This window comes from Colwellia psychrerythraea 34H (assembly GCF_000012325.1).
In the GTDB taxonomy this organism is placed as follows: domain Bacteria; phylum Pseudomonadota; class Gammaproteobacteria; order Enterobacterales; family Alteromonadaceae; genus Colwellia; species Colwellia psychrerythraea_A.
This window is the reverse complement of the sequence record NC_003910.7, coordinates 3,402,618-3,633,303: the sequence shown is the minus strand read 5'-3', so window position 1 is coordinate 3,633,303 and position 230,686 is coordinate 3,402,618. Positions and strand designations below refer to the sequence as shown.

The 230,686-nt window shown below is 38.2% G+C and carries 187 protein-coding genes, 7 tRNA genes and 3 pseudogenes (2 of these 197 only partly in view); 119 read left to right on the top strand and 78 right to left on the bottom strand.

Going from position 1 to position 230,686, the window contains the following annotated elements; translation table 11 throughout:
- A protein-coding gene (locus CPS_RS15600; RefSeq protein ID WP_011044256.1) for a DMT family transporter crosses the window boundary here: on the top strand, positions 1-740 show its 3' portion. The gene continues 169 nt to the left of window position 1, outside the view; the window shows 740 of its 909 coding nt (coding positions 170-909); its start codon lies off the left edge, out of view; it ends in the stop codon at positions 738-740.
- Positions 733-1,620 carry a glutathione S-transferase C-terminal domain-containing protein gene (locus CPS_RS15595; RefSeq protein WP_049757903.1) on the top strand — a complete coding sequence of 296 codons (888 nt, stop codon included), beginning with the start codon at positions 733-735 and terminating at the stop codon, positions 1,618-1,620. Before CPS_RS15600 ends, CPS_RS15595 begins: the two co-directional genes overlap by 8 nt.
- Before the next feature lie 378 nt (positions 1,621-1,998).
- On the opposite strand, the gene CPS_RS15590 is transcribed toward CPS_RS15595, so the two are convergent.
- Positions 1,999-2,484 carry a VOC family protein gene (locus CPS_RS15590; RefSeq protein ID WP_011044252.1) on the bottom strand — a complete coding sequence of 162 codons (486 nt, stop codon included), beginning with the start codon at positions 2,482-2,484 and terminating at the stop codon, positions 1,999-2,001.
- Between the two features lie 727 nt (positions 2,485-3,211).
- Between CPS_RS15590 and CPS_RS15585 the strand changes: the two genes are divergently transcribed.
- The 3 genes from CPS_RS15585 (at position 3,212) to fadR (ending at position 5,888) form a co-directional block, all read left to right on the top strand.
- Entirely contained in the window at positions 3,212-3,445 is a 234-nt protein-coding gene (locus CPS_RS15585; RefSeq protein WP_041737095.1) for a hypothetical protein, read from the top strand.
- Positions 3,446-4,025: 580 nt separating this feature from the next.
- On the top strand, positions 4,026-4,583 hold the full coding sequence (locus tag CPS_RS15580) for a DUF1569 domain-containing protein (protein WP_011044249.1): 558 nt from the start codon (positions 4,026-4,028) through the stop codon (positions 4,581-4,583).
- Between the two features lie 591 nt (positions 4,584-5,174).
- Positions 5,175-5,888 carry a fatty acid metabolism transcriptional regulator FadR gene (fadR, locus tag CPS_RS15575; protein ID WP_011044248.1) on the top strand — a complete coding sequence of 238 codons (714 nt, stop codon included), beginning with the start codon at positions 5,175-5,177 and terminating at the stop codon, positions 5,886-5,888.
- 50 nt (positions 5,889-5,938) lie between these two features.
- Here the strand turns inward: fadR and CPS_RS15570 are convergent, their stop codons facing one another.
- From CPS_RS15570 to CPS_RS15560, 3 genes are all read right to left on the bottom strand, one after another.
- Complete coding sequence (locus CPS_RS15570) at positions 5,939-7,477, bottom strand: SpoVR family protein (RefSeq protein WP_011044247.1); 1,539 nt, start codon at positions 7,475-7,477, stop codon at positions 5,939-5,941.
- A 19-nt stretch (positions 7,478-7,496) separates the two neighbouring features.
- Positions 7,497-8,774 (bottom strand): YeaH/YhbH family protein, encoded by a 1,278-nt coding sequence (locus CPS_RS15565; RefSeq protein ID WP_011044246.1) that lies wholly within the window; start codon positions 8,772-8,774, stop codon positions 7,497-7,499.
- 194 nt (positions 8,775-8,968) lie between these two features.
- Positions 8,969-10,903: a PrkA family serine protein kinase gene (locus CPS_RS15560; protein ID WP_011044245.1), complete on the bottom strand. Its 1,935-nt coding sequence runs from the start codon at positions 10,901-10,903 to the stop codon at positions 8,969-8,971.
- Between the two features lie 509 nt (positions 10,904-11,412).
- Between CPS_RS15560 and hppD the strand changes: the two genes are divergently transcribed.
- Positions 11,413-12,468: a 4-hydroxyphenylpyruvate dioxygenase gene (gene hppD, locus CPS_RS15555; protein ID WP_011044244.1), complete on the top strand. Its 1,056-nt coding sequence runs from the start codon at positions 11,413-11,415 to the stop codon at positions 12,466-12,468.
- 111 nt (positions 12,469-12,579) lie between these two features.
- On the opposite strand, the gene can is transcribed toward hppD, so the two are convergent.
- Positions 12,580-13,179: a carbonate dehydratase gene (gene can / locus CPS_RS15550; RefSeq protein ID WP_011044243.1), complete on the bottom strand. Its 600-nt coding sequence runs from the start codon at positions 13,177-13,179 to the stop codon at positions 12,580-12,582.
- A 175-nt stretch (positions 13,180-13,354) separates the two neighbouring features.
- On the opposite strand from can, the gene ppiC reads away from it, so the two are divergent.
- On the top strand, positions 13,355-13,633 hold the full coding sequence (gene ppiC / locus CPS_RS15545; RefSeq protein WP_011044242.1) for a peptidylprolyl isomerase PpiC: 279 nt from the start codon (positions 13,355-13,357) through the stop codon (positions 13,631-13,633).
- A 9-nt stretch (positions 13,634-13,642) separates the two neighbouring features.
- Here ppiC and CPS_RS23480 read toward each other — a convergent pair whose 3' ends face one another.
- Positions 13,643-13,810, bottom strand: coding sequence for a DUF2897 family protein (locus tag CPS_RS23480; RefSeq protein ID WP_011044241.1), 168 nt, complete (start codon positions 13,808-13,810; stop codon positions 13,643-13,645).
- A gap of 76 nt (positions 13,811-13,886) precedes the next feature.
- Positions 13,887-14,489 carry a PilZ domain-containing protein gene (locus tag CPS_RS15540; protein WP_011044240.1) on the bottom strand — a complete coding sequence of 201 codons (603 nt, stop codon included), beginning with the start codon at positions 14,487-14,489 and terminating at the stop codon, positions 13,887-13,889.
- Positions 14,490-14,682: 193 nt separating this feature from the next.
- Here CPS_RS15540 and CPS_RS15535 point away from each other — a divergent pair, with 193 nt between their 5' ends.
- From CPS_RS15535 to lolE, 3 genes are read left to right on the top strand one after another with little or no spacing between them, the layout of a single operon-like run.
- The gene (locus CPS_RS15535) at positions 14,683-15,951 is read left to right on the top strand and encodes a lipoprotein-releasing ABC transporter permease subunit (RefSeq protein ID WP_011044239.1); all 1,269 of its coding nucleotides are present in this window, start codon (positions 14,683-14,685) and stop codon (positions 15,949-15,951) included.
- A 12-nt stretch (positions 15,952-15,963) separates the two neighbouring features.
- Entirely contained in the window at positions 15,964-16,740 is a 777-nt protein-coding gene (lolD, locus tag CPS_RS15530) for a lipoprotein-releasing ABC transporter ATP-binding protein LolD (RefSeq protein ID WP_011044238.1), read from the top strand.
- Positions 16,733-18,001: a lipoprotein-releasing ABC transporter permease subunit LolE gene (lolE, locus tag CPS_RS15525; RefSeq protein ID WP_011044237.1), complete on the top strand. Its 1,269-nt coding sequence runs from the start codon at positions 16,733-16,735 to the stop codon at positions 17,999-18,001. The genes lolD and lolE overlap by 8 nt, the downstream gene beginning before the upstream one ends.
- 737 nt (positions 18,002-18,738) lie before the next feature.
- Here lolE and CPS_RS15520 read toward each other — a convergent pair.
- The gene (locus CPS_RS15520) at positions 18,739-19,323 is read right to left on the bottom strand and encodes a Fe-Mn family superoxide dismutase (protein WP_011044236.1); all 585 of its coding nucleotides are present in this window, start codon (positions 19,321-19,323) and stop codon (positions 18,739-18,741) included.
- Positions 19,324-19,595: 272 nt separating this feature from the next.
- On the opposite strand from CPS_RS15520, the gene CPS_RS15515 reads away from it, so the two are divergent.
- Both CPS_RS15515 and CPS_RS15510 read left to right on the top strand, forming a co-directional pair.
- Positions 19,596-19,946, top strand: a complete 351-nt coding sequence (locus CPS_RS15515) for a Grx4 family monothiol glutaredoxin (protein ID WP_011044235.1) — start codon at positions 19,596-19,598, stop codon at positions 19,944-19,946.
- 152 nt (positions 19,947-20,098) lie between these two features.
- Positions 20,099-20,704 carry a peroxiredoxin gene (locus CPS_RS15510; RefSeq protein WP_011044234.1) on the top strand — a complete coding sequence of 202 codons (606 nt, stop codon included), beginning with the start codon at positions 20,099-20,101 and terminating at the stop codon, positions 20,702-20,704.
- 111 nt (positions 20,705-20,815) lie between these two features.
- Here CPS_RS15510 and rnt read toward each other — a convergent pair whose 3' ends face one another.
- Entirely contained in the window at positions 20,816-21,511 is a 696-nt protein-coding gene (rnt, locus tag CPS_RS15505; protein WP_011044233.1) for a ribonuclease T, read from the bottom strand.
- A gap of 250 nt (positions 21,512-21,761) precedes the next feature.
- On the opposite strand from rnt, the gene CPS_RS15500 reads away from it, so the two are divergent.
- Both CPS_RS15500 and CPS_RS15495 read left to right on the top strand, forming a co-directional pair.
- Complete coding sequence (locus tag CPS_RS15500; protein WP_011044231.1) at positions 21,762-22,637, top strand: flagellar protein MotY; 876 nt, start codon at positions 21,762-21,764, stop codon at positions 22,635-22,637.
- Between the two features lie 190 nt (positions 22,638-22,827).
- Positions 22,828-24,717 (top strand): M1 family metallopeptidase, encoded by a 1,890-nt coding sequence (locus CPS_RS15495; RefSeq protein ID WP_011044230.1) that lies wholly within the window; start codon positions 22,828-22,830, stop codon positions 24,715-24,717.
- 156 nt (positions 24,718-24,873) lie between these two features.
- Here CPS_RS15495 and CPS_RS15490 read toward each other — a convergent pair whose 3' ends face one another.
- Together CPS_RS15490 and cysZ are read right to left on the bottom strand one after the other, a co-directional pair.
- Positions 24,874-25,320, bottom strand: coding sequence for a hypothetical protein (locus tag CPS_RS15490; RefSeq protein WP_041737094.1), 447 nt, complete (start codon positions 25,318-25,320; stop codon positions 24,874-24,876).
- 164 nt (positions 25,321-25,484) lie between these two features.
- On the bottom strand, positions 25,485-26,240 hold the full coding sequence (gene cysZ / locus CPS_RS15485; protein ID WP_011044228.1) for a sulfate transporter CysZ: 756 nt from the start codon (positions 26,238-26,240) through the stop codon (positions 25,485-25,487).
- Between the two features lie 177 nt (positions 26,241-26,417).
- On the opposite strand from cysZ, the gene zipA reads away from it, so the two are divergent.
- Both zipA and ligA read left to right on the top strand, forming a co-directional pair.
- Positions 26,418-27,560, top strand: coding sequence for a cell division protein ZipA (gene zipA / locus CPS_RS15480; protein ID WP_011044227.1), 1,143 nt, complete (start codon positions 26,418-26,420; stop codon positions 27,558-27,560).
- 152 nt (positions 27,561-27,712) lie between these two features.
- Positions 27,713-29,782, top strand: coding sequence for an NAD-dependent DNA ligase LigA (gene ligA / locus CPS_RS15475; RefSeq protein WP_011044226.1), 2,070 nt, complete (start codon positions 27,713-27,715; stop codon positions 29,780-29,782).
- A gap of 91 nt (positions 29,783-29,873) precedes the next feature.
- On the opposite strand, the gene CPS_RS15470 is transcribed toward ligA, so the two are convergent.
- Together CPS_RS15470 and CPS_RS15465 are read right to left on the bottom strand one after the other, a co-directional pair.
- Positions 29,874-31,205, bottom strand: coding sequence for a Na+/H+ antiporter NhaC family protein (locus CPS_RS15470; RefSeq protein ID WP_011044225.1), 1,332 nt, complete (start codon positions 31,203-31,205; stop codon positions 29,874-29,876).
- Positions 31,206-31,409: 204 nt separating this feature from the next.
- Complete coding sequence (locus CPS_RS15465; RefSeq protein WP_011044224.1) at positions 31,410-32,630, bottom strand: EAL and HDOD domain-containing protein; 1,221 nt, start codon at positions 32,628-32,630, stop codon at positions 31,410-31,412.
- Between the two features lie 242 nt (positions 32,631-32,872).
- Between CPS_RS15465 and putP the strand changes: the two genes are divergently transcribed.
- From putP to CPS_RS15420, 9 genes are all read left to right on the top strand, one after another.
- On the top strand, positions 32,873-34,360 hold the full coding sequence (gene putP, locus CPS_RS15460) for a sodium/proline symporter PutP (RefSeq protein ID WP_011044223.1): 1,488 nt from the start codon (positions 32,873-32,875) through the stop codon (positions 34,358-34,360).
- Between the two features lie 272 nt (positions 34,361-34,632).
- A complete protein-coding gene (locus CPS_RS15455) occupies positions 34,633-35,250 on the top strand; it encodes an FKBP-type peptidyl-prolyl cis-trans isomerase (protein WP_269801473.1) in 618 nt (205 codons plus the stop codon).
- A 108-nt stretch (positions 35,251-35,358) separates the two neighbouring features.
- Positions 35,359-35,778 carry a hypothetical protein gene (locus CPS_RS15450; protein WP_011044221.1) on the top strand — a complete coding sequence of 140 codons (420 nt, stop codon included), beginning with the start codon at positions 35,359-35,361 and terminating at the stop codon, positions 35,776-35,778.
- Between the two features lie 101 nt (positions 35,779-35,879).
- Positions 35,880-36,686 (top strand): 4-hydroxy-tetrahydrodipicolinate reductase, encoded by an 807-nt coding sequence (gene dapB / locus CPS_RS15445; RefSeq protein WP_011044220.1) that lies wholly within the window; start codon positions 35,880-35,882, stop codon positions 36,684-36,686.
- 290 nt (positions 36,687-36,976) lie between these two features.
- Positions 36,977-38,128 (top strand): glutamine-hydrolyzing carbamoyl-phosphate synthase small subunit, encoded by a 1,152-nt coding sequence (gene carA / locus CPS_RS15440; RefSeq protein WP_011044219.1) that lies wholly within the window; start codon positions 36,977-36,979, stop codon positions 38,126-38,128.
- Between the two features lie 28 nt (positions 38,129-38,156).
- The gene (carB, locus tag CPS_RS15435) at positions 38,157-41,372 is read left to right on the top strand and encodes a carbamoyl-phosphate synthase large subunit (RefSeq protein ID WP_011044218.1); all 3,216 of its coding nucleotides are present in this window, start codon (positions 38,157-38,159) and stop codon (positions 41,370-41,372) included.
- A gap of 121 nt (positions 41,373-41,493) precedes the next feature.
- The gene (gene greA / locus CPS_RS15430; RefSeq protein WP_011044217.1) at positions 41,494-41,970 is read left to right on the top strand and encodes a transcription elongation factor GreA; all 477 of its coding nucleotides are present in this window, start codon (positions 41,494-41,496) and stop codon (positions 41,968-41,970) included.
- Between the two features lie 222 nt (positions 41,971-42,192).
- Positions 42,193-43,038 carry an SPFH domain-containing protein gene (locus CPS_RS15425; RefSeq protein ID WP_011044216.1) on the top strand — a complete coding sequence of 282 codons (846 nt, stop codon included), beginning with the start codon at positions 42,193-42,195 and terminating at the stop codon, positions 43,036-43,038.
- A gap of 63 nt (positions 43,039-43,101) precedes the next feature.
- On the top strand, positions 43,102-43,302 hold the full coding sequence (locus CPS_RS15420) for a hypothetical protein (protein WP_011044215.1): 201 nt from the start codon (positions 43,102-43,104) through the stop codon (positions 43,300-43,302).
- A gap of 72 nt (positions 43,303-43,374) precedes the next feature.
- Here CPS_RS15420 and yhbY read toward each other — a convergent pair whose 3' ends face one another.
- A complete protein-coding gene (yhbY, locus tag CPS_RS15415; protein ID WP_011044214.1) occupies positions 43,375-43,671 on the bottom strand; it encodes a ribosome assembly RNA-binding protein YhbY in 297 nt (98 codons plus the stop codon).
- A gap of 429 nt (positions 43,672-44,100) precedes the next feature.
- Here yhbY and rlmE point away from each other — a divergent pair, with 429 nt between their 5' ends.
- From rlmE to CPS_RS15365, 10 genes are all read left to right on the top strand, one after another.
- Positions 44,101-44,730: a 23S rRNA (uridine(2552)-2'-O)-methyltransferase RlmE gene (rlmE, locus tag CPS_RS15410; RefSeq protein ID WP_011044213.1), complete on the top strand. Its 630-nt coding sequence runs from the start codon at positions 44,101-44,103 to the stop codon at positions 44,728-44,730.
- A 148-nt stretch (positions 44,731-44,878) separates the two neighbouring features.
- Positions 44,879-46,870, top strand: a complete 1,992-nt coding sequence (ftsH, locus tag CPS_RS15405; RefSeq protein WP_041737089.1) for an ATP-dependent zinc metalloprotease FtsH — start codon at positions 44,879-44,881, stop codon at positions 46,868-46,870.
- A gap of 155 nt (positions 46,871-47,025) precedes the next feature.
- Positions 47,026-47,886 carry a dihydropteroate synthase gene (gene folP, locus CPS_RS15400; protein ID WP_011044211.1) on the top strand — a complete coding sequence of 287 codons (861 nt, stop codon included), beginning with the start codon at positions 47,026-47,028 and terminating at the stop codon, positions 47,884-47,886.
- Between the two features lie 106 nt (positions 47,887-47,992).
- The gene (gene glmM / locus CPS_RS15395; protein WP_011044209.1) at positions 47,993-49,330 is read left to right on the top strand and encodes a phosphoglucosamine mutase; all 1,338 of its coding nucleotides are present in this window, start codon (positions 47,993-47,995) and stop codon (positions 49,328-49,330) included.
- Positions 49,331-49,526: 196 nt separating this feature from the next.
- A complete protein-coding gene (tpiA, locus tag CPS_RS15390) occupies positions 49,527-50,297 on the top strand; it encodes a triose-phosphate isomerase (protein ID WP_011044208.1) in 771 nt (256 codons plus the stop codon).
- A gap of 2 nt (positions 50,298-50,299) precedes the next feature.
- The gene (gene secG / locus CPS_RS15385) at positions 50,300-50,704 is read left to right on the top strand and encodes a preprotein translocase subunit SecG (RefSeq protein WP_011044207.1); all 405 of its coding nucleotides are present in this window, start codon (positions 50,300-50,302) and stop codon (positions 50,702-50,704) included.
- A 53-nt stretch (positions 50,705-50,757) separates the two neighbouring features.
- Positions 50,758-50,842 (top strand) — tRNA-Leu (locus CPS_RS15380).
- A 280-nt stretch (positions 50,843-51,122) separates the two neighbouring features.
- Complete coding sequence (locus tag CPS_RS15375; protein WP_011044205.1) at positions 51,123-51,680, top strand: cytochrome b/b6 domain-containing protein; 558 nt, start codon at positions 51,123-51,125, stop codon at positions 51,678-51,680.
- A 24-nt stretch (positions 51,681-51,704) separates the two neighbouring features.
- Entirely contained in the window at positions 51,705-52,169 is a 465-nt protein-coding gene (locus tag CPS_RS15370) for a helix-turn-helix transcriptional regulator (RefSeq protein WP_011044204.1), read from the top strand.
- Positions 52,170-52,171: 2 nt separating this feature from the next.
- Positions 52,172-53,272 carry an arsenic resistance protein gene (locus CPS_RS15365; RefSeq protein ID WP_011044203.1) on the top strand — a complete coding sequence of 367 codons (1,101 nt, stop codon included), beginning with the start codon at positions 52,172-52,174 and terminating at the stop codon, positions 53,270-53,272.
- 69 nt (positions 53,273-53,341) lie between these two features.
- On the opposite strand, the gene CPS_RS15360 is transcribed toward CPS_RS15365, so the two are convergent.
- Positions 53,342-53,635 carry a hypothetical protein gene (locus CPS_RS15360; protein WP_049757899.1) on the bottom strand — a complete coding sequence of 98 codons (294 nt, stop codon included), beginning with the start codon at positions 53,633-53,635 and terminating at the stop codon, positions 53,342-53,344.
- A gap of 307 nt (positions 53,636-53,942) precedes the next feature.
- Positions 53,943-54,323 carry a c-type cytochrome gene (locus tag CPS_RS15355; RefSeq protein ID WP_011044200.1) on the bottom strand — a complete coding sequence of 127 codons (381 nt, stop codon included), beginning with the start codon at positions 54,321-54,323 and terminating at the stop codon, positions 53,943-53,945.
- 333 nt (positions 54,324-54,656) lie between these two features.
- Here CPS_RS15355 and CPS_RS15350 point away from each other — a divergent pair, with 333 nt between their 5' ends.
- Positions 54,657-54,899, top strand: a complete 243-nt coding sequence (locus CPS_RS15350) for a hypothetical protein (RefSeq protein ID WP_011044199.1) — start codon at positions 54,657-54,659, stop codon at positions 54,897-54,899.
- 268 nt (positions 54,900-55,167) lie between these two features.
- On the top strand, positions 55,168-55,971 hold the full coding sequence (locus CPS_RS15340) for a phytanoyl-CoA dioxygenase family protein (RefSeq protein WP_011044198.1): 804 nt from the start codon (positions 55,168-55,170) through the stop codon (positions 55,969-55,971).
- A gap of 86 nt (positions 55,972-56,057) precedes the next feature.
- Here the strand turns inward: CPS_RS15340 and CPS_RS15335 are convergent, their stop codons facing one another.
- From CPS_RS15335 to CPS_RS15315, 5 genes are all read right to left on the bottom strand, one after another.
- Positions 56,058-57,185 (bottom strand): TDT family transporter, encoded by a 1,128-nt coding sequence (locus CPS_RS15335; protein WP_011044197.1) that lies wholly within the window; start codon positions 57,183-57,185, stop codon positions 56,058-56,060.
- 210 nt (positions 57,186-57,395) lie between these two features.
- Entirely contained in the window at positions 57,396-57,671 is a 276-nt protein-coding gene (locus CPS_RS15330) for a DUF1145 domain-containing protein (protein WP_011044196.1), read from the bottom strand.
- A gap of 15 nt (positions 57,672-57,686) precedes the next feature.
- On the bottom strand, positions 57,687-59,306 hold the full coding sequence (locus tag CPS_RS15325; RefSeq protein ID WP_011044195.1) for a GMC family oxidoreductase: 1,620 nt from the start codon (positions 59,304-59,306) through the stop codon (positions 57,687-57,689).
- 108 nt (positions 59,307-59,414) lie between these two features.
- A complete protein-coding gene (locus CPS_RS15320) occupies positions 59,415-60,776 on the bottom strand; it encodes a DUF1329 domain-containing protein (RefSeq protein WP_011044194.1) in 1,362 nt (453 codons plus the stop codon).
- 30 nt (positions 60,777-60,806) lie between these two features.
- Positions 60,807-62,669 (bottom strand): DUF1302 domain-containing protein, encoded by a 1,863-nt coding sequence (locus CPS_RS15315; RefSeq protein ID WP_011044193.1) that lies wholly within the window; start codon positions 62,667-62,669, stop codon positions 60,807-60,809.
- Positions 62,670-62,828: 159 nt separating this feature from the next.
- Here CPS_RS15315 and CPS_RS15310 point away from each other — a divergent pair, with 159 nt between their 5' ends.
- The 5 genes from CPS_RS15310 (at position 62,829) to CPS_RS15290 (ending at position 70,880) form a co-directional block, all read left to right on the top strand.
- Positions 62,829-63,854, top strand: a complete 1,026-nt coding sequence (locus CPS_RS15310; protein ID WP_011044192.1) for an AraC family transcriptional regulator — start codon at positions 62,829-62,831, stop codon at positions 63,852-63,854.
- 140 nt (positions 63,855-63,994) lie between these two features.
- Positions 63,995-65,188: a WD40/YVTN/BNR-like repeat-containing protein gene (locus tag CPS_RS15305; protein ID WP_011044191.1), complete on the top strand. Its 1,194-nt coding sequence runs from the start codon at positions 63,995-63,997 to the stop codon at positions 65,186-65,188.
- 4 nt (positions 65,189-65,192) lie between these two features.
- Positions 65,193-67,556: an efflux RND transporter permease subunit gene (locus CPS_RS15300; RefSeq protein WP_011044190.1), complete on the top strand. Its 2,364-nt coding sequence runs from the start codon at positions 65,193-65,195 to the stop codon at positions 67,554-67,556.
- The gene (locus CPS_RS15295) at positions 67,556-68,971 is read left to right on the top strand and encodes a coniferyl aldehyde dehydrogenase (protein WP_011044189.1); all 1,416 of its coding nucleotides are present in this window, start codon (positions 67,556-67,558) and stop codon (positions 68,969-68,971) included. Before CPS_RS15300 ends, CPS_RS15295 begins: the two co-directional genes overlap by 1 nt.
- A gap of 268 nt (positions 68,972-69,239) precedes the next feature.
- Entirely contained in the window at positions 69,240-70,880 is a 1,641-nt protein-coding gene (locus tag CPS_RS15290; RefSeq protein WP_011044188.1) for an AMP-binding protein, read from the top strand.
- Positions 70,881-71,041: 161 nt separating this feature from the next.
- On the opposite strand, the gene CPS_RS15285 is transcribed toward CPS_RS15290, so the two are convergent.
- The 4 genes from CPS_RS15285 to CPS_RS15270 all read right to left on the bottom strand — a co-directional run bounded on the left by CPS_RS15285 (position 71,042) and on the right by CPS_RS15270 (position 77,151).
- Positions 71,042-71,713 (bottom strand): Fe2+-dependent dioxygenase, encoded by a 672-nt coding sequence (locus CPS_RS15285; RefSeq protein ID WP_011044187.1) that lies wholly within the window; start codon positions 71,711-71,713, stop codon positions 71,042-71,044.
- 124 nt (positions 71,714-71,837) lie between these two features.
- Complete coding sequence (locus tag CPS_RS15280; RefSeq protein WP_187148276.1) at positions 71,838-74,039, bottom strand: TonB-dependent siderophore receptor; 2,202 nt, start codon at positions 74,037-74,039, stop codon at positions 71,838-71,840.
- A gap of 546 nt (positions 74,040-74,585) precedes the next feature.
- The gene (gene mmsB / locus CPS_RS15275; RefSeq protein ID WP_011044185.1) at positions 74,586-75,476 is read right to left on the bottom strand and encodes a 3-hydroxyisobutyrate dehydrogenase; all 891 of its coding nucleotides are present in this window, start codon (positions 75,474-75,476) and stop codon (positions 74,586-74,588) included.
- A gap of 172 nt (positions 75,477-75,648) precedes the next feature.
- Positions 75,649-77,151 (bottom strand): CoA-acylating methylmalonate-semialdehyde dehydrogenase, encoded by a 1,503-nt coding sequence (locus CPS_RS15270; protein ID WP_011044184.1) that lies wholly within the window; start codon positions 77,149-77,151, stop codon positions 75,649-75,651.
- Between the two features lie 161 nt (positions 77,152-77,312).
- Between CPS_RS15270 and CPS_RS15265 the strand changes: the two genes are divergently transcribed.
- Positions 77,313-78,230 carry a LysR family transcriptional regulator gene (locus CPS_RS15265; RefSeq protein WP_011044182.1) on the top strand — a complete coding sequence of 306 codons (918 nt, stop codon included), beginning with the start codon at positions 77,313-77,315 and terminating at the stop codon, positions 78,228-78,230.
- 224 nt (positions 78,231-78,454) lie between these two features.
- The gene (locus CPS_RS15260) at positions 78,455-79,105 is read left to right on the top strand and encodes a response regulator transcription factor (RefSeq protein ID WP_011044181.1); all 651 of its coding nucleotides are present in this window, start codon (positions 78,455-78,457) and stop codon (positions 79,103-79,105) included.
- Positions 79,106-79,307: 202 nt separating this feature from the next.
- On the opposite strand, the gene CPS_RS15255 is transcribed toward CPS_RS15260, so the two are convergent.
- Entirely contained in the window at positions 79,308-82,862 is a 3,555-nt protein-coding gene (locus CPS_RS15255) for a hybrid sensor histidine kinase/response regulator (RefSeq protein ID WP_011044180.1), read from the bottom strand.
- A gap of 274 nt (positions 82,863-83,136) precedes the next feature.
- On the opposite strand from CPS_RS15255, the gene CPS_RS15250 reads away from it, so the two are divergent.
- From CPS_RS15250 to CPS_RS15185, 14 genes are all read left to right on the top strand, one after another.
- Positions 83,137-84,192: a DcaP family trimeric outer membrane transporter gene (locus tag CPS_RS15250; RefSeq protein WP_011044179.1), complete on the top strand. Its 1,056-nt coding sequence runs from the start codon at positions 83,137-83,139 to the stop codon at positions 84,190-84,192.
- 203 nt (positions 84,193-84,395) lie between these two features.
- A complete protein-coding gene (locus CPS_RS15245) occupies positions 84,396-85,205 on the top strand; it encodes an ABC transporter ATP-binding protein (RefSeq protein ID WP_011044178.1) in 810 nt (269 codons plus the stop codon).
- Positions 85,205-87,175: a long-chain fatty acid--CoA ligase gene (locus CPS_RS15240; protein WP_011044177.1), complete on the top strand. Its 1,971-nt coding sequence runs from the start codon at positions 85,205-85,207 to the stop codon at positions 87,173-87,175. Before CPS_RS15245 ends, CPS_RS15240 begins: the two co-directional genes overlap by 1 nt.
- On the top strand, positions 87,172-88,065 hold the full coding sequence (locus CPS_RS15235; RefSeq protein ID WP_011044176.1) for a branched-chain amino acid ABC transporter permease: 894 nt from the start codon (positions 87,172-87,174) through the stop codon (positions 88,063-88,065). Before CPS_RS15240 ends, CPS_RS15235 begins: the two co-directional genes overlap by 4 nt.
- A gap of 83 nt (positions 88,066-88,148) precedes the next feature.
- Entirely contained in the window at positions 88,149-89,222 is a 1,074-nt protein-coding gene (locus CPS_RS15230; RefSeq protein ID WP_011044175.1) for a branched-chain amino acid ABC transporter permease, read from the top strand.
- 343 nt (positions 89,223-89,565) lie between these two features.
- Complete coding sequence (locus CPS_RS15225; RefSeq protein ID WP_011044174.1) at positions 89,566-90,825, top strand: ABC transporter substrate-binding protein; 1,260 nt, start codon at positions 89,566-89,568, stop codon at positions 90,823-90,825.
- A gap of 276 nt (positions 90,826-91,101) precedes the next feature.
- On the top strand, positions 91,102-91,884 hold the full coding sequence (locus tag CPS_RS15220; RefSeq protein ID WP_011044173.1) for an ABC transporter ATP-binding protein: 783 nt from the start codon (positions 91,102-91,104) through the stop codon (positions 91,882-91,884).
- Positions 91,885-92,101: 217 nt separating this feature from the next.
- On the top strand, positions 92,102-93,352 hold the full coding sequence (locus tag CPS_RS15215; RefSeq protein WP_011044172.1) for a phenylacetate--CoA ligase family protein: 1,251 nt from the start codon (positions 92,102-92,104) through the stop codon (positions 93,350-93,352).
- 136 nt (positions 93,353-93,488) lie between these two features.
- Entirely contained in the window at positions 93,489-93,986 is a 498-nt protein-coding gene (locus CPS_RS15210; protein ID WP_011044171.1) for a PaaI family thioesterase, read from the top strand.
- Between the two features lie 160 nt (positions 93,987-94,146).
- Entirely contained in the window at positions 94,147-94,698 is a 552-nt protein-coding gene (locus CPS_RS15205; RefSeq protein ID WP_011044170.1) for a hydrolase, read from the top strand.
- Between the two features lie 205 nt (positions 94,699-94,903).
- Entirely contained in the window at positions 94,904-96,115 is a 1,212-nt protein-coding gene (locus tag CPS_RS15200; RefSeq protein WP_041737079.1) for a cation:proton antiporter, read from the top strand.
- Between the two features lie 594 nt (positions 96,116-96,709).
- Positions 96,710-97,183 carry a BufA2 family periplasmic bufferin-type metallophore gene (locus CPS_RS15195; RefSeq protein WP_011044168.1) on the top strand — a complete coding sequence of 158 codons (474 nt, stop codon included), beginning with the start codon at positions 96,710-96,712 and terminating at the stop codon, positions 97,181-97,183.
- Between the two features lie 58 nt (positions 97,184-97,241).
- Positions 97,242-98,105: an MNIO family bufferin maturase gene (locus CPS_RS15190; RefSeq protein WP_041737941.1), complete on the top strand. Its 864-nt coding sequence runs from the start codon at positions 97,242-97,244 to the stop codon at positions 98,103-98,105.
- Positions 98,106-98,909 carry an HvfC/BufC N-terminal domain-containing protein gene (locus CPS_RS15185; RefSeq protein WP_011044166.1) on the top strand — a complete coding sequence of 268 codons (804 nt, stop codon included), beginning with the start codon at positions 98,106-98,108 and terminating at the stop codon, positions 98,907-98,909. It abuts the gene before it with no gap.
- 76 nt (positions 98,910-98,985) lie between these two features.
- On the opposite strand, the gene CPS_RS15180 is transcribed toward CPS_RS15185, so the two are convergent.
- Positions 98,986-102,390, bottom strand: a complete 3,405-nt coding sequence (locus tag CPS_RS15180; RefSeq protein WP_011044165.1) for a DEAD/DEAH box helicase — start codon at positions 102,388-102,390, stop codon at positions 98,986-98,988.
- A gap of 420 nt (positions 102,391-102,810) precedes the next feature.
- Between CPS_RS15180 and CPS_RS15175 the strand changes: the two genes are divergently transcribed.
- Positions 102,811-103,215 (top strand): hypothetical protein, encoded by a 405-nt coding sequence (locus CPS_RS15175; RefSeq protein ID WP_011044163.1) that lies wholly within the window; start codon positions 102,811-102,813, stop codon positions 103,213-103,215.
- Between the two features lie 164 nt (positions 103,216-103,379).
- Positions 103,380-104,678, top strand: a complete 1,299-nt coding sequence (locus tag CPS_RS15170; RefSeq protein WP_011044162.1) for a DEAD/DEAH box helicase — start codon at positions 103,380-103,382, stop codon at positions 104,676-104,678.
- Between the two features lie 103 nt (positions 104,679-104,781).
- Here CPS_RS15170 and CPS_RS15165 read toward each other — a convergent pair whose 3' ends face one another.
- The 3 genes from CPS_RS15165 to CPS_RS15155 all read right to left on the bottom strand — a co-directional run bounded on the left by CPS_RS15165 (position 104,782) and on the right by CPS_RS15155 (position 107,325).
- Positions 104,782-105,462, bottom strand: a complete 681-nt coding sequence (locus tag CPS_RS15165) for a helix-turn-helix transcriptional regulator (RefSeq protein ID WP_011044161.1) — start codon at positions 105,460-105,462, stop codon at positions 104,782-104,784.
- A 218-nt stretch (positions 105,463-105,680) separates the two neighbouring features.
- Entirely contained in the window at positions 105,681-106,064 is a 384-nt protein-coding gene (locus CPS_RS15160; RefSeq protein ID WP_011044160.1) for a VOC family protein, read from the bottom strand.
- Positions 106,065-106,503: 439 nt separating this feature from the next.
- Positions 106,504-107,325, bottom strand: a complete 822-nt coding sequence (locus tag CPS_RS15155) for an AraC family transcriptional regulator (RefSeq protein ID WP_011044159.1) — start codon at positions 107,323-107,325, stop codon at positions 106,504-106,506.
- Positions 107,326-107,460: 135 nt separating this feature from the next.
- On the opposite strand from CPS_RS15155, the gene CPS_RS15150 reads away from it, so the two are divergent.
- The 4 genes and pseudogenes from CPS_RS15150 to CPS_RS15135 all read left to right on the top strand — a co-directional run.
- Positions 107,461-107,946, top strand: coding sequence for a YHS domain-containing (seleno)protein (locus tag CPS_RS15150; RefSeq protein WP_011044158.1), 486 nt, complete (start codon positions 107,461-107,463; stop codon positions 107,944-107,946).
- 24 nt (positions 107,947-107,970) lie between these two features.
- The gene (locus CPS_RS15145) at positions 107,971-108,285 is read left to right on the top strand and encodes a thioredoxin family protein (RefSeq protein ID WP_011044157.1); all 315 of its coding nucleotides are present in this window, start codon (positions 107,971-107,973) and stop codon (positions 108,283-108,285) included.
- Between the two features lie 93 nt (positions 108,286-108,378).
- Complete coding sequence (locus CPS_RS15140) at positions 108,379-108,849, top strand: DoxX family protein (protein ID WP_011044156.1); 471 nt, start codon at positions 108,379-108,381, stop codon at positions 108,847-108,849.
- A gap of 67 nt (positions 108,850-108,916) precedes the next feature.
- Positions 108,917-109,660: pseudogene (locus CPS_RS15135) on the top strand (alpha/beta hydrolase family protein); the annotation flags it as partial.
- An 8-nt stretch (positions 109,661-109,668) separates the two neighbouring features.
- Here the strand turns inward: CPS_RS15135 and CPS_RS15130 are convergent.
- On the bottom strand, positions 109,669-111,171 hold the full coding sequence (locus CPS_RS15130; protein ID WP_011044154.1) for a PLP-dependent aminotransferase family protein: 1,503 nt from the start codon (positions 111,169-111,171) through the stop codon (positions 109,669-109,671).
- Between the two features lie 234 nt (positions 111,172-111,405).
- Between CPS_RS15130 and CPS_RS15125 the strand changes: the two genes are divergently transcribed.
- Positions 111,406-112,308 (top strand): EamA family transporter, encoded by a 903-nt coding sequence (locus CPS_RS15125; RefSeq protein WP_011044152.1) that lies wholly within the window; start codon positions 111,406-111,408, stop codon positions 112,306-112,308.
- A gap of 134 nt (positions 112,309-112,442) precedes the next feature.
- Positions 112,443-113,636 carry an amino acid aminotransferase gene (locus CPS_RS15120; RefSeq protein WP_011044151.1) on the top strand — a complete coding sequence of 398 codons (1,194 nt, stop codon included), beginning with the start codon at positions 112,443-112,445 and terminating at the stop codon, positions 113,634-113,636.
- Positions 113,637-113,760: 124 nt separating this feature from the next.
- On the opposite strand, the gene CPS_RS15115 is transcribed toward CPS_RS15120, so the two are convergent.
- The 5 genes from CPS_RS15115 to CPS_RS15095 all read right to left on the bottom strand — a co-directional run bounded on the left by CPS_RS15115 (position 113,761) and on the right by CPS_RS15095 (position 116,053).
- Positions 113,761-114,168 (bottom strand): GFA family protein, encoded by a 408-nt coding sequence (locus CPS_RS15115; RefSeq protein WP_011044149.1) that lies wholly within the window; start codon positions 114,166-114,168, stop codon positions 113,761-113,763.
- Between the two features lie 109 nt (positions 114,169-114,277).
- Positions 114,278-114,556 (bottom strand): VOC family protein, encoded by a 279-nt coding sequence (locus CPS_RS24165; protein ID WP_420794770.1) that lies wholly within the window; start codon positions 114,554-114,556, stop codon positions 114,278-114,280.
- Positions 114,557-114,692: 136 nt separating this feature from the next.
- A complete protein-coding gene (locus CPS_RS15105; RefSeq protein ID WP_081428743.1) occupies positions 114,693-114,923 on the bottom strand; it encodes a VOC family protein in 231 nt (76 codons plus the stop codon).
- Between the two features lie 89 nt (positions 114,924-115,012).
- On the bottom strand, positions 115,013-115,474 hold the full coding sequence (locus CPS_RS15100; RefSeq protein ID WP_011044148.1) for a hypothetical protein: 462 nt from the start codon (positions 115,472-115,474) through the stop codon (positions 115,013-115,015).
- A gap of 162 nt (positions 115,475-115,636) precedes the next feature.
- Positions 115,637-116,053: a hypothetical protein gene (locus CPS_RS15095; RefSeq protein ID WP_011044146.1), complete on the bottom strand. Its 417-nt coding sequence runs from the start codon at positions 116,051-116,053 to the stop codon at positions 115,637-115,639.
- Between the two features lie 220 nt (positions 116,054-116,273).
- On the opposite strand from CPS_RS15095, the gene CPS_RS15090 reads away from it, so the two are divergent.
- Entirely contained in the window at positions 116,274-116,867 is a 594-nt protein-coding gene (locus CPS_RS15090; protein ID WP_011044145.1) for a TetR/AcrR family transcriptional regulator, read from the top strand.
- A gap of 174 nt (positions 116,868-117,041) precedes the next feature.
- Here CPS_RS15090 and CPS_RS15085 read toward each other — a convergent pair whose 3' ends face one another.
- The 3 genes from CPS_RS15085 to CPS_RS15075 all read right to left on the bottom strand — a co-directional run bounded on the left by CPS_RS15085 (position 117,042) and on the right by CPS_RS15075 (position 120,697).
- Complete coding sequence (locus tag CPS_RS15085) at positions 117,042-117,350, bottom strand: DUF2007 domain-containing protein (protein WP_011044143.1); 309 nt, start codon at positions 117,348-117,350, stop codon at positions 117,042-117,044.
- A gap of 424 nt (positions 117,351-117,774) precedes the next feature.
- Positions 117,775-118,353: a class GN sortase gene (locus CPS_RS15080; protein ID WP_041737075.1), complete on the bottom strand. Its 579-nt coding sequence runs from the start codon at positions 118,351-118,353 to the stop codon at positions 117,775-117,777.
- Positions 118,337-120,697, bottom strand: a complete 2,361-nt coding sequence (locus CPS_RS15075) for a marine proteobacterial sortase target protein (RefSeq protein ID WP_011044141.1) — start codon at positions 120,695-120,697, stop codon at positions 118,337-118,339. Before CPS_RS15075 ends, CPS_RS15080 begins: the two co-directional genes overlap by 17 nt.
- A 741-nt stretch (positions 120,698-121,438) precedes the next feature.
- Here CPS_RS15075 and CPS_RS15070 point away from each other — a divergent pair.
- The 3 genes from CPS_RS15070 (at position 121,439) to CPS_RS15060 (ending at position 126,264) form a co-directional block, all read left to right on the top strand.
- Positions 121,439-122,938 (top strand): DUF1254 domain-containing protein, encoded by a 1,500-nt coding sequence (locus CPS_RS15070; RefSeq protein WP_011044139.1) that lies wholly within the window; start codon positions 121,439-121,441, stop codon positions 122,936-122,938.
- A 122-nt stretch (positions 122,939-123,060) separates the two neighbouring features.
- Positions 123,061-124,281, top strand: coding sequence for a DUF1254 domain-containing protein (locus tag CPS_RS15065; RefSeq protein WP_011044138.1), 1,221 nt, complete (start codon positions 123,061-123,063; stop codon positions 124,279-124,281).
- Positions 124,282-124,830: 549 nt separating this feature from the next.
- Positions 124,831-126,264, top strand: a complete 1,434-nt coding sequence (locus CPS_RS15060) for an IS1182-like element ISCps6 family transposase (RefSeq protein WP_011044137.1) — start codon at positions 124,831-124,833, stop codon at positions 126,262-126,264.
- Between the two features lie 322 nt (positions 126,265-126,586).
- Here the strand turns inward: CPS_RS15060 and CPS_RS15055 are convergent, their stop codons facing one another.
- From CPS_RS15055 to CPS_RS15045, 3 genes are all read right to left on the bottom strand, one after another.
- Entirely contained in the window at positions 126,587-129,793 is a 3,207-nt protein-coding gene (locus CPS_RS15055) for a DUF3427 domain-containing protein (RefSeq protein ID WP_041737074.1), read from the bottom strand.
- A 304-nt stretch (positions 129,794-130,097) separates the two neighbouring features.
- A complete protein-coding gene (locus CPS_RS15050; RefSeq protein ID WP_041737072.1) occupies positions 130,098-130,997 on the bottom strand; it encodes a histone deacetylase family protein in 900 nt (299 codons plus the stop codon).
- A gap of 417 nt (positions 130,998-131,414) precedes the next feature.
- Positions 131,415-133,244, bottom strand: coding sequence for an SLC13 family permease (locus CPS_RS15045; RefSeq protein WP_011044134.1), 1,830 nt, complete (start codon positions 133,242-133,244; stop codon positions 131,415-131,417).
- Positions 133,245-133,593: 349 nt separating this feature from the next.
- On the opposite strand from CPS_RS15045, the gene CPS_RS15040 reads away from it, so the two are divergent.
- Positions 133,594-134,019, top strand: a complete 426-nt coding sequence (locus CPS_RS15040; protein ID WP_011044133.1) for a MaoC family dehydratase — start codon at positions 133,594-133,596, stop codon at positions 134,017-134,019.
- A gap of 72 nt (positions 134,020-134,091) precedes the next feature.
- Here the strand turns inward: CPS_RS15040 and CPS_RS15035 are convergent, their stop codons facing one another.
- On the bottom strand, positions 134,092-135,504 hold the full coding sequence (locus CPS_RS15035; RefSeq protein ID WP_011044132.1) for an alpha-amylase family protein: 1,413 nt from the start codon (positions 135,502-135,504) through the stop codon (positions 134,092-134,094).
- Between the two features lie 284 nt (positions 135,505-135,788).
- Between CPS_RS15035 and CPS_RS15030 the strand changes: the two genes are divergently transcribed.
- Entirely contained in the window at positions 135,789-137,423 is a 1,635-nt protein-coding gene (locus tag CPS_RS15030; protein ID WP_011044131.1) for a peptide MFS transporter, read from the top strand.
- A 359-nt stretch (positions 137,424-137,782) separates the two neighbouring features.
- Here CPS_RS15030 and msrA read toward each other — a convergent pair whose 3' ends face one another.
- Positions 137,783-139,015 carry a peptide-methionine (S)-S-oxide reductase MsrA gene (gene msrA / locus CPS_RS15025; protein WP_202944319.1) on the bottom strand — a complete coding sequence of 411 codons (1,233 nt, stop codon included), beginning with the start codon at positions 139,013-139,015 and terminating at the stop codon, positions 137,783-137,785.
- A 425-nt stretch (positions 139,016-139,440) separates the two neighbouring features.
- Between msrA and CPS_RS22965 the strand changes: the two genes are divergently transcribed.
- Positions 139,441-139,860 carry a hypothetical protein gene (locus CPS_RS22965; protein ID WP_011044128.1) on the top strand — a complete coding sequence of 140 codons (420 nt, stop codon included), beginning with the start codon at positions 139,441-139,443 and terminating at the stop codon, positions 139,858-139,860.
- Positions 139,861-140,037: 177 nt separating this feature from the next.
- Here the strand turns inward: CPS_RS22965 and CPS_RS15015 are convergent, their stop codons facing one another.
- Entirely contained in the window at positions 140,038-140,883 is an 846-nt protein-coding gene (locus CPS_RS15015) for a DUF3108 domain-containing protein (RefSeq protein WP_238383550.1), read from the bottom strand.
- A gap of 247 nt (positions 140,884-141,130) precedes the next feature.
- Here CPS_RS15015 and CPS_RS15010 point away from each other — a divergent pair, with 247 nt between their 5' ends.
- The 9 genes from CPS_RS15010 (at position 141,131) to arsJ (ending at position 152,458) form a co-directional block, all read left to right on the top strand.
- Positions 141,131-143,239 (top strand): LruC domain-containing protein, encoded by a 2,109-nt coding sequence (locus CPS_RS15010; RefSeq protein ID WP_011044125.1) that lies wholly within the window; start codon positions 141,131-141,133, stop codon positions 143,237-143,239.
- A gap of 10 nt (positions 143,240-143,249) precedes the next feature.
- On the top strand, positions 143,250-143,768 hold the full coding sequence (locus CPS_RS15005; RefSeq protein ID WP_011044124.1) for a hypothetical protein: 519 nt from the start codon (positions 143,250-143,252) through the stop codon (positions 143,766-143,768).
- A 590-nt stretch (positions 143,769-144,358) separates the two neighbouring features.
- On the top strand, positions 144,359-146,017 hold the full coding sequence (locus tag CPS_RS15000) for an acetolactate synthase large subunit (protein WP_011044122.1): 1,659 nt from the start codon (positions 144,359-144,361) through the stop codon (positions 146,015-146,017).
- Between the two features lie 55 nt (positions 146,018-146,072).
- Complete coding sequence (locus tag CPS_RS14995) at positions 146,073-147,500, top strand: aldehyde dehydrogenase family protein (RefSeq protein WP_011044121.1); 1,428 nt, start codon at positions 146,073-146,075, stop codon at positions 147,498-147,500.
- Between the two features lie 337 nt (positions 147,501-147,837).
- The gene (locus CPS_RS14990; protein WP_011044120.1) at positions 147,838-148,665 is read left to right on the top strand and encodes a metalloregulator ArsR/SmtB family transcription factor; all 828 of its coding nucleotides are present in this window, start codon (positions 147,838-147,840) and stop codon (positions 148,663-148,665) included.
- 146 nt (positions 148,666-148,811) lie between these two features.
- Positions 148,812-149,810 (top strand): permease, encoded by a 999-nt coding sequence (locus CPS_RS14985; protein ID WP_041737070.1) that lies wholly within the window; start codon positions 148,812-148,814, stop codon positions 149,808-149,810.
- Between the two features lie 19 nt (positions 149,811-149,829).
- Entirely contained in the window at positions 149,830-150,066 is a 237-nt protein-coding gene (locus CPS_RS14980) for a thioredoxin family protein (RefSeq protein WP_011044118.1), read from the top strand.
- A 103-nt stretch (positions 150,067-150,169) separates the two neighbouring features.
- On the top strand, positions 150,170-151,180 hold the full coding sequence (locus CPS_RS14975) for an ArsJ-associated glyceraldehyde-3-phosphate dehydrogenase (protein WP_011044117.1): 1,011 nt from the start codon (positions 150,170-150,172) through the stop codon (positions 151,178-151,180).
- Positions 151,181-151,186: 6 nt separating this feature from the next.
- A complete protein-coding gene (gene arsJ / locus CPS_RS14970) occupies positions 151,187-152,458 on the top strand; it encodes an organoarsenical effux MFS transporter ArsJ (RefSeq protein ID WP_041737069.1) in 1,272 nt (423 codons plus the stop codon).
- Here the strand turns inward: arsJ and CPS_RS14965 are convergent, their stop codons facing one another.
- A complete protein-coding gene (locus CPS_RS14965) occupies positions 152,459-153,307 on the bottom strand; it encodes a methylated-DNA--[protein]-cysteine S-methyltransferase (protein ID WP_011044115.1) in 849 nt (282 codons plus the stop codon).
- Positions 153,308-153,637: 330 nt separating this feature from the next.
- On the opposite strand from CPS_RS14965, the gene CPS_RS14960 reads away from it, so the two are divergent.
- Both CPS_RS14960 and CPS_RS14955 read left to right on the top strand, forming a co-directional pair.
- Positions 153,638-154,609, top strand: coding sequence for a DMT family transporter (locus CPS_RS14960; protein ID WP_238383614.1), 972 nt, complete (start codon positions 153,638-153,640; stop codon positions 154,607-154,609).
- Positions 154,610-155,206: 597 nt separating this feature from the next.
- The gene (locus CPS_RS14955) at positions 155,207-156,154 is read left to right on the top strand and encodes an MBL fold metallo-hydrolase (protein ID WP_138140300.1); all 948 of its coding nucleotides are present in this window, start codon (positions 155,207-155,209) and stop codon (positions 156,152-156,154) included.
- Positions 156,155-156,279: 125 nt separating this feature from the next.
- Here the strand turns inward: CPS_RS14955 and CPS_RS23945 are convergent, their stop codons facing one another.
- Positions 156,280-156,426, bottom strand: a complete 147-nt coding sequence (locus CPS_RS23945; RefSeq protein WP_011044110.1) for a hypothetical protein — start codon at positions 156,424-156,426, stop codon at positions 156,280-156,282.
- Positions 156,427-157,074: 648 nt separating this feature from the next.
- Between CPS_RS23945 and CPS_RS14950 the strand changes: the two genes are divergently transcribed.
- From CPS_RS14950 to CPS_RS22960, 7 genes are all read left to right on the top strand, one after another.
- Positions 157,075-158,535, top strand: a complete 1,461-nt coding sequence (locus CPS_RS14950; protein WP_011044109.1) for a sodium:solute symporter family protein — start codon at positions 157,075-157,077, stop codon at positions 158,533-158,535.
- 64 nt (positions 158,536-158,599) lie between these two features.
- Positions 158,600-159,361, top strand: coding sequence for an enoyl-CoA hydratase/isomerase family protein (locus CPS_RS14945; protein WP_041737067.1), 762 nt, complete (start codon positions 158,600-158,602; stop codon positions 159,359-159,361).
- A complete protein-coding gene (locus CPS_RS14940) occupies positions 159,361-161,004 on the top strand; it encodes a class I adenylate-forming enzyme family protein (protein WP_011044107.1) in 1,644 nt (547 codons plus the stop codon). The genes CPS_RS14945 and CPS_RS14940 overlap by 1 nt, the downstream gene beginning before the upstream one ends.
- A gap of 62 nt (positions 161,005-161,066) precedes the next feature.
- On the top strand, positions 161,067-163,442 hold the full coding sequence (locus CPS_RS14935) for a TonB-dependent receptor (protein ID WP_011044106.1): 2,376 nt from the start codon (positions 161,067-161,069) through the stop codon (positions 163,440-163,442).
- 127 nt (positions 163,443-163,569) lie between these two features.
- Entirely contained in the window at positions 163,570-165,480 is a 1,911-nt protein-coding gene (locus CPS_RS14930) for a CocE/NonD family hydrolase (protein ID WP_011044105.1), read from the top strand.
- A gap of 9 nt (positions 165,481-165,489) precedes the next feature.
- Positions 165,490-166,257: a sulfite exporter TauE/SafE family protein gene (locus CPS_RS14925; protein ID WP_011044104.1), complete on the top strand. Its 768-nt coding sequence runs from the start codon at positions 165,490-165,492 to the stop codon at positions 166,255-166,257.
- Between the two features lie 60 nt (positions 166,258-166,317).
- Positions 166,318-166,950 (top strand): TetR/AcrR family transcriptional regulator, encoded by a 633-nt coding sequence (locus tag CPS_RS22960; RefSeq protein ID WP_011044103.1) that lies wholly within the window; start codon positions 166,318-166,320, stop codon positions 166,948-166,950.
- A gap of 98 nt (positions 166,951-167,048) precedes the next feature.
- Here CPS_RS22960 and CPS_RS14915 read toward each other — a convergent pair whose 3' ends face one another.
- Positions 167,049-168,881, bottom strand: a complete 1,833-nt coding sequence (locus CPS_RS14915; RefSeq protein ID WP_011044102.1) for a monovalent cation:proton antiporter-2 (CPA2) family protein — start codon at positions 168,879-168,881, stop codon at positions 167,049-167,051.
- A 415-nt stretch (positions 168,882-169,296) separates the two neighbouring features.
- Between CPS_RS14915 and CPS_RS14910 the strand changes: the two genes are divergently transcribed.
- A complete protein-coding gene (locus CPS_RS14910) occupies positions 169,297-169,626 on the top strand; it encodes a VF530 family DNA-binding protein (RefSeq protein ID WP_011044101.1) in 330 nt (109 codons plus the stop codon).
- A 371-nt stretch (positions 169,627-169,997) separates the two neighbouring features.
- Here the strand turns inward: CPS_RS14910 and CPS_RS22955 are convergent, their stop codons facing one another.
- A complete protein-coding gene (locus tag CPS_RS22955) occupies positions 169,998-172,058 on the bottom strand; it encodes an adenylate cyclase (protein ID WP_011044099.1) in 2,061 nt (686 codons plus the stop codon).
- Positions 172,059-172,301: 243 nt separating this feature from the next.
- Between CPS_RS22955 and CPS_RS14900 the strand changes: the two are divergent.
- Positions 172,302-172,709: pseudogene (locus tag CPS_RS14900) on the top strand (ISAs1 family transposase); the annotation flags it as partial.
- Positions 172,710-172,943: 234 nt separating this feature from the next.
- Here CPS_RS14900 and CPS_RS14895 read toward each other — a convergent pair.
- The 4 genes from CPS_RS14895 to CPS_RS14880 form a co-directional block, all read right to left on the bottom strand.
- Positions 172,944-175,895, bottom strand: a complete 2,952-nt coding sequence (locus CPS_RS14895; RefSeq protein ID WP_011044096.1) for a S8 family peptidase — start codon at positions 175,893-175,895, stop codon at positions 172,944-172,946.
- A 608-nt stretch (positions 175,896-176,503) separates the two neighbouring features.
- Positions 176,504-177,520 carry a hypothetical protein gene (locus CPS_RS14890; RefSeq protein WP_011044095.1) on the bottom strand — a complete coding sequence of 339 codons (1,017 nt, stop codon included), beginning with the start codon at positions 177,518-177,520 and terminating at the stop codon, positions 176,504-176,506.
- A 15-nt stretch (positions 177,521-177,535) separates the two neighbouring features.
- Positions 177,536-180,907 carry a hypothetical protein gene (locus CPS_RS22950; RefSeq protein ID WP_011044094.1) on the bottom strand — a complete coding sequence of 1,124 codons (3,372 nt, stop codon included), beginning with the start codon at positions 180,905-180,907 and terminating at the stop codon, positions 177,536-177,538.
- Positions 180,908-181,592: 685 nt separating this feature from the next.
- The gene (locus CPS_RS14880) at positions 181,593-182,060 is read right to left on the bottom strand and encodes a MarR family winged helix-turn-helix transcriptional regulator (RefSeq protein ID WP_011044093.1); all 468 of its coding nucleotides are present in this window, start codon (positions 182,058-182,060) and stop codon (positions 181,593-181,595) included.
- Between the two features lie 153 nt (positions 182,061-182,213).
- On the opposite strand from CPS_RS14880, the gene CPS_RS14875 reads away from it, so the two are divergent.
- The 3 genes from CPS_RS14875 to CPS_RS14865 all read left to right on the top strand — a co-directional run bounded on the left by CPS_RS14875 (position 182,214) and on the right by CPS_RS14865 (position 184,151).
- Entirely contained in the window at positions 182,214-182,636 is a 423-nt protein-coding gene (locus CPS_RS14875) for an organic hydroperoxide resistance protein (RefSeq protein ID WP_011044092.1), read from the top strand.
- 50 nt (positions 182,637-182,686) lie between these two features.
- Complete coding sequence (locus CPS_RS14870) at positions 182,687-183,076, top strand: DoxX family protein (protein WP_011044091.1); 390 nt, start codon at positions 182,687-182,689, stop codon at positions 183,074-183,076.
- 79 nt (positions 183,077-183,155) lie between these two features.
- The gene (locus tag CPS_RS14865) at positions 183,156-184,151 is read left to right on the top strand and encodes a catalase family peroxidase (RefSeq protein ID WP_011044090.1); all 996 of its coding nucleotides are present in this window, start codon (positions 183,156-183,158) and stop codon (positions 184,149-184,151) included.
- Between the two features lie 403 nt (positions 184,152-184,554).
- Here CPS_RS14865 and CPS_RS14860 read toward each other — a convergent pair whose 3' ends face one another.
- Positions 184,555-185,562 carry an MBL fold metallo-hydrolase gene (locus CPS_RS14860; RefSeq protein WP_011044088.1) on the bottom strand — a complete coding sequence of 336 codons (1,008 nt, stop codon included), beginning with the start codon at positions 185,560-185,562 and terminating at the stop codon, positions 184,555-184,557.
- A gap of 87 nt (positions 185,563-185,649) precedes the next feature.
- Between CPS_RS14860 and CPS_RS24160 the strand changes: the two are divergent.
- Positions 185,650-185,835 (top strand): annotated as a pseudogene (locus CPS_RS24160) (DUF6435 family protein).
- 592 nt (positions 185,836-186,427) lie between these two features.
- Positions 186,428-186,607, top strand: coding sequence for an AI-2E family transporter (locus tag CPS_RS14850; protein WP_011044085.1), 180 nt, complete (start codon positions 186,428-186,430; stop codon positions 186,605-186,607).
- 20 nt (positions 186,608-186,627) lie between these two features.
- Here the strand turns inward: CPS_RS14850 and CPS_RS14845 are convergent, their stop codons facing one another.
- The 3 genes from CPS_RS14845 to CPS_RS14835 form a co-directional block, all read right to left on the bottom strand.
- The gene (locus CPS_RS14845) at positions 186,628-187,230 is read right to left on the bottom strand and encodes an AAA family ATPase (RefSeq protein WP_041737897.1); all 603 of its coding nucleotides are present in this window, start codon (positions 187,228-187,230) and stop codon (positions 186,628-186,630) included.
- 134 nt (positions 187,231-187,364) lie between these two features.
- Positions 187,365-188,609: an IS110-like element ISCps4 family transposase gene (locus CPS_RS14840; RefSeq protein WP_011042246.1), complete on the bottom strand. Its 1,245-nt coding sequence runs from the start codon at positions 188,607-188,609 to the stop codon at positions 187,365-187,367.
- A gap of 388 nt (positions 188,610-188,997) precedes the next feature.
- Positions 188,998-189,948, bottom strand: coding sequence for a LysR family transcriptional regulator (locus CPS_RS14835; RefSeq protein WP_011044083.1), 951 nt, complete (start codon positions 189,946-189,948; stop codon positions 188,998-189,000).
- Positions 189,949-190,092: 144 nt separating this feature from the next.
- Between CPS_RS14835 and CPS_RS14830 the strand changes: the two genes are divergently transcribed.
- From CPS_RS14830 to CPS_RS14805, 6 genes are all read left to right on the top strand, one after another.
- The gene (locus CPS_RS14830) at positions 190,093-190,905 is read left to right on the top strand and encodes an enoyl-CoA hydratase/isomerase family protein (RefSeq protein WP_011044082.1); all 813 of its coding nucleotides are present in this window, start codon (positions 190,093-190,095) and stop codon (positions 190,903-190,905) included.
- 514 nt (positions 190,906-191,419) lie between these two features.
- The gene (locus CPS_RS14825; RefSeq protein ID WP_049757894.1) at positions 191,420-192,079 is read left to right on the top strand and encodes an ANTAR domain-containing response regulator; all 660 of its coding nucleotides are present in this window, start codon (positions 191,420-191,422) and stop codon (positions 192,077-192,079) included.
- Positions 192,080-192,736: 657 nt separating this feature from the next.
- Entirely contained in the window at positions 192,737-194,122 is a 1,386-nt protein-coding gene (locus CPS_RS14820; protein WP_011044079.1) for a CmpA/NrtA family ABC transporter substrate-binding protein, read from the top strand.
- A gap of 158 nt (positions 194,123-194,280) precedes the next feature.
- Complete coding sequence (locus CPS_RS14815; RefSeq protein ID WP_011044078.1) at positions 194,281-195,228, top strand: ABC transporter permease; 948 nt, start codon at positions 194,281-194,283, stop codon at positions 195,226-195,228.
- Between the two features lie 72 nt (positions 195,229-195,300).
- Positions 195,301-196,116 carry an ABC transporter ATP-binding protein gene (locus CPS_RS14810; protein WP_420794796.1) on the top strand — a complete coding sequence of 272 codons (816 nt, stop codon included), beginning with the start codon at positions 195,301-195,303 and terminating at the stop codon, positions 196,114-196,116.
- A 38-nt stretch (positions 196,117-196,154) separates the two neighbouring features.
- On the top strand, positions 196,155-197,390 hold the full coding sequence (locus tag CPS_RS14805; protein ID WP_011044076.1) for an alginate export family protein: 1,236 nt from the start codon (positions 196,155-196,157) through the stop codon (positions 197,388-197,390).
- 176 nt (positions 197,391-197,566) lie between these two features.
- On the opposite strand, the gene yghU is transcribed toward CPS_RS14805, so the two are convergent.
- From yghU to CPS_RS14780, 5 genes are all read right to left on the bottom strand, one after another.
- On the bottom strand, positions 197,567-198,463 hold the full coding sequence (gene yghU, locus CPS_RS14800; protein WP_011044075.1) for a glutathione-dependent disulfide-bond oxidoreductase: 897 nt from the start codon (positions 198,461-198,463) through the stop codon (positions 197,567-197,569).
- Positions 198,464-198,812: 349 nt separating this feature from the next.
- Positions 198,813-200,324, bottom strand: coding sequence for a PhnE/PtxC family ABC transporter permease (locus tag CPS_RS14795; protein ID WP_011044074.1), 1,512 nt, complete (start codon positions 200,322-200,324; stop codon positions 198,813-198,815).
- A gap of 8 nt (positions 200,325-200,332) precedes the next feature.
- Positions 200,333-201,043: an ATP-binding cassette domain-containing protein gene (locus tag CPS_RS14790; protein ID WP_011044073.1), complete on the bottom strand. Its 711-nt coding sequence runs from the start codon at positions 201,041-201,043 to the stop codon at positions 200,333-200,335.
- A complete protein-coding gene (locus CPS_RS14785; protein ID WP_011044072.1) occupies positions 201,043-201,909 on the bottom strand; it encodes a putative selenate ABC transporter substrate-binding protein in 867 nt (288 codons plus the stop codon). Before CPS_RS14785 ends, CPS_RS14790 begins: the two co-directional genes overlap by 1 nt.
- Positions 201,910-202,299: 390 nt before the next feature.
- Positions 202,300-203,322 carry a Solitary outer membrane autotransporter beta-barrel domain gene (locus CPS_RS14780; RefSeq protein ID WP_011044070.1) on the bottom strand — a complete coding sequence of 341 codons (1,023 nt, stop codon included), beginning with the start codon at positions 203,320-203,322 and terminating at the stop codon, positions 202,300-202,302.
- A gap of 238 nt (positions 203,323-203,560) precedes the next feature.
- On the opposite strand from CPS_RS14780, the gene CPS_RS14775 reads away from it, so the two are divergent.
- Positions 203,561-204,382, top strand: a complete 822-nt coding sequence (locus CPS_RS14775) for a class I SAM-dependent methyltransferase (RefSeq protein WP_011044069.1) — start codon at positions 203,561-203,563, stop codon at positions 204,380-204,382.
- A gap of 74 nt (positions 204,383-204,456) precedes the next feature.
- Here CPS_RS14775 and CPS_RS14770 read toward each other — a convergent pair whose 3' ends face one another.
- From CPS_RS14770 to CPS_RS14755, 5 genes are all read right to left on the bottom strand, one after another.
- Positions 204,457-205,155, bottom strand: a complete 699-nt coding sequence (locus CPS_RS14770; protein ID WP_011044068.1) for a response regulator — start codon at positions 205,153-205,155, stop codon at positions 204,457-204,459.
- Positions 205,156-205,188: 33 nt separating this feature from the next.
- Positions 205,189-206,733: an ATP-binding protein gene (locus CPS_RS14765; protein ID WP_011044067.1), complete on the bottom strand. Its 1,545-nt coding sequence runs from the start codon at positions 206,731-206,733 to the stop codon at positions 205,189-205,191.
- 101 nt (positions 206,734-206,834) lie between these two features.
- On the bottom strand, positions 206,835-206,990 hold the full coding sequence (locus CPS_RS23940; protein WP_011044066.1) for a hypothetical protein: 156 nt from the start codon (positions 206,988-206,990) through the stop codon (positions 206,835-206,837).
- 76 nt (positions 206,991-207,066) lie between these two features.
- A complete protein-coding gene (locus CPS_RS14760; protein ID WP_049757893.1) occupies positions 207,067-208,572 on the bottom strand; it encodes a cytochrome c peroxidase in 1,506 nt (501 codons plus the stop codon).
- Between the two features lie 239 nt (positions 208,573-208,811).
- On the bottom strand, positions 208,812-210,419 hold the full coding sequence (locus CPS_RS14755) for a methyl-accepting chemotaxis protein (RefSeq protein ID WP_011044063.1): 1,608 nt from the start codon (positions 210,417-210,419) through the stop codon (positions 208,812-208,814).
- 719 nt (positions 210,420-211,138) lie between these two features.
- Here CPS_RS14755 and CPS_RS14750 point away from each other — a divergent pair.
- From CPS_RS14750 to CPS_RS23935, 4 genes are all read left to right on the top strand, one after another.
- Entirely contained in the window at positions 211,139-211,984 is an 846-nt protein-coding gene (locus CPS_RS14750) for an AAA family ATPase (RefSeq protein WP_011044061.1), read from the top strand.
- A gap of 27 nt (positions 211,985-212,011) precedes the next feature.
- The gene (locus CPS_RS14745) at positions 212,012-213,184 is read left to right on the top strand and encodes a vWA domain-containing protein (protein ID WP_011044060.1); all 1,173 of its coding nucleotides are present in this window, start codon (positions 212,012-212,014) and stop codon (positions 213,182-213,184) included.
- 468 nt (positions 213,185-213,652) lie between these two features.
- A complete protein-coding gene (locus tag CPS_RS14740) occupies positions 213,653-214,576 on the top strand; it encodes a universal stress protein (RefSeq protein WP_011044059.1) in 924 nt (307 codons plus the stop codon).
- Positions 214,577-214,967: 391 nt separating this feature from the next.
- Positions 214,968-215,135, top strand: coding sequence for a hypothetical protein (locus CPS_RS23935; RefSeq protein ID WP_011044058.1), 168 nt, complete (start codon positions 214,968-214,970; stop codon positions 215,133-215,135).
- Positions 215,136-215,245: 110 nt separating this feature from the next.
- Here the strand turns inward: CPS_RS23935 and CPS_RS23930 are convergent, their stop codons facing one another.
- On the bottom strand, positions 215,246-215,416 hold the full coding sequence (locus CPS_RS23930) for a hypothetical protein (RefSeq protein ID WP_011044057.1): 171 nt from the start codon (positions 215,414-215,416) through the stop codon (positions 215,246-215,248).
- A gap of 111 nt (positions 215,417-215,527) precedes the next feature.
- Complete coding sequence (locus CPS_RS14735; protein ID WP_011044056.1) at positions 215,528-216,067, bottom strand: M48 metallopeptidase family protein; 540 nt, start codon at positions 216,065-216,067, stop codon at positions 215,528-215,530.
- A gap of 624 nt (positions 216,068-216,691) precedes the next feature.
- On the opposite strand from CPS_RS14735, the gene CPS_RS14730 reads away from it, so the two are divergent.
- The 3 genes from CPS_RS14730 to CPS_RS14720 all read left to right on the top strand — a co-directional run bounded on the left by CPS_RS14730 (position 216,692) and on the right by CPS_RS14720 (position 218,455).
- Complete coding sequence (locus CPS_RS14730) at positions 216,692-216,952, top strand: DUF2999 family protein (protein WP_011044054.1); 261 nt, start codon at positions 216,692-216,694, stop codon at positions 216,950-216,952.
- The gene (locus tag CPS_RS14725; RefSeq protein ID WP_011044053.1) at positions 216,952-217,320 is read left to right on the top strand and encodes a HopJ type III effector protein; all 369 of its coding nucleotides are present in this window, start codon (positions 216,952-216,954) and stop codon (positions 217,318-217,320) included. Before CPS_RS14730 ends, CPS_RS14725 begins: the two co-directional genes overlap by 1 nt.
- 145 nt (positions 217,321-217,465) lie before the next feature.
- The gene (locus CPS_RS14720) at positions 217,466-218,455 is read left to right on the top strand and encodes an NAD(P)H-quinone oxidoreductase (RefSeq protein WP_011044052.1); all 990 of its coding nucleotides are present in this window, start codon (positions 217,466-217,468) and stop codon (positions 218,453-218,455) included.
- A gap of 87 nt (positions 218,456-218,542) precedes the next feature.
- Here the strand turns inward: CPS_RS14720 and CPS_RS14715 are convergent, their stop codons facing one another.
- Positions 218,543-219,493 (bottom strand): DUF808 domain-containing protein, encoded by a 951-nt coding sequence (locus tag CPS_RS14715; RefSeq protein WP_011044051.1) that lies wholly within the window; start codon positions 219,491-219,493, stop codon positions 218,543-218,545.
- A gap of 225 nt (positions 219,494-219,718) precedes the next feature.
- Positions 219,719-219,907, bottom strand: a complete 189-nt coding sequence (locus CPS_RS14710; protein WP_011044050.1) for a hypothetical protein — start codon at positions 219,905-219,907, stop codon at positions 219,719-219,721.
- 249 nt (positions 219,908-220,156) lie between these two features.
- Here CPS_RS14710 and CPS_RS14705 point away from each other — a divergent pair, with 249 nt between their 5' ends.
- A complete protein-coding gene (locus tag CPS_RS14705; protein WP_011044049.1) occupies positions 220,157-220,696 on the top strand; it encodes an XRE family transcriptional regulator in 540 nt (179 codons plus the stop codon).
- Positions 220,697-220,989: 293 nt separating this feature from the next.
- Here the strand turns inward: CPS_RS14705 and CPS_RS14700 are convergent.
- The 6 genes from CPS_RS14700 to CPS_RS14675 all read right to left on the bottom strand — a co-directional run bounded on the left by CPS_RS14700 (position 220,990) and on the right by CPS_RS14675 (position 222,173).
- Positions 220,990-221,066: transfer RNA gene (locus CPS_RS14700), tRNA-Met, on the bottom strand.
- A 134-nt stretch (positions 221,067-221,200) separates the two neighbouring features.
- Positions 221,201-221,277: transfer RNA gene (locus tag CPS_RS14695), tRNA-Met, on the bottom strand.
- Between the two features lie 109 nt (positions 221,278-221,386).
- Positions 221,387-221,463: transfer RNA gene (locus tag CPS_RS14690), tRNA-Met, on the bottom strand.
- Positions 221,464-221,574: 111 nt separating this feature from the next.
- Positions 221,575-221,651, bottom strand: a tRNA-Met gene (locus CPS_RS14685).
- Positions 221,652-221,961: 310 nt separating this feature from the next.
- Positions 221,962-222,038: transfer RNA gene (locus tag CPS_RS14680), tRNA-Met, on the bottom strand.
- Between the two features lie 58 nt (positions 222,039-222,096).
- Positions 222,097-222,173: transfer RNA gene (locus CPS_RS14675), tRNA-Met, on the bottom strand.
- Between the two features lie 457 nt (positions 222,174-222,630).
- Between CPS_RS14675 and rlmKL the strand changes: the two genes are divergently transcribed.
- The 5 genes from rlmKL (at position 222,631) to rmf (ending at position 229,427) form a co-directional block, all read left to right on the top strand.
- A complete protein-coding gene (gene rlmKL, locus CPS_RS14670; RefSeq protein ID WP_011044048.1) occupies positions 222,631-224,778 on the top strand; it encodes a bifunctional 23S rRNA (guanine(2069)-N(7))-methyltransferase RlmK/23S rRNA (guanine(2445)-N(2))-methyltransferase RlmL in 2,148 nt (715 codons plus the stop codon).
- Between the two features lie 37 nt (positions 224,779-224,815).
- A complete protein-coding gene (locus CPS_RS14665) occupies positions 224,816-225,088 on the top strand; it encodes a glutaredoxin family protein (protein WP_011044047.1) in 273 nt (90 codons plus the stop codon).
- Positions 225,089-225,096: 8 nt separating this feature from the next.
- Entirely contained in the window at positions 225,097-227,034 is a 1,938-nt protein-coding gene (locus CPS_RS14660; protein WP_011044046.1) for an ATP-binding cassette ATPase Uup, read from the top strand.
- A 132-nt stretch (positions 227,035-227,166) separates the two neighbouring features.
- Entirely contained in the window at positions 227,167-229,008 is a 1,842-nt protein-coding gene (locus CPS_RS14655) for a DUF3466 family protein (protein WP_011044045.1), read from the top strand.
- 245 nt (positions 229,009-229,253) lie between these two features.
- Positions 229,254-229,427 carry a ribosome modulation factor gene (gene rmf, locus CPS_RS14650; protein ID WP_011044044.1) on the top strand — a complete coding sequence of 58 codons (174 nt, stop codon included), beginning with the start codon at positions 229,254-229,256 and terminating at the stop codon, positions 229,425-229,427.
- A gap of 158 nt (positions 229,428-229,585) precedes the next feature.
- On the opposite strand, the gene fabA is transcribed toward rmf, so the two are convergent.
- Entirely contained in the window at positions 229,586-230,101 is a 516-nt protein-coding gene (fabA, locus tag CPS_RS14645; RefSeq protein WP_011044043.1) for a bifunctional 3-hydroxydecanoyl-ACP dehydratase/trans-2-decenoyl-ACP isomerase, read from the bottom strand.
- Between the two features lie 454 nt (positions 230,102-230,555).
- Between fabA and CPS_RS14640 the strand changes: the two genes are divergently transcribed.
- A protein-coding gene (locus tag CPS_RS14640; protein ID WP_011044042.1) for a hypothetical protein crosses the window boundary here: on the top strand, positions 230,556-230,686 show its 5' portion. The gene runs 151 nt beyond the window's last position; the window shows 131 of its 282 coding nt (coding positions 1-131); the start codon lies at positions 230,556-230,558; its stop codon lies off the right edge, out of view.

Here is a 230,686-nt window from a genome sequence, read left to right as displayed (position 1 = left end):
GATCTATTTCTTTTCTGACAAAACAAACTCCACCAACAAATACAGGGGCCATTAAATATTATTTTATTGCTGGGTTCTTTTCAGTTGCTGGATCTAACCTTATTCTTTTTAGCGCAGTGTCACATGTCGGTGTGAGTTTTGTCGTTTTAGTCATTTCTTTAACACCTATATTCACCTACATTGCGGCATTGGCACTTGGCATGGAAATTTTTAGTCGCTGGCGTGTAGCAAGCGTTATATTTTCTCTTGCTGGTACAGCCTTGCTGGTCACCGCTAAGTTGTCATTGCCCGAAACCAACCATTTGTGGATTCTAATTACTTTAATTGGCCCCGTGTTATTGGCTTCTGGGAATATCTATCGGACCAGCCACTGGCCAAAAGGTGCTAAGCCAGAGTCTTTAGCGCCAGGCATGTTGTTAGCTGCCACGGCTACCTTAGTTCTTGCAGCTATCTCTATCCAGGGTGTGTCATTGTTTGCCCTATTCAATACCGAGAATATAGGGCTGATAGTGCTTCAATCAATTATTTTTTCTGGTCAATTTCTATTGTTATTTGTACTACAAAAAGCGGGAGGGCCTGTGTTTTTAAGTCTGACAGGGGCTGTAAGTGCAGCTTTCGGGATCCCGTTTGCTATGGCCTTGTTAGATGAACCCATGTTACCCGCTTTAGCACCTAGTGCACTCCTTATAGTAACAGGCATTATTTTCATGATGAAAGAGCAAGCAATTAGCAATGCGTAATAAACCAATAATAGATAACTTTTTAAGAGATAAAATCACAATGAATAAAAACCTAAATACATTTACTTCAATGAGAAATGATAGACAACTGCATCTCTATTTAGCTTGGGGTTGCCCATTTTGTCATCGTATTTTAGCTTCATTAGCTATAACAAAACTTGATGACAATATTTCCATTACTTGGATGGAAAACATCAAGGGTGAAGCAGGTTGGAAAATGTACTTTATTGAAGATCCTCTTTTTAACTCGGACTCACTGAAAGCGGTATATCAGCAGTTAGAACCAACGGTTGAGCATCGCTATTCAGTACCTTTACTTGTAGACAAGAAAAACAACCTTTTACTTTCGACAAGTTCCCCTGAAATTGTCCGTTATGTTGCAAAGGGCTTTGATGATGCTTTCAGTGTCGCGTATGACCTAATACCTAACAAATTAATCAAAGACATTGATGAAATGAACCAATGGTTGCACGACAAAATTAATCGTGCTGTATATCTAGTCGGTTTCGCTACGCAACAGTCTGACTATGAATACAAGCTTTACGAGTTATTTAAAGCACTAGATGAACTTGAGGAGCGGCTTAAAAAACAACTCTTTTTGTTTGGTAATCAGTTGACTGAAAGTGATTTATATTTATTGGCTACATTAGAAAGATTCGATAATATTTATTTCTGTTTGTTTAAATGTTCACTGAAGCGCATAGCTGATTATCCTGCATTATTCCGGTATCACAATCAGCTTCGTGGGATGGAGTCTTTAGCTTCAACCTATCAACCAGTGTTGACCAAAGAGCATTATTTTATGAGTACCATGCATGTTCTCGGTGAAGCGCGAGAACTTAATCCATCAAAGATTATTCCGATTGATTATTATCCCTAAAGTTGCTCCATTATTTGATTAAACATCAATAAAAAAATATATTACTCATTAGATACAGATTAAGGACATCACCAAGAAACAACGGACATAACTGGTGCAACTTACTCTTACGGATAGTATTCAAAACGCTATAAAAAACATAGCTAATATGGCTCTTTAATGTACGACTTATTTGTCAGAACAGTATCAATTGAGCTCAAAGCACAAAGTGATCACAACTCCTATGGCACTTTGGGGGCGATTGCGCCATAGATTATATAATCTAAATAACCTCCTATCTCGCAAAAGGGCACAAAACGCCCTAGAAAATTTACCACGACACACAAAAAAGGCCACCATTTAGGTAGCCTCCTCATATTGCGTATTATGTTAAAACGATTACTCGTAATCAGTAGCGTAAGTTTCTTCATAAGTGTGAGAGTAAAGCTCAAACAAATTACCAAACGGGTCTTCTAAGTAGACCATTTGAGCTTGTTTGCTATCGTCTTCTGGATGGTAGCGCATAATGTCCATACGCACTTTACCACCATACTGCTCAATACGCGCAATAACACCTTTGAAGTCATCTGTTTGAAGACAGAAATGGAAGATACCAAGGCGTGAGAAATCAACTTCGTGACGCTCTTGACGCTCTTTCATTTCAAACATTTCAACACCAATGCCGTCAGACGTTACTAAGTGCGCAATGTTAAAGCCTTTAAAGCCTTCACCAAAAACTGCCACACACATTCTGCCAATGGCAGTTTCACGCTCTTCTTTTACCTTAGTGTTACCCATTACAACTTTTAGGTTAAGCGCTTTAGTATAAAATTCAACAGCTTTATCCATATCGCCAACCATGATACCTACGTGATTCATTTTCATAATTTACTCCAAAAATTCTATTGATTAATTCGTAATTCGTTTCGATGAGGTAATACTACGCTGAATGGTACATAACTAAAAATTATCAAATATGATTAATTTGATAACAAAACGTTATGATTTATGTGGTCGAAATTTATTGAAATGAAATAATGAATGCAGGATTATTCAAATACACTGTAACTTTTTGCGTGGTGAAAACACAAAAAAATTTGATTGTCAGCTTGGAATAGCCAAATATAATTAGTGTTATTACTAAGTAAATTAGGCCACTTATTTTTAGTTTCTAAGTCGTAATGGGGCGTTTTCGCCATAGATTATATAATCTAATATAACCTCCTATCTCGCAATAGGGTACAAAGCGCCTTATAACTTTGTACTCTTTATTTGTTGAACTGCTCCATTTACGGTAGGTTTCTCCCAAATGAGTTATAGGAAAAGGCGCGATTCTATTCTCTTACCAGAAAGAGATAAACTATCCGGTTCAAATCAATATTTTTTTGGGGTAAGGATTTCATTCTTCCAATACTCTCCTATACTTTTACATGCAAACAATTAAGTAAAGTGAGATGTTCAAATGACTAAAGAAAAAACAACTACATGTTCGTGTGATGGCGGCTCTATTGAATGTTCTGGTGATTCCTGCGGTTGTCACTGCAATTCGGAGCGATGCATCTTTACTTGTGGCGACACCCTTAATACAGGTTTCTCATCTAATGTAACTCTAATGGTCACAAAACGTGATGACACTAAGCCTGATCGTAATAAAGATAAATTAAAAGTACGATCAAATGGGCTACCTCTTGGTCAAGTTGCACTAATGCTTAATAAGGACTACGTCGGAGAGGTGCTTGTACCTATAGGTCGTATAGATGAAATTACCACACTCGAAATAAAAGGTTCACTTGAAGAAATTTGTTACAGACTAGGTTTTACTCTTCAACCCAAAACTAAAGCTTGATCCAGTCAATTAAACTCATATACGCGAACTACCAAAAGTGGCGCCACTTTTGGTATACGACTTCGGTTAGCCAGTGATGCTAAGCGTTAATACAGTATCTTCCAAATTAATTTCTAAGTCGGTTAGGTGGCGTTAGCGCCTTGGAAATAATGCTTTATTTCATCTGAATTTTTTAAAAAGAGCAATGGCCTCTCTGGTGGCACAACGGACTATTTATTAAGATAAAATCTCGTCTGAATTAGGGCGTCTTTGTGATAAAAGTGGTTATGTCTCGATAGTGGCATAAGTGAATCTTAGAAAATCATATAAAAAACATCATAAAATTATTATGGTTTTACTTCTTCTGCGTGCGCATTGAAAACATTAGCTACAAAGTATTTATGATTTGTTTTCTAATGAATGATTTGTGTCGTATTACTAAGAAGTATCAGTAATATCCAAGCCCTGACTAAAATTAATAATATTTACTTTATAATGCTTTGAAATTATGTGATATTAATCATTAATTAAATGAATTTTATGGGGCGGGAATTACTAATAAATCGCCATATTATACTGTAAGCTCTTTCAAAGGTTTAACATGAAACGTAGACAATTTATTAAAACCTCAATTGCAATTGGTGGAACCATTGCGAGTGTTAGTGGTGGAGCATATCTGTTAATTGATGAAACTAATAAATTTGATCTTAAGATCTCATCAGCTTTAAATAAATTAGAACTTTTATCAGACAAAAACCTTGTGCAAACAGGGAAGTGGGAACTATATAAAATATTTACACATTGTGCACAAAGTGTAGAGTATTCAATGTCTAAATTCCCAGAACATAAATCTAGTTTTTTTAAGAATACAATTGGAAAATTAGCATTTTCACTTTTTTCATCTAAAGGAAAAATGACTCATAGTTTAAGCGAGCCTATTCCTGGCTCGCCTTTAATTGACTCAACTTTGGATACAACAGAGGCATTGAATCATTTAAAAAAATCATTGACTGATTTTGATAATTATAAAGGGGAACTAGCGCCGCATTTTGCGTATGGTGAATTAACAAAAAGTGATTATGAAATAGCGCATGTTATGCATTTATATAACCACCTTCAAGAAGTAAAGAGCATACAATTTACTCAAACGGATGCCTAAACGTTGGTTAACGCTCGTTACTCGCAATTTGAGCGCACTATTTATCGCCGCATAGCAAAGCGTTATCGATACAAAAACTAATCCGAATTTCACATTATAAATAATTATTAATGTCTATCGTGGCAAAAGTTCTCATATCTCTATAGTGACTGTTAGCCCTTTCTCGCATAGTAACTCTCCATGAAAGATATTCTATTTTCGAGTGATGTACCCCTCATAATACATACCTAAAAAACTTATCATTAAAAGAGTAAAATAAACCTCATTAATGATGATTAAAATTTCTGAAGTGTTATGAATTTTTTGATAGGATGTATTTTACTAATTCTCAGGGTGCCGTGGATTCTCATTTTAATTGGCAGTGATCAGATAAAAAAATGGATCATAGTTCTCAACTTAAATGGCAGCCTTTCATATTGACTCGTTTCTAAGTTCTTGATTACGCAGAAAGGCAAATGCCTGAGAATCTAAAGTTGAGTGGCCATGTCCACAAATTTTGTCATTTTTGTATCCTTGTGCATAAACGTACTTCTGGTACAATCAGTCATAATCATCCCCCTATTTACACATATCATTAGGTAATTATCATCAATGGTCATAAAAGCTAAAAGCCCAGCAGGATTTGCGGAACAATATATCGTTGAGTCTATTTGGAATGGTGGTTTTCCTCCTGGATCTATATTGCCAGCTGAACGCGAACTTTCTGAACTTATCGGGGTAACTCGAACTACTCTGAGAGAAGTATTGCAGCGATTAGCTAGAGATGGTTGGTTAACTATTCAGCATGGTAAACCAACTAAAGTAAATGATTTTTGGGAAACATCTAGTTTAAATATTCTGGAAACCTTGGTGCAATTAGATCAAGATGGAATTCCAGATTTAGTTGATAATTTATTATCTGCGCGTACCAATATAAGTGCAATTTATATTCGCGCTGCATTAAAGAATAACCCTAAAAAAGCTATCGAATCATTAGAAGCGTACATTGATGTTGAAGATTCTGCAGAGGCATTTTCACAATTTGATTATCAACTAAATAAAGATTTGGTTATAGCTTCAGGTAATTCAATATATTTATTAATATTAAACGGTTTAAGTGGTTTATATTCTCGCATAGGTAATTTATATTTCGCTAACCCTAAGGGCCGTGAAATATCGATAAATTATTACAAAAAGTTAATAGAGTTAGCCAAAGCAGAAAAATTTGATGAAGCAATTTTTGCTGTTCGTCAAAATGGTATTGATTCCGGTCTACTTTGGAGTGACCTCAAGGATGAAGTGTTACAAGAGCTCTCAGAAGATTAACGTTTAATTTAGACAAATAACTAGTCAAAAAACCAAAAAAGAAGACGATTTTAATCGTCTTCTTTTTTTTGTGGGCAACTAGCAATGATTTTATCCTCACCTGATATGTCTTCTTGAATAATTTTAACGTCAAAGTGCCATAAATAATGTAAGTGTTTTAATACCTCATCTTTAGAGTTACCCAGTTTAACGTCGTTATGTGGCGTATAGCGGAGTGTTAACGCTCTGTCACCATCAATATTAGCATCAACTATTTGGATATTTACTTCAATATTACTGAGGTTATACTGATTGGCCAAATTGTGACGTACTTTTTTATATCCTTGCTCATTATGAATAGCACCAATTTCAACATAATTATTATCACTATCATCATGGATGTGAAATAGTTTAAAATCACGTATTAATTTTGGCGATAGATACTGACTGATAAAACTTTCATCTTTAAAGTTTTCCATGGCAAAATGTAAAGTATCTACCCAGTTACTCCCTGCTATTTCAGGAAAATATTCTCTATCTTCTTCTGTCGGGTGTTCGCAGATACGCCGAATATCAATGAACATATTAAAACCTAAAGCATAAGGGTTTATGCCTGAATAATATTTACTATTATATTCGGGCTGCGCAACAACATTAGTATGGCTATGTAAAAACTCCAGCATAAACTTATCAGTCACTAAGCCTTCATCGTATAAGTGATTTAAAATAGTGTAATGCCAAAAACACGCCCACCCCTCGTTCATTACTTGAGTCTGTTTTTGTGGATAAAAATACTGAGATATTTTTCTTACAATTCTGACTATCTCTCTTTGCCAAGGTTGTAATAGAGGCGCATTTTTTTCAATGAAATATAAAATGTTTTCTTGGGGCTCTTTAGGGAATTTATACTTATTATCTTTATCTTGCTGCTCTTTTTTAGGAACCGTACGCCATAGTGCGTTTACTTGTGACTGTAAATACTCAGCACGTTCAGATTGTCTTTTAAGCTCTTCATCTAATGATATTTTTTGTGGTCGTTTATATCGGTCGACACCATGGCTCATTAAAGCATGACAAGCGTCTAACGTGGACTCTACTTCACTAATGCCGTATTTTTTCTCACATTGAGCGATATAATTTTTTGCGAATAACAAATAATCAATAATAGAGCTAGCATCAGTCCATGACTTAAATAAGTAATTACCCTTAAAAAACGAGTTATGGCCATAACAAGCATGTGCCATGACGAGGGCTTGCATAGTAAGCGTATTTTCTTCCATGAGATAGGATATGCAAGGGCTTGAATTGATGACTATTTCATAGGCTAAGCCCATTTGGCCACGTTTATAGTTTTGTTCTGTTTGAATGAATTTTTTACCAAAGGTCCAGTGGCTATAACCAATGGGCATACCTACGCTAGCATAAGCATCCATCATTTGTTCTGCAGTGATGACTTCTATTTGGTTAGTGTAAGTATCAAGACGGTAAAAGTCTGCAACTCGGGCAATTTCATGCTGATATTGCCCAAGTAAATCAAAGGTCCAGTCAGGAGTATCATCTAACGGAGTTACGTCTGCTTTTTGAATTTTTTCATTTTGATAATTTGTCATCAATCACCCCTTCACTCTGTTAAGCTGCACTTTTTGTATTTTTTTTGAAAAACTTTCTAAACACAGGATAAATATCAGCAACAGATTTTATGTGCTGCATGGCAAAGTTAGTATGAGATTCTTCCACTTGTTGATAGTGCTTCCAAAGTGTCTGGTGGGCTCGTTGGGTTATTTCGATATAACTAAAATATCGACTTTTAGGCAATATTTGCTGTTCTAAAAGTGCCTGACATCGAGGAGAGTCGTCTGCCCAGTTATCACCATCTGATGCTTGGGCACCATAAATATTCCACTGGTTGTCATTATAACGTTCAGTGATTATGTCATTCATAAGCTCTAGAGCACTTGATGCAATGGTTCCGCCCGTTTCTTGCGAATAAAAGAACTCATGCTCGTCAACCTCTTTAGCCTGCGTATGGTGTCTTATATAAACAACATCAATATTTTTATAGGTACGGCTAAGAAATAAATAAAGTAAAATATAAAAGCGTTTAGCCATTTCTTTGGTTGCTTGATCCATAGAGCCAGATACATCCATTAAACAAAACATAACCGCTTTTGAAGTAGGAACTGCTTGCTTGGCATAATTACGAAACCTTAAATCAAAAGTATCAATAAAGGGAACCTTAGATATTTTATTTTTTAAGGTTTCAATTTCAGCGATTAAGTCTCGTTTTCGTTGAATATTGTCGTGTTTATCATTATTTAAAGCCTGTAGCTCTAGTTCAAGTACTTTTATCTGTTTGCGCTTTGAAGCTGTCATCGCTATACGGCGGGCAATTGATCCTTGTAATGATTTGACAATATCTATATTTGAGGCAACACCTTCAGCACAAAAGCCGCTACGAACTGTTTTATACTCAATTAATTTGTCTAATTGATTTCTTTCAAGATTGGGTAACTCTAAATCCTCAAAAAGAAGATTTAAGTACTCTTCTTTAGAAATTGAAAAAGTAAAGTCGTCTTCTCCTTCACCACTATCACTTGCATCGCCTTGGCCTCCACCTTGACCTTGCTGTTTTGGCGGACGAGGTATCCTATCACCAGTAGAAAACTGATCATTTCCAGGGTGAACTCTATCTTTTACACCACCATCACCTTGGTGAAAGGTGGGTTCAGATAGATCTCTGTTTGGAATGACTATGCTTTCACCAGAATCAATATCTGTCACTCCACGTTGATTTATGGCATCGGAAACAGATTTTTTAATTTGATTTTTATAGCGTCTTAAAAAGCGTTGACGGTTAACCGTACTTTTATTTTTACTATTAAGACGTCTATCAATAAAGTTGGTCATACGTTCTCCTTATCTCTTTTACTGTACATAGCCGATACCATTCAAAATGTAGGAAAAGTCATTTACAACTCATCATAGAAGGTTATGAGTAATCCTATTTCATTACTGTGCCTGCAACTGAAATGGCTCACAAACTTTTAAACATGCATCTTGCTCGGTAACGGGTATATATCCTTTTTTGTTAGAGATACAACTTAAGAGGACTTTCTAACCCGTAAATACCATTCAGACAATAAGCGCACTTGCTTTCTGGTATAGCCTTTTGTCATCATTCGTTTAACAAAATCATCGTGCTTTTGTTGGTCATCTGTTGATGTTTTAGCATTAAAAGAAATAACGGGTAGTAAATCCTCAGTATTGGAAAACATTTTTTTCTCAATCACCGTTCTAAGCTTTTCATAACTTGTCCAAGCTGGATTTTTACCATTATTATTAGCCTTTGCTCGCAGTACAAAGTTCACTATTTCATTACGGAAATCTTTTGGATTGCTAATACCTGCAGGTTTTTCAATTTTTTCTAATTCATCATTCAATGATTGTCGATCGAATAGTTGACCTGTTTCAGCATCTCTATATTCTTGATCTTGAATCCAAAAATCTGCATAAGTAACATAACGGTCGAAAATATTTTGCCCATACTCGGAGTAAGACTCTAAGTAGGCGGTTTGAATTTCCTTCCCTATGAATGCTATATATTCCGGCGTTAAATAATCTTTGATAAATTCTAAATAGCGTTCGGCGATTTCTTTAGGTAGTTGCTCTCGTTCAACTTGCTGCTCTAATACATAAAATAAGTGAACTGGGTTTGCTGCTACTTCAACGCTATCGAAGTTAAATACCCGTGACAGAATTTTAAAAGCAAATCGAGTTGATAGCCCTGACATACCTTCATCAATGCCAGCATAATCACGATACTCTTGATAGGATTTTGCTTTTGGATCGGTATCCTTAAGCGTTTCACCGTCATACACACGCATTTTCGAATATATACTTGAATTGACGGGGTCTTTTAAACGAGATAATACAGAGAATTGTGCAAGTATATCTAAGGTGTCTGGTGCACACTGCGCAGTTTTTAATTCACTGTGCTCAAGTAGTTTTTTATAAATGTTAACTTCTTCAGAAACGCGCATGCAATAAGGCACTTTAACTATATAGACTCGGTCTAAGAATGCTTCGTTGTTTTTGTTATTTCTGAAAGTCTGCCATTCGGATTCATTTGAATGGGCGAGTAAAATACCGTTGAAAGGTAATGCTGAAAGCCCTTCTGTAGGATTATAGTTACCTTCTTGGGTAGCTGTTAGTAATGGGTGTAGCACTTTAATAGGCGCTTTGAACATTTCAACAAATTCCATTAAGCCTTGATTTGCACGACATAAAGCACCTGAATAGCTATAAGCATCGGCATCATTTTGAGCAAAATGTTCAAGCTGTCTAATATCAACTTTACCAACGAGTGCCGAGATGTCTTGGTTGTTGTCATCACCCGGTTCGGTCTTAGCTATAGCAATTTGATCTAAAATGGATGGGTAAACTTTCACTACTTTAAATTGGGCAATATCACCTTTAAATTCATGTAAGCGTTTCGCAGCCCAAGGAGAAATAATATTGTTTAAATACCGTCCAGGAATATTGTATTCCTCTTTTAGAATCTTTCCATCTGAATGAGCATCAAATAAACAAAAGGGATGATCATTAACAGGGCTACGTACACCATTTGCGCTTAAAACATAAATGGGTTCTTGTTGCATCAAAGACTTTAATTTTTCAGCAAGAGAAGATTTACCACCGCCAACCGGGCCTAATAAATATAAAATTTGTTTATGCTCTTCTAATCCTTGTGAAGCATGTTTTAAATAAGACACAATTTGCTCGATAGCTTCTTCCATGCCATAAAAATCAGCAAAAGCAGGATAGCGTTTGATAACTCTGTTGGAAAATATTCTGCTCAGCCTAGGATCGGTCGCGGTGTCGACCATTTCAGCCTCACCAATAGCCGTAAGTAAACGTTCGGATGCACTAGCATAAGCCAGATTATCTTCTTTACAAATAGTTAAGAATTCTTGTAAACCAAACTCTTCTTGTTGAGCTTGCTCATAGCGCGTTTGATAATGTTGAAAAATACTCATAACTACCTCCAAAAAAATACGATGCTATCCACTAAGATTAAAATAGTAAAAGCCAGCACTTAACAGCTTGCAAAGGTAAGGTAAAAAGCACTTGCTATATTTTAAGGTTAGTCGTTCTGGCTGATTTTGCTAAGGAAATTAGTAATTAAATTGTAACTAGTATGAAAAAGCCACATTAAGTTAACTCGCTAATTTCTAATTAATCAAAGGTGATTTAGTGCGTATTAGCTTTACCAGTAGGAAGTTAGAAACTTTAGCTGCAGATATTAAATTATACATGAGCAAATACTGCTTATTTCTGCAGTCAAACAATCGACTGTTTATATTTCTTTACACTAAGCTGCGAGCCATAGTATAGGCTTGTTAGCAGTCAGTTATTTTTTTGTACAAAGACACGTACAACTTCTGTTACAACCGTCTTTTAAGCCTTGTCCTTAGAGGACTTTCGCTTTAATCATTTGCCCTAGATAATAGCTTTAAGACAGACATTGAATGAAAGAGAGATAACAATGACCGATAACAAAAACCCGTTAAAATTGTGTGGTATTGAATTTACTGAATATGCCACGCCAGACTCAGACTTTATGGAAAAAGCTTTTTATGGCTTTGGTTTTTCAAAAACTAAAAAAATGAAAGGACGTGATGTTGAATATTTTAATCAGAATGATATCCACTTTTTATTAAATAAAGAAAAAGCGGGTTTCTCTAAAGAGTTCGCTAAAAGTCATGGTCCTGCTATCTGTTCTATGGGCTGGCGCGTAGAAGACGCTAACTTTGCCTTTAACGAAGCGGTCAAGCGTGGAGCAAAATCTGCTGAAAATGAAGCAAACAAACTTCCATATCCCGCAATCTTTGGTATTGGTGATAGCCTTATCTATTTTATTGAAAATTTTGCTAAAACAGGTACTAACAAAGGCTTGATCTATGACACTGACTTTGAAGACATTGCTGAGCCAGTAATAGTTGAAGATAAAGGTTTCTTAGCGGTAGACCATTTAACCAATAATGTTTATCAAGGCACTATGCATAAATGGGCTGATTTTTATAAAGACGTCTTTGGTTTTACTGAGGTTAGATACTTTGATATTAAAGGTGTTAAAACCGCTTTAATTTCTTACGCACTTGCATCACCTTGTGGTAAATTCTGCATCCCAATTAATGAAGGGAAGGGCAGTAAAGATAACCAAATTGATGAATACCTTAATGAGTACAACGGTCCAGGTGTACAACATTTAGCTTTTATCACAGATGATCTTGTTGGCTCTCTTGATAAGTTAGATCGATCAATTGTTGATACACTTAATATCGTTCCTGAGTATTATGATGAAATTTTTGACCGCGTACCTTGGGTAAAAGAAGATAAAGCGCGTATTAAGGAACATCAAATTTTAGTTGATAGCCAAAGTGAAGACTCTTATTTACTGCAAATATTCACTAAAAATTTATTTGGCCCAATTTTTATTGAAATGATTCAACGTGTTGACGATCAGGGTTTTGGAGAGGGAAACTTTTCAACTCTATTTAAATCAATTGAGTTAAATCAAATGGAACGTGGCGTTTTATAAATAAACGTCCCAAACATCGTAAATTTAAAAGCCAACAAGCTCTATGAGTTTGTTGGCTTTTTATTTTTTGAAGCTAAGTTTTTAAGTCAGTATCATTTAGAAAGTTAGAACTTATTTACCCGTAGCTGATACGTTTAAGTCTTTTAAAATACCATCATGTAAGTTGTACACTACGCCATGCACTGTCGTATCTTGGTTATTTTTCCAGGCATTGACTAAGGTAGTGGTATTACAGATATTAGCGACTTGCTCCATAACATTAAGCTCACATAGTAAGTTAATACGTTCTGTTTCATCAGTCAATTTGTCCATTTCTTCTTTATGGAAACGGTAAACATCTTCTATGTGACGTAACCAATTGTCTATCAGACCATGACTCTTATTATCAAGAGCTGCACTAATACCACCACAACCGTAGTGACCACAAACAATAATATGTTGTACTTTCAATACATCCACAGCGTATTGAATAACAGATAAACAATTTAAGTCTGTATGAATAACTTGGTTGGCAATGTTACGGTGTACAAAAACCTCTCCAGGATCCATGTTTAAAAGAGCGTTTGCAGGTACGCGGGAGTCAGAGCAACCTATCCATAAATATTTTGGTGATTGTTGTTCAGATAGTGCTTTAAAGAAGTTAGGGTCTTCTTTAGTGATTCTTTCTGCCCATTGTTTATTATTATCAAACAGGTGTTGGATTTTTGTCATAAGTTAAGTCCACATTGAGTAGTTAAATTCATGACATTTTATGTCATAGAAAAGGTAAGTAAAAGTAATTATTTGTAATGATAGTATCTATATACCCACTACCAATCAATATGCAGGTTTCAGAGTGCTTGGGTATAGTATAATAACGGCAATGATAATCTGATAGGTAAACGTTATGGCGAGTGCATGTGCCCTACATATTCTAGTAAAAACGGAAAAACTAGCGGTAGAATTAAAAACACAACTTGATAAAGGTGCTAATTTTGGAGCCCTTGCAAAGAAGCATTCACTTTGCCCATCTAAGAAAAAAGGTGGTGATTTAGGGGAGTTTCGTCGTGGGCAAATGGTTAAAGCATTTGATGATGTTGTTTTTAAAAGGCCCTTATTAAAAGTTCATGGACCTATAAAAACAAAATTTGGCTACCATTTAATAAAAACCTTATACCGAAGTTAGTTAGATTGTTTATTCCTGATCCTTCTCTTCCTTTTCTAGTTCTTTATTACGCTTTTTAATATCGGCTAACTGCTCTGCAGTTAAGTTGAACTTATGCGCTGATTTTTTTATTACTAAAATGCCTCCAACTATAATACCAATAGCGAGGGCTGTAATGATTATGGCTGTGATTGTCATAGGTTATAATCCTTATTGGTAGTCGTTTTTTATCGCAATGAAGTGCGACATCATATTCTAATGAGAAGAGTGTGACTTACTGTTCACTTTCTTGATTACGTAATTTTGCCAGCTTTTGTAATTGTTTAGATTGCTCATGTAAGCTGCCACGTACTAAGGTTTCTCTGTCTTCTTCACGAATAAAATGAAAAGTAACTTTGTGGATAAATAGTTCGTTAGCTGCTTCAACCTCGATGACTTCACCATAGCAATATATAGCACAGTGACTTTCTAGCAGGAATATTTTAAGCTCAAGTAATTGGCCTATATTAAACGCCTTTGGAGTAACAAACTTAATACCGCCGCCACCAAACTTTATCCCTTGGTATCTATGTTGTAACTCATCTTGCTGACTCAGAATATAGCCAATAAGTAAGTCAATTTTTTTTGATTGTTGATTAAGAAAGCTAACAAGCTGAGAAGCACTGTTACCTATGCCTTGTAATGATCGTAAAGCTGATTGATCTATTGTGCTCATATCAGTAGCGAGTTTGAAAGGCATAGGCATACTGGAAATAAATTTGTCATAACTGCAGTCGTCAGTATTATCAATAGGCAGGATATTTACCGAGAACTCATGTTCAATGGCAAAAAACTCATCATATTGTGCTAATTTTTGATCGAGAGAAAGAGTGCTCATGTTATTTATTTCCGTGTAGAAGATAGTGCTTTCATAAATAGTTGAAAGCATATTAATTAATGCAATAGCAGTACTTATAGTAGAGAATTGTAACTAACAATATCTCAGCGGCTATTTATCTCAGACAATGATAGTGACTGTGTTATGCTACAGAACAATCTAAATCAGTACCAGATAAAATAAAAATACCTCAATGTTTCAACCTATTAGTATCTTCATCGGGCTACGCTATAGTCGTAGTAAAAGCCATACAGGCTTTGTTTCTTTTATAACTTTCTTTTCCACTGTTGGTATTTTATTAGGGGTGGCTGCGCTTATAACCGTTGTTTCTGTAATGAATGGTTTTGAAGGCGAATTAAAGAAACGTATATTAGGTATAGTTCCCCACGTAATTGTTAGTGACTTTAGCACTATAGATACGGGTACTGACCAAGAGAAATCCTGGCAAAACTTACGTGAAGAGTTACTGACTCAACCCAATGTGCTGCGAGTAACACCTTTTCTTGAAAGTGAGGCTCTGATCCAATCAACTAAAGGGCTTCAAGGTGTTTTAGTTCAAGGTATCATGCCTAAATTTGAACAAAAAAATATCGTAAGTACTCATATGGTTGCTGGTAGTATGGAGAATCTCTCGACACAAAGTTATTCTTTAGTCTTAGGGCAATCTTTAGCCAATAAATTACAGGTTTCTCTTGGCGATGAGGTTCGCTTAGTACTGCCTAATAAAAGTGTTTTTACTCCGATGGGGCGCATTCCGGTACAACGCGTTTTTACTGTTGCGGGTATTTTTCATATTGGTTCACAGGTTGATGATGCCATGGTTTACGTTGATAGTCGCTATGGTGCGAAATTACTCAGGCGAACGGGTGATGGTATTGATAAATTACGCCTATATTTAGATGATGCATTTAATGCCAAAACCGTAGTGAAAAACCTTGAGCAGAAGCAACAAAATACAGAGCATAGTAAAACACTCGATTCTATTAATTTTAGTACTTGGGATGAGAGCCAAGGAGCATTATTTTCAGCCGTGAAAATGGAAAAAAATATGATGTGGTTAATGTTAAGTTTAATCGTGGCTGTGGCTGCATTTAATATTGTTTCTGCGTTAGTGATGGTTGTTGTTGAAAAACAAGCTGAAATAGGCATATTGCAAACATTAGGTTTAGCGCGAATTGAGGTTATAAAAATATTTATCACTCAAGGTATGGTTAATGGCCTGTGGGGAGTTAGCTTAGGTGGACTTCTTGGCGTGATATTAGCGCTAAATTTGAACAGTATCTTGTTAGTGGTAGGGGTTAATTTATTTGGTTTTGGTATGCAAGACTTACCAATAAAACTTGAGTGGTTTGATGTGCTTACTATTATTTTATCTGCACTCGCAATGAGCTTTCTTGCCACACTTTATCCTGCATACCAAGCCTCGACTACTCAGCCAGCTCAGGTATTACGAAATGAATAAGGCCAAAAATTAATGAGTAAAGTATTACAATGTTGTCAGCTTTCTAAGTCATATATACAAGGTGACATCGAAACTAAGGTCTTAAATGACTTAGAACTAAGTGTTGATAAAGGAGAGTTACTTGCGGTAGTTGGGAGCTCTGGCTGCGGAAAAAGTACCTTTTTACATCTTGCTGGTGCATTAGACTCGCCAAGTTCAGGCAAGGTGCTTATTAATAATATTGATATCCATCAGTTGTCTGATAAAGAAAGAGCCAAATTTAGAAATGAACATATTGGCTTTATTTATCAATTTCATCACTTGATGATGGAGTTTAATGCTCAAGAAAATGTAGCGATGCCATTAATGATCCGAGGTGAAAAACCAAAGGATGCATTGTTAGCAGCTAAAGAAATGCTCGACCAAGTGGGTTTGTCTCACCGAATTGATTACCGACCTTCACAATTGTCAGGCGGCGAGCGTCAGCGTGTAGCAATAGCTCGTGCATTGGTGACTAAGCCATCTTTAGTGTTAGCTGATGAGCCTACCGGTAACTTAGATAGCGATACAGCGGAACAAATTTATCAATTGATTCGTAGCTTAAATAAAACAGCCCAGACAAGTTTTGTTATCGTCACTCATGATCTGGTCTTAGCGAATCGTATGGATAGGCAAGTAAAGTTAGTTCAAGGGCAATTAAGACCACTTTCGGATAACAGTGAGCAAGCATTACCTCCTACTTCAAGTATCACCGATCCTGCGAATAACATTAAAGATAATGAACCTCAGGCAAATGAACGTCATGTTTAAACCGTTAAGTATTTTTTTAGGCTGGCGTTATGTCCGAGGTCGACACGGGAATGGTTTTTCGGCGTTTATCTCAGCTTCTTCTACTATCGGTATAGCTTTAGGTGTCACTGTGCTTATTGTCGTACTTAGTGCTATGAATGGCTTTGAACGAGAACTATCTGAAAAACTTCTTTCGATAGTACCGCATGTTGAGTTAGTCAGCGTTAATGAGCCAATAAAAGATTGGCCAAAAAGTATTGAAAAAGTAGAAATAGAATCGTCAGTCATTGCGGCAGCGCCAGTTATTAAAATGACAGGAATGCTACAACACGGTTTAAAGCTCAAGGCCGTAGAGGTTCGTGGCGTAGATGCGAAACTTGAAAAGCAAGTATCAAGCATTGATGATTATATTATTGCTGGTGAGTGGCAAGCTTTAATGGCTAGTGAGTTAAATGAAAACACCATTGTTATTGGTAGTGGTGTGGCAACAAAGTTATCGGTAGAACTCGGTGATAAAATACAACTATTGTTACCACCACCTGGGGGAAGCAATGATGTTAAGCAAGTGTTTTCTGCGCCGATTACCCGTCAGGTAGAAGTGGTTGGTATTTTTAAATTTGGTGGCACAGTAGATGAAACGTTAGCTTATATCCCTCTGACGCTAGCCAGTGAGGTAATGGGATATAAAGAGAATGAAACACAAAGCATACGTTTAAAAGTTACTGATGTTTTTTCTGCGCCTAAAATTGCCCGACAGGTCGCCTATAATTTCGACCACTATGTTTATATTAATAACTGGACTAGAACCCAAGGACATTTATTTAATGACATTCAACTAGTGCGTATGGTGATGTTTATTGTCTTGGTGTTAGTTATCGGAGTGGCTAGTTTTAATATTGTTTCAACCCTTATTATGGCGGTTAATGAAAAACAAGGTGATATCGCTATTTTAAAAACTATGGGAGCAAGCTCAAGTACCATTATGCTGGCTTTTATTGCACAAGGTCTGGTTAATGGTGTTGTTGGCAGCTTGTTAGGCGCTATGTGCGGTGTTTATTTAGCTTTAAACCTTACCGATATTATTAGCACGCTAGAGCAGTTAATGGGAATTACCTTCTTGTCTGGCGATGTGTACTTTATTAACTACTTACCCAGTGTTCTACATGCGAGTGATGTGTATATCACAATTATTACCGCACTCATTATGAGCCTTTTGGCAACGTTATATCCAGCATGGCGAGCGACTAAAATAGAACCTGCGCAAGTGCTAGGTCAGTTATAACTACCGCGATTCATCCTACTTCAATAAAAAGCTAATCCGCTAAAAAAAACTCAAAAAAAAGCCCGCAAACTAAGTGCGGGCCAACTATAACATCAAGTTGATATAAGGAAATTACATTCCAAGAAACATGTCAGAGAGAAAAGATAGTAAGCTATCATTTCGGAGTAATCATAGTTAATGATGTCTCCGTAAGAGTACGAAGTAAAACATCATTGCGCTAACTCAGAAAACAAAACCATCATAATAGTCTTTATTTACTTCGACAAACTAAAAAAAATGCATCTTTCGCATTATAAAAACTAATGCGAAGAGGGCTAAGGGGTTAGGTTATTAATAAAATGAATAACTATTCGTTTTTTTTCATTAAGCCCAGTTTAATAGGGTTTCAGATTGAATTTTTATACATAAGTTGATTTTTATTTAAATGTGGCTCAGTCTGTTTACCTCAGCGTACCTATTAATTACTTTTAGATTATTTTTCAGAATCAGAAAATCTAATGTAAATAACATATGCCGTTCTCCCCGTATAAATAAAAAAATGATACTAGATGATAAATTGGCTAGAGAGCTTTTATGTTTAGCTGTTTAGATCAAGTAGTGATTTTGGTGGATTTGTACATTTGAATATTGCTAGTGGGAAAGACGCTGGAGTGTTTTTGCAGTTAAGTAGAATATTTTGTTTAGAGAAGACCTAACAAAGATCAGAAACCTTTGTTAAGTCTGCATAAATTTTGTCTTTACGAGCTAAAGTTAGCTTGAGCAAAATCCCAGTTAGCTAATGCCCAAAAACCGTTAAGGTAATCAGGTCTTACGTTACGGTAATCAATGTAGTAAGCATGTTCCCATAAATCTACAGTAATAAGTGGCGTAACACCTTCGTCAGTCAATGGTGTTGCTGCATTTGAAGTATTAACGATAGCTAAACTGCCATCGGCATTCTTTACTAACCAAGTCCAGCTAGAGCCGAAGTTGTTGATAGCACTATCAGTGAATTTAGCTTTAAACTCAGCAAAAGAACCAAAGTTACTATTGATTGCAGCTAATAAATCACCTGATGGTTCACCACCAGCGTTTGGACTTAAGCTATTCCAATAAAAAGTATGATTCCATATTTGTGCTGCATTATTAAAAATTCCAGCTGAAGACGTTTTAACAATCTCTTCTAAGCTTTTATTTTCAAATTCAGTTCCGCCAATTAAGCCATTAAGCTTAACTACATAAGTGTTGTGATGCTTTCCGTAATGGAATGATAACGTTTCTGCTGAAATGTGCGGTTCTAATGCGTTTTGCTCGTAAGGTAATGCTGGTAATTCAATGGACATTATACTCTCCTAATTGTAATTCTAATTTTTAACCAAAAATGGGTGTGTTTTTATATAAACTTGAGTAAAATACTCAAGTATTATTTATATATAGGTATTGTGAAGGCAACTTTCAAGGCTATATATTTTAAAATCAATAGCTAAGCTATTTATATAATAGTACTTATTCTATTACCTTGTATTGAAAAGAGTTGATAATTTGTTTTTTATCTCCATATGTAAGGTATCTGAGTGCAAAAGAATAGAATAAGTATTAATTAAGAGAGGGTATTATGGATACAATTGAGCGCATTAAAGAACAAATTAGCGAAAATACGATCTTGCTATATATGAAAGGGTCTCCTAAATTACCAAACTGTGGCTTTTCATCACAAGCATCACAAGCATTAATTTCTTGTGAAGAAAAATTTGCTTATGTTGATATTTTACAGAACCCTGATATTCGTGCAGAATTACCTAAATATGCTGATTGGCCAACCTTCCCGCAATTATGGGTTGACGGCGAGTTAGTAGGTGGCTGTGATATTATTATGGAAATGTTTCAACAAGGTGAATTACAAACCTTAGTGAAAGCTGCCGCGTCAAAAAATGCATCAGCAGAAGATAGTTCAGCAGACGCATAATAAATATTACTTAACTAATTGATTTTATATACCTGTTACCATTTTAAATTCAGCTTTAACCATGAATTTTGATTGGTAACGAGTATTTATCTGCCACAAATTTGTAGGCAGAAAATTAAACTTTTTTAACATAAAGATAAATGGAGCATAAAATGAGCGTATTAGTTGGTCGTCAAGCACCAGACTTCACTGCTGCAGCAGTATTGGGTAGCGGTGAGATTGTAGATAGCTTTACATTAAGCGAAGCAATTAACGGTAAAAAAGCAGTAGTATTTTTCTATCCTTTAGATTTTACTTTTGTTTGTCCATCAGAGTTATTAGCTTTTGATCACCGTATGGAAGAATTCAAAAGCCGTGGCGTAGAAGTTATTGGTGTTTCAATCGATTCACAATTTTCACATAACGCATGGCGTAACACTCCAGTAAATGACGGTGGTATTGGTCCAGTACAATACACTTTAGTTGCTGATACTAAACATGAAATTTGTAAAGCATACGATGTTGAACATCCAGAAGCTGGTGTTGCATTCCGTGGTTCTTTCTTAATTGATGAAGAAGGCAACGTACGTCACCAAGTAATTAACGATTTACCACTAGGTCGTGATGTTGATGAAATGATACGTATGGTTGACGCACTTCAATTCCACCAAGACCATGGCGAAGTTTGTCCTGCTGGTTGGAACAAAGGTGATAAAGGTATGACTGCTTCTCCAGAAGGTGTTGCTTCTTACCTTACTGATAATGCAGATAAGTTATAATTTTTGCTGAATTTGTTAGTTAATCGCATAAATTGATTAACTAACATGCAAAAACAAAAAAACCGCGAAAGCGGTTTTTTTATATCTAAATTTTAGTTTATTGTTTAGTTGTTATACTTCTGTTTCTTCAACAGCTATCGGCCAACCACCTAGTGCTCGCCACTTATTAACGATGTGACAAAATAGTTCAGCTGTTTTTTCAGTATCATATAATGCACTATGCGCTTCGCTATTGTTAAAGTCTATTTTTGCAGCGATACAAGCCTTTGCTAAAACGGTTTGCCCTAGCGCAAGACCGGCAAGCGTTGTAGTGTCAAAACTAACAAAACTATGAAAAGGGCTGCGTTTAATCTTACAGCGCTCGGTAGCGGCATTTAAAAAGCCTAAATCAAAGGCTGCATTATGCGCAACAATAATAGCTCGCTGACAACCTGCAACTTTCATTTTCTTTCGAACCAATTTAAAAAGATCTTTTAGTGCTTCATCTTCATCAACTGCACCGCGTAACGGATTTGTTGGGTCTATACCGGTAAATTCCAACGCTTTAGGTTCAAGGTTTGCACCTTCAAACGGCTCAATGTTAAATTGTATTGTTTCATCGATAGAAAAATCACCGGTGTCTTCATCTAAATGTAACACTGAGGCTGCAAGTTCAAGTAAGGCATCTGTTTGGGAATTAAAACCGGCTGTTTCAACATCAATAACAACGGGAAAGTAACCGCGAAATCTTTGAGAAAATTTGCTTTTTACTTTTTCAGAATTAGGATTGCTTTTTTGCTGGGTATCTATAGAGCTTGATTCAGACATTAGTCACTAAGTATTATAGGTTTAAATAATGCCGATTATTATCGCAGAAAGTTTATTTAAAAACGACAATGAAGATGGCTTATCAGTCATTAAATTGATTTTTTTACTCTGTAAAGCGATTTTTAACCGATAAAATGCTAAAGTTATCTGAGTTTAGGGCGATACCCTATATATCCAATACAGGCAAAAGTGAATAGTCCTGTTACCGCTATCGATATTGTGCATAATTATGAAAAAAATAGTCACATCAATGAGTACTTATTTTCTTGTTATAGCTAGTTTAGTCACTAGTTTGCTAGCTAGTGATGTAAAAGCCGGCATACGCCAATATAGCGCAGATATCCATACCTCTAAATGGCAATTATCTGACGATTCACGCCTACAATGCACATTATCACACCAAATCCCTCGCTATGGCGAAGCTCGATTTTCAGCAAAAGCCAGCCGAAAGCTTAATATGGAATTTGAGTTAGATATGATGCTGTTACCGGATAACTACTCTTTAGCTGAAGTTCGCAGTGTTGCCCCTAATTGGCAGCCAGGTACTGGTTCTCGTACCTTAGCGAATATGAAGTTACATAAACAGTTTAACCCTAGTCTGCCGAAAAAAGTTGCTTGGACTATGTTAAGTGAATTAGAGCAGGGCATGAGTCCTACCTTTTATTATAATGACTGGTATAGCGAACAAGATAAAATATCTGTTGGTCTTTCAACCGCTCGCTTTAAAAAAGCTTATAGAGATTTTGTTGGTTGTGTTGGAAATTTATTGAATTATAGTTTTGATGATATTGCTTATACCGTACTTAACTATCAATCAAGTAGTGATAAATTCACTAAAGCATCACAAAGACGTATCGAGATGATCCGTCAATATTTGAGTTTAGATCCAGAGTTAGAGTTGGTGTTGATTGATGCTTATTCTGATAGTTATGGTGGTCGTTGGTCTAATTTAAAATTATCAGAACGCCGCGCTGCTAAAATCAGAGATTATTTTGTAGAAAATGGCATTGAAGTAAGCCGAATTGAAGCAAAAGGTTATGGTGAGAAGCGCCATATATCTTCCAATGACACCACGCTAGGGAGAGGAAAAAACCGTAGAGTGGTCATTCAAATGCAGAAACCATAACTTAACCCAAGTTACTATATTGAGGTGTTGTTAAAGTACTGTAAATAATACTTGCTACTATCTCAATAGAGCGCGTAAAAAATATAAAGTAAAATATTGAACAGGCCTGTAGATTCGCAGTAATCTACAGGCCTGTTTTTGTCTGAGCCCTGTTTGGGGACGACTTTTTAATTTTAAGGTATAAAATGTCATGAAACATTTTTCAAAACTTTGCTTTTTACTCAGCACTTTTGCTGTGTCTATAGCGCCAGTTACATGGGCCCATGAAGGGGCCACTCATCAACACGCTAACGTGTCAAAGTTAACTGATGCCTATACTTACGCTAATTATGACCAAGTCAAAGCAACTCATGTGTATCTTGATCTTAATGTTGATTTTGATAAAAAATCGTTATCTGGTTTTGCAGAGTTATCACTTGATTGGTTTACTGATAATAAAGCGCCATTAATCTTAGATACACGTGATCTTGTTATTCACCGCGTGATGGCAAAAAATAGCCAAGGCCAGTGGGTAAAGGTGAACTATGATTTAGCTAAACGCGATGACGTGTTAGGTAGCAAGCTAACCATTAATACGCCATTAAATGCTAAAAAAGTTCGTGTATATTATAACTCAACAGAAAAAGCGACAGGGTTACAATGGTTGTCAGCTGAACAAACTGCTGGTAAAGAAAAACCCTTTCTATTTAGTCAAAACCAAGCAATCCATGCCCGTTCTTGGATACCTATCCAAGATACACCAAGTGTTCGAGTGACTTATACTGCACGTATAACTACCGATAAAGATTTATTGGCGGTAATGAGCGCGAATAACGAACCGGGTACTGAGCGCGATGGCGACTATTTCTTTTCAATGCCTCAAGCCATCCCACCTTATTTAATTGCGATTGGTGTGGGTGACCTTGAGTTTAAAGCGATGAGCCATCAAACAGGTATTTATGCGGAATCTTATATTTTAGATGCTGCTGTTGCTGAATTTGATGATACCCAAGCCATGATTGATAAAGCTGAACAAATGTATGGCAAATATCGTTGGGGTCGTTACGACTTATTGATGTTACCTCCTAGTTTTCCTTTTGGTGGTATGGAAAATCCACGTCTTTCATTTATCACACCAACCGTTGTTGCGGGTGACAAAAGTTTAGTTAACCTAATTGCTCATGAGCTTGCTCACTCATGGTCAGGAAACTTAGTTACTAATGAAAGTTGGCGTGATTTATGGTTAAACGAAGGTTTTACCAGTTATGTTGAAAACCGTATTATGGAAGCCGTTTTTGGTACGGACCGCGCAGTAATGGAACAAGCATTGGGCGCACAAGATCTAAATGCAGAAATACTCGAACTTGATGCAAGTGATACTCAGCTATACATCGATTTAAAAGGTCGAGATCCTGATGATGCCTTCTCTGGTGTACCTTATGTTAAAGGGCAGTTATTTTTGATGTACCTAGAAGAAAAGTTTGGTCGTGAGCGTTTTGATGCATTCGTGTTAGAATATTTCGATAGCCATGCATTTCAAAGTTTAGGTACGGATAACTTTGTTAAATATTTAAAAGCTAACTTAACTGATAAATACCCTAATATTGTTAGTGATAATGAAATCAATGAGTGGATTTTCAAAGCAGGCTTGCCGAGTTATGCACCGCAGCCTACTTCAAATGCCTTTAAAGTTATTGATAAGCAAATTAACCAATTAGTAACTGATGAGTTAACGTTAGAACAGTTACCTACAGCTCAGTGGACATTACACGAATGGTTGCACTTTATTAATAACTTACCTGTAGATTTAGATCACCAGCGTATGGTGAATTTGGATAAAGCTTTCGACTTAACCAATAGCAGTAATGCTGAGATTGCTCATGCTTGGTACCTATTATCAGTGCGTGCTGATTACAAAGAGGTTTATCCTGCAATGGCTAAGTACCTAAAAAGCATCGGTCGTCGTAAATTGATAGTGCCGTTATATAAAGAGCTTGCCAAAAATGCAGAAAGCAAAGCGTGGGCAGTTGAGGTGTATAAACAAGCTCGTCCAGGTTACCATGGTTTAGCCCAAGGTACCGTAGACGGTGTATTGAAATAAGATACTAATATCGCGAGACAGAAAAAGGGGCTCAATGTGAAAACATTGAGCCCCTTTTTATTTAACGACAGTAAACTGAAAAATGTTAATCATAGAAACAGTTAACTGTTAGAACATTATTAAGTCATTAGGAAATCATGGACATTTTTACTATTATTAATTTTTATTTTCAATAATAACATCAACTTGACGTTTTTTGTTTTGCTGAGAAATAACTACGCGCATTATTTCTTTACCCTCTTGGTATTGTAGCGTTAATCTGCCGCGTTTAAGCTCTTGTGAGTAGGGCTCACCAAATGCTTGTTGATAAAAATCGATTACTTGCGCTTCGCTTGATTGGGTGAAATAGTTAATGACAGCAGGTAATTTATCAGTGAATTCAGCAAAAACTTGAGCATTATCCAAGATTGGAATATCAATAACACCATTATTGATTACCTTACTGACGACTTCTTCTTCTATTTCTTCAATGACCGGCTCTGCCACAACGACAGGGGCTTGAGTAGGCTGCTCTTCAATGTCTTGCGTCGAGGAGCAAGCACTTAGACCAACTGCTATCATACTAAGTAATGTAAAATGCTTAACAGCTTGTTTTACTCTCATTTAAGTCACTTCCGTTCAAGTTTATGTTTTTATATAATTTTAAATATATACGATTTTTAGCACTAACGCGATAATAGCCTTACAAATATCATTAAAAATCGTTAGTTAGGCAGTACTTTATGGCTCATCTCTATCGTCGCGCTTTAGTATCGAGACTAAGCCTTTTAGACTTTTTCTTGATAATGATCAACCCATAATGCTGTCGCACCACAAATGGCAACAGGCATTACAACCAGATTAACGATGGGGATCATAGAAAATACAGCGACAGTAATACCAAAGCTATAACTAATGCCTTGGTTTTGTTTTAAAACTTCTTTCATCTTTGCAAATGGAACTTTGTGATTATCAAACGGGTAATCTTTGTATTGTATTGCCATCATCCAAGCTATAAATAAAAACCAAAGTATTTGCCCTACAACCGGTAATAGCCACATGATAATAAAAAAACCAATGGCACGGGGTACATAATAAGCGAGTTTTTGCCACTCTCTACTGAGCGTTCTTGGTATATCTTTTACAATATCAAGCATGCTGCCTTTTGGAGCTTCATTACCAGACAAAAGAGCTTCCATTTTTTCAGACAATAAGCCATTAAAGGGAGCCGCTAGCCAATTGGCCACTGTACTAAAAAGAAATGAAAAAATAACTAAAATGGTGATCACAGCTAAAGGCCATAATATAACACTCAACCAATCAAGCCAACTTGGTAACCAAGCCATTACATTTTCCATATAAGTATTCAATTCTGAGTAAACAAAATAAAAGGCAAAGCTGAATAATAGGGCATTGATTGTTAAAGGAATGAAAACAAAACGACGTATACCTTTTTGTCTTATTAGACTAAACCCTTTGAAAAAGTAGCTGGCGCCGCTGTGATCAATGGGCGGAAATTTAGTTTTTTTAGCTGAATGTGGCATGAGCGTAGAGTATTCCTAAGTGACTGATATTCATCGCGTGAGTATAAAAGCTTCTTTCATACTTTTACAACATTTACTTGTTACAAATATCTCTAATTTCTGATAAAGTTTTCTGTTAATATATCGCGATAAGAATCGCATGAAAAACAGTAATCAAGAAAGTAAATAGGCTCGAAAATGGAAGATAACTTCAGAAACGTCTTAATTATACTCAGTGCCATTGTCATTACCGCAATATTTATTCATGGCTTATGGACATTAAGAAAACAAAAAAATCCCTATAAACTAAAAACATCGAAGGACAAAGCCGATCCTATAACGCGAGATTTTGACCGAAAAGGTTTTGATCAAGATGGTGTTGGGCAAGTTAAAGTTAAACCAAGTGCAGAAAATGACAAAATAAACCTTGAAAATGAGGCCGTCACTGAGCATTTTATAACTGAAGGTATTCAACTGCCCGATGATCTATCTAAAAGCCAGATCATAATAAAAAATGATGTTTTAGGCGATCTCGCGGGGCAGACCTCGAAAGCTAAACAGGAAGAACTTGATAATAATTCGATTCAAGAATTAGATAGCAGTCTTGAAGATGACTGGTTCAAAGAAGACAATAGTGGCCAATTTTCTAAAGGTGAATTAGGTGACGAGTTAACTCCTGCTCCAGCTGTTGAAAAGGTCAAGAAGAAACCGACAAAGCCAAAAGCAGTTCATATTGAACCTTTATATGAACAGCCTGTTACGCAAGCCAAACCTGCTCGCACGCCAATTAATAAAGTTAGCAAAACACCATCAAAAGCTACACTTAAACGTGACCAAATTGAAATTGATTTTGATAACCAGATGAGTGAACAAGCTGCCGCACCTAAAAAAATCAAAACTCAATTAGAACCACAGGTCATTATTTTATCAGTAGTAATGCCGGCTAATCAGCAAATGCTTGGTGCAGCGCTCTTACCTAGCTTGCTTACACTTGGCTTAAAATATGGTGAAATGAATATTTTTCATCGTCACGAAGATAATGCAGGCAAAGGTAAAGTAACTTTTAGTTTGGCAAATATTATGAACCCAGGCTCATTTGATTTAGATAACATGGAAAATTTTGCAACACGCGGTGTTAGTTTATTTATGACCTTACCAAATGCGGGTGACCCTTTTTCTGTGTTTGAACAAATGCTTAATGCAGCAAAACAATTAGCTCAAGAGTTTAATGCACAAGTTCTTGATGATAAACGCAATGTAATGACTAAACAAACCGAGCAACATTATCTCAGTAAAATACGAGAATTTGATCGAAAAAGTCGCATTGCGCTTGTGGAGTAAATAGTCACGATTATTGCAATACTTGAATGTTACAACGGGCTTTAAAGCCCGTTTTCTATTTTATACCCGTTACCAATCATCTCTTCGTGTCAGCTTCTATTAAAACTAATAGAAGTGACCTATATATTATTAAACTTTAGTGAATCATTTTTATGTCGAATGTCGAAAAGAAAATTAGCCAACTGCAACAGCAGCTTAATCAATATAATCATGAATATTATGTATTAGACCAACCTAGTGTGCCTGATGCAGAATATGACCGATTAATGACAGCATTAATCGATTTAGAAAAGACTAATCCTGAGCTTAAGACTATTGACTCACCTAGCCAAAAAGTTGGCGGTCAGGCATTAAAATCTTTCACTCAAGTAACTCATCAGCTGCCGATGCTTTCTCTTGATAATGTTTTTTCTTTAGATGATTTTCACGCATTTGTTAAACGCGTAAAAGATAGGTTAAATGACAATCAAGCGATAGTCTTTTGTGCCGAGCCTAAATTAGACGGTTTAGCAGTGAGTTTACGTTATGAGCACGGGCAGTTAATACAAGCGGCTACACGTGGCGATGGTAGTGTAGGGGAGAATATTACGACTAACATTCGTACAATAAAATCTATTCCGCTTAAGTTAATGGGCACACCAGGTAAAGATTTTCCTGATATCGTTGAAGTCCGCGGTGAAGTTTTTATGCCTAAGGCAAGTTTTGACGCATTAAATACATTGGCTAAAAAACGTGGCGAGAAAGGTTTTGCAAATCCACGTAATGCAGCGGCGGGAAGTTTACGACAACTTGATTCTAAAATCACCGCTAAACGTAATTTAGCTTTTTACGCTTATAGCCTTGGATTTGTAGGGAAACTGTCTGATGGAGGCGCTGAAAGTACCGATTTAACCAATGACTTTTTTGCTAACTCTCATCATGAAAGACTATGTCAGCTTAAAAGGTTGGGTTTGCCTATGTGTCCAGAAGTACGCTTACTTGAAAGTGAGCAAGCCTGTGATGCGTTTTATCAAGATATCTTAGCAAAGCGTAGTGCCTTGAGTTATGAAATTGATGGCACTGTATTAAAAGTTGATGAAATCTCTTTGCAGAAACGTTTAGGGTTTGTCGCACGTGCCCCACGTTGGGCTATTGCTTATAAATTCCCTGCGGAAGAAGAATTAACCTGTGTTGAAGATGTCGAGTTTCAAGTAGGGCGTACCGGCGCGATTACTCCCGTAGCACGTTTGAAACCGGTATTTGTTGGTGGCGTAACAGTTTCTAATGCCACATTACATAACCAAGATGAAATAACCCGATTAGGGCTGAAAGTGAATGATTTCGTGGTTATCCGCCGTGCCGGTGATGTTATTCCTCAAATTGTTAGCGTAGTACTTGATAAACGACCAGATAATGCCGTCGATATAGTCTTTCCTACCAGTTGCCCTGTTTGTGACTCTGCAGTGGCTAAACCTGAAGGTGAAGCCGTACTGAGATGTACCGCCGGACTTTTCTGTGCGGCGCAAAGAAAAGAAGCTATTAAACATTTTGCTTCTCGAAAAGCACATGATGTTGATGGTTTAGGTGACAAACTAGTAGAGCAACTTGTAGATGAAAAGTTAATTAATACGCCCGCTGATTTATTCAAATTAACCGAAATACAAGTTAGTACTATAGATCGTATGGGTAAAAAATCAGCGACCAATTTAATTAATGGACTTGAGCAGGCTAAAAGTACCACACTAGCAAAATTTATTTATGGTCTGGGCATACGCGAAGTCGGTGAAGCAACTGCTGCTAATCTAGCAAATCATTTTTATACCTTAGCGGCAATTGAAAGTGCTTCTCTTGAAGACTTACAAAATGTTTCAGATGTTGGCGAAGTCGTTGCCAAAAATATTATTAATTTCTTTAAAGAAGAGCATAACTTAGCGATCGTTTCTGGACTAAGTGAAGTAATGCACTGGCCAACTATTGAAATAAAGTCAGCTGAGGAGTTACCGCTTGCAGAGCAGATATTTGTTTTAACAGGCACATTAACCCAAATGGGAAGAACTGAAGCTAAAACAGCCTTACAGTCCTTGGGAGCTAAAGTATCAGGTAGTGTCTCGAAGAATACACACTTCGTTGTTGCAGGTGATAAAGCGGGATCTAAACTGACTAAGGCTCAGGATTTAGGTATCTCAGTGCTTACCGAAGATGGGTTAGTAGCGTTACTTGCCGAACATGGCATAACTATTTAGTTAATAGTTAGTTTAATCTTTCATTGTAAATCAGTTAATTAAAAAGGACGCTTAAAAGCGTCCTTTTTTGTGTGCTTTAACAAATAAAATTTTATTTAGTATTACTTGTTAATCGCCAAAAAGAGAAACCAGCGGCAAAAAATAAAACCATAGGGTAAAAAGAATGGCTTGCTACAGATAGTGGCGAAATATGTAAAGTAGCGCCAAGTAATAGTACTTGGGCTCCGTACGGTAGCATACCTTGGTTAATACAAGCAAAAACATCGAGTAAACTGGCTGATTCAGCAGGGGATAACTCGCCATCAGTAGCAAGGTTCTTAGCAGTATCACCCGTGACTATAATTGATACGGTATTGTTTGCAGTGAAGAAATTACAAATAAAGGCAAGTCCAGCAATACCTAAACCCGCTGCTCGCCGCTTATTATTGGGGGTCAGTTTTCTGGCAAGTGTTTCTATAACACGCGTTAACGCGGCTAAACCACCTTGCTGACGAACTAATTCACTTAAACCACCAATAAAAAGGGATAATAGAAAGATGTCTTGCATACTAGAAAATCCAGCAGTAATGTCTTTTAACCAAGCGGATAACTGGTAGCCATTACTAATCATACCAATTGCTGCAGCTAGCACTATGCCCAATGTTAAGACCACAAAAACATTCACTCCCATCAAGGCTAGTACAAGAATAGTTACGTAAGGAATTAAACCAATAAGAGCAGACTCGTTGCTCAACTCATGGCTTACTTCGCCGCCTAATATTGTAAATATCACCAAACAAATAAGGGCTGCAGGAACGGCAAATTTAAAGTTAACACGAAACTTATCTTTCATCTGCGCGCCTTGACTACGCGTAGAAGCGATAGTGGTATCAGAAATAATTGACAAGTTATCACCAAAAATAGCGCCCGAAATCAGACAGCCAGCGACGAGTGCAGCATCTAAGTTTGCCGTTTCAATAAATCCTAGTGCAACAGGTGCTATAGCAGCAATTGTGCCCATAGATGTTCCCATTGCGGTAGATAAGAACGCAGCGACTAAAAATAACCCCGGCAGTAGTAGATAATCAGGGAATACAGCTAAGCCAAGCTGTACGCTGGCATCAACACTGCCAGTTGCTTTTGCAACCACGGAAAAAGCACCAGCAAGAAGATAAATAATACACATGGTTGTTATGTTGCTATTACCTGCACCGCGGATAAATTGCTCTACTTGCTTTTCAATTGTACTTTTAGATAGGTACTTTCCTAAGCCAATCGAGACGATAATAGCCGGGATAATAGCAATACTTGCCGGTAGTTGATAAAAAGCAAAATCAACACCTTGTAGAGTTAAAATTATACCAGTACCGAGAAATAGCCCTAAAAAAATGGCAAATGGGAGTAGGGCAAATAAGTTTTCTTGGGGGGCATTTTTTTCAGTCATATCACAGCTACATAAAACAATATCGTTGCTGCATTATAAAAGTAAAATCCTAAGTGTCAATGTAGATGTTTAGATGGCTAAATGACTAAGTGCTATAAAGAGGGTTATCAAAAAAGGTCAATTACCTAAGTAAGTGACCTTTGCTGTAAAATATTAATAAAACAATATGTAATCTAAACTGAGATTTATTTTTTTAACATCTAGTTAGTCAGCAGCTTGTGTTTGCTCATCAGCCCAAGTAACGGCTTGATTGTAATGCTCTACCACTTTATCTTTATCGAGCTGTAATTTTTCCATTACCAAGGTGGTTTTATCCCACTGGGCTTGTTCGATAAATTCCACTAACTTAATCAGTGCAGCCATAATGCCTTTTTTGGTTAGCAATGGGTTTTTGATCTCTTGTGAAAGAGGAAGCTTCTCTAATACCGTAGCCATCTCTTCATCCAAAATGGCATCTATCATTGATAACAATCCCGTTAAAAAGGCAATGGAAGCATCAAGCTGTGAATTGATATCTTCTGCGACCAACTCACAAAATTTTGCTCTTGTCATTGCTAAGTTAATTAATTCAGATGGTTTATTAGGGTTTGCCGTAATAGCAAACATCAACCCAATAAATCGTTTTAATTCACCTGAGCCTAAAATAACGAGTGCTTGCTTGATTGTCGAGATTTCATTGCGGCGTTTGAATATAGCTGAATTAGCATAACGTAGTAATTTATAAGACAGCGATACATCCCGTTCAAAAACATTGGTGATACTATTTAAATCGAGTTCAGTTTTAGAGGTTTCGTAAAGCAACTCTGCCATTGCTATCTGAGAAGGAGATAAATTTTTTGTTTTAATCATTTCAGGTTTTGCAAAAAAGTATCCTTGAAAATAATCAAAACCAAGTTGCAGCATTTGATCATATTCTTCATAGGTTTCAACTTTTTCAGCTAACATTTTGATATGAGGATGATCTTTGGTCGCTTTAAGTACTTCGCGAATTTCTTCAATTCCGCTCACTTGAATATCAATTTTAATGATTTTAATATAAGGGTAGAAATGCGCCCACACATTTTGGTGTTCGTAATCATCTAAAGCGAGGGTATAGCCTTTTTTATGTAAGTCTTTACAGAGGGCTAATAGCTGTTTACCGGGTTTAATTGTTTCAAGAATTTCAACTACGACCTCATCAGGCGTAAGCATTTCAGGATAGCCTTGTTTCAATGTTTCCAAGGTAAAGTTGATGAAGGCAGGTTTGTTACCGGTAAATTCGCTGATGCCCATATTAAATTGGCTAGCTTCAATCATCTTGCTGGTAGCTTCATCACCATCAATATCTGGAAATACATTATCTATGCTATCTCGGAAAAGTAACTCGTAGGCAAAAAGTTTTTTACTTTTATCTAAAATAGGTTGTCTTGCGGCGTAAAAATTCATAGAAGTAGTTATCTAGCTTAGCTTGGAAATATTAATTACTATTGAATATATGGTATAGCGGCTTTTTTTGCATTAGTTTTTTGAATATGTATGCAGTTTATTCAATATATGCAGTGTTGTTGCTAATCATTGTCATTATCAATAGAGGCATAACTTATTCATCTAAGGTTTCTTTTTTTAACCAATTTTGCTAGTTTAGCGACCTTACTCATTCACTACTACATAATAAGCAGGTAATTACTTTGGCTATCGGTACCTTAATTTCTTTAACTCTCTATTTTATAACCATGCTATTAATTGGTTTATATTCTTACAGAAAATCAACCAGCGATGTTGCAGGCTATATGTTAGGTGGTCGTAGTCTATCGCCAAGTGTTGCTGCATTATCTGCCGGCGCTTCTGACATGAGTGGTTGGATGCTTATGGGATTACCAGGCGCTATGTATATAACGGGCATGAGCAGTATTTGGATTGCTATTGGCTTAGTGATTGGCGCATTTCTTAATTATTTGGTCGTTGCACCACGCCTTAGAACCTATACCGAGCTAGCAAATGACTCGATAACCCTACCTGATTTTTTCGAAAACAGATTTAATGATAAATCGCGTGTATTAAGAATTGTATCATCAGTCGTTATTGTGGTGTTTTTTACCCTGTATACCTCTAGTGGTATTGTTGCTGGTGGCAAATTATTTGAGAGCTCTTTTGGCTTGAATTATGAGATTGGTTTATATGTTACCGCTGGTGTAGTGGTTGCTTATACTATGTTTGGTGGTTTTTTGGCGGTAAGCTTAACTGATTTTGTTCAAGGCTGTATTATGTTTATTGCCTTAGTATTGGTTCCTGTTGTTGCCATAAGTGAAGTCGGTGGTCTGGCCGAAATGCAAAGTAGCATCGAGATGATAAACCCTGATCTACTCAATCTATTTAGTGGTGTTAGTGCTCTTGGTATCATTTCAGCCATGGCTTGGGGGTTAGGTTATTTTGGTCAGCCTCATATTATTGTGCGTTTCATGGCGATTAGAAGTGTAAAAGACATGCCAACCGCTCGTCGTATAGGTATGAGTTGGATGATTGTTTCTATTATTGGCGCGATGGCAACAGGTTTTGCTGGTATTGCTTATGTGGCTAAAACAGGCATCAAGCTTGATGATGCAGAAACTATTTTTATAGTACTATCCCAATTATTATTTAGCCCATTAATCGCAGGCTTCTTACTAGCGGCAATTTTAGCCGCTATCATGAGTACCATATCGTCTCAATTATTGGTGACTTCGAGTTCGCTTACTGGTGATTTCTATCAAGCCTTTTTACATAAAGATGCCAGTGAAAAACAATTAGTCTTAGTTGGCCGAATTTCTGTATTGATTGTTGCATTGGTCGCTATTTATTTAGCGTACGATCGTGACAGCAGTATATTAAGTCTAGTCAGTAATGCTTGGGCTGGATTTGGAGCCGCCTTTGGACCTGTCATTATTGGTTGTTTATATTGGAAAGATATGACGCGTAATGGCGCTTTAGCTGGCATTATTAGTGGCGCAGTAACTGTACTTATTTGGATTTATGCACCTATCACCATCGATGGACAATCCCTTAGTGCTGTTATGTATGAAATAGTACCTGGCTTTATTGTTTGTTCTCTAGCGATTTATATCGTAAGTAAACTATCACCTAAAGTAGAAGAGAGTATCAGTACTACGTTTGATGAAATGTTAGAGATTCATAAATAACGCATACCAAGTCTGTTATATAGTTTGTCTAAAAACTCGTTGCCTTAAAACAACGAGTTTTTTGTTTATATCTACAAAGCATTATTTAGGCTTTATTGTTAGGTGATGTTTACTGGTAATTACTCGGGTCAGGTCGTAATTTCAAGTTGTTCGCATTAAAGCTTTTATGCTAGAATCGCGATAATTTTAAACCTTCGATTAATTTAGTTAACCTTAAAGTAAAGTTTACAAATAATTAATCATTAAAAATGACAGTATTGTCTGGAGTTTATATACCAATGAGTTTTGATACTATTGAACAACGTGTTAGTTATGGCGTAGGTCGTCAATTAGGTGACCAACTTCGCAACAACCCTTTTAAAGAGTTTGATATCACCGCTGTACAAGCTGGTATTGCTGATGCTCTTGCTGATGCGGCTAGCCAAGTTTCAGATGAAGATTTAAACGATGCTTTTTCTATAATTTCTAAAAAATTACAAGAACAAGAGCAAGCTGCTGCTAAAGAAGCTTCAGCTGAAGGCGAAGTATTCCTAGCTGATAACGCTAAGCGTGATGAAGTTACTGTAACTGAATCTGGTTTACAGTATGAAGTAATTACTACAGGTGAAGGTGAAAAACCTTCAGCTGAAAGCACTGTAAGTGTACATTACCACGGTACTTTTGCTAACGGTGATGTTTTTGATAGTTCTGTTGAACGTGGCCAACCGGCTGAATTCCCAGTAAACGGCGTTATCGCTGGTTGGACTGAAGCACTACAGTTAATGACTGAAGGCAGTAAGTGGAAATTAACTATCCCTTATGATTTAGCATACGGTGAGCGCGGTTCTCAAGGTGCTATACCTCCTTATGCTACGTTAGTTTTTGATGTTGAATTATTAAGCATCAAATAATTATCGTATTATAATGAAAGCCCTCAATTGAGGGCTTTTTTTTAAGCTAAAACTAATTGAAGCAATGCAGCTATTGTTAATGTTAACCAGCAAGGGGAGTAATTCATTATGCGAATTGATATCAAGTTACAAGATCTCTTTAAACGATATCAAAGTGCATTTATTGATTATGATATTGATGAAGTAAGCCGTTGTTATCACTTACCATGCACACTAAATACACCTGATAAAATAATTTTGCTTTCAAGCCCCTCAGATTGTCTTCAAGAATTTGGCACTATCTTCACTCAACTTAGAGAAGCTAAAACGAGTGATATTATTGCGAAAAAAGCGTCTTTTGAGCAAGTAAGTGAACAGTTATATTTAGTGTGCATAGATTGGGATTTTATCGATGGCCAAGGGCAAGTCTTTGCTGACTTTACTGCGATTTACCATGTGTTAGACAGTGAAGGGGCATTGAAAATAGTAAATGTTATTTCTCATGAGCTTGATAGCTCGTTATCATTAACTGAGCCACTAGATTGGTGACATCTATTCATTACGAATAGGAGTTGCTAATAGAAAATAGAAAAAATTAATTAAATTTATCGGCGGTTTCCGCTCTTATCAAAAGAACAGTAGAGAACAATATGAAAGTAAAAGTAGCTATTTTAGGTTGCAGTGGACGTATGGGACGCAATTTAATTCAAGCAGCTCATGAGCATGCAAGTATCGAATTAGTTGGTGGTAGCGTACGTACCAGTTCATCTTTTGTCGATTTTGATCTGGGGGAATTGGCGGGTATTGGTGCCATTGGTATTAAAACATCAACAACGTTAGCTCAATTGGCTACAGCAGATGTTTTTATTGATTTTACCTCAATAGAAACGACGCTAGAAAACCTTACTTGGTGTAACGAAAATAAAAAAGCGTTAGTTATCGGCACGACAGGTTTTTCTGATGAACAAGTGCAGGTTATTGAACAAGCAGGTAAAACTATGTCTGTTATCTTAGCGCCTAATACCAGTGTTGGCGTTAATTTAATGTTTAAATTATTGCAAGTTACAGCAAAAGCCATTGGTGACTATACAGATATTGAGATTTTTGAAGCGCATCATCGATTTAAAAAAGATGCACCGTCTGGGACTGCTGTCAAAATGGGGCAAGTTATAGCTGATACGTTAGGACGTGACCTGAATAAAGTTGCTGTTTATGGGCGTGAAGGCATAACAGGAGAACGTGATCGAGAAACTATCGGTTTTGCAACTGTTAGAGCTGGCGATATTGTTGGCGAACATACTGCATTTTTCGCAGATTTAGGCGAAAGACTTGAAATTACGCATAAAGCTAGTTCTCGAATGACATTTGCTCTAGGCGCTATGCGAGCAGCATTTTGGTTAAAAGATGCTGACGCTGGTTTTTATGATATGCAAGACGTACTCGGATTAAAAGATTAATGTTAATACCTAGTTAACATCTAGGTATTAACGAAATTTCACATAGATAAGTAGTCTTTTCAGCCCTTTGACTAGTAAAAGCTAGGAAAAGCTAGAAAAGACTGAGTTTTTACATTTTATTACTAGACGAAAGTAAAGTACAAGCGTAAAATAAGTGGATTTTGTCAAAAATTTAGCTGAAAAGCAGTTTTTGACACCTATTTTTGTACGGGAAGTACAGTAAAAAGCAAATGCATGGAGCACTTGCTGTTACATGCGCGTTTACGTTTATTTCTTCTTTGGAGGTTACATTGGCTACATCTGCTATTTTAGTGCTTGAAGACGGCACTGTTTTTAAAGGCACCGCAATTGGTGCACAAGGGTCGGCTGTTGGGGAGGTGGTATTTAACACTTCTATGACAGGTTATCAGGAAATCCTTACCGATCCATCATATGCAGAGCAAATTATTACCCTGACTTACCCGCACATAGGTAACACAGGTACTAATAGCGAAGATAAAGAGTCAAATAGCATTGTTGCTAAAGGCTTGGTTATTCGTGATTTGCCATTACTTGCTAGTAACTTTCGAAATGAACAAAATTTAAGTGATTACTTAATTGCTCATAACATTTTAGGTATCGCGGATATTGATACACGTAAATTAACACGAATTTTGCGTGAGAAAGGTGCACAAAATGGCTGTATCTTAACACTTGATGATAGCAGCGATGAGAGCTTACAGGCTGACGCACTAACACAAGCAAAAGCATTCCCTGGCCTTAAAGGCATGGATTTAGCTAAAGTAGTCTCTACTAAAGAACAGTATCAGTGGACAGATGGTAGCTGGGAGCTTGGTAAAGGTTTCACTAAGCCAGACAATCTTGAGTTCCACGTTGTAGCCTATGATTTTGGCGCTAAACACAACATCTTGCGTATGTTAGTTGACCGTGGTTGTAAATTAACCGTAGTACCAGCACAAACACCAGCAAGTGAAGTTATTGCGATGAACCCTGATGGAATTTTCTTATCAAATGGACCTGGTGACCCAGAGCCATGTGACTATGCAATTTCTGCTATCCAGTCTTTCCTAGAAACAGAAATACCTGTTTTTGGTATTTGTTTAGGTCATCAATTACTTGGCCTAGCAAGTGGCGCAAGCACAGTGAAAATGAAGTTTGGTCATCACGGTGCTAACCACCCGGTGAAAGACTTCGCACGTGACGTAGTAATGATTACTGCACAAAACCACGGCTTTGCAGTTAACGAAGAAAACTTACCAAGTAACTTAACGGTTACCCATAAATCATTATTTGATGATTCATTGCAAGGTATTCATCGTACAGATAAACCAGCATTTAGCTTCCAAGGTCATCCTGAAGCAAGCCCTGGTCCACACGATGCAGCGCCATTATTTGATCACTTCATCGATTTGATCAAAACCTACAAATCAAACAACGCTTAAGCCGACAGACAAGAGAAGAGAGAAAATAATGGGAAAACGTACTGATTTAAAAAGTATCTTGATCTTAGGTGCAGGTCCAATCGTGATTGGCCAAGCCTGTGAGTTTGATTATTCTGGCGCTCAAGCGTGTAAAGCACTTCGTGAAGAAGGTTATCGAGTTATTTTAGTTAACTCTAACCCAGCAACGATAATGACTGACCCTGATATGGCCGATGCGACTTATATCGAACCAATTCACTGGGAAGTTGTACGTAATATTATTGAAAAAGAACGTCCTTGTGCTGTTCTACCTACTATGGGTGGTCAAACCGCATTAAACTGTGCTTTAGAACTTGAAGCCAAAGGCGTACTAAAAGAATTTAATGTTGAAATGATTGGTGCTACTGCTGACGCAATTGATAAAGCAGAAGACAGATCTCGTTTTGATAAAGCAATGAAAGCGATTGGTCTTGATACGCCAAATGCTGAGATTGTACATACTATTGAAGAAGCGCACGCGGCAAGTAAAGTATTAGGTTTCCCTTGTATTATACGTCCTTCATTTACCATGGGTGGCACCGGTGGCGGTATCGCATACAACATTGAAGAATTTGATGAAATTTGTACTCGTGGCTTAGACCTTTCTCCAACATCAGAATTACTAATCGATGAATCATTAATCGGTTGGAAAGAATATGAAATGGAAGTGGTTCGCGACAAAAATGATAACTGTATCATTATTTGTGCGATTGAAAACATTGACCCTATGGGCATCCACACGGGCGATTCAATTACTGTTGCACCAGCGCAAACATTAACTGATAAAGAATACCAAATTATGCGTAACGCTTCTTTAGCGGTATTACGTGAAATTGGTGTTGAAACAGGTGGTTCAAACGTACAGTTTGGTATTTGTCCTGAAACTGGCCGTATGGTTATTATCGAGATGAACCCACGTGTATCTCGTTCATCAGCATTAGCATCAAAAGCAACAGGTTTCCCTATTGCTAAAATCGCGGCTAAGTTAGCGGTAGGTTATACGCTAGATGAGTTAAGTAATGATATTACTGGTGGCAAAACACCAGCATCATTTGAACCAACCATCGATTACGTTGTAACTAAGATCCCACGTTTTAACTTTGAAAAATTCGCTGGCGCAGAAGACAGATTAACTACGCAAATGAAATCTGTTGGTGAAGTAATGGCTATTGGCCGTAACCAACAAGAATCTATGCAAAAAGCATTACGCGGCTTAGAAGTTGGCGTTAATGGTTTTGATTCAATTGTTGATGTAACTCAGCCCGGTGCTAAAACCAAAATAATGCATGAGCTTCAAGAAGCAGGTGCTGACCGTATCTGGTATGTAGCCGATGCGTTTCGTTTAGGTTTAACCGTTGAAGACGTTTATAGAACAACAATGATTGATCGTTGGTTCTTAGTACAAATTGAAGACATTGTTTTAGAAGAAGCAAAAGTTAGCGAAGGCGGTTTAAAAATACTAAACCCTGAGTATCTACGTAAACTTAAGCGTAAAGGTTTTGCCGATTCTCGTTTAGCTGATCTTATTGGTGTATCTGAAGCTGAAGTACGTAAAAAACGTCATAACGCAGATATTTATCCAGTTTACAAACGAGTTGATACTTGTGCGGCAGAGTTTAGCTCTGATACGGCTTATATGTATTCAACATACGATGAAGAATGTGAATCAAACCCGACCGACAAAGAATCAATTATGATTCTAGGTGGTGGCCCTAACCGTATTGGTCAAGGTATTGAATTTGATTACTGTTGTGTTCATGCAGCATTAGCATTACGTGAAGATGGTTATGAAACTATCATGGTTAACTGTAACCCTGAAACAGTTTCTACCGATTACGATACGTCAGACCGTTTATACTTTGAATCAATTACTTTTGAAGATGTACTTGAAATTGTTCGTATTGAAAAACCTAAAGGCGTTATCGTGCAATATGGTGGTCAAACACCACTTAAATTAGCACGTGCTTTAGAAGCCGCTGGCGTACCAATAATTGGTACTTCTCCAGACGCTATTGATAGAGCTGAAGATAGAGAACGTTTCCAGCAAGCAGTTGACCGTTTAGGTTTATTGCAACCTGAAAATGCCACCGTAACTTCGTTAGAAGAAGCTATGGCTAAAGCCGAAGGTATTGGCTTCCCGTTAGTTGTACGTCCATCTTATGTATTAGGTGGCCGAGCGATGGAAATCGTTTATGACTTAGACGACTTACGTCGTTACATGACAGAAGCGGTAAGTGTTTCTAATGATTCGCCAGTATTACTTGATCACTTCCTTGATGATGCGATTGAAGTTGATATTGACGTAGTTTGTGATGGCACTGATGTCGTTATTGGCGGCATTATGCAGCATATTGAACAAGCCGGCGTTCACTCAGGTGATAGCGCATGTTCATTACCAGCTTATAGCTTAAGCCAAGAAATACAGGATGTTATGCGTAAGCAAGTAACAGATTTAGCGTTTGAGCTAGGTGTTATTGGTTTAATGAATACGCAAATGGCAGTTAAAGACAATGAAGTTTATATCATTGAAGTTAACCCACGTGCAGCACGTACTATTCCGTTTGTTTCAAAAGCAACGTCAGTACCACTTGCTAAAGTCGGCGCACGCGTAATGGCGGGCAAATCACTGAAAGAGCAGGGCATAACCAAGGAAGTTATTCCGAAGTATTTCTCTGTTAAAGAAGTTGTGATACCGTTTAACAAGTTTCATGGTAGTGATCCTTTAGTTGGACCAGAAATGCGTTCAACAGGTGAAGTAATGGGCGTAGGTGATACGTTTGAAGAAGCTTACGCAAAAGCAAATCTAGGCGCTGGTGTATCTGTTCCTAAAACAGGTCGTGCTTTAATATCTGTACGTAATAGTGATAAAAAACGTGTACTTGAATTAGCTAAAATCATGGTTGATTTGGGTTATGATATAGATGCAACTCACGGTACTGAAGTGATTTTACGTGAAGCGGGTGTTCCGGTTCGTCGTGTTAATAAAGTACATGAAGGTCGTCCACATATTCTTGATAGAATCAAAAATAGTGAATACAGCTATATTATTAATACTACTGAAGGTCGTAAAGCTATTGAGGATTCAAAAGTATTACGTGGCGGTGCATTGCGTTATAAAGTTGCTTACACAACGACATTAAATGCTGCATTTGCTAGCTGTATGGCTCATGCTGCAGATGAAATGAGTACTGTGCGCACTGTGCAAGAGCTACACAATACGTTGTAAACGGACTACATAAAGCTTAAATTCCTGAGTGAATTTAAGCTTATTCAAAGTATTTAAAGGTGGTTACCCCCTATTTATAGGCAAGGTTAACCGCCTTTATTGTTAGAGTGAGAAAATAAGAATGATTAAATATCCAATGACCCTTCGTGGTTCTGATCTATTACATGATGAGCTTAAAATCTTAAAAACAGAAAAGCGTCCGCGCATTGTTAAAGATATTGCTACTGCACGTGAGCACGGTGATTTAAAAGAAAATGCCGAATACCATGCTGCAAAAGAAGAGCAGGGCTTTTGTGAAGGGCGTATACAAGATATCGAAGGTCGCTTATGTAACGCGCAAGTGATTGACGTAACGGCAATACCTAACCATGGTAAAGTTATTTTTGGTACCACAGTTACCTTATTGAATTTAGATACCGAAGTTGAAGTAACTTATCAAATTGTTGGCGATGATGAAGCTGATTTTAAAACAGGTCGTATCTCAGTTAACTCACCTATAGCGCGTGGTTTAATTGGCAAAGAAGTAGATAGTGAAATTGAAATAACGATTCCTGGTGGCGTAGTAGAGTATGAAATTGTTTCTGTTGAACATATCTAACATACTATTTTAAACCGCTATTAGGGTATTTATGCCATCATCGTTGTTTAAGTAAAAGGTCGAAAACGTCATGTTTTCGGCCTTTTTTGTGCGCGTCTACTTAAGTGAGCGTAAATAGCGTAATTTTTATGTCAAAAAAATCGTCTTGCAAAGTGTTAAGAATAATAGTACTCTTTTGTGATATCAAAATGATATCATTTTAGTTTGTTCCAGGGAGTTAGCATGAACGAGAATATAGGTTTTTCAATTAATGGTTACGGCATTTTTATTGCCTTGTTAGCTGCAGCAGCATTTATTGTTAGCCAAGCCGCGATAGGAAATATAGAAATAGTCACTGTAATTGTATTCATCGTTACTATGGCAGCAATTCCAGGTTTTTTTATGGTGCAACCAAACCAAGCGAAAGTAATGACTTTTTTTGGTAGCTATGTTGGCTCGGTAAAGGCATGTGGTTTACGTTGGACTATTCCTCTGTTTATGCGCAAAAATATTTCATTGCGTATTCGAAACTTTGAATCCAATCAGATGAAAGTGAATGATAATCACGGTAATCCTATTGAAATAGCCACCGTAGTTGTATGGTCGGTAGATGATACCGCAGAGGCTTCTTTTGAAGTGGACGATTATATCAGTTTTGTAAATATTCAAAGTGAATCAGCTTTACGTAATATGGCTATTAGCTATCCCTATGATCAACATGAAGGTGATGAGATCGCTCTACGTAGTCATCCTCAAGAAGTCTCTGAAGCATTAAAAATAGAAATACAGCAACGGTTAGGCAAAGCGGGCGTGCGAGTACATGAAGCACGTATTAGTCATTTAGCTTATGCACCAGAAATCGCTAATGCTATGCTGCAAAGACAACAAGCTTCTGCCATTATAGCAGCACGCAGACTTATCGTTGATGGCGCTGTGGGCATGGTAGAGATGGCATTGAGTCAACTATCAGAAAAAGGTATTGTTGAGCTTGATGAAGAACGTAAAGCAGCTATGGTCAGTAATTTATTGGTCGTACTATGTAGCGATAAAAGTACTCAACCCGTAGTTAATACGGGTAGTTTATATTGATTAGGTGTTGTTCAGTTATTAACCCTTGAGTTATTAATCGTTTAGGTATTAATAGGAAATATAATGGCAGCCAAAAAGAGCTTCCCACTTAGAATTAACCCTGAGGTTTTAGCTGCAATGCAGCGATGGTCTGATGACGAATTACGCAGTGTTAATGCTCAAATTGAATATGTATTAAGAAAAGCCTTGGTTGATTCAGGCCGAGTAAAGCTGATTCAAAAAGTGGTAACCATTGTTGAAGAAGCTGATGCTGTTAAAAAATAAATAATTCTTCAGCAGAAATAAAAAATGACAGCAATTGCTGTCATTTTTTATGGTTGCAAAGCAAAGGTAAAATTAAATCTTAGGGATTCTAATTTTATTTTCTTCACTTTTACGATAAATAACTAAAGTCTTACCAATTACTTGTACTTGAATTGATTTGGTTTCGCGACAAATAGCTTCAACGATTAACGCTTTAGTTTCTTTATCATCTGTTGGGATTTTCACCTTGATTAACTCATGGTGATTAAGTGCATAATCAATCTCGGCTACAACCGCTTCTGTTAAGCCATTATTGCCAAGTAAAACTACTGGTTTTAAAGGGTGTGCTACGCCTCTAAGGTGCTGAATTTGTTTTTTGTTTAAGCTCATTACTAAATTTCGTTATCTGTTGCCTTGAATTGCCGCCATTTTACCCTTATCTAGTGACTAATACCAAGTCTATTAAGTTTTTTCCTACTCAGCGAGAATTAAAAGGCTTAGAGGCAAGGTATTGATTGATGATAATGGTTATTCAGGAGAATATGCCCCTGCATTCTCTAATAAGCTGCATCCGTGCCGCGTCTTTGTTAAAATCAAGATAGTAGCATATAAGCCTTTTAAGCTCGCCTTTCGGGAACTTGTCAGGTAAGTGACAAGTTCACAAATTTGTTTAGGTTTAGAATAACTAGACCAATACAAAATTTATTTATTCTAACTTCTCTGACATAGCTCTGAGTAGGGAATAAATTTATTAGAATTGGTATGATACTAATAGTTAAATAACTTAACGCATTTAAAGTTAGATGAGTAAGAAAAAACATGGCAAATAAAAAACACAAAGCGAGTAGTCAGCGTTGGTTAGATGAACACTTTGATGATGAATACGTAAAAAAAGCGCAACGTTTAGGGTTACGCTCACGTGCAGTTTTCAAACTTGAAGAGATCAATATTAAAGATAGATTGATTAAACCAGGTATGAAAGTTGTCGATTTAGGTGCAGCCCCAGGTGGTTGGTCAGAATATGCTGTTAAGGTTGTAGGTGATAAAGGGCAGGTTGTTGCTTGTGATATTTTACCTATGGATGCCATTGTTGGTGTTGACTTTCTTGAAGGTGACTTTAGAGAAGAAGAAGTACTTGATGCATTATTGACTCGTATAAATGGCAAAAATATTGACGTTGTTATGTCTGATATGGCGGCGAATATGACTGGTAATGAAAGTGCTGATTCAGCGCGTAGTATGTATCTTGTTGAGTTAGCACTAGATATGTGTAGCCAAGTATTAAAACCTAATGGCGCATTTGTGGTAAAAGTATTTCAAGGTGCTGGCTTTGAAGATTACATGAAAGCGACCCGTGCAGTATTTAAAGCGGTTAAAACCCGTAAGCCAGAATCTTCTAGAGCGCGTTCGAGAGAAGTATATTTAGTGGCTACTGGCTACAAAGGTTAGTAACATTTTACTGGGGTAAGTTGTAACTAGTTGTTACTGGCGACTAAAGTTAAATAGCGACTAGCCTTGAATTGTAGTAAATTAGGCACAATAGACTAGTATAGATTTATTATAATAAATATTTTAAATATCACAAGAGGTCATTAAGTTGAGCGATATGGCGAAAAATCTTATTTTATGGTTAGTTATTGCAGTTGTTTTGATGAGTGTATTTCAGAGTTTTTCTCCAAATACCACAGAAGATCAACAAATGGATTACACCCGCTTTATTCAGGATGTACGTCAAGGACAGATTCGCGATGCGAGTGTTGATAGAAATGGCGTAATCACGGGTGAAAAGCGTAGTGGCGAAGCATACAAAACCGTTATACCTGGTGGCTATGATCGTGATTTAATTAACGATCTTGTTAAACAGGGTGTTCGTGCTGAAGGTAAATTACCTGAAGAAACGAGTTTCTTAACGACTATTTTCGTTTCTTGGTTCCCAATGATTTTGCTTATTGGTGTATGGATTTTCTTCATGCGTCAAATGCAAGGTGGTGGCGGCAAAGGAGCTATGTCTTTTGGTAAGTCTAAAGCACGTCAGTTAAGTGAAGAGCAAATCAAAACGACTTTCGCCGATGTGGCTGGTTGTGATGAAGCGAAAGAAGACGTTGCTGAATTAGTTGATTACTTGCGTGAACCTAGCCGTTTTCAAAAGCTTGGTGGGCGTATTCCATCAGGTATTTTACTTGTCGGTCAACCAGGTACAGGTAAAACCTTATTAGCGAAAGCTATTGCTGGTGAAGCGAAAGTTCCTTTCTTTACTATTTCAGGCTCAGACTTTGTTGAAATGTTTGTTGGTGTTGGTGCATCTCGTGTACGTGACATGTTCGAACAAGCTAAAAAAGCGGCTCCTTGTATTATCTTCATCGATGAAATCGATGCGGTAGGTCGCCAACGTGGCGCTGGTATGGGTGGTGGTCATGATGAACGTGAGCAAACACTTAACCAAATGTTAGTTGAAATGGATGGTTTTGAAGGTAATGAAGGCGTTATCGTTATTGCCGCAACTAACCGTCCTGACGTATTAGACCCTGCATTACTTCGTCCTGGTCGTTTTGACCGTCAAGTAACCGTTGGTTTACCTGATATTCGAGGTCGTGAACAAATTCTTAAAGTACATATGCGCAAAGTACCATTAGGTGATGATGTTAAAGCTGAAGTTATTGCGCGTGGTACGCCAGGCTTCTCTGGTGCAGATTTAGCTAACTTAGTGAATGAAGCTGCTTTATGTGCTGCACGTACGGCGCGTCGTGTTGTTAGCATGAAAGAATTCGATGCTGCTAAAGACAAAATAATGATGGGCTCAGAACGAAAATCAATGGTAATGAGTGAGTCTGAAAGAGAAATGACTGCTTATCATGAAGCTGGGCATGCAATCATTGGTCGTTTAGTGCCAGATCATGATCCTGTTTATAAAGTGAGTATTATTCCTCGTGGCCGTGCTCTTGGTGTGACTATGTACTTACCAGAACAGGATAGATTTAGCCATTCTAAGCAACATCTAGAAAGTAACATTTCTTCTTTATATGGTGGTCGTGTTGCCGAAGAAGTTATTTACGGTAGTGATAAAGTTTCTACTGGTGCTTCGAACGATATTGAGCGTGCAACTAACATTGCTCGCAAAATGGTAACTCAATGGGGCTTATCTGAAAAAATGGGTCCTATGTTATTCGCTGAAGAAGAAGGTGAAGTATTCTTAGGTCGTACGTCTGCAAAATCATTGCATATGTCTGATGAAACAGCGAAAACAATTGATGAAGAAATTAAATCAGTAATTAGCCGTAACTATCAACGAGCAGAAGACTTAATCAAAGCAAACATGGATGTATTACATGCCATGAAAGATTGTTTGATGAAGTATGAAACGATTGATGCCTTACAAATTGATGACTTGATGGCTAGAACATCTGTTCGTCCTCCTGCTGGTTGGGAAGACAAAGGTGGTTCAAGCTCTAATTCGGATGACAGCAAAGGTGATAAAGCTGCAGATGTTGAAGCGACGGATAAAGATGCTGAAACAACTAGTGACCCAGAAGAAACTAGTCAAGTAAAACCTGATACAACTAAGCCAAGTGGTGATACACCAGCAAGCTAAGATGTTTATATCATTATTAAAGCCTCGTTATTTACTGTAAATACCGAGGCTTTTTCATATGTAGAGCTTTCCTATTGACTCTTCATATATACCCATTCCACTTGAAGACGCTCGTTTCAAATGGAGCGGGTATAAACACAAAAAGAAAGATCAAAATGACAAAAGATAATTTTTCAGCTAATAACGCAGATAATCAACAAGCCGAGCAGAAGCAAAATAAACCTCAAGCGCAAGTGATGGGCATCTTAAATGTTACTCCTGACTCATTTTCCGACGGCGGAAAGTTTGCCACGTTTGATAAAGCGCTAGCGCAAGTCGAACAAATGATACTTGATGGTGTTGATATCATCGATATCGGCGGCGAATCTACACGCCCTGGTGCTGTTGATGTGAGTGTAGAGAATGAGTTATCACGCGTTATTCCATTACTTAAAGCGATCAAATCAAATTTTGATATCAAGGTGTCAATCGATACCAGTAAAGCCGAAGTAATGTCACAGGCAATCGCTCATGGTGCAGATATTATTAATGATGTTCGAGCATTACAAAATGAAGGCTGTTTAGCGGTATTAGCAAAGAGTCATGTACCAATTTGTTTAATGCATATGCAGGGTTTACCACGCTCGATGCAAAATAACCCTCGATATGATGATGTTATTGGCGACATTAAGCAGTTTTTTATTGACCGAATTAAAGTATGTGAACAAGCAGGCATAAACCGAGAACGTCTAATTTTAGACCCCGGTTTTGGCTTTGGTAAAACGCTGGAGCAAAATTATCAATTACTTGCTCAACTACACCAATTTAGTGAATTAGGTTTACCGCTGTTGTCTGGAACATCGAGGAAATCAATGATAGGCAATTTATTAGCGCGTAATGTTGATGAACGTCTTGCAGGTAGCTTAACTACCGCTATAATAGCCGCACAGCAAAACGCTAGTATAATTCGGGTGCATGACGTTAAAGAAACTGTTGATGCCCTAAAAGTATTATCCATAACAGCTAAATACCAGTGATGGTCAGTTGCAGCAGAACAAAGACAACGTTAGATGAATTCAATGAATATCTAACGGAAATTGCTGCAATAAATAAAGCTATACAAGAAAGTATATAAGGAAAAATATGTCAGATCGTAAATATTTTGGTACCGATGGTATCCGTGGTTTAGTGGGTCAATATCCTATAACACCAGAATTCGTGATGAAACTAGGTTATGCCGCGGGTAAAGTACTCGCTGGTCAAGGCACTAAAAAAGTGCTTATTGGTAAAGATACGCGTATCTCTGGTTACATGCTTGAATCCGCACTTGAAGCTGGATTTTCAGCGGCAGGTATCGATGTAGGCCTTCTTGGACCTATGCCAACGCCAGGTATTGCTTACCTTACTAAAACATTCAGAGCCGAAGCCGGCATTGTTATTAGTGCGTCGCATAATCCTTTCTACGATAATGGCATCAAATTTTTCTCTAATACAGGGGAAAAACTCCCTGATGCGGTGGAGTTAGCTATTGAAGCTGAATTAGATAATCCAATGGGTTGTGTTGAATCAGCAAAACTCGGTAAAGCGAGTCGTGTTAATGATGCAGCGGGGCGCTATATCGAATTTTGTAAAAGTAATTTCCCTAGCAAAATTTCATTAAAAGATTTAACTATTGTGGTTGATTGTGCCCATGGTGCAACCTACCACATAGCGCCGAATGTATTTCGTGAATTAGGCGCAACGGTTATTGAAATCGGCACTGCGCCTAACGGAACCAATATAAATCAAGGGTGTGGTGCAACATCTATGGCAGCAATCAGCAAAGCTGTTGTTGAACATAAGGCTGATTTAGGTATCGCCCTTGATGGTGATGGCGATCGTATTATGATGGTTGACCACACTGGTTATGTTATTGATGGTGATGAAATTATTTATATCATCGCCTGTAATGATTTAAAAACGGGTCGAAAAGAGGGTGGCGTTGTTGGTACCCTGATGAGCAATATGGGTTTAGAGTTAGCTTTAAAAGAGTTAGATATCGAATTTGCTCGCAGTAATGTTGGTGACCGCCATGTAATGGAGTTATTAAGAGAAAAAGGTTGGCAGCTAGGCGCCGAAAACTCAGGTCATGTCATTAATCTTAATCATACATCTACGGGTGATGGTATTATTGCTGCGCTTAACGTACTTACTGCGGTAACTAAACAAGAAAAATCGTTATTTGAGTTACGCCAAGGCCTAACAATGCTTCCGCAATTACTGGTCAATGTTCGTTTTTCGGGACAAAATAATCCTTTAAATGATGCTGATGTATTAGCTGCTGTTGATGAAGTTAATGAAACACTAACGGGTCGCGGTAGAGTGTTACTTCGTAAATCAGGTACTGAACCACTTATTCGTGTAATGGTTGAAGGTCCAGATATGGATGAAGTGACTTTATTAGCTAACAAAATTGCTGATTTAGTGAAACTTGTTAAGTAATTATTATTACTAATTACCACTATTAATAGCTAAACACCGCGATAAGTATAAAAAAACTGCAACTAGTAAAAGATATGTGTTAAATACTTGTATCTTTTGCGCAGGTTAGTTACTATCTCGCGGCTTCATTTTAGCAATGACTCCATTTAAATATTAACTGAAGTCATAAGATAATAACCTAGGCTAAGAGGTATAAATGACTAGACAAGCAATTGTAGCCGCAAATTGGAAAATGAACGGTGACTCAGCCCTAGTTGATACTATGGTTTCAGGGTTGGCTGATATTGAACTATCATCGCACGTTGATGTGGTTATTTGTCCTAGCTTCCCATATTTATCTGAACTTAATCAGAAAATAAAAGCAGCTAACTTAAATGAAGCTATCCATGTAGGCTCACAAAATGTGAGTGAACATGAAAGTGGTGCTTACACAGGTGAAGTATCCACGGCTATGTTGCAAAACTTAGCTATTAACTATGTAATAGTTGGTCACTCTGAACGTAGAAGTATCTTTAAAGAAACCTCTACGCAAGTTGCTAAAAAAGTTCATGCTGCATTAAATGCAGGCTTAACACCCATTTTATGTATTGGTGAAAGTGAAGCAGAACGAGCAACCGGAGAAACTGAAACCGTGCTATCAGCGCAGATTCAGCCAGTTATCGATGAGATAGGCATAGAGAAATTTAAAGATGTTGTTATCGCTTATGAGCCAGTTTGGGCCATAGGAACAGGTAAAACAGCATCAAGTGCGATGGCACAAGAAACACATCAGTTTATTCGTAAATTCTTAGCTCAACAAAACGAGCAAGTAGCGGATAAAGTACCATTACTCTACGGTGGCAGCGTAAATGCAGCTAACTGTGAAGAACTATTCGCACAAACTGATATAGACGGTGGTCTTATCGGCGGTGCTAGTTTAAAAGCGGAACAATTTAAAATTATTTGTTCTGCAGCGAAAGGAAAATAGAAATGTTGTATCAAGTATTAATTATAGTCTACGTACTAATTGCTTTAGCCCTAATTGGTTTAGTATTAATCCAACAAGGTAAAGGCGCAGATATGGGCGCATCTTTTGGTGCTGGTTCTTCTGCCACTGTTTTTGGTTCAGGTGGTTCAGGTAACTTCCTAACATCAGCAACTACGTATTTAGCAGTAGGTTTCTTTGTTATCAGCTTAATTTTAGGTAACTTAACGGCTAACCGTACTAAGTCGGTTGACGAGTGGAATAACCTAGCAGTTCCTACTGACCAAGCGGTTGATGCTATTCCTAGTGAAAGTGTTGAAGCAACTACATTACCAGCTGTTCAAAACAGTGATGTACCTGCATCAGACGAACCTGCTAAGAAAGAAGAAAACAGCAACGTTCCAGATTAAACTTAACTAAACCTCAATTTAGTTAGCAGTAAAAGTTAAAAATCTAGTATTGCGCGGATGTGGCGGAATTGGTAGACGCGTCAGCTTGAGGGGCTGGTGACTTAGGTCGTGGGGGTTCAAGTCCCCCCATCCGCACCACTAGATTTAAATAATTATAAAAGGCCGATTCGTGATGAATCGGCCTTTTTTCGTTTGGTTTCCACGTATTTTAGGGAGGAGTTAAATGTCTCATCCTAACGCCTGTAAAGACATCTCACTATGTGGCAAGTATTAACCCTACCACTGTATTGATATCAATGAATAACATAGGGCATATGACCTATAAAGCTGAATTAGAGACAATTGTCCCATGTTTATATGCTTTTAAAGCAATAAACTCATAACAACAATTTATTTCAATTTCTACTTTGGAGTTATTATGAGCGATCAGTCTGCTTACCCAACCTACGCAAAGCTCATTCATTTAGGTATAGCTTTTTTTGGTGTTTTTGCTTTTCTTACCGGAGAGTTTGCTGAAGACGGGATCACCTCAAATGGCTATTTATTGCATAGCTATTTAGGTTTGTCGTTAGCGAGCATTATGCTGATAAGAGTCGCGATGGGGTTTACTAAATCACAGGCATTGTCTTTTAAGGCATGGTCCCCGTTTTCAAAACAGCAAAGGCAATATGCCATTGAAGATTTTCGTAGTCTACTTACGTTAAAAATCCCAAAGCGGGGCCCTCATGACGGGCTTGCAGGGTTCACGCAAGCATTTGGTCTACTGATATTTATTTGGATGTCAGTTACAGGTACTATACTATTTATTCTGGGTTCAGAAAGTAAAAGTAACATTTTTGAGTATGTAGAAGAGTTACATGAAGTAGGTGAGTCGTTAATACCCATTTTTTTAGCGTTACATGTTGGGGCGGTAATTTTACATTCACTTTGTGGTAAATCTAATTGGCGAAAAATGTTCAATAATAAATTGCGTTAAACTTTCCTACTTGAGAGGTATTAAGTGTCTTTAAAGTTATATTTGCCAGCCATCGTGCTGGCATTTGCCATGGTGTTTTTTATTTTTGACATTATCAGTGATGTATTGAGTAATGAAGACGGCTTCCTTCATCTCAGCCTTGAGCTAATGGTTTTTATGGCAATTTCGTTGGTTTTATTTCACGAGCTTCAACATGTTAAATCCCTCAACAAAGTAATCATCATAGAAAAATCAAAAACAGCAAGACTCGCCGGTGAGTTACTGCAAGTGATGAAAGAGCAGTTCGCTAAATGGCAACTAACGCCCTCTGAGTGTGAGGTTTCGTTGCTGTTAATTAAAGGGCTCTCAATGAAAGAAATTGCGGAAGCGCGACAGGTAAAAGAAAAAACAGTTAGAGGCCAAGCTACCGCGATATATGCTAAAGCCAACTGTGCAGGCAGGCACGAACTGGCAGCATACTTTATAGAAGATTTAATGAGAGAGGTTTAACCATGGGGATTTTTGAACGTTACTTATCTGTTTGGGTTGGTTTAAGCATAATACTTGGCGTGATCTTAGGGTTATGGCAACCCAACATATTTCAACTGATTACCGAGTTTGAAATTGCGCACGTTAACATTGTTGTCGCGGTTTTTATTTGGGTGATGATATACCCTATGATGGTTCAAATTGACTTCTCATCAATACAAAATGTCGGTAAAAACCCCAAAGGACTCGTGCTAACCATTATCATTAATTGGTTTGTTAAACCTTTTACCATGGCAGCGTTAGGCTGGCTATTTTTTAACTATTTATTTGCAGACTTAGTTGACCCTGAATCGGCGCAAGAATACATTGCGGGTATGATTTTACTGGGCGTAGCGCCCTGTACAGCAATGGTATTTGTGTGGTCTCAGTTAACCAAAGGCGATCCCAATTACACCTTGGTTCAAGTCTCTGTCAATGATGTCATCATGATATTCGCTTTTGCGCCTATTTCGGCATTTTTACTGGGCGTTAGTGATATTCAAGTGCCGTGGGAAACGTTACTTATTTCCGTTTTATTGTATGTGTTATTGCCTTTAATTGCAGGTGTAGTAACCAGGAGAATGCTAAATAAGGGCAATGATAAAGTTGATGCACAAAAAAGTGCAGAGGCAAGTATAAATGCTGATGAAGAAACAAATACAAATACTGACAGTACTAATAAATCATTAGACAACTTATTAGCGACATTAAAACCTTGGTCGGTTATCGGTTTATTAGCTACCGTTGTTTTATTATTTGGTTTTCAAGCCAACACCATCATATCTGAGCCGCAAACCATCGGCTTAATTGCTATTCCGCTGATGATCCAAACATACGGTATTTTCATTATTGCTTACCTAGCGGCAAAATGGCTGAAACTACCGCATAACATCGCGGCTCCCGCTTGTTTGATCGGCACATCTAACTTCTTTGAGTTAGCGGTTGCTGTGGCTATTTCGCTGTTTGGTTTACATTCTGGTGCGGCATTGGCGACAGTTGTTGGGGTGCTAGTTGAAGTACCCGTTATGTTGTCTTTAGTTTATTTTATTAATCACACCCAAAACTGGTTTGTTGAAGGTGGGTAATCACCGAACAATCATGAGTCATAGCTTAAATATCCCTTAGTTGTGGCTTAACTATAATTCATTTATTACTTAATCATCCTTATCTTTTGACAGATACTTATAACCAGTAATCATGGCAGAAACTAACGCTGTTTTTTCTCTTCTTTCCGCGATAATGCCCCCTAAAATATGCAAAAGAATAAGGAAGAGTAATCCGTAAAAGGAATAAACATGGGCAGTTATAAAGGGTTTTAGTATCGCGCGCATTTCTTTATAGGCCGCTTCATCAACATTCACCTTTGAATAAGGTTGAATCACTTCAGTATCTTGCTTATCTATGGCAATATTTTCGACGAAGTATTTTCCATAGTCGTTCGCCAACATGAAAGGATTCACGATCTAAGTTTTGTTCAACTAATTGCGTAATTAGCTGTTCGTAGATACCCGCAGTGTTCATGAAAAGCCTTTAATTCAACGCTTTAATCGTTTCAGGGTATCTGAAAAAGGATGAGAGAGGAATGACAAAACAGGTTAAATATTATAAAAGAATAAGGGGGAGGTAAACGCTTTACTGCTTTGATATATATTGTTTTTTTTATTCTGTATAGATGATAGGACTGTGTATTAAAAAAGAGCCTGTAAAGTAAACTTTAAAGCTCTTTTTTCATCGTGATAAAAACACTTGTCATTACTATAAAGACTTAAGGTACGCCAATAAATAGTTCTGTTCGGCTAGGTCTGTAATTTGAACATGACGCATACGAGTACCCGGCACTAAAATATCATTACCTGCCATCCATCGACGAAGATTGGCTTCTGTCCAAGTTAACCCTGATTTCTGTAATGCTTCAGAATAGGCAAAACGCGGAAGTGATGCGGCTTTACGATTTATAACGCCAACTAAGCTAGGACCAAATGTGTTTTTGCTGGTATCGGTTGAGTGACATGCACTACATTTTTTAAAAATCTCTTGCCCTGCTGCTTGCATCATTACTTCATTATTACCTTTCGCTAATGAAGTAAAAGAGATAGTCGCTGCTAAAATTGACATACCCAATATTTTGCTTTTCATTTTATTCCCTTTATATAACTGAAAGACTCATTGATATTATATTATCAATTGCCCTATGCAGATGTAGACCAAAAGGATGAAATGAGTCTACTCATAAAGTATGAGTTTCTTTCATTACTAAGTTGTTATGTTGAGGAAGGGAGCAGTCAGTAAGTTTTCTCGTTAAAGGAGCTGATATCGATTTTTTCGTAGTCTTTTATTGTATTAATCTTTGATTACGTTTCAATAAACAATATTAAATCAGAAAGTTGACAATCATAGTGATAATGATTAATGTTTGGCAGTCTGGTTGGAAAATGACCATGAAAATATTTAACATAAAGGGAACTTTAAATGAAAACCATTATATTAGTTGCATTATCGACTCTTCTATTTGCATGTAGTAATACTGATAAGCAGAGTGAAGATGGTCAACTCACAGCAGCACAAAAATCATCTGGTTATGAATGTAAAAGTATTAAGGTAACCGGTACTCGTATTAGTAAAAAAATATGTAATACCGCAGCAGAGCGTCAATATAGTAAAGAGCATGCTGATGAATTCGCTCGAAAAATGAAAGATGACATCACTAATTAACATTAGTCATAATAACAATATCAAAATAATGAAAACTTTGAGTTGCATCAGGCACCTTTTAAATAGTTTATCAGCACTACAAGTAACTAAAGATACTAATGAATAATCTTTAGTTACTATCCTTATCATTACTTCCAGTTTTTTATAATCTCCCTCGATACTGTTTTTTTTGAGTGACTGATGGTCATTCGCCACGTTTACCATTAAAATTCACGGTTCAGTAAGTGTTGTTCTTATAAGAACGTTAACGTGGAGGCAATGGCCGTAAATGGTTGAAAATAGAAGTCAGTTATATAGCAGTTATCACGATCAAGGTTACTTTGTTATTAGAGATTATTTTAATGTGGCTGAAATATCAGCCCTTAGAAAAGTCATATTAAAATTCCATGAAGCTTGGAAAAAAGATAATGAAGAATTTTATCGGGAGGAAGCGTTCAACTCTTCCTTAATCACTGGAAGTCAGTATTTAGCATATGACGATCGAGTGCAGTTATTTAACTTTATCAGTTCAAAAAAAATAATGAGTATTATCGATTCTGTGATGGCGGCTAATCCAGCATTTATGAATACTCAATTATTTTTCAATCCCGTTAATTCCCATCAAAAAGATTTTTGGCATAGAGATTGTCAATATGATTATGAGGTTGAAGATCAAAAGAGAGTCATTTCTGAGACACAAGTCGTACATTTTAGAATTCCATTATTTGATGAACTTGGTATGGAGCTGGTGCCAGGAACGCATAAACGATGGGATAATGATGAAGAATTTGATGTCCGACAAGAAGAAAAGGGCAGAGTCAGTAGTGAAAGCCTCTCTACCGGAAAAAAAATTAAGTTAGCTGCGGGTGATTTATTAGTTTTTTCGGCTGATATGATCCACCGGGGACTATACGGATTAGATCGATTATCGCTGGATATGTTAGTTTTTGATTCAACTGGCGATTATGTTGACTATGTTGATGATGATTGTTTACCAGAAACCTCCATGCTGGATAAAATTGATGATCCTAGATTGTTTATGAATACCATCGATTTAAAGTTGAAGGTTAATTCCCTAGCTAATGATTGCTGAAGTAATATGAACACCCACTAAATTCTTAAGAAGCCTTTGAGTGTCCATCTTTAGTGCTAGATTATTACGCTCGATAGTAAACGTTATTATCTGGGGCCTTTCTTCGCAATGATGACAGGAGAGCTCACCGGGTTTTTCATAATATGGCCAGTCTTAATGCCTTTAATCGTACCCAATGCAGCTATAACCCATGCACATAGTAGCCCTGCAAATAAAATAACCGCAGCCCATTCAAATGCTGGCAACCCAGTATGTAGCGCTAATTGGGTAGTGCCTGTTACACAGGTGCCTACTGGGAAGGTAAATGCCCACCAAGTGAGCGCAAAAGGCATCTTTCTACGCAGAGCCCGTAAGGTAAGAAAGCTTGCTAAAATCGACCAGTAAAAGGCAAAGCCCCACACGGGTACGCCATACAAAATAGCCATAGTATTTAGACTGCCTGCAATGGGTTGTTCAACAACTGCTAAGGCAACTGCCCCTAAGGCGCCCGCTGCGGTGATTGATTGTCCCAGAGGCCCTAACACTAACCACAATGTTGGTACTCGTGCGCCGCCAGACGTACCTGAGTGTACTAACCGTCCCCAGATTAAGGTAAGAATAATCATTGCAGCTATTAAGCTAGTACCAAACATGGCATAACAAGCATAGAGCAGCGTTTGTTGTAATAAAGTATCTTGAACGTGGGGAATAAACATCGCGCCAATTGCCGCTGATACCATAGGCGGAACGACTGGCATAAGCCAACCACCAAAGGCTGCATCTCCACGTACTTCATGATGAGTAAAAAGTCGATAAGGTATAATAACGGCTGTCATCATCCCTACAATGGTGCCCGTTATCCAAAGACTCCAAGCAATTACCATCAATGTATCTTGTGCAAAAAAATGATGGCCAAATAATAATGTTCCGCCAGCAATAGTAAGCAGCGCCATTGGTGGTGCACCAAAAAATTGCGCCATCACAGGATCATTAAATTGGCGTTTGATAATATGAGGGTTGGTAATGGTTTGAACCGCCTTTAGCAGTAGCATTACAATTAACATGAGGGAAGCAATAACCCAGATCACAAGACCGGCTTGACCTAAATATTGACCCACCATAGGTAAACCAACGGCTGCATTAGCAATAATGCCGGTTCCCATTACGGAGGCAAACCAGTTTGGGCCAATCTCGATATTTAATTCAGGCTCTACATTTTCTACGTTCACCGTCACGTTATTCTCCTTGTTTGTTAAAGCCGTTTATTGATGAATAAACCACTTTTACTGATGACTAAGATGTTCCTTTGAAATCTGTTGATTTCGTTCATTATTATTGTAATAGATTACAGGTGTTGTGGCGTCATGAATAGTAATAACAATGCCATTAAAAAAACCACATCCAGTTCCCTGAATGTGGTTACGTAATTCAAATAGTACGATTACTTATTTTTCAATACTTTTATTTAATAAAGGCAGCCAGTGACCAAAGCCCCAAAGCATGGTTTGTACAAAACTTATCTCTGTATTACTTTTAGTTTTCACTTTGGCTTTCATCGCAAAATACTCAAGCAAGTGCGCCAAAAGTACAATGCCAGCTAAGGGCAAAAGATATAATTGATATTCTACGGGGAGCGGATTTATTGATGCCAGCCCTAATATTGCCAGTATCCATAAACCGGTGAGTAGTGCTTTGGTACTGTGTATTATAAAATTAAACATGGGTTCTTTCCTTAATTAATGTGTCAGCATCATATCTGCAACTTTTTCGGCGATAGCCATCGTCGGTGCGTTGGTATTGCCACTGATAAGTGTTGGCATAATAGAAGCATCTATTACTCTTAATTTATCAATACCGTGTACTTTGAGCTGATTATCAACCACAGCCATGCCATCATTACCCATTTTACAGGTGCCTACGGGATGAAAAACTGTGCCTATACGCTCTTTGGCTTTAGCAAAAATTTGCTCATCTGTTTCAAAAGCATTTCCCGGGTGCATTTCATTACTATAATGTTGGGCTAATGCCGGCGCGGTTAATATTTTACGCAGCTGACGCATGCCATCAATTAAGACTGTTTTGTCTTTTCCTTCTTTATCAGAAAATAAGTTGAAATCTATTTCTGGTGCATCTTGATAATTAGCTGATTTTAATGACACAGTGCCGGTACTTTCAGGGCGTAGTACACAGACATGACATGAAAACCCATGTTGTGTTAACAGTTTTAAATCTCTGCCATTATCGTCATATAACAAAGGCAGCATATGCAACTGAATATCGGGTCTGTCTTCCTTCTCAGTAGACTTAATAAAACCACCAGCTTCTAAAATACTGTTGGCAAGTTTGCCTTTGTTACCCGTGATGTAGTTAATACCATCAGGTACCATTTTCAGTAAACTTGAAACCGATAGGGTAAAACCGTCTGTTTTTTTACTTTTTACTAAGACACAGGCATCTACATGTTCACGTAAGTTTTTGCCTACGCCTTTAAGTTCATGCACACAATCAATACCGTGTTGTGTCAGTTCACTCTTATCTCCAATGCCGGATAACATTAATAGCTGTGGTGAAGCGATGCTACCACCACTTAAGATGACTTCTTTATTCGCTGATAAGGTTCTCTTTTCGCCTTTAACGTAAACATCAACACCATAAGCTTGTTTGTCTTTCAGTAGTACCTTACTCACTTGTGCATAAGTTAATACGGTAAGGTTAGGTCTAGACAGTATTGGCAACAAATAAGCATGAGCAGCAGAGCAACGCTTGCCATCTTTTATCGTGCATTGGTAATAACCTACGCCTTCTTGATCACTTCCATTAAAATCATCAGTCACTTTGAAACCCGCCTGTTGGCTCGCCTCAATATATCGTTTACTGATTTCATAAAAAGCTGGGCGATCTGTTACTTGCAAGGGACCTGCGCCGCCGTGCAGTTCACTTTCACCACGGCTATTGGTTTCTGACTTCTTAAAATAAGGTAAAATATCGTCGAATGACCAACCCTCATTACCTAATTCTGCCCAATGATCATAATCTTGTTTTTGCCCTCGTATATATAGCATGGCATTGGTGGCTGAACTGCCACCTAAACCTCGACCTCTGGGAACAAAGAGGGGTTCACCATTGCGAATATCTTTTCTAGGTTTAGCATCAAAACTCCAATTGAATTTTTTCAAAAACATGAAGGCTGAAAATGCTCCCGGCGTTTTTACTAACATAGAGTTATTATCACTGCCAGCTTCTAACAAGCAGACGTTAAATTTACCGTCTTCAGTTAACCTATTCGCCAAAACACAGCCCGCTGAGCCAGCTCCGACTATGATGTAGTCAAAGTTGTTATCTTGCGATTTATTCATATACCTTGCCTTAAATTTTTACTATTTATGTGTAAAATACTCTTAAGCATGTGGCTTAGAGATATGCTGTAAACATATCCCCAAGTTGTTTGAAAATGCGTGTTGAGATTAACGTCCTAAACGTCTAAGAGCAGAGGTAGAAAAATCTTTGCGTTTTACTTTTTCACCCCAAATCATGAAGGTTGGCTCTTCATTGCTTAACCCTGTTACTAGGTAACGTCCAGAGTCTATGTCATATAAGGTTTCAGCAACCATCCACGGAGTATCAACATCATAAAATTGAATGTTATGCGCTTCTGATAATTTCCATAGTTGACCACGGCCATCGTATTGATCAATAACAGAGGCACCCCATGTATCTTCATCAATAAAGAAGGTACGTTTAGCGTAAATATGTCTTGAGCCTTCCTTTAAGGTTGCTTCAACTTGCCAAACACGGTGTAACTCGTAGCGTAAATAATCAGTATTCAAATGACCCTTTTGTATTACGTCATCATATTTTGCTGTGGTATCAAGTAAGTTATAAGAGTTGTATGGAATATAAAGCTCTTGTTTGCCGACTAGTTTCCAGTTATAACGATCAGGTGCTCCGTTATACATGTCATAGTTGTCAGAGGCTCTTAAACCATCAGTACCTTGACCTGGTCCATCATAAGCAACGTTTGGTGCACGGCGAACACGACGTTGACCAGAGTTATAAACCCAAGCTTTACGCGCTTCTTTTACTTGATCCATGGTTTCATGTACTAATAAAGCCGTACCTGTTAAACGTGCAGGTGCGGTAATTTGAGAAAGATAATAAAACAAAATATTGTTATCTTTTTTAGCATCACGCCCGCCTTTTAAAAACTCAGGCCATACCAATTGATCATTCATTTTAACGGGCACAAATGAGCCATTTGATTGCACTGGAATGGTAGTGGTAAAACGTTTAGCTGTGCCGCCACGAAAACGGGTGATGTGGTTCCAAATAACTTCAGAGCCATTTTGTGCAATAGGAAAGGGGATTGTTGTCTCAAAATTTTCGACACCATTACCCGATTGTACTAGTTCAGCGGTTGTCGCATTTTTCTTAACAACATCATAAAGTTCATTTGAGTAGGCGGCTGTTCTTCTTGTTTTATAAATAGGCATTTTATAATCAGCGTATTTTTCAAACATTGCAATTTGGCCAGCACTTAAGTTCGCTTTGTAATCATCAAAATTAGCGCGCGTTATTTCAAATAATGGTTTGTCTTGGCTAAAAGGATTTTCAGGGCGTCCAGAGTCTTTACTTTTAGTTGAGTTTTTACTGGTTAATCCTCCGCTCCAGGCTGGAATAGTTCCGGCTGCATTGGCCGCCATTTCAGCACCTAATGGAGTTAGCGTTTTACCTAATTTATCAGCTTCTTGTGGGCTAACTTTTGCCAATGCAGCACTACTTACCAGTGATAACATCAGTAAACTTGCAGTTGTAATATATTTTTTCATGATGATTCTCTTAATGTTTTTGCACTATAATTAATATGAAAGGCCAAATGACAGCGATACTAGGTCTTTATCTTCTAAAATATTATGACTACCACCTGAATAGTTGTTGTAGCCTACGGTGACGGTATATTTTTGCTGATAGGCCGCTTCTAAAGAAAAACCTAGATTCTTCCGCCCTTCATGAAATTGTTGGGCTGGATCTGGCGAGTAACCATTAACATCATGTGCCCAAGAAAGTGTTGGCTTTAACGATACGCCGGCAAATACATCAGAATATTGCCAAACAGCCCGCATGCGATAACCCCATGCACTATCAGTAACAAAACCATCAGTGCGACAATCGCCTGATAACGCGCCTGCATTGACAAGGTTGCTACAATTTAAGCCGCCACCAGCATCAAAATCCCCCAATCCAAAGACTGAGTTTCTACCGTAATGTTGATCAGAGTCTTCAACGCCATCAGTTAAAATCATGCCCACTTCGGCAATAACTGTGACTCGTGAAGCTCCCATGGTGTTTTCAAAAAATTGAATCGCAGTCATCTGCAATTGGGTTACATCAAACTCGTCCCAACCTTTCACCTCTTCACCATAACCAACTGCGGTAACTCTTGGGGTAAAGCGTAAGAATGGCGCTTCAGATAAGGTACCGTTGAGTAATTCTGGTCCGCTGATCTGTACCGGAGTATCAGGTTTATAAGAGGCTTCACCTGATAGTGCTACACCACCAACATTGGTAGCAAAGCTAACGCCGTAAAACTTTAAGTCTTCTGGAAATTCAATGTCATAACCTGGATTTTGTGCGGCGAAAGCGCCACCTGTTGGATCCAATGCTTCTGGTACAAAAACGGGTGAGTTAGCAATATCATCACCGGTAATTGCAGCATAAGTCGGCGGGATATTAGTACGTACTGTGTTAATCAGTGGTAGGCGAGAATGAATATTCATGTAGTATATTCCAAACTCGGTATCATTTAATTCTTCAGCATAATAACGCGCGGCTAAACCATATTGACCGCCGTCATCAGGCTCAACATCCGCTATTCGCTCAGCGGCAAAACCTGCAGCCAATCCAGCTTGATCGCCTAAAGGACCAACAGAAACATAATTACAGCCAGTTGCTGCAAAATCAGCCCCAGAAAAATAAGTACCACAACCGTCAATTTGAGTTTTCTCCCACTCGTATTGATAAAAAGCTTCAACACTTAGGTTTTCAGTGAGACCGACGTTACCGTAGAGCATGCCAACAGGTAAAATACCTTCTTTTAAATCTGCACCAGGGCGTCTTAAGGCTGCGACATCAAAAGGGTTCGACGAATTCATGCCACCCTGAATAAATGTACTTTCGCCCCAACTAACCACTTGTCTACCTAGGCGTATGTCTACTGGAGTATCTGCTAAATCAAACGAAGCATAAACGTAGGCATCTAATAAGGTGGCGCCAGAAAATTTAGTATTATTTTCAAATCCATCATCGCTTAATGGCGTATTCGGGACATAACCATTACCTGAGTTACCATGGTTCACATCACCTTCTTTGAGTGCATAGTCATACCAATATTTAAAGCGCACAAAAGCACCAAAATCGCCTTTGCTTAATTGAATATCATGCACACCTTTAATTATTTGTGAGTAGGCATCATGTTTTGAGTAGTTCAAGTTGCCATCATCTGTGGTACTTGTAGCGCCAGTTCCACCGTTAGTTTTACCAATAAATCGTGGGTCAGCATCGCCTAGTCGCCAGCTTGAACCAATATCCAATTGAGAATTTATTTGCAATAAAATGTCATCGTCTTCACCAAAATTAAAGTCTACAGCGTGCGCTGATGACGCACTAAGCGCCATAGCGACAACCAGAGCTAATGGTTTGATTTTGTGATTATTATTTAGCATATTATTCGCCTATTATTATCGTTATAATACTTATTGTAATGTTCGTTTCATCATTACATTACGACAATGAACAGTTTAATATTTCGCTAAATGTGCCAACCTGTTGTCATTTCGTGCAAACCCCGTAATATAGATAGGTCCCCAATTATAGGAAACGCAGTGCAAGATTATTATTCAACGTTGATTGGCTGGATGATCCCGATTTCAAGGGCAATGGAAGCTCACCAGATTGATCTTACAACGGCACTTAAAGAATGTAATATTTCTCAAGATGTTATGACAGACCAAGAATCTCGTATTGCTGCCGAAAAGTTTTATAACTTAATAGAGTATTGTAATAAGAAATTAGGACGACATGATTTTTCTATTTTAATTGCGGAACAATTCCATCCCGGTATGTTTCATGCGCTTGGTTACGCCATGATGTCTTCTAACACATTGCAAGATGCTCTAGACAGAATAGCTCATTATAAACGTGTAGTTTCAAATACTTGCCAATTAGTTACCTACGAGAGTAATAACCAATTAGTTTTTGAAATGAATATTTTTACTTATGAGGGAACTAATCGTCCCGTATTATCACTTGCAACAGTCGAAACCTTTTTAGCGACCATTATCCGTTTTGCTAGAGAGTTGGTTACTTTAGATTTCTCACCTGAAAAAATTTGTTTTGCTTATCAAAAACCTGCTCATGATGTGACTTACCTCGAAGAGTTTTTCAATTGTGACATAGAATTTAATAGCGATAAAAACGCTATTATTTTTAATTTTGAGCAAGCACAAGAAAAGCTAATGTGTGGCAACCCTTTAATTACGCATAGTCACGAAAAAATGCTTGATGAATTCATGGCAAGAATTGATAAAAATGATTTAAGCCATGTCATCAAAAATAAAATCTTTGATTTATTGCCGTTAGGTGCTCCTTCACAAATAGTTATAGCTGAAGACCTAGGAATGAGTTTGCGTAATTTACAACGAAAACTACAAGAGCAAGGCACAAGTTACAAAGAAATATTAGAAAGTACCCGTAAAAAATTAGCAATGGATTACATTGTGCAACAACATTTAAGTTTGAGTGAAATTGGCTATTTGGTTGGTTTTTCGAGCGTAGGCAACTTTAACCGTGCTTTTAAACGTTGGACAAATCAAACACCTGGTGAATACCGACAAAGCAAAAAAACCTAACCTTTCGAACAGTTCTACTTAAAACGACCTCAAAGATTAGCTGTGTTGCAAAGATAATCATTTGGCACGTTTAACACCTCTCAAGTTAACTTTATTCATCAATACTAATAAGTATAAATTTTTTACTTATTAGGTTTTCTATGCGTATACCCTATATCGACTGTGGTATGAATAGCTTATTTTTTATTACTTTGCTTGGTTCATTCTTTACTGTCGCTCAGGCAAATAGCTCTTCTGATTTACTGGAATTACCTGCGACCAACAGTGCATTAGCCATTAAAAGTGTACTGATGGCGATGACGCCAAATAATGACGCTATTCTCGTGGTCGGCGAACGTGGACATATTATCAATTGGCAAAATGATGATAACTGGCAGCAGCTACAATCGCCTGTCAGCGTTGCTATAACCGATGTAACTATACTGTCTGATGGTAGCAAAGTTGCGGTTGGCCATGATGGTGTCATTCTTAAAGTTGATAGTAATAGCACGACATGGCGCAAAGTATTTACGGGGAAAGAGATAACACAATTCCAAATAGCGCAATTGAAACAGCAATATCAATCTTTAGAGCAAGTCATATTGCAAACTCAGGATGAAGATGAATTAGAAGAATTAACCTATCAACTTGATGATTTAACCTTTGCTATTGAAGATAACCAATTAGAATTAAAATCCGGACCAAATAAACCACTGTTATCAGTTACTAGCACGTCGAATGATACCTTATTTGCTAGCGGTGCCTACGGTATTTTACTCAGCAGTAAAGACAAAGGTGAGACGTGGCAGTTAGTGAGTAATCACCTTGATAACCCCGATAGATTTCACCTTAATACGGTTATAGCTACAGCAGATGACCAGCTCTATATTGTGGGTGAAAACGGTATGGGCTTTCATTCTACTGATGTTGGCCAAACATGGTCGGTCATGACATTACCTTATTCGGGCAGTTTATTCGGCATTCTCGCCAACACAGTCAAAACTCATACTATTTCCACTGATGATATCAATTCAACTAAAAATAAAACCCAATTGGTCGCGTTTGGTTTACAAGGAAACATCATGGTTTCCCTTGATGGAGGAGGGAATTGGCAGCATATAAAATTACCACGTAGCACTAGTTTGCTCGGCGGAAATTTCTCTAAGCAAGGCAAGGTGTACTTGGTTGGTCATGGTGGCGTTATTGTTAGTTTTTATCCTGAAAACTTATCAACATTGACGATTAAAAAGCATCCTTCAGGCGCGGCATTGTCGAGTGTGTTAGTTAAAGACAATTCGTTAATTCTTGCTGGCCAATTCGGTATTTCACAATGGCCGATTGAGGCAGAGGAATAAACTTATGTCGACTAAAAAAAATTCACACTCACCAAGTGCATTAGAACAAATAATAGAAAACTTCGTTTTTAAACATCGCGCCTTGATGATGACCATAATAGTTACCTGTATCGCTTTGTTAACTATTCAAGCCGTTAAGGTTAAACCTGAAGCTAGCTTCACTAAAATGATCCCGGGTTCTCACACCTATGTGACAAACTTTCTAACCTACAAAAAAGAACTTGCTGATTTAGGTAACGTTATACGTATTGTGGTGGAAAATACCAATGACGATAATAAAGATAGTGATATTTTCAATGCTGATTTTCAACAAACGTTAAAAGAAGTCACCGATGAAGTTTTTTTTATCTCTGGCATAAATCGTGATGGTTTAAAATCATTATGGACACCCAATGTTCGCTGGCAAGAAGTCACTGAAGAAGGTTTTGTTGGTGGCGCTGTTATTCCTGACGGCTACGATGGCTCAGCAGAAATGATTGAACGGGTTAAAGCAAATGTATTTAAGTCAGGACAAATTGGCGTACTGGTCGCTAACAACTTTCAATCCGCTATTATTATCGCGCCACTGCAAGACATCAACCCTGAAACAGGTTTACCGCTCGACTACCGAGCATTATCGACCGTATTAGAAGAGAAAATTAGGGATAAATATAGCAGTAAAAACGTCACTATACGTATAGTTGGCTTTGCAAAAGTTGTTGGTGATTTAATTGACGGCGCTTTACAAGTTGTTGCTTTTTTTGGCTTAGCCGTTCTAATTACCTTTGTTTTACTTTGGCTGTATTCTCGCTGCTTACGCAGCACAATATCCGTCTTAGTGTTTTCAATTTTTGCCGTGTTTTGTCAATTAGGTATTCTAAACTTACTAGGTTTTGGCATTAACCCTTATTCTATGTTGGTACCCTTTTTAGTCTTTGCTATTGGCGTCAGTCATGGCGTACAGATTATTAATTCCATCATTCACCATAGTGTTACTGGCGCAAGTAATATTGATTCGGCCAAGCTGGCTTTCCGTTCATTGTATATTGCGGGTATAACAGCATTAGTCAGTGATGCTATCGGCTTTACTACCTTGATGATCATAGATATCGCGGTCATTCGAGAATTAGCCATCGCTGCCAGTATTGGTGTTGCCATTATTATTGTGACTAATTTAATCGCCTTACCCATTTTAATGAGCTATATCGGCGTTTCTCCTGCAGGCCTAAAATACGCACGACAGTCGGCCCACAAAACAGGCATTGTAGAAAGTTTGTTTAAAAACTTCGCTAAACCACCACTGGCAAAAATAGCGTTAGCTGTTGGCATATGCTGTTTAATTCTTGGTTTGTATTTTTCACAATCGATGAAAATTGGTGACTTAGATGCTGGTGCGCCAGAGCTAAGACCTGACTCTCGTTATAACTTAGATAACGCCTATATCGTTGATAATTACAGTACCAGTACTGACTTATTTGTCATCATGGTCAAAACGGATGTTGAACAGTGTGCGCAATATCAAACCTTGGTTTGGGTCGATCAATTCCAATGGCAACTACGCAACGTTGCTGGCGTTCAAGCGGTTAAATCAGTGGCTGATGTTTCAAAGTTTGGTCTATTTGGCATGAATGAAGGTTCGTTAAAGTGGTATGGACTAAACCGTAACCAATTAATGACTAATGCTTCTTTGTCTAAAACACCACAAGGTTTGATGAATAAAGACTGTTCTATGGTGCCAGTGCTCGTTTTTCTCAATGATCATAAAGCGCAAACCCTTGATAACGTGGTAAAGGCAGTGGAAAAATTTAATGCTGAAAACCAAATTGAAGGTATTGAATTTTTGATGGCTGCAGGTAATGCAGGCATAGAATCAGCGACCAATATGGTGATAGAAGAAGCAGAAACCGAAATGTTACTTTGGGTTTACTCTATCGTTATTATTATTTGTTTAATCACCTTTAGAAGTGGCCGCATCGTTATATGTATTATCACGCCGTTAATTTTAACCAGCATTATGAGTCAAGGTTTAATGGGCATACTAGGCATTGGCGTCAAAGTAGCGACCTTACCGGTTATTGCCTTAGGGGTAGGTATTGGGGTTGATTACGGTATTTATATTTTCAGTAAAGTTAAAGAAGCTCTGGGGCAAGGAAAGTCCTTGTACATGACCTATCGCTACGCGTTAAATCAAACCGGTAAAGCCGTTGCTTTCACGGGCATAACCTTAGCTATTGGTGTCGCCACCTGGGTATTTTCACCGATAAAATTTCAAGCGGACATGGGCATATTACTCACTTTTATGTTTATTTTTAACATGTTGGGTGCGCTTACTCTTATCCCAGCTATTGCTTGGTTACTTAATATTGGCTCTCATAGGACAAAAAAATAATGATTGAAATTACCTCACAAAAAGCATTGACAGACACTTTTTTACAACAAAAACAGCACTTTGCTAACAATACTTACCCAAGTTACCAAGATCGACTTAGTGACTTAACAAAATTGAAGGCAATTCTTATTGATAATCAGCAAGCCTTTATTGATGCGATGAGCCAAGATTTTGGTCACCGAAGTGCTGATGATACCAAGCTAGGCGATATCCTTAGTACTGTGATGGGCATTAACTATGCGATAAAGAAATTAAAAGGTTGGATGAAGCCAGAAAAAAAACATATCGGCATATTATTTCAACCAGCAAAAGGTGAAGTTATTTTTCAACCCAAAGGTGTGGTTGGCATTATCGCGCCATGGAATTACCCTGTTTTTCTTGCTTTTGGGCCATTGACCACCGCTTTAGCTGCGGGTAATACCGCTATGATAAAAATGAGCGAATATACGCCTAACACTAATATCCTATTGGCTGAATTAGTGGCTAATAATTTCCCACACAAAAAAGTCGCGATTGTATGCGGGGAAGCAGATATGGCTGCAGCCTTTTCAAGTATTGCTTTTGACCACTTATTCTTTACTGGCTCAACGGGTGTCGGCAAATTGGTGATGAAAGCCGCCGCTGAAAATTTAGTGCCAGTCACGTTAGAGTTGGGCGGTAAATCTCCGACGATTATTGATGATGACATTGATATAAAAACCGCGGTGAGTCGATTGATTTTAGGGAAAACTCTTAACTCAGGGCAGACGTGTGTCGCGCCAGATTACCTCTTTTGTCCAGAGAATAAGGTAGCTGAGCTAACACAAGCGTTTAAAGGTGCTTATCAAACTATGTACCCCAATACTCAGGATAATGTTGATTGCACCTGCATAATTAACGATGCACAGAAAGCGCGAATTGATAGTTTGTTAACGGATGCCAAAGCGAAAGGTGCCAATATCATTCCGTTAATCCCAGACAGTAGTAACGGCTCATCCAGAAAAATGCCGTTAACAATACTAACCAATGTTACTGACGATATGAGTGTGATGCAGCAAGAGATTTTTGGTCCGTTAATGCCAATAATTGGTTATAAAAAAATTGATGAAACAATTGCTTATATCAACAGTAAACCTCGACCGCTTGCCCTATATATTTGTAGTTTTAATAAAGCATTTCAGCAGAAAGTTTTACTCAATACCCATGCTGGTGGCGTTTGTATTAACGATGCTGCGTTTCATGTTATTAATGACGATTTACCTTTTGGTGGTATTGGTGCATCAGGCATGGGGCAATATCATGGCAGTGAAGGTTTCAAAACCTTCTCGCATAGTAAAGCGGTACTTTCACGAGGACGAATCAGTTTGGGGTCCTTATTGTTCCCACCGTTTGGCAAAGAAATTCATCAACTTGTCTATAAGTTATTTATTCGTTAGTCACTTAACAATAAAAATAACGACAACAATTTATACTATTTATACCAATGAGATTAATTAAGGGGTCAAATTTTAATGAAGATAAATTTTCATGAGCAAGGCGCTTGATTGAGCAATAGCTGGCTATTGGGATTGAAAGCAACGATGTTATTGGATATTTAGACCATTTTAAAAGATCATTTAGTTAGTCTGGTTGGTATTATTACTGTTTTGTTTTGATGCTTGTTCTACTATATTCTAAACAAAGCTAGTTACTTAAGGAAAGCACATGACTAAATCTTGGTTTACCAATTATCCTGAAAACGTGGCACATACTGTCGACTTAAGCCGTTATTCTTCTTTAACCGATTTACTGCAACAAACCTCAGCAAAGTATCAGAAGAACACTGCTTACAGTAATTTTGGTGCGGAACTTACTTTTGAACAAGTAGATGAATTATCACGCGATTTTGCCGCTTATTTACAAAATAAATTGAGCGTCGTCAAAAATGATCGTGTGGCACTAATGTGTCCTAATACCTTATGTTTTCCGATAGCCATGTGGGGCATCATTCGTGTTGGTGGTGTACAAGTTAATGTTAACCCTATGTACACGCCAAGAGAGCTAGAACACCAACTTAATGATGCGCAAGTTGATACGATTATAATTTTCTCTCCGTCAACCCAAATGTTAGCCGAGATTTTAGATAATACGGGTATTAAGAATATTATCACTGTCGATTTAGATGACTTAGTTAATAAAGGTTTACCTTGTGCAGGGGTAGACGAACGTTTAACTAATACCATCAGTTTTACTGATGCGCTAGCGCAGGGTAAAACTCTGGGTTTGAATGAGCCAGCATTATGCCAAGATGACTTACTGTTTTTGCAATATACCGGTGGTACCACAGGTTTATCTAAAGGGGCTATGCTGAGTCATGGCAATTTAATCGCTAATATATTGCAATATAAAGAATTTGCTAAAGCGCATATTGATTACGGCAATGACATTGTTATCACCGCTATCCCGATGTACCACATCTTTGCTTTGATGGCGAATACCCTTAGTTATTTTAGCTTTGGCGCTAAAAATGTTTTAGTCACCAATCCACGTGATATGCCGAGCTTTGTTGAGGTGTGGAAAAATACCCCAGCGACTATGTTTACCGGCGTTAACACCTTATATAACGGCTTATTACATACGCCAGGCTTTGAAAACGTTGATTTCTCCTCATTGAAACTTTGTATTGGCGGCGGCGCAGCCGTTCAGCAAGCAGTGGCTGATAAATGGCGACAAGTTACCGGGGTTAAACTGCAAGAAGGTTATGGTTTATCAGAAACTTCACCTATTTTAACGTTAAATTTTGGTAGTGTAGATCATACTGATGATGTTCCTGGTATCGGTGTACCCGTGCCTAACACTGATATTTCCATTCGTGATGTGATGGGTAATAGTGTTGAACAAGGCCAGTCAGGTGAATTATGTGCCAAAGGCCCGCAAGTGATGTCGGGTTATTGGAATAATGTTGCAGCAACCACTGAATGTATGACCCCTGATGGGTATTTCAAAACAGGTGATGTTGCCATGTTAGACGAACATGGATTTTTCCATATTGTCGATCGCATAAAAGATATGATTAATGTTTCGGGTTTCAATGTTTACCCAAATGAAATTGAAGCTGAAGTGGCCAAAATGCCAGGTATATTAGAATCTGCTTGTATCGGCGTTGATGATGAGAAAACAGGTGAAGCGGTTAAGCTTTTTGTTGTTACTGATAAAGACTCTGAAGATGCTAAAATTACAGAGAAAGATGTCATCAGCTTTTGTCGCCAAGGTTTAACGGCTTATAAAGCACCTAAACATGTGGTCTTTATTGATGAGATTCCTAAATCGAGTGTAGGTAAATTATTGCGCAGAGAGTTAAGGTAATCTTCACTCTTTAACCTTTATTTAATCTGAATTTAACGATAAACCAGCAGTTGAATGTCTTATCGGGTATTAAGTGAAATATTCATTTAATACCCGATTCAGTTCATAAGTTAGTTAAATAAGACTTATAAGCTAGATGTAGTTTACCCTGTCAAAAGTTACTATGTCATCGCCCATTGGCGTAATAAGTTAGCATGTGTTTTGGTGATACGATCAAAGGCATCGGTTTTACCATGATGCTCCATAATATCTTTGCGGGCACAGTCTAAATCAAATAAAATTTCACGCTGTGAAGCTTGAGGGATATGACTTTCAATCCAGGTTAAAGCTACTTTTCTTGAACCAGAAGTCACCGGATTAACGCGATGTAAGGTAGTGCTTGGATAAATGATGGCGTCACCGGCGTTTAATTTAAATGCCATTTCCATTCCTGATAAGTTCATCACTAGTTCACCGCCTTCGTAATCTTGAGGAGGAGTTAAAAAGAGCGTGCAAGAAATGTCTGTTCGTAACACTGTCTCGTTTACCATGAGCGCATCATCAATATGATCGCCGTAGCCGCCACCTAAGGTTGATTCGCTAATAATAAAGGGCATCATCGACTTTGCATAAGCAGCGCCGGTAAATTGTGGATGCTGTGTTAATGCTCCTTGTATGCCTGTTTGTATTTGTTCATTTAATTCAGTTTCTCCTTGCCATTGCAGATTGTTCTTTACTGCTTTTGCGTGCCAGCCAGCAGTATCTTTACCACTATTAAAGCTGCCATGTTCAATTAATTGAATAATAGAAGCCACTTGTATTGGCGAAAGCACTTGAGGTAGTTTTGTGATCATGATTTTTGTAAACGCGTCCTTAACCTGCTTATTCACTGACAGATTAAGGACGAGTGTTTGCCTAGTTAAATGTAAAGTTATTGATTAGCATATGCTCTCTAGAAAGCCCTTATAGAAGTGCTTTCTAGAAGTGATAGTTTAGTGACAAATTAACCGCTCTAGGTGTATTAGGTTGTACTGTAACCCAGTTAGCGCCGGCTTCAACTCGATTTTTATCAAGCACATTATTAACGACCAATGCTGCATCCCAATCGTCTGTTTTGTAATAGGCACCGACATCGGCTTCAAAATAACTTTTTATTTTATAATCTCCATCATTACGTTCAGATTCATAACGTAATCCTAAAGCAAAACTGATGTTTTTATCAAAGGTATAGTTGTTCCACAGTGATACCGCATGTTTAGGGGTATTATTCGATTGAACACCTTTATCGTCACCGACAGTGTCATGTGCGTCAGTATAGGCATAACTTAAACTACTGTTAAACTTTGGCGAAAAGTACATTGCTGCATCAACTTCAACACCTTTTGATTCAAAACTTTTACCATCAAGTTGCAATAATTCCCAACCGTCATCACCTCGATTAAATTTAGTGCTGTTACTACGATCTAGTGCAAATAATGTAACGGCAGCAGTTAAATTGTTATTAAGTAAATCACCCTTTATTCCTAACTCATAGTTATTGCCTTCAACAGGTTTATAGTCTGTTTTACCATTACCATACTCGATAATATAACGACCTTTAACCGGTTCATATGCTCGGCTATAGGTAGCAAAGACATTAATATCACGGTTAATTTTTTGTACAACGCCTAAGTCCCAAAGTGTATCGTCAAAGCTGGAAGCGATTGTTTCACCACTGCTTAACTCTTCTTGATCTTGTTTAACATAAGCAAGGCCAGCGGCTATGGTAGTGTTACCTATACTGATACGATCTTTTAAGTAAATATTAGTATCGGTTTGAGTGCGTGGTTTGGCAGGACTATCGACAAGACCATCAGGAATAGGACCCGTGACTTGTTGATCTGGGTTTGAGGCTGAAATTGGATTCTTGCCAACCGCATCTGCGCTATCTTGAAAACTACGCGCAAATTTAATGTCCATATCTCGATAGTTATAACCAGCAAGTAAATGATGTTTAATGCTACCGGTTTCCACTTTACCTTCAAAGTTAATATCAAATAAGTTATAGCTATCATCACCCGCAGAGTATACCCATTTGCGATTAACGAGATCCTTACCTACTTCATTTTCTAATGCTGATGAATCAGAAATGTACAAATCTAAGGCATTGGAAGTAGTTTCATTATGACGGAAGTTCGCAGCAAGTTTCCAATCTTCAGCTATTTGATGTTTGATCAGTACACTGGCGCTTGTTGATTCATTTTCACCAACATCTATTGGACTACCGTAGTACTTACCACGATTAATAGGTTTGCCATAAGTTGTCACTTCACCTGATGCAAAGGTGGACTCGAATACACCATCGGCATAACCGCTACCACCCGTTCGTTTACGATCGGTTCTTTCAAAGCGGGGTAATATAGTGGTGTTTTCACCTAGTTCGAAGCTTAATGCAGCATCAAGTAGCAGTTCTTCAATTTCGCGACCATCTTGAAAGTGGTCACCTGATGGGGTGTATTGTGCTAACACCCGATATAGCACACTTTCATCGGTTATTGGGCCGGTACTATCTAGGTTAAAGCTGGTGTCATTGCGCTTGAAATTACCGGTATCGCTTGAGGCATAACTTCGGTTATTAAGCCCAATGGATGTTTTAGCCGTCGTTTGAGGCTTTTTACTGGTAATATTAATCAAACCACCCGCAACACCCGCGCCATAAAGAATTGCTTCAGGGCCACGAAGGAATGTCGTGTTTTCTGCATTAAAAGTACTTGGTAACTTAGAGCCTGTACCACCTTCGCCACCTTGTAATGAACGTAAACCGTCGACCATTACATTGTCTATACTGGTTGAAAAACCACGTGCAATGTAAGTACGATCCGCAGGGCCATTGGCTCTAAAACCAGCAACATAATTGAACGCCTCTCTGACATCTTGTAGGGCACGCATTTTTAAATCATCAGCATCAAGTTCCATCATAGAACGGCCAGTATCTTTGATAGATACATCCATTTTGGTTGCTGCGGTAGAAGGTTTTTCAATATCACTCATCGGTCTGCCAGAAACTGCAATATGTTCTATTGTGTCCGACTCATAACCAATATCAGGTACCTCTTGTGCTGAAACTTGATTAACAAGCGAAGAGATAAGTACTGTTCCTAAAGACACTTTTTTCATGTTTAATATTTTGTTTTTTGTCATTTTATTATTCATTATGTTTAAAGATGTAACGTTAAAAAGAACGCAGATCCTAATGGTAATCATTATCATTTACAAGTGTTAATTGTTTAATTTGTTTTCTGAACAAAATGGGGAGGATTAGCAGTCCTATTTGGGGGGCTAAATTAGATTAATTGTTAGTGGGTAAGGAGTTAGGATTATTGAATGAAGTGGTATTAGTGTTGTTATTTTTGAAAAATGTATCGAATTGAGTCATGTAGACTTGCAAAATTCACCGTGGATATTGCAATGTAACTTCTTTTATTTAGCTAAATTGAACCGATAAGCGGAAGTCTTACTTGCTAGAAATAACTTGAAAATAACTTGAAAACAACTTGGAAGTAAATGGGTAGAGAGGGGCGATTCTGACTAGTGCAGACGCTATTATATTTGATTCAAGTAATGATTTACTGCTTGAGTAAAATACTATCTTTTGATGAAATCAAAAGGCCGATACATAATGTATCGGCCTTTTCTTTGGATCGTTCTTAATCGTAGCTACAGTAATTTCTAAAAGAAGAAAATAACTTACTTTGCTTGATTGAAAAGATTAAAAGCACTTGAGAAATCTTTTGCACCATTACCATTGGCAGCATGCATAGCGTATAAACTACGCGCTAATGCACCCATTGGTGTTGATGAGTGACTTTTTACCGCTGTATCCATCGCCAAGCCTAAATCTTTAGCCATCAAGTCAACCATAAAGCCACCCTGATAATCATTAGATGATGGGACATTTTCCATTACACCAGGGCAGGGGTTATAGACATCAAGAGTCCAGTTACTGCCTGAACTACTACTCATAATATTTGACAATACGGAAGCATCTAAACCATTGCTGATACCTAGTTGTAAAGCTTCAGAGGTCGCTAACATTAATACTGATAACAGCATGTTGTTACAGGCTTTAGCCACCTGACCAGCGCCATGATTACCGGCATGAAAAACATTTTTACCCATGGTATCTAAAACGGGTTTAGCTTGGTTAAAATCAGCTTCACTGCCACCAACCATAAAGCTTAATGTACCGGCAGTTGCACCACCTACGCCACCAGAAACAGGAGCATCAATAAAATTGATACCTTGTTCTAACAAAACAGTACCAACTTTGATTGAAGTAGCAGAGTCAATGGTAGAAGAGTCAATAACTAAAGCGCCTTTAGCGATATGATTTATCAAGCCATTTTCTGAGAGAAATACGGCTTCAACATGCTTGCCAGCAGGCAGCATTGAAATAATAAATTCAGCATCTTTCACACAATCACTGGCTTGTGGTTGCGTTGTTGCACCTTGCTCTACTACGTTAGCAACGGCTTGCTCTGATAAGTCAAAAACACAAACCTGATGTCCGGCTTTGACTAAGTTGATGGCCATTGGGCCACCCATATTTCCTAAACCTATAAAAGCAATATTCGCCATGACGTTCTCCTGTTGTTTGTACTTAATTATTTTAAACGGCAGTGCTAAGACGATACACTACTGTTGTATTAAAATATCCTCAACTATTAACCTCTCAATGATAAATTCTCGACGATAACCTCTCATTGAAAAAGAGGCGTCGAGAACTTCTTATCGAAAAATAGTTGGTGCTTTATTTCATGCTAATAGTGGTGTGAACATTCAATCCATCTTCATGATCTGGTTCAAACCAACGTGCCGTTACTGACTTAGTTTGTGTCCAAAAGCTAACTGTTTGTTTACCGTTTGGACCTAAGTCACCCAATTTTGAAGCTCTTGATCCAGTAAAGCTAAAGAAGGCAACTGGAACCGGAATAGGAACGTTAATACCGACTTGGCCAACATCAATTTCATTTTCAAATAAACGCGCATTCCAACCTGAAGAGGTGAAAATAGAGGTACCATTACCATTAGGGTTAGCATTGATAATTGCGATGGCTTCTTCTAATGTTTCAGCTTCTAAAACACATAATGCTGGGCCAAAGATTTCTTGAGTATAAATATCCATGTCAGTAGTAACATTGGTGAATAATGTTGGGCCAACAAAATTACCATTTGGATAACCTTCAACCTGACAGTTTCTGCCATCAATTAACATGGTAGCGCCTTGCTCAACACCACTATCAAGTAAGCTGATAATACGTTTTTTAGCTTGAGGCGATACAACAGGGCCTAAGTCAGCATCACGCTGAGAGCCAGGACCTACTTTCATTAATTTTGCACGTTCTACTATTTCAGGTAACCAATCTCGAGACTTGCCAACTAAAATAGTGACAGGGTTAGCCATACAACGTTGACCGGCAGCACCAAAAGCTGAACCAAGTAAATCATTGATAGCTCTGTCTTTATTTGCATCAGGCATAATAACCATATGGTTTTTAGCGCCCATCATTGATTGTGCACGTTTTCCATGTTTGCTCGCGTGATTGTATATATGCGTACCAACATGAGTAGATCCAATAAACGATACTGCTTTTACGTGTTCATGTTCAATTAACGCATTCACTGCATCAGGGCCGCCGTGGACAACATTGATAACGCCTGCAGGTAAACCCGCTTCAATAGCTAGTTCTACAAAACGTACTGTTGATGAAGGAGCTTGCTCTGATGGTTTAAGAACAAAGGTATTACCACAAGCAATTGCTGGCGGAAACATAAAGGCCGCTAGCATTAATGGAAAATTAAAAGCCGTAATACCTAGGCCTACGCCAAGTGGCTTATGTAATGTATAAGTGTCGACACCAGTAGCAACATTATTGCCCATATCGCCTAGTTGTAAGCGAGTTACTGAAGAAGCATTTTCAATTGCTTCTAACGCTCGACCAACTTCACCTTCAGCATCAGGTAATGTTTTACCATGTTCCAATGTTACTAACTCAGCTAACTCTTGAGTATTTTCACGAACCAAATGTGCAAAATTTACCATAATGCGCATACGATTAGTTAACGACGTTTTAGACCAAGTTTTGAATGCAGTTTGTGCACTTTGAACGGCTAATTCAATTTCTTCTGCAGTTGCAATAGGGACACGAGCAACAACTTCTTGAGTCGCAGGGTTTAAAACATCTAACCACTCTGTAGTTTGTGAACGAACTTTTTCACCATTAATGATTAGTGGAACTTCAGTAATACTCATAGCAACCTCTATTTATTAAAAACATTAAAAACATTAAAAACATTAAAATTATTTAAATCGATATAAGCAAGATAGGCCTTTCTTAATGTTGTCACAATAAACATAAATGCAATACGCTTTGCATTTTTGCAATGGCATTCTAGAAAGAGTAGACTAAGTAGATGAATTGGGATGATATTAAAATATTTCTTGAGGTTGCTCGTGCCGAGCGACTATCAACAGCCGCTAAACGCTTAACGATGGATGCTTCCACTGTGTCTAGGCGTTTGCATAAGTTAGAAGAAAGTATAGCGACAAAACTATTTGACCGAACGCAAGACGGTCATGTATTAACGCCTGATGGCGAAATGTTACTTACATCAGCCTGTAAAATGGAGCAGGATGCACAACATGCACTTTCCAGTATTCACAATAATAATGAAGAAAATTGTGGCTTAGTTCGTATTGGTGTGACCGAAGCGTTAGGTAATTTTTTTGTTTCACCCAACCTTTTGACATTGCAACAACAGCATCCCAGCATTGATGTACACTTATTACTTTTTTCACGTTATGTAAAAATCAGTAGAAATGAAGCCGATATCGCTATTGCAGTTGAGCGTCCCAAAAGTACCTCGATGATAGTGTCAAAACTTTGCGATTATAAATTACAGCTTTACGTACATCAGGATTATTTAGACCATAATTTAAAGCAATATCCGCAAGGTATAACCCTTGATAATTTAGCTGAACATAAATGGGTCACTTACGTCGATAATCTAATATTTACCGACCAGCTGTCCTACATAAAAGAGTTAGACCGTTATTTATCAGGTGAGTTAAAAGCAAATTTTAGTAGCACCAGCATTATCAGCCAATATTTTGCGATTAAAAGTGGTTTAGGTATTGGAATTCTTCCTTGTTTTCTTGCCGATCAAGATAAAAGCCTTATTAAACTTCATAGCCAAGATATTACTATTAGCAGAAGTTTCTGGCTGGTTACTCATCCAGAGAGTAAACGATTGTCACATGTAAATACCGTTTGGCAATACTTAAAACAATTAGTACTAGAGCATGCTGAGTTATTAAATCCAAAAGAATAACCTCAATTATATTCAATCTTTTATTGCGTAATACCCCCGTAAATAACGTGAATAATTGCAGACAATGCTGCTGTTTTGTTGTCAACACACCGAAGATAAATTTAAAATCTCCCTAGCAGCTTCATACAGACTTTGTTATTGTGTTTGTAATAGTAAAAGTTTTCATTTAATAAAAAACAGCCGATATTATAATAATCATAGTCGGTTGAAGGATGAATTTAATTATGTTCGATAACATGAAAATAATATTGGCTGACGATCATCCTCTATTTCGCCAAGCATTAACCATCACGTTAAAATCTCACTTCACTAGTGCGGTAATTGTGGATGCGCAAAATATTCCTGAGCTTGAGCTGCATTTACAAAGTGAAGAGAAAGCTGATTTACTCTTGCTTGATCTGGATATACCTGGGGCACATGGTTTTAACAGTTTAATTAGTATTAGACGTTCACATCCTGACTTAGGTATCGTGGTTATTTCTGGTTTTGAAGATAAAGAAACAATCCATAAAGCGATGAGTTTTGGCGCTGCTGGTTTTATTCCTAAATCGACGCCGGTACCTCAAATGCTTGTTGCCATAAAAGAAGTACTTAATGGCACATTATGGACACCTGACGGTGAGTTTAACCCGAATGAAAAAGTCAATAATATAGATGATAAAATTGCGTCTTTAACCCCTAAGCAGCATGAGATTCTATTAATGTTTGCAGATGGGTTACTCAACAAGCAAATAGCGTCTCAGCTTGGTACATCAGAATCTACCATTAAGAGCCATGCCAGTATTATCTTTTTAAAATTGGGTGTACGAAACCGCACTCAAGCGGTGATCACTTTAAATGAATTACAATTAAATCAAAGCACTTTTGGTCAGTGATACCAATGCTTTAAGTTAATACCTACTGTTGTTGATTGAGCTATACAGCAAGGCTGTGTTGCTCAATCCCAATAGCCAGCTTATTACTCGTTCAAGTATTCAATTAAGCACTTAATTAAGTACTCAATCAAATAATCAACCAAGCCCTTATCCTGATTTATTGTCTCTGCGTATAACAATAATACTCACACACAGTACTTTTTTATGTATTATTTTGTGAGTAATTCTTTGCCAGTTCTTCGGTGAGTAACGAGCTCATTAAAGCACGTAAAGCAAGGGGTCTGATTATTTTGCGTAAATAGCCAATATTATGCTGTTTAGTTAACGCCATCAGGTTTTCACCTGTCGTTGCGGTAATAAGAATGGCAGGCAGTGCATAAGGACTCATTGCTCTTAATTGTTTAATAAGCCCTATGCCATTAACGGGATCAATTGAACATGAACTATCATTCCTCTCACTGATCAGCATATCAGTAGCCATAATAGTGTTATCGTCTTGGCAACCGTCTAGTTGATAATCGACCAGTAAAATATCAATCTCGTCTTCGTGTTTTGCATAAAGCTCTCTGGCTTGCTGGGCGTCAACAGCGGTGAAAACTTGACACTGCCATGCACTCAACAATTTAGACATGCCATCAAGTATTGCGGGCTCATTGTCTATACACAATACGCCTACACCGTGCAAACTCATACTCGCAGGGGGTAATGTTTGCTCTTTTGCCGCAGGCGCTAGCGTCATCGGTGCATTAACACTAAACAAACAGCCATGACCTGGTTTCGATTTTAAATCAATTTTGTGCTCAAGAATATTCGCCAAGCTCTGGGCAATATTTAGTCCTAAGCCAAGTCCTTTAGGGCCCATAACATTGCTATTGTTTAATTGAGTAAACTGGTCAAAAACTTGCTGTTGTTTGTCTATCGGAATGCCAGGGCCGTTGTCGAACACTTGGATTGATATTTCATTACCTTGTCTTCGACAACCCAACAATACTTTACTCTGGTTTTTCTTGTCACATCTATGGGCATAGCGGAAGGCATTACTGAGGAAGTTTTGTACAATTCTTGCTAGTAAGGTGATGTCACTTGCCACATAAGTTTTACTCATTTTACAATGAAACTCTACATGATATTCATCTGTTAAGGCATTAAATTCATTGGCTAACATAGTGAAAAGCTCTTTGATTTCAATGGGCTCAATAGTTGGCGTGATATTACCACTTTCTATACGTGCTATTTCATTGAGATCTAGCAACAAGCTATTTGCTATCTCTAAAGAATTATCTATCTTTTTTATTTGTTCTCGTTCTTCATTACTGACTCTTGGACTTAAAGATATGGCGGAAGAAAATAACCTTGCGGCTGAGAGCGGTTGTAATAAATCATGGCTACACGCTTTTAAATACTGACTTTTCTTGACGTGCGCTTGCTCAGCTTTAGTTTGTGCTTGTATGAGTTCATGGTTAGCAAGTGCCAACTCTTTGTTTGCCTGTTCAAGCTCGGCAGTACGAAATTGTACCCTTGATTCGAGATCGGTATTTTCTTCTTTCAACACCTCTTCTGTCTGACGATACTGAGTAATATCAGAGAATATCATCACAAAACCACCACCGGGAATTGGACTGCCTTCTATACGAATGTTTTTGCCATTTTTTAGTTTATATTCAGTGTTATGGCGACTACCTTCCATAATATACTGAATACGTTTTTTAACGCGTAAATCGATATCTTTAGCAAAATAACCTTGCTGACTTAAATTGAAATGTATTAGCTGACTGATAGGGCAACCAATATAAATAAATGCCTCTGGATAGCTAAAAATATCTAAGTATTGTTTATTCCAAGCAACTAACTTTAGCTCGCTATCGATAACTGAAATGCCTTCGCTCACATTTTCAATAGCACTTTGTAATACCGTGCGACTAAACTCTAATTGTTGAGTTGAGTTATCCTCTACCAATTTAGCGACTTGATCAAAGGCCATGCCGCGGCTACTAATCGCCAGAGACGTGACCAACTTTGCTGAGGCTGATCCTAAGACACGGGCAAGAGTGTTTTCTGCATGAAACAATATCGCTTCATTAAATTTTTTGTTGTCCTTAGTCTGATTCATCGAATGAAACTTTTCAAAGCACTTGGTTGCTTTTTCTTCACCTATAAATCTAGCCACTAAAAGCTCTAACTCTACAATGTCTACTTTGGGCTGCGATGGCAGGCTCCACTTGATTTTTTTTCTGTCTGTATAGAAAAATTCACTTTGCATTTGCTCTCGAATACTTTGTCTTGTACCTAAAGAAACAAGCCATAGCGCGATAACATTAATGAGCAAGCCAATAAGGGTTATTACGGTCGTTTTAGGTAAGTCTGTGTTTTCTAAAGGGTGGGCATATATGCCTAATTGAGGTATTAAATTAAATACCGTCCAAATAGTAAAACCACAAATTATCCCTGCAAGCACACCCGCCAGTGTTGCTCTACGCCAATAAAATGCGACAAATAAAGCGGGACCTATTTGAGCTATTGCGCCAAAAGCGACTTCGCCTAATGATGATAATGCATCGGGAGGTGATACCAATAACAAGCCATAACTTAGAAAAATAACCAGCAGTACCAGTGTTTTACGGATAAACAATAACTGTAATTGAAAGTGATTAAAGTCTTGTTGCTTTTGGCGTGAAAAGTTAAACATGACCGGAAACACAATCTCATTACTGAGCATGGTACTAAGAGCAATAGTTGAAACAATAACCATCGAACTTGCTGCTGAAACAGCGCCTAAAAAGGCAAATAAAGATAACCACACTTGGCCATCCAAAGCAGGCAAAAATAGTACATAAGCATCTGCAGCGAGAGAACTGCCATAATTTAAATTACCAGCTAAGCCGAGAACAGCGGCAAAAAAGCCAAAAATAAGTAAATAAACCGGTAAAACCCACCTTGCCATACCGCTTGTTTTTTTATCTTTTATTTCAACAAACATTACTTGAAATTGTCTTGGCAAACATAAGAAAGCAGACATGACGATGATTAACATGCCAAACAAAGCAAACAGGTTACTGAACTCAAACTGTTTCTCAATATCAAACTGATCTTTTGATAATTCCCAAATATCCATAGGTGAGTCATAAATAATAAAGCTGACGAATAAACCTACTAACAGGAAAGCAATTAACTTCACCAGCGATTCAAAGGCAATTGCTATCATAACTCCGGGGTGACGTTCGGTAATGTCTATTGTTCTAATACCAAAAATAATGGTGAAAACAGCGAGGATAATGCTAACGACTAAACCAATTTGCCAAATAGGTAGGTCTTGAGTTTCTTGTAATATTTGATAGGAATTCACAATCGCTTTTAGCTGCAGTGCTATATAGGGCATGGTGCCTATTAAGGCGACTAAGGTAATAATAATTGCTAAGGTTTGTGATTTACCAAAGCGTGCTGATAACAGATCGGCAATAGAGGTAATTTTGAGCTTTAAACTGGTTTTTATAATACGTTGAATGAAAGGCCAAGCAAAAACAAACAGCACAATGGGCGCTAAATAAACAGAAAGGAAAGTAAAAGAGTGATTAGCGGCTTGTGCTGTCGTACCTAAAAAACCCCAGGAAGTACAATAAACACCTAATGATAAGGCATAGATAATCGTTTGTTGTTTTGCTTCTAGCTTATTACGATATTTCCCACCTAAATGAGCAATCAGAAACAACAGACCTATATAGCCAATACTAACGCTAACCAGCAACCAATTCGCAAACATAATATTAAACCTACTTAACTATTCAACTACTTATCACCTGTTAAATTTAACATATTTCTTTAAATAAAAACCTCTATATTTCTACGACTTAAGGACTAGTCTTTGAATGAATTATTTCCTACGACTAAAGGACTAAGCGCTAGGTGCTAAGTCTTATTTCCGATTGTTACATTTTTGTACTGGCTTATGATGATTAGGTAAACCTGACTTCGGTTGACATAAAACACACATAATAAGTTCAAATAAAATAACAAATATAACAAGGGAAATAGCAATGGTTAGCAATAAATTTAAAAAACTACTACTCGCCTCACCTTTACTTGTAGCTGCTAGCGCAGCAAATGCTGGTTACGACATAAAAATATCAGACGAAGATAAAATATCTTTCGGTGGATATATCAAAGTCGATGCCCGCTATGTTGATGGTAATGTTGGCTATAAGCCTTTCTGGATTGGTTCAGGCACTAAACTTGCTGAAGATGCTTCACAATTTAATATTTTTGCCAATGAAACTCGTTTCAACATGAAGTACACCCATGGCGAAGTAATGGGCTTTATTGAAATGGATTTTTGGGGCGGCGAAGGTAACCAAATCGTTTCAAACTCTGCTCATCCTCGTATTCGTCATGCGTTTATCAAATATAAAGACGTATTAGCAGGGCAAACGTGGTCAACCTTTATGAATACTAGTGCTATTCCTGAATCAGCAGATTTTGCTGGTGCAACACAGGGCTTAGTATTTATACGTCAAGGTCAAGTACGTTACACCATGGGCGATTTCCAATTCTCACTAGAGAATCCTGAAACTTGGGGTGGTGATACCGCAAATGACAGTGTTCCAGATGTAGTAGCACGTTATAACTTAAAAGGTGACTGGGGTTCTGTTTCATTCTCTGCTCTAGGTCGTCAACTTAATACTAATTCAGGTGAATCTGAAACAGCTATTGGTGGTTCAATTGCCGGTCGTATTAAAACCATTGGTAAAGATGATTTTAGATTCCAATTCCACCAGGGTGAAGTAGGCCGTTATGTGGGTGTTGGTTTCACTAAAGATATCAATACTGATACTGCAGGCGTTGAAAAAGTTGAAGACACCACTGCTTATCTAGCTGCATACCGTCATTACTGGACTGAAACATTAAGATCTACGGTGCTTTACGGTTCAGCTGAAGCTGATTATTCAGGTGCTGAAAGTAGTCAATGGAGTGTTAACTTATTTGAAAACCTAACTAAGCAATTAGCGGTAGGTGTTGAAGTAGGTCAGTACAGACAGGACAACCTAGATGCAGATTCTAATTATGCTCAAGTAACAATGAAGTACGTACTTTAGTTTTATCTTAGTACGCGTAACAACTCCCATTTTGTTGTTACGTTTTTGAGGGGGAAGTGTTCCCCCTCTTTTTTAGGTACAGGACGTACGGTATATCACAGTGACAGATGCTATATGGATGTAGCTTATTAGACAGCAGATTGTCTTGATGTTTCAAGCGTGTAAAAACGCATATATTTTTTTATCAATTGAGGAGTGTGAGTATGACTGAGTCAATACTCAAAGTAGAGAACGTTTCATTAGCGTTCGGTGGCGTAAAAGCACTAACCGACGTTAGCTTTGAAGTTCCCCGTGGCTCTGTATTTTCCATTATCGGTCCTAACGGCGCTGGTAAAACCTCCATGCTTAACTGTATCTCTGGACGGTATCAACCTAATTCTGGAAACGTTATTTTCAATGACAAAATTGTCACTGATCTACGTCCAAATGACAGAGCAGATCTTGGTATGGGCCGCACCTTTCAAAACTTAGCTTTGTTTGGTCACATGTCAGTTTTAGATAACATCATGGTTGGCCGTCATCACCTATTGAAAAATAACTGGTTAACAGGGCCTTTATATTGGGCATCACCTGCGCAAAAAGAAGAACTTGCCCACCGTCGTTATTGTGAAGAGATTATCGACTTTTTAGAAATTTCTCATATCAGAAAATCTGTAGCTGGCACCTTGTCTTATGGTTTACGTAAGCGTGTTGAGCTAGCGCGTGCAATGGCATTAAAGCCCAAATTAATTCTTCTTGATGAGCCTATGGCTGGTATGAATTTAGAAGAAAAAGAAGATATGGCTCGTTATATTCTCGATTTAAATGAAGAGTTTGGTATCACGGTAGTGATGATTGAGCACGACATGGGCGTAGTAATGGATATTTCACACCAAGTAATGGTGCTTGATTTTGGTAAGAAGCTAATGTCAGGTTTACCTGAAGAAGTGATGGCTGATCCACATGTTAAACGTGCTTATCTTGGTATCGAAGATGATGATGAAATAGAAGAAGCCGTAAAGGAGGCTAGCTAATGTCTAACTTACAAGCAGCAACAAAAGATTTTGAAATGGGGGAGTTAGATACTTTTCCAAAAATACTGAGACAAAATGCTAAAAGCTGGCCAAATGATATTGCCATGCGCGAAAAAGAGTTCGGTATTTGGAACGAATTTACCTGGGTAGATTATAACAATCGCGTTAAGTGGTTATCACTAGCGTTAATAAAATTAGGTGTTAACCCGAAAGAAGCTATCGCTTTGTTAGGTGATAACAGACCAGAGTGGGTTTGGGGTGAAGTAGCAGCACATTCTATGGGTTGTTACTCTATCGGTATTTTCCAAGACTCCTTACATGAAGAAGTGGTTTACTTACTTAATAAAAGTAACGCCACTGTAGTTATCGCAGAAGACGAAGAGCAGTGTGATAAATTGCTTGAGTTAGGCGACGACATTCCAGATGTAAAACTTATTGTTTATTGCGATCCACGTGGCATGCGCAAATATGATGATAAGCGTTTGATCAGCATTGAAGAGATATATAAGCAGGGGCAAGCAATAGAAAAAATGTCACCTGAGTTATACGACACTTATGTTGATGCGACTAATGCTGATGAAACTGCTATTTACTGTACTACATCAGGCACAACCTCAAAACCTAAAATAGCCTTTTTATGTGGCGGTAATTTTGTTAAGCACTGTAGTTCATATTTACGTGCTGATCCTCGCCAGCCTGGCGATAACTATGTATCTGTATTACCACTTCCATGGATCATGGAACAAGTCTATGCCGTTGGCCAAGCTTTAATTGCTCGTCAAATAGTCAATTTTGTTGAAGGTCAAGAAACACTGATGGCTGATTTACGTGAAATTGGACCAAACTTTGTTTTACTTGCACCACGCGTTTGGGAAGGTATTTTAGCCGACGTTAAAGCCCGTATGATGGATTCTACGCCACTTAAACAAAAATTATTTGATTATGCTTTTGCACTCTCTGAAAAAGCACAGTTAGAGGGTAAACGTTCAGGGTTTGCCGATTTTTTATTGATGAATGCCTTAAAAGATAGATTAGGTTTCAGCAATTTGAAATCAGCGGCAACTGGTGGCGCTGCTATGGGTCCTGATACGTTCAGATTCTTCCAGACTATCGGTGTTCCGCTACGTCAACTTTATGGTCAAACAGAGTTATGTGGTGCTTACACAGTTCACAAAGAAAATGACGTTGATTACGACAGTGTTGGTGTTGCTTTTGATACTGCTGAAGTCAAAGTTATTAATGCTGATAAAGAAGGTGTTGGTGAGGTTATCGCTAGAACTGTGGGTATGTTCACCGGTTATTTAGATAATCAAAAAGCCTATGACGAAGATGTTATTGATGGGTGGATGCATACCGGTGATGCTGGTTACTTCAAACCTTCAGGGCACTTGGTCATTATCGACCGAATCAAAGATTTAGCTAAAACCAGCAATGGTATTCAGTACTCACCACAATATATTGAAAACAAATTGAAATTCTCATCATTTATTGGTGAAGCCGTTATTTTAGGTAAAGACAAACCTTACTTAAGCGCCATTATTTGTATTCGATTCTCTATTGTTTCTAAGTGGGCTGAACAACAAGGTTTAGGTTTTACTAACTACACCAGTCTTTCTGCTTTACCTGAGGTTTATGAAAAGCTTAGTGAAGAAGTGGAAAAAGTTAACGCGACATTACCTGACGCACAAAAAATCAATAAGTTTATTTTACTTTATAAAGAACTTGATGCAGATGATGGCGAATTAACACGTACACGTAAAGTACGACGCACTGTTATTGCTGACAAATATGGTGACATTATCGAGTCTATTTACGACAACAAAGAGATAGTTGATATCGATACCGTGATTACTTTCCAAGATGGTGGTAGCTCACGTATTCAAACGACACTTAAGGTTGCGACGGTAATTGAAAATGATGGTAGTGCTGTTTCATCAACAAGTAGTCAAACTCAGAGGAAAGCATCATGAATTTTGAACTCTTAACTCAATTAGTCATCAATGGCCTTATTGTTGGCTTGTTGTACGGTGTAATTGGTATGTGTTTTGTGTTGGTTTATAAATCAACCCAAATTGTTAACTTCGCCCAAGGTGAGTTTTTACTTATCGGTGCCTGGGTATGTTGGGCGTCATTGATTTACTTAGAGTTACCATTCTTTTTAGGTTTTATATTATCACTTGTATTTATGGCCGGCTTTGGTGTGCTGTTACAAATGGTCGTACTACGTCCTATGATTGGTGAGCCGATCATCTCGGTGATCATGGTCACTATCGGTCTGTCTATTTTCTTCCAATCGTTAATGAAATGGATATTTGGAGTCTCCCCACAAAGTTACCCGCAAGTATTTGATACGCAAAGTATTAACATCTTGGGATTAAATGTGGAAATGGCGTACTTAATGAGCACGGTAATCGCGTTAATTATCATGGTCGCGTTCTATTTATTCTTTAAACACTCTAAGCATGGCTTAGCAATGAGAGCGACTGCTTTTGATCAACAAGCCTCGCAAAGTCTAGGTGTGTCTGTAAAGCATGTTTTTGCGATGAGTTGGGGTATTGCAGCAACCGTTTCTGCTACGGCAGGGATAGTGCTAGGTATGGTTAATGGTGTTTCAGATTCACTTTCTATTATGGGTATCAAAGTATTCCCAGCCGTTATTTTAGGCGGGTTAGACTCAATTATTGGCGCCATTGTTGGTGGTCTCATTATCGGTGTACTAGAAAACGTCGCTGAGTTTTTTGATAGTCAATATTTACACATTGGTAATATGTACGATATCGCACCATTTTATGTGTTGTTAATTATTCTTTGGTTCAAACCTTACGGTTTATTTGGCACCAAAGACATTGAACGTATATAGCATAATTTTAGCTGGGCCTATCTAGGCCTAGCGCAATTTAATTAACAATATCAATAAAACGAACAATTATTTAGGAGTGATTTATGTCTAGTTTAAGTATGCGCCCGTGCGGAGATTTTCGTACTAGCTATAAACAAGATAATACAATTTTTGAAACAAAAACCATCCGTTGGGTGACCATCTTTACCATTATAGCGTTGTGCTTTGCACCGTTAGTTGTTGATGGTTACTTTATTACCTTATTAATTCAAATATCCTACTTAGGCATTGCTGCATTAGGTTTGAATATTTTAGTTGGCTACACCGGACAAATATCGTTAGGGCATGGTGCTTTCTTTGGTTTTGGTGCGTTTGCCTCGGCCTGGTTAAACACCAGCTTACATATTCCAGTGTTTTTATGTATTCCTTTAGCGGGTTTCTTAACCATGGGCGTTGGCATGATGTTTGGTGCGCCAGCTGCTCGAATTAAAGGTTTATATTTAGCGATAGCAACACTTGCATCGCAATTTATTATTGAAGATTTCTTCGCTCGTGCAGATTGGTTTTCTGGTGGTGCATCGGGTTCAATGGCCGAACCAGTAAGCTTATTCGGTTTTGCTTTTGATACCGACCAAAGCTTTTACTATATAGCGCTATTTTCTCTAGTCTTTATGTTTATCTGGGGTTGTAACTTAATGCGTAGCCGTGATGGACGTGCTTTTGTTGCTGTACGTGACCATTACTTATCTGCTGAAATCATGGGCGTAAAGTTAAATAAATATCGCTTACTTTCATTTGGTATCTCTTCTTTTTATGCCGGTATCGGTGGTGCGTTATATGCCCATTACTTAGGTTATGTATCGGCGGAAGGTTTTACCATCATGATGTCAATTCAGTTCTTAGCCATGATCATTATCGGTGGCTTAGGTTCGATAAAAGGTACTTTGATGGGGGTCATCTTCATGGTGTTCTTACCTGAAGTATTAGAAAGCGGTGTTGGCGTAATGAAAATGACTGATTGGGGCAATATCCCTATGGTAGTTGACGGTTTAGCTTACATCAAAGAAATGGCTATTGGCTTAGTTATTATCGGCTTCTTAATTTTTGAGCCAGAAGGAATAGCGCATCGTTGGACACAAATTAAAAACTATTGGAAATTCTATCCATTTGCTTACTAAGTGATTTTATTAAAACACTTGATAAATGAATGGTGAATAAATTGCAGTTATACCGATTGAATTAATTAAGAGGTCAAATTTTAATGAGAGTAAATTTTTAAGAACAAGGCGTTTGATTGAGTAATAGCTGGCTATTGAGATTGAAAGCAACGATGTTTTTGGACATTTAGACCATTGAAAAAAATCACTTCGTTAGTTTGATTGGTATGAAATAGGGATATTAAAAAGGTAACTGCGAGAAAATAAGCGTAAATATAAACATAAAAATAATACTGCTTACCTATTTATATAAACAGGTTACTTATATAAAGAAGTACTAAATAAAAAGTTGAGGAACGTTCAAATGAATAGCATTAAAAACAAAAAATTATTACTAAGTTCAATTACTACTTGTATTGCTTTAAGTTTTACTAGCCAAGTTCAAGCAGAAGATTCTGTTTTTGTTGGCCATTTAGCCGACATGTCAGGCCCTACTGCTTTTGTTGGTAAAAATTATGCCAATGGTGTGCGTGATTCACTTGCTTATATAAATGCCCATGGTGGTATTGACGGTACTAAACTTAGATCTGAAACCATTGATTATGGTTATAAAGTTCCACAAGCCATTGCTGCTTATAAAAAATGGAAATCACGCGAAGGCATGGTTGCTATGCAAGGTTGGGGTACAGCGGATACTGAAGCATTAATCTCGTTTGTTGCTCGTGATAAAACACCGGTTTTCTCAGCGTCTTATTCTGGGCATTTAACAGACCCTACAGGTAAAAACCCTCATACGAAAAAACCTGCACCTTATAACTTCTTTTATGGCGCATCTTACTCAGATGCTTGTCGTGGTTTAGTGCAATGGGCATCGGATGATTGGAAAAGCAAAGGCAGTAAAGGAAAGCCAAAATTTACTCATATTGGTGCAAACCATCCATTCCCAAATGCGCCTAAAGCGGCTTGTGCAGAATATGCAGAAGAGCTTGGCTTTGATGTTTTACAACCAGTAGTTGTTTCTATGAAACCAGGTGATTTTAAAGCGCAATGTTTAAGCATTAAAAGCTCTGGTTCAAATTACGGTTATGTTGCGAACATAGGTGGTTCAGTACTGTCGTTAATTAAATCTTGTGACACAGTCGGTGTAGATATTCAATTTATGTCAAGTATCTGGGGTGGCGATGCAAATATGTTCAATGCTGCAGGTTCAGGTATCAAAGATTACATCTTCCCAACGATGACACCATTTTGGGGTGACGATGTACCAGGTATGAAATTGGTACATGAAATTTCCAAAATGTCAGATAAATCAGGCGAAGAACAGCGCGTTCATCACTACATGCGTGGCGTATGTTCAACATACTTCATGAAAGAAGCGATGGAATGGGCTAAAAAGAACGGTGGCATCACTGGCGAAAATGTTAAAAAAGGCATGTACGTTAACAAAAACTGGGTACCTAAAGGTCTAGAAGGCGTATGTTTAGCTGCTAATTGGAGTAATGAAGATCATCGTGGTATTAACCAAGTAAATATCTATAAAGGTAACTACGAAAACGGTGGTGTTAAAGTTGAAAAAGTATCACAAGTTACCTTGGAACGTCGTGATGATTGGTTAGGTTACTAATCCTCGTCATACTTGGCACCGTAGCTTTATTGTCGTCATTGCTCGCCACAATCACTTAGTGTACTAAGTTCATGTGGCTCGCAACTCGACGGCTTCACTACTGCACCAATTATTTAGAGGATCAAAACCTAATTTATTATTGAGACAATAAAAATTAGGCAAGTATATTTTTAATTACCTGATAACTATTCAGCTTGCATAAGTTGGGTAGTTATAGTTTTAACGGAGTATAGATGTATGTCACAGGCGGCAGCAAAAATTCAAACAGCTACACCAATGTTATCGGTTAATAACATTGAAGTGGTTTATGACGAAGTTATTCAAGTACTTCGAGGGGTAACATTAGATGTCCCAGAAGGAGACGTTGTAACGTTACTTGGTCCTAATGGCGCAGGTAAATCAACAACATTAAAAGCAATTTCAGGCCTACTTAAATCAGAATATGGTGAAGTGACTAAAGGTGATATTACCTTTATGGGCGAGCGCATAGATAAGAAAAATGGTGAAGATGTTGTACGTAGTGGTCTGATCCAGGTGATGGAAGGTCGTCGTATTATCGAAGATATGACCTCGATTGAAAACCTAAAATTAGGTGCTTATACACGTAATGATTCACAAATAAATCAAGATCTTGAAATGGTGTTTAATTATTTCCCACGTTTAAAAGAACGTACAGGTCTAGCCGGTTATTTATCAGGTGGTGAGCAACAAATGTTAGCCATAGGTAGAGCATTAATGGCTCGTCCTAAAATGATTTGTTTAGATGAGCCATCCATGGGTTTATCACCATTACTGGTTAAAGAAGTATTTGGTATTATTAAAAAAATTAATAAAGATCAGGGTATTACCATGTTGTTAGTTGAGCAGAATGCTAACTATGCAATAAGGGCTGCTGATTACGGGTACATTATGGAGTCAGGTAAAATTGTACTTGATGGTACTCAAGAGCAATTACTTAGCAATGAAGATGTTAAAGAATTCTATTTAGGTGGCGGCAACGAAGAACGTAAAAGCTTTAAAAACTTAAAATCTTATAAAAGACGTAAGCGTTGGTTATAAGCCACGTACATTCCAGACTATTTCCATTTCACTTGATTTTGTTGTCGAAAGTGCTCACTTACTATCGTAAGCTCCGCGCTGTCTCCTAAAACTCGAATGAACTGACTTCTTTCTGAAAGTACGTGAAGTAGTAAAAGCAAAACGATATAAAAAAGTACATGAAAAATTAACGTTTTCATATTTATAAATTATCATATTTCTAAATAATCGAGTTACCATGAAACAATATTTTTACGAAAGAGAATGTCAAAACCCTGAGTTACGTGAGCAGTCTCTATTAGAGCGTTTACCTTCTTTTATCACCTATGCGAAGCAAGAATGTCAGCATTATGGGCAAATTTTACAGCATATAGATGCTGATAAAATTACTAGCCGAGAATTGCTTGCGCAACTTCCCATTACGCGTAAATCAGACTTAATGAAGCTACAAGCAAAAAATTCACCACTGGGTGGTTTAAATGCTAACAAGGCTAACATAGGCAGAATTTTTCAATCACCAGGACCTATTTATGATCCTGAAAATACCAGTGATGATTGGTGGCGTTTAGGCCAAGCATTTTATGCTGCTGGATTTAGAGCTGGTGATATAGTGCAAAATTGTTTGTCTTATCACTTAACACCCGGCGGATTTATTCTTGATTCAGGCGCTAGAGCTTGTGGTTGTGTGGTTATTCCAGCAGGGCCTGGGCAAACTGAGCAGCAGCTCGACATCATTGAGCATTTAAAACCTCAAGGTTATAGCGGTACACCATCATTCCTGAAGATTTTACTCGATAAAGCTAAAGCTGAAAATCGAGATATTTCAAGTGTTACTAAAGCGTTAGTTACAGGCGAAGCGCTTCCTAAAGGACTTAGAGCTGAATTTGATGCTGCTGGTATTAACACCTTACAAGCCTATGCTAGTGCAGATGTTGGCCTCATTGGTTTTGAATCTAAAAGTGATGATGGTTTTATTATTGCTGAAGATTTATTGGTAGAAATTGTCCGTCCAGGTACTTTAGAGCCTGTTGCGGATGGCGAAATAGGTGAAGTTGTTGTCACCAGCTTTAATGTAGATTATCCACTTATTCGTTTCGCTACTGGAGATTTGTCTGCAGTGAAATCAAGTGAAAGTGCTTGTGGTCGGACTAATATGTGTATTAAAGGTTGGTTGGGTCGCGCAGACCAAACGACTAAAATTAAAGGTATGTTCGTGCATGCAGAGCAAATAGAGCAAGTACGACAAGCCTATCCTCACATCGCTAAAATGCGTTTGTCAGTAACTCAGGTTAATTATAATGACCAAATGAACTTACAATGTGAATTAGATAGTAGCGGCTATTCTGAGGCTGATATTGCCGGTGCAATTGAGAATATTAGCAGCAGCTTGAAAAAAACAACCAAACTTAACGGTGCGGTTGAGTTGGTTGCGGTAGGCACTTTAGCAGATGATGGCAAAGTCATTGATGACTTACGACCTATTGGCTAAGTTTGCGTTACTAATCTTTTTAGCAACGGCTTTATCTCTCACTTTATCAAAAGTGAAATAATCGTAAAGCCAGCAACATAGGCAAATTTTTATCACTTATTTGCCTATGCTCTTATCAAATTAAATAAGGATTTTTATGAACGAACAAGCTTTCCAAGATTGTTACCCTGAAGAATTAAGCCATTGTTATGGTTGTGGTAAAAACAACCAAGACGGTCACCAATTAAAAAGTTACTGGCAGCATATTGATAAGAATGATTTGTTAGCTAGCGTAACTATTGCTCGTTTTACTCCGTCTGATATTTTCACCGCTATTCCTGGTTTTGTTTATGGTGGCATGACAGCCTCATTGATTGATTGTCATGGTACTGGCAGTGCCTCAGCTATGGCTTACCTTGCACAAAATCGTGAAATGGGTAGTTCACCTACATTACGATTTGTCACTGGTGCGTTGAATGTTAGTTTCTTAGCACCAACACCACAGGGCGTTGAGTTGGAATTAATTGGTCGTTTTAGTCAAGTTAAAGACCGTAAAATTGTCGTTGATATAACCTTATCGGCTGCTGGTGTTATTTGCTCAAAAGGACAAGTTATCGCAGTATTGATGCCAGATACTATGGCACCTAAGAAATAGGGAACACGGGCAACTTAGAGTTTTTCTGCAAGGAAATAAAGGTTGCCAATAAGGTCATGAAAGCAAACATATATTCGTTTTATTTATGTATCTTTACAAATAATAACGAGTATTTGTCCGTCTAAAGGGACATTATAAGTGATAACCCAAGGAGCTAATTATGTTAAAAAAAGAAAGTACCGGTCTGATTGTTGTCGACATACAAGGGAAATTAACGCGTTTAGTTCATGATAGTGATGCGCTTGTGTCAAATTGTGAAAAGCTCATCAAAGGGGTCCAAGCCCTTGATTTACCGATTTTATGGCTTGAACAAAACCCAGAAAAAATTGGCCCAACAGTTGATGAATTGAGTTCGCTACTTAGTTCTCCTACTGGTCATCAAGAGCCCATTATAAAATATACCTTTGATGGTTGTGAAAACGCTCAATTTATTGAAGCAGTTAAAGCCACTAACGTTGATACATGGATTGTTTGTGGTATTGAAGCACATATTTGTGTGTATCAAACCGCGATCAGTTTAAAACGTATGGGATATGAAGTACAAATCGTTTCAGACTGTGTTTCTTCTCGTGAGCTCGATAATAAAAATTTAGCCATAAACAAACTTGTTAACAATGGCGTTGAGTTAACGGGATTGGAAATGTGTTTATTTGAACTGGTTAAAGACTGTCGAACCCCTGTATTTAAAGAAATACTTGTCTTAATTAAGTAGTGATATGAACGCCTAGTTATATATCGATTAAAACACTGACTCCCCAAGCTTCAATACTATTGAAGCTTTTTTTATACTTAAAAAAATTCAAAAAACACTCAACACCTACTCCTCAATCGATGTATTTTCCTATATCGACTAAGCTTAGCTATACCTCATAAAGAATCGAACCACTTGGTAATAATCAAGAAGGGGATAATAAGCTATGAATATTCATATGATTGTTTCTATTACCTTGCTTATTTTAGCTGTTGGCGTGTTTGCCATTATTCTCGCTCGTTTTATACGCATACCCTACACCTTATTATTAGTTGTACTCGGGTTTTTTCTGTCCTTGTTCACGGTAGCATTTGGCATAGATACCGGCGTGAGAGCGAGTAATTTTCAGGATTTGATGTTATTTATATTGCTGCCAGTATTAATATTTGAAGCGGCTTTTGCTTTGAACAGTAAACTCTTATTCAAATATTTACCCAACGTACTAACGCTTGCGACGCTTGGTTTGATCATTTCTACGCTTGTTATCGCTGTTTTCCTTTATTTTGGTATCGCTCATTCAGGTTTTCCTTTCATCGCGGCATTATTAACGGGTGTTGTTATATCAGCAACGGACCCGGTTGCTGTGGTTGGTCAATTGAAAGCGTTGAAAGCGCCTGATGATTTAAACGTGTTAATTGAAGGGGAGAGCTTATTTAATGATGCAACGGCGATTGTTTTATTTAGTATTATTCTCAGCATTGCTTTAGGTCAAAGTGAGCCAGACTTGACGTCTGCCATTATCACGTTTAGCAAAGTATTTTTTGGCGGCATTATTGTGGGTAGTGTATTTGGATATATTGCAGCACTGTTAGTTAAAATAATTGATACATCTGTGCCACATATGGTGGTTATTACACTGTTTCTAGCTTATGGGACCTTTTACATCGCGGAGCACTTATTTCATGTCTCAGGTATTGTGGCAGTTATGTTTGCTGCATTACTTTTTAAAAAATCAGCACAGGATCAGCTAAAGGATGTTCACACCGGTTTGCACAATATATGGGAGTCACTTGGTTTCATTGCCAATATTTTTGTTTTTGTCTTGTTGGGATTAGTGGTCAGTCTTAATATGTTTACTCAAATGTGGCTAGCCATAATATTAGCAATAGTGGGGGCTTTTATTGCGCGAGTCATCGCAGTCTATTGTTCAGTATGGTTAAATCAGGTCATTGTGGGACAGCCTATTAACCGTAAATATCCACCCATCATGATCTGGGGGGGATTACGCGGAGCGGTCACCATTGCATTAGTTTTGTCATTGCCAACCGAGTTACCCTATTGGTGGACTATTCAATCTATTGGCTTTGGCATTGTACTTTTCACTCTCATTGTTCAAGCAACAACAACTCCACTGTTAGTTAAAAAACTCAACATTTAACGTATCTAAGTACCTAGCTTATGGACGTTATCCCCGTAATGTTTAATCGGAGGGCCAGTTCCTAAAAAGTAATGGAACTTTGATAGTGACCTCGAACATAACATTTACGTTAAGATCTTGAGTTAACTACATTGATCTTGAATATAATGGATTTTCATAATGACTCTAGTTTTGTTTTTATTAGATAAGTTATTATCAATCAGTGCATTAAGTTATAGTTTCCCTCATTTGTTAGCTCTGTGAATATTTCCTAATACTCACTTCACGATATTAAAATGTCCTCGTTTATAAGGTCATCAAACACCTTTTTCAATCAATTTATTTTACCGGTCGAACGGGACAATCTCATTAAAATTTCAAAAAATATAAAATAATTATTCAGATAAAAATTGAAAGTTATAAAGACATTAACAGGTCAAATTAGGTGGTTACTTTTATAATTGGTCATAATTATTTTAAGAAAATGATGATCTTGAACTAAGATTAAAGGTGCTGTAGGCAATATTTTTATTTAAACTGAACATGATTCATATGTAACTTAGCTTAAAGCAAAATGTGGCCTGATCTATAACTAAAAACTAATGGGAGAATACAATGAATCAGAGCACTAAAACAAAACTTCAAGGTACCGCGGTAGCACTAGCCGTTGCTGGTTTAATGGGATGTACTGCAGTTGCAGGCGACTCAAGTACTAAAACAGCTAAAACTAGCGCAACCAATACGGTTGAAATGGCGCATTGTTACGGCGTGAATAAATGTAATGGTCATAACGACTGTAAAACGGCTGAAAATGCCTGTAAGGGACAAGCGGTTTGTAAAGGCCATGGTTTTGTTGCTATGTCGACTAAAACCTGTGACGACATTGGCGGTAATGTACAAGACGATTGGCGTGGCGTAGTTGATACTGCTGAGTTGACTCATTGTTACGGCGTCAATAAATGTAATGGTCATAACGACTGTAAAACTGCTGAAAATGCGTGTAAAGGTCAAGCCGCATGTAAAGGCCATGGTTTTGTCGCGTTACCAGCACAAACTTGTGATGATGTAGGTGGCACTGTTGGTTCATAACTTGATAACAAATCAAGCTAGCGCTAGAGAGTATTCACTCTCTAGCGCTGTTGACGGTATCGCTCCACCTGATGATTTCCTCGGCTTTGGTTTAGGACTAAGAACAGATCATTTTCAAGATGTGCTAGCAACTAAACCCAATATTGATTGGTTTGAAGTTGTCTCTGAAAATTTTATGGTAGACGGTGGTAAACCCAAACACTATTTACACGCAATCCGTGAGCTTTATCCTATGGTGATGCACGGTGTCTCGTTGTCTATTGGTTCAACTGATCCGTTAAATATGCAGTATTTACGGCAGTTAAAAGTCCTGGTAAACGAACTACAGCCACAATGGATTTCAGACCATCTTTGTTGGACAGGCGTTAATCAAACGAACAGTCATGACCTATTGCCTTTACCGTATAACGACGAAGCATTAAATCATGTTTGCGATCGTGTTGACCAAGTTCAAAATTTTTTAGGCCGTCCTATCCTTTTAGAAAACCTATCTAGCTACATTACTTATAAAGAATCTGAAATGAGTGAATGGGACTTTTTCAATAATGTTGCTCGTCGCTCAGGCTGTAACATTTTGTTAGATATAAATAATATATATGTCAGCGCACGAAATCATGAATTTGACCCACAAGATTATCTTGAAGGTATCGACAAAGACAAGGTCAAGCAATTTCATTTAGCGGGTCATACTGATTACGGAAATTACGTTATTGATACCCATGACCACCCAGTTGCTGATCCTGTTTGGGCTCTATATAAACAAGCATTACAAAGGTTTGGTTGGGTAAGCACTATGATTGAACGCGATGATAATATTCCGCCGCTGGCTGAGCTATTAGCTGAAGTTGAAACCGCACGGAACATTGCTTACGATACTTTAGGTCAATTGGAGCGAGTGAAGCAACGGGAGGTAGTAACGTAAGTGGATAAATTACCGTTAGCATCATTACAGCAAAAATTAATTGATTATTTAGTCGATGACGACCCCAAGGTCACGACTAATATTATGGAGCAGATTAAGGACCACGGCAGTATTACCCGTGATGTTCGTCTTCATATATACAAGAACGCTTACCAAGCAAGACTGAAAGAAACCATTGAAAACGACCATGAAATGTTAGGTTTTTTCCTTGGTGATGATTTATTTGATCAAATGGTCTTAGGTTATATTAATGCTTACCCGTCTGATAATACCTCGCTTAGATATTACGCTGATAAATTACCATTGTTTTTAGCCAATAACGTGCCATTTAAAGATCATCCTATTATTAGCGAATTAGCCCATTTTGAACGCTTACTTATGGTGGCATTTGACGCGGCTGACGCAAAGCGATTTACCCGTGACTTACTCGCAAATACGCCGCCTGAACATTGGCCTGATTTAGTTTTTCGTTTTCACCCAAGTGTTCAACTGGCGCACTTTCATTACAATAGTGTGGAAACTTGGCAAGCGCTAAAACAGGAGCAATCACCTGAGCCAGCAAAAACGCAGCATAGTGATTGGTTGCTTTGGCGAAATAATGATCGCCTAACGCAATTTCGTTCCTTGCCACAGCAAGAATATAACCTGATCACTATGATTTTAAATGGTGCGAGTTTTACCGCTTTATGTGACTTTTTACTCGAAGAAGTGAGTGAAGAGCAAGCTAGCCAAGTGGCCTTAAATTATCTACTAAGATGGCTAGATGATGGCATATTAATAAAACAAGAATTTCTTCAGCAGTGACGTATAAGTTATCGATAAAGACCGATACTAATTGTATCGGTCTTTATGTTTCTACTCACTTAGTTCTAGCTCGTCTCTAGCTCAGTGGTGTAAGTAGCGAGTCCAAGATATCGTCAGTTAAACTCAGCTTATTATCACTGACTTCTTCAGATAGCAAGGCTTTGGCGAGTTCGGCTTTGTTTTGCTGAATTTTTTGAATCTTTTCTTCTATAGAGTTTTCAATAATCAATTTGTAAACAAACACAGGTTTGTTTTGTCCAATTCGATAAGCTCTATCAGTGGCTTGGTTTTCTACTGCTGGGTTCCACCAAGGATCAAAATGAATAACCGTATCGGCTGCTGTTAAGTTCAAACCTACACCACCAGCGCGTAAGCTAATTAAAAATACCGGCACTTCACCGCGTTGAAACTTATCAACTACCTCTTGTCTTTTAGTGGTTGAGCCCGTTAATTTAACATAACCAATACCTGCATCGATCAACTCATCCTCTATTAAAGAGAGCATGCTGGTGAACTGTGAAAAGATTAATATTTTACGGCCTTCATCTATTTGCTCTGGCAGTGTTTCCATTAAATAATCAAGCTTAGCGGATTGATTTACTTTTTTAGCGCCTTCAAGTTTCAATAACTTAGGATGATTACATACCTGTCTTAGTTTTAATAACGCATCCAATACTTCTATCTGACTGCGTTTTAAACCTTTATCAGCAATAATATCTTTTAAGCGACTATCCATCGCTAAGCGCACCGATTCATACAACTCAGCTTGTTTCCCTTCAATACGCAAGGTTTGAATTATTTCAGTTTTTGGTGGTAATTCAGTGGCTATTTTGTCTTTGGTTCTACGTAAAATAAACGGCTTAATACGCTGATTTAATAACTGCTTACGCTCTAGCTCACCATGTTTTTCTATAGGTGTTCTAAAGAGTTTAGTAAATTGTCTTTGTCCGCCTAAAAAACCAGGCAGTAAAAAATTAAATTGTGCCCAGAATTCGCCTAAATGATTTTCCATCGGCGTACCCGTTAAGCACAATTTATGCTGCGCTTTTAGTGTCAGAAACGCTTGGTATAATTTAGTTTTGGTATTTTTTATATAATGGGCTTCATCAAGCACAAGGTAATAAAATTTTCGGTCAGTGTAATGTGCTAAATCTTTAGTAATCAACGCATAACTGGTGATGATTATATCAACCTGATTTTCACCATTTTCGACGCCCTCAAGACAGCCAAATTGCTCATGACGTTTGTTACCGTGTAATACTTGATAAGAAAGTTGAGGGGTAAATTTATCTATTTCATTAGCCCAGTTAAAAATAACACTGGTAGGCGCAACGATTAATATCGGTTTAGTCAGTCGACCTTGCTGTTTTTCAATTAATAAGTGCGCCAAGGTTTGAATGGTTTTACCCAAACCCATGTCATCAGCCAAAATACCGTTTAATTGGTATTCGCGTAAAAACTGTAACCAGTTTAGTCCTTGGTGCTGATAAGTTCTTAACGTCGCGTTTAAACCTTCGGGTACAGGAATCGTAGTTACTTGTTGAAAGTCTTTTAGTTTATCAGCCAGCGCTCTTAGCTTACTTGTGCCTTTTGCTATCATGCCTTGGTCATCTAACATCGATAACGTTTGATGCCCTTGAAAACGCGATAGCTCTATAGTGCCATCATGGCTTAAGGCATTAGGCATAAATAGTTCAATGAACTGTTTTAATATTGGCTGCACGCTTTGATAACGTAGGGCAACAAAACCACCATTGTCTAAATCTACATAAATAGGGGAGTCAGGAGAAATAAGGTCTTCTTTTTCGCGGTCAAGTAATGCTGATCTCGGTAGCTGCTCAATAGCGCTAAGCAAAATAGGAAACGCAGGCATTTTTTTACCATCAATGGTTAAGTTTAACCCTAATGAGAAAAAGTCATGATCATCGGTTTCCATCACTTCGGCATCAAATACGCTATCAGTAGAAAGCGCTTTATAATAAAAATCATCAGCAAAAGTAATATGCCAGCCTAGATCTTCAAGTGGTGATAATTCTTGATGTAAAAAGCGTTGCCACAAGACACTGCCTTGCATCAGCATGGCAAATTCAGGAGTTTTACTTTTGTTCAAATCGTCCTGACTAGTATAAGTGTAACGTTTAGGTTTAGGTTGAGGGTTAAATTTCAGCGTGGTCAATTTATCAATAACCGTTTGCTCAAAGGCTAAGTCACGATAAATTTTTATCTCGCGTGGACTTACATTTTCACGCTCAACTTCATCCTCAATATTACTATAAGCACCACTCTCAATATTACTATCGGCATCACTCTGGGCATCACTATCAATACTAAGCTTAGTTACGTTTGATGGCGTAATCGTAACGTTTTCATCATGGGGATTAACTAAATTACCTTGATAGGAAAAATTAACCTGCACATAACCCGTTTGTCGATTAGAGGCTACTGGCGTAGTAAAGTGCAAGTACACATCAGGTTGTGTTAACTCTTGTGAGTATTTTGTTTTAGGTTTAGGCAAACGCTTCACTGCATCACCTAAGGACATAGATAATTTACTCATTATCCAGGGTAATTTATCTTCTTCAAAAATAGGGGAATTAAGTAAACCTGCTTCAAAATCACATTGAGTATTAGTATTAATTTTTCCAAAGCAATTTTTTTCTTCGTCATAAAAACACAGTGGCTGTGCTTTGATAATACGAATACTTTCTGATGGCTGCATTAAAACAAGCTTTAACGTATGTAAACTGTTGCCCAACGCTAACCACTGCCATTCTGCTTCTAGTGGCTCACTTAACGTCACCGGCTCGCTTAAGTCGTACGTTGTATGCCAAAAGCTACGATTAGTTTTTATAATGCGTTCAAATAAATCAAAATACTTAATGGTATCGCCATACTGGTTAGTACGCATAAGCTCGGTAAGTACAGCAACATCCTCGTCATTCGCATAGGCACTATTAATCAACGAACTGGCAGAATATTCACTGCCAATAGAACTATTCCAACCGCCACTATTTTTTGGTCGAGCTGACTTAATACCTAAAGTTAAAAAGTCGTCTTCGTTATATGGGTTGGGCTTTAAAAAGTATAATAATGATTTTTGCTGGGTATTGGGCTGGTATCTAGTTGGCTGAGCTTGAAAACGGTTAAGCCATTTATCTATTATTGTTTCTGAGGTAGCGATGCTGTTTCGGTCAAAATGTTCGTGAATATAACACTGCGCTAACGCTGAACCATGTTTACAATCGCGACCGACATAACAATCACAATAACTGGCAATATCACCAAACTTACCATCAAAGACTAAACGCGTTAAATAACTTGATTCGCGCGAGCGCTCACTAAAAACTACACCGCGTATTACTTCACCGTCAAGGGCGCAGGTTTTAACGCCATTTGCCTGAAAAATTCTCGCGCCTTTTTTCCATTCATTTTTGGTAAAGTGTTTTTCAAGTAATTCAGGAGTAAACGTGTTTTTGGCCATAGTATTTAATTATTAAGAATTCAAATCGATCGGTAAGTTGGAAAGTTGGGTCGTTATCTTTTATTAATAAGATGAAAAATATCAATAAAATGATAAATATCAATTACAGCAATAGAACCTTCAGGGTTAATTGCTAATAGCGGGCCACTCATTATGTAACTTCGATAGTACCATATAGACTGCTTATTCATAAGTACGGTAACTGTATTTCAATCAAAGATGTTCAATGATTTTCACTTTACTTTGAACATCTTTGATTAACCTCGTAGATGAAATGACCTGCTACGCCAGTCACAGCTCTTTTTTGCTTCAGAATAGGTCCCTTGTTATTTAAGTAAATTAACCAGGGACAACCTAGTTAATTTACTAAATAAACAGTAAAATCAGTAAAGAGTATGGGCTAAGCAAGGAATACAGAGAGTGATTTCAAAAAAAGTAAGAGAGCTATTTGTCTCATTAATGGAAGCTTCAGATGATTCTCCCGTTTCCTATGATGTTGAAACTGAGCAATACAGTGGCTTTTTCAATAATGTAGTTGTTGATAAGTATATTGACTTAGGCGCGTTAGAATTGGTTGAAGGCGGGAATGGCGAGACAACAATATTGCTCAACAACCGAGATGACTTTTTAAGCTCTTTTGCTGCAGGTATCAGAGAAGCTAACAATGGTAGTGATCAATCTTATGCAGATTACAACGCCAATCCGTTTGCCTTTTCAGTGGGTTATGAGCACTTTCATCAAATAGCTAAGAAAAAACGTAAGATGAGTGGCTACATATGTCATGGTTTTGAAAACGATGATACCGGTTTAATACATCAACAATAATGGTATGCTTTACAGTCATATAACGAGAGTAAATAACTAAAGCGTTTGTTGTTATTCGTGCACTAAGAATCAATCTTCCAATGTTTGATCAATTTCACTAACTTAACAGACCATAAATACGCTAAAATAGGGGCAATTACTTTAGCTTTGAGCCCTTTATTTTAATGACAACTGTTACAACGCCTGCCACCTTTACAGAACTTGGCCTTATTACCCCCTTATTAGCGCGATTAGCTGAGCTGGAATATCATCAGCCAACGCCTATTCAAGCGCGAGCTATCCCAAGTGTATTCGCGGGACGTGACTTAATTGCAGGGGCAAATACCGGCTCAGGTAAAACAGCCACCTTTGCACTGCCTATGTTGCAGAAATTACGCGAAGACATTTCATCGGGCAGCAAAAACAGTAAAGGTAACTTTGTTACTGGACTAGTTTTAGTACCTACTCGTGAACTCGCCAAGCAAGTTGCAGACAGTATTAAATCTTATGCAGTGCATTTTAATGGCGAAATTAAAACCCTTGCTGTTTTTGGTGGCGTATCAGTCAATATTCAAATGCTCGCATTACGCGGTGGCGTCGATATTTTGGTGGCAACGCCGGGTCGATTACTTGATTTAATTTCAAGTAATGCCATCAAGCTCGATAAGGTTAAAACCTTAGTACTTGATGAAGCCGACCGCATGTTAAGCCTAGGTTTTACTGAAGAACTAACAGCGTTGTTGGCATTAACGCCGAAGAAAAAACAAACCTTATTATTTTCAGCGACTTTTCCTGAACAAGTAACAACGTTAACGCAAGAACTGCTTAACAACCCGATTGAAATACAATTACAAAGTGCGGATGCCAGCACGTTAGTTCAACGTGTTTTTACCGTGAATAAGGGTGAAAAAACAGCGGTATTAGCGCATTTGATTCAGCAAGAGCAATGGCGACAAGCGCTTATTTTCGTTAATGCCAAACACCATTGTGAACACTTAGCTGAAAAATTAGCTAAACGTGGTATTACCGCCGCCGTGTTTCATGGCGATAAAGGTCAAAGCGAACGTAGTCGTGTGCTTGATGGCTTTAAAGCTGGCGATATTGAAGTGTTAATTGCTACGGATATTGCTGCCCGTGGTTTAGACATCGAAAAACTACCGGTGGTCATCAACTTTAACTTACCAAGAAGTCCATCAGACTACATGCACCGTATTGGTCGAAGTGGTCGTGCTGGCGAAGTAGGTTTAGCCATATCGCTTATCGACCATGAAGATTATCATCACTTCAGCGTGATCGAAAAGAAGAACAAATTTAGGCTTAAACGTGAGCAAGTTGAAGGTTTTGAAGCCGCTGAAATTACCGGTGATTCAATTTTAGCCGTTGAGAAACCAATGGCAGCGCCTGAAGGTACTGGTAAGAAAAAACGTAAAAAGAAAACATCAGTAAATGCCGATATCTGGTCAGGATATTCTAAACCAGAATAAGTCCATTTATAGCCAAGCATCTTCAGGTAGTTTGGGTCTAAGTTAGCGAAGCATTCAATTTTAGTCCTTGTTTGCTTCAGCTCAAAGAGAGGGGAGGCGGTAATTATCCATACTTTCTTTGCATTTCCTTGATGAAATCATCGAGTTCTTCACCGTCTACCACAGGAAAAAATCGTGGAGTAAGGTTAATCAATATTATCCTATCGATGCGAAAGTTTCGAAAGTCATTTCTAAGTTCACACCAGGTTAATAGTGTCCAACAGCCTCTCCATAAGTGGATAGCGAGTGGACGTACTTCTCGACTGGTTTGCGCGTGTTTAGCGTCTTCATAATCCATTTGAAGGTATTGTCTATCGGTGGCCGCTTTACGTAAAAGGTCTAGATGTTGAAATTCATTTGATTTGGCATGAAACTTAGGTGCAAACATTAATGAGTTAAATGTTTGCAGCCTTTCAGGTAAAACTGCAGATATTTTGATCATTGCTTGTTTGGCTGAACTCGCGAGTTCGCTACCTCCCCAAGCTTCTACCATTCTTATGCCTACTTGAATCGCTTCAAGTTCTGACTCATTAAACATAAGGGGTGGTACGTCTACTTCACGACGTAATAAATACCCTACACCTGCTTCACCTTCTACAGGAATACCATTGGCAATGAGATCTTGAATATCTCGATAAATAGTTCTTGTAGACACCTCGAGTACTTCTGCTAATAAACTCGCAGTAGTTAAACGGCGATTCTTTAACAACTGTATGATTTGAAAAAGTCTGTCTGCACGACGCATTATTATTCCATTACATCAATTGGTATAATACATAAACCCAGTATTGAAAGGGGCTTATACCCAAGCGACTTAAAACACGCATCTTCAAGTGGTTTGGGTATCTGTATTATTTTTATATACTGTTAAGAGGGTATTTTAGTTATACCAGTTTCATTCAGTTTGTGATCTTGTTGTTGAGTTAGACATGTTGATGAAACCTTAATAGGTTAGTTTTATCATCACAGACCTTGAGACCACAACCCAACTTTATTTCCTTCGCTATCTACAAAAATAGCAATGTAGCCACATTCGCCTTCTTTAATAGGCATTGGAGGTAATAAAATTTCAACACCCGCTGCTTTAATCTCATTCACTTTGTCATTTAACGTCAAACTAAGATGTAAATACACTGTGCTGCCATCTCGGCTTGGCACCATCATATCGTGTTTCAAAAGGGCAAAACTTGGGTCGCCTATGTTGGCCGTTTCAGCAATAGACATTTCCATGTCATTCATTACTTCGTGTTTAAACGTTAAATCAAAATGCGTTTGATAAAATGCAACTGCTCGGTTCATATCAGTAACAGATATTTCAGCCCAGACCAATGGAGAATGTTCTAACATATTGTATTCCTTTAATTAATGATACCAAGTTGATTAAGTTCTTTCCCACTCAGCGAGAATTAAAAGGCTTAGAGGCAAGGCATTGATTGAAGAGAATGGTTATTCCCTTGTCAAAATCAATAACGTCGCATGTAAGCCTTTTAAACTCGCCCTCTGGGAGCTTACTCTATGCCCACTAACATCGTTAAATTTATTTGATTTAGAATGACTAAACCGAAACAAATTTTCCTTGTTATTGAACATAGAGCAAAGCTCTGAGTTGGGAAGAAATTTAATCAAATTGGTATAAGTTCGCAATCGTTTTGACTGCGATAAAAGAACAATACCACTGTGCTACTGACAGCATGGTGTCAGTAGTCATTAGTTTTTTATTGAAAACGTAAAATTAAGGCTTTGGCTACGTTGAGAAGGTTAAATCCATTCATATAGAAAAATCAAGTTAGCGCGTTTGTTCAACCCACTGTTTAGGCGAGATCCCCAGTTTTTTTCTAAATACTCTTGCTAGTGCTGATCCGTTCTCATAACCAACGGCATTGGCAACTAATGCCACAGGCTTATCTTTCTTTAATAAACCTTTAGCCACAATGATACGCCAATCAATTAAATAATCTCCTGGGCTTTGACCAACGGTACGTTTAAATATATCCGCAAATTTTGATCGTGACATTATGGCAAGTTCAGCCATTTCTTCTAATCCCCACTGTTGCTCTGGCGCTTTATGAATAGCGAGTAAAACAATAGACACCTGCGGATGAGCTAAACCAGCGAGTAAACCATGCTGCATAATATTGTTATCTAGTACATGACGAAGCACATGAATAAGAAATATATTGGTTAACGAATTAATCATGGGTAGCTGTCCAGATCGTTCGTGAAAGGCTTCTTCGAATAACCAGTCTGCAGTTTGTTTCAATCTTTCGTCGTCGCTAAGTTTAAATGACATCATCGAAGGCAGAGCATTAGCAATTGGATTAGAAGAACTTTCGTTATAAATGATGTTGGCGCACACCAGTTCAGGGGGATTATCTTCATTACCAATAATACGATGAGCATGAGGTGTTGGAAAAAATAACACGGTCGGTTCATTAACCAATCGAGATTTACCTTCTTCATCAATCAGCGTTAACTCCCCACTGAGAAGTAAATGCAAGTGTCCTCGATTTGGCTCTTTATTAAAATGACTAATACCACATAAGTTTCCGGTAAAGAAAACCTCTGTATTCATCGAAAAGCGTTGCAAGATGACTGAAAGTTGATCCATTTTATCTCTCTTTATGACTATTCTGGACGATCGGGTTCAAAGTTAGGACTATGTCATTCCTTTTGGGTGATTGAAAGGCCTATATTATCAACCAAGGAAAACATCCTTATTAATAATTAAATACTGGAGTAAATAATGAAACTTTCAACCTTGATAAAATCCACTTTCGCAACTTCTGCCTTATTAGTTAGTAGTTTAAGTTTTGCAGCGAACATTGAAGTAAATGCAAATGGCAATGATTTAGCCATTAAAGGCTATGACACCGTATCTTATTTTACAAAAGGTAAACCAACGAAAGGTTCTGATAAATTTACAGCAGCTTATAACGGCGCTATTTACCAGTTTTCTACGGCTGATAATCGTGACCTTTTTCAATCTGAGCCAAGTAAATATGCACCACAGTACGGTGGTTTCTGTGCTTTTGGCGTAACGATGAATAAAAAATTCGATACTGACCCTACTGCTTGGCATATCCGTGGCGACAAATTATACCTAAACCTAAATAAAGACGTACAAAAGAAATGGGTAACTGACATTCCAGGTTACATCGAAACAGCTCAAATTAATTGGGTTGATATTAAAGGGTTAACCGAAGAGCAAATTGAAAAAGTTTACGACTAATATCTACTTAAATAAGGTTTTATTATGAAACAACTAACATCAGCAGACTCAATAGATGATCTATTATCTCAGCATCAATATTCACTGTTATATTTTACTGCTTCGTGGTGTGGGCCTTGTAAATCAATGTCACCCATAGTTGAAGACGTTTCTGGCTTGATGAATGGTCGATTTAACACGATTAAAATTGATATCGATAATATGGCAAATGTTGCTGCAGATTATGGTATACGCAGTGTACCAACGCTGATGTTAGTGAAAAATAATGAAATTATTGATCAGCGTGTTGGTGGGTTGCCACCACAACAAATGATGCAATGGTTAGATAAACTTGCCTAATTCTCATTTTAAATAATGCGGCACTGAATAATAAACTATTAGTCAGTGCAACATTAACCATCACTTAATTTTTACTTTTAAAGATAAATAACTATGCATACCTTAAAAAATTTATTGTTATCACTTAGCCACTTTTACCGTAATGTCGCAGGAAAAATAAGCCTGTTAGAGCCTGTTGCATTATTAGCTGCACGTTTTTATGTTGGTTGGGCGTTTTTCTCATCAGGCTTGACTAAATTAAGAGACTGGGAAAGTACGTTATTGTTATTTGAATATGAGTATCAAGTACCCGTATTACCGTTTGAGTTAGCCGCTTATTTAGGAACCGCCGCAGAAATTGTGTTGCCGTTGTTATTGATGGCAGGGTTAGCAAGTCGTTTTTCAGCCTTGGGTTTATTCTTTGTTAATATTGTTGCAGTAATAAGTTTGGAGGAGATTGCTCCTGTAGCGTATGCCGAACATGTCTTGTGGGGAGTATTATTAGCACAGGTTGTTATTTTTAATGGCGGACGTTTAGCGCTAGACCGTCTAGTTGAAATACAGCTCTTTAATGCCAAAAATTAACAGCTCTTGTAGTTAATTTATATGTCTTTGTATAAGCAAGGTTAATAGTAAACTGAGGAATTAATTAATGAGAACGAAAGTTGAGTTTCCTAGCCAAGATCAATATCTAGCTGGTTTGTTAGAAACGCCAGAGCAAAAAATACGAGCCTATGTTTTGTTTGCTCATTGCTTTACCTGTGGTAAAGATGTGGCTGCAGCATCAAGAATTAGTCGATTTTTGGTGCAACATGGTTTTGCTGTGTTTCGATTTGACTTCACTGGCTTAGGGAATAGTGACGGTGATTTCGCTAATACTAATTTCTCATCTAATACTGAAGATTTAGTGTCAGCTGCATATTTTCTTGAACAGAATTATGAGGCACCTCAACTTTTAATAGGTCACAGTCTTGGCGGCGCGGCTGTTTTAGCAATGGCTTCACAACTTCCTAAAGTCAAAGGTGTAGTAACAATTGGTGCCCCGTATGAAGCAAGTCATGTCATACATAACTTTGATGCACACCTCGAAAAAATAGATCAAAGTGGCTCGGCGAAAGTTAGTTTAGGCTCACGTGAATTTACCATTAAGAAACAATTTTTGGATGATTTACGTAACCAAACGACAGAACATATTCAGCATCTTAATAAAGCTTTATTGGTATTACATTCACCGATAGATTTAACTGTAGATATTTCAGATGCAGAGAAAATTTACAAGGCTGCAAAACACCCTAAAAGTTTCGTTAGCCTAGACACAGCGGATCACCTTTTATCAAAATCAATCGATAGTGAATATGTCGCTCAAACAATTTCAGGGTGGGCGAGTCGCTATATTCCATCACCTTAAATCCTCTCTGAACTAGCGACTTTAACTAATTTCATCAACTTATTAATTTGGCTATCTACTTCTTCTCGAGTGTCTTTGTCATTACCCTCGGTTATCATAAAACCCGTGTTGACTCTAAAGTAATCTTGATACAAATCACGGGTACTAAATTGCTCACCAATGCGTATATCAATATTACCCTCAGTTGCTAGTGCAAGAAGTTTACGGCCATTTAAATTGGGCACTTGAATCCATAAAACAAAACCACCGGAAGGATCGCTGATCTTACTGGCAACAGGTAAGTTTTTTGTTAAGTAACGCTGATAACTCAATGTGTGTTGTTGTATCGCTACCCGCAACTTTTTCAGGTGTTTTGCATAATCACCATTACTAATAAAATCAGCTAGGCCAAGTTGTACTGGAGAAGAAACCCCTTGATTACAATACTTACGCTTTTGTAAATATTGCTCGGTAAAACGACCCGGCCAGCACCAGCCTAATCGATAGCCTGCCGCAATTGTTTTTGACACTGAACCACACCATAAAATATAGCCGTGTTTATCCCAATGTTTGGCAGGTAAGGGCATGACTTTACCGTGCGCTAATTCAATGTAAACATCATCTTCTATAATCGGAATCTTGTAGGTTTGCGCAAGGTTAACTAAGTGCTGCTTCTGTAATGCTGTCATAGAAATACCTTGAGGATTCATATGTGAAGTACAAAACAAGCCCGCTTTAATCTGATTACTCTTCATATGTTGTTCAAGTTGGACAAGATCAATGCCTTGCTCTGTTGACGGAATTTCAACAACTTTACGCCCAAGTGCGGCTAACATGTCTAATATTCCATTAAAACAAGGTGAACTGATGGCGACAGCATCGCCAAAGTCAGTGCATATTTCTATTGCCGTTTGAATGGCATCCATACAGCCATTGGTGATTAACAGTTCATCACTGGGGATATGAAAGTCATAACTCTTAAAGTGGCTACTCAGTGTATCTCTCAGTATTTTTTCTCCCTGAATATCGGGATAAAAACTAATATTACTGCCTTGCCTTTTAAGGGCTCGACGAAAACTGTTTTGTAACTTATCTAGCGGGATAAAATCTGTAGAAATACGGGCAACGCCCAGCGGCCCCACTATGTCTTTATTCGCGGGTTGATATACCGAATGATTGGCAGAAGTATTGTGTGCGCTATCTATTGCGCAAGCAGATGAATTGCCATGCTGATAATAAGGCTTAACAACGGGGAGCTTTGGATCAGTCATAATACTTTTAAAAGCAACGAGTTCAGGTTTTTCATTAGCCATTCGCTGCCCGCAAACAAAATACCCTGATTGTGGTCTAGCAAGGATCCAACCTAAGGATTCAAGATACTGATAACAGTTAAGTGCCGTGGTCATGCTTATTGAATGCTGTTGTCGAAAATTTCTTAACGATGGCATGCGACTATTTTTTACCAGTTTTCCACTGCTGATATCGGCAATACACATTTCAGCAAGATCAATATATCTCATCTATTCGTTTACCTTTTAATATTAAAACGACAACTTTGCTGTTGTTGCTTATTACTTTCTAGCGTTGTGACCGTAAAACACAGTCACCATATAACAAAGTCTGAATTAACTGTACCCTTTTTTATTTTATAAATTGTATCTGTTCTCTTTTTTGCTTTCGTTAATAATAACTGCACTTGTAAGAAAACGAACTTAACCACTTGCCATTAAATCTGGCATTTAAAAGGATGAACAATGAACAATAGAGATCTACTACTCGGCATTTTTGTGATGATTATTTGGGGGCTTAACTTTTCGGTGATCAAACTTGGCGTCAGTGAAATAGACCCTTTGTTACTCACCGCATTACGTTTCAGTTTTGCCGTCATCCCTGCGGTGTTTTTTGTTAAAAGACCACAGGTCAAATGGCGATATTTAATGGGCTACGGACTCGTCTTTGCCATTGGTGTGTGGGGCATGGGTAGTTGGTCAATTCAGGCGGGGCTCTCTGCAGGTATGGCTTCAGTATTATTGCAGATGAATGTCGTGATTAGTTTATTAGTGGGCTACTTTGTACTTAAAGAAACTGTTGCTCCCATCAAAGTAGTTGGTAGCGTTGTTGCTATTCTAGGTTTGGCGTTAAGCGTATCGGTAACTGATGGCTCAGTGACAACGTTAGGTTTAGTCTTTATTTTAATCGCCGCTTTATCTTGGAGTATTACCAGTATTCTTGTTAAAAAAGCAGGAACCAAAGAGATTTTTGCCTTTAGTATCTGGGGCATGTTATTTGCGCCGTTACCTTTATTTGCACTCGCTTTTTTACGCGGTGGACCGGAGCAATTACAAACATTGAATTCACTCGCTAATGGCTCTGTTATTTTCTCTGTGTTATTTCAAGCCTACCCAGTTACGTTATTTGGCTATTGGGTTTGGAATCGCTTATTAGTGAAATACCCATTAAGCACAGTTGCACCGTTAACTTTTTTGGTACCCATTTTTGGTTTATTAGGCAGTGCTATTTTTTACCAAGAGCAAATAGGGCTTGTCAAAGCACTCGCATGTTTATTAATTATTGTGGGGTTAATCATTGGCTTAATAAAAACGGAAAAGTTAAAAGCGTATTTACATCAACCTAAATCAGCGAAACAAGTGGTTTAGGATAAATGTTCAAATTAACGCGATATACAGACTAAGTAGTCGTTTAAATAATAACAGCAGGTGATATAGTAGAGTCTTGATTTAAATGTATTAAATTACGTTATTTTTTATTTAATTAAAGTTGAAGAGTTCCCATGTTTGCCAATATTCCTTTACCTGCTTCTGACGAAATTATAGATTTGATGGCACGTTCATCTAAAGATGAACGACCTTTTAAAGTTGATTTAACCGTAGGTGTTTATAAAGATAGCAATGACAACACCTTGTTAATGAAAGCGGTGATGGAAGCTGACCAACTACTCGCCAATGCAGGACGAAATAAAAGTTATGTTGGTTCAAAAGGCGATCTTGAGTATGTGCAATTACTCCAAGAGCTGGTGTTTGCAAACCAAACCGTTAATGGTTATATCAGTGGCGTTCAAACGGCAGGTGGCAGTGGCGGTTTACGTGCCATTTTAGATTTAATTAAACTCGCAAACCCTACTGCCAAAATTTGGGTAAGTGACCCAACGTATGCCAATCATATTCCAACCATTATCGCCGCAGGTTTGGCTTATGAGGAATATCCTTTTATTGATCATAAAACCATGACGCTTGATGAAAGTGGCATGTTCGATACACTAGAAAAGTTAGGCGAAAATGATGTGGTGCTACTTCACGGCTCATGTCATAACCCGTCAGGATTACGTTTAACAGCGCAACACTGGCAGCAAATTGCTCAGCTATCAAAATCTACCAATTTCTTGCCGTTAATCGACACTGCGTATCAAGGCTTTGCCGACGGGTTAAATGAAGATGCTGCGGGTTTACTTACTATGGCTAAGTCGGTTGAACGTTTGGCGCTTTGCGTGAGTTGTTCTAAAAATTTCGGTGTGTACAGTGATAGAGTAGGCGCTGCTTATATTCTAAGTCCAACACTAGAAGAAGCAAACAAAGCACAATCTCAACTCGCCATTATGAGTAAAACCACTTATTGGGTGCCACCTTCAAATGGCGCTGAAATTGTGAAGACTATTTTGAAAACACCAGCATTGAAAACAATGTGGTCAGATGAACTTTCACAGATAAATGGTAAAATTAAAGGGATCAGAGAAAAGCTTTGCGCGGCATTTCGTCAACACTCAGGAGATAACTATTTTGACTATATTTTATCTCAAGAGGGCATGTTTGCTATGTTGCCCGCAACTGAAGAACAAATGGAAAGTTTGAGGACTGAATATGCCGTTTACGGTTTGAATAACGGACGAATTAATCTTGCCTCAATTCCTGAACAAGATATTGATTATCTTGTTGAAAGCATTTTAGCTGTCACACAAGTGAGTGAATAAGTAAGTCATCTTAAGGATGTTGATTGCAGAAGCACAAGACGATGGCATGAGTAGCTTAGTTGAATGTACTTTATACCATTGCTTCATCGTTTTGTGTTTTGTTAATAATATTCAATTCGGGTAACTATTCAGGGAAACCACTGAACCCCTTAGCGTTTAAGCCAGGCTTAAGCCAACATGCTTCTTCTGATGTAAACATATTAGCTTGTGGTTTTAAATCAGGCAGCTCATTAAGTGAACCTGCAGGTATAATTAATGTTGTTTTATTTTTGTTTATAAAAGGAAGCGCAGAGCCACAGAGGGAACAGAACGATTTTGAAAATCCTCTAGTAGGGTGATCATACACGGTAACGTTGCGCTTACCTTTAAGCCATTCAATATTTGTAGGAGCAGTCAAAATGTTCGACGTAAATGCCGAGCCTGATAGTTGCTGACACTGCTTACAGTGACATTGATAAAATGCCTTGAATTCATCTTTGACAGAAAATTGTACTGCACCGCAGAGACATCCGCCTGTTAATGTTAGTTTCATAATATCCTTACCTCATGATTTATCATTGTAAGTGGAAAGTTTTCCATCTTTTGTCACCGTACTTTTGTCGCCCTATATTATGGATTATCCCCTGCTCAATACTAGGTGGTTAGCGATCTATTAATTCAATTTTGTAGCCATCTGGGTCTTCTACAAACGCGATTACTTCATCGCTACCTGCCAGAGGGCCAGCCTCACGTACAATGTTACCGCCTAATAGCGCTATTTGAATACATGCGCTGTAACAATCGTCGACGCCAATTGCAATATGACCAAAGGCATTACCCAACTCATATTTATTAACGCCATAGTTATACCCGTGACCATTCAAAATGCATGTTTCAGTGGGAGAATAAAACGATTTAAACAAGGCATTGATTGCAGACAATGGTTGTTCCATTGACAAAATCAATAACGACGTATAAATCGTTTTTAGCCACATCGTAGAAGTGCATGAGCAAACCTATTTTATTGTTGCGTCAAAGAAATAGGGAATAACCATTATTTAATTGACGCGCCTCAAACTAGATTTTCTCAAGCGCTCTGAATCGAGCATTTTGAATGATTACGGGTATATAGTTTAACTCTAATACACACGTTTCAGACTCTTTTGCATAACCTAAAAAGGTTAAAGAAAAACCTTGATCAAGTTGTTCCACAGTTCTGAGTACATTCATACCTAATATTTTGGTATAAAACTCGATTGATTTTTCAAGGTTAGATACTCTTAACATCGTATGAAGTATTCGATTCATCGTGGAAATCTCCAGTTAATTGTCGAAATAAAATCACCACTAGCCCGTACTAGTGGATAAAGGCTAGTGCTCGGGATTTGTTTTGTGATCTACAATTTACAAATTTCACCACTGTAACGTACTAGTCCTTCCATATTATTCAAATCGACTAAGCCGTAACTTTTGAAGTCACCCTCATAGCCTTTGAACGTGCCGGTCGTAGATTCTTTCTCAATGGAGTAATTAATTTCAATCATAAAATTACCCATTTTACCTGGTACAGCGGTTAACTCTGCATGATCTACCGTGTGAAATGAGCCTCCAGTATTGTTTAAAAAGTAGTGGTTCAAATCCATTTCTAAGCCACTTTTGGTTTCTCTTTGAGCAGTAATTGTGCCACTTGCCGCACTAACACTGCCAATTAATGCCGCCGTAATTCTCACCGAACCATCAGCTTGAGGTGAGAATGTTGGCATTGCCATACCCCCAATTGGCGTACATATTTTTTGACCCGCAAAGGAACTCGTTGAAATGATGATAAATAAACTTGCCGCTGCTATTTTTTTAAACATAAACTTCTCTTTTTTAACGTTAAATTTGTATGGATAACAACAAAGACACCTAAGGTTCACAGTGTTTGTCGATGTTTTTTACAATGATTCTGTCCACTTCCTGTTGAGACTATAAATGAGTGAACAAAGAATATTACTGACCAAAATCACTTGGAAAACCTGTTATCCCATCGAAATTTCTGCACCAATTTCTTCATTGGTCATCGCGATGCCATTGAAATTCCATGAGCCATCTACCGTATGAATAACATTCGAGTAAATATGTTCTATCGGTTGTTTTCCGCCAGATAAAGCCCTGATTATTTCGGTTGCATCAGCAAAATGCGCCAATTGAATGTCTCTTGAAGCAAAAGCAAATGAAGGTACCTTCCATTCCATCCAAACGCCTGAGAATTCTTCACCACCCGAAAAAGTCGAATTTTTAGGCAGTACTGAAACATGTGCCGTTATATTAGGTGTCATCACCGTATTACCTAAAAGACCGTGATGTTTAAGCATTGAATGAGTGATTTTTTCAACTGCTTCCTTTTCAGAACCAGCAGGGATAACGCCTTCAGTAAGAGTTAGAGTTAATGGCATAGTATTCTCCAATAATTATTAAGTTAATTGTTAGTGATTAATCGATGTTGCTTTTAGGCAACGTCAGTTTTAATTATTAAATATAGTGATCGTTATATTTAGTAATTTAGGTCATATTATATAGTGATCGTTATATTGTCAATGAGGAATATAACGACTGCTATATTTTTATTTGGAACACAGTTATAATGTAAATATTCTCAGGGGTTCGGATATTTACATGACGAAAGTAAGCAAAAAAGAAGAAACAAGAAAACGTATTATCAACGCAGCGAGTCAAGCTTTTCGAAGCAATGGTTATGCGGGTATTGGTGTTGATGGTATAGCTAAAGAGGCAGGCGTTACTTCGGGTGCCTTTTATGCCCACTTAGGCTCAAAAGAAGGTGCATTTGAAGTGGCATTGTCGGTAGGTCTTGATGAGGTGATTACTGCTATCCCTGAGTTTCAACGTCAACATGGAAAACAATGGCTCGTGGCTTTTTCAGATTATTATCTAAGTCAATCACATCGGGAAAACCTTTCATGTGGCTGCGCAATGACAACCCTTTCACCCGAAGTTGTTCGTACTAAGCCTCAATTACAAAGTCTCTATGAAGAAAAAATGAAAGAAATAGTTGCGCTTGTGGCTCAAGGAATTGAGGGTGATTCGAAAGAGGAGTGCATAGCTAAGGGATGGGCATTATTAGGTGTTTTAATTGGAGGACTTACTACAGCCAGAGCGGTAGCGTCTATTAAAACTGCAGATCAAATTGCAACTTCTATCAAAAGTGCAGTAATTAATATTGCGGGGAATATTAAAGAATCTACAACTTAACGTCGATAAAACAATTGCTTTAGAACTAAAATATTTATCAACTAGTTCCTATCAAAAAGTTAACTTTTATTGGCAGCCGAAATTGCCATTACTTATTATTAGGCATGCCTATGCAGTGCTTTTACTTTGCCCTCAAAGTATTCCATTAAGCTGTCTAAGTTAAAGCGTTTGGCATTATGACGCTTTTTCAGTTTGGCACTGCCAACAAGAATCAAAAGAAGCATCATTTTGCTCTTGGCACTGCTGACAAAACCAATCGTGTTCTCCTTGCTGTTTTAATGCCTGCGCTAAAATTGTTTCCGCTTTCTCTTCATCAATATCATTAATTATCCATAACTCTACCCAGGTATCTATAGGCGCTAATACACCTGCAGCGCCAGAGGCAAACTCATTTTTCAAAGTGACTTCTATATTGTGATTTTCAAGAATGTTTTTAGCGTTATTTACTAAAAATTGATTTTCATTACTGTAAATTAATTTCATAGGCACTGCTCTTTGTTAATGAAAGTAAAGGTTATATTAATAATAGAACCTTTGGGAGGAAAAATAATTTCTTTTGTTGGCTAAGCATTTTACTCAAGAAGCGATTAATCACGTCATTTTCATTTAGGAGTTAATCAATAAGACATCTGCACTCAGGTGTTAGTTAATAGCGTCATCTTACTCAGGAGTGAATTAATATCGTCATCTTCGAAGTCTCTAGTCGAAGATCCATTGTCTCTTGGTTACTAGGTTAGTCATATTACAATGAAGTAAGTTCATTTTTAGTGTAATAAAGTGCGGTTTGATAATTATTTAAACTATGATTTATATAGATTTTATTTCACTATTCATCGACAAGGAACAATGATTAGTAGATTGTCTTTGTGTCAGAACAGAACTATAGAAATACCCCGGCAAAATGCATTCAAAGCAATCTTGCTGTTATCACATACCTTTCATTACTATTACTGCCAGCAACATTACCTATATTACGAGTATTAGTAAAAGGGTAGCAAGTGATTAGAATTAGCTGCGAATCATCTGCCAAAATGGGGAGCTCGCCTGTTGATGCATCGACAATATCAATGGCTTCAACTTGGTAAAGCTGGCTTTGACCATGTTTGTCAGCCAGTGAAATTATATCGTTCATAACTACCTCGTCTAAAAATGAAAAGTGACTATCTCTATGTCCTGCAACAACAAAAGGTTGAGCGCTGCTGACTTGATTAAAGGGAGCAATAGCACCGGCTGAAAAAGCTAATGTGGTTGGATCACCGCCGTTAAGCACAACTACATGCTTGTTTAAACGTTCAAATGAAAGCTCTGCAATGGGATAAGTATCTGCCCACGGCCAAGGTTTAGTCTTTTGCTTCAAATCGATTGTCTGATGCCAGCTGTAACTTATTAATTGCTCAGAGAGCCAGCCTTTGATCGGCAACCAGCTCGCATGAAGACAAAGCAAGCTGCCAGCAACAAGTAGCAACTTCTTAATGAGGTTTTTCATTACAATTTACCAACTTAAAACGTTTATTAGCCAGCCAAGTATTAGCCAGCATAATATTGTTCAACAAAGCTAAGTTTCTAATCTTCATAAATACTAAGCTAAGCAACATTAGCGCTATGCCAACCAAAAACTGTAATTGCCAATCAAGGGCTGTTTGAGGCATAGCTACCAGTAAACTCTCATGAGCTGGTATTGCGTTGTTTTTAGATTTTTTGACCGATGACAAGTCATTTTTTACGAGCAAAGACGAAACTTCTGGCTGCTTTTCTACCGCAATAAAACTGGTGTAAGGCGATATTATTTGATGATTGAGTGAAGTGGCGATAACCTGCGATTTAACCTTGTCTTTATTTGCTCCAACAATAAGGCTGTCGACTAAACTCTCTATTTTACGCCGTGCCCAAAGTGATGAAATACCTTTCGATGGCTGGCGATCATCAATGATTAATTGCTGGTAGAAAGGAGTTGATACTGTTTCAGCGGTTAATTGAACACTGCTGATAGGAAACTGAGATTTAAGGGCTATTTGCAACGGCTCACCAAAATATAAATCAGGGATCTTTTTAGGATAAACCTCAACGTGCTGGTGAATTTGGTTATCAAGCGTTAAGGCAATATTAGTGAGTGCAGGTTGGCTTATTTTTGTCATGAAATGGCTCATTTTTCGCTGCACTTCACTTTTATTTTGAATAAACACATAACTTCCTCGACCAAATTGAGCCGCTTTTTTCATAAAGTAACCATTGGGTGCTGCGCCTATTCCTACGGTATACAAACGAAAATCCCCCTGAGCGGTGTTAAGTAATTGCATAAGCTCAAATTCATTAGCGACAGCACCGTCAGTAATAAATACTATTTGGCGAATTGCTTTTGAAGACTGCGTTTTATCTTTTTTCATCATTAACGCGTTGCTTAATGGTCGGTACATTTCAGTGCCACCATTTGCACTTAAGCCATCAATGAATTGTTGTGCTTTTGAGATATTGTGTGCTGAGGCCATGTGAGTGACAGGGAACAGTAATTCGGTATCATTATCGAACGCGATAATATTGAAACTGTCTTTATTGTTAAGTTGTAATAGGGCGAGTTGCAGACTCGATTTCGCTTGCTCCATCGAGCCAGCTTGCATTGAGCCTGAGGTATCAATTATAAAAATGATATCTCTTGCTATCACTTGCGCTACGGCTTTTTCAGGCGGGAAAAAGGTCAATAAAGTATAATGCTCACCTGAGATTTCTTGGGTAAAACTACTGACTTGAGGTTGATTACTCGCAATTAATTGCCAAGTTAAATCGAACGTTTTGTTAGATATCACCTGGGTTTTATCTAAAGTAATAAAGTAAGCATTTTGCTCACTGTTTAACTTACTGCTTAAGTCACGTGATTGTATTTTATGGCTATCACTGACAATAGACGTGATGGGAATACCTGAGTTTAATACAATGTTTATTGATGATTGGCTACGAGCAACTGATCGAACATGCGTGGTTGATGAACGTGTAGTTGATATTTTAAATGGCTCGGGTAACGATTTTGTTGAAATGTTAGCTGAAACGTTAGTTAAGTCGTGAGTGAAATTGCTTGGTGAGCGTTCAGATGAGTATTCAGGTGAGTGCCCAGACGATTCATTAAACGAGTTTGACGTTGATCTTGGTTGATACCTATCGGTTAGTGCAAGGGGTAGTCGTAAATTGAATTTCCCCTGAGAGAACGAGACAGGCATGATAAATTTTAACGTAACAACAACGGTTGACTGCGCAGGAATATTCGCTATTTTGTTGGTAAATAAATTCGGTCGCTGTTGCTCTACTAAACTTGCTTTTCGTCCCTTTTTTTTGGCTTTTTGGTAAATAGCTTTTGCTGCTTTTTTTTCCATTATTTCGCCAAGTATTTCTACATTACCCATTTTTATCATTAACTGTTTAACCGCTGAGTTTTCAGGTAATGGAAACTGATACTTTCCCGCCAACGCAATATTGTAGGGATTGATAAAGGTTTGCTTTATTTCTGCGTAAGCAACTAAACCATTAATTTCAATGTTGGCTTCAATATCAACAGGGAAGGTTGCACGCACGGCTATGTTTGGGTTCTGACTCTGACTGTTATTCGGATTCTCAAAAAGCAATTGCGGACCATGAACAAGGACGTTGCCTCGCTTTATTTGTTCCTGTGAATCAAGTTGCTCACTTTGTGCATAAGGCATAAAAACCAAGGCAAGTGAGATGATAAGTAATAATAAAACTGAAATTTTAAACCACTTATAACGTCGTTTTTTTCGCTGTTGTTGGCAATAATACGAATTTTTATAATCGATAAGTTGTAGATTTTTTTTAGAAGTAAACATCGCTTGCTCTTGTCTTTAATTGATACAGAGTATTAAAGCAAAGTAATGAGTGTTACTCGTGTCAGCTTAAGGGCAAAGTACTGTCGAAATGTGGCGAAAAGATGACAAGTGCAGTGTAAATACTGCGGCCGTTGTTGCAAGTGTCATTGAAGCCGTCATTCCCGCGTTGTCTTGGCGGGAATCCATGGGGTTGGAGTTTAGTCGCTAATTTATATAGCGTAGCAGTACCTTTCAACGTCACTTGAAGTGAAACATCATGGCATGCCCGCTGGCCGAATAACGATTTATGAAACACGAATTAGAAAAATGTAGCAGATAAGGGAGTGGTAAATGTTTAAATTTACTCTTGTCTTCCTTATTCCTTAATTAGATGTCTCTTTGGTGCGCTTAGCGGAAGGTAGCAACTAGTTAATCTTAACGTCCGCTTCAAGGCTCAAAGCAGTCATTGAAATTGCTCCATACTCTATCCCTGTATGGGGCACTTAACGCCATAGAGTCATGTGAATTTTTGGAGTATATAACTGCCGCTGTTGGTACTTATTCCCTACTCAATGTCGAAATTATAAAGTATTAAAAGGTTACTATTAACGGGTGATTTCTAATCAACTTAATAGACTTTAGATCAAATAAAGCAGGTCTAAATTCGCTCATAATACTGATAGAAGTACCTATTTTAATAATACGTCTATTGGTGAGATATGAATAACAACTCACAATAAATAAACTTAAAGGAATATACAGATGATAAAAACACATTATGCGAAACTGGCACTATCAGCCTTTGCCGTAAGCATCTTAGCTAGTTGCGCTAATCTCGGTATGACTGGTGTCGCAGATGGAAATAATAGTGAACAAACGTATTTAGGTCAGATTAATTATCAAGACCAAACTATCACCAAAGCTTCTGCAAAAAAATTAAATCGAGAAATTGATCTACAGCGTGCTTCTCAACTTACGCTGTGGGCCATGCCAATGGTGGGTATGTATCAATCCTACAATAGCACTATAGCTCTGTTTGATTTGCAAGAGGGCGATGCCCCTATAATAGGGCTACATGAAGGGTATGATGGTGTTTATCCATTTCTTACTGCAAATGTTACGACTCCATACACTATTTCGTTAGTCGATTTATCTGAGACAGGTCCCTATGTTGTTAATATTCCAGCAGGTAGCATTTTTGGTGTCGCGAATAATGCATGGCAGGAGCCAATTAAAGAGATTGGATCAGGAAACAAAGAGACGCTTCTTTTTGTTGGACCGGGACAAGAATACCCTAAAGATTTTGATGGTGAAGTGATCCAAAGTGATACGAACCAGATCTTATATTTTTACCGTGTGTTAGGTGTAGGTGCTGAGGCAGAAAAATTAAAAACTGCGGTCACCGCTTATAAACTGTCGGATGTGGCTAACCCTCCTCAAGTAAAATTTGTGATTTATAAACCCAAAGCATCAGATGCTGACGTAACAATCGCGACTCAGCCAAGAGGGATGGCTTATTGGGAAGTCGTTAATCAGTATATTCAAAATGAGCCAATGGCAGATCGTGATCGCTTCTTTTATGCATGGTTAAAAGATTTAGGTATTGAAAAAGGCAAAGCCTTTAACCCAACACCTTATCAAAAAGAGATACTACTTGAAGGTGTCAATACGGGTATGGCAATGGCGCAATCTCTAGCGTTTAATAAAACCAAAAAGAAGTTTTCCTCATCATTGTATGGGAGTGACTCGGGTTGGGAAGGTGTGCTTGCAGGCATGGACCCTAAAATCGATTTAGATACCTACTCAATGATTAATGAACGCACGGCTTATACGTATGAAGCCGTAACGACTTCGGCTGGCATGATTGTAGAGAATCCAGGCCACGGCTCAGCTTACATCGGATCGTATTATGATGCTGATGGCAATGCACTCATGGGAGGTAAAAACTACACGCTTCACATTGAGCCTAACCCGCCAGCGGCGAACTTTTGGTCGATCACTGTGTATGACATCAAGAATCGCTTAATTATTCGCAATGAGATAAAACGCTCAGATCTTTCTTCACGCTCGGAGTCGTTAGTAATGAACAGTGATGGTTCTGTCGATTTGTATTTTGGACCAGAAGCGCCAGAAGGAAAAGAAGGCAACTGGATACAGTCTAATGATGGTGAGTCATACTTTATGTATTTGCGTTTGTATGGTCCAGAGCAAGAGTATTTTGATCAAACTTACCCAATGAACAAAATTGACAAAACAAAGTAAAGCCAATGAATAGATAGACTAAGTATGTAAATATTCATCGGTTGCTGAGAAGTAGTCGATGATCATTTTCATCTCACTTTGGGCGAAACTGACTTAGCACGAACACAATTTAAGGATAATACATGAAACATCTTCTTCCGTTTGCCACCGTTATATTGGCACTTGGTATCGTTGGTTGTCAGAAAGTAGAAACAACGGCACCTGAAAAAATAAAACAGGATACACAAACAAAACAGCAGGTTTCAGTAACCCCTGAAAGACCATCTGATGCAGAGCTAAATGCAGTCAAGGTTTATCACCATATGAAATATATGGAAGCCACGGCTAAACTCGCGGGCGGTACTAATAAATTATTACATACTAAGAAATTACCTACTGAAGGCTCTGATGCTGTTGTGACTCCTGCGCTTGATCATTTATATAGCAAGGGTGTTATTGATCTTAGTAATGGTCCTGTGACAATTGAATACCCTGAAGTAGACGAAGGACGCTATTACTCGATACATGTTACCGACCAAGAACATTACACCATTTTTGACAAGATTCATCCCGTGGGTAAATTCACTTTTGTTCGTAAAGGTAAGAATATGGAAGTACCAGAAGGAGCAACGGTGATTGAAAGCCCTGGTGATTACCCACATCTTTTCATTCGGGTGCAAGTAAAAACGCCTGAAGATTTAGTGAATGCGTTATCGATCCAAGAAAAAATCACACTGACGGCAAATAGTAGTAAAACCTTGATTGTTGATAACCCGATAAAACATACGCTAGCGACCCATGATGTATATTCTCAAAACAAAGAACTAATGGTCTCATCAGTAAACTTCACTCATCAAGATTATCTCAGAGTAAGTGAGTATTTGGGGGTTGTAGCACCTAATATGGGTCCAACTGGCAATATAGGTTTGTTCGGACCAATTGATAGCAATGAGCCAAATAGTGATGATTATTTATTTCGAGCGGTTGGAATTATTGGTCATTTAGGTCTGCCTCTTGAGCATGCTTACTACGGCCCCTACTTTACCAACTGTGAAAATCAGTTGTTGATGGGTGATAAAACAGAAGTATTCACTTTGCCTTACGAGCCAGAAGGGGTTGAGCTATTTTGGTCAGTCACCCGATATAGTGCGTTGACAAGAAATACGCTACCTGGCAAAAATGATCTGATTAATGCCTATAATACTAAGCCAGATGCCAATGGTAATATTAGTATTACCTTCAGTGCAGATAGCCCTAATGATGGCACATACTGGATGCCAGTAAACTCAGGCGAACCCTATTATTTTGTAGTAAGGTATTATAAGCCAGATGTAAATAACCTGCCGGAAAAACCTTGTAGCTAGAATTAACGTAACGTTATCAATTAGTATAAAAAAGGGCAAAACCAACGTGATTTTTTGTCCTTTTTTCTTAATTAATTTCAATAATGTAATGTTGAAAATGATAAATAAAGATCTATGTTGTCCTGTTATTCAAAGTACCATATTCAAAGAGCCTTCCTTGCAAAGACCCTAAAATGACATGTTAATAATGTCCGCTGTCGAGGCAGCCGGACCTTATAATTTAGATCAAATTTATAGTGATTATTCTTTGTATGTTTGTGGGCTAACATATGATTCTGAATGATTTTAGGAACGGGTCGATGAGTGTAAAAATAATGACAGCCTCTAAATCACTAATGAGGGCGGAATGCCATAGAACTAACACTCTATTTCATTGGGTTTTTAGACAAAAGTGAATGACTGCTATGGTGGCAGGCTGTGTGAAAACTATTGATCACCTTTTGGTCTAACCCTCAGTTTTTTATGATCAATCAATCTTAATTTTCAGCTCTCGAAGATAGCGTATCAACTATAATTAATAGGAGGAAAACAAGAACGAGAACTGTTGATATGTCCCACCATATTAAAGGCCAAGGTCGAAACCAAATAACCCTATTTCCTGAAGCATTGGACGATTTTGTCACCAAAGAAAATCACGTTCGTGTTGTTGATGCCTTTGTTGATGAGCTTGATTTACACGCTTTAGGATTCAACCGTGTTATCGCCAACAACACAGGCCGTCCAGGTTATCATCCTGCCGCGTTGCTTAAGTTATACATTTATGGGTATTTGAACCGCATCCAGTCCTCCCGTCGTTTAGAAAAAGGATCACATCGTAATGTTGAGTTAATGTGGTTACTCGAGCGTTTACAGCCAGATTTCAAAACGATTGCAGACTTCAGGAAAGACAATGGTAAGGCTATCACTAAAGTTTGCCGTCACTTCATCGAGTTATGCCGTCAAATGAATATGTTCACCGATGCCGTCGTGGCTATCGATGGCAGTAAATTCAAAGCGGTTAACAGCAAGCACAACAATTACACGCCGAACAAAGTTAAAGATCATATTCGTCGTATGGAAACACATATTGAGAATTATTTGAGTCGGCTTGAAACCGCCGATGGCAATGATAAAGTTGATGCTGTTCAAACCTCTGCGGCTGAGAAAATCGCATGGATGAAACAACGCGTAGCTGAACTCAAGGAACTTGCTGTACAAGTGGAGGCGCATCCAGACAAACAACTTTCCACGGTTGACCCCGATGCTCGCTTACTTAAGACACAAGGCATGAACAGACAGGTTTGTTATAACGTTCAAAGCTCTGTTGATACGAAACATCATTTGATAGTGACGCACGAAGTCACCAATACCAATGACCGTGGCAAGCTGGCCGATTTGACACGATTAACGCAGCAAGCATTGGCGCAAAAAAACATTACAGTGTTGGCAGACAAAGGTTACTACAGCGGACGTGATATCAAAGCAACTCAAGATATGGGGGCCTCTGCGCTTGTGCCCAAAGGGGATACGTCAGGTGCTAAAAAGAAGGGGATCTTCAATCGGTCTTTATTCAAATATGACAAAGACCGAGACCTTTACGTCTGTCCTGCGGGGAATGAACTACCACATAAGCGAAATGTTGAAGAAGGCGGAATGAAACTCAAGGTCTATGTTGACCACATTGCTTGCAGAAACTGTGATATTCGCGCTAAATGTACTCAATCAAAACGCGAGCCACGAAAGATAAGGCGTTGGATACACGAAGGTGAAATGGAAGAAATGCTAACAAGATTGAAAAACGCACCTGACACGGTGCTCATTCGAAAACAAACTGTAGAACATCCTTTTGGCACCATTAAAATGTGGATGGGAGCAACTCACTTCCTTACCAAGCAACTGAAAAATGTCAGTACCGAGATGAGTCTTCATGTGCTCGCTTATAACCTCAAACGAATGATGTCGATTGTGGGCAGTGAAAGTCTAATCGAAGCAATAAGGGCGTAGTTAGCCTTTTATTGTTAGCTCATATGCGTGAAAAACGTGCTCATAAAGCGGATATCAGCTTCCTCAACCCAAAATAAATAACATACAAACAATTTACAGCGGAAATAATAAGGTGTGAGAAAACATTGGGATTTGGGTAAATGAAAAGTAGTTTTTACACAGTCTGGTGGCGAAGCGGACTATTTATTGTGATAGACCTGCGCGGAAATTAGGTCGGCTTTGGGGCAAAAGTGAATGTTTCAAATACTAATCGAATCGGTCTATTATCAGGGTTTTTTATAAGTGATCCATAATAATGGAAAATTTTAATGAAATTTAATAATCAGCCTACCGCCAACTTAGCCGTCTCATGCCACAAATATGCTGGCATGGGATGTTTAAGTTTCCATGTGATATTCATTGGCTGACTGCCTTCATATTTGACAAAATCGACAGGGCCAAAGTTAACAAAACCCATAGTTCTGCCGTTTTCATCTTTGCCTTGTTCACGCACAAATAGCAGGAATGTTTTCTTATTTTCTTTCTGCGTAATGTAACCTAAACCTCTTCCTGAATTTGGCCTCGCGCTGTTTTGCGTTTGCCAATGAAACAAGGTCGGGCTAATGGCATAATCGTGGTACATGGTGGTGGCTGAAAATTGCTTTTCACATTTGTTCAACGTTACAAACAACAATTCAGTATTTGCGTTAGCAATATTTAAAACACCTTCACGACTCGATGATTTTTTAACAAAGGTACTATCACCAAAAGCGACCAGAATATGTTCTTTTGGATAGCGAACATGCATGTTAAGTGGCGATGAATCGACTAACAAATTGTTAACTTTCGGCATAGTAAATTCGCTCACTTCAAGGCGTTCAATTAGCATTGAAATAACCTCGGCTAATTCCGAACGCAGTGTTGTATTTCTCAGTGCTAATAAGCCTGTCGCCACGTCATTAAAGCCAAGTGACTTACCTGTTTTGTCCCAAAAGTCATAGTGACACATCAATGCAAACTGTTGCTGATGATTCTGTGGGGTTTTATTCGTGTTGGTATCGCACATTGACGATATGGAAAAGTTGTTATCGCAAAGGGCTTTAATAAAACGCAAATAGGAGATTGATGAGCAATTAAGTAAGCGGTTATTAATGGCTCGATAATATGCCGCATAAAGGGCTTTATTCTCTGGCGCTATTTCTTTGTTCTTGCTTGCAGCAACTAATATAGACCATCCTCCAAATGGTCCGATTTTAATCTTGTAAATATCTTCTAGGGTAATGCTATCGTTAAGATGTAAAAAGTTAGTCAGCGTTAATGGTAATTTTGTATCATGCTGGAAGCTGATTATTAGGCTAATTAACTTATTTTTGTTTAATGTCGCTTGGCTAATGTTTCTTAAGATCATTGCTTGCGTTTTTTCTTGTAACTCAATGCGACAACCCAAGGGTAGGTGAGGGAAGCCTTGTTTCACTTCTTTCGCTATCGCCTGGTTGGTTTTACCTACTAATGCTCTAAACTTGCTAGAAAAGTCATACTCTGGTCGTGAATTACCAACAAAATCGAGAATAGTACAACATTCTTTATTTTCTGTTAATCGCAGTCCACGGCCTAATTGCTGAAGAAATATCGTTAAGCTTTCGGTAGGGCGTAAAAAGAGTAGGGTGTCTAATTCAGGGATATCGACCCCTTCATTAAATATATCAACGACAAACAATACATTTATCTGTTTTGATCTTAGCTGTTGTTGCAAGACTTCACGGTCTTTACTGTTGTCGCTGGTTAACACGCCACAAGCAATATTATGCAGTGTGAACTTTTTAGCCATAAATTTTGCGTGTTCTTTACTGACGCAAAACGCCAATGCGCGCATATGCGGTATATCGGTAATAACCTCGCTAAGGCTTTGGAGAATACGTAATACTCGTTGATCGTTATACGTATAGAGGTGTGTTAATTCGGCAATATCATAACGGCCTTTAGACCATGATATTTTAGTTAAGTCGGTATCATCATCTATGGCAAAGTACTGAAAGGGCGAAAGGTGACGTTGATTTATCGCCTCTGGTAATCGAATTTCGGCGGCAATAACATTGCAAAAGTCACAGAGAATATCGCTGCCATCATGGCGTTCGGGTGTTGCCGTTAAGCCTAATAATATTTGTGGGCTAAAGTGCTTTAATACAGCGCGGTAGCTGCTTGCTGAAATATGATGTACTTCGTCAATAACAATATAATCAAAGTAATCTTCACTTAGCGCTAAGGTTTCAATTTGAGCGTTTACACTTTGAATCGAAGCGAATAGGTGTTGATACTTGCTAGGTTTGTTATTACCAACCCACAACTCGCCAAATGTACTATTTTTTAATACACCACGATAGGCACCCAATGCTTGTTTTAGTATTTCTTCTCGGTGAGCAATGAACAAAAACTTTGCTTCGGGGTTTGCATTATAGAAACGAGAAAAATCAAAGGCAGAAATAATGGTTTTACCTGTTCCTGTTGCTGCAACGACTAAATTTCGATATCGGTTATGTAGATCACGCTCAACCTGTAACTTTTCTAATATGGTTTGCTGATGAGAGTGAGGCTTGATATCAAAATAGAAACTCGGTGTTGAGGGATTAAAGCTGCCTCTTGCTTCTTGCAGTGCGTTACTTAGTTTTTCACGGCTTTCAATTTCACCATCAAAATATTCAAAGTCAGGAGATTCCCAGTAGGTATCAAAGGTACTGAGTGATTTTTTAATAATGTGTGGAATTTCTTGCGAGGTGATTTTTAGGTTCCACTCTAAACCACTGGTTAAGGCTGAATGAGATAAATTAGAAGATCCAATATAACCAGTGTCAAAGCCAGTATTTCGCATGAATAGGTAAGATTTTGCGTGTAATCTTTCACGGTTCGTATTGTAACTAAGCTTTACTTCAGTGTTGGGCAGTGATGCTAAAAACTCTACGGCTTTGGCATCGGTAGCACCCATGTAAGAAGTGGTAATTATTTTTAATTGCCTACCGCTGCGAGTAAAAGACTCTAACTCCTTTTTGAATATTCGAATGCCTGTCCACTTTATAAATGAAACGAGCCAATAGATTTTATCAGAAGATTGGATCTCTCTTTTTATCTCAGTTTCTAGCGACACGCCAACGTTACTACCACAGAATAATTCACTCTGCGTTAGCCCGGTTATTGGCATTATCGATTCAACATACTTGGGTAAATCAGCCGCAATAGGGTTCGACTTATCAAACAGCGCAGTAAGGATTTTACCTTGGCTATCGAGTAGATTTTCACTGATTAATTGATCATCTTTAATGTGCTTACTAAGCCATTGAACAATGGTATTAGCTAGACCTATTTGATCATGAATTCTAGAGTCACCACTTGGTACTGAGTCCATAGCAATTTCAATGAGTCGGGTTAAGAAACGAGATAACCAGGTTGCCGCTTCACCTGCTTCTAATAAGCGTTCACCAACATGAAAGGATTCACGGTCTAAGTTTTGTTCAACTAATTGCGTTATTAGTTGCTCATAGATACCGGTAGTGTTCATGAAAATCCTTTTAATTTAGTGCGTTATTCGCTCCAGGGTATCTGAAAATTGGTCAAAGAGGAATGATAAAGCCGACTAATTACGCTAAAAGGCAAGTGTGGGAGGGTAATAAATTTTCATACTCAAGCGAGCCTAAATAGTTTCAATGTTTATCACAAACCCTACCTTTTTTAATGACAAAATCAAGCTGCTCTAAGGACTGCTTAGCCACTTGAACACATCGTTAAGTCTGAACGAGAATAAAACCAATGTTATAGTCTTTTGCCATTTGGGCATAATCTAAGTCTTCATATAGTCGAATACCTTATGTAATAACACCAGCAGCAACAAAAAGTTGTAGGTGTACATTAACTAACGCTTCAATATCTCTTTGGTAACCACCACCGATGACCGCAGCGATTGGTATACCTTTAAGCTTACAGTAATCAAAAACTAGTTTGTCACGAGCTAAAACACCTTGAGTAGAAATATCAAGATGACCAAGATCGTCATTGCAATGAATATCTACTCCCGCATCGTAAATTACTGCATCAGGCTTAAAGCTAGAAAAGGCTTTATTCAAAGCATTATCTACTGTCTCCAAATAAAGACTGTCTGTTGTTCCTTTCGGCAATGCAAAATCTAAATTTGAAACTTGTTTACGGTGTGGGAAATTTTTTTCACCATGAATTGAAACCGTAAAAACATTCTGATTATTTGATGCTAACTTTGCTGTTCCGTCACCTTGATGTACATCAGCATCAAATATAAGTACCTTGCTGATATTATCATTTTGTAACATGGTTAATGCGGCTAAATATAAATCGTTAATCATGCAAAACCCAGAGCCAAAATTAGCAAAAGCATGATGATAACCACCCGTTAAATTTAGTGATTTTCCATATTCTAAGGCTAATTGTGCAGTCATTATAGTGCCACCAACAGCAGTTAGTGTTCGTTCAATCAATTGTTGAGACCAAGGAAAACCTATTCTTCGCATCGCTTTAGAATCTAATTGATTATTAATCAGCTGATGTATATAGGTGGGATCATAAACGGTTTTAACATTATCGGGATTAACAGGAGTTGGTTTTTTAAACCAATTATTAGGAACTCCATTTGCGACAAGTGCATTTCGTATTCCAACATATTTTTCTATTGGAAATCGATGTCTAATGGGTAATTCAAGTTGGCTATAAATAGGGTGAAATACTAGTGGTGTCATCATTTAAGTTATAGAAAATTTAAAAAGCTATAATGATAATAACTCAAATATCGAGCATTTAACTTTATTTTCGATATCTATCACATCTTATCTTAAATACACGTATCCATTTCCTTCGCAGATGCTTTTTGAAGGTGATTAAGCTGTGTTTATACCCGCTCCACTTGAAGATGCTCGTTTCAGGATGTCTGAGCGATTCATAATCAAGGCACATTTTTTATTAAGGGTTATCCCCTTAAAAAGAAATGTAACGCAGAATATGATTTGCTCAGCCTTCCCCAAAGGACTGGTTTAGAAACGCTTTATACTGCGTTATTGATTTTGAGAAGGGAGTAACCATTCTCTTCAATCAATGCCTTGCCTAAAAACGTTTCTAATTCCAGCTGAATCCTGCATCTTCAAGTGGAACGGGTATATTTATAAATATAGCCAATTTAAAAGCAAGGAAAGTGTTATCCACATGAGTAAAATCAACGGAATACCCACACGCATAAAATCAGAAAACTGATAACCACCAGCATTCATCACCAATAAATTGGTTTTATATGCCATGGGTGTTGCGTAACTTAAGTTGGCACCAAATAGCACGGCTAAAATAAATGGCTCGGGTGAAAGGTTAAGTTGACTAGCAACAGAAATAGCAATGGGAGTGCCAATAACCGCAGCCGCATTGTTAGAAACGATATTGGTTAATATGGCTAATAACAGCATTAAAGCCGATAAAATTCCTCCCGGTGGCAGTCCATACGATAAGGCGACAAAAACCTGTGCTATATATTCAGCGCCTCCTGTTGTCATCATCGCGGAGCCTAAAGCCAGTGACGCGGCAACAATTAATATAACTTGAGTACTTAAGGCTGATGCGGCTTCTTCCCAATTTAAACATTTAGTGAGTAATAATATGAGTACACCGCATACTGAACTAATCTCAATAGGCAAAATCCCCAGCGCTGAAGATAAAACGACGGCGAGTAATGTGCCTAATGCCACCGGCGCTTTGCTCGTTTGAGGTAACGATTCAGCGCCATCAATTATTAACATGCCTTGTTTAGCTTTTAATAAATCAATTTGCTCTGTTTCTCCTTGTACGAGTAATACATCACCAATCTTCAAACGCGTATTTCCAATGCTATTTCGCCCCGTTTCCATTGCTTTACCGGCTCTATGTAATGCAACTACTGAAATAGCATATTTGCGAATGAAATTTGCTTGTTGTAAGGTTTTTCCTTCGATACCAGAACCCGCAATGATTACAATCTCTGCTAAGGTTTGTTTGTCAGCATTTAATGGATGTTCTTCATCAACTTTATGCAGCCCAGAAAATAAGGTTGCGCCTAACACTGTCTCGAATTCTTTAAGGCGATCAGGATAATCGTGAACCTTCAATCGATCACCAGTAACAAGTACCGTATCAGGTAAAGGTATGATATTTCGATAGTCTGGACCGCGTTGAATACTCTCTATTTTGAGCTGTCCATCGGTCAATTTAATTATTTCGGCAATGGTTTTATCGTTAACATCACTTTCTTCGTTTATATTAAGATAAGCACTAAATAATCGAGGAGACGTATCAGGCATTGATGGTGTTCTATTCGGTAAAAGTTTAGGCGCAATTAGCCATAAATAAAGTACAGCTACCACAGAGGCAATAAGTGCTGGCTGAATAAAGTCAAATAGTCCAAATTCAACTGCCCCCATATTTTTTGCAATACTCACGACTAATAAATTAGTTGAGGTGCCTATTGTGGTGGTCATTCCACCCACCAAGGTTGCTAATCCCATTGGGAGTAACATGGGTGATGAGTCTGTTTGAGTGCGTAAAGATACATTGATTAAAATAGGCAGTAATAGCACAACAACGGGTGTGTTGTTTATAAAGGCACTTAACCCTCCACCAAGAATAAGTGTTAACAATAATGACAAGCTAGGGCTTATTTTCCATAACTTAGCCAAATATCGACCAATAGGCTCCAAAGCCCCTGTACTGACAATACCATGACCAATAATCATTAATGAGCAAACGGTAACTAAGGCCTCATGGCCAAAACCAAAAAACAATGAGCTTGGTTCGAAATGGTTGCCATCGACATAAAATGGAAACAGTGCAAACAGTAAACACAGTATTGTTATAACAGCCAACGAAGAAGTTTCTAAAGGGGTATCTTCTCGGCGAAATAAATACAACGCAAATACGGTAATCAATAAAACGGCTAATGCGTGGTTATTGGGTAGGTCTGGAATACTCAAAAGGGATACCAAGTTGATTAAATTATTTAGCCTATACGGTCAGTAATTATACCGCGTCATCTTCAAGTGGAACGGGTATAGAAGCCAGTATAGACCCAAAATCTATTTAACATACAGACTCTTGTTTTAATAATAGATAATTTGTGAATAGCTAAGCAATACAATAAGCATTAACGCTTAGTTAAAATTAACCTATCTATGCGCTAGGCTCAGGTTGATTTTACCTGTGATACAAAAATAACTATTCGTAGTTTATAAAGCCATGAAATTATGGGATATTACTGATAAGAGACCATACTAAGCGATTATCGCTTTATCTATGGTCATCGTATGAATTAAAGGAGCTAATTTGTCTTTTACAATTGAGCAGTTACATCTAGGTCAAAAAGATCATTTCGAAAAAACCTTCTCCAATTCCGATGTGATGTTATTTGCGGAAATTTCAGGAGATAGGAATCCCGTACATATTAATGACATTGCAGCGAAAAATAGTGTCTTTGGTCAACGTGTTGTTCATGGCGCGTTTGTATTAAGCACTATTTCGGCATTGTTAGGGGAAAAGCTGCCAGGTGAAGGCACGATATATCTGGGGCAAGAAAGTAAATTTATAGCACCAGTTTTTATCGGTGATACGGTAACTGCAACCTGTGAAGTTATTGAAATTATTAAAGACAAAAACATCGTTAAATTACGTTGCACCTTGGTTAATCAAGCGGGCAAAGTGGTCGCTGAAGGGAAGGCAACCGTGATGCCGCCTAAATTTCAGCATTCATAAGATGCCTGAAATGACAAACGCTACCTTAATGTAAATAGTAGCGTTTGTGATAGAGCCAATGGGTTTTGGAATCTATTCCATTAACCACATTCTCGCTTTACGCCCTGGTAAGTAAAACTTATGCCATTGGCTATTAATGTTTTGTACATCAACACCTTCAACTACATCACGGTAATTTTTATTCCACCATAAATTGTGTTCTGCGGTATTAACCCACACATCTTGGCCGTTATCACACTTGTTAATACCCACCACACCAATGTGGTCACGTTTGAATAAAATAATACAGTCGTTAAAGCTCATCACTTGCATACCATGGCCTTGCGCGGTGTTATGAAACTTCACCATGCCAGCAACGTCTGAACGTTTGTATAAATCTAACCAACGGTTGTTGTCGTTACTTTCGTTATGATCTGAGTACATCATCGGCGTACCGCCATCACGGCCCATTATGTAGGCGTTGGCTAACACTTCATCGGTGGCATTCAATATTTGATACCTAAAACCTTCATTGGTTGGAATATCATGGGTTATTGAAAATGTTACCGCTTTATCAGGTGTTAATGCTTGCCCATAAGCAGCAGGGTCAACAAGTTGGTTCATTGAACCGCCAAAACCAAGTGCACCGCGCAGTGAGGCAAATAGTGGGAAGTCATAAGCACTATGGCCAGTGTCATTTAAATAAGGCGCTAGAAAAGCGTCGTAGCTATTGTCGCCCGCGCCGCCAGAGGTAATGATTTCACCAAAAACATGTACGCCATTTTTGATGTCGTTATTAAATACCGCATTAATGTGATAGTTGCTCATGTGTTTTGCTGCATCAACACGAAAACCAGTAACACCGATAGCTTTTAACGCTTGTAAGTAAGCTTGTTGTTGGGAAACTACCCAGTTATTCGGGTCTAAATCAGGTAATCCAACATCGCCATTGCCACCACAAAGTCGCCAATATTGTACATGGCCTGGGTTGCCCCAGTCAGTAATACATCCTGCAGGATGAAAGTCATTTGCACCATAGCTACCAGTTTGTAGATCGCCGAATAACTTAATTGAATTGTAATAAGTGCTATCAGCTGCATAGGTAGCGAGTACTGCTGTGCCTGGATAGTTTAAATCTGAGCGCTGAGATGATTCGTTCGCCATATGGTTGAATACGATGTCGGCGTAGGTTTCAACTCCTTTGGCTTTTAGGGCATTAACCATATCTTTAAAGTCGTTGGTATCGCCTAAAGGGCTATGAATAACTCTGAAGTCTTGTGGCTGATAACGAGCCCACCACTGATCGCCTGAGGATTTGTATGCTGGCGAAACAAGGACTTTTTTGTAGCCTAAATCAGCAATCTCTTGCGCTTTGGTTGCAACGTCATCATAGGTCCAATTAAAAGCGTGCAGTATGGTATCAGCGTACGAACCTTGACTGAATAATAGTGAACTGGCGATGATTGATGCTTGGGTGAATTTTTTTAATAGGGGTGTAGTTTTCATGCATTCCTCGTTTATATTATTTTTATTGTTGTAAACTTTTAGGGCTGAAAGTTACTACTGATTAAGCAACTAAATTGAGCGTAAATTAAGCGAAGATAGTTATCAATCCCCCTACATACGTATTCATAAGAGAATTTAAGTTGCTCAGCGAAACGTGGACACCAGCACTTTTGCTTAATTATTCTGCGGAACAATTTGACTTAGCAAGGTCAGTTTTCGCATAAGTTTGATAGTCACTCTATACTTCTTTTATTACTTTCTCTGTTGCAAGGAATGGCGAACATATGGATAAAACAGATAGCATTGATATTGATAAACAAGTCAATACAGATGAATTATTTGGTCACCCTAAAGGTTTGTATATTTGTTTTGCTACTGAACTATGGGAGCGATTTTCATTCTATGGCATGAAGTATTTGCTGCTCTTATATTTAACTAAATACCATTTGTTCTCTGACGGAGAAGGCCTGGAAGTATTAGGCTCATATGCTGGTTTAGTTTACACCTTGCCCGTTATAGGCGGCATGTTAGCCGATCGCTATCTTGGCATGAAAAAGTCAGTGATATTCGGTGGAATCCTACTCTGTTTGGGGCATTTATTGATGGCTGTTGAAGGCCATCAAGCGGTTCAATATGCGGCAGGTACCATTTTAACTTCAGATCTCACCTTAAATAATGGCGCGGTACTTAGTGCGGGTACTCTCTTAACAGAAACGATTAAAATTCAAGATTTAGCGGCGCTGAATGTTTTCTACTTTGCACTATCCCTTATTGTTGTTGGGGTTGGTTTTTTAAAACCCAATATTTCTACCATAGTAGGTCAACTCTATAGTAAAGATGATCCCCGTCGAGACTCGGGTTTTACCATTTTTTATATGGGCATTAACCTTGGCTCTTTTGCCGCCACTATTATTTGTGTTTACTTAGGGGAAACCTACGGCTGGCGTTACGGTTTTGGTGCTGCGGGCATCGGCATGTTGTTTGGTTTGGTGACGTTTACTAAGGGCCTTAAATATTTACGTGGTTTGGCAGAGCCACCAGACGTTGCCGTATTGAGCGAGAAAGTTTGGGGTTTAATTAGTAGAGAGTACTTAATCTATTTAACGGCTATTTTAAGTTTGTCGGTATTTTGGCTCGTTATTCAACATGAACCGGTGGTTTTTGCGGCTCAGCAGGTTTTACTGGTTGTTTCGGGCGTAGGGTTAATCGGTTATGCGGCATTAAAAGGCAGCAGGGAAGAGTTTCAGCAAATGCTGGTGTTGATGGTGTTAATTGGCTCTACCATCGTTTTTTGGGCTTTGTTCGAGCAAGCTGCGGGGTCGATGACGCTATTTGCCGACAGAGTCGTTGAGAGAAATATTGCTGGCATTGAGATAACTGCGGGTCAATTTGGCGCTCTCAATGCAGGTTTTATTATTATGTTGGCCCTACCTTTTGCTGCATTGTGGGTATGGTTAGAGAAGTTTCGGCTAAATCCTAATATTCCGATAAAATTTGCTCTAGGTATTATTCAAGCAGGTTTAGGTTTTGGTGTTTTGGTGTTCGGGGCACAATTTCCCGATGAGGCCGGGAAAATCAGTTTATGGTGGTTAGTTTTAGCTTACCTAATTCATACTACGGGTGAGTTGTGTCTTTCTCCGGTAGGTCTTTCGGCAGTGACTAAGCTTGCGATACACCGTGTGGTAGGTTTATCAATGGGCGTGTGGTTTTTGGCTACGGCGCTGTCTGAAACGCTGGCCATGCGTTTAGGAAAATTAGCGGCCATTGATACCCAAGGTGGAGAGCTTAATAGTGTGAGTGATAATCTTATTATTTATACACAGCTGTTTGAGTTTTTAATGTGGATTGGTATTGGTACAGGCGTAGTGGTTTTACTGATATCACCGCTATTAAAGCGGGGTATGCATGGCGTTCGCTAATGTGCTTTAGCGATAGGACTATCGGTAGTAACGAATTAATGGTGCTTAAAGTAGTGATAATAAGCATGAACCGAATACCCTATGATAAGTGCTATTGCACATAATCCAACGACCAAGGAAAGTGTTGTCATAATTGCCTCTGCTTTACGCTTTTGTCTCTAGGATTAAGTATAGCAAAGATGGAAATAGTTAATGAAATGACGAGAGAATTTATTGTTGTTTGAACGCTATGTGAGCATTGTCAGCCCTGCAGTAAGATTAACCTCACATCTTAGTACAGGGCAGAGAATGACCATTGAAACATTTACTATTAACTTAACGTAAGACTTAACGTAAAACTGAAGGTAATTTTAAAACTATTACCTTGCTTTGAATTCCAATACCGTGGCGTTAATACAAAATCTTGGTTGTCCATTCGGACCATCTGGAAATACGTGGCCCAAATGAATACCTGAGGTTTTAGAGCGAATTTCTGTGCGTACCATACCGTAACGGTTATCAGGTTTTTCAATAACTGAACCGTCAACTGCTTTAGTAAAAGATAACCAACCAGAAGCAGAGTTAAAACGGTCGTCAGTATCAAATAATGGTGCACCACTTAGCTTATCTATAAAAACGCCATCAGGAGTGTTCTTGAATATTTCATATTCTTTACAAAAACGGCTATCAGTACCTTCGTCAAACGCGACATTAAAGGCTTCACTTTTCCCTAATTTAAAAGCGCCTAATGCTTTATAGAAATAGTCAGGGCTCATGTATCCTTGTTTACCAAATACCTCTTCACCGTCTTCAATAAATATAATAGTGGGAGTCGCCCAAGTTTCAGTCTTAATCGTTAGGCCTTTAAGTTGGCTAGCTAAACGAAAGTTTATTGCAATCGAACCTTTGTAATCATTAGCGACGTTCTTTTTGAATTTCTCACAATAAGGGCAATAATTTTCTGATTCAATGACAATAATATGTTTGCCAGTTAGTAAGGGCGTATTATCAATTTTTTGACTGGCTAGTCCCGGTTTACTGGCATCAGCATCAAACTTAACGCCAGTAGAGTGATCTGGACAATAACCATTTGGGTTCTTGGCTAAATAATCCTGATGATATTGCTCAGCTTCAAAAAACTTACTAAGTGAACTTATTTTTGTGGCGATATTTCCATAACCTGCGTCATTTAATAATGTTTGATACTGAGCCGTTACTTTCTGTGCAATATCATTTTGTTGTTCATTACTCGTTAATATCGTTGAACGATATTGCGTGCCAATATCATTGCCTTGACGGTTAAGCTGCGTTGGATCGTGTCCCTCATAGTAACTTTGTAAAATAGTTTCCAAACTAACCTTTGCGCTATTAAAAATAACCTTAACGACTTCTGCATGGTTATCTTCATTGTATTTATTTTTTCTCTGGGTAATTTCTCGATAACTAGCGCTGACATTCTTACCATCGGCATAACCTGAGATAGCATCAACAACACCTGGAATTGCCTGATATCTTTTTTCAGCGCCCCAGAAACAACCAGCACCAAGTACAATGCTATCTAAATGCGTGGTTGCAGGCATTTCTTTTGTTGAGTTTGATGATTTTGGCATCATTTTTTCGATATCACTTTGCGTATTGGTTGAGTTAATCGTTGAGTTTGTTGTTGAATACTCAGTGGATTTTGGTGCCACAGCATAAACGGTAAGTATCGAAATTAATGCGAGAGCTATGATGAACAATATATTTTTCATAATTTTATCCTGACTCAACCAGTGAAGAGCGATTGATTTGTTAAACTTAACCTAAAGTATAAATGACTGATATCGCTATATGGTCACTGAATTATCACAATTTCATCACAATGGTGAGATAACAGCTCAAAGTGTATAAAAGTGTAAACCTATGCTGGAATTAGCCGCGCCAAAGGCCGTGCGCTAGGTTACAATAGGCAGCGAATAATGAACTTGATGTATTCAAAATTTCGTTCAGTCAGAACATCAATACGTAACAATAATAATAAAAGATTAGAATTCAATAAATGATTAAACAATTTTCCTCTATACCGCGCGTGTTAGTCGCATCATTCAAGCTATTCGCTGTGATTGCATTTTTGTCTACGTGTTCTTTGGCTCAAGCAAAGACAGCTAAATCAGGGAAATGGCATGAAGCAGACTTTGTTGATGCTTATTGTCAGGGAGAGGTTGAGCATGTCTTAGCGGATAAAACGCGGGTTGATTGTTTAACGGCTACCCACGCGATTGAATATGATTGGGGAAAAAAATGGGCTGAGTCTTTAGGGCAGGCGTTATTTTATTCAGCCATGACAGGCAAAAAAGCGGGCATTGTTTTAATTGTTAATCCAAGAACCAAAGATAGATTTTTAAAGCGTTTAAACAAAGCTATTGCTGACAATAACCTTGATGTTGATGTCTGGACCATTACCAACCAAAGAACTTAGTAATACCAATCAGACTAACTAAGTGATCTCTTTAAATGGTCTAAATATTCAATAACATCGTTGCTTTCAATCCCAATAGCCAGCTATTACTCAATCAAGCGCCTTATTCTTGAAAATTTACCCTCATTAAAATTTGAACCATTAATTAATCTGATTGGTATAAAGCTCACGTTTTTGCTATGAATCACATTGTTTAGAAAAGTGAGATAACCAGACTACTGGAGAAAATATCATATCCAATTCTGCCTTGACCAGTTGATGGTCATGTTCACTCGAAAACCATAAAACGATATTTTCATGTTCTCCTACTTCAACCACTTTAGTTGTTTTTATTTCCCCCCACTTTTCATGCACAATGACTTCCTGTCCAGTTACTTCAAATTGATAACGTTCAATTTTTTTACTCCCTTGGCGAAATAAGGTAAAGCATGACTTTCCTTGCAGCAAATTGAGCCGAATTTGTGCCCCTAAGGTATCTAGGTCATATAAAGGATTATTCTCGCTTTTGTTTTTATGTTGGTAGTGAGAAACTTCAGCATCTAACGTTACCGTTGATGAAAGCCCGTTATCAGAAATCTCAGCAGTCATTTCTCTTGATTTAAGGCCAGTTAGTTTTTGTGAAAAACTAGGCGTTAAAAAGTGATTAGACTGAGGTGAGTAGTACATAGTGCTTTGTTGTTGGTAGCTTGAATCAAGCCACAAAAAAGTCACTTCACCGAATGACGTTACGGTTGCTTTTCTAGCCGCTGCGCTGTTATCCCACATTATTTTTCGGTGTAAATAACCCACTTTTCCCCCAAGAAAGTAAACATCATATTCAAACGTTTTATCACACTGATGAAAGTCACTAAATGCTTTTGTAGTAAATGGACTAATCACACTGGCTTGTATTTGGGCTGTAAAGCCAAACAAACAAAAAACCAAGAGAGGTAAAGCGGGTAATGCTTTTAATAACGGGACTGTTTTGTTAGTTAAGTTACCTAAGTCTTTTAATTTTATCAGCTTGTTCAATTCAGTCATCATTATTGGTTAGTACTAATTTAGAAAATATAGGCGATGTAGATGCTTATATTAACGCGAGTTATGTACTGATTAATTGTTTCATTTTGCAATTTGCATTTTCATATCGCAAAACCTCAGTAACTTGCTACTCAGTTAATACATACTTATCTATGTAAGTCTTTGAATTTTATAGTTATGTATTGTTGGTGCACTTTTTGCTCTCTACATAGATAGCAATAATAAATTTTATGTAGAGGTGAAGTTCACTATGTTAAATTCAGTCAGAAAAAACACAGTTAAAGGCATTATTCTTGCCATAGGTATGACCAACGTTGGCTTACAGGCACAATCTTTTACTGAGTGCCCAGCAGAAGCTTTTTTAATTCAGGATAAGTTAGCAAACTTATATAGTGTTCAGCTTGCTACGGGATTTTACGAGAAATCGTCACCTGTTGACTGGAACCAACAAAAAATGAATGCACTGGCATTTAGTGTGCATGACCGCTATTTATACGCATTCAATTACTACTACGGCACTATCGTTCGTATTGGTTCTGATTTTCAGGTCGACCCTATCCCGCTAGCTAATCTTCCTGATAAAGGTTTCTATGTGGGTGATATTGCTGTGGTAGAAGATGCTTATTATCTATATCGCCCTGGTGGTAATTATGGTTTGTATCGCGTTTCATTAGATGAAGGCAGTGACGATTATTTGCAAATGGAGAATATTGTTAGCGGCACTAGCCTCAATCTCGCTATTTATGATTTGGCTTTTCATCCGGATAACGGCTTTGCTTACGCGGTTGATCGCTGGGGTAATCTTTGGAAGATTGATGTTGAAGCGGGCACTTCGGTAAAACTTAGTAACGTGGGTGAGGGCGGTGTATTTGGTGCCGTGTATTTTGATGTTACCGGTAACTTATATATCAGTCGTAACAATGACGGTAAAATTTTTAGAGTTAATACCAATTGGGCTTATCCAGTAGCTGAATTTTTTGCAAATGGCCCTTCTTCTAGTAATAACGATGGTGCACGTTGTGCGCTTGCCCCTATTATTTCTCTTGATGCTCCTACAACCGATTTTGGTGATGCTCCTGATTCTTACGGCTCTAGTATAAATAATAATGGTGCGCGCCATGATGTAGGCGACGGTACCTTATTTTTGGGTGAAACCGTGGTGAGTGAACCGAATGCTTACGCAGACGATGGCTCTGGGGTAAATGACAATGACGGTATTGATTTTGTAACCGGTGTTGAATCAGGTAAAACCTCGATTGTTGATATCACCTCTTCGGCAGATGGCTTTGTGAACGCTTGGATCGATTCAGATAAAGACGGAACGTTTGATGCTGATGAGCAAATTATAACGGCAGAAGCAGTGAGTACTGGCAGTAATATTGTCGCTTACGATGTGCCAACTTGGAGTGAACCAGGCTCAACTTGGGCGCGATTTAGATTAAGTTCTCAAGCATCTTTATCGCCTATTGGTGGCGTTTCTGATGGTGAAGTAGAAGATTATGCCATTGATATTGCGGAGCAAGATGTAACCGCAACTCATTATCCTTCTGCAGGCGGTTGGGCAACGCTGGCTTTTGAAGATAATTGGCCACTGGTAGGTGATTACGATATGAATGATTTAGTTGCGCATTATCGCCTGTCATCTTACGACGTAGAAGGGACTTTAATGCGCGTTAAAATAGAAGGAGAGATCGTAGCCATTGGAGCATCTTACCGTAACGGTTTTGCCTTTAGACTACCTGGATTACTTAGAAATCAAGTAGATACTGGTCGTTTAATTTTCAAGATAAATGGAGTTGAACAAGGTGTTACGCCACTTGAAGCAGATAGAGATGAAGCGATTTTTATTATCGCCAATGATCTCTGGGATTTTGTTACTGCCGGTGAAGACTGTAAGTATTATCGAACAGAGGCGGAGTGTGGTTCAAACATTCAAATGACCTTTTCATTGGAAATTCCTATGGAAGCTAATGTAAACAAAGTTGATGTAGCAGATTTCCCTTATGACCCCTTTATCTTCTCTACTGAAGGGCAAGAAAGAAACTACGTATTTGGGGAGGCGCCGGGTAGAAGGTTTGAGATACACCTTAAAAATCAAGCACCGACAGAAGCCTTTCAAGCGAATTTCTTAGGTCGTGGCGATGATGCTTCAAATGCTGAAATTGGAGAGTACTTTATTAATGCTAATGGTATGCCGTGGGCTATTAGCATTCCTTATGAGTGGGAGCATCCAGTAGAGTATATGGATATTAAATATGCTTATCCAAACTTTCATAGCTTCGTTACTTCTTCAGGTGAATTAAATGTAGATTGGTTTACCGTTGAAAATAGCGCTACTAACAATGTATTTAAACAATAAGGATAAACCCATGAAACTTACTAACAATACTTTGATATTTCTAATGAGTTTACTAATGATGGGGTGTGGCGGAGGTGGAAGTGACGATTCTTCGACGCCTGATCCTGTTGTAGTAGCAGTTGAAGAGCCTGTGGCCGAAGTGCCTGAACCTCCAGCGGTAAGCACGATTGTTGAGCCAGATCCGAATGCCACTTATGAGTCAACGGCTGATCTTATTGTCTCAAGAAAATTTCTTCTTAAGCCAGAATATGCCTTAGCGGTCAGTTACAAGAATGACGGTAATCGCAATGCTTATTTATCATTGTGTACCGACTTTACTGACGGAGAAGAGGGTATTAAAGTAAATTATAACAGCTGCTTACTACGTACTTCTATTCAAAGTGACTACGCTGGCACATTAAACGTTGCAAACGATAAGAATCGTTTAGTGATGGCTATCTGGTATTTTGAAGACATGAAAAACCCAAGATATGAAGTATGGGAAAATGACACTGATGCTAACGGCGTAAGAACATTTGATGTCAATTAATGGAACGACTTAGTTAAAGAGCGTGTTCGATGACTCATAGTGATAGTGAGGCTCTTTTTCAGGTTCATTATTTAAAAACGCTTTTTTGGGCGTTTTTTATTGTGCAGATATAAATACTGCGAATTTTTAATTTGAATAATTTTCCTTGAACCGTTGTGCTTTACATAAAATTACTACACCAACACTATACTCGCACTGAACCCTCTGATGCCAGTGCTTACTTATTACGTTTAATTCGTCCATTAATCACCTGAATATTTGCCTTAAATATAACGCTTAAATACCCATATTCATGGAAGCATTTTTTCTATGGTCTAGAATCTTATAATAAGTATTTACCCGTCACCAATCAAGATGCAAGTTTCAGAGTGCTTCTTCGATGGGTTTAAAGTCACTTTATACGGCGTTAAATAATCAAACCATAGAATGACTATGCTTAAATTATTTGCCTTGTCTAAAGTAATTTTAATTCCCACTGAAGTCCTGCATCTTGAATGGTAACGGGTATAAATTACGTTTTCATTAAATGGGTTGTCAGGCAATGTTAATCATATTTAATGAGCTATGTGTAGGCTGATTAGGGAAAAATTATGAGTGAGAATAATAAGAAAAAAGCATCAGATTTATTTGTGCAAGCATTGGAAGCTGAAGGAGTAGATCACATTTTTGCTGTACCCGGGGAAGAGAACCTGGATATGGTTGAGTCCTTACGTAAATCTTCCATCAAACTGGTCTTAACTCGCCACGAACAAGGCGCGGGTTTTATGGCTGCGACCTATGGTCGACTGACTGGTAAAACTGGTGTTTGCATGGCTACCTTGGGTCCTGGTGCTACCAATTTGTCTACTCCAGCGGCTTATGCTCACTTAGGCGGTATGCCGTTACTTATGATTACCGGACAAAAGCCAATTAAAAAGTCAAAACAAGGTCAGTTTCAAATTATTGATGTGGTTGGCTTGTTTGCGCCTATTTGCAAAATGTCTAAACAAATTGTACATGGCGATACTATTCCTTCCTTAGTGCGTGAAGCCTTCCGGCTTTCAGAAGAAGAGCGACCGGGAGCCGTACTGTTAGAGTTACCTGAAGATATTGCTGCAGAAGACTGCACTGAAAGCGTGATGACACCGCATAAACGCTATTATGCCAGTCCGAGTAATGTGCCACTAGAAGAGGCCGTTGCATTAATAAAGGCCGCTAAAATGCCATTGATATTAATTGGCGCTGGTGCTAATCGTCAAAATGTTCGAGCAGCCATGTGTGACTTTGTCCATTCGACCCGTATTCCGTTTTTTGTCACGCAAATGGGTAAAGGGGTTGTGGATGAACGTTCGAGTTTATTTTTAGGGACTGCAGCATTATCGGCGGGTGATTATTTACATTGCGCGATTGAACGGGCAGATTTGATTATTAATATCGGACATGATGTTATTGAAAAACCGCCATTTTTTATGGAAGAGGGCGGTAAGAAGGTTATTCATGTTAATTATAAATCTGCGCAAGTTGATCAAGTCTATTTTCCACAATTAGAAATTATTGGCGATCTAGCCGCTTCCGTTAATGCGTTAAAAGACAAACTTGGCGGTGAGGTTGAGTTTGACCGAGGCTATTTTGAAATGATAAAACTCGCCATTGATGTACATATTAAAGAAGGGGCAGACGACGCACGTTTTCCTATTATTCCTCAGCGTTTTGTTGCCGATATTAGAAAGGTTATGGGTGATCAAGATATCATTGCTTTAGATAATGGTATTTATAAACTTTGGTTTGCCCGTAATTATAAAGCTTATCAATCCAATACCGTATTGCTTGATAATGCACTTGCCACCATGGGAGCAGGTTTACCTTCAGCTATGATGGCTGCCATGTTAAATCCAAACCAACGCGTGATGGCGATATGTGGTGATGGTGGTTTTATGATGAACTCACAAGAGTTAGAAACGGCAATTCGTCTAGGATTGAACTTAGTAGTAACTGTTTTAAATGATAATTCATATGGCATGATCCGTTGGAAGCAAGCCAGTGCTGGTTTTGCTGATTGGGGCTTAGAATTTAATAATCCTGACTTTGTTAAATACGCAGAAAGTTATGGCGCAACAGGGCATAGAGTCACGTCAGCTGAAGATATTATTCCTACTTATGAAAAAGCGTTTTCAGCTGGGGGTGTTCATCTTGTTGAGTTACCTGTTGATTACTCTGAGAATCAAAAAGTTTTAATTGATGAATTGGCTAAAAAGGTTTGTTTGATATAACGCTTCATTTTTAAGAGGCAAACAATTTTTAACTTAATTTTGAAGGAAATATATCATGGACAATGTAGAACAAAATGATGTAGCAGAAAATAACAAGGTACCTGAAACACTCGATGTTGTTAATCCATATGATCAAGCTTACATAGCGTCTCTAGCAACCGTAATGTGGGATGATATTGATAAATATTTATCAACGGCTCATCAGCTTTATAAAGATTGTAATCAGTGGATCCCGGCATATGAGCGTGTCAGTATTCTCAAAAAAGTGGCGGTGTTGATTTCAGAAAGAGCCGATGAATTAGCCTTTTTAATTGCTAATGAAGGAGGAAAGCCGCTGGTCGATGCGCGAGTTGAAGTCACCAGAGCCATTGATGGCGTAGAGCTTTGCGCAAAAGAGATTTCAAAACTAACCGGTACACAAATCCCGATGGATTTAACCCAAGCGGGTGCGGGCAGAATAGCCTTTACCACCAAAGAGCCTATCGGTGTGGTAGTAGCTGTTTCTGCGTTTAACCACCCATTGAATTTAATTGTTCATCAAGTGGCTCCGGCCATTGCTGCAGGTTGTCCCGTGTTAGTTAAGCCAGCACGCGATACGCCATTATCTTGTAAAGCATTTGTTGATATTTTGCATGAAGCAGGATTACCTCCACAGTGGTGTCGTTTTGTTGCTTGTGATATTCCAACCTCTGAAAAAATGATCACCGATCCAAGAGTCGCATTTTTTAGCTTTATTGGTTCGGCTAAAATTGGTTGGATGTTACGTTCTAAATTAGCACCTGGTACACGTTGCGCGCTAGAACATGGCGGAGTTGCCCCTGTTATTATCGAAAAAAGTGCCGATGTTGAAGCGATGATCCCAAGTTTACTTAAAGGTGGCTTTTATCATTCAGGACAAGTGTGTGTGTCAGTGCAACGCATTTATGCGCCTAAGGAGATGGCCAAAGATATTGCACAATTGTTGGCTGACGGCGCTGCAAAACTTGTTGTGGGCAATGCTATTGATGAGAAAACTGAATGTGGCCCACTTATTCGCCCTAAAGAAGTTGATCGCGTTGCCGAGTGGGTTGATGAAGCCGTAGCTGCTGGCGCAACTTTAGTTACAGGAGGTAAACGCTTGGGGGAGAGCACTTATGCACCAACCGTGCTGCTTGAGCCGCCAGCGGATGCGAAAGTTTCGACTATGGAAATCTTTGGCCCTGTGGTTTGTGTGTATAGTTACGATGATATCAATGATGCCATTGAGCAAGCTAATTCATTAGATTATGCCTTTCAAGCTGCTGTATTCACCAAAAATCTCGATGTCGCAACCAAAGCAATACGCGAATTGGATGCTACTGCGGTGATGGTGAATGACCATACGGCTTTTCGCGTTGATTGGATGCCTTTTGCTGGGCGAAAACAGTCTGGCTATAATACTGGCGGCATTGCTTATACCATGCACGATATGTCTCAAGATAAAATGGCGGTGATTAAGCTCTAAGCTTTCTGCCTTCAAACATTACTCCATTAATCAAAGCCCTGTAGAAGGGCTTTTTTGGCCCTAAGGTGATATAGCTTCAAAAGTTAACATGCCTATGTAGTTAACTCTGAACCTTACTGTAAACGTCATCTTCGAAGTTTCTGATCTAAGTTCCCTCCTTTTTTAGGAGCTGGATCCCCGATTAGTACATCACGAGGATGACATCCCTGAGCTATGTATACAGGCATGAAAGTTAATTAGACTCTATCGTGGTCGATACTAATAAGGATGAAATGGCTTGTATATGTGAAAAATCATATATACAATATTTAGTATGTTGTTTTTAGCTTAATTTTCTATGACAAATACAAGTAGACAAAAAGTTCTTTTTCTTTGTACGGGTAATTCTGCCAGATCACAAATGGCTGAAGCATTACTGAAACATAAAGCGGGTGAGCACTTTGAAGTTCATAGTGCAGGTACTCAACCTGATGCCGTTGATGTTCGAGCAATTGATGCATTAGTAAAGTTTGGCGTAGATACTAAGGGATTAGTTTCTAAAAATGTAACTACCTTTGAAGGTATTCCTTTTGATTACGTCATTACACTCTGTAATAAAGCAAACAACGAATGTAGAAGTTATCCTAATGCAGTAAAGCAATTAGCATGGGATTTTCCCGATCCCAAAGAACGCGCGGGTAATAATCCATTTTCTACCACATTAACTGAGCTTAACAGCCGTTTATCTATGTTTCTATCGGTAGAAAAAAACGCTATTAGCCCGGAAAGTACTCCACAAATAAATTCGATTACGGAAGTGAATAACCAACTCACTGACTTTGAACCAATCTCTTTTTATAAATGCCTGACCGATGATATTCGCTTAAAAGCACTTATGTTGACGCATTATCATGGCGAACTTTGTGTTTGCGAATTGATGGAAGCGATGGAAGAAGGTAGCCAACCTAAGGTATCTCGAAACCTTGCCGTCCTTAAAAAAGCCAAGGTTATTACCGATAGAAAACACGGTCAATGGGTGTTTTATCGTATTAATCCTGAACTGCCTTTATGGGCTAAGTCTGTGATTGCAGAGACGACAGAAAATAATATTTCGCAGATACATAACGAACTTCAGCGTCTAGCTAAAATGCAAAATAGACCTGATAGAGCAAATTTTTGTAAATAACTATTTAAGGATATATTGGATGAAACTACCGTATAACCTCACAACTAAAAATTATTTATTAAGCAATTATAATTTAATTAAAGTGCCCGTTATGTTGCCATTAGTTTATTTTATTAATCAGATACAAAGCTGGTTTGGGGAAACGCATGTTTGAGGTATTTACCGACTTTGCTACCTGGTTAGTTGTTGATGTACTAGAGATATCAAAATCAACTAAGTTAGGTGATGCGCTTCATTTTTTTATTGAAGATACCACTAAGATATTCTTTTTATTGTTAGTCATGATTTACGTTATTGCGTTGATAAGAGCTTCTATGAATGTTGAACGTGTTCGTGATTATTTAGCAGGCAAGCATAAAGGTGTTGGTTATCTCTTAGGCTCTAGCTTTGGCGCAATAACGCCATTTTGTTCCTGTTCAAGTATTCCAGTCTTTTTAGGTTTTACCTCGGCGGGTATTCCTGTTGGCATAACGATGTCATTTCTCATTACGTCACCGTTAATTAATGAAGTAGCTGTTTTGCTATTACTCAGCTTATTAGGATGGAAGTTCACACTACTTTACGTCGTTGTTGGCATGTCTGTTGGTATTTTAGGTGGTGTATTCCTTGATGCGATTAAAGCCGAACGTTGGTTGCAATCTTTTGCCGCAAAAGCCTTAGAACGTGGTAAAAACCTATCTTCTACCGTTAACTCAAAACAGATCAAAAAGTTATCTTTACAAGAGCGACATACTTTTGCAAAAGAGGAGATGTTAGAAATTTTTGGACGAGTATGGAAGTGGGTAATTATTGGTGTAGGCCTAGGTTCTGCTTTACATGGGTTTGTTCCTGAAGGTTGGATTGAAGAACATTTAGGTAATGGTCAATGGTGGTCAGTTCCTTCTGCTGTATTACTTGGAATACCCTTATATTCCAATGCTACCGGCGTTATTCCTGTGATGGAAAGTTTAATTAAACAGGGGCTTCCTATTGGTACAACCCTCGCTTTTTGCATGAGTACCGTAGCTGCAAGCTTCCCTGAGTTTATTTTGTTAAAACAAGTAATGCAGTGGCGATTATTGGCAGTGCTTTTTGTACTTCTACTCGTTGCGTTTACATTAATTGGTTGGATTTTTAATTATCTGACTCCCTTTATTTACGCTTAAATTCAACAAGGAAAATATGATGAAAGAAATAAAAGTACTCGGAACTGGTTGTGCTAAATGTACAAAAACCGTTGAAGTAATTACAAAAATAGCGAATGAATTAAATATAGACGTACACGTAGTTAAAGAAACCGATCTTGAAGTCATTATGGGGTATGGCGTAATGAGTACGCCTGCGGTCATTATTGATGAAATAAATGTACACAGTGGCTCTATTCCGCACAGGGAACATATTGAATCATGGTTGAGAAAATAATTTAATCAATGTCGTGCTCGACTCATTAACAACAAAAAGTCAGTACAGTCTGATTATTTTACTTTTTATTTATAATTTCTATCACACTATTTAGGACAGGTTTATGACAATTAAAATTGGTATTAACGGTTTTGGCCGTATGGGACGCTTATCAATGCGTGCAGCATTTGATTGGGATGATATAGAAATCATTCAAATTAATGATCCAGCGGGAAATGCTGAAACAATGGCACACCTGATGACATTTGATTCAATCCATGGGCGTTGGCACCATGAGGCGACGCATGAAGGTGATTCAATCGTTATAAACGGTAAAGCAATTTCATATACACAAAACACCGCCACATCAGATACTGATTGGTCTCAGTGTGATGTAGTTATTGAGGCTTCGGGGAAAATAAAAACTAAAACTCTATTAGAAGCTTATCTAGCACAAGGCGTAAAGCGTGTTGTGGTGACAGCGCCAGTAAAAGAAGAAGGAGTGTTGAATATAGTTATGGGCGTGAATGAAGAGCTATATGACAAAGCCATTCATCCTATTGTTACAGCGGCTTCATGTACCACTAATTGTTTAGCGCCCGTGGTAAAAGTTATTCATGAGAAAATAGGTATTAAGCACGGTTCAATGACTACTATTCATGACATAACCAATACGCAAACTATTTTAGATGCACCCCATAAAGACTTACGCAGAGCGCGTGCGTGTGGCATGAGTTTAATTCCGACAACCACTGGCTCTGCTACCGCTATTACGCATATATTCCCAGAACTTAAAGGAAAGTTAAATGGTCATGCGATACGTGTTCCTTTAGCTAATGCATCAATTACTGACTGTGTTTTTGAGCTTGCTCGAGGCACAAGCGTTGAAGAAGTGAATCAGTTACTTAAAGAAGCAGCTGAAGGTGAGTTAAAAGACATTATGGGATATGAAGAACGTCCGTTGGTGTCAATTGATTATAAAACGGATCCGCGTTCAAGCATTATTGATGCCTTGTCTACGATGGTTGTAAATGACACTCAAGTAAAGCTCTATGTTTGGTATGACAATGAATGGGGTTATGCAAATAGAACAGCCGAATTGGCTCTTATGGTTGGACTGGCGGACAAGGTTTAATTAATAATGGGGCTTTCATCACTCAAAGGGTTATCACCTGCGTTGTCTAATCAAGTGAAGCAATACTTGGTGATAACAGGTAATTATTGGGCGTTTACCTTAACAGATGGCGCGTTACGCATGCTTGTTGTGCTGTATTTTCATCAGTTAGGTTACAGCCCGTTTAATATTGCCATGCTGTTTTTATTTTATGAAATCTTTGGTGTTATCACTAACCTTATTGGTGGGTGGTTAGGCGCAAGGCTTGGGTTAAATAAAACCATGAATATTGGTTTAGCCTTGCAGATAATCGCGCTGGCTATGTTGGCCGTTCCTGCTGAAATGCTAACCGTTATCTATGTCATGGTTGCTCAGGCATTGTCAGGTATTGCTAAAGATTTGAATAAAATGAGTGCTAAAAGCTCGATTAAATTACTGGTGCCTGAAGGAGCAGAAGGTAAACTCTATCAATGGGTTGCTATTCTTACTGGCTCTAAAAACGCCTTAAAAGGTGTTGGGTTCTTTTTAGGTGGATTATTACTTACTTTACTTGAATTCAACGGTGCAATTATTTTAATGGCTTCACTATTAACTATAGTGTGGCTATTTAGTTTATTCGCATTGAAAGAAGATTTAGGTAAAGCGAAAAACAAACCTAAATTTAAAGATATTTTCTCTAAAAGTGCGTCAATCAACATACTCTCTGCTGCACGACTGTTCTTATTTGGCGCGAGAGATGTTTGGTTTGTTGTCGCATTACCTGTGTTTTTAGCGGTATCTTTTGATTGGGACCATTGGGCCGTTAGTGGTTTTATGGCAAGTTGGATCATTGGTTACGGTCTCGTTCAATCTGCTGCGCCCTATATTACAAACAGAGGTACAAATAGTGGTACCTCAAAAACGACAGTTAAGGGCAGGGGAATACAACAAGGTAACGCTCCTACGGGCAGAGATGCATTCTTATGGGCGAGTTATTTAACCCTAATACCTGCGGCTATTGCTTTGGCATTACATTTCAATTTTCACGTGCAAGCTTCTCTTATTATCGGATTACTCATCTTTGGTGCAGTTTTCGCTATCAATTCTTCCCTACATAGTTATCTTATCGTTAGTTATGCTGGAAGTGATGGTGTATCCCTTGATGTTGGTTTTTATTATATGGCTAATGCCATGGGCAGGTTAATAGGTACCGTGCTGTCAGGTTGGGTATATCAAAACTATGGTTTGGAAGCCTGTTTGTGGATATCAAGTGTATTTGTTGCAATGGCTACCTTGCTGTCTCTAAAATTGAAACAATAGTTAACTAGACTCTTCTAATGAAGCTCGCTCCCAGGCAAGCATGGCAGTTTTACGTTCAATGCCCCAACGGTAATTGCCAATTTCGCCATTATTTTTTATGACACGATGACAAGGTATCAAGTAACCAATGGTATTGTTTGCGAGGGCAGTACCGACGGCCCTGGCAGATTTTGGTGAGTCGATTAGTTGGGAAACTTGTGAATAGGAAAGCTGCTGTGAAGAATGAGTATTAATTAATGCTTCCCAAACCTTTATTTGAAAGTTCGTTCCTTTGAGTAATAAATGAATTTTTCCTCGTTCAATCGATGATGAAAAAATGCCGTTGCCCATTTGCACCGCTTCTTCTCTATTGGGGGTAATACTGGCGTTGGGCCATTGTCGATATAACTCATCAATCACTGGTTGTTGCTTATCTTTTATAAACTGAAGATAGCAAACGCCTCTTAACGTCCAAGCTAAAATTGCCTCACCAAAAGGAGTTGAACAAACACCGTATTGAATCATCACACCTTCACCACCCCCTTTTAATTCACCGGGTGTCATACCTTCGCATGTTACTAAAAGATCATGTAATCTTCCTGAGCCAGAGAGTCCTATGCTATGGCTTGCATCAAGTAAGTTATTGGTGTTTTGTAAAGCGTCTAAAGCCGCTTGCTTAGTAATAAACTGTAAAAAACGTTTAGGTGAAATGCCTGCCCACTGAGAAAACACTCGTTGTAAATGATGTTCACTCATATGTACCGAACCAGCAATATCTAGAAGTGTCGGCTGTTTATCAAAATTCGTATTGATGAACTGTATCGCTTTTTCAACAACTTGGTAGTGACGATGTGACTCAAAGTTATCCATTTTTCAGTCCCTTTTTATTAAAAGTAGTTGTTGGAGAAAACCTGTACGCAAGTACCGTCCCACAAACCGCCTAAACTGAGTAATCTCGTTAGAGACATAATACATTCCAAAACACGATAATGTATTCATTCTTAACTAAGGTCGTTTATTACTCAACCCGATTCTTGCGAACATAAGAAACACAGCGCAATTTACTCATATTGCATCATTAGATGTTTTTTTGCTCCATCGAGGATAAAAATAATGATGTTCTATTTTTAAATGCAAACAAGGCTTAAAAATAATAGCTTTTGCTATCGAGTTTCTAGATAATCCACATTTTTGAAAGCAGTGCTAACGTTAGCGTTGTTAACTGAGTGTTTTTCTATGCATGAAATTAGTGGTCGATGGCGACTGGGTTTATTTTTATCTCTTACTACGGCGATTTTATGGGGCATTTTGCCTATCGCCTTAAAAGGGCTTTTACAGTATATGGATGTAAACACCATTACCTGGTATCGCTTTCTTATTGCTGCAGTATTTTTAGGCGGGTATCTATTAGTCACCAAACGTTTACCTTCATTATCGTCGCTAAAAAATAAACGAATAATGGTGTTAATGACACTGACCATCGTTGGCCTATTAGCAAATTACATTATGTATATGATGGGACTGGAATTGACATCGCCTGAAAGCACGCAGGTTATGATTCAAATAGCCCCAATGTTATTACTTATCGGCGGTGTTTGTGTTTTTAAAGAATCATTTAATACCAAGCAAAAAGTGGGCTTATTAACGTTCTTTTTAGGACTGTTGTTATTTTTCAATCAACGTTTTGAACAATTACTTAATTTTCATGGTGATTATGCGCTTGGTCTCTTCTTCATTATTCTTGCAGCAATTCTGTGGGCTATTTATGCACTAGCGCAGAAACAATTGTTGAAACATTTTGCCTCAGAAGAAATCATGATACTCATTTATTTATCGGGCACCTTGGTGTTTTTACCATCATCTGTACCTTCGTTAGTATTAGAGTTAGATACTATCGGCTGGTTACTGTTAATTTTTTGTGGGGCAAATACCCTTGTGGCCTATGGTGCTTTTGCGGAAGCTCTTGAGCATTGGGAAGCATCACGAGTAAGTGCAACGTTAGCAGTAACACCGTTATTAACGTTAATGTTTATGCAACTTACCAACTACATTTTGCCTGAAGCAATAGCTATAGAGCCACTAAATACACTCAGTATCATTGGTGCCGTCATTTTAGTGATTGGTTCAAGTGTTACGGCATTGAGTAAAAATAGAAACAAGCCAGCGAATTAGGATCTACTGCGGTAATGGTTAATGACCATGCCGCTTTTCATTTTGGCTTTTAAAAATAATTAAGCCTCGATATCGAGTTCGAGTGATTGTTCGCGGCGATTGTGTGACCGTCTTTCGTAGTAAATAAAATGTAGCTTTAACATGTTACGGCGTTCGCTGTGGTGCCGATGTTCTTTTAAGTAGCAGCCATTGACCTCTACCGTTTCAATCACCTTAATATACTTCATAGACTGTTTCATATTCGATAACCTCAGCGTTAGGGGTGGGTAAATAATCCCGAGCTTCCAAGTCATAGTATTAATTGTAGGTTATTTTTTGTACGATTTCTTAGCTAAAGATGATAACAGTAAGAATATTCTAGTCTGTAATAGCGGATTTCATGATGAAGTTTTGTTGGCTTTTGTCAGCATTAATTTAGCTTTCAACTTAGAAAGTCGCTAGTTCATCTCAAAGACGTTTATTTAAAATTGATGCTTTGTTATAAAAATGTAAGTTAGCCAATACGCTATAACTTGATTGGTAACGAGTATAGAAATACACGCGATTAAAATTATCGACGAAGTCATCTACTACAGTCACCTATTAAAGTGGGAATATATGCTGAAAATCCTTAAAAAAATGATAGTTTCCACGTGCCTAATTGGCTCGATATTCAACAGTGTATGGGCAGAGAATGCGAACTTTGATTTCTCGGTGACACCCATTGTCGATAATGTCTATAGCATTGTTTCACCATCATTTGGTTTACCAACACCTGAGAATAAAGGCTGGAATTCCAATAGTCATTTTGTTGTTACCGAAAAAGGAGTGCTGTTATTTGATACAGGATCTTCTGAAATCATTGGTAACGAAATTAAAAAAGCGATTAAATCAGTCACGGAGAAACCGGTTCGTTGGGTGGTTAACTCCCATAGTCATGCGGATCATTGGTTGGGTAATGCAGGATTTACAGATACGGGCGCTGAGATAATTTCAAGTGTTAGAGCGGTTGCAATAATGAAAGAAGACGGACAAGGACCGGTAGATGCTTTTTCTCGCATGACCGAAGGGGCGACTGGCTCCACTCATGTTGTGTATCCATCTTTATTGTTGGCTCAAGGAGAAAAGCGTAATTTTGGTGGAGTGGATGTTGAGTTCATTTTCTCAAATGATGCACATTCTCCAGGTGATGTTTTAATGTGGTTACCCGAACAGAAAATTATATTTGGTGGAGATGTTTTGAGTTCGCAATGGATGCCGATTCTTACTTACCATGGTGATGTACCTAACTTGATTGATACTCTTAATGATGTAGTAAAGTTGAACCCTGAAATTGTCTTAACGGGACATGGTGAAGCGACGACAGGCAAATCGGTGAAACGCGATGCTGATTTAGTTGCGGGTGTTTGGAAACTTGTAAAAGAGGGGTACCAAGAGAATAAAAAGCCTAATGAAATTATACTAGATGTTAGTGCAGAACTGGGACCACTATATAGACCCTTATATGATAATTTCGACTCGGAAATTAAACGCTATGTAGAGCTGATGTATAAAAGACAGCAGTAAACATTTTATTAAGAGCTTAGCTTTTGCAAATATCATTGATTATTAGCACATGGCTGTTATGCCAGTGCTAATAATCGAACTTAAAAAGCTCGTTATGCCACAATTTTGCTTCATGCCATTTACACTTAGGCTTCAGGTGATTTTTGGCAAGTCTGTATTTTACTTTGCTCTTCTTCATCGCTGACGAGTACTTGTTTAAGCAGTTCCATACGTTTTTTAACGACAACCCCATAATTATGATCATCACCCCATACTTCAGATAAAACATGCATTGATTCTCTATCATGCTCTGAAAATAATTGACCTGCACGTTTAGCACTTTCTTGGCTATTTCCGAGTAATTCTAGCGCTGAAACACCTAAGCCTAAGGCTGACTCGAACCTTCTTTGGATTCAACTAAGCACGTGTGGGTAAATAGCCTTTAAAACCAAGGAGACTATTGTGGGCATGGTTACCCTTTCAGAGTCTAATCACCGATTAAGCTTATTTGTAGAATAAAGAATTATTGACGGTCGCTACTACCCATTAAAGCTACTTTTGATGAGAGTAGCTTTGGTAAAAAAGTTAATGTTTTATCATTTTAATAGGGCACAAATTATATAGAACTTTAGCTTTAATTTGGACTGATACGTACATATTTCAAAAGATAAATAATTCAATTTATTACACAAAAATAAAATACTTGTCAGGGGATATGGTCTTATTATTTCAAAAACACATTGTTTAATCATCCTGTTGTTTTATTAAGTAATTGATAGTGTTGATTTTTAATCTTTATGTTATTTATCGTTGACTTTTGTTTAATAATGTTAATATACTTTAAAACACAAATACGAACAGTTGTTCATATTTTAGGGTTGTACGGAAAACTACGTACGAGTCATAACAATAAGTAGCTTGTAACGGTTTAAGGTGTGTTGATGGATTTTATCGATTTAGTAGTGATAGCTGTATATTTTTGTGTGTTAGTGGGCATAGGTATTTATGCAGGTAGCAAGGTAAAAAACTCTGAAGATTATATGGTCGCAGGTCGCTCTTTGAGCATGCCGGTATTGTTAGGGACTTTAGTTGGCTCAGCCATAGGAGCGGCAGCAACATTTGGTAAAGCAGGTAAAGCTTACGAAGTAGGGTACGCGATATTAATTGCCAGTGTTGCTTATATTTTAGGTTATATCGTACTTTGTTTTTTAGCCCCTAAATTGCAACAGGCTAAAATTGATACCATTCCAGGGGCACTGGAGCGTCGTTACGGTAAGACCATGCGCGTTATTTCTGCCGTAGTTTTAGTACTCGCTGTTATTGCTTTGTTTGGCGCGCAATTAATTGCTATTGGTTTAACAGCCGAAGCAGTATTTTCTGATTTTGGTATTACCTTTGAACATGCTGTAATTATCGCTACCTTGGTGATTGTTATATACACCTTAGTAGGTGGTTTACTTGCAGTCGCTTATAACGACTTATTTCAAACTATTATTATGCTCATTGGCGGTGGTTTGTTACTGCCACTGTTTTTATCCATAGATTTAGGCGACCAACTGAGTAGCGCTTTAGTTTCGCCAGCAGTAGATTGGTTAGGTGGTATGCACTGGGGTTATGTACTTTCATTTTTCCCTATCTATTTTGCTTTTGTCTTAATTGACCCTTCTATTTGGCAACGGGTGGCTGCTTCAAAAAATACCGCTAACTTAAAACCTGCATTCTTGGCTACGGCAGCTATTTTTATGTTCTGGAGTTTGGTGGTCGTTACTTTAGGTGTTATTGCTTTTAATACCCTACCTGATCTGGCCCACCGCGATAGCGTTATTCCTACTTTGGTCATGAACCACATGCCACCCTTAGTTAAAGGCATCTGCTTAGCCGCAATAATGGGTATTATTATTTCTACGGCTGATTCAGCATTATTGGTGACGGGCACCACGGTAAGTACCGATTTATTCAAAGTACTAAAACCTGAGATATCAGATAAAAAACAACTACTTATTACTCGAATAACAGTACTGGTTGTCGGTATATTCGGTCTTATTTTTGCCCTGCAAAAAAGTAATATTTTTGAAGTGATGATGCTTGCATTAGCTATTTTTGTTTCTGGGTTATTTGTGCCAGTCATGGCTGCTTTGTTCTATAAAAAAGCAACTAGTAGCGCCGCCTTAATTTCTGCCATTACCGGTGCTGTCGTTCAGTTATCAAGTTTTGCTGCAAAAATGCAAGGTCATTTACCTGAAGGTGTAGAACCTATTTTATTAGCGTTAGTGTCGAGTAGTTTAGCTATGTGGTTTGTGAGTCACTTAACTTATAACCCAGCAACGGCGACGCAACCTTTGTTACGTAATGTTGATGTTAACTTACAGAGTAGTTCGTCAATACCTGAACCTGTTAAATAAATTACTTATTAATTTACTTATTAATTTTCCCTTTTATATCAAATATTATCTGAGGTTTTTAGTTATGCCTGTTAAATACCACCTTGAAGGAAACATTGCTGTATTCACCATAGAGAATGGCAAGTTAAACCTTTTTACCATGGAAATGCATGAACAATTTTATCGTAGTTACTTGAAGTTTTTGCATGATGATAATGCAAAAGTTGCCGTATTAACGGGATCAGGAGGGAATTTTAGTGCAGGTGATGATTTAAAAGAATCTGATACTGCGATTAAATCACGAGAAAACCCTCGTTGGGATGAATTACTTATCAATCAACGTCGAACTAAACCGATGATCAGTGCCATCAATGGCTGGTGTTTAGGACAGGGAATTGTCTACAGCTTGTTATTGACTGATATTCGTATTGCGGGTGAAAGTGCTCGTTTGGGTTTTCCTGAAATAGCCTATGGCATGGGCGGCATTAGTGGTGCTACACGTTTAGGTATACAAATCCCCTCGGTTCATGCTGCTTATCTAGCCTTAACGGGTGAAAAAATTGGTGCTGAACAAGCAAAAGAGTATTTCATTGTTAATGAAGTGACCAAAGATATTGAGTGTTTTTCTCGGGCGATGGAAATAGCTAAAAAGATTGCTAGTCACCCATTGATTGCTATAGAAACTGAATTAGATGGTTTGCATCGTGGCACTGAGCTTTCTCGTTCAAGCGCTCTAGAGCATGCAAGTCAGCAATACATAAATCAAAGGAAACTGCATTTAGCTGCTGGAAATACCGCAATCGGAGATTTAAAAAATCAAGTCTCCAATGAAAAGGGTACCAGCTAATGTCATTTGAATCTGAACTAGAAGCGTATTTTGTCAGGAAAAAACATGTAGAAACTAACGTAGCTTTTCCTGAAAACTTTCGAGAATTATTGGCTGCAGCTAATAATTCTCATGGTGATAAAACAGCCATTAACTTTTTTGAGCAAGTCTCGGAAAAGGGCGTTGGTATACAGTTAACTTTTAGTGAATTACATGGCAGTGTTTATCGTCTAGCCCATGGTTTAACACTTATTGGTGTGAAAAAGGGTTCTCATGTTGCCGTTATGATGAGTAACCGTATTGAGTTTCCGGTTACTTGGCTAGCGCTTGCTGTGTTAGGCGCAGTGATGGTGCCAGTAAACACTACGTATACAGGTAAAGAACTCGATTATTTGATTAATGACAGTGATAGTGAATTTATTATTACGGAGAATCAATTTTTACCTGTATTCGATGACATGAAAGCAAAACCTGCAACCATTAGCGCTAATCAGATTATTGTTGCTAATTACCAAGGCAGCACTTTTCATCATTGGCACGATGTTTCAGAATCAGGTCAGGCTGACTTTATGCCAGACTGGCCTTTGCATAATGATGATTTACTTAATATTCAATATACATCAGGTACTACAGGTTTTCCTAAAGGCTGTATGCAAACGCAAAAGTATTGGATTTTACTTGGCTGTGTTGTTGATTCAATGTTGCCCTATTCAATTAACAGTATTCTAACAGACCACTCCTTTTATTATATGGATCCGCAATGGCAATTAGTCATGGCTTTACATTGTGGTGCACGTTTGAATGTTGCAGGGCGATTATCCGCATCAAAATTTATTGACCGTATTAAACGTTATGACATTGATATGGCATGGATCCCTCGACCATTACTCAGCCAAAAAGCATCACCTGATGATGTGAATTTACCCCTGAAAAAGCTATTTATTGGTGGAGCCAGTGCAGAAAATATTGTGCAGTTACAACAACGCTTTGGCATCAATGTTAGTAACGCTTATGGCATGACTGAAATTGGTCCCGGTTTAATTGTACCCGATGAAATAACTGATGTTGATGTACTTGGTACTTGTGGCTTAATGACACCATTTCGTCAGTGTAAAGTCATGTTAGAAAACGGTGAAGAAGCTGCTAGAAATGAACCAGGTGAACTTTGGATTAAAGGTGATGGCATTTTTAAGGGGTATTACAATAAGCCAGAAGCCAACGCAGAGTCTTTTGTTGATAACTGGTTTCGAACCGGTGACAAGTTTATACAAACCGAAAAAGGCTACTTTAAAATAATTGGTCGCTTTAAAGACATGATCCGACGCTCAAGTGAAAATATCTCTGCAATGGAAGTTGAATATGTTTTATCTCAACATCCCCAAATTGAGCAGGCAGCAGTAGTTGCTGTTCCTGATGATTATCGAGGTGAAGAAGTCAAAGCTTATGTGCTAGTTAGAGTGGGTGAAAATAACTTAACAGCAGAACAGGTAATTGATTACTGCCAAACAAAATTAGCCGCTTTTAAAATTCCAAGGTATCTCGAATTTGTTAGAGACTTTCCTTACACGCCAACAAAAAAAGTAGCAAAACATAAATTAATTTCAACATGTAAAGACTTAACCGAAAATAGTTGGGATAGGAATAAGCAAACGAAACGTACATAAGAATAAGAAAGACATAACAATTCTATTATAACAATGATAACAACTTAGAAGGTATTTAGATTATGGGGATAACACACAATAATTTGCAGAAAAGTACAATAGCAGTTGCTATATCTATAGCGCTTTTCTCTACAGCAAATGCACAAGAGAAGCTAGAGGCAGAGGACTCTTCTGGTATAGAAGTAATATCAGTCACTTCGCAAAAACGTATTCAAAGTATACAAGATGTTGGTATTTCGCTAGCTGCTTTTAATGGCGATAGCTTGCGTGAACAAGGTATTAATAACCCAACGGATATTGATAAAGTTATGCCTAACTTTGCCGTAAGAAACGTTGGCGGTGGCGGTGTACCCGTAGTGATTATGCGTGGTATAGGATTACAAAGTGTTAGAGTTAACGACTCGCCAACCAGTTCTTTTTTTATTGATGAGGTTTACCAAACTTCAATAGCTTCTGCTGAGTTTTCTATGTATGACTTAGAGCGTTTGGAAGTACTTATGGGGCCTCAAGGTGGTCTGTATGGTCGTAATACCATAGGTGGCGCTATTCAAATTATTTCAGCCAAACCTGAAATCGAAGGGGATTTTTCCGGTTATGCCGATTTAGGATTTGGTAGTTTTTCTACTACAGAACTTGAATTTGGCGTTAACGTGCCTGTTTCAGATAAATCAGCCATGAGAATCTCTGGCCGTATTGATTCAAGCGGAGACAAAGATTATTACAGTATTCCTGATGACGTAAAGCATGGAGAGTCTGATCGTTGGGGCTTGAGAATGCAATATTTATATCAACCAACAAATAATGTTGATCTATTGTTTAAGATACATGGGGGCAACGATGAAAGTGAATTACCATTGCAACGTGCTTTAGGGATTTATAACAACATAGGTGACGGTACTGACTTAGGTGCACCTAATGTGTCTCTTGGGTTGTTAAACGGCTTATTTGGCGCTGGCTCCGCGGGATTATGTCAATCAGTTCTTGATGGTAAGGGTAGTGACCCTGCGACCTGTGCAACCTTAACGGGCGTAACACCAAACGGCTATGGTTTAGATGGCAGTGATAAGCATGCCTCAGCAACGGGTGGAAGACTTTCTTACCTTGAAAACGAATGGGTTGGTGCAAGTTTAATTGCCAATATTGATTTTGATTTTGGTACGTTAACGAGTATTACTGCTTATGACACTATTGATTATTTTCGTTATATAGATTCCGACTCAACTATTATTGAATTTCAAGATATAGATTACGGTTCAGATATCAGTTTCTATTCACAAGAATTTAGGTTGGCGGGTCAGGAGAGTGATAGCTTAAATTGGATCATTGGTGCTAGCGTCAGTCATGATGAAATTGTAGAGGATTCTACCTTGCGCGGTGGTGAAGGTATTTTACCACTACTCTTTGGGGGAGGCACGTATTCACATCAAGATTATACCCAAGAAACCGATGCTTTCTCCATTTATGGTCATGCAGATTATGCATTGGCATCTACAGTTAACCTCATTACGGAACTGCGTTATACCGACGAAACCAAGTCATTTTACGGTGGTTCAACCGTTGGTTTCCCTAGTGGATTTGAAACGCCTTTAATTGCCATTGATGACGAAATAGACTTTTCCGCATTTTCTGGGAAAATTGGCCTGATTTGGCGTGTTGATGAGCAAGCTATGCTGTTTACCAATATATCAAGAGGATTTAAAACCGGTGGTTTCTTTGGTGGTTTTGCCACAGACCCAGATCAATTAGCTCCGTTTAATGAAGAAACTATTTTGGCTTATGAAGTAGGCTTTAAGTCAGACCTTCTTGATAACACCTTAAGAATAAATGGTTCGGCCTTTATTTACGACAGGCAAGATGTACAACTTAACGCAGCTAACCCAAATGAAGTTATAAAAATTGCTCGACTCACTAATATTGGTGATGTTGATACACACGGCGCAGAATTAGAAGTTATCTGGGCTGCCACAGAAGATTTAACATTTCAAATAGGATTAGGTTATACGGATGCCGAAATAGCAAAGAGTGATTATATTGTCAATTCGGTATTACCCTTGTTAGGTAGTGCACCGCTAGAAGGCTTAAACTTGCCTAACTACTCAAAATTTAGCAGTAACTTTTTAGCAAGACATGAGCACGAACTAGGAAATAACTATATTGGCATGCTACAGCTTGAATATAGTTACCGATCTGAACAAGATTTATCACTTATCACAAATGCAAAAATAGAAGATCCTATCTTTAAAGAGCCGGCAATTTCATTAGCTAATGTTCGCTACAGTATTAGTGATGTAGATGAACAATGGAAAATTCTGGCTTATATCGATAATGCTTTAGATGAAGAATATCGATTAGAAGCACGTAGTGATGGTTTGTTTGGTGTGCGAGAACGTTATGCCCTAGGGCGAACTGCAGGCATAAAATTTACTTATAATTGGTAATACTTTTATTTTGTAGAACAGAGTCATACATTCGTTATCCCTGTATGGCTCTGATAAGTAATCTCACTTTTTAAAAACTTATCATGCGAGTTATTCAATGATATTTATCAACCGTTAAGGGTAATAAATGTATACCTCTATTAAAATATTCAAATCATCAATTAAGTGTTTTATGTTGATTTTATTCGCGCTAAATACGCAATTATTAATGGCACAAAGCATTGATGAAAAACTAGCTAAAGAACAATTAACCGCCTCTAGCACTTCACTTTATTTAACTATGCGTGATGGTGTACGTATTGCGGTTGATGTTCATTTGCCAACGTCATATAAAAAAGGCGATAAACTACCCGTATTACTCTATCAAACTATATATCAACGCTCTTCTAGAGTGCCATTAGTAAAAAATCCTGATATCGCAAAAGCGAGTGATTGGAAAGCTAGTCCTAAATTAGATCATAAAGAAAGTAGTCCAATAGAATTTTTAGCACTGAATAATGGTTACGTGGTCATTAAAACGGATGTTAGGGGAACGGGTGCTTCTTTTGGTCATAGAAACTCTCCTTTACCTTTAGAAGAGATTCAAGATACTTCCGACATTCTTGATTGGATTACTGAACAACCGTGGTCTAACGGTAACGTAGGTGCTTATGGCATTTCTTATACGGGTATGACAGCTGGCATGGCCGCAACAGTTCAGCACCCCGCATTAAAAGCCATAGTGCTTGGTTGGTCGGCTATTTATGACGAATATAAAAGCGCTATGCAGCCTTTTGGTTTCGTGCAACCAGGCGTAGTGTGTCAATGGAGTGATTTGTTAACTGCTTTATGGAGTAACGATTACAAAAAAGCAGGAAAGGGTATTATGCCTGTTGATGGTGATGAAAATTCGATCTTATTAAAACAAGCGATTAAGGAGCATCAACGTAATGAATCAGTATGTGACTTATTAACACCGCTCGTTTATAGCGATGATAAAATAGGTAAAGATAAATTAAGTGTTCAAACTTTTTCTCAGCGTGATTCTAAAAAAGAAATCGAAGCGTCAGGAGTGGCAATGTTGTCTCTGGCAAGCTGGTACGACACTGGCGCAGTGGATGCGCATTTTGTCCGTATGCAACACTTTTCTAATGAACAAAAAATATTCTTAACGGGTGGACAACATGGTGCACGCTCTCATGCGAGTCCTTATACCGTGAGTGACAAAGTTATTCCTCCAATACCTTCAGGTGACGTGACTTGGGGTAAAGCAATTACCTTTTTTGATTATTACTTAAAAGGCTTAAAAAATGATTACCCTTCGTGGCCAAAAGTAACGTATTGGAACTTAGGTGAAGAAGCATTTAAAACCTCGGATGCTTGGCCAATTGAAAATACTAAAAACAGTCGTTTTTATTTTGATAAGCAACAAGCCTTAACGAGTAAACGTCCGAATTACGTTCAAGAAAGTGACCGTTATCAAGTTGACTTTTCATCGACAACTGGTAGAAATTCTCGTTGGTGGTCAGGTATCGGTTACCCAATGTTGAACCTTAATGCACGCCAAGAAGAAGATAAAAAACTATTAACGTATACGAGTGAACCGCTTACTGAAGATATGCAAATTACTGGCTGGCCAGTTATTTCATTAACTGTATCGTCTACACATAGCGATGGTGCCTTTATTGCGTATTTAGAAGATATTGACGAGCAAGGGAATAGTATTTACGTTAATGAAGGCGGCTTAAGAGCAATTCATAGAAAAGTAATAACTAACCCCGTTGCTGCTTTAGCACACCTTCCTTACCATAGTTTCAAAAAAGAAGATGCGCAGCCACTTGTGCCTAATAAAGTTAGCGAAATAAAGTTTGAAATGATCCCCACCTCAGTAAAAATTGCTAAAGGGCACCGTATTCGTATTGCCATAGCTGGGGCAGACAAAGACAACTTTGTTCGAATACCAAGTCAAGGTCAACCAACCATTAAGGTCTATCGTGGCGGAGATAAACCATCCTATGTTGATTTTCCTGTGGTTAGCAAAACAACTCAACTTGATTAAGTCTATATTGTGTTTGAATTAGTTATCAATGATATAGCAGCACTCCCTATAAGTACTCTAGTATTGCTATTTTTTACATCACTTATTGCTGGTTTTCTACGAGGACTTGCGGGGTTTGGCTCGGGTATGCTTATGGCTGGTCCTATGGTGTTGTTGATCGAACCCACAATTGCGGTGGCAATTATTGTGATATTAGAAGCCAGTATTTCTGTGCCTTTAATTAAAACAGCTAAACAGGATGTTAATTGGCGGCTTGTTAAACGTTTGCTATTAGGCGCTGTTTTTCTTGCCCCTTTTGGAGTACTTGCACTGCAAGTAATGTCAGCGCAATCGGCAGGACAAGTCATTTCTTTGTTGGTTGTTACCGCAGCAATTGCTTTATTGTGTGGTTATCAGCGTAGACGGGCAACAACTAAAGTAAAAGAAGTTACTGTAGGTGGTGTTTCTGGTTTTTGTTGTGGTATGGCTGGTATCAGCGGTCCGCCTGTGGTTTTGTATTTGCTGTCAGGACCACACAACCATAAAGAAATGAGGGCTACATTGATTTATTATTTTGCGTTGATTGATTTTTATGTATTGGCTGCGTTATTAATATTAGACGGATTTAGTTTGATGCCGTTTGCTGTTTCATTAGCTTGTTTTCCTCTAATGTGGCTTGGTGCTATGTTAGGTTGTAAACAGGTCGCAGCAACTAACCCGTTACAATATAAAAGGTGGGCTTTATTGACGATAATTACAGGTAATATAATTTCTCTTGTTGTAGTGTTGTTACGTTAATGACACTATTTACTTTTTAAATTTCAGCAAAAAACTCCAAGCTAGTGGGTGGTTATAAAAATGACAGAGACTCTAACGTCACAACGTAAAGCGCCAAGTCAAAAACGTGCTCAAACCACAGTAAAAAGAGTGCTAGAGGGCACTTTGCAACTGTTAAAGGAGCAAGGCGCTGATGCTATTACGACACGTAATATATCAAAAATTACTGGCGTTAGTCCTGGTTCTATTTATCAGTATTTTGGCAATAAAGAGCAAATTTTGTTCACCCTTTATGGAGAGCGATTAAAAGACTCTGTAGGCATTTTTAAATTAGTATCAACCAAAGAAAACCTTGCGTTACCCTTAGCTGATTTCTGGGCATTACTAGGTCAAGCTCTAGTTGATGTAGGCTGGGGAAGAGTTGAAGATGTAGAGTTAACAAAAGCTATTGCTGAAAGTCCTTTAGTAAAAGAGGCTGTAAAGCCTATTTTAGATGAGCTTTATGATGGCCTAATCTATATTATGCGTAGCTATGGCTCAACTTGGCCTGAGGAAGATCTTAAACATTTAGCCGAATATGCTTTTGGTATTAACCATTTCGGCTATAACTTACGAATTCGTCAAAGTGGCCAAGCGGCAGATAAAACTTTAGTGTTAACTCGTGAGATTGAATATTATCTAATTTGTAAAGCCGTTAATGAAACTCCACCATAAACACTCTACTTATGATAAATACATATTTCTTAAAGCGAACATGCCGTCAATATAATTATCAGCTTTTTTGTGTGTAATAATGTTGGCGCTATAGTCTATTAGGCTTCAGGTGATTTTTGGCAAGTCTGTATTTTACTTTGCTCTTCTTCATCACTAACAAGTACTTGTTTAAGCAGTTCCATACGTTGTTTAACGGCAACCCCATAACTATGATCATCACCCCATACTTCAGATAAAACATGCATTGACTCTCTATCATGCTCTGAAAATAATTGACCTGCACGTTTAGCACTTTCTTGGCTATTTCCGAGTAATTCTAGCGCTGAAACACCTAAGCCTAAGGCTGACTCGAACGTTTCTCGTTTAATGGTTTTTACCCCAATACGTATTAATTCATAGGCATGATGACGGTCAATCGCGCGGGCGACAATTTGTAAATTAGGATAATGTTTTTGAGCAAGCTGAGCTATTTCAATGATTTTATCGGCATCATCAATGGCTATTACTAATAATTGTGCTTCTTGCGCGCCCGAAGCTTCTAATAAGTCTTTTCGAGCGGCATCGCCATAAAAGACTTTATTACCAAATTTTTTCAGCAGATCTATTTGCGTTGGACTGTGGTCTAGAATAGATAAGTGATAGCCTTGAGAGCCAAGAAGGCGACCGACTATTTGACCAAAACGACCATAACCTGCAATGATAACGCTTTTTGTTGCTTCAATATCTTCTGGTTTATCAAATTCTCTAGCGTTTTCTGCTTCCTTATCGAGTACTTTTTCATAGAATATCAATAAAACAGGCGCCATCAGCATAGAAATGGCGACGACCAAGGTAGTAATTTTACTTTGTTCTGGCGTGAGTATTTGTAAGGAAGAGGTGAGTGATAGCAGCACAAAAGCAAACTCACCCCCTTGCGCTAAGGCAAGTGTAAAGAGCAGTTTTTGCTTTTTTTCCATTTTGAATAAAATAGATAGCAAGAATAAAACAGCCGCTTTGATAGCAATTAATGACACCACTAACAATGTCACTAAACCCAGCTCTTCAAACAATAATGGAAAGTCTATTGATGCACCGACAGTAATAAAAAACAAACCAAGTAAAAGCCCTTTGAACGGTTCAATATCTACTTCCAATTCATGTCTAAATTCACTTTCGGCTAAAACTACACCGGCTAAAAATGTTCCTAGGGCTGGTGATAGACCTATCTTTTGCATGATTACCGCAATCACTATCACAAGAAACAAAGCAAAGACGGTAAACAACTCTCGTAAGCGTGTCTCGGCGATATAACGAAATAAAGGTGCTGAAACATACTTACCAGCCAATATAATGGCGGCAATCACACCGACTGATATCGCTGTTTGAATGTACACCGGAAAATGTTCAATCAAGTTCCCGTGAGAGCCTGAGTCGCTAATGTTGTCACTAAATGCTAATAAAGGGACTAATGCCAAAATGGGGATCACAGCAATATCTTGAAAAAGTAAGACTGAAAAGGCGTTTTGACCCGCTTCTTGTTTTATCCAACCTTTTTCATTTAATGTCTGCAAAACAATGGCGGTTGATGAAAGTGCCAACATTAAGCCTATGGCAAGCGAGGTTTGCCATGCCAGTGACAAAATGGTGTAGCAGGCCGCAGAAATTAATAGGGTTGTCACCACAACTTGCAAGCCGCCTAAGCCAATAATGGAATGTCTTAACTTCCACAAACGAGAAGGCTGTAATTCAAGGCCAACTAAAAATAGCATCATCACAACACCGAACTCGGCAAAATGCATTACATCAGTTTGATCGCCTACTAACCCCAATAAAAATGGTCCAATCAAAATACCAGCTAGCAAATAACCTAGTACGGAGCCTAAGCCGACACGCTTTGCTATGGGCACCGCAATTATTGCCGCGGCGAGATATATCACAGCCATTTCTAACATCGCTTACTCCTGATAGGTTTTTATTTTTTTGTTAATACTAAGCCATGCAAACTTTATTATTAACACTATGACCAATAATAGCTTGATTAATGGGGATTAACTTTAATTATTAATGCTGTCACCATTTTATGGTGGTGGATATATTCAAATAAATTGTGACTCTAATCCTAAAAAAACTCTAAAATAATAGGGTTGAGTTAACGTTTATCTTGGGGGAAATAATTATAATAAAGGGCTTCTTTATACGCTTAGTGGAAGCTAGCAACTAGTTAATCCTAAGGTCCGCTTCAAGACTACACTGGGGACATTAACTGCTCCATAAAGTTCTTGGTGCACTTTTACCTGAGTTAAACGCATAAGTCTGTCAATATTTAGGAAACTTGTTACAATGCTCTTTTTTGATTTTAGGTAGACTATGAATAATAGTAATGATCCGCTACACGGCGTGAAACTTGAACAGATTCTAACCGAACTGGAGAAGAAAATTGGTTGGGATAAGATGGGTGAGTTACTTAACATTCGTTGTTTCACCAATAAACCGCGTCTTAAATCAAGTTTGAAATTTCTGCGTACAACTCCTTGGGCACGCAGTAGAGTTGAAATTTTATATCTAAAAACATTTTGTAGTAAGCATAAAGAAACGGGGAAATTAATCAGGGGGATACTCGCCCAGAATACAGCAGTAGCAGAAACGACTTCCACCAAGCCCGCTTCCTTTGTTTGGCCAACATCGAAAAATAAATAGACTTATGCCACAATGAAGACATTAGTATTTGAAAATTTTTGTATGTTTTGATCTACAGCGGAAATGGCTTAACAATCACATTCCTCTAGCAGCTTCCCGATAGTTGACGTTCCCCATAGATAAAAACTTTAAGCTTTTGATGATGACTTTTTACCAATAAGTCATTCAGCCTCTATGTTAACTAAGCTACCATTGCCGTCAGTCGCGAAGTTGCATTGGGATGACTTCAAGGCTCTAAGCTGCCATTGAACTTCCATCACTTGATGTTAACTTTGAGTCTATAGCGTTCATCAATTCAGACTTTAATACCGCTATTTTGCAATTTCACCTTAAGAGTAGGTGGTTATAAAGTCATTCTTATGGCACTAAGTTTAGTTCTTTAGAGCACTCTTAACTAAATTTATAAATTCTGGTTCGTTTGCAATTGTTGAATACCAATAGTTAGTTTCTATAAGCGGCAGCATTGCGATATTTATAGGTAATATTATCACTCCTTTGTTTTTTAGCATTAATGCGACTATTTCTTTTGCTGTATATTGACCAGACAAAATGTTGTAAGTAAAACATTTTTCAACTAAAGCAGGATAGCCATTACAATTTTCATAGCCATGCTCAATTAAGGTTTGATTATAGCTTTCAAAATCCATGCTATTTTTGAGTTTTTCATTTAAGTAAATAGCATAAATACTATAATCAAGTTTATTGTTTAGATTAGGGATAACACCTTCAATGAAACCTACAAAGTGTTGCTCATTTTCAACATAGCTGTTCACATCTTTGATGTCACCTAATAAACTTTTGCTAAATAATGTAATTGATTTTGTTCGTAAATTATCCATATGACCAAAGTCTACTTCTTGATATTGTATTCCTTTATCTCTCACTAATTTTGCCAACTCAACTGCTATCAAGTAATCGTCACCAATTTTCAAAGCCTGTTCAAAAGTAATCTCATTGAAAAAAGAACCTAAAGAATTTCTATAGTATTTTAAATTATCATCATTAGATTTTTTTATGATTTTAAAAGCAGATGAAATATTATTTTCAGCAATCAATCCAAATATCTCATCCCTAATACTTTGTATATGTTGAGGTTGTAATTCTCTGCCTTTATCTATTACCTCTCTCATCTCAGCTAGACGGTTTTCTTTCTGATAAAGGCTCATCAAATTGCTTCTTGAAGAGGTATTTAAGGGGTCTTTAGATAAAACACTTTTATGCATTTCAATAATGTCATTCCTAGACAAGTGCGAATATATATTGGCGTAATAAGCATAAATAAACTTTAACTCACTGCTTGAAGGGAACTCACTAACACTATGTTTAAAATACTCAATAGACTGAACGTTATAACCCTCGCCTGAAAGCCACATGCCAATGGCCATACTTTTTTCAGCAAACTTCTCTGGAGACGATAGTAAATCTCTAATCAATAGTTCAGCATTTTTTTGCTGTTCAATATTTAATGCTCTTATGTAACGATTATATCTTGCATAAAGGTTATAAAGTTGAGCCTTAGCTAATAAAAAATCATGGTCTAGTTCAATGGCTTTTTCCAGTAACTTCTCGGCATCTTTTATGCCTGAAGGAGTACGTTGATGAAATAAAGGTAATGATTTTAGATAAAGCTTATAGGCTTCGGGATTATCTGATTTTGCTAAAGCAGAACTTTGAAGGTCACCTTTAAGGATGTTGAGCTTCAATGCTTGAGTAATAGCAAATGTGAGTTGATCCTGAAGAACAAAAACATCTGTTAACTTTTTGTCGTAAGTTTCCGACCATATGTGATGCTGGGTGGTCGCATCAATTAACTGAGCAGTAACTCTTAGTTTGTCTTCTGATTTTCTGATGCTTCCTTCTAAAATAAACTGAGCACCTAATTGTTTTCCAATTTGGTTAATATCCTTTTTTTCATTTCTAAATTGAAAGGAGGATGTTCTAGCTATAACTTTAAGGCTAGATATTTTTGTTAATGAGTTTAATATTTCTTCGGCAATACCGTCACCAAAATACTGTTGAGTCCCTCCAGGGCTCATATCTTTAAAAGGTAATACAGCAATGGTTAAGTCTAATTTTTCATTGATTTGAAAAGTAAAAAACTTGTCATAAACAATAAAACTTATTAACAGAGCTATTATAAACATTAAAGATGCATTGAGTTTTTGACCTGTTTCTTGACGAATAGATTCATCTTCCTCGACATCTTTAGTGAACTTCATACCCTCAGGGGTGAGTTCAAATGCCCAAGCTATTACGCACGAAATAGGAAAACCAATAATAAGAACAACAGTAACGATTGTTCCAAACATTATAGGTAGATTAAGAGAGGGGGAGATAACAGCGATAATTTGCAACACTAGCCAAGTGGTGAGTAAATAAACACTCGCTACTTTAAAGATATTTCTACGTTTTAATTCAGTAAAAAACTTCATATGCCCTGTAATTTTAAGTTGTTTTTCTTTGTTAGATTAAAGTAGCACCTTAAAAGGTATGATTCAATTTTCAGACAATTATGAAACTAACTAATGGTTGCAATGCTGGAGGAGAAACTTCTTAATTTAAAGGCTCTATGACCGCTTTAGTGGCGTTGTTGCCAGTCATTGGGGTATTTTGGTTAAGTGAAACATATGTCTTCTGAAAGCTCAAAGCTGCTAGTGGGAATACATCTCAGAACGCTAATTGATAAAAAATGGTTGGCAAAAGCTTATCGACGGTCTGGACTGAAAAGCATTATTAAAGTTCACACTCAAGTTCATGATAAATCAACAGGCAAAGATACAGCAGAAACCCGTTGGAATATTAGCTCGTTAGATTTGCACGTAGTGCAAGCGCTCAATGCGGTTCGTAGTCATTGGCAAGTTGAAAGTATACATTGGATGCTTGATATGACCTTTAGAGTAGATGAATCGAGAATATGTAGAAAGCAAGGTCCTCATGTATTTAATGTAATGCGAAAGATAGCGATGACACTATTTAAACAAGATACGACTAAGTTAGTTAGTATGGCGAGAAAAAAGAAAATGGCAGGGCTTGACGATGATTATCGCTCAAACCTGTTAGAATCTGGGATTAAAATGCGCTAGCCGTTTATGCTTCTACCCTCAAACACAGATTGGTCTGACTAAGTATAGGGCTTCGCGCTATTATGGTGGCTTACCCACCAATACCGCCGAAACAGGTTACGGTTAGTTGTGTACCTCTATCCTCCTATGACTTCCTTCAGACTCACCGTCAGCCAGTAACGCCCTTGCCAACTTCGCTGAGCAAACATAAAAAAAGGCCCATAAAGGGCCTTTCAACTTTCCGTTAGTTGTTAACTAGCGGTTATCTACTTCAACTAAGGTAGCGCCTATCAGGCCTCCTGCGTCAGAGTGACCTATTACTCCAAAATGCCATTTTCCATTGGTTGCACCGGTCCAGTCTACGCCAATTGTCTCCGTCGCACCCAATGTTGCTGAACTGGGTGCACTGGCAACTGTCAGACTGCCGCTAGCCATGGGAACTACCCAGCTGTAAAGTTCATAGTCAGTGCTCCCGCCTGGGGCAGACCAACCGTGAACCCAAAGGGTGTAGGTGTCATCTCCTGGAAGTTCCATTTCAATCAACTCATCGGTACCACCATTGGCACTCACGCCAACGATATTACCAACAGAGTCCAAAAGGAATATATCCAGATCTGCGTTCGGATCAGCTACGCCGGGGATCGCAATTCGTAAATACGCCGCACCACTTACTACAATAGCGTGTGCGTTAGAGAATGTATCGCCTGGGTCAAATATTTGATCCGGATCCTGAACAACGCTGTCGATATCAACAGTGGCTGCAGTCAAACCATAGCCGCTGGCCGTGTAATCACCAGTGTAGCCGAAAGTCACGTCAATGCTTGCGCTGCCAGTCTCACTGCTTCCAGTGATGTTAGCAGGTGCTTCAAATAGAGCCCCCTTGACTGCAATTGGGCTGTACACGGAATAATGATCATTTGAATCTCTCCAAGTGATGGAGCCGTGGGCCCACTCGCCTGCAGGAGATGCCGTGTTGGTAATGGTAACTGCATAAGTTGCCGACATACCGGATTTAAGTTTTATGCTGGCTGGCAACACCGAAACCTCATATCCAGCAGGAGCATCAACGTCAACGCTGTAAGTTCTCCAACCGCTATCTTTGGCGACCCCAGTAACAGATCTATAAACGGTTTTGCTGCCGATAACATTGGCTATACCGATAGAAGGCAGATTGAGATTAGCCGGGTCAGTAGGAATCCCTAAGGATTCCAAAAAGCCGCAGGTTCCCGGACTAAATATGCCGAGCTCGGCGCCACAGCTATAAGCTGCATACTCGAACAAACCTGCTTGATAGGCAAGGCCGGGCTCAAATATCGATCCCTTGTTTGCTTTGCCGCCGGGGTTAACATGACCAGCGCCCATATCAAACGCATCAGCTGGAGTCGCTTCGTCTTCCTTCATCACATCCTGATACGCGGTGGTCATCAGGGCCGATTTGGCGGTAGATGGCGACCAGTTAGGGTGAGCTTGTTTGATCATTGCAAACAAACCAGCCACATGAGGGCTGGACATGGACGTTCCGGATATCATCTGAAACAGTTCACCACGGCCTTCGGATGCGGGTGTTTGGCCCGCAATGATGTTAACACCGGGAGCTGTTACGTCTGGTTTGATAATATCCCCAGATAACAGGTTGGGGCCTCGAGATGAAAAGCCAGCCATTGAAGGTGCGTCTATTTCTGTATAGGTGCCACCCATTATTTGGGCAACCGCAGTTGAGGCATCGTTAGAGATATAGCCTTTGATAACTAGACCGTCTGTATTGTTGATATGCACAGAGGGAACCCAGTGTGAATCAGTAACTTGACTCTCGCCGTCGTTGGCATTGTAGAGGATCATGCCTGCGCCACCAGCAATATTTACTGCCTTACTTTTGTCTACACGGGCAATAGCCCCCCGAAGACACAGGACAATTTTCCCGGCCACTGCCACTGGATCTAAAACACCGGGAATGCATAGTTCACTCCCCGCTTCTGCAGAATCGATTAGTGCTAATTCAGCGGTGCCTGCAGTGATTGAAGCTCCAAAAAATTCCCACTCTCCGACTGAAGAGGCCGAGCCCTGATAAGTTCGATTCTGGGTGCTGGCACCCACAGAGGTTACCCACGGTGTTGAGGCAGGGGAACCTGTTGTAGCTGGGGCTGGACCGCTGTTACCATTCGATGTCGCAACAAACACTCCGGCATTCTCGGCAAACAAAAAGGCAACATCATCGGGACCGATTGCAAAGCTACTTGATCCGATGGAGTAGTTGATAACGTCTACACCGTCAGCTACTGCCTGGTCAATAGCAGCTGCTAGGTCAGATCCAAAACCGCCCAGATCACCAAGCCCTTTATACATAACGATGTGAGCTCTTGGGGCAATGCCTGAAATCAGACCATAGTCATTGCCTAACATATTCGCTGGGACGTTTGCATTTCCGCCTGATGTTGAAGAAGTATGAGTTCCATGTCCATCTTCGTCTCTAGCAGAGTCAAACTCATCACTCGTTGCGCCCACGATAAGGCGATAAGTGTCCAGCATCTGTCTGGCACCAATCAGTTTGTTGTTACAGCTGAAGGCAACATCATCTGGACGGTGTCCCGTGTTGCCAAATTCGCAATTTGGACGCGAGTCATCAAGTAAAATAGGGGGGGTGCTGTAAGATCCGTCGTCAGTAAACGACGGATGTTCTGGCCAGATTCCGGTATCAATTACGCCGATAACGATGCCTTCGCCGTCATAACCTTTAAGCCAGGGACCCGCCGGACCACCTAAATCAAGAAAACTGGGACTGTTATCCGTCATCTTCTGGCGCAATACATCGGGCATAACTTTCGCGACACCATCCTGCGAGGAAAGAGCTACGGCTTGCTCGTGAGTCATTTTGGCACTAAAGCCGTTAAGAGCGATGCCGTAGTCATGCACCTTGTCTTTAGATTTGACATTAGCCTTTGCAAGAGCCGCGTCGTGGGTCTTGCTGAGCATGCTGGTGTATTTACGAACATTAGCGCTTTTGGGGTTTATCTTTTTATTTTTGCCCGGTTTAGTGGCCTTAAAGCCCTTGATATCGCCCTCATAAGCAATTGCAGGGTTCAGGTCCATAATAACAATGTAGGAGCCATACTCTGATTTGGGGATTTCTTTTTTTCCTTTGGCGCTAACGCCTTGGGAGATCACGAACATTAGTATAATTACCCACATGAGTGGGAGTATATTTTTCATAATAATAGTTTCCTGCCTGTTTTATTATTGAGTTGTTATTACATCTTTAAATTTTAAATTAAAAGAAGACATCAATAGCTACTGGCTACTGTTCGTGTAATGAACATTACCAGTGTAGTCAAGATACGAATCATTTCCAGTTAGCATGCTATGAGTCAAATGACTATTTTGGTGAACAGGTAGATATATTAAATATTTATTCTACGACTGTTTTGTCGCTTTGGGTTACAGAGGCTATGACTGCTATGGTGGCTTAGTTCACATTCAGGTTTAACGACTCATTGACAAAAGTCATCATCAAAAGGCACATGTTTTTATCTATGGGGGAACGTCCGTTATCAGGAAGATGTTTACATGATGTGGTTGTTCAGCTATGTCGGCTATAAATCAAAACATACAAATATTTCAGTATGAACATACAAATGCTAAATTCCGAAATGTGGCATGAGTCGCCCTTTAAATTATGTAATATATTCATACTACGGATAAGTATACCGCTCTACTTACCTCCTTATGGACAAACTTTATTGTCGCTGCACATCTATCTCTTCGCTCGATGGGGTGGATGAACTTCTCGTTACTACGACCCCTATATTTCGAATATTCGGTCAACAAGTCATACTTGGCATGTAAGCAGCAAAATGCCTATTCTCAGAATCAAGTTCAATACCTAAATAGTTAGTATAGAATTTTATGTAAGACAAAAGGAACCTGTTAACTTTTACATGTGATAGCCGCAATTTTCCGGTCTTATCTGGCTCTGCAGACATACCAGGAAGACCACCGAATGTTTTTCGATTAGAAGCTTTTGTGATAGCAAATGTATAACTTTCTTCCATCAATAGGCAGAAAAAACGTTTCAAAGTACCGAATTCAAACTCTACAGGTCCACTAGCCGCAATAGTAATGCCGAGACGCACCTCAAGTATTTTACGATGTAACGCGGACAACTTAGTAAGCCTAAATTTTTCAGAGTCCAGCAGCCCCGTTGAGCGGAAATTTGGTTGTGCCATGAGTTCACGCATTATCCCCCTAAACGGAATTGCGGCAAAACAACCCCATATCCAGTTATGCCCGTCGGGGTGGTAAGCGTTCGCGAATTGTGTTTGATGTGAAATACTCATTCGCGGTAATTGAAAATCGTGGAAACGAGCATCGAGATCATGTATGTCTCGATGGCCACCAGATGTATTTATTTGGTCGCTATTTACAAGAATTGGGCCCCCAATAAATGAATGAGAGAATATGCTCAATTCATGTAAAGTATTTGGGGAATCTACGCCTATTTCTCTAACCGCGGCATAAACATGTGTGATTGAAAGGAAACCCTCTTGTTCCTCATTAAAGGTCCATTCACCATCCCCATCTCTGCGATGATAAAGATGGTTCTTGATTCTTTTGAATCTATGTTTGGGCACCGCCGTAATGATCCGCCTACCGTTAGGATCGATAGATATTTTTATAATATTCGCCTGTCCTGACTGGAAGTCAAATGTATGGAAATGAATTTCTTCCCCCTTATTTTTAGCCTCAAGCATCTTCATACGCTTCGAAATTCTCTTAGAAAATCCAAGGCCATGGCGAGAGTAGTCGAAGCCAGCTACCAATATGAACTGTTTCAACATACTTCAATCACAGCTTTACGCATTAATTTCGGGTAAATCACTCCCATCCCCCAATACCACTAACGAAGTAGGAATAATTACTATCCACGGCACTCCTATCGCCTTAGCACCTATTGAAAATTGGGTTACTCCTTGCAAAGTCGGTCCAATATCGTCATCCAGCATAATTGTTTGCTGTTCCTTATTCACCGATTTAATCATATACGTTTTGCCATCGATATTGATTTCTCGATTAACATCATCGTCATCAAATAAGGTGTTTTCACCGGTAACCTGCGCTTGGGGATCTCCTGTTACATAGGAAAGTGTTCCCTTAGATTTAAAATAAACAGCACCTTGTTGCGCTTTCATTTCTTCGGTGATTGAAAGGAAGGGATCTACTGACTCTTCTTCGTTATCTATATCAAGACACGAGATAATTGTAGCACCCTCATTTCCATCCCACGGGAGTTTACCAGTGGAGAGGTATGTGTTTACAGCATTTACAAATCCTGGTCGAACGGCAATATTGAGACGACATGAGCCTGCTTGTAGGAAAGCTTGAAAAATAGGATCAGTGTCTTCTATTCTGCTTGTGGTAGGCCAATCCTTCTTTTTCCCCCAATAATAAGGGTAAAAGAGATATTGTAAATTCTCCCACTCGAAGGCCTGCTCTACAAATCTTATTTCTTGTCCCTCGCTCCATGCCTCATCAACATTTTGTTGTGGGTATCCATATTCACCTACATTCTCTTGCATGGCGTCAAATTCAGCAAAGGTCTGCCCTGTCATTTGGGTAATAACTTGGCGTTTTAATTCATTAAGGATGATTTTTTGATTTTCTAACGGGTTTTTACCTTGAATATCTACACTGCCAAAATTTTCTTCGCCGGATATGGCTTCTTCGTATTCTTCCTTGAGCATTTCGTATCTGTTCATAATAGCGTTGAACGTTGATATTTGCCACGCTGTCATCGTGGTATAGGTTCTTTTACATTCCACTTCCAAAGTGGCCGTGAACAAGCCCAAATACCTCAATGACATGGCAACAGGTAGTATCATTTCTTCATTATCTAATATGAGTGCTATATTCTGTATATCCGCCAGCGAAGGGGCAGGTACTAACTCTCCATCTACTATGGGCTGATTTCCCCCGACATCAATATTTAACTGGCTCTTTTGTACAAAGATACTTCTTCTACCTATAGCAATCTCGCCATAAACATACGCATCACTCGTATTCAAATTTAGCCAAGCTTTTTTGGCTTGATATCCGGGCGGGATCTTGAGCGTCATATCTGCAAATCCCGCAAAAAAACCCTGTTGCTCAAAGGGCTGTTCCACCGCAATCTTAAAAACGTCTTTATCATACGCAGTAGATACTGTTACAAATTTGGCTGGTGGTGGTTCAATATCTTGAATATTATAAGCCTTCACCCAGTCTAGATAATTTTCCACGGTCAGAGTACCTGGTGATAGCGGGATATACTTGCCTCTGATGCAGTATCCCGGTTTCAAAGGCTTGGAAATAGTACTACCTTCTTTTGGACGACGTGTTGCTAGATACCTTATGAAAGCAGCAGGCTCTGGAATTATTACTTCGATAAGCTCCCGTTTGCCGTAATTAAATACCTGGGCTTCATATTTTTTGTTTACCCAGCTATAGATTCCATTAATATGTTCAGCGTCAGCTTCCTGGTTTTTAAAGGAATGTTCATTAATAACTTCAACTTCATCAATGGTAAGCATAGTACGCTTTTCTTTGATTTTTTCCTGTATGCGATGAACACTTCTGTCGACCACTTCTTTGCTATAACTGGTCGAAAGGCTCTCTGTTTTAGAGCTAGAGTTGTCCGTCGCAATGCCTGCGTTTGCACTAAATTCTACAGAGATACCGTAAGTTCCACTGACTGTAAGTCCTGCTTCTTTTTGAGTACTCTCCTGCATCTCTTTATTAATTTCTTTTTGAAGCTCAAATCGAGTAGTCGTTTCCAGATCTCGTTCTGTCTCTTCTTCCCTGTCCAGTTCAAATGAAGTAAACTCTTCCGTTTTGTGTAACGTTCGATGGTTGCGTGAACGCTTTTCACTGGCCATAACATTTTCTATATGTGCTATCTCACCAATTTCGTAGCCTATCAATTTTTGCTTGACGACTTGTAACTCTCCAACACCCAAAGAATTGAATCGACAAAGTTTAAGAGGATAATCGGCTTGCTTAATGGGATCGTCTTTGGACGACAAAGGACAATCTCCTGATGGAAATTTAATGGGGGGAGCATCTGGATCATAGTATGCTTCATCGGCTTGGCTGCCAACATTAACATTGTATTCGCCAAACCTCGACATAACAGTATTTGTGGGCACGGCATGGAGGTTGTTGGCAATGTTAAGATTTCGTTCTTCTAGTCGAGTAATTGCAAAAGAGGCCTCTATTTTATCTGAATTACTACCAATCGCCTCTAGACGTTCTTTTGTTTGTTGACTAATATTTTTGGATATACCTTGTGCGAGAATTGATTGAAAATCGATTCTGTTTTTTTGTGGCTTTCTGGCAGGAATGCTGACTTTGTTTGATACGGGTAATAACCCAAGCCATCGACCAGCTCTTTGAATAATTCCGCTATAAACAGCAGGGATTTCCTGCGCTTTAGACTCAGGAGGAGCTTTCTCAAGTTGTAACATGCGGCGCCTTTCCCAGTCTTTATCATAGGCTAGAGTTAGTTCTTTAATCGCACTGTTATTGCCATCGTATTCTTCAACTGCCTTTTTTACTCGTTCCTTATTTTCTTTAATTTGTTCCGTATTTTCGTCGTCGACCTTTGGTAATCTTTCTGATGATCTTTTCGAAACGATAAGCTTTGATACAGTGATTGTTTTCGCTAAAGCTTCATCAATCGACTTATCGTCAGAGATAGCCTCATTTTTTACCTGAGAAATTACATGTAGGCTACGAATTGCACGTTCAATACTCCTAAGGTCTGCCTTTTTTTCCTTACCCAATAACAGAGTAGCATTGAAACTGTCATCAAGCCGACTCTTCCAGTTTACTAGATTTTCATCTGTGATATTCAACCTATCCAATTCTGTTTTGACAATAGAAAGCTTACCCTTGCCCGTTTTACTATGTATTTTTACAGCTAAATCAGAGAGTTCCGCATTAAGACTTTTCAAACTGGAAGTATAGACTGTTGCATCATCACTGAGTTTATTGTTCACATAATCATTTGCGATCTTCACAATTACAGGTAAAGGTGAATTTAGCTTGTTTGCGTCATTAAGCATTTGTAAAAGTACACTGGAATCTTCACCATTCCCACTGGCATCAATTCTAGCCGCATCTACATCACTCACATTATCCGGCTCTCTGATTGCCATAAACCTGAATACATCTGAACGTTCCATACGCATTATATTTATCCCTTTATTATTCGTAGATATATAACTGCAACGAACTGTAAAATATTGCCGTATTGATAAGCATATATGTAATTTGTGATTACGTGATATTGAGTTTAGCTTGTTAATTTTGAAATACTAGATCCGTAAATGATAGAAGTGATTGATAAAGCTAATACTGATTTACTTAAAAAAACGTATGTGGATATTCGAAAATTTCAAGATTAGACGACTATGGTCATATTAGTTGGGCATTAATATCTAAAACCAGTCTATTATGACTACTATATATATGAGGGAGTGGGGATTTATTATCATTTACTTCGGTTTAGCTAACAGATGAATCATTAAAATTAACTAGTGTAATGTCTGCTTACTTATCAAAGTGAACATAAAACGGGATGGTTTTGACCCGTGAATTAGGTCAGCAGTGTTGCAAAAGCGGAAGTTAGCTTTTGAGTTAATAACAGCAGAGCAGAGATTCTAAAACTTCCTTTTTCATTCAAAATTCACATCCATTCACAACTAAAACTTTTGCATGGCGCTAGATCTCAAATCGCCAAAGCAGACATTGGAATTATTTAAGTTTTGAATAAATATAGAGTATTAAGTCTAAGGCGCAATCGCCCCCAAAACGACTTCTAAAACAATGTTCGCTTTGTGAAAATTCAAAATTAAAGACCTGGCGCCATGGTTCTTATTTTTGTAAGTTGGCTAATAACTTTTCACAGCTTGCTTTGAGTTGCTGTAATTCAGCTATTTGAAGTTGGCTTTTACAGAAAATCGCTTCTGGTACTGATTCAGCCTGACTTTTTAACTGTTGGCCTTGAGTGGTTAAAAATACCAATCTAACACGCTCATCTTCATCACTACGTTCGCGCGTTATAAAGCCTTTTACTTCTAAACGTTTTAGTAAAGGAGTTAATGTACCTGAGTCGAGATGTAAGTCATGGCCGAGATCCTTCACGTTAATACCACTTTTCTCCCAAATTACCATCATGGTTAAATATTGAGGATAAGTCAGATCGAGTGCGCTCAGTAGCGGACGATAAGAACGAATTAACGCATTTGAAGCGCTATAAAGTGAAAAGCAAACTTGATTCTTTAATAATAACTGAGGCGTTTCTGCTCCATTTTGATCGCAAGCTGTTGTTGATAAACTCATATTATACCTCTGACTAAAAAAGATTGTGCACAATATACTTGTATTTTGCTTTTTAATCGAGCTATAATCACTGAAATTGAATTGCCCACAATCTAATTGCGAGCAATTATAGTAAATACCTAACTAATTAAATATGTTCAAAAGGAAATCATTATGACAACGCTATATACAACAACAGCAACTGCTTCTGCAGGACGTAACGGACAAGTAAGCACAGATGATAATATGCTCGACCTTGCACTAAGTTACCCAAAAGAGATGGGGGGAACGGGCGCAGCAACAAACCCTGAACAGTTATTTGCAGCGGGTTACGCTGCTTGTTTTTCAAATGCCATTTTACATGTAGCGGGAGGGCAAAAATTAAAATTAGCGACAGCACCTGTCTCTGCAGAAGTGGGTATTGGTCCTAATGAAGCGGGTGGTTTTGCATTAAGCGTTTCATTAGCGGTAACGTTAGAACTGGATGATGAGCAAGCAATCGCATTGGTTAAAACTGCACATCAAGTCTGCCCATACTCAAATGCCGTTAATGGTAATATTGATGTGAAACTGACCGTCAATGGCGCTGCATTATAATTCGCTTTATTTAGATAGTCATTAGACAGTAACAAACAAGGATTGAAAAAATGAACACTATGTTATTAACGCTTGGACGTGTTTTACTCGCATTATACTTTCTGGTTCCCGGTATCATGAAATTTGTATCTTGGGATATGCATATACAGCTAATGGAAAAACACAATATGCCATTTGTCCCTGTGTTATTAGTATTGGCGGGTATTTTCCAAATAGTCGCTGCTTTGATGCTAATTGCAAATCGATTTACCGGAATCGTCGCATTGTTATTAGCAGGCTTGGTGTTAGTCATTAATATTTCGTTGCATGATTTTTGGAATTTTTCGGGTCTAGATGGCGCACATGAAATGCAAAATTTCATTAAGAACTTAGGCATTTTTGCGGGATTATTGGTACTTTCTGGTCATTCCTTGCCGGCATTTTTACAAAAAGAAAAGTAATGTTTTTAATTTTCATAAAGTTTATGAGTAATCTAGCTGCTTAATAGTTATTAATTTATCAAAAGGTTCGAAAACACAAATGATCCATAACCTCATTACCCCAGGCCTTACTGCTTTTATTCTAATTGCAGGTGCTACAGCAACTTCTAATGCCGTAGCTAATGAAAATAAAATTCAAGCAAATGATTTCGTTGAAATATTTGTAAAGCTAGGTGGAAAACATCCAGGCTATAGAAAGGCACATGCTAAAGGTTTGTGTGCCTCAGGCACTTTTTTACCAGCGCCCAATAAGCACTTCCAAGGTTCAGCACTGTTGTCCAACGGTGAACTGCCCGTATCTATGCGCTTTTCATTAGGTGGTTCTAACCCAACTAGTGATGAAAAAGCACCCGGCACTCGCGGTATGGGTATGCAAATTGAACTACCTAATGGCTCTTTACATACTTTCACGGGCAACAACTTCCCAGTCTTTGCAGGTAAGGATCCAGAAACTTTTCATGGCTTTTTATCAACATTACTTCCTGATGAAAATGGAAAGTCGGACTCTGCCAAAACAATAGCATTCATTCAGAAGCACCCGAGCGTGCAAGCTAATGCCATGTGGAATCAAACAGCTAAAACACCTGCATCTTATGCCAATACAGAGTTTTTTGGCATCCACACGTTTTACTTTGAACAATCAAATGGGCATAAAACTAAATTTCGCTGGAACATTAAGCCGAGCTTAGGTGTAAAGACAATGGAAAAAGCAGAGGCGGCTAATAAGCCAACCGAGTTTTTAGCTGATACTTTTGCTCAACAACTTAAAAACGAAACTGTTCGTTTTACAATTATGGCAAGCTTAGGTGAAGCTGAAGATAGCGATATTGACCCATCACAACAGTGGCCTAGTGAACGTCCTCAAGTAGCTCTTGGAACAGTGACGGTTAAAACTAGTGGTGGGGATGCATGCAAAAATACTAACTTTGATCCTAATATTATGTCCGCTGGTTTTATGCCAAGCGCAGATCCAGTTTTAAAAATACGATCACAAGCTTATGCTATATCTTTTGGCAAAAGATTGAGCGGTCAATAAATAACTACCAAATATAATTATTTTAGGACATCCGTTTGGAATCAATGGGGTGTAGTCTTAGCTATACCCTTTGGTTGAAAGCTCAAGTGCCAATCAATGTTGCAGTCAAAGAAAATAAAAAACGTCTAGCTAAGTTCAATGTCAGCCATCGTATCTTAGTTAACATTTAGCCAGTGACTTCTTCAACTAGCCAATTGCGGACATTAAATCTTTGCAAATTCAGGAGCATATTTAGGGCAATATTAGCCAAGATTTTTTGCTCACTTGTGGGGCGGGTTTAATCTCATTGCAGACGGTGGGCTTTCATCCATCAACACTAACTATTGCAGCCATAGTCTATTGTTATGTTTTTTAGCCTCAAAATATATAAGTGATATCAATAGTGAACTGACTATAATATAACCTAAATTGAATGAGGCTTTCCAAAAGTAGGAATAATTACTTTTAGAGGATCCATGTTTAATTTCTTAATTTCTTCATTAAGAGTCTCAATTGGATCATTATATCCCTCATCAGTTAACTTAAAAGTCCCAAAGTGAATACCGATCATCTTCTTACTTTCTAGGTCTCTAAATGCTTGTAGAGACTCCTTTGGGTTAAGGTGGGCATCTTTCATGAACCATCTAGGTTCATACGCTCCAATTGGAATCAAAGAAAGATCCGGTGCACCAAGTTTCTCTTTAATTTTTTTAAAGAATTTCCCGTATCCAGTGTCTCCTGCAAAGTAGATCTTATAATTATTTTCAATATAGAACCCACCCCAAAGCATTTCCCTTTTATCGAATAGACCTCTGGCTGACCAATGCTGGGAAGGAACAAAAGTAATCTTAGTATTATTAGCTGTTATATTTTGCCACCAATCCAGATCGACAGCGGCTTCAATTCCATTTTCTTCCAGAAATGACTTTGTTTTCAATCCTGCAACGAATTTGGGAGCATCTCTATCGTTTAATCGCTTGAGCGTATCAAGATCTAGATGGTCATAATGATTATGAGATATAAGAACGATATCTATTGAAGGCAGATCATCAAAGGCAATACCAGGTTTAACGACTCTTTTGGGTCCAGCAAATTGAACAGGTGAAGCTCTGAGTGAATAATGAGGATCTGTTAGTATGTTTAAATTATCAATCTGAATAAGAACTGATGCATGGCTGATTACAGTAATTAATGGCTTTACCGATCTTTGGCTAGAGGGTTTAAACTGCTTGGAGTCAATTTCATCTGGCCAAGGAGTAGACTCACTTATAGCCTTAATTTTCCAACTGAGTAGGTCAAATATACTTTTATCGTCAAAAGGCTCAATGTTATCAAATTTAACACCGTCAAAAGGGGCATTAGTCTTTGTATAAGGTTGAGATACACAGGAGGATAGTAAAACGGTAAATATTAACGCTGAGAGTTTTTTCATTTAGCTTGCTCATTTTTTTCTTAGTATTTATTTAAAACCAAAAACATATTACGTAACGTATAAACTTAGATATTAAATTAAAGGTTGATGAATATGTTTTCAATATTTAAGGAAGACCCAATTAAAAAATTGGACAAACTTTATGAAAGTAAACTTGAAGAAGCTATGTATGCCTAGCGTAAAGGCGATATAAAATCATACGCAATGATCACAGCTGAAGCTGAAAAATTTAAAATACAAATTTTAGAACTACAAGCATCTTCAAAAACATAACAGCTTATTATGGAGACTTCTCAGTAATATGGTTCGAATAATTTATTAGAAAATATATCGCCACAAATGTATTCAGAGAGTCCGAAAAGAGCACAGTGGCAATTCAACAGTGAACGAGCTTTGTTGGTTCAGTTGACCTAGATAAATATTCAAAATATTTATTCCTTCTTGGCACATAGAGTTTATACGATCCACGAACTAAAAAAGTTCACACACTTAACTATAAAATAACATCTCACAGCGTTTAAATTCGCTAGTTATTGATGTTAATGTCCGCTTTCCTATCTTTGTTAACATTAAGCTAGTGATCATTTTTATGGGGCAAGATCAACTAGCCACAAGCTGACATTAAGCTTTTGTGCACCCACAATCATTTTAACCAAAATTTCTGCCCACTTGTGAGGCAGGTTTAAGCTGTGAGTTCATCTAGAAATGCTCATTTTAGCTTTGAACGGACATTAATTGCTTTTATTTATCTAATTTGAAATGTTCAGTTAAATATAAGTTATGGAAGTCCAAGCCTGCATGCTCTTATTAGAAGTAATGCTTTCTTACAAAAGCCATTTAAGGAATAACTTCCCAAGTAAATACTGTGATAAAAATAATTATTATAAATTTGCATCTGGTCACTATTATTGTCGCAGTAATTTTATTTGGTGGTATATGGGGATTTTGGGGAGTGTTTTTTGCTATTCCACTTGCGACTTTAGTAAAAGCGGTTTTAAGCGCTTGGCCTTCAAATAACGAATTTCCAGAGCAGAAAAAATGCTAATCGATTAGCATTCCGCTTGGTTATGGTGCACTTTTTTGATAATCATCCATAACTTGTTCAATAGTCTTGATGCCAAACATTACTTTATTAATGAACGATTCCGAACTATGAATCAAGTTAAAGTTAGGATGCTTTGACCAAATAGTTTTTAATTTATTATCAAGCTCAATAGCGGCCTTTTCTGACTCATTGCGAATAGGGTTGTTACTTTTAATGCTTTCACCTGATTTAGCTGCGCTTTCGAAGAAAATGACTGCATCGTAGCGTAAAAGCTCTTCTTCAATACTGGTATTCATAGAGGTGAAAAAATTTTCATCATTTTCTGGCCAGTATGCTAATCCATCTAATGAGCCACGGTCGCATAAAATAATACTGTTTTGAAAAGTAGTACGTTGAATATCTTCTAAATGCTTTTGTAAATTAAAAATTGCAATTTGTTGTGTTTTTAGTATCTGGTCATTAGTTGAGCGTTCAATACCACCACTGAATATCATTGTTGCCGCTTCAGGTACGGTTGCTATTTTCCCTAAAAATTCACGACGAATTAAGTCGAGAGCTGTTGTTTTACCGCCACCAGGACCGCCAGTAAGTACGATACGTTTTTTTATATTAGCAATATTCATGGGCATTTATAGTGAAGATATTTTTATCACTGTAGCTTGCGGCTAAAACCCCTTCAAGCTTAATTGTAAATATTTATAGTCAAACAATGCATATTTACATCTGTGGAGAACGTCCGCTCTACGCCCTGAGACCTTTAACAAGCTTTTTCTTTAAAAAGTAATGGGGAATTCCTATCGCTCAATGCTTTTAAATACTTGGCTTCATTGTATGGCTCTTTAGTTTTCCAACAACGATATATGATCCGTATCCACTTAAATGCTAGCGAACGCACAGCTGCCTGGTGGGTATTACCTTTTTCCCTTTGCTGCTGATAATAAATTTCCGCCCAATAAGATTGCCTTATGCTTTTAGTAGCCCATTCTATAAATGATTGGCGAGTAAATTTAGAACACTGATATCGCCAATGAATCCAGCTCTTTTGACCACTACGCACTGTTACGGGTGCTATCCCTGCATACATTTGAATTTCCGATGCGCTATTGAATCGACTACGGTTTTCCCCAATAGCCACTAATAGCCTAGGTGCTAAACACGGGCCAGTACCTGGTAATGATTTATAAAGTTCTGCATCCGGCAAAGCATTAAACAACTCACTAATTTCTCTATCAAAGACCTTAATAACCTTCACAGCAACAAGCAGTTGATTAGCTAATGCAACTGCAAGCAGTTGGTGCGACTCGATAACTGCGTTATCGAGAGTGAGCGGCTCTGCTTCACTAATAGATTGAATTCGCTTAACGCTATATGCCGCAGTACGTCCAGGGTATGAGCCAAAAAACTTTTTCAAGGTATCAGCCCTAGCTCTTTTAAGTTTTTGTAGGTTGGGCCAACGTGTAATGAAATCACAAAATATCCCCGATCCTCGGTGTGAAAACCAATCAAGTAAGTGAGGGTAATATTCTTTAAGTGTAATGATTAATCGGTTGCTGAACCGCCTTTTATCATCAACTAACTTACGACGCTGTTCGACTAGATACGTCAACTTCCTAACCGATTCACTGTCCATTTTTAATGCTTTAATTTTATTGGGATATCTCAGCATTAAATCTAAAGCAAGCTCTGCGTCCGTTGGGTCGTCTTTTGCACCGCTGGGTGAAAAAGCTTTACGGTATTGAGCTAACATTGAAGTGTTAACGGGGTGAATAGTGATAAAATCAAATTTTTGAAGTGCGTAAACGATAGGCCCTTTGGATAGTTCAATAGCAACAGCTATTTGTCCTTTGTATTGCTTATGAAGGCTGGTTATCCATTCATTGATCGACTTAGGTGAGTGCTTAATTACTTCAAACTTTCGTGCACTTGAATTAGCCACTTGAACACATACATCGTGTTTATCATTTGCCCAATCAATACCGATATAAACTGAAAACTTAGTCATAACTACCTCCAATTGTTATTGTCAGCATGTATGCCAAAGCTTTTCGAAAGCGATATAGATAGCGTTTATGGGCAAGCCCTGAGTATTCGTTTTTAAGCTAAGGCGTACCTAAGACATCGAAAGTAAAGCGGTAACCATCGAAATGATATCGTATCAATATTCGTATGAAATAGGCACATGGTCTGAACACCCTAATTATAGTTTTATTCAGACTGAAAGGACTATATTCGTATCTTTGTTAACATAAAACAGGGTTGTTTTGACCAGTGAATTAGGTCAGGTTTGTGGCACAAGTGACGTTTTTCATTTACCAAGCAACTAAAAGTAGTTTCTTGGTAAATACATGAACAACTTACTAAGGTCATTTAATACAAACACTTTTATTGCGCTAAGTTTTGTTGTTATACATTTTGTCGAATCCAGGAATTCGGGTCTCCCAAATTGGTCTTTTATCACCAACGACTTCTTTAAGCGTTTCGATAAATAATTTGGTTTTTAAGGGGGAATTTCGATGCGGATATACGGCATAAAAAGTTCCGTAATCAGCTAAATTGATATGTGTCATGATTGGTATAAGTTTGCCTTCTAGCACCTCATTCTCAATCATTTGTGCCGTTGTTACTGTGAGCATTTCTCCAGCTACGGCAGTATTGATTAGCATTTCAACTTCATTAACCTTATAAGCGGTATTTAGCTGAATAAATGCTTCATTTCCTGTGTTATCAAGGTATTTAATTTTATCAATCAATAACCCCTGAGCCGAATATACCACTGCGGGTAGGCTTTCTAGCTTGGGTATTGTGGTTGGTTTTCCGTGTTTTTCAATGAATGAAGGAGCGGCGACGATTAACAGTCTATTTTGCGCTATTTGTTTAGCAATTAAGTTGGACTCTTTTGGTTCTCCAATTCGAAAACCTATATCAAAACCTTCACCCACTAAATCGACTATTCGATCTTCTAAAAGCAATTCTATGCGAATATCTGGGTACTGCGCCTGAAACTTCAAAACAGCTTGCTGCACATATTGTCGACCAAACAGGGTAGAGCTGGAAATTTTTAGCTCTCCTCTGGGCTCACTGTGATAGTTTTCTGCTAAGCGTTTTGAGTTATTGAGTAAGTCTCTCAGTTGCTTTGCTTGATTCACCATTTCAGAGCCTGCGGCCGTTAATGATAATGAGCGGGTAGTACGATTTAATAAATGTACGCCAAGCTCTTTTTCAAGCTTCCCTATTTGCTTAGAAATAGCAGATCTGTTGACATTTCTAAGCTCTGAAACTTTTACAAAGCTACCTAGTTCTGAGACTTCTAGTAAAAGCAGCAATCGGCTAGCGAGATCCATACTCACCTCATTGGTTCCTGTTTGGAATCAGTATAGTTCATTTTACCTTGTTTTTAGATACTTATCTTAATCGTATTATAGCTGCGTAAACTCGACGTGACGGATTAATTGTCGCAGCACTACTATTTGAAGAGGAAAATTAAAATGAAAAAATTAATGATAACCCAAGAAGCTGGCGTGGCTACTGTGTTAATTAAAAACCCTCCTGTAAATATTTTAACGATTGATTTAATTAACGAGTTAAACGCATTTATTCTGTCATTAAAAGATGATCGTGAAACTAAAGTTGTTGTTTTTAAATCGTTTCATGAGGCATTTTTTATTGCCCACTTAGACCTTAATGTTATTAACGGCACTTCAGGTGGACAAGCCGCATCAATAGAGTTTAATCACATGATTGCTAATATCAAAGCGATGAAGCAGCTCTCTATTGCTGTAGTTGACGGTGTGGCTCGTGGTGGCGGTAATGAGTTTGTTATGGCATGTGATTTAGCATATGGCACGGAAAATTCGGCTTTTGCTCAACCGGAATTATATATTAACATTCCAACGGGCGGTCAAGGCGCAGTGCAGTTTGCTCGCCGTTTAGGAAAGGGTAAAGCACTTCAAGCATTACTAACTGGCGCTGACTTTACAGCACAACAAGCTGAAACCTTAAACATAATTACTCAGTTTGTTCTTAAAGCCGAACTTGATGTATTTCTAGCACAATTGTTATCAGTTATTGTCGGTTGGGAGATCCGCGACATTGTGATGTATAAAGAAATTATTGCCGCCTCAATCAAAGATGAAGCTGTCGGCACAGAACTTGAGTTACGATACTTTTTAGAACGAGCGAGAGAAGAAAAAACACAAACTATCATTGCTGCATTTCTTAAACATGGCGGCCAAACCGAACGCGAAGCTAAAGACATGCAAGGCATCTTTGTTGATACTGCTGCAGAGCTCTCAAAGTAGAGTTGAATCACAAAACAGTGTGGCAACCTCAAATGGTAGGTTGCCTCTACCATCTTATTGACTGATTATTAAATTCAAAGATTATGCGTACTCACAGGGCAGATAAAAGGTACTACATCAGTTTGAACACCCATTACTTCTAATAAACCCCAATCAAAATAACCAAAAACGAATATCCTTTCGTCTGTCGACATACTTAGCTGTAGGCAGCACAATTATCGCGGCGGCGAGATATACATAGCTACTTCTAATGTCGTTTACTCCAGATAGCTCTTGTTTTTATTGACGTTATGTAATCGTTCAGTCATTAACCAATGATACTTTGATGTGCGCTGTTATATTGAGTTTTAGCTTTTGTGGTGCAAGTAACCATAAGTCCCATGACGAACAATTTACTAAGCTTATGTAATTTAAGGATAATAATAACTGGCTTGGATTTTGTATTAGGTTTTAATGAAAGAAGCAATTGTGATTACATAATTGTAACTAAAAAAACACCTAGGTTGACAAAAACATGAGCCTTAACAATAAACAGGTTAATAAAAAGAACTTGTTGCATAAAAAATCAATGGATCCAGTAATAGAAGATATCACCGTACTTTTAATTGAAGAGCAACCAAACGTTAGTTCTATGCTAAAAAATGCATTAATGGATTTTGGTTATCATATTACTAAACACATCTCTTTTGATGACAATATTATTGAACAAATTGATTTGTGTAACCCCAGTATTCTTATTCTAGCAACTGACTTACCCAGTGAAGCAATTTTGAAAGAACTCGCTGAAATAAATCAATTATTACCTTTGCCCATTGTTATATTTGCTGAGAATGATTCTCCTAATGTGATTAAAAATGCGATTAAATCTGGCGTAAGTGCTTATGTGGTTAATGAAATATTACCTCAACGACTCAAAAGTATTATTTCAGTTGCAAACGAACGCTTCAAAGCTGTTCAGTCTTTACGTAATGAACTTAAACAGGCGAAAACCCAGTTAGAAGGCAGAAAGTATATTGAAAGGGCGAAGGGGCTTATCATGCAACAAAAGAACATAAGTGAAAATGAGGCTTATAGTAAGCTCAGGAAAATGGCAATGGATCAAGGATGTTCATTGGCGATGGTGGCAAAAAATATTATTGATGTTTGTCAGTTGTTATCAACATCTAAAGCATAGCGAGTGTGTTCTGATATGGTGCATTTCATTATTATTGTGCAGTTAAAGTCGCTAATCAAAGGAAAAAATTGCTTTTAGCCCAGTAAAAACGATGAATTTAATATTGGCACATTATCTGCTTTGTAATAAGTAAGACGATAAATAAGTATTACTTACTTTATCGAACATAGTATCGAACATAGTATCGAACATAGTATCGAATTAGCGATTGGACTGAATACAGAAACAAGTACAAAGCTAGGTACACAAAAGAATAAAATTGAGTTAACACACAGAATAAAATGTTTTTATCAACGGCGATAAAAATAAAGTAATGCCAATCAGATTAATTAAGGGTTCAAATTTTAATGAGGATAAATTTTTAAGAACAAGGCGCTTGATTGAGCAATAGCTGGCTATTGAGATTGAAAGCAACGATGTTATTGGATATTTAGACCATTTAAAAAGATCACTGAGTTAGTCTGATTGGTGTAATAAACCTAGCAGCAACGGCGCTGCGGGATAATGATAGGCATAAGCCTTACACTATACGAGCAATGGCGCTCATCAATAAGCAACCTTAACGGGTTGACTATTGGTGGGCGTTTTTTTTTGATTTTTTATTAGTTTTTAATATTTACTATTTAACATTTTTATAAATCCTACAAGGAATTCATTATGAATTGGAAAAAACCTATAACCTCTAGCCTAAAAAGTTTGTCGCTGAGCATTGCACTCGTTTGTGCGGGCACTTATATCGCTCATGCTGAAACGGTTGGCGAACCAGAAAAGGAAGAGTTGAAGTTCGGTTTTATTAAATTAACTGATATGGCGCCGATTGCTATCGCTTATGAAAACGGCTACTTCGAAGACGAAGGTTTATATGTCACGATTGAAGCACAAGCTAACTGGAAAGTACTATTAAATGGTGTGATTGATGGCACGTTAGATGGTGCGCATATGCTTGCGGGTCAACCTATTGCAGCCACTATGGGATACGGTACTAAAGCACACATAATTACGCCTTTTTCAATGGATCTAAATGGTAATGCCATTACCGTTTCAAACGATATCTGGAAAAAAATGAAGCCAAACATTCCTAAAATGGCGGATGGCAGACCTGTTCATCCAATTAAGGCTGATTCATTAAAGCCCGTTATAGAATCGTTAGCTTCAGAAGGTAAGCCCTTTAAGATGGGCATGGTCTTTCCTGTTTCGACACATAACTACGAGTTACGTTATTGGTTAGCTGCCGGCGGAATACACCCTGGTTATTATGCTCCACACAAAGGGGATAACTCAGGACAGATTGATGCACAAGCCTTACTTTCAGTCACTCCGCCACCACAAATGCCATCAACAATGGAAGCCGGTACTATTCATGGTTACTGTGTCGGTGAACCTTGGAACCAACAAGCCGTGTTTAAAGGTATTGGTGTACCTGTGGTGACTGATTATGAAATATGGAAAAACAACCCTGAAAAAGTTTTTGGTATCACAGCCGCTTTCGCTGAAAAGTACCCGAACACTACTATTCGTTTAACACGTGCGCTTATTCGAGCCGCTAAATGGTTAGACGACAACAGTAATGCGAACCGTCCTGCAGCGGTGAAAATATTGTCTCAATCTAATTATGTTGGTGCTGATTACGATGTTATTGCTAACTCAATGACAGGTACTTTTGAATATGAAAAGGGTGATAAACGAGCAGTGCCTGATTTCAACGTATTCTTTAGATATAACGCAACCTACCCATATTACTCTGATGCTATTTGGTACCTAACGCAAATGCGTCGTTGGGGGCAGATTTCGGATGATAAAAGTGATCAATGGTACAAAGACTTAGCAGCAAAAGTATATCGTCCTGATATATACGCTAAAGCGGCTCAATCATTAATTGACGATAAGTTAATTCCTGCAAATGAGTTTCCAGACTTTACTAAAGAAAACGGTTTTAAAGCACCACAACAACACTTTATAGACGATATTGTTTATGACGGAAATCAACCTAATGCTTATTTGGAAAAATTTAAACTGGGTCTTAAAAAGGGTGACAAGCTTTAAGCGAATTTCTTTAAAGATAAGTTTTAAAGGTAAGCCTTTAATGACTTGTTTTTAAAGGAAAATCGTTAAGAATTTGCTAAAAGCTAATGATAGATAAGGAGTCACGAATGAGTTTAACAACAGTAAATTTAAGTCAGTTAACTATTACCGAGCAGGTGATGAAAGTTTCTAAAAGTATTTTAAGTAAAATCACTAATGCGATGTTACTGCCTGTTATTGGCATAACAGTATTTCTATTTTTATGGTCAATATCAGCACAAAGTATTCATACCTCTTTAGGTACGTTTCCTGGCCCCAATGCGGTTGTTAAACAATTTTCTTCTTTGTATGGCGAACATGTAGCAGAACGAGAAAAAGCTGAGGCTTTTTATCAGCGACAAGAAAAGCGCAATGTAGCAAAACAAGAAAAGAACCCTAATTATGTCGGTAAAATAAGAGCATACACAGGTAAGGAAACATTTTTTGATCAAATCCTTACCAGTTTATTCACGGTAACTTGCGGCTTTTTAGTCGCCGCAATTATAGCCATCCCGTTAGGTATTTGGATGGGGTTAAATAAACGTTTAAATTCAGCAATAAACCCAATTGTGCAAATATTTAAGCCGGTATCACCGCTTGCTTGGTTACCTTTAGTGACTATGGTTGTCAGTGCGCTTTATGTCTCTGATGATCCTATGGTATCAAAGTCATTCTTAACATCATTAATTACCGTTAGCCTGTGTAGCTTATGGCCTATGGTGATCAATACCTCGATTGGTGTTTCTTCAATAGACAGTGACTTACTTAATGTGAGTAAAGTTCTGCGCTTACCCACATTAACGCATATTAAAAAAATTGTAATACCTGCGTCAATCCCAATGATTTTCACGGGGATGCGTTTGTCATTTGGTGTCGCTTGGATGGTACTGATAGCTGCAGAAATGCTGGCGCAAAATCCCGGTTTAGGTAAGTTTGTTTGGGATGAGTTCCAAAATGGTAGTTCAGATTCTTTGGCTCGTATTATGGCAGCAGTTATTGTGATTGGTTTCATCGGCTTTTTATTAGACCGAGCCATGTTGGAACTGCAACGAAAAGTCTCTTGGGACAAATCAAGCGCAAGCGTTTAAGGAAAAATTATGAATTCATCAGCTTTAGAAAAAAACACGCCACCAGCCTTTTTAAATATCAGCCAAATAGACATGGTTTTCCCGACAGATACTGGCGGCTTTACCGCGTTAAAAGGTGTTGACCTAAAAATTGATAAAGGTGAGTTTATCTCGCTTATTGGTCACTCTGGCTGTGGTAAATCAACGGTGCTTAATATAGTCGCCGGTCTTTATCAAGCCACAAAAGGTGGTGTGTTACTGCAAAATAAAGAAGTGAATGAACCGGGTCCTGAGCGCGCGGTGGTGTTTCAAAACCACTCATTATTGCCTTGGTTAACGTCCTATCAAAATGTTGAGTTAGCGGTAAGACAAGTTTTCAAAAAGACTATGTCAAAGGGAGAGATGAAAGAGTGGATTGAATACAACTTAAAACTTGTACATATGGACCACGCTATGCATAAACGGCCAGATGAAATATCGGGTGGTATGAAACAGCGGGTTGGTATTGCACGTGCCTTGGCGATGCAACCGGAAGTTTTATTAATGGATGAGCCCTTTGGCGCCCTTGACGCCTTAACCCGAGCACATATGCAAGACTCGCTCATGGAAATTCAAAACGAATTGAACAACACCGTGATAATGATCACCCATGATGTTGATGAAGCGGTCTTACTTTCTGATCGCATCGTGATGATGACTAATGGGCCAGAAGCAACTGTGGGCGAAATTCTCGATGTTAAACTCGAGCGACCACGCAGTCGATTATCCCTTGCCAAAGATATTGAATATAACCGACTTCGCTCTGAAGTATTAACCTTCCTCTATGAGAAACAAAGAAAGGTAGAAAACATAAGCAGTAAAACTGTGGCGCCAAAGGTAATCCCAAGAAAACGTGCTAACGAAAAATAAAACAAACTTAAAATAAAATATGAAAGGAAAATTAACACATGACATTGAATAAAATCGCTTTATGTCTATCTATAGCCTTAGCAGGTAGTTGTTCATCTATGGCTTTTGCCAAAGAAGCTACGTCAAATTCAGCTAACTCAAGTTCAATAGCGGAAGCTATCAGTAATGGTAAATCTGCTATTAATATAAATCTACGTTATGAAACCGTAGATCAAGACAACGCGCTAAAAGATGCTGATGCCCTTACGTTACGTACGCGCTTAACTTACGCAACGGGCAATGTCGCAGGTTTTTCTTCTTTAATTGAATTTGAAGATTCTCGCACCGTGCTTGGTATTGATGATTACAATAATACTTTAGGTAAAAATACCGATTATTCAGTGATAGCGGATCCTGAAACAACAGAGCTTGACCAATTTTTGCTGCAATACAAACAAAAATCACTGGCCGTCAAAGTGGGTCGTCAGTTGATTACTATGGATAACCATAGATTTGTCGGTCATGTTGGCTGGCGCCAAGATAGGCAAACCTTTGATGGGGTAACTTTAGCTTATCAACCCATTAAAGATTTAACGTTAGATTATGGTTATATTACCAAACGTAATAGAATTTTTGCAGAAGCTAAAGATATAGATTCTAACGATCATCTGTTTAATGCTGCTTATCAAACCACATTAGGTAAAATTACCGCTTACGGATATTTATTAGAAGTTGATAATGATACCGACAATGGCTTAGATACTTTCGGTCTTCGCTTTAATGGTGGCACGTCAATTGGTGAACAGAAAATATCTTATCAGTTAGAATATGCACAACAAGACGCTGACAATGCGGTCATGTCCTATTCAGCAGATTACCTCTTAGCTGAGCTAAGTAGCTCATTTTCAGGAATTGGGATGAAAGTTGGTTACGAATTACTTGGCTCAGATGATGGTAATTATGGTTTTTCGACGCCTTTAGCGACATTACATAAGTTTAATGGTTGGTCAGATCAATTCTTAAATACGCCAAAAGAAGGTCTAACGGATTTATATGCTAGTGTTGGCGGTAAAGTTGCAGGCGGAAAATGGGCCGTTATCTATCATAAATTTGATGCCGATGAAGCTTCTGCAACCGTTGATGATTTAGGCTCTGAAATCAATGCTGTCTATTCAAAGAGTTTTACTAAAAATTATACAGCTGGTATTAAATTAGCCGCTTATTCTGCTGGTGATACAACAGCAGGCAAGGTTGATACAGATAAAATATGGGTATGGCTAAACGCTAAGTTTTAATGAGATACCCGTTACTATTTTAAGCTGAACTCTGGGGTAGTAACGGGGATATAGCTAAAAGAATTTTTGATTTAATCATAACTTGAAAGTGTGACGTGTATTAATCACTCTCTTGTCTACTTGCATAAAAGCAGGCAAGAGATAACTCCCCCGCGCAGCCTTTATTCTGTATTAGATTATTCTGGAATGACCAATTTGTCTTGAGTTTTAAGCTCGAAATCACTGGCATCATGGCGTTCATGCAATTGTTCGTCTAACTCACCCCAAGTACGGTTGACCATTATTCCACGCTTAACCGCTGTTCGTTGGCTAATTTCTTCAGTCCATCGTGTTAAGTGTTTATACTCTTGGGTCTGCAGAAATTCTGCCGCCTCATAAACTTTATTCTGCATCAAGGCCCCATACCAAGGCCATATAGCGATATCGGCAATAGTATATTGATCGCCGCACATGTATTTATTATTAGCCAAATGTCGGTCTAGCACGTCAAGTTGTCGTTTCACTTCCATGGTAAAACGCTCTATCGGGTATTCAAATTTCTCGGGTGCGTAAGCGTAGAAATGACCAAAACCGCCACCTAAATAGGGGCCACTACCGACTTGCCAAAATAGCCACGACATACATTGTGATTTAAGTAACGGCTCTTTTGGTAAAAAAGCATCAAACTTCTCTGCTAAATACAGCAGTATCGCGCCAGATTCAAAAATGGGCAGTTTATTTTCGCCGCGCTTGTCGCTACTAATATCAGCAGAAGTATCTACCAAAGCGGGAATTTTAGAGTTGGGATTTACTTCGACAAACCCTGAGCCAAATTGATCTCCTTCCATGATTTCAATTAAATGCGCATCGTATTCGGCTTCTTTTATGCCTAATGCTAATAATTCTTCCAATAGAATCGTAATTTTCACGCCATTAGGTGTCGCTAACGAGTACAACTGAAGCGGATGCTTACCTACGGGCAATTCTGCTTGATGTGTTGCGCCAGCAATAGGTCGGTTAATACTGGCGAACTGGCCACCAGTTTCTGTCTTCCATTGCCATATTTTTGGTGGTACATAAGTAGATTCAGACATATTCAGCTCCGTAATTATGGTTGGTGATTTTAGATTATCATTAAAACTTGAAAATTAAGTAGTTTAATTAATAGGTAACTTAGCATTGATTTAAGGTGACTTTATAGTTAATTCAGGATATTGCTTTAAACGTCATCTTCGAAATCGTTGATCGAAGAACCATTAATTTTTAGGCACTGGCCACCCGATTAATACCCCACGGGGATGACGTTATTGAGTCATCTGCATAAGCACATAATTCAATTGATATTGGAATAGACATAACTGAACTCTGTTTCATTTCATCAGCACGATATTTTTAATTATCCATCATGACTTTTGAACAACATTATCGCTTAGCTTAGCAAGGTTAACAGCGAGTTTTACTCGTTTGTGGGAACTTAAGCAGTCGTCTTGAGATAATATCAATGGCGACATTGAGCAGCGCTGTACACGTGATAAGCACTAGTGCATTACTATAGCGTATTTCACTGAAATTACTGTCGATATAAAACCCTAAGGTCATAATTCCCAAAATGCCAAACACTGCGGTTTCTCGCACTATGATTTCAAAGCGATAAAACATTAACGCCATCATATTGGGATAGATAGTAGGCATAATGTGGTAGTTAAACTCATTTAACCTAGTCATCTGCATCTGCTGTGGCGTAATCGCATTACTTTGCTTAACAGCCAAGTAAGCAATAACGCAGCCATTATGAATGGCTAACGCGATAACCGCGGGTAACATCGATGGGCCGAGCAGCATTAAAAAAATAAACGCTAAGATATATTCAGGTACTGAGCGGCCTATTAATAAGATAAATCGCCCAAGCCAAGTCAGTGGTGTAGGCCATAAATGCTTACTCGCGATAGCATGGGCGCTTAACGTAATAAAATGAGTGGCAGCTAAGGCAAGTAGCGCTAAGGTAATGGTTGCGATTGCGCCTGGAATGGCTTGGTTCGACAGGATAGTGCTAAACCAAGCAGTGAGTGATGACCATTGAACTTCTGCCAATGTTGTGACGTTTACTAACGCGGGAGGCAGAATATCTTGGCTGATAAAACGCACCAGTAGGCTGCTATCTACGTTAGGAATATCGACCAGAGTCACGCAAGCAATAACAAGATAAATCCCAAGTGATTTCGGTGGACACCAGTAACGAATTGAACCAATAAGGGCAATAAATATAATCAATAAAGCTGCGCCCTCACTGTAGTTTCCCTGTCTAAACGCTGTTTCCATATAAAAACCTAACGTTGGCATTCCGATAAAGCCGAGTACGGCGCTACTACGCAGGGCACACTCAAAACGGTAGCGGGTGTAGCTCATCAGTTGTGGCATCACTTGGGCTATTTTGCCATAAGTGAAACGGCTAATTATATCGGCGCGACTATCGATGCTTTCTAAGGGGTTGTCTGACGATTGATTGATAATGTCGTGAAATACGCGGGCAAAAGTAGCGGCAAACGGAATTGCGATAGCTAATATTCCGGTGATGGGAGACAGACCAAAGACTTGCAAAAATAGCAGCGCCCAGAAAATTTCATGGATCGCACGTAAAAAAGCGCAGCAGCTTGAAACGATAGGGTGTTGGTAAATTAGCGCGAGGGGAGCGCCAAGTACCAGGCCTAAGCAGACGCCTATAATGGCAAAGTTAACGGTTTGAATGATGGCTTGAAACAGGTATTCAGTCGCGAAAAAATCGGGTGTTACAAGCCCATTTACCATGCGAGTTAACTCGAGGAAAGGATCGAAACTGACAATCTCTATATCGGCAAAAGGAATAATAACCAGTGCAATAACCCAGATTGATAAAGTGACTTTTTGCCAATAACCCAAAGCATAATCTGCGTTTTTGACTCGCTGAAGTTCCGACATAAAGAGAGCTACGCGACAGCGTTAGTTTGAAATAACGCTGTGATCTGTTGGTGACCGATACTCTGCTGTTGGCTATCGAGTACCATATGGCCTTTATCTAATGCGATAACGCGGTCAAAAGCGTTAATCGCCAACTCTCTGTCATGAACTACCATGATGACACTCTTATGCTGTGCTAATACGATGTCGAGTAGTCTTGATTTCATCAATGGGTCCAGCGCTGAAAAAGGCTCATCACCGATAAAGGTATCTTGTTGTTGATACATAGCTCTTGCTAACGCCACTCGTTGCCTTTGCCCACCAGAGAGTTGGTCCACTTTTTTTGCCAATGGCTGGTCTAATTCCAACTGCTGACAAAGTTCAGCAATAGCGTTTAAGTCTTTTTTGAAAGGCCTGATTAAATTCACTAAGTTAAATAACCAGTGGTGTCGAGCTAAAGCACCCATAAATATATTGTGATAAATGCTTAAATTATCAACCAAACCTTGTCGCTGTGAGCACAGGGCTGCACTGGTTTGTAACTGTTGATAAATATGATGTAGCAGACTAGATTTACCAGCACCAGAGGGACCGATAATGGCAACCTTTTCACCTTCATTAATTGTCAGGCTCAGATCAAAAATCACCTGAGTAGACGCCTTCTTTTTACCGGTGTACTTACCGATATTATAACCAGCAGTTTTATCATAATGAAGGTTTAGGTTGTCAAGGGTGAGCATTAATCGATAAGTCCTATCTGTTTAGCGACATCTTCCACTGGTTGAAAATCTTCATTTTTAGCTTTGACAAAAGAGGAGCGTGGAAAACTATCTAACAGTGCTGGACTATCCATAGTGAGCAGTGCCGCTTGAACTTTATCAGCAAAGCCTGGACCAAAATTGGCTTCAACATCAGCGCGTATTGTCCATTGGTAATCAGGGTAGGTAGGACTTTTCCAAATGACTTTCACTTTATTGGTGTCAATTTTACCAGCGGCTAGGGCACTTTCCCACACTTTATAGTTCACAGCGCCAACTTGGTAAGTACCTGATTGAACCTGGACAATAGTGCGGTTATGGTCACCAGAAAAACCAACGCGCTTAAATGCTTGTTGTGGCTTTTTCTTTAAATGTTGCTCTATATAATATTGCGGCATCAATCTACCTGAGGTGGAACCTTTTGAGCCAAAGGTGAAGGTTGTCTCGGTAATATCAGGAAAACTATAGCTCATCTCTAAGCCAGTACTGTAGTGAGCAATAAAGTAGCTTTTGAAAAACTGATCTTCATAACCTTGTGCAATGGCTTGCGAGCCAGGCACTAATCGTCTGGCTTGTACTCCAGATAAACCACCAAACCAGGCAAGTTGCACTTGGTTATTTCTAAATGCAGTTACCGCTGCTGAGTAGGATTTAACCGGAACATATTTTACTTCAACACCAAGTTGCTCTTCTAAGTAGAGAGCAACTTTTTCAAAGCGGGTTCTCAGTTGAGATTCGTCTGCATCTGGGATAGCGGTGAAAGTAAATGTTTCCGCGCTCGCGCTGGTAGTCACAAAGAGGCTTAGCGTTAACGCACATAGTACGAGTAATTTAGTCAATATTTTCATAATATCTCAGTTTATTAGAACTTCATCAGTATTTTTGATGTTATTGGTGTAATAAAGTTACGGGTGTTCAGTGGCGCATTATCTCTTAAAAAGGTGTGATTCACACACTATTTACCGATAAAGATGCGTGTTATATCACTTTCGTTAAGTTTGTGATCTTGTTATGCGTAGCAAAATAAATCCAGACAAGGCGAGCAATTGAGCAATGACAGGCTACTGGGGGAGAGCAATGTGTCTTGGAGTCTTGTAACGAGTAGATTTTTTTGATTGAACGCGCTGCTATGGATGTGGAGTTATTAAGGAAAACAGTACTGATAAAAAATATTTCAATAAAGTTCTCTTTGATCATGTGAGTTTTACAAGATATCACCGGAGAGCTAAAGGGTGACTTTAAAGTTCATTAAAGTAAAAGACGATACTACCGCCAGAAAGCGCGCTGCCTTTATGAATATTAATGCCTATGCCGATATTATCAGCTAGTTTAGTGAACTTACGGGTGTCGAGTAATAAACCTACTCCAAACTCATAGAAATGATCTGTACCTAAGCTACTAACCATATCGCCGCCAATATCGGAACGCTGAATTTTTACATAAATAGATTCAGCATGGAATTTCGATTGATTAACGTTAAAGTGGAATTTAAAACCATTATTTAAGCGCCAGCCTGTCGGCTTTGCATCTTGGCTAGACTTAGCTCCCTTAAATGTGACGCCAGAAAATACGTTTAAATCGTTGTTAAATTCCCACTTGCCCCAATCCTTTTTTTGGCTATAGCTTAGCTTTACATTTGGTTCAATAATGAAAGCATTCGCTGATAAATTTAAAAAAACGCCGTCTAATTGATCTTGATATTGCTTTGACTCATCGCTGTTATAACGGTATTTATTTTTATGGTGCATTAAATATGAACCAAACCTCACTCTTAAATTCCAATTTTCAGTCAATTGCCTATGTCGACTATAGGCGAGATAGGCTGAGAAAACTTCATCTTTATTATCATCAGTAATTGATGAGTTAGATAACAAATCATTTTTATTTTCTTGCTTGAGGTAAGAGAGTGATGCGGTTAATTCGTCTAGATAAAAGAAGTTGGACTTTTCTTTTTTAGCTTTATCTTTTGTCTTAGATTTATCGTCAGTCAAGCGCCAAGTATAGGGAATGCTATATACGGTTAATTCATTTCTCAACTTGATAGAATCGCTTTCAGAAAAGCTCTGTTCGTGAGGTTTTAATAACTTGTCGGGATCAAAGTTACCAATTCCTAAGGTGATTGTTTCTGAATCTGTTAGCACGACAGAGGTGGAAAAGAGCTCTTCAAAATGAGTTTTATTATTAGCGATTGAATGATGACTTAATAGAGATGATATTAAGAAAACCAGTGTTTTAAAATGAATTTTTGGTTTAGTTAACATCTAATTAGCGATTTCATAAAGTGAGTCTGTAATGTAACCAGTATAATTAATAAAAAGGGAATTAACCACGAAAACATTAATTTATACGCTAGAGGTTAGCATTGACTAAATTTTCCATGTTATTGATATAATTCAATAACGGACTTGGATAGTTTATAATTTTTCTTAACTACCTGACATTATCATGTATAGTTTGTAGACAGCTATTTCACCTTATCTTTGAGTCAAGATTACCTATATGAAGCATATTCACAGTTATTACTCTCCAAACAATTTGTATAATAAAATAATTGAAGGTCTCAATAACCTGGGTAAAGATTTATCTTCAGTCACTCCTGATGACCTTCAGCCGGTTGATGAATTTCATATTCGTGGTGATATCGCCACTAAAGAGCTGATTGAACTTGGCAATTTTACGCCTGATATGCACATCCTTGATGTGGGCTGTGGTGTTGGCGGTTCAACACGTCGCTTGTCACATGAAACTGGTTGTCATGTTACGGGAATAGATTTAAGTGATGAATACATTGATGCCGCAGAAAGATTAACACAGTTACTGAACATGCAAGCCCGTGTTAAATTCAATGTCGGTAGTGCACTTGAATTACCCTATGCGGACAATACTTTCGATGGTGCTTGGTCAATCCAAATGAACATGAATGTTGAAGACAAGCTGGGTTGGTTAAAGGAAATGTATCGTGTACTCAAACCTGGTGCACGTGCGGTATTGTATGAGGTGTGTGGTCATGAAGAAAAAACTATTTATTTTCCTGTGCCGTGGGCTCAAGACAGTTCAATGAGCTTTTTGATACCGAAAGAAGCATTTCGCGATTTAATTGCCTCCACTGGTTTTAAGATTGAAGTGTGGAACGATAAGTCTGATTTGGCACAAAAGGCCTTTGCACGAATGAGAGAACCTACAGGTGAGTCGACACTGCCAGAACTAGGTTTGCATATGCTCATTGGCAATGACATCAAAACCAAAGCTTATAACATGCGTCGTAATCTTGATGATGAACGCATTAGTTTGATCGAAATTTTAGCGATAAAGCCTAGCTAGGTGCAAAGAATAACTACCGCATCCAAATTGCTTAAAGGGGATGTTGAGCATGTGCTACTTATCCAACGTTCAGGTTAAGTAAGCACTAATTTATATCCTACGCTATAGACTGACTGCACTAGTTCGTTGTCTGATTCAATCGCATTCAGTTTTTTACGTAATTTTTTTATGTGACTATCTATGGTGCGCTCACTCACTACACGATTGTCTTGATACACCCTATCGATTAATTGTGATCTGGAATAAATACGGCCAGGCGCACTCGCCAAAATATTCAGTAAATTGAATTCTATCGCGGTAAGTTCTACCGGGTGTTGATTGATTGTCGCTTGATAGTTGTCGGTGTTTAACTCTACCGTAGTCGTCTGTGATTGCTTAGCGATATTAGTGTTAATGCCAGTGGTTAGAGGCGGGTTGATGCGCCTGAGTATTGTTTTTACACGAGCAACTACTTCTCTGGGTGAAAAAGGTTTGCAAATATAATCATCAGCGCCTAATTCTAACCCTAATAATCTGTCTATTTCGTCAACGCGTGCGGTTACCATGATAATTGCTATGTTACTGAATTCTTGAATTTCTCGGCATATCGTTAACCCGTCTTTACCGGGCAGCATTAAGTCTAATAAAATCAAGTCAAAATGTTGATTTTTAACCGTTGAAACCACCTCTGTTCCCTCATGCATTATGGTGGTTTGGTAGCCAGCTTTAGCTAAGTAATCAGCTAATAATGACGCAATTTTTTCTTCATCTTCAACAATTAATATATGTGACATGTTAATTTTTAATCCTGATCATATCGTTGTCTGCTAAGTTATCAGAGGAAATGTACAACTGATTTCAAGGCCGCCTTGCTTGGCATGAGATGCTTTAATGCTTCCTTGGTGAGCAGACATTATTTTTTTACATAATGCTAAGCCTAACCCTGACCCCCCCGTTTTTCTATTTCTAGAGCTTTCAACGCGATATAAATGGTCAAATAATTTAGGTAGTGAGTTATCGGGCACACTAGGAAAACTATCACTAATAGTAAGTACCACATGAGAGGTTTCTTTGGTTAGTGAAAGATGAATAGTGCCCAGTGTTTGCGTGTACTTAACGCTATTATTGATTAAGTTGTCTATTAATTGGTTGATGCGGGTTTCATCGGCCCATATGATTACATCACTGCTAATGAGTTGTTGACTGATGGTAATGTTCAGCTCGCTTGCCTGCTGCTGATGACGCAGTAAATTGTGTTTAACAATGTCGGCTAAATTCAACTGCTCTTTTTGATAACGCATGGCGCCAATTTCGGCATTTGATAAAGCAGATAAATCATTAACGAGTTTATGTAGATGGTTAACTTCATCATTTAGTGAAGATAAACTATTTAAATCTAAAGGTCTGATGCCATCTTCAATTGCTTCAATTTCTCCTTTAATAATGGCGATAGGTGTGCGTAACTCATGAGATATATTGGCTAACCAGGTATTACGAGAACTTTCATTTTGTTCTAGGGTTTTAGCTAAATCGTTAAAGTGTAGCGACAGTGATGCTAATTCATCATTACCGATCACATCCGTTTTTACTTTAAAGTTACCGTTGTTTAGTGAACGCATAGCATGCTCTAAACGTTTAATGGGCCTAACAAAGTGACGTGATAAGGGGACAGCAATAACGATAATGATTAGGAAAAGTCCGAGGACAATATAAAGCAGGTTAGCGTTAATTTGTGCAAGAAATGCTAAATCAAACTCATCAGTTAGTTTTGTTTTAGGCGGTAAAGCTAAATAGCCAATAAGATCTCCATTCAAGTGAATGGCTTGTAAGCTAAAGTCAGGTGTCATTCTCCCCAATATTAATTGTTTATCTGCATCGAGCAAACTTGGGTGCAACGCGCCTTGGTTTTGAGGAGGCCTTGGTTGACGGTCTTCGGGTCTTGAACTGCGCTGAAAATTTGAACGTGGCGGTGGTCTATTATGCTTAGGCATAAAATCATCGTTGGCAGCTAAATATTGCCTGACATCCGTTGGAAGTTTAACGCCGTCATGTGAAAGTTTTAATAGTTTCCGCCAAGTTTGGCTAGGTCTGAATTGATCGTTTTGTACGGGAGGAGATGAAAAACGTTCATGCTTTCTTGGAGGAGGGCGTCTGTTGTTATTACTTGCAGCCACTAAGGTTGTCCAACGTTGTTCTTGCTGATAAAAAGTGGCTAAGTTGTTTGATAAGAGCTGTAAACTTGCCAGTTCCTTTTTATTAACGTAATCCAACATGCCACGATCAAAGCTCCACTGCACCGCAATATAAATAATACTCAGCAATAATAAGCTAATAAATAACAGTGTTAGTATTAATTTAGTAAATATTTTCATGGCTCAAATCATAAGTATAGGGTCAGTTGTTATTGATGAATTTATAGTGCTGATATGTGCTTTATTTTTTATAAAGCCCGCACAATAAAGGATTCATCTGATTATCGATTTATGGATTCATCGTTTATAGATTTGTTGTTAAACGCTTCGTTCCATTGTTTCCTTAGTGCTAAATACTCTAGGTCATCACGGTTTAATTGCTTGGCCAGCACTCTTTCCATTAAGTAGTTAAAGCGCATTATTTTACGTAAACTCATGTTATTCATCCTTAATTGTCATTTTAATTAATCCTTTAATTAACGATATAATAATGCTTTAGTGAATGTATTGGAACTACTCATCAGATAATGTTTCTAAAAAGGCCATTAAGTTATCAATTTCATTTTCTGTTAAATTCAGTTCACCAATGCGTCCACCTTGATCGACGTTTTGGTTAACTTCTGGCGCATCGGTAAAGGTTGTGTCCCGAGTATTATAAAAATTGATGACCTCTCTTAATGTGGTGAATACACCGTTGTGCATATAAGGGGCTGTGTGAGCGATATTGCGCAAGGTTGATACTCTAAATTGTCCATCGTTACGATCATTACCTGATTGTGCTCCTAAGCCTAAATCAATGAAGAGCGGATCCTCAATAAACGCAGGCAATAAAGGGTTGCTCGGTACACCAATATTTTTATAGCTGAAGTCTGAAAATATTTCAGAATTGTTGGTGTTATTGGTATTAGCTCCAACAGCGTTAGTGCCGTGGCAACGTTGACAATCACCTTTGTTGTTAAAAATATCTTGTCCTTGGCGTTCAGCGTTGGTGAAGACTGCCGTACCAGCTTGGACTTGGTCGAACTTTGAAGAAAAAGGAGAGAAAAGAGATGTTCTTTCAAAGGCGGCAATCGCATCAGCAACGTAATTATATGCGCGGTCTGTTTCTAGCAAAACGTCATCTCCAAATAATAATTCAAACTCAGTGGCGTAGGTACTTTGAGCGACTTTGCTAATCACCTCATTGGCACTGGCATTGCCCATTTCTACGGGATTAAGAAACGGTCCCTTTGCCTGTTCTTCTAATGAGGCTGCTCTACCATCTAAAAACAAGCCACCCATAAATCCTTGTGTTCCGCCAGGTACTGGGTTTTGCGGCGAGGGTATATGAGCGCTATAGCTTGCAGTTGGGGAGTTACGAGTACCAAAACTGCTGCCATCTGCGCCTACGGACGTTGGATTTGCCGTGTTAGGATCATCAAAACCAGTATTCAAATCGTGACAACTTGCACAGGACTGACCGATAGGATTTGATAAGTTAGTATCGTGATAGAGCAGGTTACCCAAATTGACTAATATGGCGGTATCAACAATGCTGCCATCAAGCAATGTCGTTGTTAGACTTGGCGCCAGCACTTCAATCGATATCGTCGCAATGTTTGAATTATCATCGCCGTCATTGGCTATGAAAGTGAAACTGTCACTGCCGATAAAATTGTTGTTGGTGGTGTAAATGATGCTGTTATTATTTTGGCTAATAACACCATTTTCAGGGGGATTTTCAATAGTGTAGATAAGTGGTGAACTTTCATTGTCTGTCGCTACTAAGGTTATAGTAATGGTCTCATTACTTTGTAGTGTTACGACATTATCAAAAGCGATAGGTGCCTGGTTAATACTATTGGCTGTTGGTTGAGTACTTTGAGTCTCCACAGGTATTACTTCAGTAATGCTGTCATTAGATGAATCATCTGAATTACAACCAGACAAGGTCAGTGCCGATAGGGTGAGTACAGCGACGGAAAGTAACGTTGTATTTGCTGATTTTTTTGAGTTAAAAAATAAAGTGTTAATAAGCATGGCTAACTTCGCTATAAATAGAGTTAGCTATACGTTAACAGTGAAAAGTGTAAGCACTATGGAACAATTAAGGAAGAAATGTGCAAATGGAAAGTTAACTTAAGTGAGGTTAAGTTAATGATCAATGGTGTAGCCGTTACATGAATTAACTTAGCGTTTTACTGAGGTCAATTAATCGTAATGGACACTGAATAGCGATCAACATAGGTTGCTCACTATTTAGCATAACTCTTACTTTTTTATAACTTAAATTTTGTTAACTGGGTATTTAATTCATAAGCAAGTGACAGTAAATGCTCGCTGATCTCTTTTCCACGAATAGCATCATCACTCGATTTTTCAGCAACATTACTTATATTAACGACATTAATGTTAATTTCATCAGCGGCTAAGTTCTGCTGCGTCGCGGCATCTGAAATTTGACAGTTAAGTTCGTCTAATTCCTGAATTTCAGCACTGATACTTGTCAATAAATCAGCAACATTAGCAACATCTTCAGCTTTTTCGCTGGCTTGTTGACTAACCACATTCATTGAATCAACAGCACCTTTTGCTCCAACTTGTAATCGACTCATTGTTACGTGTATTTGCTCAATTGATTCACGAGTACGAGTTGCTAAAGAACGAACTTCATCGGCGACGACAGCAAAACCTCTACCTTGTTCGCCAGCTCTTGCTGCTTCTATCGCAGCATTTAACGCTAATAAATTTGTCTGTTCAGCAATGGCGGTAATGACTTCTAAAACACTGCCCACTTCATTGGTTTTATTACTCAAATCAGTGATCATCGCTGTGTTTTCAACAACTTTATCTCTGAGATCATTAATGCCAACTCTCGCTTGTTCAACAAGAATTAACCCCTGTGAGGTCCTTTCATTTGCTGAAACTGATTTATCAGCTGCACTTTGCGTATTATGTTGTACTTCATTCGCAGAGGTATCTAACTCATTAATTGCAGCAGCGACAGAGTCGGTGCCATTCTTTTGCTCTAACACTGCTTCGAGTGTTAGCGAAGATATTTTATCAACTTCTTTAGCTGATTCAGTTAATTGTTCACTCGCTTGGGCAATTGACATGAAGCTAATTCTAAACTTACTCATCATGTCATTAAGCGCTATGCTTACTGAACCGAGTTCATCTTGATAATTAACTTTAATTTCTTTATTTAAATCGAGTTCTTCAGCAGCCGTTTTAATAGAATTGCTTAGGCGTTTTAATCGGAAGAAAATTAGCTTTCTCAGGGTAAGGCTTAACAAGGTAAAACAAATTAAGGTAATGACCAATTGTAAAATTGCAGCTTGAGTAATAGAGCTGGTGATTTCTTTATCTACGGTTGATAAGTCATAGGTAAGTTTTACTGCGCCTAATATTTCGTTTTCACTAACCTGATGGCAAGTTAAACAATTGGTGCCGCGATAATCTGAACTTGCTTTGACCGGTATAATAAAGCTCATCATACGTTTGCCATCAAGTTCAAACTTTTTAAACGCTCTTTTACCCGCTAGACCTTCTCGTTCAAATGCACTTTTTGCACTCTGATCAGGGAAGCCTTCACCAAAAACTTTATTAACCGCTTGGGTACGTAGAATTCTTGCTTCTACAATATCGTCTTGGCTGAGAATTTTATTTTGAATAAGTTGTCGATTAGCGATAGTGCCTGTGAGCATCATGGTATTGACCGAGTCAAAATAATTAAGTGCAAGGCTTTCAAGGTTTCGTTCAACAAAGTGCTCTGCCAGCTCTTTTTCATCATGATGAAAAAAGAAAATCGTTGTACTTAAAAAAATAGCACCAATTAAGGTGAGTGCTAAGTGAATTTTTTTAGCCAGTGACAGGTTTTTTAACATATTGACCGTTCCTACTATTACAATAAATAATTCCATTTATTGAACACTGCTCATCCTAAGCAAGTTCTAATCTATCTCGATTGTATATAGCTTAAACTATAAATATAACCACTACTTACAGATTACTTGATCTAGTCTATCTTATTATTGTCAGTTTATTTTTCTGCTCGATATTAATCGTATTATCGCTATCAATTAAAGCATTCTGAAACATCTACCTTGATTGCTAACCAGTATATACCCAAGCCACTTGAAGATACGTGTTTCAGGACGCCAGAGCACTTCATCTTCAAGACGCTTCATTTTATTAATGGTTATTCAGGAGAATATGCTCCTGCATTCTCTAAGAAGCTACATCCATGTAGCGCCCTTAAAAATAAAGGCAACGAAGAATATGAATTGCTCAGACGCCCCTATAAGGTTGGTTTAGAAACGCTTTATCCTACGTTATTGATTTCGATAATGGAGTAACCATTATCATCAATCTATGCCTTGGCTAAAGACGTTTCTAATTCCAACTGAAGCCTGCATCTTCATGTAGTTTGGGTATATATTCTCTGCTTATTCCAACTATTTTTTAAATCCTGTGGAAAATTTTTACTAACAGGTTAAAGTTAGCGTCATATGAAGATATCTAGTGTCATTTTCTATTCGGTTAAATAAAATGGCATAGTTAATCAATACCTTAGTTTAATTTGTAAACAATAAGTGGGAAAAACATGAAATCATTTAATGGCACGGGTAACTATATTGCCTCTAAAGCACTGCAACTTGCTGTAAATGCGGCGATTGCACTCGAACGACCTTTGCTAATTAAAGGTGAACCTGGGACAGGAAAAACGATGCTTGCTGAAGAGCTAGCGTTGAGTTTAGGCACGGAGTTAATCCCTTGGCATATCAAATCAACCACTAAAGCTCAGCAAGGGTTATATGAATATGATGCGGTATCACGTCTTAGGGATAGTCAGCTAGGCGATGAAAAAGTTCATGATATTAGTAATTACATAGTAAAAGGAAAACTGTGGCATGCTTTTACAGCGGATCAAAGACCGGTTTTATTAATTGATGAAATAGATAAAGCCGATATTGAATTTCCTAATGATCTGTTATTAGAACTCGATAAAATGGAGTTTTTTGTTTATGAAACCCAAGAGAAAGTTGTTGCTAAACAAAGACCCATTATTATTATCACCTCAAATAATGAGAAAGAGTTACCTGATGCCTTTTTGCGTCGTTGTTTCTTTCATTACATTAGTTTTCCTGAAGCAGAAGAAATGAAAGCGATTGTTGATGTGCACTTTCCTAACATCAAACAAAAACTGCTTGATGAAGCGTTAGCACTGTTTTTTGATCTTCGTGAAATACCGGGTCTTAAAAAGAAACCTTCAACGTCTGAATTAATTGATTGGTTAAAGTTACTTTTAGCTGAAGATATTGATATTGATGTTTTACAAGAAACTCGCACCAAAAAAGTGATCCCGCCTTTACATGGCGCTTTATTGAAAAATGAGCAAGATGTGCATTTGTTTGAAAAGCTCGCTTTTATGCATCGTTCTCATCGATAAATAAAATCACCAGAGGTCAAAAAGCATATGTTAATTGATTTTTTTTGTAAATTACGAGACTACAAAGTGCCTTGTACCATACGTGAATTATTAGATTTAATTCGCGTATTAGAGCAGCACGTAGTTTTTGCTAATATTGATGATTTTTATGTCGTTAGCCGCGCAGTTCTGGTAAAAGATGAAAGTTATTTTGATAAATTTGATCGTGCTTTTGCGGACTATTTTAAAGGCGTATCAACCATTGAACTTGATTTGTCGGCAATACCTGAAGATTGGCTAAAGAAACATTTTGAAAAAATGCTTTCTGATGAAGAAAAAGCAAAGATTTCAGCCATGGGCGGTTTAGATAAATTAATGGAAACCTTGGCTGAACGCTTGAAAGAGCAGGAAAAACGCCATGAAGGGGGTAATAAGTGGATTGGCACGGGTGGTACATCGCCATTTGGTGCAAATGGTTACAACCCTGAAGGTGTAAGAGTGGGTCAAGAAAACTCTCGACATCGCCAAGCCGTAAAAGTGTGGGATAAGCGTCAATATCGAAATCTAGATGATAACGTTGAAATTGGCACGCGAAACATCAAAGTTGCCCTACGTAAGCTTCGAAAATTTGCGCGTACTGGTGCCAGTGATGTTTTGGCACTTGATGATACGATATCTGCTACCGCTCGTAATGCGGGTTATCTTGATATTAAAATGAAACCTGAGCGACACAATGCTATTAAATTACTGATGTTTTTTGATGTAGGTGGTTCCATGGATTATCATATCAAGGTATGTGAACAACTGTTTTCAGCGGTGCACACTGAATTTAAGCATTTAGAATTCTTTTATTTCCATAATTGTGTTTATGAGCATGTATGGCGAGACAATAACCGTCGAACCAGTGAGCCCGTTGATATACATAAAGTCATTCATACTTATGGTAGTGACTATAAAGTGATTTTTATCGGGGATGCGACGATGGGACCTTATGAGATTACATACCCTGGCGGTAGTGTAGAACACTGGAATGAAGAGCCAGGTAGTGTTTGGATGAAAAGGTTATTGAGCCATTTCGATAAGAGTATTTGGTTAAACCCACAAGAGGAAAGGCAGTGGTCTTATTATAGTTCCATCGATATTATGAAAAGCATTGTTGCTAATAAAATGTATCCTTTAACGGTTGAAGGGTTAACTCAAGGTATAAAGGCATTACTCTAAGTATTATAAAGTCTCGGCCCTACGATTTTAAGGAGATAACTAGGTGCATTGATATATGCCCTAGTTATTATCTTAAAGTTAAATAAAGAAATATCGCTTTGCGACATAGGGTGATCTCAAAACAAAACATTGCTCCGGTCAGTCCAATGAGTGCAGTGCCTATCAAAGAATTAACAATACTTGAAATACGATAATTTATTTTAGCTAACCTTAGTTGATATCAAGTATTAATCATTGTTTTTTTTCAATAATCGCGCCATTGTTCATTGATATCTTTAGCTTTCTCTCTCCAGATAACTGATACATAATTTAGATCAACTTGTGTTCGAAATTAACCTAAATATGTTGCTATAAGTATCTGATTCAACTAACTTTAAAATAAGAGATGTCTTTATTGTTATTTTCTAAATTAATAAAGGTACTATTCAGATAGTTGTTAATTAGAATATTGATACTTAAGGGAATATTATGAAAAATATTACAAATATATTGGTGGTGATGGATGCTGCTAGTGACCACCAATCAGCATTAGTGCAAGCAATTAACATTGCAGAAAAAACTTCAGCAAGTATCGAACTTTTTCTTGTGGTTTATAATAGCCAATTTGTTAGCCATTGGAACTTTAATCAAACGCAATTAGATGCTTTACAAAAAGAATATATAGCATCGAAATTACGGTGGTTAGAAACGTACGCTCTTGAAGTGAAATCCCTTGATATTGTCGTTAATATTGATGTCGTTTGGCATTCTGATGTCAGTTGTGCCGTTTTGGCTAAGATCGCCAGTAATGGCGCATCGATAGTGATAAAATCAACGAAGCAAGATTCGACTATTAACAGAATGTTTTTCACGCCTGGTGATTGGCAATTATTAGAACACTGCCCAGTTCCTTTATTACTAACTAAACACATTCGTGATTATTCGTATCGTACTGTTATGGCTGCAGTTGATCCTGAAAGAGCACATGATAAACCTGAACAATTAGACACCAAGATTCTCCAAGCGGAGTTGCTCATGGCTGAATTATTTGATAGCACAGCTCACGTTTGCCACTGTTATCAGCCTATGGGCATAGAATTATGGCAAGGTATGAATGCTGTGGGTATGGACCACAGTTTAGCTAGTGGTGATTTTACTGATTACAGCGAGGCGATAAAATATCACCACAAAGTGGTATTTGATGAGTTACTTAGCCATTATACTTTTGATGAAGAGGTGACTCACTTAGTCGCGGGCTCACCTGAATTTGAATTACCTGAATTGGTAAAATCACACGAAGTTGATTTATTAGTGATGGGTATGGGCAATAACGGTAAATTTATTGGCAATACTATTGAAAAAATACTCGATAATGTTGATTGTGATATTTTATCCATTAGGTATCCAAGTTAATTGAGGCTGAGGGGCATTGGGTTCAGATGAATTGCTAAAGCTAATTTTGGTGCAGAATCATAACTAATTTTTTACAGAAATTGCATTATGCTTTAGCGATAATTTAGTATTTGATAAAATAAATGTTTACTTTATCAACAAAGCCCAGTATATTTCCCAACATCAATTAGCCTTCCTCATCTAATTGATGTTAATCCCCAGTGATTTTTTCGTGTTTTGTCTTTCCCTTTCACAGTCAGCCAACACCTTAATAAAAAGTTATTAAATTAAAGCTTTTTGCTGCATGAGATCCCGAGTCATTTTCGGTTAGTTCATCGTATTATTATCAATTATGTATATGCAGTTATGGGCTTTTTAATGTTGCGTGTTACGCAATTAAAGGAGTTATATTATGTCTTATACTTATCAAGGTAAGATTTACGCTATTGAAGCACCAGTAAAGTCTATTTCAATCAACAAATTAAATGTTGTTGTTAAAGACCAAGCCGGTTCTAAATTGTTTAAATTTAGCCAGTTGAATGAGTCTAAAGATTTTCTAGCTATGTTATATCAAGCATAACAAGCAGAAATCATAACCGTTAGTTTGACTATCGGTTAACCCAAAAAAAACCAGAATTACCTTAATAAGGTATTCTGGTTTTTTGCTTTTGACGCATTAGCCGCTTATAGCTAATCGACCTTATTAACAGTCACTTCTAGATATTTACTATTACCTGCATACCACTTTTGTACATAGATAGAGCCTAAAATTGGTGGCATGCCATCTTTGGGAATTTCTTTATAGCGAACACTGTTTTTGTTTTGTTTTTCGAGCTCAAATTTAATTTTAGTTTCAGACATCTTAGTTTTATATTCTTTGGTTGTAGCTCAGTTATTTATATAATACCAATTCCATTAAATTATTGTCCACTTGTCCTGGTTAAAATACTCACTCAGTTAATGTCATTGGAATTAAGCGTAAATATCGCCAATTAACTCTACGTGAGTAAGGTAAATACGTAAGTCCAACTCTAATTGATGATAATCAGGCAACATGCTTTGGCATAGCTTATAAAAGGCTCTGTTATGTTCTTTCTCTTTTAGATGAGCTAACTCATGAACGACTATCATAGCTAAGAAAGCCTCAGGGGCCTTTTTAAATAGGCTGCCTATGCGAATTTCATGTTTACTTTTTAGCTTATTACCTTGTACACGAGAGACATAGGTATGCAACCCTAAAGCATTATTAATGATATGAATTTTATCGTCATACTTTATCTGACTTAAAGGCGATGCTTTTTTCAAATACTGATTCTTGAGTGACATAACATAACCACGTAGGGCTTTGTCGTTACTTACCTCATGGGTCGTTGGGTATTTGTTTAATAAATATTTCTCTAAATTTTTTTGTTCGATCATTTGCTGAACTTGCAGTTGTATTTGTGCAGAATAAGCAGATAAATACTTTAATTTCGGGGATTTAAGCTCTGTATTTTCAAATTTTGATGACATAAATATAATAGATAGTTAGTAATGTTGGCGTTATATGAGCATCATTTATTGAAATATAAATTCAGTAATGGCTCAGTTATGGTGTATTTTGTCTGCGTCAATTCAGCGCTATTATACTTTTTCTTTTTCAATAGTGTAATGAATGAAGTTAGTTATACCAAGTCCATTAAGTTATTTTCCACTCAGCGAGAATTAAAAGGCTTAGAGGCAAGGCATTGATCGAAGAGAATGGTTATTCAGGAGAATATGCTCCTGCATTCTCTAATAAGCTGCATCCATGCAGCGTCCTTATCAAAATCAATAACGCAGTATGTCAGCCTTTACTTTTTATTAGGTACTCGCCCTTGGGAGCTTGTCAGAAAATCAATAACGGCACAAGTTTGTTCGATATAGAATGACTATGTCAGCAAAAACTTTATTTGTTATAGCTTCTCTGACATAGCTCTGAGGTGGGAATAAATTTAATGGAATTGGTATTAATTAGATTTTTGATTTATTAATGGGCTGCTGTCTGTAAAGTTCTTTATAATTTGATATTATAATCTGCATGACTCATAGGGCTATATTTATTAAAGCAGCCTGATTATTACTAACGCTAAACCTAATATTAAATAGAGACAATTAATGAACCCGATTATTCAAATTTTAAAAGAATTAAATATCAGTGATGAAAAAATTAGTGAGATGTTTCAGGCGCTGACTGAAAACCCTATGATGGCAATGGCATTCATTACACAACTTGGTATTCCACCAGAGAAATTACAAGCTATTATGAGCCTAGTCATGGCAGACCCTAGTCTTATTGAGCAAGCGGTTAATGAATTAGGTTTAGATTTCTCTAAAGTAGAGGAAGCAAAGGCTAGATTAAAAGCTGGTGATGCTTAATGAGCACTCAAGAAGTTAATATTACTCTAACTGATTTCATCAACCAATTAGATTCAAATGCGGAACAAGTAAGTTTTGAGCAAGTAATGAAAGTTATTAGTGAAAACTACAATTACTTACCTGCAACGTTTAATAACGGTGATTTATTTAATGAAGCGGGCACCAATGAAGGATCATGCAAGATCTTCTATTTTGCCAAACTTAATAATTTATCAGAACAACAAACGTTAGCTTGTTTTGGCCGTTTCTATCGTGAAGACGTGGTAAATAATCCACAAGGAAATGACCACGGTAATATTCGTAACTTTATGCAAAGTGGTTGGAGCAAGGTTGAGTTCAACTCTGTTGCTTTAACGCCACTAACTTAACTTTCCCAAGTTAAGTTTATTAGGTAAAGATCATTAGATAAAGTGTATGAGTTTATGCACTTTATTAATTCTTACTTTTCTTAACACTTATTTAGCGTAACTCCCCCTAGCTTCAACCAATAAAATCTAACGTAAGGTGATCTCTTTGAAATATATCCATGTTGATAACCAGCAATCATTAGTATTTAGTCAAACCGATATGCCTAAAATTGTGGCGGATGAGTGCTTGATTAAAGTTCACGCTATAGGAATTAATCGAGCCGATTTATTACAGCGAGCGGGTAAATACCCAGCCCCAGCAGGCGAGTCATCAATCCTTGGTTTGGAAGTTTCGGGCGAAATTGTTCAATGTGGTGATGCGGTTTCTGATAATCATTTAGCACAATCGTGGCAAGTAGGTGATAAAGTTTTCGGTTTAGTTGCCGGTGGTGGATACGCGCAATATGTCAAAGTAAAAGCAAGGCAATTGTTTTGTTTGCCTGAGCAATTTACTTTTGAGCAAGGAGCCGCTTGTGCTGAAGTGTTTTTAACCGCTTATCAAAGTTTATTCAGTATCGCGAAGTTAGCCAATAACAGTAAAGTACTTATACATGCGGGCGCGAGTGGTGTGGGCAGTGCTGCGATACAACTTGCGAAAGCGAAACAATGTTATGTTACGGTCACTGTGGGCAGTGAAGTTAAAGCTCAAGCTTGCCTAGCTCTTGGCGCTGATTGTGCAATAAATTATCAAAAAAATGATTTTGTTGCTTGGTCGAAAGAAAACGTATTAGCAGGCTACGATGTCATTATTGATGTTGTTAGTGGTGAGTATTTATCTAAAAATATTAACGTCGCTGCACTTGATGGGCACATAGTTACTTTATCAATGTTAGGCGGGCGATATTGCTCGCAAGTTGACATAGCAAAATTGTTAGCAAAAAGATTAACGTTATCCGCTTCAACCCTGCGTAATCGCAGTGAGGACTATAAAGCTCAACTCGTTGATAATTTTAGTAGCGATTTTTATGCTGATTTAGTTAATGGTCAAATTAAACCTATCATTGATTCGATTTATCCATGGCAACAAGTCGAGCAGGCCCATGAGAAAATGGCGAAAAATAAAAATGTTGGTAAATTAGTTTTACTTGTTAACTGATTATTAATCATTGGCTTTATGCCAATAGCTAGTTAAGCATTCATCAACAATTAACTAGCCACTAATTTTATGGAGTTTCTTAAGGTATTAATGCTCGGTTTTCTTAACTACGTTCATAATAGCTAAAGAGATAAACACCAGCAGCGCACCTAATATAAAGCCAACAAGCAAGTCGATTAATAGTGGGGTGATTACCACTAAAAGCCCTGGTAGAACAGGCAGGCTACCAGCAAAATTCGTCGCTGATTCAATAATATGATGAAAAGCAGGAACGCCATGAGTGATAAGTGAACCGCCGACTAGCCACATCGCGACAGTACCGGCAACAGCTAAAAATTTCATTAGTTTAGGCGCAAAAGAAATCATGAAATAACCTAATGCACGTTTTGCTTTTGCCCAAAGGTTTGCTGATTTATCTTTAATGAGTAACAAACCACCATCATCAATCTTTACAATACCAGCGACTAAGCCATAAACTCCAATTGTCATCAAAATAGCAATAAAAATTAGGACTGAAATTTGCGTGGTTATCGGCTTATCAGCCACAGTACCTAACGCAATAATGATTATTTCTGCTGAAAGGATAAAATCAGTGCGAATGGCGCCTTTGATTTTATCTTTTTCATAAAGGGTGATATCTATGGTTTCATCTTGGAGTGCGACAACATGCTTTTCGTGTTGCTCTTGGTGTTCTTCTTTATGGGAGAATTTATGCCATACCTTCTCAAAACCCTCATAACATAAATAAGCACCACCAAGCATTAACAATGGCATTATCACAATAGGTAGAAAGTAACTCAGTAATAAAGCAATGGGCACTAAAATAGCTTTATTAAGCATAGAGCCTTTAAAAACAGCCCAAACAACGGGTAACTCTCGGTCTGCTTTTAAGCCCCCTGAGAGTTGTTCAGCATTTACTGCTAAGTCATCACCTAGAACTCCGGCAGTTTTTTTAGCGGCTACCTTTGATAATACTGCTACATCATCGAGCAGCATGGCAATATCATCTAATAGGGTTAGTAAACTTGCACCAGCCATAGAAATCCTTGTAAATTATGTTTCGGTTAAATTAATAAATACTATATTTATCTTAACGCTATTTTTCAATGATAACCTCTAATGGATCATATTGATTCTTAATGCATTCTTTATCGATTATTGGGGGAGGGATTTATAGTAGGATAAATTCAATGTTGAAGGGCATAAAAAAACCGATAAAAAGACTTTATCGGTTTTTATTAGTTATCTGGTTTTAGCGTTAGCTTAAACGCGTGCTTCTTTAGCTTCTATAGTACAAGCTTTTTCTTCAATGATTAGACCAGCTTCAACTGCGTCGATTGCACGTTGGTCATGCTTGTTAGCAGGACAGCCACAAGTGTGATCGCTAACGTTATGTAAACGAGCTTGCTCTAAGTGCCATTGTGCTACTTTGATATGTTGATCAACATTCATATTATTCTCCAGGAAAGTTTGATGAGTGAAATTATCAAGATTGATAAGATGGCTAGATTGTAATGAAAATTTCGACAGTGTCTAGTGGTGAACCACTAAAAATGACAATAAATTAACAATATGTTTTAATAATAGAATAAAGGCTGGCAATATGTTGATATTTTGTAGTCCTAAACATGACAGTCTGAATTACTTAATTTAGTCTTTCACATCGTGGTAAATCAATACGCAGAATTATGGAGATAACTAGTGAGCAACCCTATTAGTGAAGGTATAAAAAGGTTACGTGCTCAGCACAAACTAACGCAAACTAAGCTAGCTGATATGGCCGATATTCCACGAGCAACATTGGCTAATATGGAAAGCGAACAATCAAATCCAAGCATAACTTTGGTTGTTAAAGTAGCACAAGCATTAGGTGTGTCTGTTGATGATTTAATAAGTCGGCAATCAGCACATGTTACCGAGGTTTGTCGTAAAGATATGCCCATTACTCAATTAGATGATGGTAGGTTTTCTAGTACTCGAACAAGTCCTATCAGCACGCAAAAACTACAAATCAACGATATTAGTATGAAGCCGAACTGTTATAGCAAAGGGGTGCCGCACCCAGAGGGTAGTCATGAGTTGTTTTTGTGTTTGGAAGGGACTGCTTGTGTTGAAGTACAAGGAGTAGAGTATATGGTGGAGGCTGGTAACTTAATTTATTTCCATGGTCATCTTCCTCACTGTTATGGCAATAAAAGCACAAAACCTGTAAATGCTGTGGCAGTGGTCTTTATGGCTTAGTTAGTCGAAGTCATTATGTTGGAGTTATTAAAAATAAAAATAAATAGAAAATAAAATTCTATTGAATTGATTTTGGATGTTGAGCATTAAATAGGCAGTATCAGTTTCCGGTAATTGATTAGTACCAGATAGATGTATTCAATTTATATTTTATATGGGAACAGATATTGAATATTTTGCAGGTGCCACTTTCTTTAATAAATAATGAAACAGGTAATGATCAGTTTTGGCAATTTATAAGTAACAGTTAGGTAGGTTATAACTTAGGAATTAGATAGAGGTTTTACAAAGATTGGTTGCGGGAGCCAGATTTGAACTGACGACCTTCGGGTTATGAGCCCGACGAGCTACCAGGCTGCTCCATCCCGCGTCCGAATGACCTACGATAAAGTAGGAAGCCAAGTTGTTTTAATTCAAACTTAAGAATTAGTTTTGAGAGCCCTTATCTGATGAAGAGGGAACTGAAAATCTACTTTTTATACTTATCTCTTTAAATAAACAAGTTGGTTGCGGGAGCCAGATTTGAACTGACGACCTTCGGGTTATGAGCCCGACGAGCTACCAGGCTGCTCCATCCCGCGTCCGAATGGTTTAAATTTTTACTATTGCTAGTAAATACTTAAACAAGCCAAGTTGTTTTAATTCAAACTCAAGAATTTATTTTTATACTTATCTCTTTAAAAGACAAGTTGGTTGCGGGAGCCAGATTTGAACTGACGACCTTCGGGTTATGAGCCCGACGAGCTACCAGGCTGCTCCATCCCGCGTCCGAATGGTTTAAATTTTTACTATTGCTAGTAAACACTTAAACAAGCCAAGTTGTTTTAATTCAAACTTAAGAATTTACTTTTTATACTTATCTCTTTAAGGAAACAAGTTGGTTGCGGGAGCCAGATTTGAACTGACGACCTTCGGGTTATGAGCCCGACGAGCTACCAGGCTGCTCCATCCCGCGTCCGAATGACCTACAATTAAGTAGGAAGCCAAGTTGTTTTAATTCAAACTTAAGAATTGCTTGCGGGAGCCAGATTTGATAACAAACATGACGACCTTCGGCTATTTATAATGAACAGCCCGACGAGGTTGAACTTTTAGGCTGTTCCATCCCGTGTCCGAATGGTTTAAATATTACTATTGCTAGAAAAATTTAAACAAGCCAATAATTATTTTAATTCTATTATTAGAGAATTGGTTATTTGATCCCTTATCTAATGAAGAGGGAACTGTTACCTACTTTTTATACTTATCTCTTTAAAGAAACAAGTTGGTTGCGGGAGCCAGATTTGAACTGACGACCTTCGGGTTATGAGCCCGACGAGCTACCAGGCTGCTCCATCCCGCGTCCGAATGACCTACAATAAAGTAGGAAAGCCAAGTTGTTTTAATTCAAACTTAAGAATTGGTTGCGGGAGCCAGATTTGAACTGACGACCTTCGGGTTATGAGCCCGACGAGCTACCAGGCTGCTCCATCCCGCGTCCGAATGACCTACAAAAGTAGGAAAGCCAAGTTTTTTTAATTCAAACTTAAGAATTGATTGCGGAAGCCAGATTTGATAACAAACATGACGACCTTCGGCTATTTATAACGAACAGCCCGACGAGGTTGATCTTTTAGGCTGCTCCATCCCGCGTCAGAATGATTCAAATGTTACTATTGCTAGATATTACTTGAACAAGCCACAATATTTTACTTCTTATTGCGAGAAGTTACTTCCAGAAAGGTTACTCCCTGAAAGCGATGCGTATAGTAAGGATAGAGCATCGATAAAGCAAGCGCTTTTATAAAAAAAAGACTGTTAGCATAAATGTTATTCGTTACGTGTGAAAATCAGGCACTTTCGGTCAGTTAAAGTTAACTTTTGTTTATGTGCTTTGCGTTTGTGTATATAATCGCGCCCATAGTTTACTCTGCTTCTTACTCCGGAAATTCACCATGAAAGAATCCACGCAACAATTTTTAGCTTTAACCTCTCCAGGTATTGAAGTTTTATTGTTTGATGAAATTAAAAGCCTCGGCGCATTTAACGTTATACAAAAACCAGAAGGCGTTTATTTTCAAGCTTCTTTAGCTTTGGGATATAAAATATCGCTTTGGACACGTCTTGCGACACGTATCATGCTTAAACTAGGTGAGGGTGAAGCGAAAGATAAAGATGAATTGTTCAAAGCCGCTAGTAGTATTAACTGGCCAGATATTTTTAAGTCGACTACTACCTTTGCTGTCGACTTTGTTGGTTACAGCGAAGAAATTCGAAATAGTCAGTTTGGTGGCTTAACGATTAAGGATGCGATAGTTGATCAGTTTAGAGATCAAGGCTTCGAACGCCCTAATGTTGATAAAAAAGCACCACAAATTAGTTTTCAGGCTCGTTTGTTAAGAGATAATGTTACCATTTTTCTTGATTTTTCTGGCCGAGGTTTATTCCAACGTGGCTATCGCGAGCACAGTGGTGCAGCCCCGTTAAAAGAAAACTTAGCTGCAGCGTTAATAATACGTTCGGGTTGGTTAAATGATACCAGCAAGCCGTTGGTTGATCCTATGTGTGGTTCAGGCACTATTTTGATTGAAGCCGTTTCAATGGCAGCTAAGCAAGCACCTGCCATTAACCGACAATCGTGGGGCTTTGAGGCTTGGTTGTCCCATGATAATGCTGTTTGGCAAAAACAATTAACGCTCGCGATAGATAGCTCTGAAGAAAATATGTCGAACCTCAAAGTAAAAGTATTTGGTATCGATATCGATGAGCGTGTATTGAGAACGGCACAACAAAATGCTCGTAATGCTCAGTTACACCAATATATTGAGTTCACCTGTAAAAACACCAATGACATGGATAATACCTTTGGACAGCCGGGTACAATTTTATTTAACCCACCTTATGGAGAGCGTATTGGTGAATTACCTGAGTTAGTAGAAAACTTCGTTTTATTCGGTCAAAAACTTAAAATGCAGTTTAAAGATTGGCGTATTGCCATATTGACAGCGAATGTTGATTTGCTTTCTATGTTGAAACTGTCAAGTTTTAAGCGTTATAAATTTAAGAATGGTCCGTTAGATTGTCAATTAGCTTTATATAACCTTGATGCAAAGCAAGGGGCAAAAGATGCGATAAATCCACAATCTGATTTTGCTGAAGAAGATAGTGCGTTTGCTAACCGTTTAAAGAAAAATCGTAAAAATTTAAAAGGCTGGTTGAAATCAAATGAGATTGAAGCCTACCGTTTATATGATGGTGATATTCCAGAATATAATGTTGCGATTGATATTTATGGCGAATATTTAGTTATACAAGAATACGCCGCGCCAAAAACTATTGAAGAAGATAAGGCCAAAAAACGTCTGCAAGAAGTTATTTATTGGGCACCTAAGGTGTTAAATATTCCAACAGATAAAGTGATCTTGAAAACCCGTGCTAAGCAGAGGGGCGCCAATCAATATGAACGATTAGAAAAGACGAAACAATCGCTTACTATCAATGAACATGGCGCATTGTTTAAGATTAACTTATGGGATTACCTTGATACGGGTTTGTTTTTAGATCACCGAAAAACGCGTCAAATAGTAGCGAAAAAATCTCAAGGTAAATCATTACTTAATTTATTTGCCTATACGGGTTCAGTGTCAGTACAAGCAGCAGTGCAAGGCGCAGCATCGATTACAACCGTTGATATGTCTAATACCTATCTTAATTGGGCAGAAGATAACTTTGCCTTAAATAAGCTGAACGGTCATAAATACCAATTCATTCAAGCAGATTGTTTAGATTGGTTGAAAAAGAATGTTAACAAGTTTGATGTAATCTTTATTGACCCGCCAACATTTTCTAATTCAAAGCGTATGGAAGATAGCTTTGATGTGCAACGAGATCATGTTGACTTAATTACAGATGCTTTGAAATCACTTAATAGAGGCGGTGAAATATTTTTTACTAATAACAAACGCAACTTTAAGATAGATTTTGAAGCGTTAGATGAACTGGGCTTAACTGCAGAAGCAATGTCTGATGTGACGCGTGATAAAGATTTCGCCCGAAATAAGCATATTCATAATAGCTGGTCTATTAAGCGCACGGCGACATAAGTAGGCATATTTAGACAAAGGTAAGTAGTTAATCATAATGACTAAGTATAATTTGTATGGCAGCGAAGGCTGCCATTTATGTGAACAAGCGTTGGCCATTTGTTTAACGGTATTGACTGTTGAGCAGTTAACGCAAGTTGATATTATTGAACAAGAAAGTGTTGACCATGAAACGGAAACACTGGTCGAGTTGTATGGTGTACACATTCCCGTACTCGAACAATTAGAACAAAATAGCAGTGAAAATACTAAGCTGTTTTGGCCATTTACCCAAGCGCAAGTAACGCAATTAGTGAACAGTAACGCATAAGAAGAATTATGGAATTATTAAGAATAGCCAATGGTGAGCTTGCCTTCGGCGAAGATAAGATTTTAAATAAAGCAGATTTAAGTGTACAAACTGGCGAGCGTATCTGTTTAGTAGGGCGTAATGGTGCAGGTAAGTCTACTTTAATGAAGATATTGATGGACTTGCAAGGTTTAGACGATGGTCAAATTTTAAAGTCTAGTACCATGAAAATGTCAATGCTAGAACAAGATCCACCAGAATCGTCTGATATCTCTGTGTTTGATTATGTTGCTGAAGGGGTAAAAGAAAACGCTGAACTTATCCGTCGTTATCACGCTTTAATTCACTTGATTGGCGAAGATCCAAGTGATAAAAACCTTAACAAGTTAGCAAATGTGCAAGAAGAGCTTGAAAAAGCTAATGCTTGGTTAGACGAACAGCGCATTGATCAAGCCATGACTACCTTATCATTGGATGCAGATGCTAAAATTTGCGACTTATCTGGTGGTTGGTTACGTAAAGTTGCGTTGGCTAAAGCACTAGTTACCAGCCCTGATATTTTACTACTCGATGAGCCAACTAACCATTTAGATATTGAAAGCGTGTTATGGCTAGAGCAATTCTTAAAAGACTTTGCCGGTACTATTATTTTTATCAGCCATGATAGGGCGTTTATCCGTGGTTTATCTACTCGTATTTTAGATTTAGATCGCGGTAAATTAAAAAGTTATCCGGGTGATTACGATTTGTATATCGAGCAAAAACAGCATGACTTACAAGTTGAAGATCAACAAAATGCGCTATTTGATAAAAAATTAGCGGAAGAAGAAGTATGGATCCGTCAAGGGGTTAAAGCCCGTCGAACCCGTAATGAAGGCCGAGTTCGCTCATTAGAAAAACTTCGTCTTGAGCGCACAGCTCGTCGCGATGTGCGTAATCAAAGCACTATGAATATTACTCAGGGCGATCGCTCTGGCAAACTAGTCTTTGAAGCGGAAGATGTCAAAGTAGCCTTTGGTGATAATGTAGTGATTGAAAACCTCAACCTACTTATTACCCGTAATGACCGATTAGCGTTAATTGGTGCTAACGGTACGGGCAAGTCAACTTTAATTAAACTCATCATGGAAAAGCAAGCCGCTACAAGTGGTAAAATGCGCTCAGGTGTTAATTTAGATATTGCTTATTTTGATCAGCATCGTGAAGCCCTTGATTTAAATCTAACAGTACAAGAAATTGTCGGTGAAGGTAAACAAGAAGTTGTAGTGAATGGCCGTTCTCGCCACGTATTAGGTTACCTACAAGATTTCTTATTTAGCCCTAAAAGAGCACGTACACCAGTAAGAGCTTTATCAGGTGGAGAGAAAAACCGATTATTACTTGCTCGACTCTTTTTACGCCCGAGTAACTTGCTTATTCTCGATGAGCCGACCAACGACCTTGATATTGAAACATTAGAATTGCTAGAAGAAGTTGTTGCAAATTATGCTGGAACCGTTATTTTAGTGAGCCATGATCGCGATTTTGTTAATAACTGTGTGAATACTTGTTTGTATTTTGACGGTACCGGACAGATAAATCAGATTGTTGGCGGTTACGATGATGTGGATGATTACCTCGCTTTAAAAAAGACACAACGCCAAAGCATGGCTGAAGGTGTACAACAAAAAAGTAATCAAGAAAAGCAGACTAAAAGTAGTGTTACTTCTGCAGCAAATAATGTTTTGGCAGAGCCTGAAGCTAAGAAGAAAAAGCTATCGTTTAAAGACGCTCGTGAGCTTGAAATGCTGCCTGGAAAAATTGATGAATTAGAAAGTTTGATTGATTCACTGCAGGCACAAGTTAATGATGCTGACTTTTTTAGCCAAGATGAGAAAATAACACAAAAAGTTTTGAACCAGCTGGCAGAAAGCGAGTCAAACCTTGAAGTCGTTTATGCCAGATGGCAAGAACTCGATGATGAATAACAAATAAATACTTTGAAATGGTAAGTCTTCGTTTTAAAGTATTGCCTTAATGTAGACCTTAAATAACCATGTTTAACTTGTTTTGTTAAAAGATAAGTTAAACAGAACAACCTTAAAGAGTAAGCAAGTAGTATGAAGCAATTTGCAAAAAATATATTGGTGTTAGGAGTTACTAGTGCGTTAAGCCTGAGTTTCCTTAATTTCAGCCACGCTGCTACTTATGAAGTAGTCGACAAAGGTAATGCAGAAAACCTTGAGTATACTTACGGCAAGAAACAAAATAACCAAGGGGTTATGGCCGTTGCTGGTACTAATATTTATAATTTCCCAGTGCAGTTTGAACACTTAAGTGAAACTGACTTTAATAGTATAAGAAGCTTTGCTTTGCAATTTCATGACTACCAATTTGGTTTGGATGAAATTGAAGATTTTGAGGCGTTAAAGGCTGGAAATCCAACAGCTAATGACTTAGCTTGGACCAAGTTATTCCTACAAGACAGAAACTCATCGTCGCAAAACCCAAATTTTGAATATCAAATTGTTGGTGATACTGCGGCTATGACTAATCTAGGTGATGGCAGTCAAAGTACTGAAATGCGAATATTTGATACTGGTTTTGACGGTACTTACAGTGCAGGAAGCGTAATTACCCGTTCAACGGTTGATGTTATTGAAGGGGTCACTGATAGCAATATAGCTTTTGGTACTGCATCGGCGCCTTATTTAGCAATGCCGGAGTTCACTGATAGTTCTGGTAATCTCCGTACCCATTGGGTCAGAGAACACGGACAGCGAGGATTCTTTTCTCCAGATAGTGGTGCGACAATTTATCCAGTTCTTCCTATTGAAACTCGATATGGTGGAGGTATATCAGCTGTTTTTGATATGAATGAAAATGGCAGTGCTGTTGGTTATAGTAGTTATAAGTTGAGTGAACTTAGAGAAGAGTATGTACTTGATGAAACAGGTGGTTGTGCCGATCCTGGTGTTGTAGATGATATTCCTTATGAAATTTGTGTACAAAAAGTTCAAAGTGGTATGTATTACATCCAAGCATTTAAGGCAACATTATCGGCTGATAACCTTGTAGAAACAGAGCAATTAGGTTTGTTAGTTACTCCTCATGTCGATGATAATAGAGCTTTTTCTAGCCAAGCGCTTGCGGTTAATAATAACGGCGTCGCAGTCGGCTATGCCCATGGTTGGGATGCTAATGATGTTACTACTCCGACTTCAACTCAGCCTTTGAGCGGTTCTTATGCGGTAATATTCAAAGAGGATGAATTGGGTAATAAAGTTGTGTTTGATTTTAATCAACTGCATTATAGATTTAATACCAACTCAGTCTTTTCATTTTCTAGAGCATTAGATATTAATGATAATGGTTTAGCTGTTGGTTATACCCATGAGATTAGTACTTCTGTTAAAAAGTTTTTTTATGTAGATACTACTGTGCCTGAAAGTGAAATGGAGCTTATCACGCCAAAAGATTTCTTCACGACCTCGAAGAGTACTGCTTTTGCAGTAAATTCAACCGGTATTATTGTTGGTGAAGCAGAAATAGAAAGCCATAATGATAGTACAAATAATCCTCGCCGTACTGCTGGTTTTTTGTATGATACTTCAAATGATGCACCTGTAATGACAGATTTGAACACACTACTAGAATGTAATTCAGAATATAATGTACTGAATGCCAGTGACATTAATGATGAGGGATTAATATCTGCTACTGCTGTTATTAAGTCCGATAGCTATGATGCAAAAGGTGAGTTAAGACTTGATGCAAGCGGAAATGCAATAAGGATTGATGTAGTAAGAGCAATATTACTTAAGCCTATTACTGGCGGTGTGATTGATGATTGTAGTGAGGTTGAAGAGAAAGTAGAAAGACAAGGCGCAAGTATTGGCGGTATTGCCATATTAGCCTTGTTTAGTTTATTGGGTCTTCGTCGTAGAATATTTAATAAATAATTTTTCAAAGAGTAAATTTAATTGCTTAATTATTGATAGTTAAGCATAAAAAAAAGCACCAGTGAGTGCTTTTTTTATATCCGAAATTTGGCACTAAAATTCATTGTATTTCGATTGTTTTGAACTATGCTTAATGAAATTGGGCAATATCTATTTGATGAATAATTTTATCTTTTTAATACTTATTTATTAATAAACTGATATTGATGTCTCTGTTAAGAACAACCAAGGAGCGTGTATTTATGATGAAGCGGCAAAAACGCGATCGCCAAAGTAGGGCACATACAAGAGGTTACCAAGCAGGTATATCTGGTCGTTCCAAAGAACATTGCCCATACCAAATTGATGCTATCAAATCACAGTGGCTTGGCGGATGGCGAGAAGCCATAGAGGATAAACAACAGGGGCTGTTTAAATAAACATTTTTTTGTTTTGTCAAGAACAGTTCAACAGTATTTTAACCCATTTGAATATATTAAAAAGCCCAGCAAATTGCTGGGCTTTTCGATCTAAACTTATAACGTAACTATTTATTTTCAGTAAGTTAATACTTTACTAAAATAACGCCAAAGTTAATTTAGAACTTACTTGTATCAGTGAATAAACCTACTTTAAGATCTTTAGCTGTGTATATTTCACGACCATCAACACTAACACTACCGTCAGCAAGACCCATGTATAGTTTACGTTTGATAACGCGCTTAAAGTCTATTTTGAAAGTAACTTTCTTTGCTGTCGGTAATATCTGACCGGTAAATTTAACTTCACCTACACCTAAAGCACGACCTTTACCTGGACCACCAGTCCAAGCTAAGAAAAATCCAACAAGTTGCCACATAGCATCTAAGCCTAAACAACCTGGCATTACCGGGTCACCCTTAAAGTGACAATCAAAAAACCATAGATCAGGTGTAATATCTAATTCGGCTAAGATGAAGCCTTTACCATTTTCACCACCTTCTTCAGAGATGGTAATTATGCGATCCATCATCAGCATGTTATCAGAGGGAAGCTGTGAATTACCTTCACCAAATAATTCCCCTGTGCCTGCTTTTACTAGATCTTCTTTACTGTATGAGTTTTGTTGTGGCATAGCCATAATAAGCTGAAATCCGATAATAAATTTTAGGAGACTACTTTAGCGTACGCTTGTACACTAAACAACTCTGAACAGTTAAATATTTAAAAAAAGTGTCTTATACCAAGTACATTAATTAATTGACCACTTAGCGATAATTAAAAGGCTTAGAGGCAAGGCATTAATTGAAGAGAATGGTTATTCCCTTGTCGAAATTAATAACGATGCATGTAAGCCTTTTAAAATCGCCCTTCGGGAATTTATTAGCAAACTAATAACGGCTCAAAATTAAAGAAATATAGAATAACTATGTTTAAGTAATTCTTCTTGTTCTTTGCTCGCTAATATAACTCTAAGCTGATCAATTTATTAGTGTAATTGGTATTATATCAAATTTGTTTCATGCCTTGATTATACTGTCGTTATGCGTAATTATAGGTCCATGTAACTAGAAATAAACCAAGTTGTTATGAAAAACGTCGAACAAACGAACGAGTTGCCTAATAAAAAAGTCGCCATGAGCAATGCTGAAAAGCAAAAGCGTTATCGCGAACGACAAAAAGAGCGTGGTTTACAGGAAATGCGCGGCTATATGTCACC

Bases quoted from the DNA above. Each gene is read 5' to 3' on its own strand.
- CPS_RS15510 (WP_011044234.1), top strand. From the start codon at position 20,099: ATGAGCGTATTAGTTGGTCGTCAAGCACCAGACTTCACTGCTGCAGCA.
- CPS_RS23930 (WP_011044057.1), bottom strand. From the start codon at position 215,416: ATGTCTGAAACTAAAATTAAATTTGAGCTCGAAAAACAAAACAAAAAC.
- CPS_RS15095 (WP_011044146.1), bottom strand. From the start codon at position 116,053: ATGCCATTAACTCTAACTCTTACTGAAGGCGTTATCCCTGCTGGTTCT.
- ligA (WP_011044226.1), top strand. From the start codon at position 27,713: ATGTCGAATGTCGAAAAGAAAATTAGCCAACTGCAACAGCAGCTTAAT.
- CPS_RS15070 (WP_011044139.1), top strand. From the start codon at position 121,439: ATGATAAAAACACATTATGCGAAACTGGCACTATCAGCCTTTGCCGTA.
- CPS_RS15080 (WP_041737075.1), bottom strand. From the start codon at position 118,353: ATGAAAAACCTCATTAAGAAGTTGCTACTTGTTGCTGGCAGCTTGCTT.
- CPS_RS14730 (WP_011044054.1), top strand. From the start codon at position 216,692: ATGAACCCGATTATTCAAATTTTAAAAGAATTAAATATCAGTGATGAA.
- yghU (WP_011044075.1), bottom strand. From the start codon at position 198,463: ATGTCTGAATCTACTTATGTACCACCAAAAATATGGCAATGGAAGACA.
- CPS_RS15075 (WP_011044141.1), bottom strand. From the start codon at position 120,697: ATGTTTACTTCTAAAAAAAATCTACAACTTATCGATTATAAAAATTCG.
- ppiC (WP_011044242.1), top strand. From the start codon at position 13,355: ATGGCGAGTGCATGTGCCCTACATATTCTAGTAAAAACGGAAAAACTA.
- CPS_RS15000 (WP_011044122.1), top strand. From the start codon at position 144,359: ATGAGTGAGAATAATAAGAAAAAAGCATCAGATTTATTTGTGCAAGCA.
- CPS_RS14755 (WP_011044063.1), bottom strand. From the start codon at position 210,419: ATGTTAAAAAACCTGTCACTGGCTAAAAAAATTCACTTAGCACTCACC.
- CPS_RS15235 (WP_011044176.1), top strand. From the start codon at position 87,172: ATGAATTTTGAACTCTTAACTCAATTAGTCATCAATGGCCTTATTGTT.
- CPS_RS15240 (WP_011044177.1), top strand. From the start codon at position 85,205: ATGTCTAACTTACAAGCAGCAACAAAAGATTTTGAAATGGGGGAGTTA.
- CPS_RS15090 (WP_011044145.1), top strand. From the start codon at position 116,274: ATGACGAAAGTAAGCAAAAAAGAAGAAACAAGAAAACGTATTATCAAC.
- CPS_RS15360 (WP_049757899.1), bottom strand. From the start codon at position 53,635: ATGTTGGCGAACGACTATGGAAAATACTTCGTCGAAAATATTGCCATA.
- CPS_RS15355 (WP_011044200.1), bottom strand. From the start codon at position 54,323: ATGAAAAGCAAAATATTGGGTATGTCAATTTTAGCAGCGACTATCTCT.
- CPS_RS15580 (WP_011044249.1), top strand. From the start codon at position 4,026: ATGAAACGTAGACAATTTATTAAAACCTCAATTGCAATTGGTGGAACC.
- mmsB (WP_011044185.1), bottom strand. From the start codon at position 75,476: ATGGCGAATATTGCTTTTATAGGTTTAGGAAATATGGGTGGCCCAATG.
- CPS_RS15165 (WP_011044161.1), bottom strand. From the start codon at position 105,462: ATGCGTCGTGCAGACAGACTTTTTCAAATCATACAGTTGTTAAAGAAT.
- carB (WP_011044218.1), top strand. From the start codon at position 38,157: ATGGGAAAACGTACTGATTTAAAAAGTATCTTGATCTTAGGTGCAGGT.
- CPS_RS15425 (WP_011044216.1), top strand. From the start codon at position 42,193: ATGAACGAGAATATAGGTTTTTCAATTAATGGTTACGGCATTTTTATT.
- CPS_RS15050 (WP_041737072.1), bottom strand. From the start codon at position 130,997: ATGACACCACTAGTATTTCACCCTATTTATAGCCAACTTGAATTACCC.
- CPS_RS15465 (WP_011044224.1), bottom strand. From the start codon at position 32,630: ATGAATTTTTACGCCGCAAGACAACCTATTTTAGATAAAAGTAAAAAA.
- CPS_RS14915 (WP_011044102.1), bottom strand. From the start codon at position 168,881: ATGTTAGAAATGGCTGTGATATATCTCGCCGCGGCAATAATTGCGGTG.
- CPS_RS15170 (WP_011044162.1), top strand. From the start codon at position 103,380: ATGACAACTGTTACAACGCCTGCCACCTTTACAGAACTTGGCCTTATT.
- CPS_RS14815 (WP_011044078.1), top strand. From the start codon at position 194,281: ATGAAAGTTTCTAAAAGTATTTTAAGTAAAATCACTAATGCGATGTTA.
- CPS_RS14665 (WP_011044047.1), top strand. From the start codon at position 224,816: ATGACTAAGTATAATTTGTATGGCAGCGAAGGCTGCCATTTATGTGAA.
- CPS_RS15500 (WP_011044231.1), top strand. From the start codon at position 21,762: ATGAGTACTTATTTTCTTGTTATAGCTAGTTTAGTCACTAGTTTGCTA.
- CPS_RS15520 (WP_011044236.1), bottom strand. From the start codon at position 19,323: ATGTCCATTGAATTACCAGCATTACCTTACGAGCAAAACGCATTAGAA.
- CPS_RS14825 (WP_049757894.1), top strand. From the start codon at position 191,420: ATGAGCCTTAACAATAAACAGGTTAATAAAAAGAACTTGTTGCATAAA.
- CPS_RS14785 (WP_011044072.1), bottom strand. From the start codon at position 201,909: ATGAAAATATTGACTAAATTACTCGTACTATGTGCGTTAACGCTAAGC.
- CPS_RS14890 (WP_011044095.1), bottom strand. From the start codon at position 177,520: ATGTTGAAACAGTTCATATTGGTAGCTGGCTTCGACTACTCTCGCCAT.
- CPS_RS14795 (WP_011044074.1), bottom strand. From the start codon at position 200,324: ATGTCGGAACTTCAGCGAGTCAAAAACGCAGATTATGCTTTGGGTTAT.
- CPS_RS14660 (WP_011044046.1), top strand. From the start codon at position 225,097: ATGGAATTATTAAGAATAGCCAATGGTGAGCTTGCCTTCGGCGAAGAT.
- CPS_RS14895 (WP_011044096.1), bottom strand. From the start codon at position 175,895: ATGAAAAATATACTCCCACTCATGTGGGTAATTATACTAATGTTCGTG.
- CPS_RS15585 (WP_041737095.1), top strand. From the start codon at position 3,212: ATGGTCACAAAACGTGATGACACTAAGCCTGATCGTAATAAAGATAAA.
- CPS_RS15005 (WP_011044124.1), top strand. From the start codon at position 143,250: ATGAAACTTACTAACAATACTTTGATATTTCTAATGAGTTTACTAATG.
- CPS_RS15470 (WP_011044225.1), bottom strand. From the start codon at position 31,205: ATGACTGAAAAAAATGCCCCCCAAGAAAACTTATTTGCCCTACTCCCA.
- CPS_RS15210 (WP_011044171.1), top strand. From the start codon at position 93,489: ATGAACGAACAAGCTTTCCAAGATTGTTACCCTGAAGAATTAAGCCAT.
- fadR (WP_011044248.1), top strand. From the start codon at position 5,175: ATGGTCATAAAAGCTAAAAGCCCAGCAGGATTTGCGGAACAATATATC.
- CPS_RS15225 (WP_011044174.1), top strand. From the start codon at position 89,566: ATGAATAGCATTAAAAACAAAAAATTATTACTAAGTTCAATTACTACT.
- msrA (WP_202944319.1), bottom strand. From the start codon at position 139,015: ATGATGCCAAAATCATCAAACTCAACAAAAGAAATGCCTGCAACCACG.
- CPS_RS15330 (WP_011044196.1), bottom strand. From the start codon at position 57,671: ATGTTTAATTTTATAATACACAGTACCAAAGCACTACTCACCGGTTTA.
- can (WP_011044243.1), bottom strand. From the start codon at position 13,179: ATGACAAAAATCCAACACCTGTTTGATAATAATAAACAATGGGCAGAA.
- CPS_RS14940 (WP_011044107.1), top strand. From the start codon at position 159,361: ATGTCATTTGAATCTGAACTAGAAGCGTATTTTGTCAGGAAAAAACAT.
- CPS_RS15255 (WP_011044180.1), bottom strand. From the start codon at position 82,862: ATGTTTGCGAATTGGTTGCTGGTTAGCGTTAGTATTGGCTATATAGGT.
- arsJ (WP_041737069.1), top strand. From the start codon at position 151,187: ATGGGGCTTTCATCACTCAAAGGGTTATCACCTGCGTTGTCTAATCAA.
- CPS_RS14780 (WP_011044070.1), bottom strand. From the start codon at position 203,322: ATGTTAACTAAACCAAAAATTCATTTTAAAACACTGGTTTTCTTAATA.
- CPS_RS14975 (WP_011044117.1), top strand. From the start codon at position 150,170: ATGACAATTAAAATTGGTATTAACGGTTTTGGCCGTATGGGACGCTTA.
- yhbY (WP_011044214.1), bottom strand. From the start codon at position 43,671: ATGAGCTTAAACAAAAAACAAATTCAGCACCTTAGAGGCGTAGCACAC.
- CPS_RS15015 (WP_238383550.1), bottom strand. From the start codon at position 140,883: ATGATGACTGAATTGAACAAGCTGATAAAATTAAAAGACTTAGGTAAC.
- CPS_RS15570 (WP_011044247.1), bottom strand. From the start codon at position 7,477: ATGACAAATTATCAAAATGAAAAAATTCAAAAAGCAGACGTAACTCCG.
- CPS_RS15595 (WP_049757903.1), top strand. From the start codon at position 733: ATGCGTAATAAACCAATAATAGATAACTTTTTAAGAGATAAAATCACA.
- CPS_RS22955 (WP_011044099.1), bottom strand. From the start codon at position 172,058: ATGAAGTTTTTTACTGAATTAAAACGTAGAAATATCTTTAAAGTAGCG.
- CPS_RS15315 (WP_011044193.1), bottom strand. From the start codon at position 62,669: ATGCTAAATAATAATCACAAAATCAAACCATTAGCTCTGGTTGTCGCT.
- CPS_RS15055 (WP_041737074.1), bottom strand. From the start codon at position 129,793: ATGAACACTACCGGTATCTATGAGCAACTAATAACGCAATTAGTTGAA.
- CPS_RS14935 (WP_011044106.1), top strand. From the start codon at position 161,067: ATGGGGATAACACACAATAATTTGCAGAAAAGTACAATAGCAGTTGCT.
- CPS_RS15140 (WP_011044156.1), top strand. From the start codon at position 108,379: ATGCATACCTTAAAAAATTTATTGTTATCACTTAGCCACTTTTACCGT.
- CPS_RS15285 (WP_011044187.1), bottom strand. From the start codon at position 71,713: ATGATCACAAAACTACCTCAAGTGCTTTCGCCAATACAAGTGGCTTCT.
- zipA (WP_011044227.1), top strand. From the start codon at position 26,418: ATGGAAGATAACTTCAGAAACGTCTTAATTATACTCAGTGCCATTGTC.
- CPS_RS14835 (WP_011044083.1), bottom strand. From the start codon at position 189,948: ATGGATCTCGCTAGCCGATTGCTGCTTTTACTAGAAGTCTCAGAACTA.
- CPS_RS15365 (WP_011044203.1), top strand. From the start codon at position 52,172: ATGGGGATTTTTGAACGTTACTTATCTGTTTGGGTTGGTTTAAGCATA.
- CPS_RS15250 (WP_011044179.1), top strand. From the start codon at position 83,137: ATGGTTAGCAATAAATTTAAAAAACTACTACTCGCCTCACCTTTACTT.
- CPS_RS15035 (WP_011044132.1), bottom strand. From the start codon at position 135,504: ATGAAAACTACACCCCTATTAAAAAAATTCACCCAAGCATCAATCATC.
- rlmE (WP_011044213.1), top strand. From the start codon at position 44,101: ATGGCAAATAAAAAACACAAAGCGAGTAGTCAGCGTTGGTTAGATGAA.
- CPS_RS14740 (WP_011044059.1), top strand. From the start codon at position 213,653: ATGAAAAATATTACAAATATATTGGTGGTGATGGATGCTGCTAGTGAC.
- CPS_RS14955 (WP_138140300.1), top strand. From the start codon at position 155,207: ATGCTGAAAATCCTTAAAAAAATGATAGTTTCCACGTGCCTAATTGGC.
- CPS_RS15300 (WP_011044190.1), top strand. From the start codon at position 65,193: ATGTCGACTAAAAAAAATTCACACTCACCAAGTGCATTAGAACAAATA.
- CPS_RS15105 (WP_081428743.1), bottom strand. From the start codon at position 114,923: ATGAATCGAATACTTCATACGATGTTAAGAGTATCTAACCTTGAAAAA.
- CPS_RS15145 (WP_011044157.1), top strand. From the start codon at position 107,971: ATGAAACAACTAACATCAGCAGACTCAATAGATGATCTATTATCTCAG.
- CPS_RS14750 (WP_011044061.1), top strand. From the start codon at position 211,139: ATGAAATCATTTAATGGCACGGGTAACTATATTGCCTCTAAAGCACTG.
- CPS_RS23935 (WP_011044058.1), top strand. From the start codon at position 214,968: ATGTCTTATACTTATCAAGGTAAGATTTACGCTATTGAAGCACCAGTA.
- CPS_RS14980 (WP_011044118.1), top strand. From the start codon at position 149,830: ATGAAAGAAATAAAAGTACTCGGAACTGGTTGTGCTAAATGTACAAAA.
- CPS_RS14930 (WP_011044105.1), top strand. From the start codon at position 163,570: ATGTATACCTCTATTAAAATATTCAAATCATCAATTAAGTGTTTTATG.
- rmf (WP_011044044.1), top strand. From the start codon at position 229,254: ATGAAGCGGCAAAAACGCGATCGCCAAAGTAGGGCACATACAAGAGGT.
- lolD (WP_011044238.1), top strand. From the start codon at position 15,964: ATGAGTAAAGTATTACAATGTTGTCAGCTTTCTAAGTCATATATACAA.
- tpiA (WP_011044208.1), top strand. From the start codon at position 49,527: ATGACTAGACAAGCAATTGTAGCCGCAAATTGGAAAATGAACGGTGAC.
- CPS_RS15010 (WP_011044125.1), top strand. From the start codon at position 141,131: ATGTTAAATTCAGTCAGAAAAAACACAGTTAAAGGCATTATTCTTGCC.
- CPS_RS15290 (WP_011044188.1), top strand. From the start codon at position 69,240: ATGACTAAATCTTGGTTTACCAATTATCCTGAAAACGTGGCACATACT.
- CPS_RS14725 (WP_011044053.1), top strand. From the start codon at position 216,952: ATGAGCACTCAAGAAGTTAATATTACTCTAACTGATTTCATCAACCAA.
- CPS_RS15130 (WP_011044154.1), bottom strand. From the start codon at position 111,171: ATGAGATATATTGATCTTGCTGAAATGTGTATTGCCGATATCAGCAGT.
- CPS_RS15100 (WP_011044148.1), bottom strand. From the start codon at position 115,474: ATGTTTAAAAAAATAGCAGCGGCAAGTTTATTTATCATCATTTCAACG.
- CPS_RS15215 (WP_011044172.1), top strand. From the start codon at position 92,102: ATGAAACAATATTTTTACGAAAGAGAATGTCAAAACCCTGAGTTACGT.
- CPS_RS23480 (WP_011044241.1), bottom strand. From the start codon at position 13,810: ATGACAATCACAGCCATAATCATTACAGCCCTCGCTATTGGTATTATA.
- CPS_RS23940 (WP_011044066.1), bottom strand. From the start codon at position 206,990: ATGAGTTTACGTAAAATAATGCGCTTTAACTACTTAATGGAAAGAGTG.
- greA (WP_011044217.1), top strand. From the start codon at position 41,494: ATGATTAAATATCCAATGACCCTTCGTGGTTCTGATCTATTACATGAT.
- CPS_RS15535 (WP_011044239.1), top strand. From the start codon at position 14,683: ATGTTTCAACCTATTAGTATCTTCATCGGGCTACGCTATAGTCGTAGT.
- folP (WP_011044211.1), top strand. From the start codon at position 47,026: ATGACAAAAGATAATTTTTCAGCTAATAACGCAGATAATCAACAAGCC.
- CPS_RS15450 (WP_011044221.1), top strand. From the start codon at position 35,359: ATGCGAATTGATATCAAGTTACAAGATCTCTTTAAACGATATCAAAGT.
- CPS_RS22965 (WP_011044128.1), top strand. From the start codon at position 139,441: ATGATTAAACAATTTTCCTCTATACCGCGCGTGTTAGTCGCATCATTC.
- CPS_RS14845 (WP_041737897.1), bottom strand. From the start codon at position 187,230: ATGAATATTGCTAATATAAAAAAACGTATCGTACTTACTGGCGGTCCT.
- fabA (WP_011044043.1), bottom strand. From the start codon at position 230,101: ATGCCACAACAAAACTCATACAGTAAAGAAGATCTAGTAAAAGCAGGC.
- CPS_RS15030 (WP_011044131.1), top strand. From the start codon at position 135,789: ATGGATAAAACAGATAGCATTGATATTGATAAACAAGTCAATACAGAT.
- CPS_RS15270 (WP_011044184.1), bottom strand. From the start codon at position 77,151: ATGAGTATTACTGAAGTTCCACTAATCATTAATGGTGAAAAAGTTCGT.
- lolE (WP_011044237.1), top strand. From the start codon at position 16,733: ATGTTTAAACCGTTAAGTATTTTTTTAGGCTGGCGTTATGTCCGAGGT.
- CPS_RS14985 (WP_041737070.1), top strand. From the start codon at position 148,812: ATGTTTGAGGTATTTACCGACTTTGCTACCTGGTTAGTTGTTGATGTA.
- CPS_RS15495 (WP_011044230.1), top strand. From the start codon at position 22,828: ATGAAACATTTTTCAAAACTTTGCTTTTTACTCAGCACTTTTGCTGTG.
- CPS_RS14790 (WP_011044073.1), bottom strand. From the start codon at position 201,043: ATGCTCACCCTTGACAACCTAAACCTTCATTATGATAAAACTGCTGGT.
- CPS_RS15325 (WP_011044195.1), bottom strand. From the start codon at position 59,306: ATGAATAAATCGCAAGATAACAACTTTGACTACATCATAGTCGGAGCT.
- CPS_RS14880 (WP_011044093.1), bottom strand. From the start codon at position 182,060: ATGAGTTTATCAACAACAGCTTGCGATCAAAATGGAGCAGAAACGCCT.
- CPS_RS14840 (WP_011042246.1), bottom strand. From the start codon at position 188,609: ATGACTAAGTTTTCAGTTTATATCGGTATTGATTGGGCAAATGATAAA.
- CPS_RS14865 (WP_011044090.1), top strand. From the start codon at position 183,156: ATGATCCATAACCTCATTACCCCAGGCCTTACTGCTTTTATTCTAATT.
- CPS_RS15085 (WP_011044143.1), bottom strand. From the start codon at position 117,350: ATGAAATTAATTTACAGTAATGAAAATCAATTTTTAGTAAATAACGCT.
- rnt (WP_011044233.1), bottom strand. From the start codon at position 21,511: ATGTCTGAATCAAGCTCTATAGATACCCAGCAAAAAAGCAATCCTAAT.
- CPS_RS15125 (WP_011044152.1), top strand. From the start codon at position 111,406: ATGAACAATAGAGATCTACTACTCGGCATTTTTGTGATGATTATTTGG.
- CPS_RS15295 (WP_011044189.1), top strand. From the start codon at position 67,556: ATGATTGAAATTACCTCACAAAAAGCATTGACAGACACTTTTTTACAA.
- rlmKL (WP_011044048.1), top strand. From the start codon at position 222,631: ATGAAAGAATCCACGCAACAATTTTTAGCTTTAACCTCTCCAGGTATT.
- CPS_RS14965 (WP_011044115.1), bottom strand. From the start codon at position 153,307: ATGGATAACTTTGAGTCACATCGTCACTACCAAGTTGTTGAAAAAGCG.
- CPS_RS15120 (WP_011044151.1), top strand. From the start codon at position 112,443: ATGTTTGCCAATATTCCTTTACCTGCTTCTGACGAAATTATAGATTTG.
- CPS_RS15205 (WP_011044170.1), top strand. From the start codon at position 94,147: ATGTTAAAAAAAGAAAGTACCGGTCTGATTGTTGTCGACATACAAGGG.
- CPS_RS14710 (WP_011044050.1), bottom strand. From the start codon at position 219,907: ATGAATGTTGATCAACATATCAAAGTAGCACAATGGCACTTAGAGCAA.
- CPS_RS15230 (WP_011044175.1), top strand. From the start codon at position 88,149: ATGTCTAGTTTAAGTATGCGCCCGTGCGGAGATTTTCGTACTAGCTAT.
- CPS_RS14765 (WP_011044067.1), bottom strand. From the start codon at position 206,733: ATGAAAATATTTACTAAATTAATACTAACACTGTTATTTATTAGCTTA.
- CPS_RS15115 (WP_011044149.1), bottom strand. From the start codon at position 114,168: ATGAAACTAACATTAACAGGCGGATGTCTCTGCGGTGCAGTACAATTT.
- CPS_RS14760 (WP_049757893.1), bottom strand. From the start codon at position 208,572: ATGCTTATTAACACTTTATTTTTTAACTCAAAAAAATCAGCAAATACA.
- CPS_RS15340 (WP_011044198.1), top strand. From the start codon at position 55,168: ATGGTTGAAAATAGAAGTCAGTTATATAGCAGTTATCACGATCAAGGT.
- CPS_RS15320 (WP_011044194.1), bottom strand. From the start codon at position 60,776: ATGAAAAAATATATTACAACTGCAAGTTTACTGATGTTATCACTGGTA.
- CPS_RS15220 (WP_011044173.1), top strand. From the start codon at position 91,102: ATGTTATCGGTTAATAACATTGAAGTGGTTTATGACGAAGTTATTCAA.
- CPS_RS15060 (WP_011044137.1), top strand. From the start codon at position 124,831: ATGTCCCACCATATTAAAGGCCAAGGTCGAAACCAAATAACCCTATTT.
- CPS_RS15180 (WP_011044165.1), bottom strand. From the start codon at position 102,390: ATGGCCAAAAACACGTTTACTCCTGAATTACTTGAAAAACACTTTACC.
- CPS_RS15245 (WP_011044178.1), top strand. From the start codon at position 84,396: ATGACTGAGTCAATACTCAAAGTAGAGAACGTTTCATTAGCGTTCGGT.
- CPS_RS15280 (WP_187148276.1), bottom strand. From the start codon at position 74,039: ATGACAAAAAACAAAATATTAAACATGAAAAAAGTGTCTTTAGGAACA.
- CPS_RS15155 (WP_011044159.1), bottom strand. From the start codon at position 107,325: ATGGATCAACTTTCAGTCATCTTGCAACGCTTTTCGATGAATACAGAG.
- CPS_RS14990 (WP_011044120.1), top strand. From the start codon at position 147,838: ATGACAAATACAAGTAGACAAAAAGTTCTTTTTCTTTGTACGGGTAAT.
- CPS_RS15590 (WP_011044252.1), bottom strand. From the start codon at position 2,484: ATGAAAATGAATCACGTAGGTATCATGGTTGGCGATATGGATAAAGCT.
- CPS_RS14830 (WP_011044082.1), top strand. From the start codon at position 190,093: ATGAAAAAATTAATGATAACCCAAGAAGCTGGCGTGGCTACTGTGTTA.
- CPS_RS15540 (WP_011044240.1), bottom strand. From the start codon at position 14,489: ATGAGCACTCTTTCTCTCGATCAAAAATTAGCACAATATGATGAGTTT.
- CPS_RS14875 (WP_011044092.1), top strand. From the start codon at position 182,214: ATGACAACGCTATATACAACAACAGCAACTGCTTCTGCAGGACGTAAC.
- CPS_RS15305 (WP_011044191.1), top strand. From the start codon at position 63,995: ATGCGTATACCCTATATCGACTGTGGTATGAATAGCTTATTTTTTATT.
- CPS_RS15490 (WP_041737094.1), bottom strand. From the start codon at position 25,320: ATGAGAGTAAAACAAGCTGTTAAGCATTTTACATTACTTAGTATGATA.
- CPS_RS14745 (WP_011044060.1), top strand. From the start codon at position 212,012: ATGTTAATTGATTTTTTTTGTAAATTACGAGACTACAAAGTGCCTTGT.
- CPS_RS14775 (WP_011044069.1), top strand. From the start codon at position 203,561: ATGAAGCATATTCACAGTTATTACTCTCCAAACAATTTGTATAATAAA.
- glmM (WP_011044209.1), top strand. From the start codon at position 47,993: ATGTCAGATCGTAAATATTTTGGTACCGATGGTATCCGTGGTTTAGTG.
- CPS_RS14945 (WP_041737067.1), top strand. From the start codon at position 158,600: ATGCCTGTTAAATACCACCTTGAAGGAAACATTGCTGTATTCACCATA.
- CPS_RS14735 (WP_011044056.1), bottom strand. From the start codon at position 216,067: ATGTCATCAAAATTTGAAAATACAGAGCTTAAATCCCCGAAATTAAAG.
- CPS_RS15160 (WP_011044160.1), bottom strand. From the start codon at position 106,064: ATGTTAGAACATTCTCCATTGGTCTGGGCTGAAATATCTGTTACTGAT.
- secG (WP_011044207.1), top strand. From the start codon at position 50,300: ATGTTGTATCAAGTATTAATTATAGTCTACGTACTAATTGCTTTAGCC.
- CPS_RS14715 (WP_011044051.1), bottom strand. From the start codon at position 219,493: ATGGCTGGTGCAAGTTTACTAACCCTATTAGATGATATTGCCATGCTG.
- CPS_RS14910 (WP_011044101.1), top strand. From the start codon at position 169,297: ATGAATAATAGTAATGATCCGCTACACGGCGTGAAACTTGAACAGATT.
- CPS_RS14820 (WP_011044079.1), top strand. From the start codon at position 192,737: ATGAATTGGAAAAAACCTATAACCTCTAGCCTAAAAAGTTTGTCGCTG.
- CPS_RS14810 (WP_420794796.1), top strand. From the start codon at position 195,301: ATGGTTTTCCCGACAGATACTGGCGGCTTTACCGCGTTAAAAGGTGTT.
- CPS_RS14805 (WP_011044076.1), top strand. From the start codon at position 196,155: ATGACATTGAATAAAATCGCTTTATGTCTATCTATAGCCTTAGCAGGT.
- CPS_RS15260 (WP_011044181.1), top strand. From the start codon at position 78,455: ATGTTCGATAACATGAAAATAATATTGGCTGACGATCATCCTCTATTT.
- CPS_RS15195 (WP_011044168.1), top strand. From the start codon at position 96,710: ATGAATCAGAGCACTAAAACAAAACTTCAAGGTACCGCGGTAGCACTA.
- CPS_RS15200 (WP_041737079.1), top strand. From the start codon at position 94,904: ATGAATATTCATATGATTGTTTCTATTACCTTGCTTATTTTAGCTGTT.
- CPS_RS15515 (WP_011044235.1), top strand. From the start codon at position 19,596: ATGGATACAATTGAGCGCATTAAAGAACAAATTAGCGAAAATACGATC.
- CPS_RS15350 (WP_011044199.1), top strand. From the start codon at position 54,657: ATGAAAACCATTATATTAGTTGCATTATCGACTCTTCTATTTGCATGT.
- CPS_RS14860 (WP_011044088.1), bottom strand. From the start codon at position 185,562: ATGAAAAAACTCTCAGCGTTAATATTTACCGTTTTACTATCCTCCTGT.
- CPS_RS15150 (WP_011044158.1), top strand. From the start codon at position 107,461: ATGAAACTTTCAACCTTGATAAAATCCACTTTCGCAACTTCTGCCTTA.
- CPS_RS15375 (WP_011044205.1), top strand. From the start codon at position 51,123: ATGAGCGATCAGTCTGCTTACCCAACCTACGCAAAGCTCATTCATTTA.
- CPS_RS22960 (WP_011044103.1), top strand. From the start codon at position 166,318: ATGACAGAGACTCTAACGTCACAACGTAAAGCGCCAAGTCAAAAACGT.
- CPS_RS15420 (WP_011044215.1), top strand. From the start codon at position 43,102: ATGGCAGCCAAAAAGAGCTTCCCACTTAGAATTAACCCTGAGGTTTTA.
- CPS_RS15065 (WP_011044138.1), top strand. From the start codon at position 123,061: ATGAAACATCTTCTTCCGTTTGCCACCGTTATATTGGCACTTGGTATC.
- CPS_RS22950 (WP_011044094.1), bottom strand. From the start codon at position 180,907: ATGCGTATGGAACGTTCAGATGTATTCAGGTTTATGGCAATCAGAGAG.
- CPS_RS15565 (WP_011044246.1), bottom strand. From the start codon at position 8,774: ATGACCAACTTTATTGATAGACGTCTTAATAGTAAAAATAAAAGTACG.
- CPS_RS14770 (WP_011044068.1), bottom strand. From the start codon at position 205,155: ATGTCACATATATTAATTGTTGAAGATGAAGAAAAAATTGCGTCATTA.
- CPS_RS15265 (WP_011044182.1), top strand. From the start codon at position 77,313: ATGAATTGGGATGATATTAAAATATTTCTTGAGGTTGCTCGTGCCGAG.
- CPS_RS14655 (WP_011044045.1), top strand. From the start codon at position 227,167: ATGAAGCAATTTGCAAAAAATATATTGGTGTTAGGAGTTACTAGTGCG.
- CPS_RS14870 (WP_011044091.1), top strand. From the start codon at position 182,687: ATGAACACTATGTTATTAACGCTTGGACGTGTTTTACTCGCATTATAC.
- CPS_RS23945 (WP_011044110.1), bottom strand. From the start codon at position 156,426: ATGCATGTTTTATCTGAAGTATGGGGTGATGATCATAATTATGGGGTT.
- CPS_RS14950 (WP_011044109.1), top strand. From the start codon at position 157,075: ATGGATTTTATCGATTTAGTAGTGATAGCTGTATATTTTTGTGTGTTA.
- dapB (WP_011044220.1), top strand. From the start codon at position 35,880: ATGAAAGTAAAAGTAGCTATTTTAGGTTGCAGTGGACGTATGGGACGC.
- CPS_RS15560 (WP_011044245.1), bottom strand. From the start codon at position 10,903: ATGAGTATTTTTCAACATTATCAAACGCGCTATGAGCAAGCTCAACAA.
- cysZ (WP_011044228.1), bottom strand. From the start codon at position 26,240: ATGCCACATTCAGCTAAAAAAACTAAATTTCCGCCCATTGATCACAGC.
- CPS_RS14995 (WP_011044121.1), top strand. From the start codon at position 146,073: ATGGACAATGTAGAACAAAATGATGTAGCAGAAAATAACAAGGTACCT.
- hppD (WP_011044244.1), top strand. From the start codon at position 11,413: ATGACCGATAACAAAAACCCGTTAAAATTGTGTGGTATTGAATTTACT.